The sequence below is a fragment of the Megasphaera hexanoica genome (assembly GCF_043520715.1).
Taxonomy (GTDB): Bacteria; Bacillota; Negativicutes; order Veillonellales; family Megasphaeraceae; genus Megasphaera; species Megasphaera hexanoica.
Genome location: NZ_CP171361.1, coordinates 980,415 through 1,211,100, shown reverse-complemented (window position 1 = coordinate 1,211,100; position 230,686 = coordinate 980,415). Strand labels below are relative to the sequence as shown.

Annotated in this window: 219 protein-coding genes, 6 tRNA genes, 3 rRNA genes, 1 pseudogene and 1 riboswitch (2 of these 230 only partly in view); of the genes and pseudogenes, 25 read left to right on the top strand and 204 right to left on the bottom strand. The window is 47.5% G+C overall.

Annotated elements, in window-relative coordinates; genetic code table 11:
* On the bottom strand, positions 1-852 hold the 5' portion of the coding sequence (locus ACGTIC_RS05745; RefSeq protein WP_113854988.1) for a nucleoid-associated protein. It extends 150 nt beyond the left edge of the window; only the first 852 of its 1,002 coding nucleotides appear in the window; the start codon lies at positions 850-852; its stop codon lies off the left edge, out of view.
* Between the two features lie 545 nt (positions 853-1,397).
* Between ACGTIC_RS05745 and ACGTIC_RS05740 the strand changes: the two genes are divergently transcribed.
* Entirely contained in the window at positions 1,398-2,300 is a 903-nt protein-coding gene (locus ACGTIC_RS05740; protein ID WP_162816180.1) for a LysR family transcriptional regulator, read from the top strand.
* A 463-nt stretch (positions 2,301-2,763) separates the two neighbouring features.
* On the opposite strand, the gene ACGTIC_RS05735 is transcribed toward ACGTIC_RS05740, so the two are convergent.
* The 15 genes from ACGTIC_RS05735 to ACGTIC_RS05665 form a co-directional block, all read right to left on the bottom strand.
* The gene (locus ACGTIC_RS05735; RefSeq protein WP_113854991.1) at positions 2,764-3,300 is read right to left on the bottom strand and encodes a PilN domain-containing protein; all 537 of its coding nucleotides are present in this window, start codon (positions 3,298-3,300) and stop codon (positions 2,764-2,766) included.
* Positions 3,301-4,062, bottom strand: coding sequence for a hypothetical protein (locus ACGTIC_RS05730; protein ID WP_113854992.1), 762 nt, complete (start codon positions 4,060-4,062; stop codon positions 3,301-3,303). It abuts the gene before it with no gap.
* A 13-nt stretch (positions 4,063-4,075) separates the two neighbouring features.
* On the bottom strand, positions 4,076-4,519 hold the full coding sequence (locus tag ACGTIC_RS05725) for a hypothetical protein (protein ID WP_075582116.1): 444 nt from the start codon (positions 4,517-4,519) through the stop codon (positions 4,076-4,078).
* On the bottom strand, positions 4,506-4,967 hold the full coding sequence (locus ACGTIC_RS05720; protein ID WP_141700301.1) for a hypothetical protein: 462 nt from the start codon (positions 4,965-4,967) through the stop codon (positions 4,506-4,508). The genes ACGTIC_RS05725 and ACGTIC_RS05720 overlap by 14 nt, the downstream gene beginning before the upstream one ends.
* Positions 4,968-5,335: 368 nt before the next feature.
* Positions 5,336-5,788 carry a Tfp pilus assembly protein FimT/FimU gene (locus tag ACGTIC_RS05715; protein WP_059076950.1) on the bottom strand — a complete coding sequence of 151 codons (453 nt, stop codon included), beginning with the start codon at positions 5,786-5,788 and terminating at the stop codon, positions 5,336-5,338.
* Positions 5,767-6,240, bottom strand: coding sequence for a prepilin peptidase (locus ACGTIC_RS05710; protein ID WP_070807766.1), 474 nt, complete (start codon positions 6,238-6,240; stop codon positions 5,767-5,769). Before ACGTIC_RS05710 ends, ACGTIC_RS05715 begins: the two co-directional genes overlap by 22 nt.
* Before the next feature lie 39 nt (positions 6,241-6,279).
* The gene (locus ACGTIC_RS05705) at positions 6,280-6,657 is read right to left on the bottom strand and encodes a competence type IV pilus major pilin ComGC (protein ID WP_257536583.1); all 378 of its coding nucleotides are present in this window, start codon (positions 6,655-6,657) and stop codon (positions 6,280-6,282) included.
* 22 nt (positions 6,658-6,679) lie between these two features.
* Positions 6,680-7,792 (bottom strand): type II secretion system F family protein, encoded by a 1,113-nt coding sequence (locus ACGTIC_RS05700; RefSeq protein ID WP_162816181.1) that lies wholly within the window; start codon positions 7,790-7,792, stop codon positions 6,680-6,682.
* A 95-nt stretch (positions 7,793-7,887) separates the two neighbouring features.
* Positions 7,888-8,757: a type IV pilus twitching motility protein PilT gene (locus tag ACGTIC_RS05695; protein WP_236699681.1), complete on the bottom strand. Its 870-nt coding sequence runs from the start codon at positions 8,755-8,757 to the stop codon at positions 7,888-7,890.
* Positions 8,758-8,824: 67 nt separating this feature from the next.
* Positions 8,825-9,907, bottom strand: a complete 1,083-nt coding sequence (locus tag ACGTIC_RS05690) for a GspE/PulE family protein (protein WP_257536584.1) — start codon at positions 9,905-9,907, stop codon at positions 8,825-8,827.
* Between the two features lie 271 nt (positions 9,908-10,178).
* Entirely contained in the window at positions 10,179-11,150 is a 972-nt protein-coding gene (locus tag ACGTIC_RS05685; protein WP_292017991.1) for an ATP-binding cassette domain-containing protein, read from the bottom strand.
* Positions 11,110-12,210, bottom strand: a complete 1,101-nt coding sequence (locus tag ACGTIC_RS05680; protein WP_113854995.1) for an ABC transporter ATP-binding protein — start codon at positions 12,208-12,210, stop codon at positions 11,110-11,112. The genes ACGTIC_RS05685 and ACGTIC_RS05680 overlap by 41 nt, the downstream gene beginning before the upstream one ends.
* A gap of 109 nt (positions 12,211-12,319) precedes the next feature.
* A complete protein-coding gene (locus ACGTIC_RS05675; RefSeq protein ID WP_257536585.1) occupies positions 12,320-13,951 on the bottom strand; it encodes a peptide ABC transporter substrate-binding protein in 1,632 nt (543 codons plus the stop codon).
* 53 nt (positions 13,952-14,004) lie between these two features.
* A complete protein-coding gene (gene opp4C / locus ACGTIC_RS05670) occupies positions 14,005-14,949 on the bottom strand; it encodes an oligopeptide ABC transporter permease (protein WP_075582109.1) in 945 nt (314 codons plus the stop codon).
* A gap of 24 nt (positions 14,950-14,973) precedes the next feature.
* The gene (locus ACGTIC_RS05665; RefSeq protein ID WP_113854997.1) at positions 14,974-15,927 is read right to left on the bottom strand and encodes an ABC transporter permease; all 954 of its coding nucleotides are present in this window, start codon (positions 15,925-15,927) and stop codon (positions 14,974-14,976) included.
* A 326-nt stretch (positions 15,928-16,253) separates the two neighbouring features.
* Here ACGTIC_RS05665 and ACGTIC_RS05660 point away from each other — a divergent pair, with 326 nt between their 5' ends.
* The 3 genes from ACGTIC_RS05660 to ACGTIC_RS05650 all read left to right on the top strand — a co-directional run bounded on the left by ACGTIC_RS05660 (position 16,254) and on the right by ACGTIC_RS05650 (position 20,466).
* On the top strand, positions 16,254-17,384 hold the full coding sequence (locus ACGTIC_RS05660) for a M20/M25/M40 family metallo-hydrolase (RefSeq protein WP_113854998.1): 1,131 nt from the start codon (positions 16,254-16,256) through the stop codon (positions 17,382-17,384).
* A gap of 17 nt (positions 17,385-17,401) precedes the next feature.
* Entirely contained in the window at positions 17,402-18,748 is a 1,347-nt protein-coding gene (locus ACGTIC_RS05655; RefSeq protein WP_113854999.1) for an MATE family efflux transporter, read from the top strand.
* A 257-nt stretch (positions 18,749-19,005) separates the two neighbouring features.
* Positions 19,006-20,466: a [FeFe] hydrogenase, group A gene (locus ACGTIC_RS05650; RefSeq protein ID WP_059076939.1), complete on the top strand. Its 1,461-nt coding sequence runs from the start codon at positions 19,006-19,008 to the stop codon at positions 20,464-20,466.
* A gap of 104 nt (positions 20,467-20,570) precedes the next feature.
* On the opposite strand, the gene ACGTIC_RS05645 is transcribed toward ACGTIC_RS05650, so the two are convergent.
* From ACGTIC_RS05645 to ACGTIC_RS05440, 42 genes are all read right to left on the bottom strand, one after another.
* Positions 20,571-20,849 (bottom strand): DUF1292 domain-containing protein, encoded by a 279-nt coding sequence (locus tag ACGTIC_RS05645; protein WP_113855000.1) that lies wholly within the window; start codon positions 20,847-20,849, stop codon positions 20,571-20,573.
* A 1-nt stretch (position 20,850) separates the two neighbouring features.
* Positions 20,851-21,267, bottom strand: coding sequence for a Holliday junction resolvase RuvX (ruvX, locus tag ACGTIC_RS05640; RefSeq protein WP_059076937.1), 417 nt, complete (start codon positions 21,265-21,267; stop codon positions 20,851-20,853).
* A gap of 7 nt (positions 21,268-21,274) precedes the next feature.
* On the bottom strand, positions 21,275-21,535 hold the full coding sequence (locus ACGTIC_RS05635) for an IreB family regulatory phosphoprotein (RefSeq protein ID WP_059076936.1): 261 nt from the start codon (positions 21,533-21,535) through the stop codon (positions 21,275-21,277).
* Positions 21,536-21,569: 34 nt separating this feature from the next.
* Positions 21,570-24,170, bottom strand: coding sequence for an alanine--tRNA ligase (alaS, locus tag ACGTIC_RS05630; protein ID WP_257536660.1), 2,601 nt, complete (start codon positions 24,168-24,170; stop codon positions 21,570-21,572).
* Positions 24,171-24,286: 116 nt separating this feature from the next.
* On the bottom strand, positions 24,287-25,045 hold the full coding sequence (locus ACGTIC_RS05625; protein WP_059076934.1) for an NlpC/P60 family protein: 759 nt from the start codon (positions 25,043-25,045) through the stop codon (positions 24,287-24,289).
* Between the two features lie 30 nt (positions 25,046-25,075).
* Positions 25,076-26,005 carry a glycosyltransferase family 2 protein gene (locus ACGTIC_RS05620; protein ID WP_059076933.1) on the bottom strand — a complete coding sequence of 310 codons (930 nt, stop codon included), beginning with the start codon at positions 26,003-26,005 and terminating at the stop codon, positions 25,076-25,078.
* 79 nt (positions 26,006-26,084) lie between these two features.
* Complete coding sequence (gene trxA / locus ACGTIC_RS05615; protein ID WP_070807759.1) at positions 26,085-26,408, bottom strand: thioredoxin; 324 nt, start codon at positions 26,406-26,408, stop codon at positions 26,085-26,087.
* Between the two features lie 144 nt (positions 26,409-26,552).
* The gene (yihA, locus tag ACGTIC_RS05610; RefSeq protein WP_113855002.1) at positions 26,553-27,185 is read right to left on the bottom strand and encodes a ribosome biogenesis GTP-binding protein YihA/YsxC; all 633 of its coding nucleotides are present in this window, start codon (positions 27,183-27,185) and stop codon (positions 26,553-26,555) included.
* Positions 27,185-29,497, bottom strand: coding sequence for an endopeptidase La (gene lon / locus ACGTIC_RS05605; protein WP_113855003.1), 2,313 nt, complete (start codon positions 29,495-29,497; stop codon positions 27,185-27,187). Before lon ends, yihA begins: the two co-directional genes overlap by 1 nt.
* Before the next feature lie 115 nt (positions 29,498-29,612).
* Positions 29,613-30,839: an ATP-dependent Clp protease ATP-binding subunit ClpX gene (clpX, locus tag ACGTIC_RS05600; protein WP_059076931.1), complete on the bottom strand. Its 1,227-nt coding sequence runs from the start codon at positions 30,837-30,839 to the stop codon at positions 29,613-29,615.
* Between the two features lie 21 nt (positions 30,840-30,860).
* On the bottom strand, positions 30,861-31,469 hold the full coding sequence (gene clpP, locus ACGTIC_RS05595) for an ATP-dependent Clp endopeptidase proteolytic subunit ClpP (RefSeq protein ID WP_113855004.1): 609 nt from the start codon (positions 31,467-31,469) through the stop codon (positions 30,861-30,863).
* 20 nt (positions 31,470-31,489) lie between these two features.
* Positions 31,490-32,848, bottom strand: coding sequence for a trigger factor (gene tig, locus ACGTIC_RS05590; protein WP_059076929.1), 1,359 nt, complete (start codon positions 32,846-32,848; stop codon positions 31,490-31,492).
* Positions 32,849-33,082: 234 nt separating this feature from the next.
* The gene (pheT, locus tag ACGTIC_RS05585) at positions 33,083-35,509 is read right to left on the bottom strand and encodes a phenylalanine--tRNA ligase subunit beta (RefSeq protein ID WP_113855005.1); all 2,427 of its coding nucleotides are present in this window, start codon (positions 35,507-35,509) and stop codon (positions 33,083-33,085) included.
* A gap of 13 nt (positions 35,510-35,522) precedes the next feature.
* Positions 35,523-36,548: a phenylalanine--tRNA ligase subunit alpha gene (pheS, locus tag ACGTIC_RS05580; RefSeq protein ID WP_059076927.1), complete on the bottom strand. Its 1,026-nt coding sequence runs from the start codon at positions 36,546-36,548 to the stop codon at positions 35,523-35,525.
* Between the two features lie 257 nt (positions 36,549-36,805).
* The gene (locus ACGTIC_RS05575) at positions 36,806-37,945 is read right to left on the bottom strand and encodes an acyl-CoA dehydrogenase family protein (protein ID WP_059076926.1); all 1,140 of its coding nucleotides are present in this window, start codon (positions 37,943-37,945) and stop codon (positions 36,806-36,808) included.
* A 50-nt stretch (positions 37,946-37,995) separates the two neighbouring features.
* Complete coding sequence (locus ACGTIC_RS05570; protein ID WP_059076925.1) at positions 37,996-38,439, bottom strand: PaaI family thioesterase; 444 nt, start codon at positions 38,437-38,439, stop codon at positions 37,996-37,998.
* Positions 38,429-38,878, bottom strand: coding sequence for a PaaI family thioesterase (locus tag ACGTIC_RS05565; protein WP_059076924.1), 450 nt, complete (start codon positions 38,876-38,878; stop codon positions 38,429-38,431). The genes ACGTIC_RS05570 and ACGTIC_RS05565 overlap by 11 nt, the downstream gene beginning before the upstream one ends.
* 494 nt (positions 38,879-39,372) lie before the next feature.
* Positions 39,373-39,954 (bottom strand): outer membrane beta-barrel protein, encoded by a 582-nt coding sequence (locus ACGTIC_RS05560; RefSeq protein ID WP_075582101.1) that lies wholly within the window; start codon positions 39,952-39,954, stop codon positions 39,373-39,375.
* 73 nt (positions 39,955-40,027) lie between these two features.
* A complete protein-coding gene (locus ACGTIC_RS05555) occupies positions 40,028-41,086 on the bottom strand; it encodes a glycosyltransferase family 9 protein (RefSeq protein WP_113855006.1) in 1,059 nt (352 codons plus the stop codon).
* Positions 41,083-42,111 (bottom strand): glycosyltransferase family 9 protein, encoded by a 1,029-nt coding sequence (locus tag ACGTIC_RS05550; RefSeq protein ID WP_059076921.1) that lies wholly within the window; start codon positions 42,109-42,111, stop codon positions 41,083-41,085. Before ACGTIC_RS05550 ends, ACGTIC_RS05555 begins: the two co-directional genes overlap by 4 nt.
* A complete protein-coding gene (locus tag ACGTIC_RS05545; RefSeq protein WP_059076920.1) occupies positions 42,098-42,619 on the bottom strand; it encodes an HAD-IIIA family hydrolase in 522 nt (173 codons plus the stop codon). The genes ACGTIC_RS05550 and ACGTIC_RS05545 overlap by 14 nt, the downstream gene beginning before the upstream one ends.
* Positions 42,616-43,581: an ADP-glyceromanno-heptose 6-epimerase gene (gene rfaD / locus ACGTIC_RS05540; RefSeq protein WP_059076919.1), complete on the bottom strand. Its 966-nt coding sequence runs from the start codon at positions 43,579-43,581 to the stop codon at positions 42,616-42,618. Before rfaD ends, ACGTIC_RS05545 begins: the two co-directional genes overlap by 4 nt.
* The gene (gene rfaE1, locus ACGTIC_RS05535; protein WP_075582100.1) at positions 43,578-45,059 is read right to left on the bottom strand and encodes a D-glycero-beta-D-manno-heptose-7-phosphate kinase; all 1,482 of its coding nucleotides are present in this window, start codon (positions 45,057-45,059) and stop codon (positions 43,578-43,580) included. The genes rfaD and rfaE1 overlap by 4 nt, the downstream gene beginning before the upstream one ends.
* An 18-nt stretch (positions 45,060-45,077) precedes the next feature.
* Positions 45,078-45,545, bottom strand: coding sequence for a transcriptional regulator NrdR (gene nrdR, locus ACGTIC_RS05530; protein WP_059076917.1), 468 nt, complete (start codon positions 45,543-45,545; stop codon positions 45,078-45,080).
* A gap of 79 nt (positions 45,546-45,624) precedes the next feature.
* On the bottom strand, positions 45,625-46,650 hold the full coding sequence (ftsZ, locus tag ACGTIC_RS05525) for a cell division protein FtsZ (protein ID WP_059076916.1): 1,026 nt from the start codon (positions 46,648-46,650) through the stop codon (positions 45,625-45,627).
* Positions 46,651-46,761: 111 nt separating this feature from the next.
* On the bottom strand, positions 46,762-47,709 hold the full coding sequence (locus ACGTIC_RS05520; protein WP_257536586.1) for a cell division protein FtsQ/DivIB: 948 nt from the start codon (positions 47,707-47,709) through the stop codon (positions 46,762-46,764).
* Positions 47,710-47,747: 38 nt separating this feature from the next.
* Entirely contained in the window at positions 47,748-48,686 is a 939-nt protein-coding gene (locus tag ACGTIC_RS05515) for a D-alanine--D-alanine ligase (protein ID WP_113855007.1), read from the bottom strand.
* Positions 48,687-48,688: 2 nt separating this feature from the next.
* Positions 48,689-50,071 (bottom strand): UDP-N-acetylmuramate--L-alanine ligase, encoded by a 1,383-nt coding sequence (gene murC, locus ACGTIC_RS05510; RefSeq protein ID WP_059076914.1) that lies wholly within the window; start codon positions 50,069-50,071, stop codon positions 48,689-48,691.
* A complete protein-coding gene (murG, locus tag ACGTIC_RS05505; protein WP_059076913.1) occupies positions 50,064-51,221 on the bottom strand; it encodes an undecaprenyldiphospho-muramoylpentapeptide beta-N-acetylglucosaminyltransferase in 1,158 nt (385 codons plus the stop codon). Before murG ends, murC begins: the two co-directional genes overlap by 8 nt.
* 33 nt (positions 51,222-51,254) lie before the next feature.
* The gene (gene murD, locus ACGTIC_RS05500) at positions 51,255-52,619 is read right to left on the bottom strand and encodes a UDP-N-acetylmuramoyl-L-alanine--D-glutamate ligase (RefSeq protein ID WP_113855008.1); all 1,365 of its coding nucleotides are present in this window, start codon (positions 52,617-52,619) and stop codon (positions 51,255-51,257) included.
* A gap of 40 nt (positions 52,620-52,659) precedes the next feature.
* The gene (mraY, locus tag ACGTIC_RS05495; RefSeq protein WP_059076911.1) at positions 52,660-53,625 is read right to left on the bottom strand and encodes a phospho-N-acetylmuramoyl-pentapeptide-transferase; all 966 of its coding nucleotides are present in this window, start codon (positions 53,623-53,625) and stop codon (positions 52,660-52,662) included.
* Positions 53,626-53,630: 5 nt separating this feature from the next.
* Positions 53,631-55,004: a UDP-N-acetylmuramoyl-tripeptide--D-alanyl-D-alanine ligase gene (murF, locus tag ACGTIC_RS05490; protein ID WP_059076910.1), complete on the bottom strand. Its 1,374-nt coding sequence runs from the start codon at positions 55,002-55,004 to the stop codon at positions 53,631-53,633.
* A 2-nt stretch (positions 55,005-55,006) separates the two neighbouring features.
* A complete protein-coding gene (locus tag ACGTIC_RS05485; RefSeq protein ID WP_059076909.1) occupies positions 55,007-56,503 on the bottom strand; it encodes a UDP-N-acetylmuramoyl-L-alanyl-D-glutamate--2,6-diaminopimelate ligase in 1,497 nt (498 codons plus the stop codon).
* Positions 56,504-56,590: 87 nt separating this feature from the next.
* Positions 56,591-56,965: a hypothetical protein gene (locus ACGTIC_RS05480; protein ID WP_059076908.1), complete on the bottom strand. Its 375-nt coding sequence runs from the start codon at positions 56,963-56,965 to the stop codon at positions 56,591-56,593.
* A 52-nt stretch (positions 56,966-57,017) separates the two neighbouring features.
* Positions 57,018-57,950 carry a 16S rRNA (cytosine(1402)-N(4))-methyltransferase RsmH gene (gene rsmH / locus ACGTIC_RS05475; protein ID WP_075582096.1) on the bottom strand — a complete coding sequence of 311 codons (933 nt, stop codon included), beginning with the start codon at positions 57,948-57,950 and terminating at the stop codon, positions 57,018-57,020.
* An 8-nt stretch (positions 57,951-57,958) separates the two neighbouring features.
* The gene (gene mraZ / locus ACGTIC_RS05470; protein ID WP_075582095.1) at positions 57,959-58,396 is read right to left on the bottom strand and encodes a division/cell wall cluster transcriptional repressor MraZ; all 438 of its coding nucleotides are present in this window, start codon (positions 58,394-58,396) and stop codon (positions 57,959-57,961) included.
* 199 nt (positions 58,397-58,595) lie between these two features.
* Complete coding sequence (gluQRS, locus tag ACGTIC_RS05465) at positions 58,596-59,543, bottom strand: tRNA glutamyl-Q(34) synthetase GluQRS (protein ID WP_113855009.1); 948 nt, start codon at positions 59,541-59,543, stop codon at positions 58,596-58,598.
* Between the two features lie 12 nt (positions 59,544-59,555).
* Positions 59,556-62,477, bottom strand: coding sequence for an insulinase family protein (locus tag ACGTIC_RS05460; RefSeq protein WP_113855010.1), 2,922 nt, complete (start codon positions 62,475-62,477; stop codon positions 59,556-59,558).
* 14 nt (positions 62,478-62,491) lie between these two features.
* Positions 62,492-63,145 carry an HAD hydrolase-like protein gene (locus ACGTIC_RS05455; protein ID WP_059076903.1) on the bottom strand — a complete coding sequence of 218 codons (654 nt, stop codon included), beginning with the start codon at positions 63,143-63,145 and terminating at the stop codon, positions 62,492-62,494.
* A gap of 172 nt (positions 63,146-63,317) precedes the next feature.
* Positions 63,318-64,442 (bottom strand): DUF362 domain-containing protein, encoded by a 1,125-nt coding sequence (locus tag ACGTIC_RS05450; RefSeq protein WP_059076902.1) that lies wholly within the window; start codon positions 64,440-64,442, stop codon positions 63,318-63,320.
* A 163-nt stretch (positions 64,443-64,605) separates the two neighbouring features.
* Positions 64,606-65,562: an L-lactate dehydrogenase gene (locus tag ACGTIC_RS05445; protein WP_059076901.1), complete on the bottom strand. Its 957-nt coding sequence runs from the start codon at positions 65,560-65,562 to the stop codon at positions 64,606-64,608.
* A 200-nt stretch (positions 65,563-65,762) separates the two neighbouring features.
* Positions 65,763-66,362, bottom strand: a complete 600-nt coding sequence (locus ACGTIC_RS05440) for a hypothetical protein (RefSeq protein ID WP_113855011.1) — start codon at positions 66,360-66,362, stop codon at positions 65,763-65,765.
* 421 nt (positions 66,363-66,783) lie between these two features.
* On the opposite strand from ACGTIC_RS05440, the gene brnQ reads away from it, so the two are divergent.
* Positions 66,784-68,133, top strand: a complete 1,350-nt coding sequence (gene brnQ / locus ACGTIC_RS05435; RefSeq protein ID WP_059076898.1) for a branched-chain amino acid transport system II carrier protein — start codon at positions 66,784-66,786, stop codon at positions 68,131-68,133.
* 85 nt (positions 68,134-68,218) lie between these two features.
* On the opposite strand, the gene ACGTIC_RS05430 is transcribed toward brnQ, so the two are convergent.
* The 8 genes from ACGTIC_RS05430 to trmL form a co-directional block, all read right to left on the bottom strand.
* Positions 68,219-69,175, bottom strand: coding sequence for an AEC family transporter (locus ACGTIC_RS05430; RefSeq protein ID WP_113855013.1), 957 nt, complete (start codon positions 69,173-69,175; stop codon positions 68,219-68,221).
* 222 nt (positions 69,176-69,397) lie between these two features.
* Positions 69,398-70,132, bottom strand: coding sequence for a DNA/RNA non-specific endonuclease (locus tag ACGTIC_RS05425; RefSeq protein WP_113855014.1), 735 nt, complete (start codon positions 70,130-70,132; stop codon positions 69,398-69,400).
* Entirely contained in the window at positions 70,129-70,536 is a 408-nt protein-coding gene (locus tag ACGTIC_RS05420) for a ribonuclease Z (RefSeq protein WP_113855015.1), read from the bottom strand. Before ACGTIC_RS05420 ends, ACGTIC_RS05425 begins: the two co-directional genes overlap by 4 nt.
* Positions 70,537-70,636: 100 nt before the next feature.
* Complete coding sequence (gene nifJ / locus ACGTIC_RS05415; protein WP_059076979.1) at positions 70,637-74,161, bottom strand: pyruvate:ferredoxin (flavodoxin) oxidoreductase; 3,525 nt, start codon at positions 74,159-74,161, stop codon at positions 70,637-70,639.
* A 247-nt stretch (positions 74,162-74,408) separates the two neighbouring features.
* Positions 74,409-76,223, bottom strand: a complete 1,815-nt coding sequence (gene typA, locus ACGTIC_RS05410; RefSeq protein ID WP_059076894.1) for a translational GTPase TypA — start codon at positions 76,221-76,223, stop codon at positions 74,409-74,411.
* A gap of 110 nt (positions 76,224-76,333) precedes the next feature.
* Complete coding sequence (gene murB / locus ACGTIC_RS05405; RefSeq protein WP_059076978.1) at positions 76,334-77,248, bottom strand: UDP-N-acetylmuramate dehydrogenase; 915 nt, start codon at positions 77,246-77,248, stop codon at positions 76,334-76,336.
* A 7-nt stretch (positions 77,249-77,255) separates the two neighbouring features.
* Positions 77,256-77,603, bottom strand: coding sequence for a YlbF family regulator (locus tag ACGTIC_RS05400; RefSeq protein WP_075582090.1), 348 nt, complete (start codon positions 77,601-77,603; stop codon positions 77,256-77,258).
* A gap of 21 nt (positions 77,604-77,624) precedes the next feature.
* Complete coding sequence (trmL, locus tag ACGTIC_RS05395; protein ID WP_059076892.1) at positions 77,625-78,113, bottom strand: tRNA (uridine(34)/cytosine(34)/5-carboxymethylaminomethyluridine(34)-2'-O)-methyltransferase TrmL; 489 nt, start codon at positions 78,111-78,113, stop codon at positions 77,625-77,627.
* A gap of 142 nt (positions 78,114-78,255) precedes the next feature.
* Here trmL and ACGTIC_RS05390 point away from each other — a divergent pair, with 142 nt between their 5' ends.
* On the top strand, positions 78,256-78,921 hold the full coding sequence (locus ACGTIC_RS05390; RefSeq protein WP_059076891.1) for a metal-dependent hydrolase: 666 nt from the start codon (positions 78,256-78,258) through the stop codon (positions 78,919-78,921).
* Positions 78,922-78,977: 56 nt separating this feature from the next.
* On the opposite strand, the gene ACGTIC_RS05385 is transcribed toward ACGTIC_RS05390, so the two are convergent.
* From ACGTIC_RS05385 to ACGTIC_RS05370, 4 genes are all read right to left on the bottom strand, one after another.
* The gene (locus tag ACGTIC_RS05385; RefSeq protein WP_113855016.1) at positions 78,978-79,982 is read right to left on the bottom strand and encodes a macro domain-containing protein; all 1,005 of its coding nucleotides are present in this window, start codon (positions 79,980-79,982) and stop codon (positions 78,978-78,980) included.
* An 87-nt stretch (positions 79,983-80,069) separates the two neighbouring features.
* Positions 80,070-80,651 carry a cyclodeaminase/cyclohydrolase family protein gene (locus ACGTIC_RS05380; protein WP_113856475.1) on the bottom strand — a complete coding sequence of 194 codons (582 nt, stop codon included), beginning with the start codon at positions 80,649-80,651 and terminating at the stop codon, positions 80,070-80,072.
* 139 nt (positions 80,652-80,790) lie between these two features.
* On the bottom strand, positions 80,791-82,470 hold the full coding sequence (locus ACGTIC_RS05375) for a formate--tetrahydrofolate ligase (protein ID WP_113855017.1): 1,680 nt from the start codon (positions 82,468-82,470) through the stop codon (positions 80,791-80,793).
* Between the two features lie 56 nt (positions 82,471-82,526).
* A riboswitch (ZMP/ZTP riboswitch) is annotated at positions 82,527-82,604 on the bottom strand.
* A 5-nt stretch (positions 82,605-82,609) separates the two neighbouring features.
* Positions 82,610-83,452 (bottom strand): hypothetical protein, encoded by an 843-nt coding sequence (locus tag ACGTIC_RS05370; protein WP_059076887.1) that lies wholly within the window; start codon positions 83,450-83,452, stop codon positions 82,610-82,612.
* Between the two features lie 268 nt (positions 83,453-83,720).
* On the opposite strand from ACGTIC_RS05370, the gene ACGTIC_RS05365 reads away from it, so the two are divergent.
* The gene (locus ACGTIC_RS05365) at positions 83,721-84,296 is read left to right on the top strand and encodes a nitroreductase family protein (RefSeq protein WP_075582088.1); all 576 of its coding nucleotides are present in this window, start codon (positions 83,721-83,723) and stop codon (positions 84,294-84,296) included.
* A gap of 131 nt (positions 84,297-84,427) precedes the next feature.
* Here ACGTIC_RS05365 and aspS read toward each other — a convergent pair whose 3' ends face one another.
* From aspS to nifJ (ACGTIC_RS05315), 10 genes are all read right to left on the bottom strand, one after another.
* Entirely contained in the window at positions 84,428-86,221 is a 1,794-nt protein-coding gene (aspS, locus tag ACGTIC_RS05360; protein ID WP_075582087.1) for an aspartate--tRNA ligase, read from the bottom strand.
* Positions 86,222-86,228: 7 nt separating this feature from the next.
* A complete protein-coding gene (hisS, locus tag ACGTIC_RS05355; RefSeq protein ID WP_113855018.1) occupies positions 86,229-87,494 on the bottom strand; it encodes a histidine--tRNA ligase in 1,266 nt (421 codons plus the stop codon).
* Positions 87,494-88,954 carry a coproporphyrinogen dehydrogenase HemZ gene (gene hemZ / locus ACGTIC_RS05350; protein ID WP_257536588.1) on the bottom strand — a complete coding sequence of 487 codons (1,461 nt, stop codon included), beginning with the start codon at positions 88,952-88,954 and terminating at the stop codon, positions 87,494-87,496. Before hemZ ends, hisS begins: the two co-directional genes overlap by 1 nt.
* On the bottom strand, positions 88,951-89,472 hold the full coding sequence (locus ACGTIC_RS05345) for a Fur family transcriptional regulator (RefSeq protein WP_059076883.1): 522 nt from the start codon (positions 89,470-89,472) through the stop codon (positions 88,951-88,953). The genes hemZ and ACGTIC_RS05345 overlap by 4 nt, the downstream gene beginning before the upstream one ends.
* On the bottom strand, positions 89,459-90,538 hold the full coding sequence (locus tag ACGTIC_RS05340) for an AI-2E family transporter (protein ID WP_113855019.1): 1,080 nt from the start codon (positions 90,536-90,538) through the stop codon (positions 89,459-89,461). Before ACGTIC_RS05340 ends, ACGTIC_RS05345 begins: the two co-directional genes overlap by 14 nt.
* 2 nt (positions 90,539-90,540) lie before the next feature.
* A complete protein-coding gene (locus tag ACGTIC_RS05335; protein WP_059076881.1) occupies positions 90,541-91,176 on the bottom strand; it encodes an MBL fold metallo-hydrolase in 636 nt (211 codons plus the stop codon).
* A 12-nt stretch (positions 91,177-91,188) separates the two neighbouring features.
* On the bottom strand, positions 91,189-91,638 hold the full coding sequence (dtd, locus tag ACGTIC_RS05330) for a D-aminoacyl-tRNA deacylase (protein ID WP_113855020.1): 450 nt from the start codon (positions 91,636-91,638) through the stop codon (positions 91,189-91,191).
* Entirely contained in the window at positions 91,635-93,833 is a 2,199-nt protein-coding gene (locus ACGTIC_RS05325) for a bifunctional (p)ppGpp synthetase/guanosine-3',5'-bis(diphosphate) 3'-pyrophosphohydrolase (RefSeq protein WP_059076879.1), read from the bottom strand. The genes dtd and ACGTIC_RS05325 overlap by 4 nt, the downstream gene beginning before the upstream one ends.
* On the bottom strand, positions 93,834-95,822 hold the full coding sequence (gene recJ, locus ACGTIC_RS05320; RefSeq protein WP_113855021.1) for a single-stranded-DNA-specific exonuclease RecJ: 1,989 nt from the start codon (positions 95,820-95,822) through the stop codon (positions 93,834-93,836).
* A gap of 207 nt (positions 95,823-96,029) precedes the next feature.
* Positions 96,030-99,545, bottom strand: a complete 3,516-nt coding sequence (gene nifJ, locus ACGTIC_RS05315) for a pyruvate:ferredoxin (flavodoxin) oxidoreductase (RefSeq protein ID WP_113855022.1) — start codon at positions 99,543-99,545, stop codon at positions 96,030-96,032.
* Positions 99,546-100,051: 506 nt separating this feature from the next.
* Here nifJ (ACGTIC_RS05315) and ACGTIC_RS05310 point away from each other — a divergent pair.
* The 4 genes from ACGTIC_RS05310 to ACGTIC_RS05295 all read left to right on the top strand — a co-directional run bounded on the left by ACGTIC_RS05310 (position 100,052) and on the right by ACGTIC_RS05295 (position 102,742).
* Entirely contained in the window at positions 100,052-100,963 is a 912-nt protein-coding gene (locus ACGTIC_RS05310; RefSeq protein ID WP_059076876.1) for a LysR family transcriptional regulator, read from the top strand.
* Between the two features lie 36 nt (positions 100,964-100,999).
* Entirely contained in the window at positions 101,000-101,404 is a 405-nt protein-coding gene (locus ACGTIC_RS05305) for a hypothetical protein (protein ID WP_059076875.1), read from the top strand.
* Between the two features lie 202 nt (positions 101,405-101,606).
* Positions 101,607-102,116, top strand: coding sequence for an S-adenosylmethionine decarboxylase family protein (locus ACGTIC_RS05300; RefSeq protein ID WP_059076874.1), 510 nt, complete (start codon positions 101,607-101,609; stop codon positions 102,114-102,116).
* Positions 102,117-102,139: 23 nt separating this feature from the next.
* On the top strand, positions 102,140-102,742 hold the full coding sequence (locus ACGTIC_RS05295; RefSeq protein WP_394522675.1) for an HD-GYP domain-containing protein: 603 nt from the start codon (positions 102,140-102,142) through the stop codon (positions 102,740-102,742).
* Between the two features lie 87 nt (positions 102,743-102,829).
* Here the strand turns inward: ACGTIC_RS05295 and ACGTIC_RS05290 are convergent, their stop codons facing one another.
* Genes ACGTIC_RS05290 through ACGTIC_RS05270 form a run of 5 tightly spaced genes read right to left on the bottom strand, consistent with a single transcriptional unit; the run spans position 102,830 to position 106,888 of the window.
* The gene (locus ACGTIC_RS05290) at positions 102,830-103,465 is read right to left on the bottom strand and encodes a ComF family protein (RefSeq protein WP_113855023.1); all 636 of its coding nucleotides are present in this window, start codon (positions 103,463-103,465) and stop codon (positions 102,830-102,832) included.
* Positions 103,462-105,654, bottom strand: coding sequence for an ATP-dependent RecD-like DNA helicase (locus ACGTIC_RS05285; RefSeq protein WP_236699677.1), 2,193 nt, complete (start codon positions 105,652-105,654; stop codon positions 103,462-103,464). The genes ACGTIC_RS05290 and ACGTIC_RS05285 overlap by 4 nt, the downstream gene beginning before the upstream one ends.
* The gene (locus tag ACGTIC_RS05280) at positions 105,632-105,898 is read right to left on the bottom strand and encodes a chorismate mutase (RefSeq protein ID WP_059076870.1); all 267 of its coding nucleotides are present in this window, start codon (positions 105,896-105,898) and stop codon (positions 105,632-105,634) included. Before ACGTIC_RS05280 ends, ACGTIC_RS05285 begins: the two co-directional genes overlap by 23 nt.
* 12 nt (positions 105,899-105,910) lie before the next feature.
* Positions 105,911-106,456 (bottom strand): hypothetical protein, encoded by a 546-nt coding sequence (locus tag ACGTIC_RS05275; RefSeq protein WP_059076869.1) that lies wholly within the window; start codon positions 106,454-106,456, stop codon positions 105,911-105,913.
* A gap of 21 nt (positions 106,457-106,477) precedes the next feature.
* Positions 106,478-106,888: a zinc ribbon domain-containing protein gene (locus ACGTIC_RS05270; RefSeq protein ID WP_162816182.1), complete on the bottom strand. Its 411-nt coding sequence runs from the start codon at positions 106,886-106,888 to the stop codon at positions 106,478-106,480.
* 270 nt (positions 106,889-107,158) lie between these two features.
* Here ACGTIC_RS05270 and ACGTIC_RS05265 point away from each other — a divergent pair, with 270 nt between their 5' ends.
* Complete coding sequence (locus ACGTIC_RS05265) at positions 107,159-108,628, top strand: amino acid permease (protein WP_113855025.1); 1,470 nt, start codon at positions 107,159-107,161, stop codon at positions 108,626-108,628.
* A gap of 59 nt (positions 108,629-108,687) precedes the next feature.
* Here the strand turns inward: ACGTIC_RS05265 and ACGTIC_RS05260 are convergent, their stop codons facing one another.
* From ACGTIC_RS05260 to ACGTIC_RS05230, 7 genes are all read right to left on the bottom strand, one after another.
* Positions 108,688-109,104 (bottom strand): hypothetical protein, encoded by a 417-nt coding sequence (locus tag ACGTIC_RS05260; protein ID WP_113855026.1) that lies wholly within the window; start codon positions 109,102-109,104, stop codon positions 108,688-108,690.
* Between the two features lie 241 nt (positions 109,105-109,345).
* On the bottom strand, positions 109,346-109,639 hold the full coding sequence (locus tag ACGTIC_RS05255) for a hypothetical protein (protein ID WP_113855027.1): 294 nt from the start codon (positions 109,637-109,639) through the stop codon (positions 109,346-109,348).
* 12 nt (positions 109,640-109,651) lie between these two features.
* Positions 109,652-110,209 carry an N-acetylmuramoyl-L-alanine amidase gene (locus tag ACGTIC_RS05250; protein WP_113855028.1) on the bottom strand — a complete coding sequence of 186 codons (558 nt, stop codon included), beginning with the start codon at positions 110,207-110,209 and terminating at the stop codon, positions 109,652-109,654.
* Positions 110,206-110,382 (bottom strand): hypothetical protein, encoded by a 177-nt coding sequence (locus ACGTIC_RS05245; RefSeq protein ID WP_257536589.1) that lies wholly within the window; start codon positions 110,380-110,382, stop codon positions 110,206-110,208. The genes ACGTIC_RS05250 and ACGTIC_RS05245 overlap by 4 nt, the downstream gene beginning before the upstream one ends.
* Before the next feature lies 1 nt (position 110,383).
* A complete protein-coding gene (locus tag ACGTIC_RS05240; protein WP_113855029.1) occupies positions 110,384-110,731 on the bottom strand; it encodes a hypothetical protein in 348 nt (115 codons plus the stop codon).
* Between the two features lies 1 nt (position 110,732).
* Complete coding sequence (locus tag ACGTIC_RS05235; protein WP_257536590.1) at positions 110,733-110,867, bottom strand: hypothetical protein; 135 nt, start codon at positions 110,865-110,867, stop codon at positions 110,733-110,735.
* On the bottom strand, positions 110,864-111,319 hold the full coding sequence (locus ACGTIC_RS05230; RefSeq protein ID WP_113855030.1) for a hypothetical protein: 456 nt from the start codon (positions 111,317-111,319) through the stop codon (positions 110,864-110,866). Before ACGTIC_RS05230 ends, ACGTIC_RS05235 begins: the two co-directional genes overlap by 4 nt.
* A gap of 52 nt (positions 111,320-111,371) precedes the next feature.
* On the opposite strand from ACGTIC_RS05230, the gene ACGTIC_RS05225 reads away from it, so the two are divergent.
* Positions 111,372-112,412, top strand: a complete 1,041-nt coding sequence (locus ACGTIC_RS05225) for a site-specific integrase (RefSeq protein WP_113855031.1) — start codon at positions 111,372-111,374, stop codon at positions 112,410-112,412.
* Between the two features lie 2,021 nt (positions 112,413-114,433).
* Here ACGTIC_RS05225 and ACGTIC_RS05220 read toward each other — a convergent pair.
* From ACGTIC_RS05220 to ACGTIC_RS05050, 35 genes are all read right to left on the bottom strand, one after another.
* Positions 114,434-115,411 (bottom strand): phage tail protein, encoded by a 978-nt coding sequence (locus ACGTIC_RS05220; RefSeq protein ID WP_394522670.1) that lies wholly within the window; start codon positions 115,409-115,411, stop codon positions 114,434-114,436.
* Positions 115,411-116,052 (bottom strand): putative phage tail protein, encoded by a 642-nt coding sequence (locus ACGTIC_RS05215; protein ID WP_113855033.1) that lies wholly within the window; start codon positions 116,050-116,052, stop codon positions 115,411-115,413. The genes ACGTIC_RS05220 and ACGTIC_RS05215 overlap by 1 nt, the downstream gene beginning before the upstream one ends.
* Positions 116,045-117,118, bottom strand: coding sequence for a baseplate J/gp47 family protein (locus tag ACGTIC_RS05210; RefSeq protein WP_113855034.1), 1,074 nt, complete (start codon positions 117,116-117,118; stop codon positions 116,045-116,047). The genes ACGTIC_RS05215 and ACGTIC_RS05210 overlap by 8 nt, the downstream gene beginning before the upstream one ends.
* A 2-nt stretch (positions 117,119-117,120) precedes the next feature.
* Positions 117,121-117,555, bottom strand: a complete 435-nt coding sequence (locus ACGTIC_RS05205; protein ID WP_162816183.1) for a DUF2634 domain-containing protein — start codon at positions 117,553-117,555, stop codon at positions 117,121-117,123.
* Positions 117,548-117,958, bottom strand: coding sequence for a DUF2577 family protein (locus tag ACGTIC_RS05200; protein WP_113855036.1), 411 nt, complete (start codon positions 117,956-117,958; stop codon positions 117,548-117,550). The genes ACGTIC_RS05205 and ACGTIC_RS05200 overlap by 8 nt, the downstream gene beginning before the upstream one ends.
* A gap of 12 nt (positions 117,959-117,970) precedes the next feature.
* Positions 117,971-119,428 (bottom strand): C40 family peptidase, encoded by a 1,458-nt coding sequence (locus tag ACGTIC_RS05195; protein WP_162816184.1) that lies wholly within the window; start codon positions 119,426-119,428, stop codon positions 117,971-117,973.
* Positions 119,429-119,539: 111 nt separating this feature from the next.
* Positions 119,540-120,277, bottom strand: coding sequence for a phage baseplate protein (locus tag ACGTIC_RS05190; RefSeq protein WP_051525009.1), 738 nt, complete (start codon positions 120,275-120,277; stop codon positions 119,540-119,542).
* On the bottom strand, positions 120,278-122,812 hold the full coding sequence (locus ACGTIC_RS05185; RefSeq protein WP_113855038.1) for a phage tail tape measure protein: 2,535 nt from the start codon (positions 122,810-122,812) through the stop codon (positions 120,278-120,280).
* Between the two features lie 180 nt (positions 122,813-122,992).
* A complete protein-coding gene (locus ACGTIC_RS05180; protein WP_113855039.1) occupies positions 122,993-123,406 on the bottom strand; it encodes a hypothetical protein in 414 nt (137 codons plus the stop codon).
* Positions 123,407-123,416: 10 nt separating this feature from the next.
* Positions 123,417-123,851, bottom strand: coding sequence for a phage tail tube protein (locus tag ACGTIC_RS05175; protein ID WP_113855040.1), 435 nt, complete (start codon positions 123,849-123,851; stop codon positions 123,417-123,419).
* 11 nt (positions 123,852-123,862) lie between these two features.
* Positions 123,863-125,017 carry a phage tail sheath subtilisin-like domain-containing protein gene (locus ACGTIC_RS05170; protein WP_257536592.1) on the bottom strand — a complete coding sequence of 385 codons (1,155 nt, stop codon included), beginning with the start codon at positions 125,015-125,017 and terminating at the stop codon, positions 123,863-123,865.
* Between the two features lie 21 nt (positions 125,018-125,038).
* The gene (locus ACGTIC_RS05165) at positions 125,039-125,503 is read right to left on the bottom strand and encodes a DUF6838 family protein (RefSeq protein ID WP_113855041.1); all 465 of its coding nucleotides are present in this window, start codon (positions 125,501-125,503) and stop codon (positions 125,039-125,041) included.
* Positions 125,500-125,898, bottom strand: a complete 399-nt coding sequence (locus ACGTIC_RS05160; RefSeq protein WP_113855042.1) for an HK97-gp10 family putative phage morphogenesis protein — start codon at positions 125,896-125,898, stop codon at positions 125,500-125,502. Before ACGTIC_RS05160 ends, ACGTIC_RS05165 begins: the two co-directional genes overlap by 4 nt.
* Positions 125,885-126,241, bottom strand: coding sequence for a phage head closure protein (locus tag ACGTIC_RS05155; protein WP_113855043.1), 357 nt, complete (start codon positions 126,239-126,241; stop codon positions 125,885-125,887). Before ACGTIC_RS05155 ends, ACGTIC_RS05160 begins: the two co-directional genes overlap by 14 nt.
* A 4-nt stretch (positions 126,242-126,245) precedes the next feature.
* Entirely contained in the window at positions 126,246-126,521 is a 276-nt protein-coding gene (locus ACGTIC_RS05150) for a head-tail connector protein (RefSeq protein ID WP_027895854.1), read from the bottom strand.
* A 9-nt stretch (positions 126,522-126,530) separates the two neighbouring features.
* Complete coding sequence (locus ACGTIC_RS05145) at positions 126,531-127,658, bottom strand: phage major capsid protein (RefSeq protein ID WP_113855044.1); 1,128 nt, start codon at positions 127,656-127,658, stop codon at positions 126,531-126,533.
* Complete coding sequence (locus ACGTIC_RS05140) at positions 127,655-128,404, bottom strand: head maturation protease, ClpP-related (RefSeq protein ID WP_113855045.1); 750 nt, start codon at positions 128,402-128,404, stop codon at positions 127,655-127,657. The genes ACGTIC_RS05145 and ACGTIC_RS05140 overlap by 4 nt, the downstream gene beginning before the upstream one ends.
* Entirely contained in the window at positions 128,401-129,636 is a 1,236-nt protein-coding gene (locus tag ACGTIC_RS05135) for a phage portal protein (protein ID WP_257536593.1), read from the bottom strand. The genes ACGTIC_RS05140 and ACGTIC_RS05135 overlap by 4 nt, the downstream gene beginning before the upstream one ends.
* Positions 129,633-131,378, bottom strand: coding sequence for a terminase large subunit (locus ACGTIC_RS05130; RefSeq protein ID WP_113855046.1), 1,746 nt, complete (start codon positions 131,376-131,378; stop codon positions 129,633-129,635). The genes ACGTIC_RS05135 and ACGTIC_RS05130 overlap by 4 nt, the downstream gene beginning before the upstream one ends.
* 2 nt (positions 131,379-131,380) lie before the next feature.
* Entirely contained in the window at positions 131,381-131,848 is a 468-nt protein-coding gene (locus ACGTIC_RS05125) for a phage terminase small subunit P27 family (protein WP_113855047.1), read from the bottom strand.
* 77 nt (positions 131,849-131,925) lie between these two features.
* A complete protein-coding gene (locus ACGTIC_RS05120) occupies positions 131,926-132,342 on the bottom strand; it encodes an HNH endonuclease signature motif containing protein (RefSeq protein WP_113855048.1) in 417 nt (138 codons plus the stop codon).
* A 181-nt stretch (positions 132,343-132,523) separates the two neighbouring features.
* Entirely contained in the window at positions 132,524-132,976 is a 453-nt protein-coding gene (locus ACGTIC_RS05115; protein ID WP_113855049.1) for a hypothetical protein, read from the bottom strand.
* 52 nt (positions 132,977-133,028) lie between these two features.
* Positions 133,029-133,796 (bottom strand): hypothetical protein, encoded by a 768-nt coding sequence (locus ACGTIC_RS05110; protein ID WP_113855050.1) that lies wholly within the window; start codon positions 133,794-133,796, stop codon positions 133,029-133,031.
* A gap of 14 nt (positions 133,797-133,810) precedes the next feature.
* Positions 133,811-133,996 carry a Lar family restriction alleviation protein gene (locus tag ACGTIC_RS05105; RefSeq protein WP_113855051.1) on the bottom strand — a complete coding sequence of 62 codons (186 nt, stop codon included), beginning with the start codon at positions 133,994-133,996 and terminating at the stop codon, positions 133,811-133,813.
* The gene (locus ACGTIC_RS05100) at positions 133,997-134,287 is read right to left on the bottom strand and encodes a RusA family crossover junction endodeoxyribonuclease (RefSeq protein ID WP_257536594.1); all 291 of its coding nucleotides are present in this window, start codon (positions 134,285-134,287) and stop codon (positions 133,997-133,999) included.
* A gap of 4 nt (positions 134,288-134,291) precedes the next feature.
* Positions 134,292-135,173: a hypothetical protein gene (locus ACGTIC_RS05095; protein WP_113855053.1), complete on the bottom strand. Its 882-nt coding sequence runs from the start codon at positions 135,171-135,173 to the stop codon at positions 134,292-134,294.
* Positions 135,174-135,339: 166 nt separating this feature from the next.
* Positions 135,340-135,744 (bottom strand): hypothetical protein, encoded by a 405-nt coding sequence (locus ACGTIC_RS05090; RefSeq protein WP_113855054.1) that lies wholly within the window; start codon positions 135,742-135,744, stop codon positions 135,340-135,342.
* Entirely contained in the window at positions 135,741-135,974 is a 234-nt protein-coding gene (locus tag ACGTIC_RS05085) for a Lar family restriction alleviation protein (protein WP_113855055.1), read from the bottom strand. Before ACGTIC_RS05085 ends, ACGTIC_RS05090 begins: the two co-directional genes overlap by 4 nt.
* Before the next feature lie 4 nt (positions 135,975-135,978).
* Positions 135,979-138,498, bottom strand: a complete 2,520-nt coding sequence (locus tag ACGTIC_RS05080; RefSeq protein WP_257536595.1) for a DNA methyltransferase — start codon at positions 138,496-138,498, stop codon at positions 135,979-135,981.
* Positions 138,495-138,791 carry a hypothetical protein gene (locus ACGTIC_RS05075; protein ID WP_113855056.1) on the bottom strand — a complete coding sequence of 99 codons (297 nt, stop codon included), beginning with the start codon at positions 138,789-138,791 and terminating at the stop codon, positions 138,495-138,497. The genes ACGTIC_RS05080 and ACGTIC_RS05075 overlap by 4 nt, the downstream gene beginning before the upstream one ends.
* Before the next feature lie 202 nt (positions 138,792-138,993).
* A complete protein-coding gene (locus tag ACGTIC_RS05070) occupies positions 138,994-139,164 on the bottom strand; it encodes a hypothetical protein (protein WP_162816185.1) in 171 nt (56 codons plus the stop codon).
* 379 nt (positions 139,165-139,543) lie between these two features.
* Positions 139,544-139,780 (bottom strand): hypothetical protein, encoded by a 237-nt coding sequence (locus tag ACGTIC_RS05065; protein ID WP_113855058.1) that lies wholly within the window; start codon positions 139,778-139,780, stop codon positions 139,544-139,546.
* Between the two features lie 12 nt (positions 139,781-139,792).
* A complete protein-coding gene (locus ACGTIC_RS05060) occupies positions 139,793-140,146 on the bottom strand; it encodes a LysM domain-containing protein (protein WP_257536596.1) in 354 nt (117 codons plus the stop codon).
* A 225-nt stretch (positions 140,147-140,371) separates the two neighbouring features.
* On the bottom strand, positions 140,372-140,500 hold the full coding sequence (locus ACGTIC_RS05055) for a hypothetical protein (protein ID WP_257536597.1): 129 nt from the start codon (positions 140,498-140,500) through the stop codon (positions 140,372-140,374).
* Positions 140,490-140,702 carry a hypothetical protein gene (locus ACGTIC_RS05050; RefSeq protein WP_113855059.1) on the bottom strand — a complete coding sequence of 71 codons (213 nt, stop codon included), beginning with the start codon at positions 140,700-140,702 and terminating at the stop codon, positions 140,490-140,492. Before ACGTIC_RS05050 ends, ACGTIC_RS05055 begins: the two co-directional genes overlap by 11 nt.
* A 72-nt stretch (positions 140,703-140,774) precedes the next feature.
* Here ACGTIC_RS05050 and ACGTIC_RS05045 point away from each other — a divergent pair, with 72 nt between their 5' ends.
* The gene (locus tag ACGTIC_RS05045) at positions 140,775-141,272 is read left to right on the top strand and encodes a DUF2321 domain-containing protein (RefSeq protein WP_113855060.1); all 498 of its coding nucleotides are present in this window, start codon (positions 140,775-140,777) and stop codon (positions 141,270-141,272) included.
* Positions 141,273-141,485: 213 nt separating this feature from the next.
* On the opposite strand, the gene ACGTIC_RS05040 is transcribed toward ACGTIC_RS05045, so the two are convergent.
* From ACGTIC_RS05040 to ACGTIC_RS05020, 5 genes are all read right to left on the bottom strand, one after another.
* Positions 141,486-141,812, bottom strand: coding sequence for a hypothetical protein (locus ACGTIC_RS05040; protein ID WP_113855062.1), 327 nt, complete (start codon positions 141,810-141,812; stop codon positions 141,486-141,488).
* 133 nt (positions 141,813-141,945) lie between these two features.
* Positions 141,946-142,272 carry a hypothetical protein gene (locus ACGTIC_RS05035; protein WP_113855063.1) on the bottom strand — a complete coding sequence of 109 codons (327 nt, stop codon included), beginning with the start codon at positions 142,270-142,272 and terminating at the stop codon, positions 141,946-141,948.
* Between the two features lie 126 nt (positions 142,273-142,398).
* Positions 142,399-142,680, bottom strand: coding sequence for a hypothetical protein (locus ACGTIC_RS05030; protein ID WP_113855064.1), 282 nt, complete (start codon positions 142,678-142,680; stop codon positions 142,399-142,401).
* Complete coding sequence (locus ACGTIC_RS05025; protein WP_113855065.1) at positions 142,673-142,867, bottom strand: hypothetical protein; 195 nt, start codon at positions 142,865-142,867, stop codon at positions 142,673-142,675. Before ACGTIC_RS05025 ends, ACGTIC_RS05030 begins: the two co-directional genes overlap by 8 nt.
* A gap of 17 nt (positions 142,868-142,884) precedes the next feature.
* Positions 142,885-143,097 (bottom strand): hypothetical protein, encoded by a 213-nt coding sequence (locus tag ACGTIC_RS05020; RefSeq protein WP_106669695.1) that lies wholly within the window; start codon positions 143,095-143,097, stop codon positions 142,885-142,887.
* Positions 143,098-143,179: 82 nt separating this feature from the next.
* Between ACGTIC_RS05020 and ACGTIC_RS05015 the strand changes: the two genes are divergently transcribed.
* Complete coding sequence (locus tag ACGTIC_RS05015) at positions 143,180-143,860, top strand: hypothetical protein (protein ID WP_113855066.1); 681 nt, start codon at positions 143,180-143,182, stop codon at positions 143,858-143,860.
* 184 nt (positions 143,861-144,044) lie between these two features.
* Here the strand turns inward: ACGTIC_RS05015 and ACGTIC_RS05010 are convergent, their stop codons facing one another.
* Complete coding sequence (locus tag ACGTIC_RS05010; RefSeq protein WP_036220867.1) at positions 144,045-144,254, bottom strand: helix-turn-helix transcriptional regulator; 210 nt, start codon at positions 144,252-144,254, stop codon at positions 144,045-144,047.
* 127 nt (positions 144,255-144,381) lie between these two features.
* On the opposite strand from ACGTIC_RS05010, the gene ACGTIC_RS05005 reads away from it, so the two are divergent.
* The 3 genes from ACGTIC_RS05005 to ACGTIC_RS04995 all read left to right on the top strand — a co-directional run bounded on the left by ACGTIC_RS05005 (position 144,382) and on the right by ACGTIC_RS04995 (position 147,572).
* Positions 144,382-144,735, top strand: a complete 354-nt coding sequence (locus ACGTIC_RS05005) for a helix-turn-helix domain-containing protein (RefSeq protein WP_158698420.1) — start codon at positions 144,382-144,384, stop codon at positions 144,733-144,735.
* 36 nt (positions 144,736-144,771) lie between these two features.
* The gene (locus ACGTIC_RS05000; RefSeq protein WP_113855067.1) at positions 144,772-145,800 is read left to right on the top strand and encodes an exonuclease domain-containing protein; all 1,029 of its coding nucleotides are present in this window, start codon (positions 144,772-144,774) and stop codon (positions 145,798-145,800) included.
* 218 nt (positions 145,801-146,018) lie between these two features.
* A complete protein-coding gene (locus ACGTIC_RS04995) occupies positions 146,019-147,572 on the top strand; it encodes a recombinase family protein (RefSeq protein WP_394522659.1) in 1,554 nt (517 codons plus the stop codon).
* On the opposite strand, the gene ACGTIC_RS04990 is transcribed toward ACGTIC_RS04995, so the two are convergent.
* From ACGTIC_RS04990 to ACGTIC_RS04825, 34 genes and pseudogenes are all read right to left on the bottom strand, one after another.
* A tRNA-Arg gene (locus ACGTIC_RS04990) sits at positions 147,559-147,635 on the bottom strand. The genes ACGTIC_RS04995 and ACGTIC_RS04990 overlap by 14 nt on opposite strands.
* 47 nt (positions 147,636-147,682) lie before the next feature.
* Positions 147,683-147,758: transfer RNA gene (locus ACGTIC_RS04985), tRNA-Trp, on the bottom strand.
* Between the two features lie 6 nt (positions 147,759-147,764).
* Positions 147,765-147,881 (bottom strand): 5S ribosomal RNA (rrf, locus tag ACGTIC_RS04980).
* Positions 147,882-147,942: 61 nt separating this feature from the next.
* Positions 147,943-150,854 (bottom strand): 23S ribosomal RNA (locus ACGTIC_RS04975).
* A 100-nt stretch (positions 150,855-150,954) separates the two neighbouring features.
* Positions 150,955-151,030, bottom strand: a tRNA-Ala gene (locus ACGTIC_RS04970).
* A 31-nt stretch (positions 151,031-151,061) separates the two neighbouring features.
* Positions 151,062-151,138: transfer RNA gene (locus ACGTIC_RS04965), tRNA-Ile, on the bottom strand.
* Positions 151,139-151,264: 126 nt separating this feature from the next.
* Positions 151,265-152,831 (bottom strand): 16S ribosomal RNA (locus tag ACGTIC_RS04960).
* The 16S, 23S and 5S rRNA genes sit together here with 4 tRNA genes alongside, the layout of an rRNA operon.
* 409 nt (positions 152,832-153,240) lie before the next feature.
* On the bottom strand, positions 153,241-156,450 hold the full coding sequence (gene carB / locus ACGTIC_RS04955) for a carbamoyl-phosphate synthase large subunit (protein ID WP_113855519.1): 3,210 nt from the start codon (positions 156,448-156,450) through the stop codon (positions 153,241-153,243).
* Between the two features lie 118 nt (positions 156,451-156,568).
* On the bottom strand, positions 156,569-156,814 hold the full coding sequence (locus ACGTIC_RS04950; RefSeq protein WP_113855518.1) for an N-acetyltransferase: 246 nt from the start codon (positions 156,812-156,814) through the stop codon (positions 156,569-156,571).
* Between the two features lie 4 nt (positions 156,815-156,818).
* Complete coding sequence (locus ACGTIC_RS04945; RefSeq protein WP_059075774.1) at positions 156,819-157,301, bottom strand: MarR family winged helix-turn-helix transcriptional regulator; 483 nt, start codon at positions 157,299-157,301, stop codon at positions 156,819-156,821.
* Between the two features lie 160 nt (positions 157,302-157,461).
* Complete coding sequence (locus ACGTIC_RS04940; protein WP_201784356.1) at positions 157,462-158,337, bottom strand: NAD(P)-dependent oxidoreductase; 876 nt, start codon at positions 158,335-158,337, stop codon at positions 157,462-157,464.
* A gap of 13 nt (positions 158,338-158,350) precedes the next feature.
* Positions 158,351-159,319 (bottom strand): D-2-hydroxyacid dehydrogenase, encoded by a 969-nt coding sequence (locus ACGTIC_RS04935; protein WP_113855517.1) that lies wholly within the window; start codon positions 159,317-159,319, stop codon positions 158,351-158,353.
* Between the two features lie 68 nt (positions 159,320-159,387).
* Positions 159,388-160,563 carry an iron-containing alcohol dehydrogenase gene (locus ACGTIC_RS04930; RefSeq protein ID WP_113855516.1) on the bottom strand — a complete coding sequence of 392 codons (1,176 nt, stop codon included), beginning with the start codon at positions 160,561-160,563 and terminating at the stop codon, positions 159,388-159,390.
* 196 nt (positions 160,564-160,759) lie between these two features.
* Positions 160,760-161,701 carry an ornithine carbamoyltransferase gene (locus ACGTIC_RS04925; RefSeq protein ID WP_059075771.1) on the bottom strand — a complete coding sequence of 314 codons (942 nt, stop codon included), beginning with the start codon at positions 161,699-161,701 and terminating at the stop codon, positions 160,760-160,762.
* Positions 161,702-161,906: 205 nt separating this feature from the next.
* Positions 161,907-162,104 (bottom strand): cold shock domain-containing protein, encoded by a 198-nt coding sequence (locus ACGTIC_RS04920; RefSeq protein ID WP_059075770.1) that lies wholly within the window; start codon positions 162,102-162,104, stop codon positions 161,907-161,909.
* Between the two features lie 127 nt (positions 162,105-162,231).
* Complete coding sequence (locus ACGTIC_RS04915; protein WP_059075769.1) at positions 162,232-162,720, bottom strand: dihydrofolate reductase; 489 nt, start codon at positions 162,718-162,720, stop codon at positions 162,232-162,234.
* Complete coding sequence (locus ACGTIC_RS04910) at positions 162,720-163,511, bottom strand: thymidylate synthase (protein ID WP_059075768.1); 792 nt, start codon at positions 163,509-163,511, stop codon at positions 162,720-162,722. The genes ACGTIC_RS04915 and ACGTIC_RS04910 overlap by 1 nt, the downstream gene beginning before the upstream one ends.
* Positions 163,512-163,516: 5 nt before the next feature.
* Positions 163,517-165,343, bottom strand: coding sequence for a DNA helicase RecQ (recQ, locus tag ACGTIC_RS04905; protein WP_075582074.1), 1,827 nt, complete (start codon positions 165,341-165,343; stop codon positions 163,517-163,519).
* Between the two features lie 76 nt (positions 165,344-165,419).
* A pseudogene (locus ACGTIC_RS04900) lies at positions 165,420-166,608 on the bottom strand (PLP-dependent aminotransferase family protein).
* Positions 166,609-166,766: 158 nt separating this feature from the next.
* Positions 166,767-167,966 carry a PLP-dependent aminotransferase family protein gene (locus ACGTIC_RS04895; protein ID WP_113855515.1) on the bottom strand — a complete coding sequence of 400 codons (1,200 nt, stop codon included), beginning with the start codon at positions 167,964-167,966 and terminating at the stop codon, positions 166,767-166,769.
* Between the two features lie 141 nt (positions 167,967-168,107).
* A complete protein-coding gene (locus tag ACGTIC_RS04890) occupies positions 168,108-169,055 on the bottom strand; it encodes a bifunctional riboflavin kinase/FAD synthetase (RefSeq protein WP_113855514.1) in 948 nt (315 codons plus the stop codon).
* Between the two features lie 11 nt (positions 169,056-169,066).
* Positions 169,067-169,948, bottom strand: coding sequence for a tRNA pseudouridine(55) synthase TruB (gene truB / locus ACGTIC_RS04885; RefSeq protein ID WP_113855513.1), 882 nt, complete (start codon positions 169,946-169,948; stop codon positions 169,067-169,069).
* Positions 169,945-170,889, bottom strand: a complete 945-nt coding sequence (locus ACGTIC_RS04880) for a bifunctional oligoribonuclease/PAP phosphatase NrnA (RefSeq protein ID WP_113856525.1) — start codon at positions 170,887-170,889, stop codon at positions 169,945-169,947. Before ACGTIC_RS04880 ends, truB begins: the two co-directional genes overlap by 4 nt.
* 5 nt (positions 170,890-170,894) lie before the next feature.
* Entirely contained in the window at positions 170,895-171,242 is a 348-nt protein-coding gene (gene rbfA / locus ACGTIC_RS04875) for a 30S ribosome-binding factor RbfA (RefSeq protein ID WP_059075762.1), read from the bottom strand.
* Positions 171,243-171,259: 17 nt separating this feature from the next.
* Complete coding sequence (gene infB / locus ACGTIC_RS04870; RefSeq protein ID WP_113855512.1) at positions 171,260-173,731, bottom strand: translation initiation factor IF-2; 2,472 nt, start codon at positions 173,729-173,731, stop codon at positions 171,260-171,262.
* Positions 173,728-174,054: a 50S ribosomal protein L7ae gene (locus ACGTIC_RS04865; RefSeq protein ID WP_059075760.1), complete on the bottom strand. Its 327-nt coding sequence runs from the start codon at positions 174,052-174,054 to the stop codon at positions 173,728-173,730. The genes infB and ACGTIC_RS04865 overlap by 4 nt, the downstream gene beginning before the upstream one ends.
* Entirely contained in the window at positions 174,051-174,311 is a 261-nt protein-coding gene (gene rnpM, locus ACGTIC_RS04860) for an RNase P modulator RnpM (protein ID WP_059075759.1), read from the bottom strand. Before rnpM ends, ACGTIC_RS04865 begins: the two co-directional genes overlap by 4 nt.
* A gap of 9 nt (positions 174,312-174,320) precedes the next feature.
* Positions 174,321-175,499: a transcription termination factor NusA gene (gene nusA, locus ACGTIC_RS04855; protein ID WP_059075782.1), complete on the bottom strand. Its 1,179-nt coding sequence runs from the start codon at positions 175,497-175,499 to the stop codon at positions 174,321-174,323.
* A gap of 15 nt (positions 175,500-175,514) precedes the next feature.
* Positions 175,515-175,973 (bottom strand): ribosome maturation factor RimP, encoded by a 459-nt coding sequence (rimP, locus tag ACGTIC_RS04850; protein WP_059075758.1) that lies wholly within the window; start codon positions 175,971-175,973, stop codon positions 175,515-175,517.
* 133 nt (positions 175,974-176,106) lie between these two features.
* A complete protein-coding gene (locus ACGTIC_RS04845) occupies positions 176,107-176,784 on the bottom strand; it encodes a hypothetical protein (RefSeq protein WP_257536645.1) in 678 nt (225 codons plus the stop codon).
* Between the two features lie 24 nt (positions 176,785-176,808).
* A tRNA-Leu gene (locus ACGTIC_RS04840) sits at positions 176,809-176,893 on the bottom strand.
* Between the two features lie 11 nt (positions 176,894-176,904).
* Positions 176,905-177,480, bottom strand: a complete 576-nt coding sequence (locus ACGTIC_RS04835) for a lytic transglycosylase domain-containing protein (RefSeq protein WP_113855510.1) — start codon at positions 177,478-177,480, stop codon at positions 176,905-176,907.
* A 3-nt stretch (positions 177,481-177,483) separates the two neighbouring features.
* Complete coding sequence (coaE, locus tag ACGTIC_RS04830) at positions 177,484-178,098, bottom strand: dephospho-CoA kinase (RefSeq protein ID WP_113855509.1); 615 nt, start codon at positions 178,096-178,098, stop codon at positions 177,484-177,486.
* Positions 178,099-178,272: 174 nt separating this feature from the next.
* Positions 178,273-179,484: an ISLre2 family transposase gene (locus ACGTIC_RS04825; protein ID WP_257536644.1), complete on the bottom strand. Its 1,212-nt coding sequence runs from the start codon at positions 179,482-179,484 to the stop codon at positions 178,273-178,275.
* Between the two features lie 182 nt (positions 179,485-179,666).
* On the opposite strand from ACGTIC_RS04825, the gene ACGTIC_RS04820 reads away from it, so the two are divergent.
* Positions 179,667-180,500: an Rpn family recombination-promoting nuclease/putative transposase gene (locus ACGTIC_RS04820; RefSeq protein WP_113855508.1), complete on the top strand. Its 834-nt coding sequence runs from the start codon at positions 179,667-179,669 to the stop codon at positions 180,498-180,500.
* Positions 180,501-180,586: 86 nt separating this feature from the next.
* Here ACGTIC_RS04820 and guaA read toward each other — a convergent pair whose 3' ends face one another.
* The 6 genes from guaA to ACGTIC_RS04790 form a co-directional block, all read right to left on the bottom strand.
* Entirely contained in the window at positions 180,587-182,122 is a 1,536-nt protein-coding gene (guaA, locus tag ACGTIC_RS04815) for a glutamine-hydrolyzing GMP synthase (protein WP_113855507.1), read from the bottom strand.
* Between the two features lie 1,000 nt (positions 182,123-183,122).
* Positions 183,123-184,472, bottom strand: coding sequence for an S-layer homology domain-containing protein (locus tag ACGTIC_RS04810; RefSeq protein WP_113855506.1), 1,350 nt, complete (start codon positions 184,470-184,472; stop codon positions 183,123-183,125).
* Positions 184,473-185,226: 754 nt separating this feature from the next.
* Positions 185,227-186,540 carry an S-layer homology domain-containing protein gene (locus ACGTIC_RS04805; protein ID WP_113855505.1) on the bottom strand — a complete coding sequence of 438 codons (1,314 nt, stop codon included), beginning with the start codon at positions 186,538-186,540 and terminating at the stop codon, positions 185,227-185,229.
* Positions 186,541-186,934: 394 nt separating this feature from the next.
* Positions 186,935-187,615, bottom strand: coding sequence for an HAD family hydrolase (locus ACGTIC_RS04800; RefSeq protein ID WP_059075749.1), 681 nt, complete (start codon positions 187,613-187,615; stop codon positions 186,935-186,937).
* 106 nt (positions 187,616-187,721) lie between these two features.
* Entirely contained in the window at positions 187,722-188,915 is a 1,194-nt protein-coding gene (locus ACGTIC_RS04795) for an acetate/propionate family kinase (RefSeq protein ID WP_059075748.1), read from the bottom strand.
* 29 nt (positions 188,916-188,944) lie between these two features.
* Positions 188,945-189,475 carry a hypothetical protein gene (locus ACGTIC_RS04790; protein ID WP_070807723.1) on the bottom strand — a complete coding sequence of 177 codons (531 nt, stop codon included), beginning with the start codon at positions 189,473-189,475 and terminating at the stop codon, positions 188,945-188,947.
* A gap of 192 nt (positions 189,476-189,667) precedes the next feature.
* Here ACGTIC_RS04790 and ACGTIC_RS04785 point away from each other — a divergent pair, with 192 nt between their 5' ends.
* The gene (locus ACGTIC_RS04785; RefSeq protein ID WP_113855504.1) at positions 189,668-190,855 is read left to right on the top strand and encodes a nucleotidyltransferase family protein; all 1,188 of its coding nucleotides are present in this window, start codon (positions 189,668-189,670) and stop codon (positions 190,853-190,855) included.
* A gap of 112 nt (positions 190,856-190,967) precedes the next feature.
* Entirely contained in the window at positions 190,968-192,230 is a 1,263-nt protein-coding gene (gene gltS, locus ACGTIC_RS04780; RefSeq protein WP_113855503.1) for a sodium/glutamate symporter, read from the top strand.
* Here the strand turns inward: gltS and ACGTIC_RS04775 are convergent.
* The gene (locus tag ACGTIC_RS04775) at positions 192,214-193,038 is read right to left on the bottom strand and encodes a tetratricopeptide repeat protein (RefSeq protein ID WP_257536643.1); all 825 of its coding nucleotides are present in this window, start codon (positions 193,036-193,038) and stop codon (positions 192,214-192,216) included. The two genes, gltS and ACGTIC_RS04775, sit on opposite strands and share 17 nt — an antisense overlap.
* A 221-nt stretch (positions 193,039-193,259) precedes the next feature.
* Between ACGTIC_RS04775 and clpB the strand changes: the two genes are divergently transcribed.
* Positions 193,260-195,851, top strand: a complete 2,592-nt coding sequence (gene clpB / locus ACGTIC_RS04770) for an ATP-dependent chaperone ClpB (RefSeq protein ID WP_113855502.1) — start codon at positions 193,260-193,262, stop codon at positions 195,849-195,851.
* A gap of 98 nt (positions 195,852-195,949) precedes the next feature.
* On the opposite strand, the gene ACGTIC_RS04765 is transcribed toward clpB, so the two are convergent.
* The 7 genes from ACGTIC_RS04765 to ACGTIC_RS04735 all read right to left on the bottom strand — a co-directional run bounded on the left by ACGTIC_RS04765 (position 195,950) and on the right by ACGTIC_RS04735 (position 200,646).
* On the bottom strand, positions 195,950-196,474 hold the full coding sequence (locus ACGTIC_RS04765; protein WP_059075743.1) for a CBS domain-containing protein: 525 nt from the start codon (positions 196,472-196,474) through the stop codon (positions 195,950-195,952).
* A gap of 14 nt (positions 196,475-196,488) precedes the next feature.
* Positions 196,489-196,959: a CBS domain-containing protein gene (locus tag ACGTIC_RS04760; protein WP_059075779.1), complete on the bottom strand. Its 471-nt coding sequence runs from the start codon at positions 196,957-196,959 to the stop codon at positions 196,489-196,491.
* Positions 196,960-197,198: 239 nt separating this feature from the next.
* Positions 197,199-197,678 (bottom strand): 23S rRNA (pseudouridine(1915)-N(3))-methyltransferase RlmH, encoded by a 480-nt coding sequence (gene rlmH, locus ACGTIC_RS04755; protein ID WP_113855501.1) that lies wholly within the window; start codon positions 197,676-197,678, stop codon positions 197,199-197,201.
* A complete protein-coding gene (locus tag ACGTIC_RS04750) occupies positions 197,675-198,787 on the bottom strand; it encodes a S1C family serine protease (protein WP_372237434.1) in 1,113 nt (370 codons plus the stop codon). Before ACGTIC_RS04750 ends, rlmH begins: the two co-directional genes overlap by 4 nt.
* The gene (locus ACGTIC_RS04745; RefSeq protein ID WP_059075740.1) at positions 198,787-199,776 is read right to left on the bottom strand and encodes an MBL fold metallo-hydrolase; all 990 of its coding nucleotides are present in this window, start codon (positions 199,774-199,776) and stop codon (positions 198,787-198,789) included. The genes ACGTIC_RS04750 and ACGTIC_RS04745 overlap by 1 nt, the downstream gene beginning before the upstream one ends.
* Positions 199,763-200,422 (bottom strand): deoxyribose-phosphate aldolase, encoded by a 660-nt coding sequence (gene deoC, locus ACGTIC_RS04740; RefSeq protein ID WP_113855499.1) that lies wholly within the window; start codon positions 200,420-200,422, stop codon positions 199,763-199,765. Before deoC ends, ACGTIC_RS04745 begins: the two co-directional genes overlap by 14 nt.
* Before the next feature lie 147 nt (positions 200,423-200,569).
* Positions 200,570-200,646 (bottom strand) — tRNA-Ile (locus ACGTIC_RS04735).
* Positions 200,647-200,780: 134 nt separating this feature from the next.
* Here ACGTIC_RS04735 and ACGTIC_RS04730 point away from each other — a divergent pair.
* Complete coding sequence (locus tag ACGTIC_RS04730) at positions 200,781-201,959, top strand: MFS transporter (RefSeq protein ID WP_113855498.1); 1,179 nt, start codon at positions 200,781-200,783, stop codon at positions 201,957-201,959.
* Between the two features lie 129 nt (positions 201,960-202,088).
* On the opposite strand, the gene secF is transcribed toward ACGTIC_RS04730, so the two are convergent.
* The 19 genes from secF to ACGTIC_RS04635 all read right to left on the bottom strand — a co-directional run bounded on the left by secF (position 202,089) and on the right by ACGTIC_RS04635 (position 224,820).
* Positions 202,089-203,021: a protein translocase subunit SecF gene (secF, locus tag ACGTIC_RS04725; RefSeq protein ID WP_113855497.1), complete on the bottom strand. Its 933-nt coding sequence runs from the start codon at positions 203,019-203,021 to the stop codon at positions 202,089-202,091.
* Positions 203,018-204,253 (bottom strand): protein translocase subunit SecD, encoded by a 1,236-nt coding sequence (gene secD / locus ACGTIC_RS04720; protein WP_083237175.1) that lies wholly within the window; start codon positions 204,251-204,253, stop codon positions 203,018-203,020. Before secD ends, secF begins: the two co-directional genes overlap by 4 nt.
* Positions 204,254-204,283: 30 nt before the next feature.
* Positions 204,284-204,610, bottom strand: a complete 327-nt coding sequence (gene yajC, locus ACGTIC_RS04715; protein WP_234995450.1) for a preprotein translocase subunit YajC — start codon at positions 204,608-204,610, stop codon at positions 204,284-204,286.
* A 51-nt stretch (positions 204,611-204,661) separates the two neighbouring features.
* The gene (gene tgt / locus ACGTIC_RS04710; RefSeq protein ID WP_113855496.1) at positions 204,662-205,768 is read right to left on the bottom strand and encodes a tRNA guanosine(34) transglycosylase Tgt; all 1,107 of its coding nucleotides are present in this window, start codon (positions 205,766-205,768) and stop codon (positions 204,662-204,664) included.
* Positions 205,769-205,780: 12 nt separating this feature from the next.
* Entirely contained in the window at positions 205,781-206,800 is a 1,020-nt protein-coding gene (queA, locus tag ACGTIC_RS04705) for a tRNA preQ1(34) S-adenosylmethionine ribosyltransferase-isomerase QueA (protein WP_075582058.1), read from the bottom strand.
* Positions 206,801-206,823: 23 nt separating this feature from the next.
* A complete protein-coding gene (locus ACGTIC_RS04700) occupies positions 206,824-208,062 on the bottom strand; it encodes a SpoIID/LytB domain-containing protein (RefSeq protein ID WP_113855495.1) in 1,239 nt (412 codons plus the stop codon).
* 17 nt (positions 208,063-208,079) lie between these two features.
* Positions 208,080-208,295 carry a DUF2905 domain-containing protein gene (locus ACGTIC_RS04695; RefSeq protein WP_059075732.1) on the bottom strand — a complete coding sequence of 72 codons (216 nt, stop codon included), beginning with the start codon at positions 208,293-208,295 and terminating at the stop codon, positions 208,080-208,082.
* 8 nt (positions 208,296-208,303) lie between these two features.
* Positions 208,304-209,335: a Holliday junction branch migration DNA helicase RuvB gene (gene ruvB / locus ACGTIC_RS04690; protein WP_059075731.1), complete on the bottom strand. Its 1,032-nt coding sequence runs from the start codon at positions 209,333-209,335 to the stop codon at positions 208,304-208,306.
* A gap of 3 nt (positions 209,336-209,338) precedes the next feature.
* Positions 209,339-209,941 carry a Holliday junction branch migration protein RuvA gene (ruvA, locus tag ACGTIC_RS04685; RefSeq protein WP_059075730.1) on the bottom strand — a complete coding sequence of 201 codons (603 nt, stop codon included), beginning with the start codon at positions 209,939-209,941 and terminating at the stop codon, positions 209,339-209,341.
* A complete protein-coding gene (gene ruvC, locus ACGTIC_RS04680) occupies positions 209,938-210,438 on the bottom strand; it encodes a crossover junction endodeoxyribonuclease RuvC (RefSeq protein ID WP_075582054.1) in 501 nt (166 codons plus the stop codon). Before ruvC ends, ruvA begins: the two co-directional genes overlap by 4 nt.
* 432 nt (positions 210,439-210,870) lie before the next feature.
* On the bottom strand, positions 210,871-212,247 hold the full coding sequence (locus ACGTIC_RS04675; protein ID WP_113855494.1) for an MATE family efflux transporter: 1,377 nt from the start codon (positions 212,245-212,247) through the stop codon (positions 210,871-210,873).
* 166 nt (positions 212,248-212,413) lie between these two features.
* Entirely contained in the window at positions 212,414-212,758 is a 345-nt protein-coding gene (locus ACGTIC_RS04670) for a hypothetical protein (RefSeq protein ID WP_059075727.1), read from the bottom strand.
* 285 nt (positions 212,759-213,043) lie between these two features.
* Positions 213,044-214,255 (bottom strand): ATP-binding protein, encoded by a 1,212-nt coding sequence (locus ACGTIC_RS04665; RefSeq protein ID WP_113855493.1) that lies wholly within the window; start codon positions 214,253-214,255, stop codon positions 213,044-213,046.
* 757 nt (positions 214,256-215,012) lie between these two features.
* Complete coding sequence (locus ACGTIC_RS04660; RefSeq protein WP_162816220.1) at positions 215,013-217,901, bottom strand: ESPR-type extended signal peptide-containing protein; 2,889 nt, start codon at positions 217,899-217,901, stop codon at positions 215,013-215,015.
* A gap of 501 nt (positions 217,902-218,402) precedes the next feature.
* A complete protein-coding gene (locus ACGTIC_RS04655) occupies positions 218,403-221,330 on the bottom strand; it encodes a YadA-like family protein (protein ID WP_113855492.1) in 2,928 nt (975 codons plus the stop codon).
* 21 nt (positions 221,331-221,351) lie between these two features.
* Positions 221,352-221,639 (bottom strand): ESPR domain-containing protein, encoded by a 288-nt coding sequence (locus ACGTIC_RS04650; protein ID WP_113855491.1) that lies wholly within the window; start codon positions 221,637-221,639, stop codon positions 221,352-221,354.
* A gap of 721 nt (positions 221,640-222,360) precedes the next feature.
* Positions 222,361-222,546 carry a 50S ribosomal protein L32 gene (gene rpmF, locus ACGTIC_RS04645; RefSeq protein WP_014016180.1) on the bottom strand — a complete coding sequence of 62 codons (186 nt, stop codon included), beginning with the start codon at positions 222,544-222,546 and terminating at the stop codon, positions 222,361-222,363.
* Positions 222,547-222,581: 35 nt separating this feature from the next.
* Positions 222,582-223,088, bottom strand: coding sequence for a DUF177 domain-containing protein (locus ACGTIC_RS04640; RefSeq protein ID WP_059075724.1), 507 nt, complete (start codon positions 223,086-223,088; stop codon positions 222,582-222,584).
* 91 nt (positions 223,089-223,179) lie between these two features.
* Positions 223,180-224,820, bottom strand: a complete 1,641-nt coding sequence (locus tag ACGTIC_RS04635; RefSeq protein ID WP_059075723.1) for a nucleoside kinase — start codon at positions 224,818-224,820, stop codon at positions 223,180-223,182.
* A gap of 152 nt (positions 224,821-224,972) precedes the next feature.
* Here ACGTIC_RS04635 and ACGTIC_RS04630 point away from each other — a divergent pair, with 152 nt between their 5' ends.
* Positions 224,973-226,007, top strand: coding sequence for a hypothetical protein (locus ACGTIC_RS04630; protein ID WP_113855490.1), 1,035 nt, complete (start codon positions 224,973-224,975; stop codon positions 226,005-226,007).
* Positions 226,008-226,119: 112 nt separating this feature from the next.
* Here the strand turns inward: ACGTIC_RS04630 and ACGTIC_RS04625 are convergent, their stop codons facing one another.
* The 3 genes from ACGTIC_RS04625 to ACGTIC_RS04615 all read right to left on the bottom strand — a co-directional run bounded on the left by ACGTIC_RS04625 (position 226,120) and on the right by ACGTIC_RS04615 (position 229,730).
* The gene (locus ACGTIC_RS04625) at positions 226,120-226,542 is read right to left on the bottom strand and encodes a SoxR reducing system RseC family protein (protein ID WP_059075721.1); all 423 of its coding nucleotides are present in this window, start codon (positions 226,540-226,542) and stop codon (positions 226,120-226,122) included.
* 143 nt (positions 226,543-226,685) lie between these two features.
* Positions 226,686-227,555 carry a UTP--glucose-1-phosphate uridylyltransferase GalU gene (galU, locus tag ACGTIC_RS04620; protein ID WP_059075720.1) on the bottom strand — a complete coding sequence of 290 codons (870 nt, stop codon included), beginning with the start codon at positions 227,553-227,555 and terminating at the stop codon, positions 226,686-226,688.
* Between the two features lie 15 nt (positions 227,556-227,570).
* The gene (locus ACGTIC_RS04615) at positions 227,571-229,730 is read right to left on the bottom strand and encodes an LPO_1073/Vpar_1526 family protein (RefSeq protein ID WP_113855489.1); all 2,160 of its coding nucleotides are present in this window, start codon (positions 229,728-229,730) and stop codon (positions 227,571-227,573) included.
* A 163-nt stretch (positions 229,731-229,893) separates the two neighbouring features.
* Between ACGTIC_RS04615 and ACGTIC_RS04610 the strand changes: the two genes are divergently transcribed.
* Positions 229,894-230,547, top strand: coding sequence for an HAD family hydrolase (locus tag ACGTIC_RS04610; RefSeq protein ID WP_075582046.1), 654 nt, complete (start codon positions 229,894-229,896; stop codon positions 230,545-230,547).
* A 113-nt stretch (positions 230,548-230,660) separates the two neighbouring features.
* Here the strand turns inward: ACGTIC_RS04610 and ACGTIC_RS04605 are convergent, their stop codons facing one another.
* Positions 230,661-230,686: the 3' end of a hypothetical protein gene (locus tag ACGTIC_RS04605; protein ID WP_059075717.1), read on the bottom strand. It continues 568 nt past the right edge of the window; the window shows 26 of its 594 coding nt (coding positions 569-594); its start codon lies off the right edge, out of view — the gene reads right to left on this strand; its stop codon occupies positions 230,661-230,663.

Sequence of the window (230,686 nt, the reverse complement as noted above, 5' to 3'; positions counted from 1 at the left end):
TCCAGTTTTCCGGGCAAAATCCTGTTGAACAGAAATATTATCGGGCAGTTGTGCTTCTTGTATTTTCTCTTCAAACTGACTTTGCATTTCTTTGTTATCTGAAAAGACAGCAGAACCCAATTCTTTTGGTGACAAGGAATCGGATGTTTCTGCATGATCTGCCAGGTAATTCTTTGCTTTAGATAATGCTTCAACACTGCTGCCGCCATGGTCTTCTGCTACTTCAGCAGCTATTTTATTGATTATTTTTACAGCATCTCTGCCAGATATCTGTGATGTACACTGTAAAAGCCGGTCGGGTAATATATAAATATCCTCCCCATTGCATTTTCGCTTCTTATCGATAAAACGGATAGAAAAGTCATCAAACCGTATTAAGGCATAGGCTTCTATTTTCTGGCTGGTCCCCGGTAAAATAGCATAATGCTTAATAAGTTTATTGTACACATTTCCTTCCTCATCCAGTACCTGATGAGTATATGCCGTTTTGTTTTCCAGCATCAGCACAGCCAGTGTCCGCACGCCATCATCGTCAGTAAAATCGACGACGAGAAGATCCGTCGACTCCATTTCATCACAATGAGACAGTATATCATACGTTTTTTTTGCAATAACTGCTGCCGCATCATCAAAGGTTATTTCTTCCATCTGAAGCTGCTGTAATACATGATGGAATGAACTGGTAGCATAAAAAATACCTGTCTGCTGTCCGGCATCTTTCAGTAGTCGTTCAATCCGTTTATCTACATATTCGTACACGACATCGCTGGAAAAATCAAGGTCTTTCTGTGACAAAATACACATATTCGTGTTAAAGTCCAGAATATGCAGGATTGCTTTTTGTATCATCATAATGCATATTTCCTCCGCCTGTAAACAAATGTAATGCGCTTAAAGCTGATGCTGTTTATCTTAACAGTTCTTAAGAAAAAAGTCCATAACCGCAGTCATACACTTTCATCCGTCATGATTGCCAGTCATTCCAATCCTGTACTTTCCCTATATTCCTTCATCTAAACATCCATTATGTCAGACACATCTTTCCACAAACAACAACAGGAACCGCTTCGATGCGGTTCCTGCCGTTGTTTGTGGGAGATATCATATATTTGGGCTAATATATGAGCGGGCAATGTACATTGTCATAAATTACTGATAATCATAAAGAGTATTAACAGAATACCGGTCAGAGCAAGCATTTTTTGTGTCATCTGAATAGTCATGGCAGGTTCCTCCTTTCTCCTGTATCAGGATACAAATGTTTCTTCCCTTCTGTAAAGACCGGTCTTTTTTTTCCTCTTTTCATGTATTATACTATCACTAAATAGTCCATCCGTAAAATTGAAATATGTGAACAAATGTATCGGAAATTCCGAATGTGCAGAGGAGGAAGTGGAATGGAATTACGCCAATTAAAAACGTTTACTACCATCGCCCACCTGGGCAGTTTCTCAAAAGCAGCACGGAAAACAGGCTATGCCCAGTCTACGATTACCGGACAAATCCAGCAGCTTGAACAGGAACTGGGAACCCACCTTTTTGAACGGCTTCCACACCACATTATATTGACAGATCAGGGACAAAAACTGCTCCCCTATGCCGAACAGATACTAGAACTCACCCAAACTGCCCGGGAAAGCATTGTCAACGAAACCAGCCTGAGCGGAACTGTCACTATTGGTACAATGGAATCTGTCGGCATTACGAGACTTACCAGCGTGCTAAAAGAGTTTCATATCCGCTACCCCCACGTCGATTTGCGCCTGCAGTTCGGTTCCTGGGACCTTCTTTATCAGGCACTTCGTGAAGGCCGTATTGATGTCGCCTTTCTTCTGGGACAGAATATACAGGATGCTTCATGCACCGTCCGGATTTTATTTGATGAACCGATGTATCTTCTGGCTGCTCCACAGCACCCTTTTGCGTTACGAAATACGGTACAAATCAGCGACCTTTCCGGCCAGACACTAATTTTGGCAGAAAAAGGATGCAGTTACCGCACGGCTTTTGAAAACACTCTTGCCCAGTACCATGTTCTGCCAGCCCAGGTACTGGAAGTAGAGAGCATATTTGCCATAAAAAAGCTCGTTGCCAGTAATTTAGGAATCACTTACATGCCTGCCATGGCTGTTCAGGATGAATTCCAGACACAAACACTCGTACGTCTGCCTTGGAGCGGGCCAGATTACCATATCAAAACATTGATGATCCACAAAACAAACAAATGGATTTCTCCGGCATTAAAGGCTTTTTTTGAATTGATTAAGGAATACCTCGTCGATACGGGCATCGGTATATAAATAACACATACGGTCCCTGCATCATGTTTTTATTTTACGTGTATCTGCTCTTTCCGTTAGCATCATTCGTATATATAGCCCTTTTTCTATCGGTTCTATGCATTGTACCTCTATATGGCACAGTGGATGATTCATCGACAGATGATTCATAAAATATATGAGATTGTGAAAAGACCCGTGTAATTCTATCCGATATCGCCCTAATGCATTGCTCTCCTCCTGAATAGATAAAAGCTGCATCTGTGTTTCTCTGGCAGTCGCTTCCCATAGCGAAACTTCACGGTCCGACAGAAATATATCTGTATTAATGGTTGGCATAGCAGACAAGCGCATACCATTTTCTTCCAGTGACTGTATGGCTCTATGCCATTCATCGCGCGTATGACATAACGTAAAACTGAACCATCCCGATAACAGAAGAATGACCCAGAGCACTCCGGTAACTATCTTCTTTATTTTCTGGTTATTCATCTTTTTGAGACACGGGTTTATCTTCATGATGTAATACAATATGCAGTTCTGCAGTATTTTCTCTTCCTTTCTTTTGCCATTTTCGTATATATGCTTTGGAAACCCACGGCGATTTCTGCAGTTTTTCTTTCCACTCCTGCAAAGCAGACTGTTGCCGGCTGGAAATTTCTATCTGCAAATTATCCCGTTCTGCCGCAATTTTTTTTACTGTTATGTCTGCCGGCTTAGTATCGGCCAGGCAAACCAGCATAGCCGGCCAATACGACTCTCCTTTATACTGCAATAGTTGTACTATTTCCTTTCTTTTTTTCATCTTTATATTGTGGGCCTGTATTTCCGACTGTACCGGTTGCAAAGACTGTTCGAATCTTTGTTTCATCGTCTGAATTTCATAAATATACAGAAAACTCATTATCCAGGCAGCCAGAATCCCGGCAATAGCAGAAAAAAGAAGGATTCTATACAAAACAGTCTTCCTTCTGTCACAGGCTTTTTCCGATTCGGGCAATAAATTAATTTCAATTTTCATCTATATAGTTCCTAATAAGAACGAAGGGCCTTGAATATGCCATTTACGCTGAAATTGTTCCGTTTTTTTCTTCCATACTGGCTGGCACAAGTTTTGCGTAGCTGATTCCTTCACAGTCATATGAAACCACTCTGTACAATCAGCTGATTTGATAGCTCCTTGCTGAAATGCATAAGACACCACTATGCCATTCTTTATTTCCATGATATGCAGATCTTTATTCTCCTGCAGAAACAATGTACCGTCTGTACCGGCATATTGATTGCTGATAAGAGCGGGAAGCAGCATTATATTTTTAATAAGAAGTCCCGCATCATGGGCAGTTTTATAACATATTTCCACACTAAACCGGGAATAGGCCCCCAGAATCCACTGATACATATCCTGCCCATCTTTTTTACTTATGCGGCAGATATCAAAAGCGTAATCCGATTCTTTTCCAGCCAATGGTTCTGCCCAGAGAGCCGCTTCTCTTCCTTCTTCATTGTTTTCTGCCGGCAGTTCACAAATCTTCCATAAAACCTGAGGTCCGCTTAATACGAAAGATAAAGACCAGCCATAAAGGTCATATACGTCCAGGATACGCTGCAAAACAGATTGAAGGTTATCTCTTTTTTCCAACCATCTCCTATCAGGAATGTCCTCATAAGTATCTCCCAGAACCATCCGGCACCGCCTCAGCCAGTCATACTCTTTTTTGATAATATGTATTGCATGCGGAGAAAGCCAGAACACAGCTTCCTTTCGTACCCATTTTCCCATATATCAGTACCTCTTATATCCTATAATCATAAAAAGTGAATGTCCATCTCTGACAGGAAGCATCATATATCGCATTAAAAGAAAGTGCCCGCGTCCGTTGTACACCATCCGGCCCGACACAGGCAATTCCACGTAATGTCCCTGTCACGTCTCCTTGTCCAGTCTGCTTCAGTGTGCGTACTACTTTTATTTTTCTACCCGGGCCTGATTTTTCAGCTAGTTCGGAAAACTCCTGCTCCCATTTTTCCGGGAGATCCGATTCTCCTTCACTCTCGCACTGTAACTGTCCCATAAGCAATGCACTCTCTGCCAGATATACGGCTTCGATGGAATATCTGTACATTTCTATTTGTTTTTCATATTGATGCGCCAATACAGCTGCAGCCAAAGAAAAACTGAAGATGATCAACCCTGTCCACAGCGCAAAAAGCATAATAAAACCATTACGACGTTTCATGAGTAATTCCGGTTCCAGGATATATCCATAAATCACACCGCCAGGTACATCCTGCTTCATGTTTGAGATTCATCGCTGCGCGGACACATCCATCTTCCTGGGAAAAAAAGGGGCATCCCGGTTCCAACGGTTCCACGATAATCTTGTTCCGTCCTGTTTCTCCCGTTCCGGTTACAGGCTGGACAGTACCATCATCAAGACATTTATATATGACTCCCTGTCGTATCAAAAAGCCGCTGCGCAGGTTCTTGTCCGTAAGAAATCGTACAGATGAATCAGTCACGCGCAGAGAAGAAGCTGAAGCCAGTGATACGGTCAGCGTATCTTCCAGGTGTATTCCCTGCAAAGCCGTTTCCTGCCAGGAACAACTATATTCATACATGCGGACAGACTGTACCGCTGCCGGAAGCATCGCCAGTACAATCAAGGCTGTTAAAGAGGACGCCAACACCATCTCCAGCAGTATAAATCCATTCTTCCTATGGCATATTCTCCCGTCCAAGACGCATGCAGTGAAAAGGTTTTTCTCCATCTGCCCGTACCTCCACATCGTATTTCACACATCCGGAATGCCACATGGACTTCGCACAATGTACGTAATATGGCTTTCCCCGTATCCAGTATGTCCTATCTTCCATTCCATTTCTTTTAATTTTCTGATATTCCATTTCATTTCTGGCTATGCTGGCTTCCTGCTGCCACGTACATGACCGGGCATATATACGCATCGTCTCCTGCATCATAAAAACGGATGGCACAATTAAGGTCACCACAAAGAAAACGGCAGCCATACTATCCAGCAGCAGGAAACCTCTGCTATACCATCCGGATGCGCCCGGTCTGGGCAGCAACAATGATTTTCTTTTCATGGCCTCCCCTTCCTTGTAATATAACTACCATCTGATTTCCTTTAGGCCTGCCCTGTTCATCAAAATAAAAATCTTTCCGGTATGATGAGCTGCGTAATTTTATGCCGTTCTCATAAGCCCGTCGTTTTACAATCCTGGTTCCTTCCAACACAACATACTCCTTCTGTCGCACCGAAAGCCGCCAGGCCGGGTCACCGCTATTATTGCCCACAGCATGCTGACGAACCGAGGCCAGGTCCCATGCCATTTCCCGTATCAATCCATCGAGGTGCTGATTTTCTACATAATTCCCTGCTGGAACGGCCGATGCGCTGATAAGAATAAGTATGATCGACACAACCAGACATAATTCAAGTAACAAAAATCCACCATTTTGCTTCACATCAGTAACCCGGCCCATGCAATCCATTCTCCTGCAAAAAAGAAAGACAACCACCAACCACTTATGAGAAACGGGGCAAAGGGGATGACTTTTTCGCGATATACAATCCAATACATGACAGCACCAGCCAATGCCGTACCAAAAGCAACACAGAGAGTGCTGTACAACACCATACCTGAACTGCCCAGAGAAAGAGCTCCGATTAATTTAATATCTCCCCAGCCAATACTGCCAGGCAGGACGAAAGCCGCTATTCCTAACCCGGCCAGGCAGGCCAGACTGAGAATCCAGTCTGGCTGCACCAGCCGAAACAGGCAGGCGGCTCCATTGCCTGCTGCCATGACCAGAACAATCCTGTCGGGAATCCAATAATAACGTATATCCGTATAGACAATCAGCAATGAACAACCTGCCACGATCCCCAACCAACAAATCACCGGGAAAGAACACAGATCAAGACTGTCTATCATCACTATCACCATGTCCCTTTTCCATGTAATACGTTCTTATTACTCATTATTTGTACCTTCTGGATTTCTCGATGTATAGGTAACTCCATTAAGGGTGACCCGTACTACTCCATCGGCAATGCTGTACTTTTCAGCTCCTGTAGGCGGTTTCGGAACAAATTCAAGATATTCTTTTTCAGCCAGCGTCTCGACCGTATCAGGATACGCGCCTGTATCAAACTGATACACGGCAGCCGCATTGCTGATGGTTCTCAGGTCAGCCTGTATTTTCGCTTTATTGGCTTTATCGCCGGCTGAGCTGAATTTAGGAACAGCCATCGTTGCAATAACCAGTATAATAGAAACTACAATCAGCATCTCCAGAAGGGAAAAACCGTTGCGAACGGGATGCCGCCATTTTTTTGCCATAGAATACATAATCAACACTCCTCTCAGTAACTCATATAATAGCCGCTGCCGCATCCAGGAGCGGTAGCAGTAAAGCCAAAACGACCAAACCAATCATCAGTCCCATAAAAGCCATAGTCAACGGTTCCAGTAACTGGCATATCCGCTGGGACCAGCGGGAAATCTGCCAGTCATAATATGAAGCAATCCGCGAAAATGCCGTATCATAATTACCCGTGCTCTCCCCTACAAGAATCATAGCTTCCAAAAAGGGAGTGGCTATGTTTTCATGCTGTATCGCTTCCAGAAACGAATGACCGGACCGCACCCAGCTGCTGCAGTATTCCATTTTCTTTTGGAACCAGATCTCGTTAGTGGCATTTGCAGCATCCTGTATGGCAGAAAGTACGGGAATGCCGCTGGCAAGCTGCATAGCCATGATCCGGCTGAAACGCTGCCAGCACCACGCCAGATACATCCGTCTCCACAGGGGAATCCGCATTATACAGGCCGTAATATACAATCGGGCCTGCCTTTTTTTATACCCATATACTCCGACTGCAGCCAGCAATAGAAATATGCCCAGTAAAGACAATCCATGATAGCAGCATAAATTCTTCATGCCAATAAGGCCTCTCGTCAAAACGGGTAATGGTACATTCATGGATGCAAACATGGTTGCAAAAACGGGCAGGATATAAAAAACAGCTCCTGCAAGGAGCAGGATAGTACCTGCAAGAAGAAATCCCGGATATATCATAGCTTGTATCAGCTGCTGTCTTTGACAATCTGTATCCTGATAATAATTTCCTAAAATAGATAAAACAGATTCCATATTTCCCGAATGCTCACCGGCCTTCAACAAGCAGCAGGTCATTTTTGGAAAAAGCCGGGATGATTCCAAAGCAACAGATGGTCTGGAGCCATTTTCTATGTCATCTCCTATCTTTATCAACGCATCTTTTTTCTTTCCTCGTGGTAATGGTCTTACCAGCAGGCGCCAGCTATCCAAAAAAGGGATACCCGCCTTAGTCATCTCTGCCAGTTCTTTAAAAAATGATCCCAGTTCCCGTGATTTCATCTTTCGGATACGCCACGGCAATGTTACATGTTGTTGCGGTATTTCTTCGATGTGAAGAACCTGCCACTGTCCTTGTTTCATCATCTTGTATACAGCATTTCTGGAGGGGGCATGTAAAAAGCGTGTCACAACACTGCCTGAAGAATGTCTGGCCGTCACCTTATAATGTATCTGTTTCATCATATTCTGCCCTGACAAGCCTGTTCCATTGTACGCATTCCCATAGCGGCTCCCATCTGCATAAGCGAGGGGAGCTGATGCTCCCGGCCAGTCCGGATCAGCTGGGATACGGCGTGGGTCCGCAACAAAACTTCTCTCACTATACAGGTATCCTGCTGGCGGCATAATCGCTGCTGGGCCAGTATAGCCTGTAAAACCTGGGACAGACGGTAGCGGATTTCCTCCTGCCGGCTTCCCGGATAGGCTCCGACAAAACGGGTTATCGCCTGAGCAGCAGACCGGGTATGGAGCGTAGAAAGCACAAGGTGGCCAGTCTCAGCCGCAGTCAGTGCGGCATCCATAGTCTCCTGATCACGCATTTCTCCAATAAGGATTACATCCGGATCCTGACGCAGCGCCTGACAGACAGCCTGGGAAAAACTGGTAAAATGACAGTGCAATTCCCGCTGGGTAATGAGAGAACCACCTTCTTCCAAAATGATTTCAATGGGATCTTCCAAAGTAATGATATGATATTTTTTATGGTCATTCAGATATTGGATCATCCGCCACAAGGCAGTCGTCTTCCCACATCCTGTCGGCCCGCAGATCAGGATGAGTCCATCAGAACAGCAAGCCAGTCTTTGCAGTAATTTTTCATCCCCGTCCGCTGGCAGTGATGATAAAGGATATAATATGCGGATGTCTGCATAAAATCCCCCGTATGCCTGACAAAGCTGTATCCGGAGCCGCACCTTTTCGTCCCATTCGGCAGACAGGGAATCACCAGTCCTATTGTTCCAGCCCTGGGCCAGCAGCCAGCACCGGAGTTCCTCTTTTGTAACAAACCAGTTCTGTAAAGAGGTAAGTTCCATCCCAATGCGCAACATTACCGGATGGCCCTCCTGTAGGTGTATATCCGTTGCCTTTTTTATGATAGCCATCGCAATTACGTCATTAATAGTCATCGTCTTCCCCCTCATCATAGACACGGCAGATTTCCGGTTTATCTGTCAGCCCTTCCCGGAGAGCATGGCTGATGCATTCTTTCATAAAAACAGCCTGATCCTGTGAAGCGGCTTCCAATAGTTTTTTTCTTTCGCTTCGTTTCTGTACAGCCTGCCTCAGAGCAGCGCCGGAATGGACAACTTCGCACAGGCAGAAACGGCCATGATACCCGTCTTTTGTACGATATCTCGCCAGCCGTTGAGATGCCATACCGGATAGTGCTTCAGCTACCAGGAACGGTTCCAGTCCCATATCCAGCAGGCGCAGCGGTACATCGACGGCCCGTGCCGTATGGAGCGTACTAAAAACGCGATGTCCTGTCAGAGCTGCCTGCAGCGCAATGCCAGCCGTCTCTGCATCCCTGATTTCTCCAATAACCAGTATATCCGGGTCCTGGCGCAACAATGCGCGAAGGCCGTTTTGAAAAGCCAACCCGCCTTTTTCATGAATCTGGCTCTGGCAAAATCCATCGACCCGGAGTTCCACCGGGTCTTCCAGCGTAGCAATGCTTATTTCAGGACTATCCAGTTCCCGGAGCAATGCATATAACGTCGTCGTTTTACCGCTCCCTGTCGGGCCGCAAATGAGAAATAAACCCTGACTGCCATGGACAATTTGCCGCAAAAGCTGTCTCGACGGCATATATGGGATTAGTTCATCCAGACAAAATGGCTGATGATCCGTAAACAGGCGAAGAACAATTTTTTCTCCCCGCACGGTGGGCATTGTGCTGACCCGTACATCCAAAATATGATGATTTCCTTTCCAGACACACCGCCCATCCATCGGCAGGCGCGTATTGGCAATGTCCATATGGCTCATGACTTTGATGCGTGCTGAAACCTGGGGAAGAAGTGTTGTTTCCAGATGTCCTACGGTCTGAAGTATGCCATCGATACGAAAACGGACCCGCACTTGTTTATCCATCGGCTCAATATGTATATCACTTGCGCCCATCTGTACAGCCTGTGTCAGCATTGTATTGACAAACGGCTGTACAGGCATCCCACTATGATAAGTCCATTCAGACATTTCCTTTCCTTCCTTTCTTCCCGTTCTTTTCTCAGCATAGCACGCAATCTCCTGCATGTGTCGATTTTAATCTACTTCTTATGATATTTTAATTTTCATCTCATAATCTCAGATGTTTTTAATGATATTCTCATCACATTTTAATAAACCAAAAAAAGGCCCGAGAGGACCGTTTTTCTCATCATACGGCACGTATGACAAACCAGGGCATTGCATACGGTCAAATCCAGTATGCAATGCCCTGGTTACCCAATATATGCTATTTTATACCTTAACAAGCGGCTTGTTTATATGTATTGATTTCATCGTATGAACAATATACGAAATGACCCGGCGTGATTTCATACATGGCCGCCTTCACTTCCGGCGCATATTCCTGGACAGATGGGTCATAATCAATACGATGACGTTTGCGTTCCTGCTGTAAATCCGTGAGCGGTGAAGCAGAAAGAAGCGAAATCGTATACGGATGAATAGGGTGACGATACAATTCATCTGCCGGTGCCAGTTCAAGAAGCTTGCCATTTTTCATGACACCAATACGGTCACTGATATATTTAACCATAGCGAGATCATGAGCAATAAATAAATAGGTCATTTTCCGTTCTTTACGAAGATTGATCAGCAGATTGACAATCTGAGCCTGTATCGATACATCCAGTGCAGACAAACATTCATCGGCAATAATAAAATCCGGCTGTACGCACAAAGCCCGGGCAATACCGATACGCTGGCACTGGCCTCCGGAAAATTCCGTTGGATACCGGTTGGCATAGGAACGGTTAATCCCTACAATATCCAGCATTTCATTTACCTTATTGTGAACTTCTTTATCGGTTTTGCAGATATGATGTACCCGGAGCGCATCCCCTATAATATTTTTTATGGGAATACGGGGATTGAGAGAAGCAAAGGGATCCTGGAAAATCATCTGCATTGATTTACGGAATGCCATCATTTCAGAGCTGCTACGGATTTTAGTAATGTCTTTTCCTTTATACATGACAGTCCCGGATGTCAGTTCTTCCAGTTTAATGACCGTGCGGCCTGTCGTAGATTTGCCGCTGCCTGATTCTCCGACAAGACCAAAGGTTTCACCGGGATAAATAGAAAAGGAAATATCATCTACAGCACGAACTTCATTCTTCTTGCCTTCATTATATATTTTATGTAAGTTCCGTACTGATAAAATCGGTTTTTCATCAGCGAGCGCCGCTGCCGGCGTGACGATATGCATAATCATTCCCCCCATCTTCCTGTTTCATGAAAGAATTAAAAATCTGCTGCCGCCGTACAATTTCTGCCGGAGGTGTAACTGATGGAGCCTGTGGATGAAGCAGCCATGTCGCCGCATAATGAGTATCACTGACTTTGAAGAACGGAGGTTCTTTTTCGTAATCAATAGCCAGTGCATAGGCGTTACGAGGAGCAAAGGCGTCTCCTTTCGGCATGTGCAGCATGTTAGGCGGTGCTCCCGGGATACTGTAGAGATGATCATCCGTTGTATCCAGCGTCGGCATGGAACAAATGAGTCCCCACGTATACGGATGCTGAGGATTATAGAATATCTCTTCTGCCGTGCCGATTTCAATGATTTTACCGGCATACATGACGGCGACCCGGTCTGCTACATGGGCTACGACACCTAAATCATGGGTAATAAAGATGACGGACATATTCAGTTTTACTTTTAAATCATCAATTAAATCCAGGATCTGTGACTGGATGGTAACATCCAGTGCCGTCGTCGGTTCATCTGCAATCAGAATATCGGGTTTACACGCCAGGGACAAGGCAATCATGACACGCTGACGCATGCCACCGGAAAACTGATGGGGATAGTTCCGGCTGCTTTCTTCAGGATTGCGGATTCCAACAAGACCCATAAGCTTTATGGCTTCTTTCATGGCGTCTGCCTTCGAAATATCTTCATGAGTCAGGATGGATTCAGCAATCTGCCGCCCCACGGTCATAGTCGGATTGAGAGATGTCATAGGGTCCTGAAATATCATGGCTATTTTACGGCCGCGAACCGATTCCATTTCTTCTTCTGGTAAAGTAAGGAGATTTTTCCCCTCGTAAATGATTTCACCTTCTTTGCCAAATATGGTATTCTTTCGCGGCAGCACCCGGTTGATTGCCTTCATAGAGACCGATTTACCAGAGCCGGATTCACCGACAATTGCCAATGTTTCACCACGTTTCAGATTAAAGGTAACACCGCGCACAGCGTCTACGATGCCGTCCAGCGTCCGAAACGATACATGTAAATTGTTTACTTTTAATATTGTATCTGTTGTCATTGCTGTTCATCCTTTCTCATACACCGCTGCGTCTGCAGCACCAGCAGCAGACGCAGGATGTATAACCTTTACGGAGCACGCTGTGTCAATCTGCAATTACGGCGCCCGTTTATTCAAAATGCCACTGATAGAGGTCATCCAGAGAACCTTCCCAGAAATCCTTAATTCCACCGACGAGATTTTTGCTCTGTACGTTAATCTGATCGGTTTCGTACAAGCTGGTAACGAACTGATTATCGCGCATATATGCCTGAATTTCTTTGTAAGCTGCTTTGCGTGCTTCCGCATCAGGTAAAGATGCCGCGTTGTTCATCATCTCCGTCAGTTTCGGATCATCAGCATGGCAGAAGTTATTGCTGCCGCCTGGTACGAAGTAGTTGCTGTAATCCGGATCCGGCGTAAGGCCATAGCCCAGAAGCATCATTTCATAATCGCCTTTCTTGGCATTACCAAGAACGGTCGGGAAATCCAGTTTCTGCTGTTTAACATTGAGACCGATAGCCTGCAGATTCTGCTGGATCAAATCTGCTGATTGTTCACGCAATACATTTCCAATCGGTACCTGGAGTGTAATTTCTTTCGATGTATCGAAGCCCGATTCTGCCAGTTCTTTCTTAGCGGCTTCCGGATCATATGGCAGCGGTTTTACGCTTTCATCATATACAGGGCTGACTTTTGTGTAAACAGTTGGTACAATCTGTGCTGTGCCCTTGTACAGTTCATCACAGATTTTCTGACGGTCGATAGCCATCGTAACGGCACGGCGGAACTTAACATTGAATGCCGGATTGCTGTTATTGACTTCCAGATACTGCGTGTTCAGTGAAGGAACAGCCTTGACAATCAGTTTGCTGTCTTTCTTCAGGACATCCAGATCCTTAACCGGTACAGAACCAATACCACCCGAAGCGGCCAGCTGCACGTTACCGGATTTTAATTCTGTCACGAGGTTGGTCCCATTCATGATGCGGATGAATACCTTTTTCAGCTTAGGAGAACCCTTGTAATAATCTTCGTTTGCTGCCAGCTCAACATGATCATTCGTCTTATAGGAAACGAATTTATACGTGCCGCTGGTAACAGTCGGTTTGGTAACAGCATCTGAATTGGAGATGTTTGCCGGATCGATTTTTTCAAAGACATGTTTGGGAACGATATAGACTTCAAAGCCCAGCATGCTCTTCAGGTAATTCGGATCTACCGGTTTCTTCGTACGGAATGTAACCGTATGTTCATCGACAGCCACCAGATCCGGAATGGGAGTACCGTCCGGTCTCTTGCCTACACTGTCTGTCCCTTCCAGCATGTTGATATAGCTTCCTTTAGTCGTTTCCACTTTCGGATTGGCAATGAGGTTGAACGTAAAGACAACATCATCTGCCGTGACGGGTTTGCCATCTGTCCATTTTGCCTTTTCATTCAGTTTAATGGTAAAGTTCTGATTATCCGTCGTATCAATGCTGTTAGCCAGCTGCGGTGTAAACTTGTTGATTTCCGGCATGCCCAGGAGCGTATCATACATAAAACGGATTGTAAACTGACCGGCAATGCCAGGATTGAACAGCGGGTTAAACGAATCGGGTGCATTAAACATACCGATCGTCAGTGCTTCTTTTTTGCCGGCAGATCCTCCGCCACCTTTGCTGCCTCCGCCGCAACCTGCCAGCATGGTAACACTCAGTGCCAGACAAACAGCTAATGCCAGACCTCTTCTTTTGCGTATCCATGATAATAAGCCCATAATAACCCCTCTTTTCTTAAAATATATAGTCAGCGATCCTGTCCCCTCTTTACTTATTTAGAATCGCCGTCTATGGCTTCATTCAGACCATCACCGAGGAAGTTAATCGTCAGTACTGCAATGAGAATCGCAATTCCCGGTGGAATCCAGCGCCACGGTTCAGCTGATAAAATCATAATAGACTGGGCACTGGTCAACATATTGCCCCAGCTGGCTGCCGGTGGTTGCACGCCCATTCCCAGGAAACTCAATGATGCTTCGGTCAGGATGGCATTGGCAATACCGAATGTGCAATTGACCAGAATCGGAGAAAGAACATTTGGCAGAATATGTTTAAAAACAATCGTAAAAGGCGAATAGCCTGTAACAATAGCAGCCGAGATATAATCCTGGGTCTTGATGCTGAGGACTTCACCGCGCACCAGACGGCAGATAGGCGGCCATCCCATAAAGCCCATGACCAGCATGACAGTCATCATATTCGGACCAATCAGACTGACGATGACCAGAATAATCATAAATTGAGGATAGGCCATGAACACTTCGGTAATGCGCATGATCAGACTATCTATCATTCCACCAAAGTATCCAGAAAGTAATCCCAGTGTAATACCGATTGCCGCATAGATGACAACCGACCCGATGCCAACAATCAATGAAACCTGTGAACCATATATGAGGCGGCTCAGTACATCACGTCCGACATCGTCTGTCCCCAGCAGATGAGCAGCTGACGGGCCTTCATCGAAAGCTCCCGTCGTCTGTACCGGATCAAATGGCGAGATTAGTGGTGCCAGGATGGCCATCAGGATAATCGCTCCAAAGAGAACCAGGCTCCATACAGCCACCTTGTTTTTACAGAACCGGCGCCATGTGATTTTCCCCCAAGATTCAGGAACTTCTTCTTTTTCCTTTTCTTTTTTGCCACTCAGGGCATTCAGTCCGAATGAAGCACCGATACTGTTTTGATGTACCAAAACAAATTTATTTGCTTCCATTCCTGTCCCCCCTTTTCAAATCCCCTATTTACTATACTTGATACGCGGATCGATAGCCGCATAGGCAATATCAACGGTCAGATTCGCAATGAGAACGGCGATTGCCGACAAAATAACAATTGCCATGAGTACGGGATAGTCCCGGGAATTAATGGCTGCTACGGTAAGTGATCCAATACCGGGCCACTGAAAAATCTGTTCGGTGATGACTGCGCCGCCAATAACTTTCGGCAGGTCGGTCCCAATGACCGTAACGATAGGTATCAGAGAGTTGCGCAGTACATGGAACCGTAAAATCTGACGCCACTTAAGTCCTTTTGCCAAGGCTGTGCGGATATAATTCTGACCCAGCACCTCCAGGACGCTGGCCCGTACGTACCGGATCATATTTGCAGAAAACTGCGACGCCATAACGATGACGGGAAGAACCAGATGTTCCGCCAGGTCAATGCCATCATTTTCCATCCCGAGGACTTCCATGCCGCCCGTCGGGAGCAGATCCAGTTCAACAGCAAAGATGTAAATCAAAGCCAGTCCCAGGAAGAACGGCGGAAAGGAAACATTGAAGAATGTCCAGCCGATGATAGCCCGGTCCAGTTTCGAGTTTTTATGAAGGGCAGCTATGATCCCTAAAGGAATAGCCGTCGCATAAGCTACAATCAGGCTGATACTCATGAGAAGCAGTGTCGGTCCGAGGCGCTGGGAAATGATATCCAGTACAGGCTGGCGGTCTGCAAAGGAAAATCCCATATTCCCAGTCAGGAAATTAGCCATCCAGTCTACATACTGGATAAATAAGGGCCTGTCCAGTCCCAGAGCGGCTCGTGTCATCTCCACCTGGGCTGCCGTCATATCCGGTGAAATATACATGTCGGCCGGATCCCCCGGTGTCAGATGAACCAGGACAAATGCACCGATGGATATGAGAAACAAGACCGGGATAGAAATAAGCACTCGTTTTAAGATGTACTTCCCCATAATAATCCCCCCTAAATACAACACATGTCGGTCTGTATGCACCAGATCAGCAGGTTACCTAAAAAAAAGAGCAATGACACATAGTACTATGCGCCATTGCATCTTCCTGTCTTTGAATTTGTTTAGGTATGCTTGAATAATACACCGTTAAATTTAAATTGTCAATAGGTTAAACGTATTATTTTTTAATTGATTATATATTTTCATATATAAACATAATATTTTTAGTTGTTTTCGCAATATGAAATTGCGAAATATATCCATATACCATTCCCCATCCGTGGTGTATAATAAGCATGGTATGATAGCCAAAAGGGGGAATCTTAATGAATACATCTGTCACACAACAGATAGACCGTTTTGCCAGAACAAATGAACGCCATCTCATAGAACTATTGACAACAATCTGCAGTCTGCCGTCACCGACAGGTTCAGAACAGGCCAAAGCCAATTGGATTTTGACCTATCTTCATAAACTGGGAGCATCAGAATCTTATATAGATAGTGCCGGCAATGTAATCTGGCCTTGTCAGATTACGAAGAAAACAAAACATCCCGTTTATGGAGCTCATATCGATACAGTATTTAATCAAGTATCTTCTATCAAGCCGAAAATCGAAGGAAATATATTTGCGGCGCCGTCTTGTGGTGATAACAGCGCCAATGTAGCCAGTCTCCTCTTCTTTGTAGAAATGATCTTATCGCTTCATATCGAACTGCCGGCAGGTGCTTTCTTCCTGTTCAATGTAGGAGAAGAAGGGCTGGGAAACCTCAAAGGTATCCGCCAGTTCATGACAGACCATGCTCATGAAGTCAGTGAAATGGTCGCTATTGATTGTAACAGTGATTCATTCATCAATCTGGCCGTCGGTTCCCGCCGGTATCAGATTGATATACAAGCGGAAGGCGGGCACAGTTGGGGAAACTTTGGCAACGATAATGCCATTGCCATTGCTTCCGGCATCATCTGGAATCTCTATAACCTGGATGTACCGGTCAATCCTAAAACGACATATAATGTCGGCACTATCCAGGGCGGCTCGACGGTAAATTCCATCGCCGAACATGTGTCTTTCACAATTGATCTGCGTTCAGAATCCAAAGAAGAACTTCAACGGATAGATCAAAAATTTCACGAGTTGCTCGATGCGGCACGGGATCCTAAAATTCAGATTACGGAAGCATTCCTCGGCGAACGGCCTTGTAATGACGGAGCAGAAAATTCGGACATGTGTCAGCGCCTGGCCCGTATCCGTTCTGCTCACGGGCTGACAACTACCTTTCAGTCGGCCAGTACGGATGCAAATATTCCACTGAGTCTGGGTATTCCGGCTATTTCATTTGGTACCTGCATAGGCCGCCGTGCCCATTCCGTATATGAAAATCTGGATCTCGATTCACTCGTACCAGGCTTTATCCAACTCAGTGAATTTATACTTTCTTCTCCACATAAATAAAGGAGTCACATTGTTACATGATACATAACATGACCGAAGGGAACCCTATAAAGCTGATTCTGGCTTTTACGGGTCCCCTTTTGATTGGAAATATTTTTCAACAATTTTATAATATTGCAGATATCATCATCGTTGGACGTTTCATAGGCGTTCACGCTCTGGCTGCCGTTGGAGCGGTGGCCCCCTTGTTTATGGCTCTTCTTGGCCTTACTATCGGAATGGCATCGGGCTTTACTGTACTAATGGGACAACGGTTCGGCGCCGGTGATTTCGATGGAGTCCGCCGTTCATTTTCAATGTCAATCATACTTTCTCTCGGCATGACAGTCATTCTCATGCTGATTGCCTGCCTCTGCATGCCCTGGTTCCTGCAACTCATGAACATTTCGCATGAATTGTACGATGACTCATATCAGTATATCATAATCATATCATATGGTCTTCTAGCCATGATGTTTTATAATCTTCTTTCCTGTGCCTGCCGGGCTCTGGGGGACAGTCGTACCCCATTATATTTTCTCATCTTTTCCTCATTGCTGAATGTAGTACTGGCAGTTTTATTTATTGCCTGTTTCGGCTGGGGTATCCCCGGTTCGGCAATTGCTCTTGTCCTGGCGCAGGCCGCTTCTACTGTATTGTGCCTGATATATATGCACCACCACTTTCCCATGCTGCATCTCCAGCGCAGGGACTGGCACTGGGATAGAGCTTTCGCACTTCAGCATTTGCGCATCGGTATTCCCATGGCAGCCCAATTCCTCATTATCTCACTCGGAATCATCATTATTCAGTCGGTCTGCAATACATTCGGTTCAGAGACGATTGCCGGCTTTGTCTCCGCTACACGGATAGAACAGTTGGCATTACAGCCCATGGTTTCTTTCGGTATTGCAATGGCCGTGTATTCTGCCCAGAATTATGGTGCCAGGAAATATAACCGTATTCGTCAGGGAGTGCGGCAGTGTTCGCTCGTATCACTGGCTTTCTGTGGGCTGGCAGCAACGACTATGTATCTGGGCGGCCAGGACATATTAAGTATTTTTACTAGCGAGCACGATGAAATTTTGTTGCAGCAGGCCTGGCTCTATATCACCATGAGTGTTCCGTTTTATTTTTTCCTGGGACAAATTTTTGTCTATCGCAATGCTGTTCAGGGTATGGGAATATCAGCCGTCCCGCTCACAAGCAGTATCATCGAACTCAGTCTTCGCGGTGGCGCCGCTTATCTCCTTGCTAACTCCTGGGGATATTGGGGTATTTGCTGCGCCAGTCCTATCTGTTGGGTTGCCGCATGTTTCTTCACAGCTGGTTGTTACTTTTACATTATATCCAATTTAAAAGACAGTGAATATTTAATTTCATAATCAATTTATTTTTAATCCTATGAAACACCCGGTCTTAATCCTTATTATTTTCAAATTAACATTAAAAAGATAAACATAGAAAATTTTTATAATAAGTCACTATGTACAAAACGAATAGATAAGATGTAAAATTTCTTAAAACTAATACTAAAAAATAATGGAAAAATGTGGTATTTTGTATTATCCTATATGTAATAGATTGTGAAAAAAATCATTTAATTATCAATAAGTTATAATCATTCAATAAGGAGAGAAAAATGCCTACATTTCAAAGCAGATTCAAGGAAACGCAGCGCCGTGTCCCTATTGATGAACACAATTGTTCTGTACAATTTGACGAAAGTAAGTGTAAAAATTGTACATTATGCCGCCGCACGTGCGCAAACACACAGACTGTCATGGATTATTATAATCTGGAAAGTACGGGAGATATGCCCATTTGCGTCCATTGCGGGCAATGTGCCGCCGTATGTCCTTTCGGTGCTATCACAGAAGTATCTGATCTGGATAAGGTGAAAGCTGCTATCAAAGACCCCGACAAGATTGTCATGTTCCAGACGGCTCCTGCCGTCCGCGTCGGTCTCGGTGAAGCTTTTGGCATGGAACCTGGTGCATTTGTACAAGGAAAAATGGTAGGTGCCCTGCGTGCGCTTGGTGCTGATTATGTTTTCGATACAGACTTTGGTGCTGATATGACCATCATGGAAGAAGCCATGGAATTACTGCACCGGCTTCAGTCAGAAGAAATTCCTATTCCTCAGTTTACCAGCTGCTGCCCTGCCTGGGTTGAGTTTCTGGAAACATTTTACCCGGATCTCATTCCTCATCTGTCTTCGACCAAGAGTCCTATCAGCATCATGAGTGCCGCTATGAAGACCTGGTTCGTTAAAAACAACAACCTCGATCCTAAAAAGGTCGTCATTGTAGATGTAGCACCCTGTACAGCTAAAAAAGCTGAAATACGCCGTCCGGAATTGAATGCGTCGGCAGATTTCTGGAATATCCCTGAACTGCGGGACACGGATATTTCAATCACAACCCGTGAACTGGCTCAATGGATTCAGGAAGAAGGATTGGACTTCACTGGCATCGCCGATAGTGATTTTGACAAAGTTTTTGGTGAATCAACTGGTGGTGGCCGTATTTTTGGTAACAGTGGCGGCGTCATGGAAGCAGCCATTCGTACGGCATATTATTTCTTTACCGGTCGTAAGGCTCCTGATGATTTTATTCCTTTCGAACCGGTACGTGGTCTGGATGGTGTAAAAAAAGCTTCCGTTGTTTTTGGTCATTTTGTCATCCATGTCGCTGCCATCAGCGGATTGGGCAATGCCCGTAAATTTTTGGATGAACTCATCGCCGCGGAAGACTTTGAAAACTATTCTTTTATCGAAGTCATGGCCTGCCCTGGCGGCTGCATAGGTGGTGGCGGACAGCCGAAAGTTAAATTGCCGCAAGTGAAGAAAGTGCAACAGGCACGAATGGATTCTCTCTATCAAAGCGATGTGGATGCGACATATAAAGCCAGCTGGGAAAATCCGGAAATTCAGGATTTGTACAAACAATTCCTTGGAGAACCACTTTCTGAACGGGCTGAAATGATGCTTCACACCTATTTTACTGACCGCAGTGATGATCTTGGCGAAATGAAAAATCTGACGCCTGAAACGAATCCGTCATCAACACGCTTCAAACCTCATACGAATAATGCCGTCTGATTTTGTATATTCCAAATATAAACAAAATACATAAAAGCAAAAGATGCAAAAAGCTGTGCATGCTAGTCCGGCAGGGACTAGCATGCACAGCTTTTTTATCATCGTTACGGTTCGTCTTCGACTAACTTGTCGTATGCATGGAGTACTGCTTCAAATTCTTCATCTGTCGGAGCCACATACACTGTTTCTCCGTCTTCTTCATCAAGGCGTGCTATGATGGCATCGCCTTCAGCAGGACTATCTTCTTCTTCACTATACGGGACGAGTACGGCAAACTCCTTGCCCGCATAGGGAATTGTCACATCCACTGAGTAATACTCTTCTTGTCCGTCATCACCTGTTACAGTAATCACTTCGACTTCTTCCAACATGTCTTCTGCCATATTATCCTCCCTGAGCATCTAAATAATTTTGTAAAATCAGAACTGCCGCCATCTTATCAACGAATTGTTTCCGCTTTTCCCGGCGCACATTTCCTTCCATCAGTACCTGTGTCGCCATGACGGTTGTCAGGCGTTCATCCCAGTAAACAAATTCCATTTCGGGGAGCACTTTTTTCAATTCTGAGACAAATTGTTCAATCTTCTCCATGTTTTCGCTGTAATCGCCATTCATATGCCGCGGCTTGCCGACGACGACGCGATGTACATCTTTTTCTTTAATAATTTCTTTCAGACGGGCAAAATCTTTTTTTTGCGATTGCCGCCTTATTGTCTCCATCCCTTGTGCTGTCAGCAATAAGGGATCGCTGCAAGCAACACCAATAGTGCGCGAGCCTACATCCAGGCCTAAAATTCTCATATGCCTCCTATAAATTACGCTGTTTTACATAAGAACGAACTAATTCTTCAATCAATTCATCCCGTTCAATACGGCGTATATTACTGCGAGCATTATTATGACTCGTAATGTACGTGGGATCGCCAGAAAGGAGATATCCAACAATCTGATTAATAGGATTATACCCTTTCTCTTCCAGAGCGTGGTACACGTCTTCCAAAATCATGGAAGCAACGGTCTGTTCCTCATTTCTGTTTTTTACGATCATCGTTTCATCACTAATTGCCATGTTTGTCACATCCTTTATTTATGATGGCAGGACATCATCCCAGTAGATTCTTGACCATGTCTTTACCTGCCTGAAGTGCCGCATCAACCTGTTCAGGCTGTTTACCGCCAGCTTGTGCCATATCAGGGCGGCCACCGCCATTTCCGCCAGCAGCCTGGGCTGCCGCCTTAATGATTTTTCCAGCATGAAGGCCCTTTTTCGTATCGCCTTTATCTACCTTGCAGACAAACTGCACTTTGCCATCCGCTACGGAAGCCAGGAGAACTACGCCATGACCCGACTTAGCCAGTACTGTATCTGCCAGTTCACGCAGACTATCCATCGAATCGGTCTGGGCAGCTGCCGCAATGACAGGAATGCCTTCTATTTCTTCCCGGCTGGCCAAAATCGCATCGAGGTTGGAAAGGGCAGCATCTTTTTTAAGTTGCTGCAATTCTTTTTCCGTGTCTTTAAGCTGCCCCAGGAGATGACCTACTTTTACTGCTACATCGTCAGCCTTGACTTTCAATAAAGCCGCCAGATTGCGGATGACTGCTTCATCGGTTTTGGCTTTTTCAAGAGCTGCTGCCCCCGTAACGGCTTCTATGCGGCGTACTCCTGTTCCTGTACCTGTTTCAGAAAGAATCCGGAAGGAGCCGATGACAGCCGTGTTGGTTACATGGGATCCACCACACAATTCACAGCTGAAATCACCGACTGAAACGACACGTACCCGATTCCCATACTTTTCGCCAAATAATGCCATGGCACCTTTTTCTTTTGCTTCTTGCAAGGCCATTTCTTCAATAGTAACCGGTACATTTTTCAATATTTCTTCATTGACCAGTGCTTCTACTTTTTCCAGTTCTTCTGCTGAAACGGGGGAGAAGTTTGTGAAATCAAAACGCAGATGTTCCGGCGTTACCAGCGAGCCAGCCTGATTGACATGATTCCCCAGAACCTTTCGCAGTGCAGCCTGGAGCAGGTGCGTCGCCGTATGATTACGGGCAATTGCCAGGTTCCGTGCTTTATCTACAGTGATATCTACGGCATCGCCAGTCTGGATCTGACCTTCTGCTACCGATGCGATAAGATATACCAGGCCATTAGGCAATGCCTTGGCATCTGTTACGCGCACCGATCCTTCCGGGGCTTTTAATATCCCCGTATCGCCGAGCTGGCCTCCTCCTTCAGCATGGAACGGATTAGAATCAAGAATAATCGTAACTTCTTCTCCATCCCCGGCCTGCTGCACTTCTACCCCTTCCCGGCCAATCATGACAATATGTCCGTTTACGGCTTCCGCATCATTTATCAGAGTATCCTGATCAAGTTTTGTCGTATCCGGTACGGCTACCTTTGCTGATACTTTCGTACGGGCAGCACGGGCACGTTCCTGCTGTTCTTTCATGGCTTTTTTAAAGCCTTCCATGTCGAGCGTATATCCTTTTTCTGCAGCAATTTCTTCCGTTAATTCAACAGGGAAGCCAAACGTGTCGTAAAGTTTAAACACTTCACTGCCCGCAAGGATTTTCGTGTCATTAGCTTCTTCCATCATCTGATGCAACAAGTCCAGTCCCTGTGCCAGAGTAGCGCTGAACTGGCGTTCTTCCGTATCGATGACTCTTTTAATAAGGCTTTCATATTGTTTAAGTTCCGGATACTCTACGCCGAGGATATCTATAACCGTATCGACGAGAGAGCTGAGGAACAGATGGTCAATTCCCAGGAGCCGGCCGTAACGGACTGCCCGGCGGAGAATACGGCGAAGTACATAGCCACGCCCTTCATTGCTCGGAAGGATGCCATCACTGATCATCACCGTAATAGCCCGGATATGGTCAGCAATGACTTTCATGGCCATTTTCTGATCAGGCTGGGAATAATCACCACCACTGATTGCAATGACTTTTTCGATAATAGGGAATATCAGATCGGTTTCAAAATTCGATTCTTTCTGCTGAATGACGGAAGCCAGCCGTTCCAGTCCACAGCCTGTATCAATATTTTTCTTGGCCAGCGGTTCATATTTCCCATCTTTTGTACGATTATACTGGGTAAAGACAAGATTCCAAATTTCCAGATACCGGTCGCAATCACAGCCTACAGTACAGGTCGGTTTGCCACAGCCCCGTTCCGGACCAAGGTCATAGAAAATTTCACTGTCCGGACCACAGGGACCTTCACCGATTTCCCAGAAATTATCGTCAAATTTGAAAATGCGTTCATCAGCCAGGCCAATCATATTATGCCAATAATCATACGCTTCTTTATCGTCCGGATAAATAGTTACATACAACTTATCCGGGTCCAGTTCGATAACCTTCGTGAGAAATTCCCAGGCCCAGGAAATAGCTTCTTTCTTGAAGTAGTCGCCAAAGGAAAAGTTGCCGAGCATTTCAAAAAACGTATGATGGCGGGCAGTGCGGCCTACATTATCTATATCATCTGTACGGATACATTTCTGACTCGTCGTAACCCGGTAAGAAGGCGGTACGAGTTTACCTGTAAAATACGGTTTTAACGGGGCCATACCAGCACCGATGAGCAACAGGCTCGGGTCGTTTTCCGGGATCAGGGGAAAACTGTGCAAAATCAGATGCTGTTTACTTTTGAAAAATTCCAGATAGGCTTTACGGATTTCATTTCCCGTCATATACTTCATAATTTCAAACACTCCCTCAGTCTTAGCTTTTGGTATGACTCAGATTATACGCTTTTTACTTCCCGTTGGGCAACCTTTTTGCCATAAAAGAGCTAGTAGATTTATTTTCAGCGTACTCGTCTGGCTCCCACATAACGGGAAGCCCAATAGCTGCTATCCATACTGTCAATGCGGATGCCGCCACTGCTCGTAGCACTGATAAACTGATTATCGCCGACATAAATACCTGCATGAGAGGCACCTGGCTCATACGTCGAAAAGAAAACGAGATCGCCAGGAATCAGTTCGCTTCGTGATACAGTCGAACCGATACGGTATTGTTCATCAGCCATACGAGGCAGATGGATACCATTATGTGAAAAAACATACCGTGTAAACCCTGAGCAATCGAATCCGCTCGGTGTGTTTCCTCCAAAAACATATGGCACACCTACATATTTATTGGCCGTCGATACTAAGCGGTCTCCCACTACATCATGACTTGTAAACTTTTTGATTTTGGAATACTCTTTATAATTCCGATTGCTCGGATATTTCGTTTTCATGGCAACCGTTTCTGACTTTGCCTTTTCAGCCCGTTTAGCCTCGCTTTTTGGCATCGATGAACCTAAAAGCTTCTTGTAGGTCTTACTATCGACAATGCCATCCATATCCAGTCCTTTATCTGCCTGAAATCGTTGTACTGCCCGGGCCGTTTCATTTCCATAAATGCCGTCTGTGCCAATGGGGTATCCGTATTTCACAAGCTGTTTCTGTATCTTCAGGACCTGCACACCCCGGTCACCTATGTTATATGCACCGGCAGGCAGAATAACTGCCGAAAAAAGTAGCGTGAATACTAGTAAACGATGTACCATATGCCTCATATAAACACCTCTCAAAATAACGCCATTTCTTTAAGGCCGCTTCTTATGTCCTAACTCAGCCCGCAGCCAGTATAAAGGACGCTGCTTGACTTCTTCGAAGATACGTCCGATATATTCGCCAATGACACCTAAAAAAATAAGTTGCAATCCGCCTACGAGACAAACCATAATCGTCGTAGTTGTCCATCCCGGAGCTGCTGTTCCCGTCAGATGACTGTACAGAGCATGAACAATCATGACAATACTCAGCAGACCGCTCAAAAGACCGGCATAAAAGGAAATACGAAGAGGTGTCTTTGAAAAAGCAGTAATACCGTCCAGAGCAAAATGCAGCATTTTGCGGCCGGAGAATTTCGATTTTCCCGCAAAACGGCGGGGAGCGACGAAATCAATGGTAGTCTGCTTATAACCGATATCCCCCATCATGCCCCGGATAAACCGGTCATGTTCACGAAACAGCCGGAACGTGTTCAGCACTCTCCGGTCGATGAGACGGAAATCTGATCCGCCGGGAGTAATATGGACGGGAGAAAGAGCGTTCAGCAGAATATAATACCACTTAGATGTCAGCCGCTTTAAAAACCCGGCATCATCGGTTCCCTTGCGCACGGTCTGAACAACGTCGAATCCTTCCCGCCATTTCTGCACCAGATCAGGAATCATGGCTGGCGGATGCTGCATATCACCATCCATAGTAATGATAGCATCCCCCTGGGCATAATCCATACCGCACGTAATAGCGAGCTGATGCCCAAAATTCCGTGCCAGTATCAGCGCACGGACATGATCATCTTGTTCGGTCAGCCGGCTGAGAATAAGAGGCGTCGTATCTTTGGACCCATCATCGACAAAAATAAGTTCATAATCCATATCCAGGTTTTGTATTGCTTTTGTCGCCTCTTCATAAAACTTTTCAATATTTAACTGTTCATTGAATACGGGAACGACAACAGATAACATTTTTTTTTCTTCTAAATTAAATAAGCTCACTCTTAATTATACCATCCTAACGTTTTTACTGTCAAAACAGGGGTCGTTTTCAGACGAGTGTTGCCAAAAATTTTCTGATTTCATCTTCTGATGCATATCCGATTATCCGTTTGACGGGTTTGCCATCTTTAAAGAAAAGCAATGTCGGAATCGCCATAATATCGTATTTTTCTGCCAGGCTGTGAAATGCATCCACATTGACCCGTACCACTTCCACTTGATTTTCAAAAGCTTCAGCAGCCCGCTGTATCTCAGCACGTATCATTTTGCAGGGCTCGCACCAGGGCGCCCAGAAATCGACGATTACGACTCCCTTTTTGTGCAGGACACGCAAGGTAAATGCCGACTCATTGTCGAGTGAAACAATGGCCATAAAAGGTCCCTCCTATAAAACGCTATACAAAACCACTCTCATTATAGCAGAAAGCAGTGTTTCTTTCCAGCCCGTATGAGACAGGATGACAAAAGGCCGGATATCTTTCATCTTGTCTGAATGATATCCGGTCTTTCGTGTTAATCAGTCATCTGTAACGGCTTCATAGATAGTATGCAGTACGTCATTGCGCCCTTCCTGTTTCAGCGAAGAATACGCAATGGGCGGGAAAGCCGTCGGGAACAGTTTCTGTATCTGCGCCAGATTGCGAACCCGTTCGTTTTTCTTCAGTTTATCCGCTTTCGTTGCTATGATCTGCAGAGGAACTTCGTTATCGGCCAGCCATGTATAGGCCTCCCTGTCAATAGGAAGGTCCGGATGGCGCAGATCGACAAGCAGGAAGAGCAGATGAAGGTTAGGTGAGGATGTAATATATTCGCCGATAAAATGACTCCACAACTGCCGGTTCCTGCCACCAGTACGGGCATATCCGTATCCGGGAAGATCGACAAAGTAAAGTTGCCGGCGCGTTTCCTCCTCCTCTCTTTTTTCCTGAAGGAGTACCTGAAAATAATTGATGGTCTGTGTCTTACCGGGAGCGCCGCTCACCCGTGCAAGGCCGCGGTGCTGGCACAATGAATTGATCAGACTGGATTTCCCCACATTAGATCGGCCTAAAAAGGCAATTTCCGGAATATTTCCCTGGGGATACTGATCCGACCGTACGGCCGATGATTTATAAGCCGGGCGTATGATCTGCAGGCTGCCATGGTCCATTATGGCGTCACCAGTGCCTGACTGAGCACTTCATCCATATGATGAACAAAAACGAACTGCACGTCCTTCTTGACAGTCTGGGGGACATCGGCCATATCACGTTTGTTTTCTTCCGGCAAAAGAATCTTATGAATGCCCGCCCGATGGGCTGCAATTACTTTTTCCTTTATACCTCCTACGGGAAGTACCGTCCCACGCAATGTGATTTCACCAGTCATGGCAAGATCATGATGTACCTTGCGTCCCGTAAGTGCTGAAGCGATAGCCGTAGCCATAGTGATACCCGCTGACGGTCCGTCCTTGGGAACAGCTCCTTCCGGCAGGTGAATGTGAATGTCTGTCGTAGCATAGAAGTCAGGAGCCAGTCCCAATTCGTCTGCCCGGCTGCGGATATACGTCATACCGGCTTCTGCTGATTCTTTCATGACATCACCCAGCTGACCTGTCAAAAGAAGGCTGCCCTTTCCCTTGACTGCTGCCGCTTCTGTTTCCAGGACTTCTCCCCCTACCTGTGTCCAGGCCATACCGGTTACGCGGCCGACTTCATCAGTCTTGCAGACTTCTGTCGGGAGGAATTTGGCCGGTCCAAGAATTTTTTCGAGGTTCCGTACCGTTACAGTGAGCGGCTTATCTTCTTCCAGGAGCAGGGACTTACCTACTTTGCGGCAGACTGTACCAATCGTCTTTTCCAGCGTACGTACCCCTGATTCACGGGTATAATCCTGGATAATATGGCGCAGTACGGCATCGCTGAACTTGGCCTGTCCCGGCTGGAGACCATTTTCCTTCAGCTGTTTCGGTACCAGATAGCGTTTGGCAATCTGTAATTTTTCTTCCTCTGTATAACTGGTAAATTCAATGACCTCCATGCGATCCAGCAATGGCCGGGGAATATCACTGATGACATTGGCCGTCGTAATCCAGAGGACTTTAGAAAGATCAAAAGGCACTTCGATAAAATGGTCGCTGAAAGTATTATTTTGTTCCGGATCCAAAACTTCCAGCAGAGCCGATGACGGATCACCGCGCATATCCGATGTCATTTTATCAATTTCATCAAGCAGGAACACCGGATTTTTCGTTCCTGCTTGTTTCATGCCGGCGATGATACGTCCCGGAAGAGCCCCGATATACGTACGGCGATGACCGCGTATTTCTGCTTCATCACGTACGCCGCCGAGAGAAATACGGACATACTTGCGGTTCATGGACCGGGCGATAGACCGGGCGATGCTCGTTTTACCTGTTCCGGGAGGTCCTACAAAACAAAGGATGGGGCCTTTAAGACTTTTTGTCAGTTGACGGACAGCAAGATATTCGATGATCCGGTCTTTTATCTTCGTAAGTCCATAATGATCTTCGTCCAGAATCTGCTGAGCCAGACTAAGATCCAGGCGGTCTTTTGTTTCCTTTTTCCAAGGCAGTTCCATCATCCAATCAAGATAGGAACGGATGATGGCAGATTCCGCCATCATCGGCGGCATTGAATCGAGACGGTCTACTTCTTTCAGCATGACATCTTCGATTTCTTTATTCAGTTTCATCTTGCGGATTTTTTCCCGCAATTCTTCTACTTCCGTATCCTTATCGTATTTGTCCCCAAGTTCTTTGTGGATCGCTTTAATTTTCTCACGGAGATAATATTCTTTCTGCTGCTGGTCCATTTTGCCACGGACTTCCATATTGAGTTTTGACTCAAGGCTGGCAATATCGACTTCCGTATCAAGAAGCCCGCATACACGGCGCATACGCTGGCTGACATCGTAGATTTCCAGCATCTGCTGACGCGCAACCAGCCGAAGTGGAAGCTGAGCCGCTATAAAATCGGCCAGAGTTCCGGCATCCTGTATGGCTTCTGCTTTCTCTTTCAGCTCGTCATTACCTTTTAAATTGTCGAGCCAGTCCGTAAATCGATGCAGCATCAGACGGCGTAGTGCCTCATTTTCATTGGATCCGGTATATTCATCTTGTATTTTTACAGCCGCCACTTCCGTATAGTTTTTTTTATCCGCATATCCTCGTATTTCAACGCGGGATATGCCATCTGCCAGGATGCGTACAATACCACCGGGAAGACGGAGAAGCTGCTGAATTTTCACCAGCGTACCAATCTGATAAATCCCATCAAAGCCGGGGTTTTCTTCATCCTCATCCAACTGCGCCGAAACGATCATCAACCGGTCGTGTTCCATTGCATAATCGACAGCAGCCAGTGATTTTTCTCTGCCAATATCTATATTACTGAGCAATTTAGGAAAAACTACAATGCCCCGGAGCGGGACAAACGGCAAGGTTAAAATCGAATTGTCCATAATACTCACCTTCTCGCTTACAAATATTCACTATTTTGGTATTCTTAAAATGGAAAAATAACACTCATTCCCTGCAAGGAAGAAATGAGTGTTATCAACTAAACATATCTGTTTCCTATGCTGTTATGAGCTTAGGTTCTGCGCCGCTTGTAACGCAGTCAGCCGTGACAATGCACTCACGGACATCCTTACGGCTAGGCACATCAAACATGACATTGAGCATGATACGTTCAATAATGGAACGCAGCCCACGGGCACCTGTATTACGGCGCATTGCTTCTTTAGCAATAGCCCGCAGAGCATCATCTTTAAATGTCAGAGCGACATGATCCATTTCCAGCATCTTTTGATATTGCTTGACAAGCGCATTTTTAGGTTCTGTAAGAATGTGTACCATGGCATCTTCATCGAGCGGGTCTAATGTAACCAGGATGGGAAGACGGCCGACTAATTCGGGAATCAGCCCGAACTTCTGCAAATCTGCCGGAATAATTTCTTTCAGCAATGTTTCCATGGATTTTTCATTTTTAGAATGGATTTCTGCGCCAAACCCCATGTTTTTATCTGATGTACGGTTGAGGATAGTCTTATCAATACCATCGAAAGCCCCTCCGCATATGAAGAGAATATTCGTCGTATCGATCTGCAACATTTCCTGATGCGGATGTTTACGTCCTCCCTGAGGCGGGACACCGGCAACGGTTCCTTCCAGTATCTTCAGCAATGCCTGCTGTACTCCTTCACCGGATACATCACGGGTAATAGACGGGTTTTCCGATTTACGGGCAATCTTATCTATTTCATCGATATATATGATACCCCGTTCGGCTTTTGCAATGTCATAATCTGCTGCCTGAATCAGCTTGAGCAGGCAGTTTTCAACATCTTCACCGACATAACCGGCTTCGGTGAGGCTTGTCGCATCAGCTATGGCAAAGGGCACTTCCAGAAGACGGGCCAGAGTCTGTGCCAGCAATGTTTTGCCACTGCCTGTAGGCCCGACCATGATGATGTTGGACTTCTGTAATTCCACATCATCATCGACATCATTCGACTGAAGCCGTTTGTAGTGGTTATATACTGCGACAGACAATGTCTTTTTCGCTGCGTCCTGCCCGATGACATACTCATCAAGGGTTTTCTTGATTTCATGAGGCGTCGGCAGTTCCTTCAATTGAAACTCCGGAGATTCTTCCTTTGTTTCTTCCTCCAGAATATGCTGCGCGACATTAATACATTCATCACAAATATATACGCCTGGACCAGATATCAGTTTCTGGACTTCATTCTGGGTACGGCCACAGAAACTGCATCTCGGTTCATCTGTTCTGTCTCTATCCACGTATTCCTCCTATAGCAGCCATTACTTGCCTGCCTGGTCATCTTTCGGACGGGCCAGTATTTCATCAATCAGGCCATATGCTTTTGCTTCTTCGGCCGTCATGAAATTATCTCTTTCCGTGTCTTTCTGGATGACGTCAAGCTGCTGCCCCGTATGCAGAGATAATAAGCCATTCAATTCTTTGCGCATGCGCAGGATTTCACGGGCGTGAATTTCGATTTCCGTCGCCTGACCCTGCACGCCGCCTAAAGGCTGGTGAATCATAATCTGTGAGTGGGGCAGGGCAAACCGTTTGCCCTTAGCCCCGGCCGTCAGCAGGACAGAAGCCATGCTGGCAGCAGAACCTACACAAATAGTCGAAACATCCGGCTTAATGTACTGCATCGTATCATAAATAGCCATGCCGGCAGTAACGACACCACCAGGGCTGTTGATATACAAATGGATATCCTTGTCAGGATTTTCAGCTTCCAGGAAAAGGAGCTGGGCAATTACAATATTGGCCGTCACATCTTCAATGGGGCCGCCGAGAAAAATAATGCGGTCTTTCAGGAGCCGGGAGTAAATATCATAACTCCGTTCGCCCTGACTCGATTGTTCAACGACCATCGGTACATATGCCATTTTCATAATGACTACACCTCGCGTTCTTACGCTTCCGGTTCTTCTGCTTTAACCTGTTCTACCTGTGGTTCTTCCGCTTTTTCTTCTTTAGCGTTCGTATCGATTGCATTCTTCAGGATGAAGCTGGCAGCCTTTTTACGGCCGACGGACTGAACGAGCATGGGAACGCGTCTTTCCTTAATGATAATCTTGTATACTTCTTTCGGATCAGCACCGAAGTTCTGAGCCATCGTAAAGATTTCAGCCTGGAGATCGATATCCTTGACTTCGATATTTTCTGCTTTGGCAACGGCTTCCAGTACCAGATCCATTTTGACGTTTTCGGACGCCGGCTGACGATACTGTTCTTTCAATTTGTCCATATCCGTATTGGTGTATTTGAGATAATCGTCAAGGGACATGTTCTGAGTTTCCAGGCGCATAGCCATTTCATCGATCATCTGATCGACTTTCGTATCCACCATGACATCGGGGATATCGACTTCTGCATTATCGACAGCTGCTTTGAGGACATCGGAATTAAACTTTTCTACAGCCTGGAAGTGAGCCTGTGATTCCAGCCGTTTGCGGATATCTTCCTTCAGTGCGTCGAGAGTGTCAAATTTGCCGGCTTCTTTTGCAAATTCATCATCAATGGCCGGAACTTCACTGCGTTTTACATCATTGACCTTAACAGCGAATACAGCTTCTTTGCCAGCCAGTTTCTTTTCAAAATAATCTTCCGGGAATGTCACTTTGACATCCTTTTCATCGCCGGCTTTTAAACCGATGAGCTGATCTTCAAATCCGGGAATGAAACTGCCGGAACCGATCTGGAGCGGATAGGATTTTCCTTCGCCGCCTTCAAAAGCTTCTCCATCAACCGTGCCTTTGAAATCAATAATAGCAAAATCATCTTTAGACAGTTCCGTACCTTCCGGGGCAACGACGAGCTTGGAATGAGCTTTCTGCAGTTTTGCCAGTTCAGCGGCTACCTGTTCATCCGTTACTTCAGCGGCTTCACGGGCTGCTTTAATACCTTTATATTCACCCAGTTTTACTTCCGGTTTCTTAGTCAGCGTAGCATCAAAGACAAAGTCTTTGCCTTTTTCTTCTTCAATGACCTTAATATCCGGATCGGTTACAGGAACGATTTCTTTTTCATTCAGGGCATCATTATACGCCTTTGTAATAATCGCTTCTTTGATTTCTTCTTTGACAACATCCTTGCCGAGGAAACTTTCCAGTATCATACGCGGAGCTTTACCTTTACGGAAGCCCGGGATATTTACTTTGTTAGCGAGATTCTTTACAGCTGCAGCAGCGCCTTTTTTTGCTTCGGCTGCCGGTACTTCGATGTGCAGTGTTACTTTGTGCTGATCAACTTCATTTACTGTTACGTTCATTATTAGTATGTCCTCCTTATGGGTATAATACCCTTTTTATTATCTATAAAACACCATACTACGCTCTACATCATATCACAAAACCCTGGGATTGACAACAGCCAAAACGGCCTACAATGCCAGTTCTGATGCTACTCCTGCCGTAATGAACAACGGAGCTGTCACCACTAACAGCTCCGTTGTCATTACGTACAAAATAAGTATCACGGCATATTTCATTACATCTCTATGCGATTATCGCAATTCACAATTTAATTTTTCTTTTAAATCAGTCAGAATGGCATCGATAGGAGCCTGGATGTCCTGGTCGGTCAGCGTCCCTTGTTCAGAGCGGAATACCAGATTATAGGCAAGGCTCTTATAGCCCCGGGGAACTTGTTTTCCCTGGTACAAATCAAAGAGATGAACGGCTTCAAGATAGTCTCCGCCTTTTTCCCGGATGATATCGAGAATAGCCTGGTTGCTTGTGTCAACCGGCGCAAGGAACGCCAGATCGCGGCTGGAAGCCGGGAATTTGGCAACTTTATGGTAATCAGGCATAAGATTGATGAACGGCATGATAGCATCCATGTACATTTCAAAGATATATACCGGGCCTGTCACATCATAATTATCCATAGCTTTCGGATGAAGTTCGCCAAAATTACAAAGAACCTTGCCGTCCTTCACATAACGGGCCGCCTTGCCAGGATGAAGCGGCGCATAATCAGATACTTCAATATCCGCATGGATACCAAGTCCGGAAAGGACCGCTTCTACGAGGCCCTTAACGTCATAAAAATCGTAGTCCGACGCTTGTACTGGCCATTCTCCTGTAGTGCGCAGACCGTAAAGAAGGCCGCTGACACACAATTTCTGTTCTGGAAGTTCTTTTACAGGAAGTTCTTTCGGAATATAGACAGGAGCTATTTCATAAATGCCCACAGACGGATTTTTGACTGCCTGGTTACGGGCCAGGACGTCCATTAATGAAGGAATCAGTGTCGTCCGCATAAGAGGGAAATCTTCCGTTATAGGATTGATAATAGGCACAGCCTGATAGACCGGATCCCCATCTTTATATAACAGTTTTTTCAGCTGATCCGGATGCATGAAGCTGAAAGTAACAGTTTCATTTAAACCGCTGCTGCAAAGGATGCGGGAAATCTTCTCCGTCACATCATATTCAAACCCCGGTTCGCCTACGGTAATATCAGACCAGGGACGTGTAGACGGAATATGTTCATAGCCATAAATACGGGCTACTTCTTCAGCAATATCCGGCATTTCCGTGCAGTCTCCACGATAGCTGGGCACAGTTGCCGTAATCGTATCACCGTCTTTTTGCAAAGTAAACTGAAGAGTTTCCAGAATGTGCATCATCTGTTCTTCCGGAATATCCGTTCCCAGGAAGGCGTTGACCTGGTCAGCCGTGAATGTAATATAAGTAGTCTTTTGCTGCTGCGGATAGACATCGACGATTCCTTTGGCTACGTCACAGGCTCCCATTTCCTGCAGAAGTTGGGCACACCGATTAATGGAATTAATGCAGCTATCAGCATCCAGCCCGCGTTCGAACCGTCCCGAAGCTTCCGAGCGAAGGCCCAGCATACGGCCGGTATGGCGTATATTAGATCCTTTGAATGATGCGCATTCCAGGATGACCGTCTGCGTACGTTCCGTTACTTCTGAATCGAATCCGCCCATGATGCCGGCAATGCAGCAGGGCTTTTCTTCATCGGCAATAACCAGCATATTATCATTCAGTGTGCGATCTATACCATCCAATGTTTTCATTGCTTCATCAGCTTTCGCCCGGCGGGCAATGAGATGGCGCCCGGCTACTTTGTCATAATCATAGGCATGAAGAGGGATTCCCAATTCAATCATCGTATAGTTCGTGGCATCGACGATATTATTAATAGGACGGACTCCGGACTTGCGCAGACGCTGCTGCATCCAGAGCGGAGAAGGGCCGATTTTGATATGAGTCAGAAGACGGGCCGTATACCGGTTGCATAATTCTTCATCATCAATAGAAATCTGCACCTTGCCATCAATGGTTTCATCATTTTCTGCAACGGTTATTTCCGGGTACCGGGCAGTTTTCCCACTCAATACAGCAAACTCCCGTGATAAGCCGACCATGGAAAAACAATCGGCCCGATTGGCAGTCAGTTCGTATTCATATACAACATCACGAAGTTGTAAATACTTGACTGCATCGACCCCGACAGGCGTATCCGCCGGAAGAATCCAGATTCCGCTCCGTTCTTCCGGCAGGAGAACACTATCATCGAATCCTAATTCGTGGGCAGAGCAAAGCATGCCGTTGGACGGTACGCCCCGCAGTTTGGAGCGCTTGATTTTAACGCCTCCTGGAAGATGAGCGCCATGAACGGCAACGGGGACAATCTGTCCTTCCCGTACGTTAGAAGCGCCCGTGACAATCTGAAGTTGTTCTGTTCCCACATCAATCTGGCAGATGACGAGATGATCTGCATCGGGATGTTTTTCTATTTTCAGAATCTTGCCAGTTACGACATTTTTTATATCTTTTCCCCAGTATTCTACCTGTTCTACGGGAATACCAGCGATGGTCAGTGTATCAGCAAAGGCCTGCATATCCTGATTCATGTCTACATCGACATAATCCTGCATCCAAAGAAGTGAACTTTTCATTATGTATAACCTCCTAGAACTGGTTTAAGAACCGCATATCATTTTCATAGAACAAACGCAGATCGTCGATGCCATATTTCAGCATGGCAATACGTTCCACGCCCATGCCAAAAGCAAAGGCATTTACCTGTTTGGGATCATAACCGTTTAAGCGTAGTTCTTCCCAGTTAGTTACACCGCAGCCGAGAATTTCCAGCCATCCCGTATGAGAGCATACCCGGCAGCCTCTGCCGCCGCACATAACACAGGAAATGTCTACTTCCGCGCTCGGTTCAGTAAATGGAAAATAGCTGGCACGGAAACGGACGCGCGTATCGGCGCCAAACATGTCATGGAGAAAGTCTTCCAGAATACCTTTCAAATCAGAAAAGCGGATATTTTTATCCACAATCATGCCTTCCATCTGATGGAAAATCGGAGAATGGGTTGCATCATAGTCACAACGGTATACTTTACCAGGCGCAATCATCTTAAACGGTTCATTCGGCTTGTGGGCCTGCAGAGTCCTTGCTTCCATCCCCGACGTATGAGTCCGCAGGAGGATGTCGTCTGTGACGTACATGGAATCCTGCATATCCCGTGCCGGGTGATCATCAGGCAGGTTCAGACATTTGAAATTAAAATAATCTGATTCGATATCCGGGCCTGTGACAATGGAAAACCCCATGCGCAGGAATGATTCTTCCATTTCACGTAATGTCTGATGCAAAATGTGTTCGTGTCCCATGACCGGTTTGCGGCCGGGAAGAGTGATATCAATTTTTTCAGACTGGATTTTATCCGCCAGTTCCTGTTCTTTGACTTCCTTCATTCTGGCTTTCAGATGTTCTTCGATTTCTGCCCGGGCTGAATTGACAAGTTGACCAATTTTAGGCCGTTCTTCTTTGGACAGATTTTTCATTTCTTTCATGATAGCCGTCAATTCACCTTTTTTGCCTAAATATCTGACGCGGATATCCTGGACATCCTGGAGTCCCTTGCTCCTGGCAATCTGTTCGCTGACAGCAGCCTTGATTGCTTCAATTTTTTCATTAATCATGGAATTCTCCTCCTCTAAAAAAAATAGACTTCCACCCCTCAAGGGGCGAAAGTCTGATTCGCGGTACCACCCTAATTTGTACTCCTGTATCCTGTAACGGGAATACCCGTCCTGCCTACTGATCTTCAACAGGAAGCTCCAAAGTGAACGTGCAGCACAACTGGCACGGCGCTCTCAACCGGTGGCAACCGCTCCCTGTAACCAGATTACTGTGCTACTCTCTTCTTCATAGCCATGTTTTGCATGGATATATTGTATCAGTAAAGTGTTTTATTTGCAATAACCAATCTCTGAATTTGGTTCGTTCCTTCATAAATCTGCATGATTTTCGCATCACGCATATACTTTTCGACAGGATATTCTTTGATATAGCCATATCCGCCCATGACCTGTACGGCATCTGTCGTCACCTGCATGGCAACGTCAGAAGCATTACATTTAGCAATGGCTGCTTCCCGGGAGAACTCCATGCCCTGGTCTTTCATCCAGCATGCGCGCTGGACAAGAAGGCGTGCGCCTTCCACTTTCATAGCCATATCGGCTATCATCGATTGTACCATTTCAAAGGAAGCAATGGGCTTGCCAAATTGAACGCGTACTTTGGCGTATTCACTGCAGGCACGGAACGCCGCTTCAGCAATACCGACAGAAATGGAGCCAACAAAGGGACGTGCCGCATCCAGTGTTTCCATGGCAATACGGAAACCATGACCTTCCCGGCCCAAACGATTTTCTACCGGAACAAAGCAGTCCTGGAAAATCAGTTCAGTCGTATTGGAAGCACGTATGCCCATTTTATTTTCTGCTTTTCCCACAGTAAATCCCGGTGTTCCCTTACGCACGATAAACGCCGTCAGTCCGCGGATGCTCGGAGTTTTACGCGTATTGGCGAATACGACGAATACTTCTGCCAGAGCTCCATTTGTTATAAAGCATTTTGTTCCGTTCAACACATATCCGCTGCCGTCTTCCGTCTTGACAGCTCTGGTGGAAACAGAACCGGCATCAGAGCCAGTCCCGGGTTCCGTAAGGGCAAATGCAGCCAGATTATTTTCATTGATAATATCAAAATAGCGCTTTTTCTGTTCATCATTACCAGCTATGATGACAGGATAGGAAGCGAGGGCATTAGCTGCAACCGACGTCGCTACTCCGGCACATCCCTTGGCCAGTTCTTCATAAATAGCAGCAATCGTAATAGCGTCAAGGCCGGCTCCGCCAAATTCTTCCGGGATGGCTACGCCGAGGAGTCCCTGAGCAGCCAGTTTATCAAGCAGGCCTTCATGCATTTTCCCCTGTTCATCCATTTCTCCTGCATACGGTACGATTTCTTTCTGCACCAGATCCCTGACAACCTTGATGATTTCCTGCTGTTCCTCATTAAAAGCAAAATCCATATTGATACCAACCTTCCATTTTTTTAATACGTTCACGCACAAAAGACGCTCTAATCATCATATTTGCGTAGAATATAAAAAGAAGAACGCCCTTTGACCACTACTTTTCCGTTTTCATCCATGAGTTCACATTCCGCTACAATCGTCCGTCCGCCATGATGAACGACCTGACCGACGCCAATCAGATCCTGCCCCGGATGAACAGGGCGGATGTAATTCATGTTAATTTCTAATGTCGTTACCTGATACCCTAATGAACGACTGGCCATTCCCATCAGCGTATCACAAAAAGCTGCCAGAACGCCACCTGCAGCTATACCACGATAATTGCAAAGATTCGGCGTAATATCGAAAGCTACACGTACCCATCCTTCATCTACATCCTGGATTTTACAGGGAAGATTCTTGAAGTACGGAATCTGTGTAACGCCCTGATGAATATTGAACACCCGTCGTTTCAGCACATCTGACATTTCTGTCCGTTCATCCTTCATCTGCCGTTTCTCCTTTATCAGACTGGTACTGGTACGCACCGGTAACAAAGTACGTCCCCTTGCCATGTGCCAGATAGCGGTCGCTGTCATCATAAAAATCGCAGACTACTACCATAGTCGTCCGGCCGTTATGCAAAATGTGGGTCTTAGCACAAATAACCGTATCCGCCAGTGCCGGACGCAGATAATTCATTGCAAGGTCCAACGTCAGGACAGCTTTTCCTGCAACGGCACACGCCGTTTCCATCGCTGAATCAGCCATAGAATACAAAACGCCACCATACAGTGTTCCATTGGGATTTCCCCATTTCGTTCCTACATTGTGAAACACCAGTTCCGTATCATCTTCATCAGCTTTTAGAACATGAAATTGCATGAATCTATCATAAGGATTGCATTGTAATTCTCTTTCCATTTTTGCAATGCGCGCCTTATCCATGGGACTCTCCTCCTAAAAACTGTTGGAAATAAATACCTTTATATTGTACAATATGACATTCTAAACGTCAAACGGATTTTCCGTTACAAAACAAATGTAATGAAATTATAACAGCTTTTTCCGTTTACCTGTAGCAGACACTATGCCTCTGTATATGCAAAAGAGCTGCCGCAGCGCGACAGCCCCTGACATGTCTGACCTGGTCTTTACCCCCACACTCGCCTGCTGGGACGTTCGCTCATAGATGTACATCATCCCCCACTACTAGCCCTCTCGCATGTTACGGCAGGACTTACTTCTAGGCCGCACTATGATCAGAATCACTTTGGATTCCTTACGTGGATCGCTTTGTCTGCGACTGACATCGACTTTCAACCACAGCACATGTCACGTGTTATTATACGTGTCGAAGAGGATACTGTCAACGAAAAAAGAGACTGTCTCAACGACAGTCTCCCCACGAACCGGACAATGGTCTGGCACATACAGGATATCTAGAATTTATACCCCATCCCAATCTGCCAGCCTTTTACCGTATCATCATAATTGTCGACATCAATATCTGCGCGACGGTACATGATATGAGCATCCCAGTCTTTTGTAATATCATATCCTAATCCGACCGAATAGGAATTGACATCATCACCAACGCCTACTGACGCAAATCCCTGCCAGCGTTCGCCAATCGGTATCTGCCCTTTCAAGCCGACCTGATAGCCATAAAAATGCTGATCTCTATAAGTATCGGCTTTGACATAACTCATGCCGCCATAGGCAGAGACATAAGGAGTAAACCGGTACACACCCTGTAAATAATGTTCATTCAGTTTATCCCCGTCATCACCCTTTGTATAATTATTGACGTACTGCACATCCACCTTATCATTGATCGTGTATGTGACGTCTCCGCCACTGAAGCGGCTATGGGCACTGCGGCCTCCTTCTTTCTGATCAAAGCCGTAATTGACGTTGGCTTTCAGATCTCCCGCCTGCGGATTTTTATTGGGTGCGGCACAGGCAACAGAACCTATGGAAACAGCTGCAATAAGAGCACCTATCAACATTACTTTCTTCATATATCACACCTCCGATTAGTCCGTAGATTTACTTCATGGTTTACATTATACGCTATTTGCACAACCTTTTCAATTACAATGCAGCAACCTGTTGCGGATACCGTTGCAACAGTTCTTCTGCCGCCTCAATGACCTGGGCTGCTGAAATAACGGAAATTCCCTGATATTTTCCTTCCTTAATGATTTTTTTCATACTTTTTCCAACTTCATAGTGGTCTGTCGATTCAAGGACAATGGCCTTATCCGTATAGGGACCATAAAACATCGGGTTGCTCGGTCCATACAGGGCGACGACAGGGACCTTCTGACTGACGGCGACATGCATGGGCCCGCTGTCATTAGTAATAAAGAGCGAGCACCAGCGGATGGCTGCCGCTAATTCTCCCAGCGAAAATTTTCCCGTCGCAATGACCGGAGGATATTTCATCAGCTCCGCCGCTTCCCGGACCATATCGATGTCCATAGGGCCTCCAAAGAAAACACATCGATATCCGTTCTCACTAAAATAATCAGCTACTGATGCAAAGCGCCGGGGCGGCCAGCGTTTCTGCGGAACGGCACTGCCAATATTAAAACCGATGAGCTTATCACCGGTTTCCACTCCCTGGGCGGCATAAAATTCATGGGCAGTCTGTTCCCATGCCGGGCAAGTAAGAAATTGCAGGCCATCGTTGCGCCGGTCTTCTATCCCCATCTGTTCCAATACGTTGATATACATGTCTGCCGCATGCAGGTGCGTCCTGTCAAGCCGCGTATACCGGTGCATGAACGGGCGGAACAGGAAATGACTCATACCATCAAATTCCCTGGCATGTATGGCAAACGCCAGAAAGCTGGTCCGTTCGTTAGGATGAAGATTAATGAGGATATCATAATGATTGCGGTGCAAATTCCTCCCAATGTGCCAGAGTGCACCGACAGAGTTATCCTTTCCTTTTTTATCTACCGTTACCAGGTGATCGATATTAGGATTATAGCGGACCACATCGGCCAGTTTTTCATCAACGACCAGGGTGATATCAGAACCTGTGGCATGGCGGCGCAACACCTGCAGAAAAGGAGTGATTAAAATCAGATCGCCGAGATGCATGAGAAATGTTACTATAATTTTTTTATGACGAAGATTGATCATCCATTCACCTTCTTTATCGCCTGTATGTACGTATGCCACACTGTATCAACGGTAATCTGGGACATGCATTCCGGATCATTGACTAAGGGGTGATCCGGGGTCGCCTGGGATGTAGGAGAAATAATCATGTGTATGTACGAACTATCAGGACCTCCATACGGGCCGGTCCTGTCCGGACAAGTAGGACCGAACAAAGCAATCAATTCTTTTTTTAAGGCATTGGCTATATGGAGCGGCCCCGTATCGGCACTGATATATAAACGGGATGACGAAATAGCCGCCATCAATTCCCGCAGGCTGGTCTTGCCCGTAAAATCATAAATGCCGGTCTCCGCATCCCGGGAAATGACCTGTCCTTTTACTGTGTCATCAGCACTGCCCAGAATAACAGCTCCCATCCCCGAAGCTGTTACACGCCTCAGGAATTCTGTCCAGTATGGCAACGGCCATTCTTTGACAGACCAGCGGGCACCGGGCACAACAGCTATATAAGGCCCGGTAAGACCTAAAGCCCTAAATCGTTCCTTCATAATACCTTTCTCTTTTTCAATGGACGGGAGAGGAAATGCAATCTCATCAACACGGCCTCCCAGAACCCGGACTGTATCCAGGTACCGTTCAATGACATGGTCATACTGATGAGTACCCGCCAGACCTTTACTAACCAGAAAGCTTCCTTCCCTCATTTCCCAATAGCCATACTTTTCTTTTGCACCACTACACCAGGCCACAATGGCACTTTTGGCCAGTCCCTGCAAGTCCAGGCAGAGGTCAAAATGATAGTCATGAAGCTTCTTTCGCAACCCACGCAGATAAGAGAAACTTTTCAACTTTTTCTTGTCAATATAAATAACATCGTCAATATAGGGTTTGCCTGGGAGAACAGCGGAAAAATTCTGATGCACGGCCCAGACGATGCGGGCCTGTGGACAATTTTTACGCAGGGCATACAATGTCGGCAGGGCATGAAGTACATCACCAAGAGAACTCATTTTGATAATCAGAATATTTTTATAGTCCTTCATGACGTGTCCTCATTTCTATAATTTCTCTGACAAAGTCATCAAGACGCCCTCCCTGAAAGAGATAGCCGTCTATCCCGGCAGCATGGGCGCACTCTATATCGCGCAGGCCGTCTCCGATCATAAATGAATGAGACAAATCGACGTGATACTCTCTGGCGGCCTGCAACACCATTCCCGGAGCCGGTTTCCGCCAGTCGCTTTTTTTATTATATTTCTCCAGAGGTGCACCTTCTAAAAACGGACAATAATAAACAGCTGTTATCCTGCCGCCAGCCTCAGATATTTGCTGGCACATCCATTGGTGCAGTATCTGGACATCTGATTCTGTATAATACCCGCGGGCAATCCCGCTTTGATTGGTAACGATAAAAATTTGATAGTCCAGACGAGTCAGTAATGATACTGCTTCCTTTGCCCCCGGCACCCAGATGACGTCACTGATACGGTGCAGATAATGAGTATCTACATTCAGGACGCCGTCGCGGTCCAGAAAAACAGCCCGTCTCATTCGTAATAACCGTCACTTTTTTCCAATATGCTGCAATATTCTTTCACTGCTTCATGGAGCAGTGTGAATCCCCGGTCATATCCGGCAGCCATCAGTTTCGTCGTATCGGCCTGAGTATAACTTTGATATTTTCCCTTGAGGATTTCCGGAAAGGGAACATATTCAATCGTTCCTTTGCCGCAATATTCGATGATACCGTGGACAAAATCATTGAACGTATGCCCCGTACCAGTGCCGCAGTTATAGATGCCGGAAAGTTCCGGGTGTTCCCAGAAATAAAAGATTACATTGACTACATCATTGACATAAATAAAATCACGTACCTGTTCTCCATTGCCAAAACCGCCAGTGCCTTCAAAAAGTGTAATTTTTCCGGTTTTCTGCAATTCATGATACTTCTGATAGATAAGGGATGCCATACGGTCCTTGTGATTTTCCTGGGGGCCGAATACATTAAAATAACGGAAACCTACTATCTGTCCTTTTGACAAGGGCAGCATGCGCCGCACAAAACGGTCAAATTGAAGCTTGGAGTATGCATATGGATTCAATGCCTGTTCGCATTCCGGGGTTTCACGGAAGCCATGTTTGCCACTGCCATAGGTAGAGGCAGAAGAAGCATACAAAAAAGGTATCTTGCGCTGCATGCAGTACCGGAGCAGATTTTTGCTGCCTTCATAATTATTTTTCATCATGTAGCGTCCATCGTAATTCATCGTATCGGAGCAGGCTCCTTCATGGAATACTACATCGATGTATCCGCAATCAAAGGTATCATCAGCCATTTCCTGGGCAAAGTCTTCATAATCCATATAATCATAAAAAGATAACCCCTGCAGATTACGGCATTTACGGCCGTCCGTCAGGTCATCGACGATAAGAATATCATCGATTCCGCGATTATTCAGTTGTTTTACAATATTGCTGCCGATAAATCCGGCACCACCTGTTACAATTTTCATAGAATCCCCTTCTTTACTAAATCAACAATCTTATTGACTAAACCTGTCGTCGAGTACCCTTCTTCAAAAGAAATGATTTCAACCCGTTTAACAAATTCCCTGCCGACTACATCTTCAGCCCTATAATCGCCGCCTTTGACAAGAATGTCTGGTCTCAGGACAGAAAGCAGATCATGAGGCGTATCCTCATTAAAAATGACGACATCATCGACACAGCCGAGAGCATTCAGCAAGACAGCCCGGTCTTCCTGCCGCACCAAAGGCCGTGCCGGTCCCTTCAGGCGGCGCACAGAATCATCAGAATTTAAACCTACGATCAGGTGTTGTCCCAGCATTGCCGCCTGCTGCAGATACAATACATGGCCTCGATGCAGGATATCAAAGCAGCCATTTGTAAAAACAACCGTTTCTCCCCGTTCCTGCCAGCTGCGGATTTTCCGGGCTGTCTGATCCCAGTCCAGTGCTGTATAGGGGGACCAGCGCGGGGGCTGCCACTGTGTCCAGAGCTGGATTAGTTCACTGCGGTGGACCGGATATGTACCGACCTTCCTGACGACGATACCGGCAGCGGCGTTTGCCAGCTGAAGGCTCGTACGAATAGAAAGATGACCGGCAATAGCTGCCAGAAACGCTGCCGCAACCGTATCTCCGGCACCGGATACATCAAATACTTCCTGTGCTGTAGCCGGATTATTCCAGACGCGGCCATCGTGGCTGACGACGGTTATCCCCTTTTCTGAACGGGTGACCATCAGATTGGCAAAATCATATTTTTTATGCAGTTCCATGGCGGCCTTAACTACTTCACTGCCCTCGTTGGCCACTTCATATCCGGCGCATTCAGATAATTCCTTCATATTAGGTGTAACAAAGTCCGCCCCATCATATTTTGACCAGTCTTTGCCCTTAGGATCGACGAGAATGGGAATGCCGGCAGCCTTTACGGTACGAATGATTTGTCTGGCAACTTTATCAGTCAGAACGCCTTTATGATAGTCCGATAAAATGACTCCATCCAGACCGGAGTGGATGCAGACGTCAAGCCAGGTCGCAAGTTCTGCTGTTTCCAGATCGTCCAGAGGTGTAATCTCTTCAAAATCAAGGCGTACCATCTGCTGGCGTGCTCCCAGTATACGCATCTTCGTCGTCGTCGCATGATGACTGCGGGCAACCAGGCCGGACCCATCGATGCCCGATTCATCGAGCAGGCTTCTCAGCAGGCGTGCGTTGTCATCATCACCAATCAGTCCGGCCAGGTACACATTGCAATCAAGATTAGCCAGATTCGATGCCACATTGGCAGCCCCGCCGAGAACTGATTTGATATGATCTACACGGTTTACCGGTACCGGAGCTTCTGGTGATATGCGTTCCACCTTGCCAAATACATAGCGGTCTACCATAATGTCTCCAATGACAGCAATCCGCAAATGAGGTAGTACGTCATTTAAAAAATTATCGATATAGTGATCTGTCATAATATCTCCTTTTCTGGGTTATGCTTTCTTCTTGTCGGACCCCATCAGCCGTTTCAGTTCTGCCATAAAGCTATCCAGATCAGCAAACTGGCGGTACACTGAGGCAAACCGGATATATGCGACTTCATCGACATGTTTCAGTTCATTGAGCACGAGTTCACCGATATGTACACTGGAAACTTCCTGGACAAGGGAATTGCGTATTTCCCGTTCCACCCGATTGACGATTTCTTCCAGCTGCTGCCGCGTAACCATCCGTTTGTTGCAGGCACGGAGAAGGCCATTCAATATTTTACTGCGGTCAAATAATTCCCGGCTGCCATTTTTCTTTATCACGATAAGCGGCACTTCTTCTACCATTTCGTACGTCGTAAAACGACGGCCGCATTTCAGACATTCCCGTCGGCGGCGGATAGCGTTCCCGTCATCCGTTGCCCGCGAATCGGTTACTTTCGTATCATCACCTTTGCAGAATGGACATCTCATAATTCGTTCCTCCCAGGAGTATATAACGACTGATTGAAAAAAAGCGGGTCCACCAGGATCCGCTTTTTGATTTGCTCTATTATTTCATCCACGACGGAATTTCTACACCGCCGAGATCAGCTTTATCGGCTTTACCACCATCCTGGCCAAAAGACGGAATCGTGGACGGTTCTTTGCCAAAGCCTGTCGCAACAACAGTAATGCGGATAGAATCTTCTTCCATATCCGGATCAATAACCTGGCCAAAGATAATATTGGCATCCGGGTCAACTGCTTCTGCAATTTTTTCTGCCGCTTCGTTGATTTCATACAAGCTGACATCGGGGCCGCCTGTAACGTTGAGGAGAATGCTCTGCGCACCGTCGATTCCTGTTTCAAGCAACGGGCTGTGAATCGCTGCATCAACCGCATCGAGGGCACGGTTTTCACCAGTTCCCAGGCCAATTCCCATGATGGCTTCGCCCTGGTCGGACATGACGGTCTTCACGTCGGCGAAATCGAGGTTGATGAGGCCCGTCGTCGTAATCAGATCAGAAATCCCCTGTACACCCTGGCGCAATACATCATCGGCTTTCAGGAATGCGTCTTTCAACGGTGTCTTTTTGTCAATCATCTGCAGCAGCTTATCATTCGGAATAGTAATAATCGTATCAACCTTTTCCTTCAGATATGCTGTCCCTTTTTCAGCCTGTTCGCGGCGGCGCTTCCCTTCAAACGTAAAAGGTTTTGTAACGACAGCTACCGTAAGTGCACCGAGATCTTTGGCACATTCTGCCACGATAGGTGCCGCACCAGTACCCGTACCGCCGCCCATGCCGGCTGTAACGAACACCATATCAGCACCCTGCAGGGCCTTGATGATTTCTTCCTTGCTTTCCAGGGCAGCCTGTTCACCGATTTGTGGATTAGCGCCGGCACCAAGACCGCGGGTCAGCTTTTCACCAATCTGGATTTTAACATCCGCTTTGGAAATTTCCAGCACCTGATCTTCTGTATTGACAGAAATAAACTGTACACCCTGTAAGCCTGCTTCTATCATACGGTTGACAGCATTGTTGCCGCCGCCACCGACACCTATTACTTTTATGTTTGCATTATCTGCCATCTTACTAGTTCCTCCTTCAAAAAAGTATACACTCTTGTACTGATAGGATTTCTTTATTATTTTACACTATATTCAGGAATTAATCTACAGCTATTTGAAAAATCTTTCCTATCAACTGCTTTTAACAAGCGGGGCACGAGGATCCGTATCGATATACTGGACAGAAAGATGATTGCGCTTTACTTCCTGCAGCAGCTCTTTCGTCATCTCCGCCCGTCCTGCCGGATCATCAGCACTTCCCAGATGAACAGGAAGAGATTCGCTTGTATAGGCAATAATATTGTCTGGATTCCCTACATTGATTTCTGTAATATCCTTACGAAGTTCTGGTTCAAGGCTTTTCAAATACGAAAGAGAATCGCGAATGGACTGATCATGAATAGTATCGCCAAGGAGCAGAGTGTCTACTTTTTTACCAGTAATCAAAGGGGCCGATACGCCTTTAATTTGCGGGGCTGTCTCAATGACCTTTCCCGTATCATCCACATAAGCAAAACCATACATCGTGGTGATGACAGCAACAGTCTGCCGCTCCTGCATGCGGATATGGATAGTCGCCGGGAATTCGCGGCTGATGTCCGCGCTTGCTACCCGTAAATCCTTTTCCATTCGTTCCCGCATCCGGTCCGGCGATAGTTGTATCACATTAATGATCCCGTTTTGTATGCCGCAGGATTGATATACATCATCAAAGGACATCCGCTCATTCCCATCAATGATGACGGTTCCAAAAGGAATGGGAAGAAATCGCAGGATAAGCCAGACAAAAAAGACAAAAATAATACCTGTTACGGCAGCCAGTCTGCGGTTCCGGCGGCGCAGTTGTCTCTGCCTGGCAAGTTTTTTCCGCTGGCTTCTGGCCCGGCGTCGGGCAATCCGCTTCTGTGTTTTCCCCTGTGCCTCCGTCACATCCTGATGAGGCACATAGGAAGTGTCTTCTACCTGAGGCGGCACGAAGACATCATGGGTACGCTTTTTAATGCCATATGGATCATTTTCACTTTGATATGAAGTTGTATCAGAAGCCGGGGAATATATCCCTTTTTTATCCATTGTCATAGTATAAACCTGTATATAATCACAAAACTCTACCTAATCTAAAATTTTCCGACAGATGCTTCCTTTAGAATGCGTTCACATAAATCGGGAAATTCTATTCCTGCTGCACGGGCCGCATCGGGGACCAGACTGGTCGCCGTCATGCCCGGAACCGTGTTGATTTCCAGTACAAAGGGATTTCCCTCTTTGTCCGTCATGATATCAACGCGGGAAATACCGCTGCAATGGCAAAGATGAAATACGTCCAAAGCCAGATTCTGCATCTTTTTTGTCAGTTCCGGCGAAATAGGTGCCGGACAGAGATGTTTTGCTACGCCGGGAGCATACTTGGAATAATAGTCATATTTTCCTGTACTGGAAACAATTTGAATGACGGGAAAGGCCATATCATCCATGACAGCAACAGTAAACTCATCCCCGTCGATGAATGCTTCAGCCACAATAGAATTGCTGTACTTAAACGCTTCGTTCAATGCGCTTCGTATTTCGTCTTCTGAATGAACGATTACCGTACCAATACTGGACCCCTGCCCTGCCGATTTTATGACTACAGGCAGAGAAAACCGTCTGATAATATCAGCAGCGATAGCATCTTCGTCCTGCGTATTGAAATAATAGGCAAAGGGTGCTGTTGCAATTCCCGCTCCCTGAAACGCGCACTTGCTCATGACCTTATTCATACCGACGGCACTGGCCATGACGCCCGGACCGGTATAGGGAATTCCCATCATTTCACATAATCCCTGCAATACACCATCTTCTCCGTAATGTCCATGAAGCGCATTAAAAACAATATCTATATTCTTATCCTGCAGCTGACTGGCAAGCTTATCCGGCACCAGTTCCAGAAGTTCCGCATGATACCCCTTTTCCTGCAGTGCTCCGGCAATGGCAGCTCCTGTACGGCGCGATACTTCCGCTTCCGTTGAAGGTCCGCCTACAATAACGGCAATATTCTTATCCTGCAGTGTGTCCATGATTACTTCCCCCTCCTGGCTTCTTCAATATATCGTTCCCCTATGGTATAAATATCACCGGCCCCCATAGTAATGACCAGATCTTTTGGCCGTGCATTCTTAAGCAGATACGGGACAAGCTCGTTCTTATCGGCAATATAAGTCACATCCTGCCCTGTCGTTTCCCGGACCTTATCGGCAATCAGCCTGCCCGTGACTCCGGGGATCGGATCTTCGCCAGCACTATAGACATCGGTGACGATCAATTTATCAGCACCGGTAAAAGCTCCTCCAAACTTGTTGAGTAAAAGCTGGGTCCGTGTATACCGGTGCGGCTGAAACAGGCACACCACGCGATGAGTCCCCATATCGCGGGCAGCCGTAAGTGTAGCATTGATTTCCGTAGGATGATGGGCGTAATCATCGACTACCCAAACATCATCGACAACGCCTTTCGTCTGGAACCGCCGTTTAGCTCCATGGAAATGAGAAAGAGCATGGGCGATCTTATCAAAAGGAATACCGCAACGAAGAGCAACGGCTGTAGTCGCCAGCGAATTCAGCACATTGTGACGGCCAGGGACATTGAGATTGATGGTTCCTAGTTCTTTGCCGTCATGCCATACTTCATAATGGAGCCGGCCATTAATATACCGGATATTACGGGCGTTGTAATCAGCCGGTGTTTCTATTCCATACGAAAGATACCGTCTGTTCAGGGTATTTGCCAAGGATCGTATCTTGTCATTTTCAAAACAGAGAACAGCAAATCCTTCCGGATGTATTTGTCCGATAAACTGTCCAAATGCCTTGATGATATTTTCCAGTGATCCATAATGATCCATGTGATCCGCATCTATATTAGTAATGACAGCAATATAGGGATGTTCTTTCAGGAACGATCCATCACTTTCATCAGCTTCAGCAATGACATAGTCTCCCTTTCCGAGAATAGAATTACAATGCAGATAATCCACTTCACCGCCGATAACCAGTGTCGGATCCGTACCGCTTTCATAAAAAACCTGTCCGAGCATGGAAGAGGTTGTCGTCTTGCCATGGGCACCTGCGACGGCAATGCTCTTTCCCCAGGACATAATATGCACCAGGGCATCGGAACGATGGATTACCGGTATGTCGCGGCGGCGGGCTTCCTGTAATTCCGGATTATTTTCTCTGATGGCAGATGAAATCACGACTACCTGGGCATCCTGCAAATTTTCCGGCCGCTGGCCAATGCAGATCCGGGCACCCATTTTTTCAAACCGGTCTGTCGTCGGGGAAACACGCAGGTCGGATCCGGAGACGGTAAAACCTTTTTCAATGAAAATGTTTGCTATCGCACGCATTCCCGCACCGGCAATACCAATGAAGTGAACGCGCTGTACAGTATTTAAGTTAATCATGATCAGTCACATCCTTCTGTATGCGGGAACGGTATTTCGGGCCTTTGGCAATAGAAAGCGCCAGTTCTGCAATATCATGTGCAGCCTGGGGACGGCCCTTGGATTTGCTCGCCTGAGCCATGCGCTTCAGTGCTTCCGGATCATTTTTCAAATGAACGATTTCTTCCAACAGTTCACGACCGGTCAACATCTTATCAAGGATCATTTTTGCAGCACCGCACATGACCAGAGCCTGTGCGTTGTAGCGCTGATGGTCTTCGGCAGCATAGGGATACGGAATCAGTATAGCCGGAAGTCCGCGCACAGTTAATTCCGCTAATCCCACAGCACCGGCCCGATACACAGCCAGATCAGCTGCAGCCAGTGCTTCTGGCATGTGATGGAGATAGGGGATGATGTGGCTTCCTTCTCCATACCGCCCTTTGCCATCAATACCTTCCAATTGTCCTACGACGCGGTCGTATTCGTGGTCGCCGGTGACATGAAGGATCTGGATATCCTTGCTGTCCCGGAAATACCGGTGCACTTCAATCATTGCATTATTGATAGAACGGGCGCCCCGGCTTCCCCCTGCTACCAGTAGGGTGAATTTGTCCGGATCCAGTCCCAGTAAAGCCCGTCCATGATCTTTCGTACCAGTCAGTATATCCTTGCGTACGGGATTCCCCGTATACACCAGGATGTCTTTCCGCTTAAAGCGCTCTGCCGCTTCTTCATATCCCAAAGCGACACATTTGACAAACCGGCTTAATATCGTATTTGTGACACCGGGAATGACATTTTGTTCCTGTACCAATGTCGGAATCCCGCTCAGACTGGCTGCCAGGAGAACGGGGCCGCAAACGAAGCCCCCCGTGCCAATCACAACATCTGGTTTAAACTTATGAATAATATGTTCTGCCTTGATCAGACTGCCTGCGGTCTTTCCCAATGTCACCAGATTACGGAATGAAATCTTCCGTTCCAGCCCCCGTACATCAATCGTAACAAAGGGAATGCCTTCATTGGGAATCAAGGTGTTTTCCAATCCGATTTTAGATCCTACGTACAAAAATTCCGTCGGTTCAATATCGGCAATGGCCCGGGCAATGGTAATGGCCGGATAAATATGCCCCCCAGTGCCACCACCAGAAATAATCACTCGGCGCATGTTCTATTTCCTCCCTGTCTCTGAATTCATTATTTAAATTGCGTTTACTATGCCCTTGAACATACGTCCGCGCTGTTCGTAATTATCATACATGTCATAGCTGGAGCAGGCCGGTGACAAAAGTACGGTCTGGGGCGGTGCTGCAATCTTGCGTGCCATCATGACAGCCCGTTCCATGCTGTAGCCGACTTTGCGGATATCTTTTACGCCCGCCTTTTTTGCGGCTTTTTCAAAACGGTCCGCCGCATCACCGATAAGAATCATCGTATCTACTTTTTGAGCAGCCAGATTCATGAACTCATCAAGCGGCGTCATCTTATCATGGCCGCCGGCAATGAGTATCAGATGGCCGGAAAAAGCTTCCAATGCCTTTATCGAAGCATCCGTATTAGTACCCTTGGAATCATTATAATACGGTACGCCATTGATAGTGCGTACAGGTTCAATGCGATGTTCTACCCCGCCAAACGTCCGGAGTACACGCTGAATAACGGAAAGCGGTGCGCCTGCCACATACGCCATGAGCGCCGCTGCCAAGCAATTCTGGATATTATGCCTGCCAAATAATTTCAGTTCGTCTTCTCGGCAGATTTCCGTATCACTTCCATCCGTACGTAAAATCAGCCGTCCATCTTTTGCAAAGGCACCTGCCGGAACTTCCTGTTCCGTAGAGAACCACAACACGGTCCCGGTCATATCCGGTTCCATGGCTTTAATGCGCGCATCATCATAATTCAGGAGTGCATAATCGGATTTATCCTGATTATGGAAAATCCGTTCTTTCGCTGCCGCGTACGCTTCCATAGTGTGATGCCGGTCCAGGTGATCGGGTGTGATATTCAGTATGACCGCAGCCTTCGCTTTCATCGTCTGTGTAAATTCCAGTTGAAAACTGGAGAGTTCTGCTACGACCACATCTTCTTTTGGCAGGTCTTCCGCCTGTTCGGAAAGACCGTAACCGATGTTGCCACCTATGACCGTTTCACGGCCTGCCGCTTTCATAATATCTCCCAAAAGTGTCGTCGTCGTCGTTTTGCCATTCGTACCGGTAACAGCCAGTATTTCAGCATCTGTCAGCCGGTAAGCGACTTCTACTTCACTCCAGATGGGAATATGACGGGCAGCCGCTTCCTTCATAATCGGGATTTCTGGGGAAATGACCGGTGACGGAACGACGAGGTCCATCCCATCCAGCAGAGCCGCTTCCTGATGGCCAAACACGAGACGGATCCCATCAGCTTTCAATTCCGGCCACGGCTCATGATGTGTATCGATTGTCTTTAAATCATTGAGAACAACGGAAGCACCATGACTGGCCAGTGCTTCTGAAGCAGCCCGGCCGCTGATACCAGCACCGATAACCAAAATATGTTTCCCTGAAAAATCCATTATGCTCATGCTCTACACCCGCTTTTTTTCATATAGTATGTATGGCAGCCTATTTGCATGCCAGGACTACAAAAATAGAAAGGATGGCCATAATAGCCGAAAAACTCCAAAAAACAGTAACTACTTTGACTTCACTCCAGCCCGAAAGTTCAAAATGATGATGAATCGGACTCATTTTGAACACCCGTACTCCGCGGGTCTTAAATGATACGACCTGAATGATGACCGATAAAGCTTCAATCACATACAGGCCGCCTGCAATGATAAGCAATAATTCCGTCTTAGTCAAAATCGCCATGGCCGCCAGGGCTCCGCCTAAAGCCAGCGACCCCGTATCGCCCATAAACATTTTAGCCGGATGCTGGTTATAAAAGAGGAATCCCAAACAAGCGCCCGTAAGCGCCGCACTGAATACGGCAAAGTTGACATATCCCAGTGCGACAGAAATAACGACGTAGGCAACCGACGTGATGGCACAAGAACCAGCTGCCAGCCCATCGAGTCCGTCCGTCAGATTGACGGCATTACTCGTACCGACAATCATGACAAAGACAAATACGTAATACAACATGCCCAAATCAACATTCCATGTCGTAAACGGAATCCATACTGTCGTCGGAAAGTTCAGATATTCCTTCAAAATAAAGCAAAATACTGCTGCCATAACGAATTGCCCGGCCAGTTTTTGTTTAGCCGTAAGGCCCAGGTTGCGGTGTTTGACTGCCTTGATGGAATCATCAAGAAAACCGATGATTCCATGTCCTAGTGTCAGAAACAGCGCCAGTCCCTTGCGCAGATCCATGGGATTAAAAATAAGGCAGGACACGACAAGCGCTGTCAGAATCAGGATACCGCCCATAGTAGGCGTGCCAGCCTTGTATTTATGACTCTCTGGCCCTTCTTCCCGTTCAGACTGGCGGGCATGAAATTTCTTCAGTTCCCGGATGACCAGCGGCCCCAGAGCCAGAGCTATGATCAGACTGACAGCAAAACCAAAGAGCAGTGTATTTAACATTCACATTACTTCCTTTCGAAATATGGCAGTATCTTTTCCATGGCAAATCCCCGGGAACCCTTAAGCAGAACCGTATCTCCCGGCTGGATAATTTGCCTGAGGCAATCCGCCGCTCCGGCATGATCCTGTGCCGTATATACAGCGCCGAGCCCATTTTTTCTGGCAGCATCTGCAATATAGGATGCCGGACTGCCCATGGTAATGAGCGCATCCAGCCCTAATTCCGCTGCTTCAGCTCCTATTTTTTCATGTTCCCGGACCGTCCAGTCCCCTAATTCCAGCATTCCGCCAAGAACAGCGATTTTCCGTCCTTTTGTCAGCAACGCCAGCGATTTCAGCGCTTCACTCATAGAAGCCGGATTTGCATTATACGCATCATTGATAAAGGTATATTCGCCAAGATGAATCAATTCCTGCCGCATTGGCATACCGCGGTACTCGGACAATCCTTTTTGTAACTGATGTTCTGTTAGTCCCAGAACCCGTCCGACAGCAATAGCAGCCAGTGCATTATAGACATTGTGGCTGCCTATGAGCGGCATGTGGATATCCATGACCTGATCAAAGCACCGACAGGCAAACCGCAGCCCCTTCTCACTGCAGACGACGCGGCTGGCCCGGATAGCAGCATTGCTTTCAATACCGTATCCGACTACCTTGCCGCGGCACAAATCGGCCATTGCCGCTACATACGAGTCATCCTGATTCAGTATGGCAACGCCATCTTCTGACAATGCCCGGACGAGTTCACTTTTAGCCCGGGCAATATTATCCTGCGACCCCAACAGCTCAATGTGACTCTTGCCGACATTGGTGACCACACCTATATCCGGTTCTGCAATAGCCGCCAGTTCCGCAATCTGCCCCAGACCACGCATGCCCATTTCCACAACGCAGGCCTCATGTTCCGGCGTAAGCTGCAGCAGCGTTTTCGGAAGGCCGATTTCATTATTAAAATTTTTTTCTGTCTGGAGCACACGATATTTCTGCGACAGCACGGCTGCAATCATGCTGCGTGTAGAAGTCTTTCCTACAGAACCCGTAACGGCGATGACAGGAATCGAAAAACGGCGGCGGTGAAAACGCGCCAGGTCCTGATATGCTTTGCGTGTATCCGTAACTATGACAACAGCAAACCCCTCTTGTTTATATTCAGGGCGGTCTTCAGCTACTACGGCACCGGCAGCCCCACGTTCTTTAGCCTGAAGCACGTAATCGTGACCATCAAATGTTTCTCCTTTGAGAGCTACAAAAAGCGCCCCTTCTGTAATAGCCCGTGTATCTGTCTCTACCTGAGAAAATACGGAATCGTCCACAACGGGATACAGCAGTCTGCCGCCAGTAGCCTTTTCTACCTCCTGTAACGTGAACGCAGCCATTTTTATCTCCCCTTTGCAGCCAGCACGGCATCCCTTGCGACCTCACGGTCATCAAAATGGATGGTACCGGTCTTCAATATCTGATAATCTTCATGCCCCTTACCAGCAATCAGTACAATATCGCCGCTTTGTGCCAATTCTACGGCACGGAAAATAGCATCACGGCGATTGACGATCACTTCATGATGCTGGCCGGGTTTCAACCCATCTTTTACACCGGCTTCCACTTCCTGAACAATGGCTTCCGGGTCTTCTGACCGCGGATTATCGGAAGTGACGATGGGGATATCAGCATGTTCTGCAGCAATACGTCCCATAATCGGACGTTTTGTACGATCGCGGTCGCCCCCGCAGCCGAACACGCAGAGTATACGGACCGGATTCATGGCACGGGCTGTCGTCAATGCTTTTTCCAGACTGTCCGGCGTATGAGAATAATCGACGACAATGGCAAAATCCTGTCCGGCTTCTACGAGTTCAAAACGGCCTGGTACGGAATGGAAAGACTGGATAGCTTTATCAATCGTCTGTTCATCCACGCCTTCTGCATGGGCAGCTCCGATTGCCGCCAGTGTATTATACACGTTGAACAAGCCTGTAATGTTCATATTCAGATGGACATTGACAAAGGGTCCCGTAACATCAAAGGATGAACGTTTCAGTTCCACCGATAAGTTAGCTGCTTTTAAATCAGCTGCTTTTTCTACGCCGTAGGTCAGTACGTTGCAGTGGCAGGTTTTCAGGATTCCTTCTGCATAAGGGTCATCAATGTTGACTATAGCTGTCTTATTATCCTTAACATGTTCATCGAGACTGATGTTCTGGAATAATTTGCATTTGGCTGCCAGATAGTTTTCCATCGTCTTGTGGAAATCCAGGTGATCTTGTGTCAGATTCGTAAATACCGCCGTATCATATTCAATCCCGGCCACGCGGTTTAAAGCCAGGGCATGGCTCGACACTTCCATGACGACATGAGTAACGCCACGGTCATACATAAGCGCCAGGAAGCGCTGCAGGTCAATAACATCCGGCGTCGTATTGTGAATAGGAAGTTCTTCATCGTCAATCAGCGCATGGATGGTTCCCAGAAGGCCCACACGATGGCCGGCAGCTTTCAGGATATGATAAATAATATGGCTCGTCGTCGTTTTGCCATTTGTCCCCGTAACGCCGATCATGCGCATTTTCTTTCCCGGATAATCATAAAAATAAGGAACTATATCTTCAACGGCATGATGCACATCCGGCACCATGATTTGCACGGCATTGCCGGGAAGGTCCAGATGTTTGGTCGTAAGCACTGCAACGGCCCCTTTCTCTACAGCCTGGGATGCATATACGGCCCCGTCTGTATGAACGCCGCTGAAGCAGACGAACAAATCTCCCTTTTCGATTGACCGGGAATCGGACGAAATGCCCGTAATCATAGTATTGGCATTGCCATCCACATTATATATACCTTTAATTTGTTTGCAGAGTTCATTAACTGATTTCATTTCATTTCCTCCTATACAGGTAATTCATATGTTAACAGAACAGGAAACAACAATAGCAGCCTTAAATTAAGGCTGCTCATACCCGCTTTACCGGCTGCTGTCACCTGTTCCCGTCTTATCATGAGACTGGCCATACAGCACGGTCACCGGGACCGTCATACCGAGTTTCTGCGCCGACGTATAAATTCGTTCCGGCGTCTCCAATTTGGCAATATCAACGCGGAGCACTTCATTTTCTCTCTGCAGCTGCTGGGCATGAAGCTTTTTCTGCATCAGTGCATAGCTGAAATTAGTTTTAACGGCAGAAAGCGCAATGTATGCCAGCAGGAAAAAGCATACCAGCAGTAAAACAGATATAGTCTGCGCAAGCAGCCTGGCGAATTTTCTTTCATCCGCACCAGTCCGGTGCCCCACAGAACGTGACGCTTCATAGTGAATGTATCCAGCTTTTCTGGCCAGCATATTATAACACATCCAATCAAATATTAAAAACGAAAATTCCTCTGCCTATCCATCACTTACGAATTCCGACGCGTAATTTAGCACTTCTGGCCCGGGGATTCTGTTCCAGTTCATCTTCTCCCGGCGTGATGGCATGGCGCTGTATCTTTAAAATGGCATGATGGTGACACGTGCAGACAGGCATATCGGGAGGACAGATACAATCCGTTGCCAATCGTTTCAACGTCTGCTTGACAATGCGGTCTTCCAGAGAATGGAAGGTTATAACACAGATATGTCCGCCCGGTTTTAACCGCTGCGCTGCCGTTTCGACGGCATCATGGAGAATACCCAGTTCATCATTGACTTCAATCCGGATTGCCTGAAACGTCCGCTTGGCCGGATGCGGTCCATCCTTGCGGGCTCCCGCAGGAATAGCTTTCTTGATGACGGATACGAGTTCAGCCGTATGACTAATGGGCTTCTGCTGCCGTTCCCTGACGATAAATTCAGCAATACGGCTGGCCCAGCGTTCTTCCCCATAGTCTTTGACAACACGGTATAACTCAGCTTCACTATATGTATTAACCACATCGTAAGCGCTTTTCCGGGCAGACCGGTCCATCCGCATATCAAGTGGCCCGTCCTGCATATAGGAAAAACCCCGTTCCGGCGTATCCAGCTGGTAACTCGACACGCCCAGGTCAAACATGACCCCGTCCACGGCATCTATGTGCAGCTTGTCCAGGACCTGGCCCAGGTTGCGGAAATTTTCCTGCACCGGTATAAAATGGCAGGCTGTCCCTTTCATATGGGCTGTAGCCGCCGCAATGGCATCCTCATCCTGATCGAGTCCAATCAGCGTTGCATCACCGGCCAGCCGTTCGGCCAATACGCGGGAATGACCTCCCCCTCCCAGTGTGCAGTCTACATATATACCATGGGGATCACCGATGAGATGATTAATTGTTTCATTTCGTAATACACTGACATGATGAAATTCCATGAGTACTCCTATATGTCCAGATCCAGATCTTCCAGATCTTCAGCAATCTCTTCCATCGCCGGCACGGTACGGGCGGCATATTCTTCATAAGATTGTTTGTCCCAGATTTCTATGCTGTCACCTGTGCCGATGACTGTAACTTCTTTTTTAAGGCCGGCATATTCCCGCAGCGTTCCGGGAATCAGGATACGGCCTGTACGGTCAAATTCAACTTCGGCCGCACTGCCAAAGAGAAATCGTTTAAATGCCCGGACCTTTTCTTTACTGGTCCTTAATTTTTTCATCTTATCAGCCAGATTTCTCCAGGCATCCTGTGTATATACAGAAAGGCAGCCTTCCAGTCCACGGGTTACTATACAATGCGTTCCCAATTCTTCACGAAATTTCGCCGGCATAATAACACGGCCTTTTGTATCAATAGAATGCGAATATTCTCCCATGAACATAGCGTCGCCCCCCTTTCCGTATTATCTATCACTTTTCACCACATTTTACCACATTTTCACACCCGATGACAATAATATTGCTTAATCTGATAAAGATCTGAAAAAAAAGATAAAAAAATACTGCAGAAAAAAACAAGATGTATTTTGTTTCTTCCTACAGTATGTATGATACAACATAGCCAAACTTATTATATTTTGATTATCCGTGTAGCAGTTCATCCAGCCAGGTATCTTCCAGAACAATGTCCTGCGTCGTCATCTTTTGAAAATCGCACCGGCGGACTAATTCCTCTTTATGATACAGACGCCTTTCCGTAACCAGTCTGCCGGCCAGGGCCAGTGCAGATAAAATGGCATCAGCCATGACACCGCGTTCACGAAGGCTGCGGACTGTTATGCCTTTCTGTCTCTTAGAAAGACGGTTACCAGACGTATCAACCAGCATCGGAACATGGGTATACAAAGGTGCCCTATACTCCAGCACCTTCATGAGCCATATCTGCTGGGCTGTCGAAGATAACAAATCCCGGCCGCGCAGCACATGGGTAATGCCCATAGCCCCGTCATCGACGGCAACGGCCAATTGATATGCATACAGGCCATCGGCACGCCGGACGACGAAATCACCACAAACACGGGGCAGATAATCCGAAAAAGCCCCATAGCAGCCATCCGTAAACGAGACAGAAACGTCCGGGACGTGGACGCGCCAGGATGGCTTCCGGTCCATATGACGGCGCTGTTCTTCCGTCATGCCATAACAATGCCCATCATATACAAGATGCTCCCCTTCATGGGGCGCTCCTATGGCCTGCAATCTGGCACGGCTGCAATAACAGGGGTACAACAGATGTTTTTCCTGCAGCTCCTGCATGGCTTTTTCATATAGCGGATACCGTTCCTGCTGGATATATGATCCGTAAGAGCCGCCTTTTCCAGGCCCTTCATCCCAGTCCAACCCCAGCCAGGCCAGATCTTCCAGCAGTGCCTTTACATATACAGGCTTAGACCGCTGTTCATCGATATCTTCTATGCGCAGTACCAGAGTTCCATTCTGTTGCCGTACCTGCAGCCAGGCAAGAAAGGCAGTCCATACATTTCCCAAATGGATATAGCCCGTCGGGCTGGGTGCAAAACGTCCCCGCATACTATTCACATCCTAATCCGGCAAGGAAATGAGGTTGTCAAACAAAGCAGCTGCATCCTTTATTTTACCTTCTCCCCCCATCACGCAAAGGCAATTATCATTCATGACCGCCCGCACTAATGGTGCCAGAGCCCGGATATCTGCAGCCGTCGTCTGTAAGAGCTGATCCCGGCGCTGCTGAACCAGGGCCTGTGTCATATGGGAGAAATAGCGGTTCATCGCCTTATCTCCCCTTAGGGAAGGTGTCAGTGGAATATCAATGCGGCTCAATGTACCAATGACATACTTTGTCATTTCCCGGTCTGTAACGTCGAATTGTTCCAGATAATCTGCCAGATCATCGTACGCTCTGACGCTGCTTTCCAGATTGGGGTCGCGATACGAGCAGAACACCATGTCGCCATTGCCGTAAAAACGGGTAAACGCCCCGTACGCTCCTCCCTGGACACGAATCTTCGTCCAGAGATATCCATATTGCAAAATCGTATCCAGAACCATCATAGAACCGGTGTACACAAAGCCATGGCTGCGGAAATTCCCACCTTTTGCTACGTACTGTACCTTGCCACTGGTCATGATGCCTTCGTTTTTACGTTGACCGCCCAGACGGCAAAGGTCTGTGCGTTTTTCTCCCTGGGGCAATTGTTGCGCCCAGTCCGGCAAAAGTCCTATGACCTGCTGGTAATCTTCTGTATCACTCGTTATTTCCAGCGTCATAGCTGCCCGGGTGAACACCTTCTTCATGACATGCTGCAGCTTCATGATTGTATCATCCGTTTTCGTCCTGATTCCGGCAGCAATCCGGCTGATAAATTCATAGTACGAAAATTCGCCGGCATCGCAGAATCCTTCTACCGGTGATACATAAGACAGAACGCGGTGCATGACCAGCGTATGCCCCCGGCGGAATGCATCCATATCCCAGCCCGCTTTGGTTTCCTCGACCAGTTCAATGAGACGTTCTGTATTGGTAAAAAGTGTTTCTGTCGTAATTTCCCGCATCAGACGGATCAGTTCCGGCATATTCTGACGGAGTGCCTTAGCCGTTACCTTAAAGACAGGCATGTACTGCCCATTATCTTCACAATCAGAAAAAGCAGATACGGCGCAATCGATACCTCCAGTATATAAATCAATGAGGGAAGCCAGTTCTCCATATGTATGATCTTTCGTATCCATGTCTCCCAAAAGATCACTGAGGAGATATACATAGGAAATCTCTTCCGGGGTAAAACCATGGAGGTCAAAATACGCATTGACATAGGTGATACCGTTTGTATGATCCGGTACATGGCACACCGTAATCCCACTTTCAGAAGACGTTTGCATTTCTATTTCTTCCGCTTTATGTTCCAGATCATCCCGGGAAAGAGTGGGGATTGTCAACAAAGCTTCGGGAGAATCGGGTGTAGCCTGTCTCTTTTTCAAGGCCTTGGATGCTTCAACAATCTGCTGTATGTCTTCAGCAGATAAAGTCTTTTTATACGCTGCCAGTCTGTCAGCCACAGCCTGATCATGTTTTTCTGTCAGACCGGGTTCCGGGACCAGTGTAACAAGAGCATAATACGGGTTATCCAGTATATATTTCTTGATAAGAGATTCATAATATCCGCTGTCAATCCCCTGGCGGAGAGTCTGCAACGCATCTTCATATTGCAGAGAAGCCAGCGGATCTTTATCGTACAGCCAGGTATCCATGCAACGGATACCATAAATCAATCCCTTGGGACGACCGGCAAAATCGGCTTCCCGCAAAGTAAATTCAATGCGGTTCAGGGCACCGGTCAATAAGGTCTTATCCACGCCTTCCTGAACCATCTTTGTCAGGAACTGCCGGACAACCGGTAAAATCTTGGCCTGTTTATCCGGGTCTGAGCCATTGATGGAAATTCCCCACAACGGCTGCAGGATACCATCCTGGAAATCACCGGACACATCGCGGCCGACACCGGCATCGACGAGAGCTTTTTTCAGGGGCGCCGCCGGCGATTGCAACAGGACGTACGTCAGCACCTTAAAAGCCAATGCCAGTGTCGTATCCAAAGCATCGTCAATGACATAGGTCAGACTGTGCAGTGTCTTCTGCTGCGTTTTTTCTCCTGAAGCGATGCCATACGGATAGGTACGGACGCAACTGCCCGGGCAGGCTTGTCTTTTGATGGCTGAATCGATATGTGCTGCATGGAATTTACTGAGATATTCAGAATCGATAAAATCCAGTGTGCCGTCAACATCCAAATCCCCATACAGAAAGATATAACTGTTGGAAGGATGATAATAGGCCTTATGGAAAGCCGCAAAAGCCTCTTGCGTCAAATTGGGAATATCGTCAGGATCCCCACCTGATTCTACGCCATACGTTGTATCGGGAAACAGGTTTTCCATGACATGGCGTTCCATAAGTGAATCGGGAGAAGAAAAGACGCCTTTCATTTCATTGTAAACGACGCCGCTGTACGTCAGAGGTGCTTCCGGGCTGTCCATTTCATAGTGCCAGCCTTCCTGCATCAGTACCTGTCCATCTTTCAGCATATTAGGGAAAAACACGGCGTCCAGATATACATCCATCAGGTTATGGAAATCCTTTGCATTCCGGCTTGCTACAGGATACATGGTCTTATCAGGAAATGTCATCGCATTGAGAAATGTATTGAGAGACCCTTTGACCAGTTCTACAAACGGTTCTTTCAATGGAAATTTCCGGGAGCCGCACAATGTGGAATGTTCACAAATATGGGGTACACCTGTACTGTCAGAAGGCGTCGTGCGAAAAGAAATGGAGAACACCTTATTGTCGTCTTCATTCTGGATATACAGGACGCGGGCCCCGGATTGGACGTGGGTCATTTCATAGGCCTGGCTATCCAGTTCTTTAACATAAACGGACCGGTCTATGTGAAATCCATGCAGCGTGTCTTTTACTTTCAATGTCATAAAAAAGCCTCCTCTTACGACTGTGTATGAAGAATAATATCGCCTAATGCTTCCACATCAGGGGCAAAATAATCAGGCGGATAGGCTTCCTGTTCTGCCTTGCTTCCATATCCGAACCCGACGAGGATGACAGGCAGCTTCGTTTCTCTGGCACCGATGACATCATATTTCCTGTCGCCTACCATGACAGCCTTGCCTTCTGCCTGTGGTCCGATTGTATCGAGAACCTGCTGGATGACATCAGCTTTTGTTTCGTTGCCTCCAAGAGTACTGCCGGCGACGAGTTCCACCCGCTGGCTGATCCCGAATTTCTCACATATGGCCCGGGCATGTACAGTCGGTTTGGACGTAGCAACATACGATTTGATGCCCGCTTCCTTTAATTGATCCAGAAGAGCCAGGATTCCCGGGAACGGATGGTTTTCAAAACGCCCTTTGGTACCGTACCGTTCCTGGAATGTATCATACAGACGCCGCGCTTTTTCTTCGGAAAAGCCATAAACCTGGGTAAACGTCGTCATCATCGGCGGGCCGACGACAATGTGCTGGTCCAGCCGTCCTTCCGTTGATTCCCCAAGCTTCAGCAGTGCATATTCTACAGACTTGATGATTCCTTCTTTCGAATCAGTCAGAGTCCCGTCTAAATCAAATAGTACATGTTTGAACATGTTTCTCCTCCTGCTATATGGTATTACTTTTACATATCTTATATATAATATCATATTTGAGAATGGTTATCCAGTATAAGGAGTATGAAAAAGAGAGTTGCCGCCAAATGAGCGCACTGCTCATGCAGGGACAACCCTCTCTTTAAGTTTGCGATATTATTTCACGATAGTTTTATTTTACGACAACTAATTCATACTGGCGCGTGCCGAGACCGATTTCTTCTGCATGTACCAGCGTTTCATCCCAATTGACACGGGGATTGCTGTCAAGGAAGTGGTCGTGATGATGATGCCAGTCTGGTTTTGCCAGATTATCCGCCAACTGGCTGTTGGGCAGAGGCTGTTGTTTCTGGCAGGCATCGACGCAAGCCTGATCCAGTGCTACCGGATCAAAGGAAGCAAACATGCCGATGTCCGGAAGGATAGGAGCATCGTTTTCAGCATGACAGTCGCAGTTCGGTGAAATATCCATGACAAGATTGATATGGAAGCAGGGCCGGTCCTGGCAGACGGCCTGGGCATATTCAGCCATTTTGCGGTCTAATTTATCATTGGCATCCCATTGTACCGTCTGGATAGCGTCAAAAGCACAAGCACCGATGCAACGGCCACAGCCTTTACAAAGTTCTTCATTGATATGAGCTACGTCATTTTCGTATGTAATGGCGTCGGATCCGCATTCTTTAGCACAGCGATGGCAGTTGCGGCAATTTTCCTCGATGACTTCCGGTTTGCCTGACGAATGTTGTTCCATTTTTCCTGCCCGGCTGCCACAGCCCATGCCGATATTTTTTATAGCACCGCCAAACCCGGTTGATTCGTGACCTTTGAAATGAGCCAGGCTGATAAAGACATCGGCATCCATGACGGCCCGACCGATTTTGGCATTCTGTACGTATTGCCCATTTTTTACAGGGACTTCTACTTCATCGGTACCGCGCAGCCCATCCGCGATAATGATCTGACAGCCCGTAGTCACCGTATTATAGCCGTTGAGATTGGCGCAGTCCATATGTTCCAGGGCGTGTTTACGGCTGCCCGGGTAGAGCGTATTACAGTCCGTAAGAAATGGCTTCCCTCCCATTTCTTTTACCAGATCTGCTACAGCCTTGACATACTGGGGACGGATAGATGCCAGACACCCCAGTTCACCAAAATGCATCTTGATAGCAACGAATTTTCCATCCATATCAATGTTGCCAATGCCGGCACGGCGGCAGAGTTTCTGCAGTTTCATCAGATTATTCGTACCTACTTTACAGCGGAAATCTGTAAAATATACTTTTGCTTTTTCCATATTGCCCTCCTGTCATACAATACACACCATAACTATATTACAACATCATTATCATATCACATGGAGCCCGCTCAAAGTCAAGTAAAACAAAGCCGGCTGCCTGTCATCATAAAAGAGACAGGACAGCCGGCTGATTATATTACCATTTTATCTATTGAATGGTTTATTTCTTCCAGAACTGTTCCGCTTTGGCAATGTTGCCACGGATAGCATCGCAGCAGCGTTTGAATTCTGCTTTTTCATCATCAGTCAGCGTGTATTCCATGACCTGTTCTACCCCATTGGCACCGACGACAGCAGGAATACCGCAATAAATACCTGTTTCACCATATTCGCCGTCGAGATAAGCACTGACAGGCATAATCTTCTTTTCATCATGCAAAATGGAACGGACAACGGTAGCCCCTGTAGCAGCTACACCGTATTCCGTGCATTTTTTCCCTTTAAAGGTAGTCCAGGCACCGTTGATGACGCGTTTCGTCATTTCTTCATGATCAAAGTCAAAACGAGGATCGCCTTTCAGTTCGGAAAGCGGTTTGCCATGGAAAGAAATGAGAGACCAGGGAACCATCTGAGCATTGCCATGTTCGCCCATCATGAATGCCGTGAACGAATGGTGTTCCAAATTCGTCTGCTGGGAAATGGCACTGATGAGCCGGGACGAATCAAGGCCGGTCCCTGTACCAAATACGCGGTTGCGTGGCAGACCGCTCAGTTTCTGTACCAGGTCGGTAATGACATCGCAGGGATTGGTAATATTGACAAAAATGCCATCAAATCCGCCAGCCATGATTTTATCGACAAAGCTGGCTACTTCCCTGACAGAATTTTCCATTTCGCTGTCACGGTTCAACGTTGCCAGTAATTCAATTTTACCAACGGCATTAACAATGACATCGCAGTCTGCCAAACCGGCATAATCTACAACTTTATATACGACGCGGTGAGGCATAAAATACGCAGCATCCATCAGGTCATTGCATTCACTGGCTACTTTATCAGCGTTTTTATCACACAGCTTGACTTCATCAGCAACCCCCATCATTCCCAGATTATACGCAACATGAGCGCCAACGTGGCCTAATCCAACTACACCAACAATTCTTTTTTTGATACTCATGATAAATTCCTCTTTTCTCGCAGAAAATTATGTTACAGAGTTCACAAATCTCTATACGTATATGATAGGCCTGTCCTTTTGATTTGTAAATGAGTAATCATTTGTAATTCAAAATAAGAATGAATTTTAATACACACAAAACGCAAGTTAATCGTATAATCTCGAATATTTATCTCTCTAAATGCATCTTATACCAATGCTTATGATTTTTTGTCATGCTTTTTGTTTTCTGTTTCGTCTATCGGTGTCACATCGATCGTATAGGAATGCCTGTTATTTTTATCACGCATCGCTGCTTCATATCCCCGGCGGTACGAGGCATCTGCCGAATGATCTTTCCCGCGAATCTTATGCCATAACCAGCGCACGGCTGCAATCAATGCCATGAACAGAAGAAGATTCATGAACAGCCCCAGAATAGTTGATAAGATTCCCATACTGCCCCATCCTAAAAGGCCGGCCAGCATACTCCCCAGGAACATACCTCCTGCCAGGAATCCTATGTTACGGAGCGTATTCCCCCATCGTGAAGTCTGTGATGCGGCCGTGCCTGCTCCGTTACCAGCTGTTTTAGCCTGCTGTCTGGTATTAGTAGTGCCAGTTTCTGATTTAGGAGCCTGCCTTGTCGTATTTCCCGTATTACTTGCCGGCTTCGTCATCGCCGGTGCCGTACGAGGTGCTGACTTGACAGAAATCCCACCTTTAGCAGCCCAGACTACATCTGAATGGGTAAAAACAGGTGCGGCGGTCAGACAAAATACACTGATGGCAATAGAAATAGCAATATTTTTTATTTTCATATACAGAAACTCCTTTTCATGAGAATATATGGTTTCGTCATAGAATTTATAAATAGAACTTATATATATTATATCATAGGCAGTCAAAGCATTGACAAATCGCCGGTTTACTCATCAAATTTTAATTTTTTATATTTTCGTTATTAATATTTTTAATTTTACGTCGTTGATTTTTTTCTTTTTTATGATATACTTAGGTCATAAAAGGTAAATTTTATGGTTCTATTAAAATTTACAGTAGCGGAGAATAAGAAATGTACCAGTTATTATTTTACATCTGTTAAAAAATGTGAGCTCATAAAGCGCAGGTATAGTTTGGGCCTATATTTGTGTGCAACCATTTTTAATCAGTACAGCTGGACGGGATTTAAGTTACAGGAAGCGCATCTTTATTCTCCGCATCCGATGGGAGGTATGATGTATGAGTAAGGGTAGTAATCAAAGTTCCAGAGTCATTGCTATTGGTCTTATGTTGTTTGCATTATTCTTTGGTGCCGGCAACCTGATTTTCCCGTCATCGATGGGACAAAATGCCGGTTATAACGTCTGGTGGTCCGTTCTGGGCTTCATCATCAGCGGGGTAGGACTTCCGCTGGCCGGTGTACTTGCCATGGGATATTCGGGCTGTGAAGACCTGCGCCAGCTGGCAAGCCGCGTAGGGCTTAAATACGGTCTCGTATTTTCCGTCGTAGTATATCTGACCATCGGTCCCTGGTTCTGTATTCCCCGTACAGGCAGCGTATCCTATGAAATCGCTGTACGGCCTTTCCTGAATAGTGGCGGTTCTGATATGGAAATGACAGCCTTCCTGGTACTATTCTTCATTATTTCCTATTGGCTGTCTGCCAACCCGTCCAAACTGGTCGATCGCATCGGCAAAATCCTGACACCATGTCTGCTGGTAACAATCGTCATGTTGATTTTAAAATCCTATCTCACCCCGATGGGTGTCCCTCAGGCTCCAACTGCTCATTACGCTACAGCCAGCATGGCTGCCGTTCAGGGTTTCATCGACGGATACGGCACTATGGATGCCATGGGCTCCTTCGTATTCGCTATTTTAGTCATTAAATTCGTCAAAGAAAACGGCGCTGATACACCGCAGAAGGTGACACGGGATGTTTTTAAAGCCGGTCTTCTGGCAGCAGCCTGCCTGGGATTCGTCTATGTATTCATTGCTGACCTCGGCGCAACGAGTGTGCAGGCACTGGGAATCCTGGAAACCGGTGCTCCCGTCCTTGCCAACAGTGCCCTGATACTTTTTGGTAATGCCGGTGCAATCCTCTTGGCGGTCATCGTCCTCTTAGCCTGCTTATCCACCAGTATCGGCCTTCTCACATCGTGTGCTACCTTCTTCAATGAAATTTATGACCGCATCAGTTATACAGCCTATCTGCGGGGCTTTACCATTGTCTCTTTCCTGATTGGCACATTTGGTCTGCTGACGATTATCAAGACAGCCATTCCGGTCCTGATGTTCCTCTACCCGCTTACGGTGGCAACGATATTCCTCACGTTCATGCACAATGTGTTTAATGGAAACCGCATCGTCTACATTTCTACCATAGGGTTCACTTGTTTCTCCGCCCTTATCAGCGGATTAGAAACAGCCGGTGTTCCCCTTGGATCGCTATCTGAGTTGATGAACACCTATGTTCCCTTCCAGGCTATCGGTCTCGGCTGGATCATCTTTGCCCTCACCGGATTCGTCGTCGGCCTGATTGCAGCTGCAATTCTAAAGAAGCCGGAAACGTTACCCGATGAAGCTTGAAATGTTCTGATAAAAAGTTGAAAATAAGAGAGGAGCCTCTCATGAAAATCACAGTTTTCACGAGAGGCTCCTCTCTTATTTTATCTTACACGCCCAGTGCATACACGATGACCGGTATGACTGCTGCAAACAATACCGTACTGGCCGTCACAATGCCTGTCGCGTACCGTACGTCACCATGGGCTTCATTGGCAAGAATCGGCAGTACCGCCATGATAGGCAGGGAAGACTGGACGATGTAGGTATCAAATTCCAATGCCGGCATAGGGCCTAACAGGTCCTGGCCAACGATAAGCACGACCGCCATGACGGCCGGTGCCAGAATCAGACGGCCTGTAAACCCGGCAATGGTATCTCTGTCAAAGGAAATATTGCCCACCCCGGCCTTAGCCAGGGCCAGTCCAATGTACAACAGGGATAAGGGGGTAACCAGGCTGCCGATATAACCAGCTGCCGTCATCACCGGGGCCGGAACGGATATATCTGCCAGCAAAAAGAGAAAGGCAATCAGACAACTGGTAAGAGGCGGCGGACAAAGCTTTTTCAGATTAAAATGCCGTCTTTCTGTGCCCGCCGCATCGGATGGATCGTCTGCCACGAGAAATGCCCCAATTGTCCAGCAGGACGTATTGCAAAACAGAAAATATGCCAGAAAATACGGCATGGCTTCTTCACCGAATAAGGCCATATTGAGAGGCCAGCCGATAAATAAAGTATTCGTATTCGCTACAGCCGCAACAAAACTGCCATGACGGCCAGCCGGAACATGTGTCATGCGGGCCCAGATCCAGCCCAGGACATACCAGGCGATCACTCCGACAGCGACCAGTGTAAACCCTTCTGACAATTGGCGCACCATACTGAGGGACATGTATTTCATCATAGATACGAAAACAGCAGCCGGCAATGCAATATTCATGATGATTTTTGAAATATCATTGCCAAAGGAATCGGACAAATACTGTTTCTTCTCCAGCACATATCCCGTCAGAATAATGAGTAATATAGGAATAATACTTTCTATCGATGCTGTAAAGGCCATACGCGTCTCGTCCTCCCGGAAAATTGATGAAATCACATTAGCTATTATAGTATATTTATGATGTTTGTCCAGAAAAAATCAGTATCTTAGCATACTAATATATCAATTATCTATGTTGCCTTACGTATACCCTGTCTGGCCGCATACAACAAAACAGACAAATATGATTTCATAATAAAGAGCTGCCCCATCAGGGATATCCTGGTGTGACAGCTCCGCATTTCATTGTTTCTTACTATTGCCAGTTTTATAATCGATGGTAATCCCTGGCTGGTTATTATAGACAAAGACATTGAACTTGATGCCAGCCCCCTTGTCTTCTACCGACCATGCCTCCATCTGTACTCCGCGGGCAACGAGATCATTACCGGAAAAAATGGGAGTTACCCGGTACAAAACGTGATGATTCGTTTCTTTAATGTAATCGGCTACCATATTTTCAAAAGGAAGCATACCTTCGACGTTGAGATACCGCGTACCTGTGATCAGATTTTTAGGATTGGCATTTTCTGCTGTCAACTGATATCCAATAAGGTGACAGCGGTTGTACAGATATTTCCCATCGACATTATCATACTTGGCCAGATGCCATCCGCTTGGTTTGACACTGCCTATGGCACCCCTTTTTTTGGTAGGCATAAGATCTTTTCCTATATTGGCATAGGCCGGACCGCAACGTCCCAGTGAATCAAGCTCACTGTACCTTTCAAAAGATTTCTTCGTCTTGTCTTTGTCAGGAAAATCAGGAACATTATTATGGATGACAACATACGGCTTCCCTGAAAATGCCGGAATGTTAGAAAGATCAAACGATTCTTCCTTATTTCCCTTAACTTGTACAGTCTGATTCTGTACCTTCTTTTCATGCGACGATGTCTTCTGTGACTGTCCGCAAGCCGTAAGAATAAGGCAAAAGGCAAGCAGCAGCACCATCAGTATCTTGGTCAGATGTCTCATTTTGCATATACCTCTTCTGTAATAGTATCATGGGAAAATCCCGAAAAGTCATGACTTTCCTGCAACCTCCAGGGACTTTCCAGGGTAATATCAAAATACATGTCAGACGGATAGGCCCTGTTCCAGCGGAAAAGAATGATTTTTTCGATACGATCTGCATAGGGAAGGACTGCCTTATCTTCAACAAAGCAGAAATCGCCCTGGCCAGCCTGATTCAAAAAATCGTCGTCAACGTGGATCCGGTCCGCCGCTTTTGTGAACATGGACGCAGAATAAGCATCCATCCAGATGCCTTTTGTACCGGCAATTTCCAGCATCCTCTGTCGCAATTTCCGGTCCTGGCTCTGACGGCGCTGATTGAAACAAAGCCCGCCATGGTCGTCTACTACTGTCATGATAATCATGAACTCACCTCCTGATACGTACCATTATATCATAGAGTGTCCGCTAATAGAAAAAGGATCCAGGCCGCAGCCTGAATCCTTTTTTCTATTAGCAGGAATATTATTCTCTGCCTGCCATCTTGGCATAGTATTTGTAACGATCTTTAAGATCCTGTACTTCTTTCTTATACAGTGCATCAGCACGTTCAGGGAAGTTGATCTTAAGTCTTCTGTAACGGTTTTCGCCGTTGAGGTAATCCATAACTTTATCCGTATCCGGTTCCGGAGAATCAAGCTGGAACGGGTTCTTGCCCTGTGCAGCCAGACGCGGATCGAAACGATAGAGATGCCAGTAACCGCATTCGACAGCTTTCTTCATTTCCAGCTGTGTCGTACCCATACCGGCGCGGATGCCGTGTTCCAGGCACGGGCAGTAGCAGATGACGATGGACGGGCCATCATACGATTCAGCTTCGCGGATAGCGCGGAGAGTCTGAGCCTGGCTGTAACCCATAGCAACCTGGGCAACATATACATAGCCATAAGTCATGGCAATGGCACCGAGGTCCTTCTTCTTAATGACTTTACCGCCTGCAGCGAATTTAGCTACAGCAGAAGTCTGTGTAGATTTAGAAGACTGACCGCCTGTGTTGGAGTAAACTTCCGTATCTACGACGAGGATATTGACATCACGGTTCTGGGCAATTACCTGGTCTACGCCGCCGAAGCCGATATCATAAGCCCAGCCGTCACCACCGATAGCCCATACGGACTTCTTGGAAACGAATTCGCGGTTCTGAAGGACGAATTTAACTTCTTCCGTCTGTTCTGCTTTTTCCAGAGCATCGAGAAGAGCATCCGATACTTCACGGGATTTCTTGCCATCTTTGTAGTTGGCAAGGTATGCATCGATTTCCGCTACGCATACGCCCTGTTCTTTGAGGCTGTTCAGGCGGATAATGATTTCCTTCTGAATGGCGTCCTGAGCGTGGAAGTAGCCATATGCAAATTCAGCATTGTCTTCGAACAAGGACTGTTCCCAGCAGGGCCCGAAGCCGCGTTCGTCCTTGCAGTACGGAGTCATCGGCAGAGATCCGCCATAAGCAGAGGAGCAGCCGGAAGCATTGGCAATGTACATGCGGGAACCGAAGAGCTGTGTAACCATCTTGATGTACGTCGTTTCAGCACATCCAGCGCAGGCCGGGGAGAATTCGAAGTACGGTTTGGCAAACTGGGCAGCTTTGACGTTTGCATCGCTGATAACATCTTTCTTAAGATATTTTTCCTTCATTGCATATTCATTGAAGTTATCCTGCTGATCGATTTCGTCCTGCATCGGAACCATCGTAAGAGCGCCTTTTTCTTTCATCGGGCAGACCGTCGTGCAAACGCCGCAGCCGAGGCAGTCATACGGAGAAATCTGCATGCGGTAGCTGTAGTTTTCCAGGCCTTTGCCTTTAGCCTGGACCGTTACAAAGTTAGCCGGAGCATCAGCTTTTTCGGCATCCGTTACGAGGACCGGACGGATAGCAGCATGCGGGCAGGCCATGGAGCAGCTGTTGCACTGTGCGCAGACTTCAGCATTCCAGTGAGGAACATTGATAGCAACGCCACGTTTCAAATAAGCCGTCGTGCCGTTCTGCCATGTGCCATCGAATACACCGTATTTCTTGAAGATAGAAACAGGGAGTTCATCGCCATGCTGACGGTCAACGGGAATAACGAGATCTCGAACGAAGTCAGGCATATCTTTCTGCGGTTCCGGAGCATCTACTGCATCAGCCCAGGAAGCAGGGATTTCAACTTTTGTAAGGCCGGAAATGCCCATATCGACAGCTTTGTTGTTCTTATCTACGATTTCCTGACCGCCCTTCTTGAAGTAGGAATTATAATTCCCTCTCTTCATGGCTGCGACAGCTTCGTCGATAGGAATAACGTTCGTAAGTTTAAAGAAAGCAGCCTGGAGAATGGAGTTTACGCGGTCGCCGAGGCCGATTTCGCCAGCCAGTTTCGTAGCATCAATGATGTAGAACTGGGCATGTTTGTTATAGAGGTCTTTCTTCATCTGAGCCGGAAGTTCTTTGTCCAGTTCTTCGACACTCCACGGGCAGTTGAGGAGGTATACGCCGCCATCTTTCAAATCTGTCGTCGTATCGTATTTCTTGACATATGTAGGAGCATGACAGCCGACGAAGTCAGCAGCGCCTACGAGATATGTTGCATGGATTGGTTTGTCACCGAAGCGGAGGTGGGACTGTGTCAGACCACCAGTCTTCATGGAGTCATAGGCAAAGTATGCCTGTGCGTATTTATCAGCATCGAGACCGATAATAGTGATGGCGTTCTTGTTGGCACCAACAGTACCATCGCCGCCACGACCCCAGATTTTTGCAGAAATCTGGCCAGGATAATCGATGTGGAATTTTTCCGTCGGCAGTGATGTAAACGTAACGTCATCGACAATACCGATAGTGAAGTTGTTCTTCGGCGTATCCTGTTCGAGGTTTTTGTATACAGCAGCAATCTGGCCAGGTGTTGTATCTTTGGAGGACAGACCATAGCGGCCGCCTACGACGGTGATATCTGTACGGCCGGACTGGATAAGTGCCGTCTGAACATCGAGATACAGCGGTTCGCCAACGCTGCCAGATTCTTTGGTGCGGTCCATAACAGCGATTTTCTTAACCGTTGCAGGGATAGCATCGACAAAATGTTTAACAGAGAACGGACGATAGAGATGAACCTGGATCATGCCGACTTTTTTGCCATGGGCATTGAGGTAATCGACAGTATCGCGGACGGTTTCAGCAGCAGAACACATGATGACAATCAATTCTTCTGCATCTTCAGCACCATAGTAGTTGAAGAGTTTGTAATCACGGCCGGTCAATTTGTTGATTTCGTCCATGTAGTGCTGAACGACATCAGGAATAGTTGCTACTTTTTCGTTAGCGCCTTCTTTTGTCTGGAAGAAGATATCCGGATTAACAGTCGTGCCACGGGTGTACGGATGTTCCGGGTTCAGGCTGTTCTTACGGAAAGCTGCCAGCTGTTTATAATCAACGAGTTTTGCAAGATCATCATAATCAAGAGCTTCGATACGCTGCATTTCGTGGGATGTACGGAATCCGTCGAATACATGCATGAAAGCATAGCGGCCACCAATAGCAGACAGATGGGCTACACAGCCGAGATCCATAGCTTCCTGCGGGGAGGAAGACATAATCATGCCGAAGCCAGTCGTACGACATGCCATAACGTCAGAATGATCGCCGAAAATGGAAAGTGCATGAGCGCTGATGGTACGGGCTGCAATGTGGAATACGCCCGGCAGGAATTCACCGCCAATTTTGAACATGGGGGGAATCATGAGGAGCAGGCCCTGGGCAGCCGTATAGGTGGTGGTCAGCGCACCAGCCTGCAGGGAGCCATGGCATGTGCCAGCAGCACCAGCTTCAGACTGCATCTGGATAACATCAACGGTATTACCGAAGATATTCTTCTTTCCTTTTGCAGCCCATTCGTCAACCTTTTCTGCCATAACAGAAGAAGGTGTGATCGGGAAGATAGCAGCAACTTCTGTAAATGCATAGGAAGCATATGCAGCAGCCGTGTTACCATCCATTACTACATAGTTTTTTTTCATAATCACTTTCGTCCCTTTCTTTGGTTATTGAGATAGTAAAATAACATCACAAGCAAGGTTCTACGTACGGATTTTCACAATCCGTACTACTAACTGTGTATACGCATATACGTGCTGATTCGTATTTGCATATGCATTACCCATAATGTACCACAAATTTGAATGGATTTCCAGTGCTTTTATAAAGAAAATGGCACAGGCTCTTTCCAAATTCGAAAAGGACTGTGCCATCCATGCTTTTTTGTAATTACTGTTGTGATTTACGCATAGCTTTCTTTCTATCGTGCTTATCAAGAATAGCCTTGCGGATGCGGATATTATGCGGTGTTACTTCTACCAGTTCATCTTCATTGATCCATTCCAGAGATTTTTCCAATCCCATCTGACGAGGCGGAATAAGGCGCAATGCTTCATCAGAAGCAGAGGAACGGGTATTGGTCAGGTGTTTCTTCTTGCAGGGATTGACATCAATGTCTACATCGCGGTTGCTTTCCCCGATGACCTGCCCCAGATAGATTTCTTCACCGGGATTGATGAACATGACGCCACGATCCTGAAGGTTAAAAATGCCATAGCCAGTCGTCGTGCCCGATTCAAAAGCAACCAGACTTCCCCGTGTACGACCGGGAATATCACCTTTCCAGGGAGCATAGCCATGGAAAACATGATACATGATACCGTTGCCTTTAGTAGCCGTCAGGAATTCACTGCGGAAACCAATCAGTCCGCGGGCAGGAATGATGAATTCAAGGCGGGTATATCCCTTCAAATCCACCATATTGACCATTTCAGCCTTGCGGGTTCCCAGTTTTTCCATTACCGTTCCCATAAATTCCTGTGGTACATCAATGGTCAGGGCTTCCAGAGGTTCACACTTCTTGCCGTTGATTTCTTTTGTAATGACGCTCGGTTTGCCTACTTGAAGTTCATATCCTTCACGGCGCATTTCTTCGATAAGAACGGCAATGTGCAGTTCGCCACGGCCGGAGACTTTGAATGCGTCGGCACTATCCGTTTCTTCCACACGGAGGGACACATTGGTCTGTACTTCCCGGAACAGGCGGTCCCGCAAGTGACGGCTCGTTACAAATTCACCATCCTGGCCGGCAAACGGACTGTCATTGACATAGAATATCATGGACAGTGTCGGTTCATCGATGTTGATTTTCGGCAATGCTTCAGGATTTTCCGGATCAGCAACAGTTTCCCCGATTTTAAGATCAGGAATGCCGATAATGCAGGCAATATCACCCATGGACGCTTCGTCTGTTTCAACCCGCTTCAGGCCTTCATAGGTATATACGCGGCCGATTTTAGCCTTGCGCTGGCTTTCACCGTCTGTGATGACAACCTGCTGATTGGGGTGCATGCGGCCCCGGACAATACGGCCGACGGCAATCTTGCCTACGTAATCATCGTAGTCCAGGGTAGTAACCATGAACTGAAGCGGGCCATCGGCATCGCCCTTCGGGCACGGGCAGTTTTCAATAATACACTTAAAGAGCGGTTCCAGGTTGTCACTGTCATCATCCATAGAATTTTTAGCAATGCCGTCACGGCCATTGGCATAGATAACAGGGAAATCAAGCTGATCATCGTCGGCTTCCAATTCCATGAACAATTCCAGTACTTCGTCTTCTACTTCAGAAACGCGGGCATCGGGTTTATCAATTTTATTAATGACGACAATAGGCTTCAGCTTTTGTTCCAATGCTTTGCGCAGTACATATTTCGTCTGCGGCATCGGGCCTTCAAATGCATCAACCAGAAGCAATACGCCGTCAACCATGTTGAGGACACGTTCTACTTCGCCACCAAAATCAGCATGCCCCGGAGTATCGACTATGTTGATTTTTACGCCATCGTGCATGACAGAAGTATTTTTGGATAAAATCGTGATACCGCGTTCACGTTCGATATCACCAGAGTCCATGACCCGTTCAGCCACTTTTTCATTCGAACGGAAAACATGGCTCTGTTTGAGCATAGCATCGACCAAAGTCGTTTTACCATGGTCAACATGAGCAATAATAGCAATATTACGTATATCCTTACGTTCCATCTGCGTCCTCTCCTATTTGTAGCAATATAAAATAGTTTAATTTTCTGTAACTGTGTTAGTATATCACAAAACAGCCGGATTGACTATATCAATCCGGCTGTTTTTTTTATCTAGTTCTGCTCTTCTCCTAAAATACGTACTTCTGGTTCTAAATGTACGCCATGGGCTGCTTCTACTCTCTTTTGCACTTCATGGATTACGGCCAGCACATCTCTGGCTGTAGCATGGCCGGTATTAACAACAAAACCGGCATGTTTGGTCGATACCTGGGCATCACCACAAGATAATCCTTTGAGGCCAGTCTGATCTATCAGCGTGCCAGCATAATAACCAGGCGGCCGCTTGAATGTACTGCCTGCACTATGCATTTCGAGCGGCTGTTTGCTACGCCGCCGTTCCATGAGATCATCCATCTGTTCCTGGATTTTCGTTTGATCTCCCCGTGAAAGCTGCAGCTCTACTTCTACGACAAATTCCTGCAAGCGCTGAAAAATGCTCTTTCTGTACCCAAATTCGAAATCAGCCGTCTTGTAGGTATGTACACTGCCATTGCGGTTAACCGTACGTACGCGGGAAACAATATGGCTCATTTCACCGCCATAAGCACCGGCATTCATAAATACGGCCCCGCCCAGCGTCCCCGGTATGCCGCAGGCAAATTCCATCCCCGTCAGACTATTCTGCTGGGCAAACTGGCAGACATCCTTCAGCATAAATCCGGAACTGGCCAGAATCTTCGTATCATGGCAGGAAAGATACTTGTTCATTTCATTTAATTGAATGACGACGCCGCGGATGCCACCGTCCAGAACGAGTACATTAGACCCTCCGCCAATGACCGTAACAGGAAGCTCCAGCTGCCTGGCCAGACGGATTGTCTGCGACATTTCTTTCACCGTATGGGGAAGGACCAGTACATCCGCCGGGCCTCCGATAGCAAATGTCGTATGCAGGCCCATCGGCTCGTCTAAAAGCACCTGCTGCTGCGGTATGAGTTGAGTTAATTGCGAAACCATGCTCGCCATTGCATATTTATTTATCAAGAATACTCAGTCCTTCTGCCATTGCCTGTTGAATAGTGCCAAGAATCTGACCGCCAATCTGATTCCATTTCATGTATTTTTCCAGATATTCTACCGCCAGAGGCCGGCTCGCCACGATTTCCTGCAATTTCTGCAATTGTTCTATTTTTTTTCGTACCGGCTTGTCACCAGCCGCCTGGGCGTAAGCCAGTTGGGCCTGCAATGTCAGGAAATCCTGGACATGTTTTCTCGTTTTTCCATCTTCAGCCAGCTTCTTTCCGGCTTCCAGTAATGCCTTATAATCTTCATCTTCCTGGATAGCCTGTGCTAATTCATTTGCTTTATCGTATACACTCATGATTTCACTCCCCGTGCAAGATTATTTTAAATTTTTTATGCCAATGCCACTCTTTGCCATGTCTGGAAATCCCAGCTGCCGCAACGCTTCATAAGAAACAATGGCAACAGAATTAGATAAATTCAGGCTCCGTGCCTTATCGACCATGGGAATGCGGAAACACTGCTGCGGATATTGTTTCAGAAGACTTTCCGGCAGCCCCTTTGTTTCCTTGCCAAATACCAAGAGATCGTCCTGGGTAAACCGGATATCGGCATAACACTGTTCCGATTTTGTCGTCAGAAAATAAAAATGGTGTCCCTTGTATTTTTCCTGGACTTCAGCAAAATTTTCATGTACCTGTACATCGACCAGTGGCCAGTAATCGAGGCCGGCCCGCTTCAGATATTTATCCTCAAGCGAAAATCCCAATGGCTTGACCAGGTGCAGTGTAATATGATTGGCAGCACAAAGGCGGGCAATATTACCCGTATTTCCCGGGATTTCCGGTTCTACCATGACTATATGCATTGTTACATCACTCTCCATGGGATATTGTACAAGATTTCCCAGGGAAGCACAAGAGACTTTCCCTTTTCTGTTATTTTCTATATAATAGAAAATAATGGCACTCTTGCCATATACCATGTACATACAGAAAGGGATGGAGCCTATGAAATGCATGTATTACGGTCATTCGGCCTTTTCACTCTCTTCAGGAAATACGACAATCCTCTTTGATCCTTTTATCGCGGATAATCCCTGGACAACAGTTAAACCTTCGTCTATCACCTGTCAGTATATCTTTATCTCCCATGCCCATGGCGATCACTACGGTGATGCCGAAGAAATAGCCAAAGTAAACGACGCCCTGGTCATCAGTACGGCCGAAGTAGCCGGTAAAGCCCGTATGGCCGGTTGTAATGCCCATGCCATGCACATCGGTGGCAAAGCGGATTTTCCCTTCGGCTCGATACGTCTTACACCAGCCCTGCATGGCGCTGGAATAGCCGGTGGCCTGGCCTGTGGATGCCTGTTGGAATTTGCTGGCAAACGCATCTATTATGCCGGCGACACCGGTCTGTATTCGGACATGAAGCTTCATAGCCGTTTCGGTCCCATTGATGCAGCCTTCCTGCCCATTGGAGATAATTTTACCATGGGAATGGAAGACGCGGCCTTAGCCGCTTCATGGATACAGCCTAAAATGGTGATTCCCATCCATTATGGAACCTGGCCTGTCGTAAACGCCGATCCGGAAGTCTATAAAAAAATGACAGAAGAAACCTATTCGATTCCCGTTCACATTATTCCTCCCGGAACAGAATTTACATTGTAATCAGATAAATCAACGCCCGCCTGCATACCCTGGGATATACAGGCGGGCGTTCATATTTATAATTCTGGTTCACCAAAGTAAAATAATGCTTTATCAATCGTATAGATGTCATATTCACCATGGTCCAGGAAATATCGTACAATGACATCTCTTTTTTTGCTTCCTGACAGCGAATATCCCGCTTTATGCAGCAGTTCTTCCGTTTCCGTTACGGAAAGTCTCAGTCCTACTGCCAGGGCCAGGACCGTTTTTTTCTTGGGCAGATATTCCTCATGACTCCTGATTTTAGAAAATAGTCTCCGGTCCATATTTGCCCGCTTATATACCTCGATATCACTGTACCCCTTCTCATCGATAAGGCGTAATACCATATGAGAAAATGTTTCATCCAGATTTTGAAGTATCTGATTCAGTGAGTGTCTGTCCTTTTTCCCCGGCCGGGCGAAGGTGTCCATTCCATAGTCCTGGGACATACGGACATCCGATTCCCGATGACAAATACATATTTCGTCCGGCTCCTGCTCTTTTTCTTCCCCCAGAAACTGGTTCAGATACTGTTTTAATTCATCAGCCAGATGGTGGTTAAGCTGAATAGCCGGACGTTCGAGAACGACGAGATAAACTTCCATTTCATGATTCTGTAAAAAAGCCCGTATAGATTGACAGGCAGTCTCCGAGGCCTCTTCTAAGGGATAACCAAAAATACCTGCCGAAATAAGGGGAAAGGAAATAGACCGGCAACCCGCTTCCCATGCCGTTTCCAGTGCCGTAGTATAACAAGAAGTTATATAGTCCTTTTCCCAGGCCTTACCTCCCTGCCATACAGGCCCCACTGTATGAATAATATAACGTGCCGGCAGGTTGTAGGCCGACGTTAAAACCGACTGACCCACAGGGCATGGCGCTTTTTTATGACATTCAGCAGAGAGTTTTTCATATCCGGCAGCACGAAAAATAGCGCCACATACACCACTGCCCGCCAACAGTGCCGAGTTGGCCGCATTGACGATGGCATCCGTTTTCATTCTGACAATATCATTGTGAACTATCTGAAATGGCATAGGACATCCTCCTTATAGTCTCAGCAACCTTTTTGCATGGGAGTTCCATGCGGGCATAAAAGACAGCAGGGGATCCTCTCTTATGAACTAACGTTTCTGGTATTCTCTTTCCACTGCTTCTTCTATCCTGGCCGCTTTTTTTTCAATATCTTCTATCGCATCCATCATAAAATGGACATAGTCCTCATCGGTAATAGATTTCAGATTGACGCGTACGCTATAAAAGGCTGACCGCATAGCGGCCCGGGCATTCATAGCGGCAATAGCGCCATCGGTAATGACCCAGGCATTGCCATAGCGCACGACTTGTTCGCTCAGCTGGAGAAGAACAAAAATGTCTTTTCCCAGAGCAAAGGGAATAGCTGCTGCATTCTTAAAAGCCTGCTGGACTATGGCAGTGCGTTCCGGTGTATCTTTGGGAAGGCGCACAGCGCGGATGACCCCTTCAAAAGCATGGGCGTCTTCATCTATGCCATCCTGATACCGGATCCGCAATTCTTCAGCCTGACTGCGTATGTCCCGCATCATCGGCTCTACCTTTTCATACCCTTTTTTACCTATGGTAAGATTCACTACCATTTCAACCAGTGCTGCCGCCGAAGCGGCCGTAAGGGCCGCAATGCCACCGCCGCCCGGTACTGGATCCTTGGAAGCCGTAGCCGCCAGCATTTCATCTATGGGCAGGGCACATAATTTTTTCTTATCCACTATCGTATCCTCACTTATTATGTATGTTAATTCATCATGCTAGTCTGCATACAGTAAAAGACGGCTGTAAAGCCGCCTTTTATATGCTAGCCATAACGAACTAGAACAGACCTGTAATGACGCCGTTTTCATCGATATCCATACGGTTGGCAGCCGGTACTTTCGGTAAGCCTGGCATGACCATGATATTACTCGTCTGGCAGACAATGAACCCGGCACCGGTGCAGACGCGGACGTCTTTGACGGTAATCTTGAAATGTTCCGGCGCTCCCAGTAATGCGGGATTATCCGAAAGGGAATACTGTGTCTTGGCCACGCAGACCGGCATTTTATCAAGGCCAAGTTTTTCCAGTTCGGCAATTTGTTTCGGCGCTTTGCCTTCCAGGATGACGCCGTCGCCGCCGTAGATTTCTTTCGTCAGGATTTCTAATTTATGAAGAATCGTGTCATTGACATCGTACAACGGTTTATACGGTGTTTTGGGCTGCTGCAGGAGCTGCAGGACTTTCCGTCCCAGGTCCATTCCCCCTTTGCCGCCTTCGGCCCAGCAGTTGTTCAGAGCCACATCGACACCATAATCCTGACAAAGGCGGGTAAGCAATGCTATTTCGGCATCCGTGTCTGTCAGGAAGCGGTTTATGCCTACTACGACGGGGATATCATATTTGCGCATATTTTCGATATGTTTCTTCAGATTAGCAAAGCCTTTTTCCAGTGCTTCCAGATTTTCCGGCTGGAGATTTTTCTTATCTACTCCGCCGTGCATCTTAAGCGCCCGAATGGTGGCGACGATGACGACGGCATCTGGTTTGATTCCAGCAAAGCGGCATTTGATATCCATGAACTTTTCCGCACCCAGGTCAGCACCGAATCCGGCTTCCGTCACCGTTATTTCTCCCATTTTGAGAGCCAGCTTGGTAGCTACGACAGAATTACAGCCGTGGGCAATATTGGCAAAAGGTCCGCCGTGTACAAGAGCCGGCGTGTTTTCCGTCGTCTGTACAATGTTCGGTTTGATAGCATCTTTCATGAGAATGGCCATCGCCCCTTCTACCCCGAGTTGACGGGCACGGACCGGATTGCCATCGAGGTCATAAGCGACGATAATATCCCCCATCCGTTTCTTCAAATCCATCAGATCACTAGCCAGGCAGAGAATTGCCATGATTTCCGATGCTACGGTAATCATGAAGTGGTCTTCTCTGGGGAACCCGTTGACCTTGCCGCCGAGTCCTACGACTATATCACGCAGTGCCCGGTCATTCATATCCATAACCCGTTTCCATACAATACGGCGCACATCGATGCGGAGAGCATTTCCCTGATGCACGTGATTGTCGATTGCCGCAGCCAGCAGGTTATTGGCAGCTGTAATCGCATGCATATCACCCGTAAAATGAAGATTGATATCTTCCATAGGAAGAACCTGGGAATAACCGCCGCCAGCCGCTCCTCCTTTTATACCAAAGACAGGACCCAGAGAAGGTTCCCGCAATGCCGTCATCGTCTTATGTCCCAGCTGGTTCAGAGCCTGGGCCAGGCCTATCGTCGTAAGCGTTTTCCCTTCTCCAGCAGGAGTAGGTGTAATAGCCGTTACCAGCACGAGTTTTCCATCTTCATTTTTTGACAGCCGTTTAATGGCATCAAAGGAAATTTTCGCTTTATACTTACCATATAATTCCAGGTCATCTTCTGTAAGACCAACCTTTTCTGCAATTTTTACAATGGGTTCCAGGTGAGTCTGCTGTGCAATTTCAATATCGCTTAATACCTTTGCCATAATAAAGATCAGCTCCTGTTCTCTTTGTGCACTGATAAAAATAGCCGGCCATCCGGACTATTTGCCCAGACGGTCGGCTTCTTCAAATCATGCTCCATGTGGTTAGTCCACTTCCGTCAGTCACATGACTACGCAATTATTATACCGTGCCTGGTATCTCCTTGTCAACGCAAACACATTGTTCCATTTCAATCCGCACGGGGCCGCCTATGCGGATGTGTCTGACAGACTGGTCAGCATATGATGCTTCAATGGTAATACTTCCACCAGGCTGGCGTATCTCACAGGCAATATTATGTCCGCACAGACGGGCCAGTGCCGCCGCCGTGGCCGCCGACCCGGAACCACAACTTTTTTCCCAATATAGCGTATCCGTACCAGTGACATATACAGCCGGTATCATCGTCAGCGTTTTGCGATCTACCAGATCCATGCCGAATGCTTCATAATGACGGGTGCTGGCGTACTGATACACCGCCCGCCATAAAGTATTCTTATCGACTAATTTAATAGAAGGAGTAAAATGAACGAAATGCATAATTCCTGGCAGCTCAACACAGTAAAACCGGTACGTCGAATTACCGTCTGCCAGGCTGATGACATCCATTTTTTTAGGCAGGGGAACTTCAATACTGGCATCATATAGTTCCCCTTCGTCGCGAACTACCACTGCTTTTAATATCTTATTGCATCCGGAACAGGAAACGCGGTACTCACCATAATCCTGGCCGGACCGGGAGAGTAAATAGGCAGCAGCTGATCGCGAAGCGTTGCCACAAAACTCGTCTCCCATCATGTCCAGACGTATATCGGCATCGTTATCGGGCCAGGTCAGAAAACCTACTTGCTCTGCGCCGACATACTCAGGCTGCAGCAGTCTGGCTGCTAACGAAGCGTGTTCCTGTTTAGGAATCGCGTCCAATACGAGAATCGTCGTATTGCCACTAGGATCGGCTTTCACATAATGGATTTTCTCTGTCATGTTTACACCTCAATGATGATCCATTCTCTATGCGATGACTGGATACGGGAATAATTCATATACTGCTTATTATAACACATTGCGACTGCATGAACAGCACTAATGCCAAAGTCAATAAAAACTTCTGTCCCCATCGTCATTTTCTTTTGTTATCCCGAGTTATATACTAAAAAATTTAACAAACAATGGGATGGATTGCCAATTGACGCCAGTCTGATTTTCTATTACCATTAAAATGAAATATCTTAATGCATAAGGGGGTCATCTTATGGAAACATCATCTGCTATTGTAGGGCGCCGCAGTATACGGAAATATACCCATCAGCCGGTATCAGACGCCGACCTGCAGGATATACTGGAAGCCGCCGTCCTCGCTCCTTCAGCCAGCAATTTACAGCCATGGTATTTTGTCGTCATCAGAAGTCCTGAAAAAATGGACGCATTAAAAAAATTAATGGCGGAAGCCACTAAAAATCTCATGCCATACTGGCACCGCCGATTTGCCAAATATCCCCGTGTCGTGACAGAGACGGCTGATTTTGTCCGTTTTCTTGGCGACGCTCCTGTCTGTATCCTGGCCTTTCTCCTGCGGACGGAGTATGAAATGCCCATACCGGCCATTCAGAGTGTTGCCGCTGCCATCGAAAATATGCTGCTCACCGCAACAGACAAAGGTCTGGGCAGCTGCTGGCTTACGGCTCCTCTTGCCGGAGGTGTCGGGCAGGAAGTACACGATATGTTTGCTCCTGATAAAGGCGAGCTCGTAGCGATGATCACCCTTGGACATGCCGCCCAGACACCGGCAATGCCCCGCCGTAAAGAAGGGCGTTATATCATCGTCTGACATGATGGACGCCGGTACGTACGCATCGTATCACACTAAAATAACCATTTCTTATCTGTCTGAATAATCGAAAAAAAGCAAAACGGCCGTCATGCGAAACAGTTTTTATTTCGCATGACAGCCGTTTCTCTTTATTTGCTTACCAGATCTTCTTCTACCTGGATATGCAGTTCATGAAGCTGTTTTTTTGTAACCGGTGACGGAGCTTCGCTCATCGGATCAATCGCGTTCTGTGTCTTCGGGAAAGCGATGACATCACGGATAGATTTCCGTTTGAGCATAAGCATGATCATGCGGTCAAGGCCGAATGCCAGTCCGCCATGGGGTGGAGCTCCGTATTCAAAGGCACGGACGAGGAAGCCGAATTTCTGTTCCACTTCTTCCGGTGTCAGGCCGATAGCCTTGAATACACGCTGCTGGATATCAGGCTGATAAATACGTAGAGAACCGCCCCCCAGTTCAATCCCATTGAGTACCAGATCATATGCTTTGGCATATACGTGGGCCGGATCCGTTTCCAGCTTATCCAGATCTTCATCACGCATAGCCGTGAACGGATGATGCATAGCAACATAGCGGTGTTCTTCTTCGCTGTATTCGAACATGGGGAAATCGACGACCCAGGTAAAGGCAAATTCATTTTCGTCGATAAGGTTCATGCGGCGGGCCATTTCTTTACGTAATTCACCCAGAGCTGCCGCAACGATTTTGGGCTTATCGGCAATCATGAGAATTAAATCGCCTGTTTCTGCACCGCAGGCTTTACCAATTTCGCGAAGCTTATCTTCACCAAAGAATTTTTTAATCTGCGATTTCAGTGTTCCATCTTCCAGGAAGCCAATCCATGCCAGGCCTTTGGCTCCATAATGGCTTACATATTCAACGAGGCCATCCAGTTCACGACGTGGGATATCTGCATCACCTTTAACATTGATGGCTTTGACCTGTCCGCCATTGTCAATGACTGTGCGGAATACTTTAAAGTCCGTGTCCTTTACCAGTTCCGTTACATCGGTGAACTTCATGTCAAAGCGGAGATCCGGTTTATCCGAACCATAATTTTCCATGGCATAATCCCAGGTCATACGGTGGATCGGCAGTTTGACTTCATGGCCCAGCGTTTCCTTAAAAATATAATGAACCATGTTTTCTACCAGCGTAAGGATTTCTTCCTGGCTCATAAAGCTCATTTCCATATCCAGCTGGGTGAATTCAGGCTGGCGGTCTGCACGCAGGTCTTCATCGCGGAAGCAGCGGGCAATCTGATAATACCGGTCCATACCGGAGATCATCAAAAGCTGTTTGAAAATCTGCGGGGACTGGGGCAGGGCATAGAACTTTCCTTCATTGACCCGGCTCGGTACCAGATAGTCACGAGCACCTTCAGGCGTGCTCTTGCACAATTCCGGTGTTTCAATGTCAATGAAGCCGTGTTCATTGAGGAATGTACGCATAGCATGCTTCACCTTATGCCGCATGATAAGGTTATTTTGCATTTCCGGACGACGCAGGTCGAGATAGCGGTATTTCAAACGGATTTTTTCATCGACATCGATATTATCTTCAATATAGAACGGTGGTGTCTTTGACGAATTGAGGATACGCAGTTCTTCACAGCGGATTTCCACGGTCCCGGTCTTCATTTTAGGATTGACCGTATCGGCATCGCGCATGCGAACGATACCACGGACTGCCAGGACATATTCCGTACGGACCTGTTCTGCTTTTTCAAACGAGGTCTTTTCGTAATCCGGTGATGCCACGACCTGGACAATCCCCGTGCGATCGCGTAAATCAATAAAAATCAATCCGCCATGATCACGGCGCCGTTCAACCCAGCCGCACAAAATGACTTCTTTTCCCGTATCGGCTTCAGAAACTTCAGCACAATACTGGGAACGTCGTAAACCTTCCATTGTATCCATTACTAACTCATCCCTTCTTATGTGTTTCCATATATGCAACAATCCCATCTAAGGGAACGCTGATCTGTTCTTTCGTGGCCATATTCCGGATCTGTGCCGTATGGTTGGCCAGTTCGTCTTCGCCAATGATGACGGTATATTCCGCATCCATCTTATTGGCAGATTTCATCTGACCTTTCATGCTGCGGCCCATCAGGTCTATTTCCGCATAGATGCCATTTTCCCGCAACGCCTGCTGGATGCAAAATGCCTTTGCCCTGGCTTCATCCCCCAGAGCAACAATGAAGACCGGCTGCTTTTTTTCTACTGGCGGAAGCAGTCCTTGTTCTTTTAATGTCAGAAGGAGCCGTTCCATGCCAATAGCAAAGCCGATTCCCGGAGTAGATGGCCCGCCTACTTCTTCAATGAGGCCGTCATATCGTCCGCCACCGCAGACCGTACTCTGGGCACCTAATGGAGCATACATGATTTCAAAAGCCGTATTCGTGTAATAGTCAAGTCCCCGGACCAGGCGCGGATCCAGTTCAAAGGGGATACCGATGCTGGTCAGATAGGCCTGGACTTTTTGGAAATGGTCCCTGCAGTCATCGCACAAATTATCCGTAATGAGGGGAACGCCCATCTGCATCATTTTTTCGCCATCTTCTTTGCAGTCAAGGACACGAAGCGGGTTTTTTTCCAGTCGTTCGTTGCAGTCTTCACAGAGCTGATCCCGTTTATCTGCAAAGAAATCGAGCAGTTTCTGACGGTATACAGGCCGGCATTTGGGACAGCCGACAGAATTCAGGTGCAGGACCAGATCGGTAAGGCCCAGTTCACGGAACAACTGGAAAGCCATAGCAATGATTTCTGCATCGACAGCCGGATCTTTGGATCCGATTTCTTCTACCCCGAACTGGGTGAACTGACGGTACCGCCCGGCCTGTGGGCGGTCATGCCGGAACATGGGTCCCATATAATAGAACTTGTGGACTTTCTGTTCGCCATACAGTTTATGTTCCAGGAAAGCTCGTACAACAGAGGCCGTATTTTCCGGACGCAGTGTCATGCTGCGGCCGCCGCGGTCATTAAACGTATACATTTCTTTTGTCACGACATCCGTCGTCTCACCGATGCCGCGCAAAAACAATTCCGTACTTTCAAACATAGGTGTGCGGATTTCGCCGAAGCCATAGAGCGAACAAATCTGGCGGATTTTCGCTTCCAGTATCTGCCAGTCTGCCGTCTGTTCCGGCAGGAAATCCTGCGTACCTCTTGGTGCAGTAATTGCCATTACCTATCGTCTCCTCCATATATCATAGCACATAAATGCCGGCGCTGCCTCATTCTTTTAGACAGTGCCTGCACATACGCCTCTGGATCTTTGGGCATATATATCTTTTTCAGACTGTGCCCGTCATGGGACAGGAATTTCGTCGTACTTCCCGGCCCGGCAGACAGGATAGTCTGTCTTTCTTCCATCATCTGTATATTGTACTGACTGATTGTACCGCTCTGTGCATAGCCCACATTGGCAAAACTGCCTGCCATGTATTTCTGGCGGTACATATAGTACGGTATATATCCATGCTGCTGTAGTATTTCCTCACAGTAATGAATCATCCGGGACACTTCTGCAGCCGGTGGAATATGCTGACGCAGGGGATGATGAAATAAAGGTGCCCTCTTTTTTAATGCCAACGTATGAATTGTAACATTTTCCGGGTGCAGTTGGCAAACAATTTCCATATTTTCCTGCATATCCGCCAATGTCTGCTCTGGAAGCCCTGCTATGAAATCCATATTGATGACAGAAAAGCCCATACTGCGGCAGCGGGAAAACATGGCAAATACATCTTCAACCCGGTGCCGCCGCCCCAGAAGATCCAGGAGATGCTGCTGCATCGTCTGTGGATTGACACTGATACGGTTGACACCATACCGGCGCAACAGTGCCAGTACGTCTTTGCCCGTCGTATCAGGCCGTCCCGCTTCAACGGTCCATTCCTCAATATTCCCGAAATTCCCGGCTACAGCCCGGAGGACCGCCTCCTGTCCGTCAAGAGGCAGACAGGTCGGTGTCCCCCCGCCAATATATACAGAACGGATATGTATATCATATTGCCGGCATAAGGCAGCAATATCATGGATATCCTGTACTACTGCCCGGATAAACCGTTCCATAACCGGCTGCGCTTCCGCCCCGGCCAGGCGGGATGGAAAGGAACAATACAGACAATGGCTGGGGCAGTACGGTATGCCTATGTAAAGGGCAGCGTCGTGAACCGGCCGTTCTATATACGGGCGCTGCAGCCGGGTCATAGTTACGAGATACTGCGCCGTATCCGGCTGTACATGATACTGCGATACCAATATGTCTGTAATCCGTTTTTCATCGTCTTCCTGATCCCGCAGATGATGTACCAGCTTAGTAGGCCGGACGCCGGTCAATGTTCCCCAGCGGCTGTGGGCTGTACCATAACAACGCTGATGCCAGTGCAGGATCAGGTTCTTTATGACCCGCCCTGGCTCATCCTTTTCCAGGAAAGCTGCTTGTGAATGCCAGCGCATTCCCTCACGGTAAAACCATCCTTCCAGGACATACTGGCCTTCTACTTCCTTCAATACGATTTCACTGCCAACCGGCAATGGTTCATGCCCCCCGGCATAGCCGAGATAGGCCATAATCTGACCGACAATGGCATGAAATTCTGCTGGCCCGTCATAGTGATATGCCTGTAAATCCGGAATCATTGTACCGTCGTTTCTGCCGCTTCTTCAGCTTCTTTTGCAGCTTCAGCGGCACGCTTTTTCTGGCAGTCTTCGCAATACCCATATACTTTGAGCTGATGGTCTACCGTCTGGAAATGAAATTGTTTCTGCAATATTGTTTCCAGTGTTTCCAGCAGATCATCTTTGCATTCCCACACTTTGCCGCAGCCCAGGCAGATTAAATGATGATGATAATGACCTTCTTCATCATGGTCGTTTAATTCATAACGGCTGCAGCCATCATCAAAATCAAGTTTTTTCAAAAGGTCCATTTCTGTAAACAGGTCCAGCGTGCGATAGACTGTAGCCAGTCCGATTTCCGGAGCCTGTTTTTTTACGATTTCAAAAACGTCATCGGCACTGAGGTGACGGGAATCACTTTCCACAAAAGCCCGCAGCACGACTTGCCTCTGTGACGTCATTTTGTATTTCTTGTTCTTAATCTGTTCTTTCATCCGTTTCATCATGAGGTCCATCAATTGTTCTTTAGTTCTTTCCATAGGTATTCATCGCCTTTGTCTTATAAGTATTGTAAAACCATAAATGTCTGCACAAAATCTGAAGCACTGCTGTAACAGGGACAGTCAGCACCATGCCGGCAATACCGAACAGCGTACCGCCTATGAGCAGTGCAATAATAATCACCACGGGATGGAGGCTGATGACAGCTCCCATAACCTGGGGCATGATAATGTGACTGTCGATCTGCTGGATCACGATATAAAAAATCAACACCTTGACCGCCAGAGACAGGCTGACCGTTGCCCCTAGAAGGATAGCCGGAATGGCACCTACGATAGGTCCTACGATGGGAATCCATTCTGTTACGGCCGCTAAAAGACCGATAACCATGGGATAAGGGACTCCCATGATCCACATACCGCAAAAAGTAAGCGTCGCTATAATACAGCTCATCGTCAGCTGGCCACGGATGTACGAACTCAGCACGTGCTGTATTTCATTAAAAAGCACGTCGAGCTGCAGGCGGTATTCTATCGGATACAGGCAGATAAATGAACGTACCATCCGGCCACCGTCTTTCATGAAGTAAAAAGTAATGATTGGCACTACAAAAAATTGCACGACCGTACCCGCAATGGCAAAGAGAGATTTGACAAAATTGCTGATTCCATCCACGCCGTAATTGCCTACTTTGGCAAAAGCATCATTGATGACGCTTTTCACCTGATCGGGAATATAAAACTGAGTCTGTTCATTTTCAATCTGCGTGATGATGGTCACGCTCTTATCCCATAAAGTGTTGAAGTTGACAGCCAGCAGATTTACCTGTTCTACCAGAGGCCGGAGAATGATGTTGGTCAGCACGGACAACACAAAAATCAGGATAGCAAAGGATATGAGGATAGATATATCGATGGGTATATTGCGCCGCGTCAGCCGCATCAGCCCTTTCTGGACCATATCGCGGACAGGAATCAGGATAAATGTAATAATCAGGGACACAATCACCGGCCAGTACACGTTGTGCACAGAAAAGAACAGGATAGCAGCCAGTATGGCCAGTACGACCCGCAGCCAGAATTGTGACTCTTTATACATAGACATGATTACCAGCCCCCATCGAGGTAGGGATTATTCTGACGTTCCCGGCCTATCTGGGTAGCCGGTCCGTGACCAGGCAGCACGACTGTATCATCAGGAAGTGTCATGAGCTTTGTCTTCAGACTCGTAAGCAATTCTGCCATAGATCCGCCATACAAATCGGTCCGTCCCACAGAATACAAAAATAAGGTATCCCCGGAAAAGACGACTCCTTCGCCATACAGACTCAGTCCACCCGGCGTATGCCCCGGTGTTTCCAGTACATGGAAAGTCAGGCCGCCCAGATGAATCTCATCCCCGTCATGAACGATGCAGTCCGGCGATGTACATTCAATAGGCCGTCCCATAAACATAGACAAATTATTTTTTGAATTGGAAATGAGATTGGCGTCCCCGGCACCAACATACACCGGAACATTTTCACGCTGGCGTAATTCCTGCAATGCTCCGATATGATCGGCATGACCATGGGTCAGAAAAATCAGCTTCAGCGTAAGATCATACTTTTCCAACGTCTTATGGATCCGTTGATAATCCCAAGCCGGGTCCACGACCATGGCATCCCTGGTCGTATCATCGTATACGATATAGCAGTTAGTTTCTATGGGTCCTAACACAAGGGATATATATTTCATTGCCATACGCATAGCCTCCTAAAATATCTTTTTACTATCTACTAAAATCGTGACCGGTCCATCGTTTGCCAGTGTAACGACCATTTCCGTGCGGAACACACCTGTTTCCGTGTGAATTCCCATCTGCCGCACCAGGGCGACAAATGTTTCATAGAGAACATTTGCCTGCTCCGGGGCTGCCGCTTCCGTAAATCCTGGACGGCGGCCATGACGGACATCACCGTATAATGTAAACTGGGATACGACGAGCATTTCACCGCTTATATCCAGCAGCGAGCGATTCATCTTTCCCCCTTCATCTTCAAAAATCCGGAGATGACAAATCTTATCCGCCATGTATCGGGCATCTTCTTCTGTGTCGTCACGGCTCACTCCCAAAAGGACCATGAGTCCCGGACCGGTACGGCCGCTTTCTGTCCCTTCCGATGTGACATAGGCATAGTTTGTACGTTGTACGACAGCTCTCACTGACTGCTTCCTCCCGTAAACCGCTGTACGGAATATACATCCTTCAAACGGCGTATTTTTGTTGAAATAAATTCCAGCTGGGCCAGGTCTTTGATACTCAGCCCCATATGCAGTGTAACAGTTTTTGTATCGGTCACGCGGGCATTCATACTCGTAATAGAAACCTTCATTTCCGCCAGGGCCGCCATAATTTCAGCTATGACACCCGTACGGTCATAGGCAGTGACTTCTACATTGACATCAAATTTTTCCTGTCCGTCATAATCCCATTCTACATCGATAAGGCGGTCCAGATCATTCTGGTTATGCGTGACATTCGGACAGTCTGCCCGGTGTACGGATACACCGCGTCCCCGCGTAATAAATCCGATGATCGGGTCCCCCGGTACAGGACTGCAGCATTTAGCCAGGCGCACCATAAGCCCCGATTCGCCCTTGACCAGGATACCCGATCCGCCACTCTTGGACGGTTTATGCGTTTTCAGCTTATCGAGGACAGCCAGATGATCTTTTTCTTCTTTCTGCACATCTTTCTTATGCAGTTCCAAGAGTTTGATAAGGACCGTATTGACGGCAAATCCCCCATACCCGACAGCCGCCAGCAGGTCATCTTCTGACCCGGCATTCATCTGTTTTGCGACGCGGGCCAGCCGGCTGGTCTTATTCAGCTCTTTCCAGTCATGGCCCAGGCGTTTGCATTCCCGTTCCAACGCATCGGAACCTTTCAGGATATTTTCCTCCCTGTTTTCCTTTTTAAACCAGCTGCGTATTTTCGAACGGCTTTCCGAACTGCCTACAATTTTCAGCCAGTCCAGACTGGGCTTACCCGTTTTGGAAGTGATGATTTCAACGATATCACCATTTTTGAGCTCATAATCAAGTGGCACGATTTTGCCGTTAATCTTAGCTCCCACGCAATGATGGCCTACTTCCGTATGAATCCGGTAAGCAAAATCAATGGGAATGGATCCCTGTGGCAGATCAATGACATCCCCCCGCGGAGAGAAGACAAAGACTTCATCAGAAAACGCATCGAGTTTCAGGGCATTGACAAACTCTTTGGGATTACTCGTATCCTGCCATTCCAGGAGGTTGCGCAGCCAGCCCATTTTTTCATCGAATTCATTTTTCCCGGCGTTGGCATTGCCTTCCTTGTACCGCCAGTGCGCAGCAACACCGTATTCGGCTACACGGTGCATTTCCCACGTGCGTATCTGTATTTCTACAGGCTGTCCGCGGGTCCCGATAACCGTCGTATGCAATGACTGATAGTTGTTGGGTTTTGGCATGGCAATATAATCTTTGAAACGGTAAGGCAGGGGTTTCCACAGACTATGTACAATACCAAGGACACCGTAACAGTCCTGAACAGTATCGACTATGACCCGGATAGCGTATAGATCATAGACCTGGCTGAGATCCCGGTTGTCCTTTTTCATCTTCTTATAAATACTGTAGAAATGCTTTGGCCGGCCATTGATTTCAAATTTTATATGAGATTCTTCCAGTGCCTTGCGCAGCACCTCAATGGCCTCGTTGACGATTTCTTCCCGCACGTGGCGTTTTTGCTTCATCTGATCCACGAGGTCATAGTATTTATCCGGTTCGAGATAACGGAAAGACAAATCTTCCAGTTCCCACTTAATGTTGAAAATCCCCAGCCGGTGAGCCAGAGGGGCAAATATTTCTAATGTTTCCTGGGCAATACGCTTCTGTTTGTCGCTTCTCATATAGCGCAACGTTCTCATATTGTGAAGCCGGTCTGCCAGTTTTATGACCACGACGCGGACGTCCTTGGCCATAGCCAGAAACATTTTTCGCATGCTGTTTAGCTGTTGGTCTTCTTTTGTCCGATAATCCAGCCGGCTCAGTTTCGTTACGCCATCAACCAGAAAGGCTACTTCCCGCCCGAACTGGGATTTGATATCATCCAGCGTCAACGCCGTATCTTCCACTACATCGTGAAGGAGTGAAGCCGTGATGGTCGTCGTATCGATTTTCATTTCTGCCAGTATCTGCGCCACTGCCAGCGGGTGAATGATATACGGTTCTCCACTGACCCGGTGCTGGTCTTTATGAGCCTCATCCGCTATAGCATAAGCTTTTTTTACATCTTCACAGGTATTATTTGGCTGATAACTGTGAATCGTATCCAATAGCCGTTGAAATTCTTTTTCCGGTTTTGCAAATTCCATTTATCTTCCCCCTTCCGACCGAAAATATTTCCCATAAGTAGCAGATGCTTCCAGATGCATCTTTCCCGTAAGAGCCGGGAAATAATATATGGGCCCGTCCGGCAATTCTCTAACATCGAGAACGCCGATTTCCCGTAATACTGACATAGCCGCACAGGCCGTATGTGCCTCGTACCTGGAATGAACCGCATCGATAAGCCGTTGCTGCACCTGCCATACAGGAAGTCCCCCTTCAGGGATACAGTGCTTAAGAGCCATATATATATCTACCATGACATTCCGGTCAAGCTGGATTGTCTGCGGCTGGCGATGAATATCCTGTAGCACCATTTGTGGAGACACTATTCCATTATACTCGTTAGGTTCCAGTGTAAACGCCAGATCGACTGTATCGCCCTCCAGTACATTCGCACAACAGGAAGCCATGGACCATCCTACAGCTCCCAGCCTTTGTCTCTCCGTTTCAATAGAAAGGCGCAAATGATGTTTATTCCTGCCTATGGGCCGGCACTCAGAAATAACCGCATCGCGTAATGCAAACACGGGCCGGCTGTTTCCCATGCCATATGGTTCCAAAGCACTCAGTTCCTGAATGAGTTGCAGACTGATATCATCTGCCTGCAGCTCTTTATCAATAACTACTTCCGGTATGTATGATTCTTCTGTCATGTGATCCGCTGCATAGGCCAACAAACGCTGGCGAAATGATTCTATCTTATCCGGCACAATGGAAAAGCCCGCTGCCATCGTATGCCCGCCATACTGAATCAGCAGGTCATCGGCAGACTTAAGCGCCTCATACATGTTAAAACCAGGAATGCTGCGGCAGGATCCCTTGCCAATGCCATCGTGAATACTGATGACCAGAGCCGGCCGGTAAAATTTCTCTACCAGCCTCGAAGCAGCGATGCCAATGACTCCGGAATGCCAATCATTGCCATAAGCGACCAGCACTCCATCCTGGCTTTGTCCCTTTTCTTCTATCTGGTTCACGGCCTGTTCAGCAATAGTATGTTCGATATCTTGTCGTTCCTTGTTCAATTCGGACAACTCATCGGCCAGGGAAGTGGCTTTTCCCGCATCACTTTCCAGCAATACTTCTACGCCTCTTGTCGCGTGGCTGATGCGTCCTGCCGCATTGAGACGCGGAGCTGCCGTAAAGGCGATGCGCCCTGCCGTGATAGTATCCGGCGTCAGACCGGAGCTGGTCAAAAGGGCCTGTACTCCCGTATTCAGACCTTTTTTCATCCGTTTCAGCCCTTCTTTGACCAGTATACGGTTTTCGCCACGTAAAGGCACTAAATCAGCAATCGTCCCAAGCGCACAGAGCTCGACATAACCAGGAAGTGTTTTCCCGTTTCGTTTCTGCCAGAGTGCCTGACATAGTTTAAAAGCAACGCCGGCACCAGCCAGGTCCTTGAAAGGATACGGACATCCTTCCTGCTTAGGATTGATGACAGCATAGGCATCGGGAATGAGTTGTGGCGGCATATGGTGATCAGTCACAATAATATCCATAGACTGGTTAAATTGTTCAATCAAATCGTGCGATGAGATACCGCAGTCCACCGTAATCAGGACATGTGTCCCATCGTCCTGCAATACCTGCAGGGCATCGGCATTCAGACCATATCCCTCACTCTGTCGCTCGGGGATATAAAAGGAAGGGCAGCCTCCCAGGTCACGCAGGACAGAATATACTAAGGCTGTCGAAGTAATGCCATCGACATCATAGTCACCATAAATGACAATCTTTTCCTGTTCTTCAATGGCACGGCAGATACGTTCCACCGCTTTTTTCATGCCTTTCATCAGAAATGGATCATCCAAATCATCCATATCATCATAAAGATACCGCCGTATCTCTTCGTTCGTCCTTATGCCGCGATTATATAAAATCTGCGCCAAAACGGAAGAAATCCCGGCCCTGTCAGCCAGGTCCAAAATGCTGGCATCATCGGTCTCTTGTATATGCCATCGCTTTTCCATACTATCACAACGCATTCTCAAAAAATAATCACTTTCAAAACCATATACCTATTCTATCACAATCCATTCTCAAAATAAAGGTTGTATTTAATAAAATTATGTAAATATTCTCATCTGGCCATATTTTGAAAATGATAATAATAAAACAAGCCCCGCCGTAGCGGGGCTTGCTCATAGTTAATATGTTATGCACATATAAGCTGTGTCTTAGGCTTCGAAACCTTTCTGGAAGCGGACATAGGACTGACGGCGTGCTTTTGCATCAGATTCTGTCTTAGCATAGAGAGCTTCGGCCTGTTCCGGGAAACCTTTCTTAAGGGAAGCATAACGAACTTCACCCTGTAAGAATTCCTGGAATTTGCTATAATCCGGTTCTTTGGAGTCGAGGCTGAACGGATTCTTGCCAGCTTCTTTAAGATCCGGGTTGTAACGGAACAGATCCCAATAACCGCACTGTACAGCAAGCTGTTCTTCTGTCTGGCTCTTGCCCATGCCTTTACGGATACCATGGTTGATGCAAGGAGCATAGCAGATGACGAGGGAAGGACCATGATAAGCTTCAGCTTCGGTCATAGCTTTGAGGAGCTGGTTCTTATCAGCGCCCATAGCTACCTGAGCTACATATACATAGCCATAGGAGATAGCCATCATGCCGAGGTCTTTCTTCTTCGTGCGTTTACCAGAAGCGGCAAACTGGGCAACAGCAGCGGACGGAGTAGCTTTGGAGGACTGGCCGCCTGTGTTGGAGTAAACTTCCGTATCGAGTACGAGAACGTTTACATCCTGATCCTGTGCGAGTACGTGGTCAACACCGCCGTAACCGATATCATAGGACCAGCCATCACCACCGATGATCCAGTGGGAACGTTTAACGAGGTACTGTTTCTTTTCGAGGATATCTTCCAGGACCGGTTTGCCAGCTGCTTCTTTTTCAAGGAGAGCAACTACTTTATCAGCGCGTTCACGGGAACCTTCGCCTTCATACATGTTGGCAGCCCAGTCGCTGAGAGCAGCCTGGAGTTCGTCAGAAGCAACAGCTTTGGCAGCTTCTACTTCATCAGCCAGGTCTTTACGTACTTTATCTACGCCCATGAACATGCCGAGACCAAATTCAGCAGCATCTTCGAAGAGGCTGTTAGCCCAGGAAGGACCATGACCTTTGGCGTTTGTAGTGTACGGGGAAACAGGAGCGGATGCACCCCAGATAGAGGAGCAGCCTGTAGCATTAGCAATCATCATGCGATCGCCAAAGAGCTGTGTGAGCAGTTTGACATACGGTGTTTCGCCGCAGCCTGCGCAGGCACCGGAGAATTCGAGCAACGGCTGTTCGAACTGGCTGCCGATAACCGTCTTCTTGTTCTGCGGGTTAGCTTTCGGAGCTACCTTATCCTGTGCATAGTACCAGAAATCCATCTTAGCGCGTTCTTTGTCGTCGTTCGGAACCATGGTCAGAGCTTTGGCCGGGCAGACGTTGACGCAGGAACCGCATTCGAGGCAGTCGAGCTGGTCTACAACAATCGTAACATTGTATTCTTTACCGCTCTTTGCCTTAGCAGCAGCTTTGAAGCCTTCCGGAGCAGCTGCCAGTTCTTCAGCAGTGGTCAGTACCGGACGGATCGTAGCATGCGGGCAGACAAAGGAGCACTGCATACAACCAACGCATTTTTCTGCATCCCAGGCAGGAACGTGCAGAGCCGGGCCGGCTTTTTCGAATTTTGCAGTACCGGAAGGCATCGTGCCATCTTCACGGCCGACAAAATCGGATACTTTCAGGTCGTCGCCAACCTGGCCGAGCATCGGAGCAGCAACTTTTTCGAAGTATTCCGGAACCGGACGACCTTCGACAACTTCGTCTTCAGCATCAGCCCAGGAAGCCGGATAATTTACTTCGTGGAATTCTTTAATACCAGCATCAACGGCGCCATTGTTCATGTCAACGACTTTCTGGCCTTTCTTGCCATAGTTCTTGATGATGGAATCTTTCAGATATTTAACGGCATCTTCAACAGGAATAATCTTGGCAAGAGCAAAGAATGCAGCCTGCATGACCATGTTGATACGTGTGCCGAGGCCCAGTTTCTGGCCAATAGCATCGCCGTTCAAGGTGTAGAATTTAACGTGATTCTTAGCGATAGCACGTTTAATCTTAGCCGGCAGTTCTTTATCCAGTTCTTCATCTGTCCATGTGCAGTTCAGCATGAACGTACCGCCGTCTTTAATGCCGCGGAGGATGTCGAACCGTTTAACATAGGACTGACGATGACATGCAATGTAATCAGCAGCATCGATCAGATACGGCATATCGATCGGGTTCTTACCAAAGCGGAGGTGAGAAATCGTTACGCCGCCGGATTTCTTGGAGTCATAAGCAAAGTATGCCTGAGCATACATGTCGGTGTGGTCACCGATGATCTTGATAGCGGATTTGTTAGCGCCAACAGTACCGTCGGAACCGAAGCCCCAGAATTTGCAAGATGTAAGGCCTTCCGTGTTGAGCGGCATCTTCGGAGCACGCGGCAGGGAAAGGTTGGTTACATCATCAACGATACCGATTGTGAAGCCATTGAGCGGATGTTCTTTCTTGACTTCTTCGAATACGGGGAGGATATCTTCCGGAACAACGTCTTTGGAGCCAAGACCGGCACGGCCGCCGATGACATCGATATCGAGGCCCTGTTCTTTAACAAAGTCAACAATATCCAGATACAGCGGTTCGCCAAGGGAGCCCGGTTCTTTTGTACGGTCGATGACAGCAATCTTTTTAACGGTCTTCGGCAGTACAGCAGACAGATATTTAGCAGAGAACGGACGATACAGATGGACATTGATAGCGCCAACTTTTTCGCCTTTGCTGTTCAGATAATCAACAGCCTGTTTAACTACGTCAGAGAGAGAACCCATGGAAACGATAATCGATTCTGCATCTTCTGCGCCGTAGTAGTTAAACGGTTTGTACGTACGGCCAGTGATTTCGGAAATCTTAGCCATGTAGTCAGCAACGATATCCGGCATAGCATCGTAGAAGCGGTTGCTGGCTTCAGTGTGCTGGAAGTATACATCCGGGTTTTCTGCAGTGCCGCGGATTTCCGGTTTATCCGGATTCAGGGCACGTTTGCGGAAAGCTTTGACAGCATCCCAGTCAATCAGTTTTTTGAAGTTATCATAATCCATAACTTCAACTTTCTGAATTTCATGAGATGTACGGAAACCATCAAAGAAATTGATGAACGGAAGCGAGCCTTTCAGAGCTGCCAGGTGAGCGACGCCGCCAAGATCCATGACTTCCTGGACATTGGATTCAGCCAAGAGACAGCAGCCAGTAGCACGGGCAGACATAACGTCCTGATGATCGCCGAAAATGCTCAGTGCATGGTTAGCCAGAGCACGGGCAGCTACGTGGAATACACCAGGGAGTAATTCACCGGCAACTTTGTACATATTCGGGATCATGAGCAAAAAGCCCTGGGAAGCCGTATACGTCGTTGTCAAAGCGCCAGCCTGTAAAGAACCGTGGAACGCACCAGCCGCACCAGCTTCAGATTCCATTTCAATAACTTTTACGGTGTTACCGAAAAGGTTCTTCTGACCGGCAGCGGACCAATCATCGACGTGTTCAGCCATAGGCGAAGACGGCGTGATAGGATAAATTGCGGCAACTTCAGTAAATGCATAGGAGACCCATGCAGCAGCTTCATTGCCATCCATGGTTTTGAACTTACTCATAGATAATACACGCTCCTTAATAAAAATATAGATGTATAAACCAATATAAGATACATTAATTATAGCAGCAGCATGTGTACCTTACATTGACAAGCAAAGTTTAGTACGACCCATAAATAACATACATGTCGTAGCGAAAAGGAAGAAGAACCATTTTGATTTGTCTATGCTTCTTTTGCAATGTATTCTGTATACATTGGCGTATTTATGACACAAAAATAAACAAATCATATAAAAAAGTTATAAAGATTCTTCAAAAAGTATTGCTATTATTCCAATTGTGTAATACTATAAATGTAGTATTACACATATGCAAAGCAATTTGATTGGTGACCTTTTCTCTTTAGTCATTGTATGCCGAACGTACTTGTAACTTTTCCTTACAACGTAATTATAGGCTTTTGACCTTTACAATTCAATACTAAAACGTATGCTATTTTTAATATTCTCATGTTCCTATATGTAAACATATACTCTTTCAGTGTTCATTAACAGGAGGTAAGACTATGGACTTTCATCATCTCAAATATTTTGTCGAAGTAGCTGACAAAAAATCTTTCAGCAAAGCTGCACGCACACTGCACATCTCCCAGTCGGCTATCAGCCGCACAATCAAGGCACTGGAAGAAGAATTAGGCGTCGTACTCTTTATGCGTAACGCAAAAGCCGTTGAACTGACCGATGCGGGTACCATATTCCTTTCCCATGCCAAGCGGGTCGTCTTCATGTTTGAACATTTGAAGACCGATTTTGAAAATGAGTTCAAACTGGAACAAGGTACTGTCCTTATCGGCCTGCCTCCTATTACGGGCGCCCCGATTTTCGCCAATCTTCTCGGTGCATTCAAACAGGAATACCCCCAGATTGAACTGGATTTATATGAACACGGCTCCAAGAAAGTAGAAATCAGTGTCCAGGAAGGATTGATTGACCTGGGTATTATCTGTACCCAGCCGAAAGAAAAAGATTTCGAATCTTTCTTCCTGACCCAGGATCCGATGAACGTAATCATCCACAGAGACAATATCCTCTCCAAAGAAAAAACAATTCCCTTGAAGAAGCTGGCCAATGAATCGCTCGTACTGTACCGTGACGATTTCAATCTCCATGATGAAATCATCCAGGACTGCAAAAAAATCGGCTTTCAGCCAAAAATCGTTTTCGAAACCAGCCAGCGCGACCTGATGATCCAGACGGTCGTCGCCAACCTGGGTGTGGCACTCCTGCCCAGCCGCATCTGCCCGAATAAAGAATCGAATCCCCGCGTAGCAGAGCAGGTCGTCGTACGTCCTCTCGTTGAACCAGAAATCATGCACGTTCTCTATGTCATCTGGAAACGCGGCCACTACCTGTCTCATGCCGCCCAGCTGTGGCTCGATTTTGTCCGCAATAAGACACGTACCATATCGAATATCTGATGAATATAACCATACTAAGCAGGAAGGTGTGCCATTTTGAGTCTGCCCAGTTCGCTAAAACGCCGCATCATATCGCTATCACAGTCAGATACTGACCATAAGGATGTCCGTCCGGAAGAAGAATATGACCGGCAAAAGCGTATATTGAAAACGCGTTACCAGGCTTTGTCCGGACTGGAAAAATGTCTGGTTCTGTCTCTGACAGCCGCTGTGATATTAGTGGTAATCCAGTTTTTCTGGATCGCGGCTTTACAGTATGAAGTAGCTCTTCTGAAAGAAGAAGTGCATACACAGCAGACCCGGCTCACCCAATTGGAACAAGCCAGCCAGAAACATAATAATCTTCTCTATTCGACGTATGAATCAATGGAAGACCTGAATAAAAAATGGCATGACCTCCACTTCCGTGTTTTAGAAAATACATGGAAATTAGGAAACTGATTGTAAAAGACTGCCACACGCTCTGACGTGCGGCAGCCTTTTTTCGTCAAGAACGTCAATAATGGTATTGTCAAATCCTTTTTCCGATTTCAGCATATAAAATGAGTATAGTTTTACAAATAGCTTACGGATTCAGAAATCACGTTTACAAGGAAGATAAAAAATTATATAATGAACTGTAACTAAACGATGGGTGGATTCTATGAACAATACATTAGGAAAACATTTACTGATTGACTTTTATAACTGTAAGGCTGTGTTTACAGATCCTGAAGATTTACAGCCTTTAGTTGAACGCGCTTTCGAGCTCGTAGGGGCCACGTTAGATGGGGCGAGTTTCTATCATCTCGATAATGAACTGACCTGCATTGCCGTTTCCGGCAATGCACATCTTTGCATACATACCTATCCTGATCTTTCTTATGCCGCAGTCGATATCTATAGCTTTAATACGGATCTTCAGGCAAGTAAAATCATGAGTGCCCTGAAAATTATCTTAAAATCAGACCGCATCAAAGCGACAAGTATCCGCCGTGGTGATTTTGGTTCTATCCGGGACATGCGTCCGAAACGCAAAAGCAAGATTACAACGGTACGAAGAATGAAAAATACAGGCGCACGCATCAAGCGTACCAGCGCCAAGATGTTTTCTATTCTCCGCCATCCTAAACGTTCCCGGCGTATACGCAGCTATCAGAATAGAAAGAAATAAGTTTTACGGAAGGGTTTGTCTCTATGTTTATGATGTCACTTAACCAATCAGCCGGCATCGGGTCTGAAGAAAGAGAATCTCTAGACGCCATTACCGCTGATTTGTTGCAGTTTATACAACTAAAAAGCCATAGGCTGTACATGCATTCTCTGCAAGTTGCCAATTACAGCGTCAGTGTAGCGGCCAAATTAGCTCTGCCAAAGAGTGAAATTGAGCAGATAAAACATGCTGCTTTGCTTCATGATGTGGGACTATTGTTTGTATCAAATACCCTGCTGGCTAAAATCCCCTATCTGAACCGCAGCGAAAAAGCGATGTATAAACGCCATGCCGCAGCAGGCGGCAACATGATAGAAAATATCCCCTGCTGCCAGGACATCATCCCGTATATTGTATATCATCACGAACGATGGGACGGTTCCGGATTTCCCAAACACCTGTGGGGGGCCAATATTCCCCTTGGTGCCCGCATAATAGCCGTAGCCGACTATTACGATACGATTATTAATCCCAGCACCGAATTCTGGGCTAAAACCAAAACACAGGCCGTGCGGGAATTGTTTAGCGCTTCCGGACTTCTTTTCGATCCGGAAATCGTCAAAGCTTTTATTGAAACGCTGGGCTAAAAACATATTGAAATGATAATGCTCTATCAAAACGGACAGGTGACGAAACACATATCGTTACCTGTCCGTTTTATTCGTATATCATCCTCATCTGGCACCGCTGGCGATGACAAGACCGGTCACTCTGGCAGCGCCTTTTTTCTTTAGCGCATGGGCACAGGATTCCATGGTAGCACCAGTCGTATAAATATCGTCGACCAGAAGAATCGATTTCCCTTGTATTCTCACACCGTATTTGACAGAAAATCCGTCGGCTACATTTTTCGCTCTTTCCGGACATGACAGAGTCCACTGGGATTGAGTAGCCCTCCGCCGCTGCAAGGCGTCCGACCAGACGGTGAATGTCTCCGCCCAGGAACGAAAAATAAACTCGCTCTGATTATACCCCCGCTTTTGGAGTCTGATCAGCGACAGCGGAACGGGAACAGCTATATCCAGCTGGATGTCTCTCATCCAGGGAAACCGGGATAACAAATACAAGCATGCCGCCTCATATTGGAATTTCCGCTCATACTTGATCTGCTGCAGAACACGCCGTATACAGCCCCTGTAATCGGTCAGAGCATAACATCCGTCAAGATGATTACGGCGGCTGCCATCAATGATCCGGGGATGCCATACCGATTGAAAACAGAGAAAACACCAGGTTCCATGGCGTTTCACAGGCCGGCCGCATCCAGGACAACGGGGCGGATAGAGAAAGGTATGCAACCAGTTCGTCATGTAATTTCTTCCCGGCGTATCCGCTCTGCCAGCAGTGTATGGCGCTGACTGGTCCGCACGTTCTCTACAGCTCTTTCTAACGCCCGTTTCGTCCCAACCAGGATTACCTTACGTTTAGCCCTGGTTACTGCCGTATACAGGAGGTTCCGCTGAAGCATGATGGCATGACTATTGACTAATGCCATAATGACGACTTGATACTCGCTTCCCTGGCTTTTATGGACCGTAATGGCATAGGCCAGCGTTATTTCATCCAGTTCCGGCCCTTCATATTTGACATCGTGTTCTGGATAACGAACATATACGATCTTGTCCGTTACAGCAAATACTTCGCCTATGTCACCATTGAATACGCCCTTTTCATAATCATTTTGCTTCTGCATGACTTTGTCGCCTGTGCGGTATAAGGTATGTCCATTCTTTAATTCCGTCTTTCCCTGTGACGGAGGATTCGTCTTTTCCTGTATGAGGGCATTCAGATGATCGACGCCGCAATCCTGCCGGTACATAGGAGATAACACTTGCACGGCAAACTTATCCCCCGTCTCAGACGTTTCCGATTCATATAACTGGCTGATGATTTCTGCTCCCTGACTTTCGCTGTCAATCGTAATAAAGCGAAATTCCTCGTCTTCATTGACAACAGGCATCCGGCCGTAATTAATCAGATGGGCATTGGTTACGATGCGGCCGCCTTCCCGCTGACGGAAAATCGTGTCCAGACGGATAACGGATACGCATCCGGAACGGATAATATCGTGCAGGACAGATCCGGCCCCCACAGAAGGAAGTTGATCGGCATCGCCGACCAGAATGACGCGGCAAGATGGTGGAAGTGCCTGGAAAAGGTGATACATGAGGCTCATATCCAGCATCGATACTTCATCGACGATGACCAGATCTGCTTTGAGAAGATTCGTTTCATTATATTCAAATATCTGCATACGGCCATGGAACCCCATAGGGACCAGCAGGCGGTGAATCGTCAGTGCCTTTCGCTCCGTCGTTTCAGAAAGGCGTTTGGCAGCCCGGCCCGTCGGCGCGCATAAAATGATACGCAATTGTTCCTGTTCAGCCAGACTGATAATAGTCTGCACAACCGTCGTCTTCCCGGTTCCCGGTCCCCCAGTGATGACCAATAATCCCGACTGCAACGACGCTTCGACGGCTTCTCTCTGTTTTTCTGCCAGTTCAAAATGGCAGATATCCTGCCAGCGGTCTAAAAATAGTTGAACCGGCGTATGAACAGGCAAAGGCTTCATTTCAGACATATATTGAATCCGTCTGGCTATGTCGCATTCTTCGTCATGCATTTCCGGCATATAAATATAGGTTCCACCACCATAATCAGCCGATATCAATTGGCCGATGTCAAGGGCTTCTTCCAGGATATTCCGTAATTGCAAAGAATCCGCCCGCAGGACAGAGGCCGTCCGGCGGATCAACTCCGTATCGGGTATACAAACGTGCCCATTTCCCGTCATTTCAGAAAGCACATAGGTCATACCTGCTACCAGCCGTTCCTCGGAAGACGGATCCAGTCCGAAGGCAAGGGCCATCTGATCTGCCGTTTTAAACCCGATCCCTTCGATTTCCAGAATCATCCGGTACGGTTCATGCTCCAGTACATATTGAGTATCACTGCCATATTTCTGTACCAGACGTGAGGCAAACCGGCCGGAAATACCGTGTGTTTCCAGGCAAAGAGCAATGTCATTTACTTCTTTCTCTTTACGGAACGAATCCGTTATATCTGCTAGTTTCTTTCTGCCAATGCCCTCTATTTCCAGGAGACGCTGCGGTTCTTTTTCCAATACCTCCATAGCCCCGCTGCCAAAAGCTTCCACGATGCGATGTGCCAGAGACGGGCCTATCCCCTTGACAGCCCCTGATGCCAGGAACCGCTCCATCCCCTCTTCCGTATCGGGAACCAGGCGTTTCCAGCAACCGGCCTGATACTGTCTGCCATACCGTCGGTGCTCTGTCCATCGCCCCTGGACCTCCAGCCGGTCACCTACCAAAGGTTTACTGCCATTTCCCGTCACAGTGACGACAGAATCATCATCTTCACGGCGCAGGCGGAATACAAGATAATCCGAATCGGGTGCTTCAAACAAAATGCGTTCCACGACACCTTGTAATGTATTGTTTTCTTTTATCATAGCGTCATTCCATGCGTTTTCGTTCATAGTTCTTACTTTCATCCATAATACAACGGTAAATCGTCTGTAAATAGGGCGCAAGCTCTTTATCTGCTGCCAGTCCGGCAATTTTATCTAGGACTGCCCGTTCACGCCGGGGATCGTATATTTCCAGATGATGTTCTTTCTTATAGGCAGCTACCTGTGCGACAATTTTCATCCGTGCTTCCAACAGCTTCGTCAATTCCTGATCCAGCCGGTCGATTTCATGCCGGCATGTTTCCAGTTCCATTTCGTATCACTCCTAAAAAAGTTGTCCTGCCGGCTGGGGAGTCAGTTGTTCCCATACTAACCAAATCAGCACAATCAGTAAAATAATAGTCAGGCTTCCCCGCCACCATGGAGAAAACATGACATGCTGTACAAACGTAACCGCTTTTTCGGCAGTAATCTTATACTGGATTTCTTCTCCTTTATTCAGCAGGCAGAACTCTCTGGCGATTCCGTCTTGTATAATAGTCCCATTACAGTGTATCGTAACAATACAATGATGAGCATATAAGACGCGCGTCAACTGAATCAGCCACTGTTTCAAGTGGTCCAGGAATAGAGAATCTGAACAGGCACTCTGATAGGCAAACAAGCTGATAGTTGTCTCCATAATACCTTCTTGTATATCATACCGGATAAAAGGGTAATCCTCCTGTAATACAGAAATCATCTGGTTTATCGTCTGTTTCAGATCTGGTGTCAATGTAAACAGCTTGCCTCTTGATTCAGGAGCCAGACTTATTTCACCAGCCAGTGTAATATAGGAAGAACCATAATAATGACGGATTTTTTTTATCATCTTCCTGCCACTCCTCCTGCATCATAACCGTGACCCACATTTGGGACAAAACAAGCTGTCGTCCGGCACCTTGTTTCCACAGTGCTTACAAAAACGGGGCGATGGACTGCCTTCTATTTCCCGCTTCTTTTCCTGTCGGATTTTTCCCGGTTCATTGCCTTCGAGATGATCCATGCGATTTTCTATATGATCCATCCGCGAATGCATATCCGCTTCAGAGACTGCTACCCGTTCTTTCAGCATGCCATTTTCCCTCCGGCTCCGTTCAAGTTCCTGTTCAATAGATAAATCTTTCATGACAGCTAGTACGATAGCAGCCAGTACGGGGCTGACCAAAAGAGCAGCCAGCGTCCAGATAATACCATTTCGTCCCCTGCGGCCTGCCCATATCCCGACGAGGACAGCAAAGATAATATATGCTATAAAAGACATATTCATTCACCTTCTATACTAAATTCATAATACATACCATGATACATATTATACGTTAAATCAGCATGAACAGCAAATCCCCTGTAAAACCTGTAAAAGCAGCCTACATGCAACGAACAGGTATCTTATCTATATATTAGACAGATGTTATAGTATACGTTAAAATGTATACTATAACAAGAATAATCCCATTGCTATCCTATATAAACTTCTGTATAATAAAAAGTATTGGGGTGTTCTTATACAATTACATATAAAGGTAGTGATTTCATGCAAGAAGAACAGCACGAAGAAGGCCTGCGACGAAGTCTGAAAGCACGACATATGAACATGATCGCCATTGGCGGCGCCATCGGCACAGGACTGTTCGTAGCCGGTGGGGAAACGGTCAGTACAGCTGGTCCGGGCGGTGCACTCGTCGCCTATTCCCTGATTGGTATCATGGTCTACTTTCTCATGACAAGCCTGGGAGAAATGGCAGCATATCTGCCTGTCAGCGGCTCTTTTGAAACCTATGCAAACCGCTATGTAGACAAATCCCTGGGATTTGCCCTGGGATGGAATTACTGGTTCAACTGGGCAATTACCGTAGCAGCTGAATTAGTTGCCGGAGCGCTGATCATGAAATACTGGTTCCCTGATATACCAGCAGCCATCTGGAGCGGGATTTTTCTTATCGTATTATTCACATTGAATTACCTCTCAACCCGCTCATATGGTGAAAGTGAATTCATTTTCGCCGGTATAAAAGTACTCACGGTACTCGTATTTCTCTTTGCCGGTACCCTTCTCATTCTGGGACTGGGACCGGAACCATCACCGGGATTTACAAACTGGACCATCGGTGATGCACCTTTTGTCGGTGGTTTCACGGCTATGTTGGGGATTTTCATGGTAGCCGGATTTTCATTCCAGGGAACAGAAATGATAGGCATCGCTGCCGGTGAAAGCGAAGATCCGGAAAAAAATGTTCCCCGCGCTGTCAAATCAATTTTCTGGCGCATCCTTCTCTTTTACTTAGGTGCGTTTATTGTCATCGGCTTCCTGATCCCATACACCGATCCCAATTTACTCAATACAGAAATTGAGAATATTTCCGTAAGTCCGTTCACGCTGGTATTTGAACGATTCGGGCTGGCAGCAGCTGCGTCCGTCATGAACGCGGTCATACTGACTGCCGTGTTATCAGCCGGCAACTCCGGTCTGTACGTCTCGACCCGTATGTTGTATGCCATGGCTGAAACAGGTCAGGCACCGAGATGCTTCCTGAAGCTGAATAAACGAGGTGTACCTACGAATGCTCTCTTTGCCACCGTCGTCTTCGGACTGGCGGCCTTCCTGACCTCACTCATAGGGGAAGGCAAAGCCTATGACTGGCTGGTAAACATCAGCGGTATGGCCGGCTTCATCACCTGGATAGGTATTGCCATCTGCCATTACCGTTTCCGTCGTGCCTATGTCGCACAAGGTAAGAATCTGAAAGACCTTCCATACCGCGCAAAGTGGTTCCCCTTCGGCCCTCTTCTGGCCTTACTGATGTGTATCATCGTCACGGCAGGTCAGAATTATTCTGCCTTTACCGGCACGGAAATTGACTGGTATGGTGCCAGTGTTGCCTACATAGGTATACCTGTGTTTTTGGCCGTATTCTTATGGCATAAAGCAAAGAACCATACGCATATCATCCCTCTGAAAGAAGTCAATCTCTCCCGCGAAGGAAATCGGAAAATTAAGCCGTAGCAAAAAAGGATGTAACGAAATGACAAAGACACTTCGTTACATCCTTTTATTATATAACATTATAATTTTTTCGTTTCAGGTGATAATTCATGACGCGAACACAAAGCAAAGCATCTTTCCCGTACAGCGTCACGCAGAGAAGAAAACGTGATAGTTGCAGCTGCCTTATCAGGTTCATAGGTCATATGCAGCATGCGGATTGCCACATGGCGGCCAGACAGGCAATTCAGGCAGTTCCAACGTTCTTCAGCCGTTTCACCAAGATCACGCTGAGAGTAACAGACCAGTTCATCACCAGCTTTTAAACGGCGTAACAGCAGCCTTCTGGCAGGATGGCCCGGATGACGGGGATTCATATCCTCGATAATCAAGTGTTCCATCTTAACGCCGGCCCGCAATAGTTCCTTCTGCTGAGGCATATTCTGTTGAAAATCCATAAAAAAAGAAGGATCTACGCAAGCATATCCATACTTCATATCTATTCACCTAGCTAACCAAAAAGAATGAGGATCATACAATATAAAAGCAGCTCACACAAAATGTATGAGCTGCCTGTGGTGACCCAGAACGATACTAATGCGAACATATTCTTTAATTTTTATACTAGCCATTTTGCAGTTCTCGCTTGTGCGTAATACCGCTACTATGCTCCGTAATCAATTTCATAAAAAAAGCCCCGGCAAATGCGCCGGGGTTTTATACTATATAATAATTTTTTTATGCTTGTGTTTCAGTGGTTTTAGTTACTGTTTTATTGAGCACATATTTAGCCAGGTAAATTGTGCCGTCAATGACGCAAGGCAATACAATACTGTCACGGATTTTGTTCCAGCCTGTTTCATTGGCTGCTTGTTCCTTGATTGTTGCCGTGAATTTGTCGGCAGCCGCTTCAATGGCCGGGAATAATTCATCAATGATGTTTTGCGTCAGCTGTTCTTTTACTTCTTCTGTAATAGAATTTACGTCCAATGCATTTACAATAGTGTCACGTACTTCTGTCCATTTGCTCATTTTTATCTCTCCTCACTGTAAGCTACATTCATAATCTGTCACGCCACGAGCAATCGCCGCTGCAAATTTATCCCAATCTTCAACTAGTAGACGCGCGTCATCGTCATTATCAATGAAAGCCGTCTCTACTAATACTGCCGGCATGTCTGTATGTTTCAACACTGCAAGCCCTGGCATTTCTTTCACGCCGCGGTCCACGGTTTTTAATGCATGGACAATCTGCCCCTGAATACATTGAGCAAGATTACCCCCATCGCTCATCCTGTTGTAACATTCCACTTCGGTGCCACGGGCGGCACTATTCGCGGCATTGCAATGAATGCTGACAAAAATATCGGCTGGCCATGCGTTCGCATCTGCACATACTGCAACGGGCCTGTCGGCGTAATCGCTGTCATAATAAAGATTATCAGACTGTAAAAGCCGGCATTCACAGCCGGCCGCTTCTAAGTATTCCTTTACTTTCCCACCGATTTTTGCGGCTACGTCGCATTCACGTAACCCGCTGTTAGGATTAACGGCCCCGCTGTCGTAAGTTAAATCGTGGCCGGGATTAATATACACTCTCATTTCTCATTCTCCTTTTTTGTCACTGCGGTTTTTATATTCCCGCCAATATACCCTAGCAATCCGCTGGCAATGCTCATTGCCAGCTCATTTTGATTATAAAAAATGGCCAATATCAGCGCTGCTACGAGTCCGATAATGACCGCCAAATCCACAATATTTATTTTGTCAAACATTTTAATCATCCCCAGGCTGATGCGGAAGATTGACAAATCGCTGATACGTCTTTGATACGATATCATTGCCACCTAAATCATGATAAGATAAATACATTTTGTTGATGACTTCCACCTTATGCACGGGGCACCATCCAGCGTCTATGTGATAATCCATTACATCAATCAGCCTATCTCTAAGCATGGCAACAACGCCCTGGACAAGTGCCGTGTGTTTCTTCTCTGCTTCGTCCTTTTCCGCTTTTTCCGCTACTGTGCGCTGCTTGAATTTCCATAGCAATATCCCTGACAATACGCCTGACAACACTGACGATATTCCGGTTAGAATCAATGTTAGCCATTCCATCATATCATCCTTCTTTCGTTGTCGTCTGATTACTGTCGCTTCCTTTATATGCAATACAATCTTTGTTTGGGCAGCTTCCATCTGTCTTCAGTTCACTACCGCAATATGGGCAATACTTCTTTTTCTTCCAAAAGCTCATTCAACCTTCACTCCTTCCACGGCCTCTTTGTATGCTGCTGTCATGTCTTTGTAATCCTGCTGAATACTTGCCACTGCGTCTGCATTACCTGCCAGTTGCGCCGACTGTAACGCCTCCAGCATCTCACTTTTGTTCGATTCATATTCAAATTTCAAGGCGGCTTTTTCCACCGCTGCTTTTTCTTCAGCAGTCTGTTCAGGTGGTACATAATCTACAGGCTGCCCAGTTTCCATATTCCTTACACAACCGCCGTTAAGGTACTTGTTATATGTATCGGAGTCTACGATTTCTGCTACCGTTACGTTTTCGGTTTCTTTTACCTTTTTCAGCAGCTCTTCCACTTTTCCGGCATTCTTTTCTTTTTTAGGGTCAAAATCACAGATGTGGGCGCAAATTCTATTCCCGGAAGAATCAAAACCCACCCCATAATACTCTACATTTGTTTTAAACATATTCTGTCTCCTATAATACTAATATTATATTAAAATAAAGGGAGTGTTTGATTTGAAAAATCCAAACGGCTATGGCTGCATCCGCTTAATGAGCGGCGCCCGGAGGCGGCCGTACGCATTTATAGCTACCGTCGCTGGTAAACAGAAATATATTGCAGCGTTTGAAACATTGTATGAAGCTAAAATCTTTCAAGCGACTTATTTTGCGGATCATCATAAGGATCATCATCCTTTCCGTAGAAAATCCATCACATTTGCAGAGCTATATTTTCGCTGGCTTCCTTTTCATCTGAATGAAGGCGCTGAGTTGTCCGAAAGTACTAAAAGCAGCTATGAAAATTCTTTTAAGCATTGTGCTGCTCTTTATGACCGTCATTTTTCGGATCTAGAATTTTTAGAGCTTCAAGCCGTCATAGATGACATGCGTAATCATCAGCATTTATCGTATTCCAGCTGTAAAAAAGTCAAGAATTTACTAAGTTTGCTTTATCAATATGCCATAAAGTCAAATATATGTAGCACGAATTATGCTGCTCTTATATCAATCGGCAAAAACCGGCCTATTTATCCGCATCATATTATTAGCCGCCAGAAAATCAATAGGCTATGGAACCATACAGATGTCCCTGGCGTCGATTCTGTGCTGATTCTTCTTTATACCGGACTTCGCGTCAGTGAGATGCTGCAGATTGAAAAGAAAAACATAAATCTTCGCCAGCGTTTTATTCGAATCACCAAATCAAAGACGGCTTCTGGCATTCGTGTCGTTCCAATCCATCCCAAAATAATGCCTTTTATATTGAGTCGTCTTTCAAATCCCGGTATCTTCTTAATTTGCGATTCTTCCGGACGTCCCTATGACTATACCAGGTATCGCTCATCTGTCTGGAATAAGGCAATGAAATTAATCAACGGATCAAATCATACGCCTCACGATACCCGCCACACTGTTGCGACGCTGCTTGATAATGCCGGCGCCAACGAGACCGCCAAAAGACGGATTCTGGGACATGCCGGCGGCGACATTACAGAACGCGTTTATACCCATAAAGGACTTAGGCAGCTTAGAAAATGTATCGAGCTCTTAAAATAAATTGCTCATAACTCGCTCAAAATAAAACCGTTCCCGGTGCTGATTATCAGCATTCGGAAACGGTTTTTCCTGTCTATGACTCGCTATTTTTAAAATCAAAAAATATATAGCATCTGCCCACTTTTTAAAGCAGCAAAACTACGACAAATAGCTTTAATACGATATTCTCACTTTTGCAAAAATAATTGATAATGTCTATGTTTTTAGCACTATCTTCACCTTCTTTCGATATGGTAAACAGTGGGGAAGTAACCGCTATGGATGGGTGGCTTTTCCGGTGGCTTTCGCTCAGTTTCGTAAGCTTGTGACCAACCACCAAGGCGTGACGTGGATGCGGTCACAGGCCCGAGAATCGGGCACGCTTGCTGGGTTTACGTTAGACGTAGAGGACAATAATAAGCCTGACTGCGACGCCCAATGGATCGCCATTGGGCAATAGACAGTGGGGAACAGTTAATAGTCAGACTCACATTAATCTCCCTATATCAGCAACAATATTACAATATACCGTATCAATCTGGGATAATAAGGACTCATCGCATTTTATATCAGTAACCGGGAATGCTGATGGGTATATACAAATCGTCAACGCTACCGGCGTTTCAACTGGGACGTGCTTTTATTTAGCCATCACCAAGTAGACAGTGCTGTATCTTTAGAACATCCGCATCCGGAAGCCCGGCGGCAAACCACATTGTTATCGGCCGATAGCCAAAAAGGCTATCCCCATATTATTGGATGCGCTGGTATACATCTTAAATCCATTTAGCCCACTTTCTGACTCGCCTACGCCAGCATACTGTAAATTATTAGTCTTTGCGGCGTAATCAATGATCCAGACGCCGTATACTGCGCTGTTGAAAACCATGGGATAGTATACTTGCCAGTTGTTGCCAGACTGCTGACTTCCCCACTGTCTATTTACAGAGAGCAATGTATAGTAGGGCTAATTCCGAGTCGTCTCCAATCCATTTATTTTGCCTTGCCGAGTAAGTCACAACTTGTTTAGTGGTGCCTTCGTGCATCCCGACAATACTTAATATCGCTGCCGATAAAGGCAGGTTAAGTGGCATAGCCTCGTTGCCATATCCCCACTGTCTAAATACCAATCATGATAATATTGCAAGTTGTAGGGGTGGATAGACCTGGACCATAGCAGACAAGCTTATCATGGTTGAATCCAAATGAAAGCCGTGCATCACCATAATCAGATACAACGCCAGCCAAGCACCTACTAAAAGCAATTGGGGTTGTAATAGTGAAGCTTGTTCTATTAGTCATGCTCAGAACTACCCACTGTTGAACAGTGGGGAAACGGATATGGATATTCAGATCCGGACACAAATAATGCGAGTTATTATATAAAATACCCAATTGTCATGGATAAAGTATTAATTGGATTAAGTCAAGTGTCTAGCGAAGTAAACGACGATATATATGTCAGATTCATAAAGAAAAACGGTAAATTCTTTTTGTTAGACACTGACAGTAGCAATGATAATATTCCTTGTGAGTGGATTGTACTCGGGTATGTCAAATAGCTTTACAAGTTTTATCACATCACTAATTCCCCACTGTTTAGTATCCCATTGCTATTACGTAAACTTCAGCAGAGTCTATCGATGAGCGTATGTAGCACTGGCTTGTATTCAAATAAGATATTTCTAAGTATATATCTATTCTTGATGAAAGACTGTTGTAATGAGTAGTATTTATAACATATTGGGTATTATAAAAAGAAATGGGGAATGTAACCCATCCGCCACCGGAATTGCTCAAGCTATATCTTCCCCACTGTTTACCTTCCGATTATCAAAACCAAAAACTCTGGGTCCCCAGATGCTGCTTGTGATGCAATCGTTAAAGAAGTATTTGACGGAGCATGAATCTGAAACATTGTCGTCCTGTCATGATCAATATCTGGCGAGTTGTCAAGATGCACAGCGGTCGCTGTAAAAAACTGCATCATTGCCAGAGGGTAAGTGCATTTTACTTCTATACCTTGTCCTTTTATCCACTGTCTACTTGCCTATTGCGATGTAATAAACGCCGATGCTTCCGCCTTGCCGATATACGGAAAAGCCAGATGATGATTCATTCGCAATTGTCCATGCATATGATTGCTCCGTACCGCCTCCAGCCCAGGCAGGCACGACTGCAAACAATTGGTTAAATGCAAGCGGGAAAGTTACTCCCAAATCTGCACGGCCATAAACTCCCCACTGTATAATTATATTTCCAAAAAAGCTCCCTAGGCAGAGATATCCATTTTGTGCTGCTAAATACTTCACCCCGGATGCTGTAAGTACCAGCTTCAGTAATTGCCCAAACCAGCTATCCGTTGTCAGCGCGGTGATTGCTGTAATGGTTGTTGTTAATGCCAGTTTTTTTATGATGTCATCGCCCAAATCGGCTATTTTTTCGCATAGTCCGAACAGTTTGCTATGGGCGGTTTCATCGTCATTGTGCGCCGCGAAGGCTTGCCCGTGGGCCGTCGTTGTTTTGTCATGATTATCTATTTTTTCTTCTACCTGTTCTTTTGTCAGATATACGATAGATCCGTCAATGGTAACGTTGATTTCCGCTTCAGAGCTAATATATACTTCGATTTCAAAAGTGTTTTCATTAGTCGGCGTTTCATTTGACGGAATATAGTCATAGGCCATCCCAGCATTTGAATAGCTATATAATACTTCATCACCATCGTCGAGCTTTGCAAATACGCCTACTTCGCGGTTGATGAAGCCTGTGTCCAGGCTGCTATTGCTGCAATTAAAAGTCAATGTGATTTTTTCGCCTGTATCAGATACTGTGGTATCTACAATTGGCAATGACATCTTTTCACTTTTTAATGCCGTAAATGTTTTGATATCATCACTATCAGATAATGACCCGCTGCCGAATGCGCCGCGGGTGAAAACTAATTTATGTCCGTTTACTGCTTGGATTAACATTTTGTCGCCGTTAGTTGTCGGTGTCATATCTGGAAACTGTGCCATTAGTTAATACCCCCCCTAATTTTTATCTGGGAATAAGAATGAATTATTTTCATCTTTACATGTAATGTACCTGGCTGTACTGACGTGCTTGCATCTGTGCGCGTTTTTATTTTTATTACATTGTGTTCCCTGATTCTCGCGCTGCAGTGAAGCTGTCGCTTTACCCTGGTAATCGTTGATAGCTTATAGCCAATATGAGCCGGTATATACGTTTTTATTGCATGGTGAAGTTTGCCATAATCTGTAACTTGTCCACCATGGTAGTAAATCTTTATTGCATAATCCTTTGGCAGGTCTGCGACTTCCGCTTTTCCATCGGCTATATACGTGTTAACCAACCTTGTCATAAAATTAATAGTTACTGTCTGCGTTCCTTTTATTTTGGCTAAAATTCTATTGCGTCTATCTTCATTCCTAAGATTTTTATTGACATCAATACCAAGGAACGTCTCCCAGTTTTCAAGGGCATCCGTTGCCGTCTCTACAAAAAATTGCTCCAATAGTTTTTCCATATCAGCTCTTTGCAATTCATGCCCCTGGGATTCGGCTTTTAGCATCGCTGAAAATATGGAATCTTTTACAAGGTATTCCGGTAAATATTTTGATAGGTCTACTTTCCCCTTACGGATAAAGCTATTCAAGTTCTGTCACCTCCAGTGTGCTTAGCCGTGGTAATTTTTCAGCGGCAATAGTAATGTATTGGATATCTCCGTTCAGCTTCAATTCGTCATAGTCTGATATCACCCCCGTTGCCAGCATAATTTGCCCGATTTTAGCAATACTGATAATCGAAGACGCTGTTATATAATCACTTGAAAAGCCTTCATCAATCAAATAGTCATTAATCGCCTTTTTTAGTACCTCTTTATAAGTGTCTTTATAGGCTGTAACTACTCTAACCCGGGCTGATACAGTGACATCTAAATATGTTGGCGTCGATACTGTTACAGTTGCGCCTATCGGCTTAACTGTATCTAAATATGCGGCTACTTGATTTATCAGATTCGTGCTGGCAATGTCTTTATTTTCATCTATGATGGATACTTTGACAGTTCCATTCCCGTTCCATAACGGGATGACCTGACAATTTCCAACACCAGCTACTGATAGTGTCCACTCCCTATAGTGGTTAGCGTTTCCAGATGTAATCGGATTGCGGACATGTAACAACAGCCGGCTTAACAATGACGCATCCGTTTCCGCATCATATCCGTCACTCATAGCTTTTTCATTCGTGACGGATGATATGCCAGTAATAGTTACTGGTATTTTCACGACAGTTCCCGCCGCAACATTCCCTTTTTCGCCGGCTTCCACAGCTTCAACATTGATGTCCGCTGTGCCATTTATAGTCGTTGTATTTACTGCCTGGAATTGTATTCCGCCGTCTGTACTAAAAATAGCGCCGCTATTAACGACGCCTGTCCCGGTTACTGTTACTATCCCTTTTGCTTTTACCGCTTCTTTGCGGTCAATGCCAAATTCGGCGGCCCTCATTGTTAAATACTGCCCCCATGAGGTTTGAGCAAAAGCCGCATCGACAATCAATGACATTTCAGCATAGCTTTTTTCAAACTCTACAGCATTAGCCGCTAAGTTATCGCCAATGAATGTCCCTTCGATGGTTGATACCTGCCCGTTTAATTCTTTCTCATAGATTGTTTTTAATTCTGATTGTATAGATTCCTGTGTTTTTGCTTCAAACATTTTTACACCTCAATCTTTACAGTCGTTTCTCCGTATATTGTTTTTACGTCAATCGCCAGGGTAATTTTCTTCTTTTCCTGTTCCGTACTGACAAGATATACGTTCTTAATATATGGATTGACTAGCAGCGCCTCTGAAATATAAGTAAATAGTTCATTTTTTGACAACGTATCATTTGGCGTTTTGCCAATAAATTTATCTTCAATCTCACAACCATAATCATCAAAATAGGCTCTGTAGCGGTATCTTTGTACCAACAGAGCCTTCTTAATCCAAATCTTTAAACCCTCGTTTTTAGTTCTTATGATATGGTTCCCATATTCATCATATAAAAATTTATTCTTATCAAAATCCCAGTCAAATTCTTTAAACTCCGGCAGAGCTGCTGATTTCGTTGCAATGGCAGACGTCCCCGCCGTCATAAACGGATTAGCCATTCCCATCAAACCTCCGTAGTTTGGCATGTACTATAAACTGCTGCCCGCTAATGTTATCGTCATCACTATAGACCGGTTCCATGGATACTTTATCTCCTGGTGCCCATGTGTCTGTCAAAGACTCATCATTATTAATGGGATGGTTATGACTCTCATAGGCAGCGTCACCAGACCCTCCACCTTTAAAATCAGTTTCGCCTACCATATGGCGGGTGTGTCCCGGAACCCAATACTCATCAATGTACAAACGTGTTTTATCTAAAATCATCCCGTCGCATTGTACTTTTATTTCAGGCGGCGGCGATATGATAGTACCTATACGTGTTCCTTTTTGTATCGACTGCTGTGTCAATTTTCGGAATAAATTCAACAGTCCCTTATATGGATCTTCATTTTTCTTCATCTGTTCACCCTCTTAATAATGTGAGGTCTTAATAATTCGCATCGGTGTACCACAATCACTATAATCGCCGCTGTGTACTACCATATTCTGACTGCTGCTATTTCCAATATATCCGCCATTACCATCGTAAATCGTGACATGGCCATCAGCTCCTTCGCTGGTGTAATATACAATGCAGTCCCCTTCTTCCAACTGGCTTGCATCAAAATCTATAACTGGTACGCCCGCGGCATTTGCATCGCCTACCAATGTCGGCACACTGACAACTCCATTATTACATTCATCAGCAAGGAACGGACTGTAGTAGCTCCCAACTTTCGTTGCCGCTTCACAACATCCTTCTGTCCCATTATCCATAGTCTGATAGCCCCATGCATTCCATCCGGCCTGCATACCTGCGGAAATATTCAAATCGCCACCCCCAGTTGCTGTATTGTACGTCTTTTTCCGGCCCTGTGATGCTGATTTGAATACCGGCGCTGCAAGATCCTGCTGTTCTATTTCCGGCTCTTCTTTTGTTTCCGGCATATATTCCAGTGTCAGTGACATCGTATGTACATTATTCTGAAATTTATGATCATCTGATTTAATAAAGAAATTGCCTTTTAACTGTTCTTCCTGAATGGTTATCCCATAGCCGGTGATACATTGGATATTCCCAATGCCTTCAAGGCTGCTATCTTCTTTTAGCCGTTTCAGCATCGCTTTGGCTGCTTTGACATTATCTACGCTTTCTCCTTGTTTGGCCGGTTGCATCTTATAAATATCTTGTATCATTCCATAATGCGTTACGTCATCATTGATGGTAAATACCTGGCATATATTGCCGACGTCATCGACCGCTTTAATCCGGTTCACCATATCTTCAATAGACTGACTGTGTTCCGTATGTTCGATATTCACCCCATCTGTTGCCGTGTAATCAGCAATCAGCTCACCTTTTTTCACAGCAGTTATTTTATCTTCAATGCATAGCACAGTAAACTCAATGCTGCCATTCGTGGTGTCCGCTTTCGACTTTTCATTAAAGATCTTAAACATCTCTGTACAACTTTTCCCATCTGCCAGATAGTTAATCACCGTAGGCAGGCTCGGGATGCTCTCAGATACTTCGATACCTATTTCGCTGCAAATAGTTTTTATTGCGTCGGTAATCGTTACGTTCTGGAAATTAAGCTGTATTTTTGACTTTGCCAAGTAAATTAAGTCATCATATGCTACATACTCAAATGTAAATCCAGACGTATTTCGTTTTTCAAAAAATATACGGCCGCTAAAAAACATGACTTTGGGTTGTGTATCATCTTCATAATAGGCATAAATAAAGCCTCCCATCTTCAATATTAAGGCCGGGAAATTAACATCTTTTACCGCCGTATTATAGGCAAGCTTAAACGACAGCTTTCGAGCCGCCTGGTCAATATCGCCGTTCCACTCTACATCAATCACATATGGCGTGATATCTTTCATCGTTGCCGGTTCTGTATAGCTTTCGCCATTTTTCTTTTTTTCTTCCAGTGCCTGTTTTTCTTTCTCTGTCATGGGAGGATCTGAATAATACATTGTTAAAATCATAGCTCATCACCACAAAATCAAATCCTTATCATTTATTTTTACTCCCTCTTTAACAGTCCGTATGACTGTCCCAACATCAATCCCACCGCTTTTTACCATGGCTCTGTACAGGTTAATACGGTTAGTTGCTTGTTTGGCAATGCTCATGTTTCGTTGTATTGCTTTAGCTGCGTTATCCATTGTATCGTTTCCAGCTACAGCAACAAAGGAGCTTTCTTGCACGGCTTCGGATACTCTGGATTTCAGCCCAGTGACATCATTGATTGTGTCCGTTGCCGGCATGATATATCTATATTCTTTCAGGGATATTGAAAAATAAACATCGCCTGTGCTATCGTGCTCGCCATATTTAAAATTATCAATTGTACATGACATATTGACTGACGTTCCTGATATCGATATCGTACACGCCTGCCCCGACTGTGCCATATCATCAATCTTCTGACAAGCTGTATACGGATCATCACTTGGATAATTAGTTTCCCATCCATAATACTGGGCCGGAAAAAAAGATGAGAACGTCAGCGTCTTCAGTCCCCGTTTTCCAATCATATTGATATCTCCCAGTGAATTGACATTGACGACATTGTTATTATAGCTGTTCTCTACATCAAAACTGGGAGGGGCTACGGGAAATGTTACGCTGCTGCTATTGCCACTTAGTACTAATGTCGCCCCAGTCTCGCCATCGGTGCCTAAAAATGCACCGACAACTTCACTAAGAAAACTCAAGAAGCTGGCCATTTATATCGCCCCCGTGTTAAGATTAACGGCTCGTGTTTCCAATTCAAAGAATATTTCTGATGCAATCCGTTTGATTTCCCGCTTTTCATCGCCAGTATTCGCAAAGTTTGCATTGCTGATATTGATATTGATATCACCACCAAATCCGCCACTCATGCTGCCCATTTTATACGCCTGCTGTACAGACTGATCATGTGGTATAATCCGGGTTCCAGATGGTAAATCAACAATTTCGCCGCCGAATCTGTCATTTATTACCGCCGGGCCACCGCTGAAATTGCTTGTCCCCGTATACAATGTCGGAATATTCACGCCAAAATGCTGGCCGCCTACACCCGGTACCCAATCCGGGATATCTACGCTAATAGAATTTATTCCATTAATGACAGCGTTGATAGCTGCTCTAATCCCGTCTAATACCCCGGAGCATATCCCTTTGATACCGCCGAAAATGCTGCTGAAGATTTCCACAACGCCTTGCCATGCCAGGCTCCAATCGCCAGTAAACACCCCGGTAATAAAATCAATTAGGCCGCCGAATACGCCAATAGCTGCGCTGACGATACTGGAAACAATTTCAATGGCACTTACAAATACGCCTGTGAATATATCAGCCGCGGCAATGATACCGGCGATTAATACGCCGCCTAAAACGCTTGCCAGAAATTCAATGATATGAGCCAACCCGTTAAGGGTTGTGCCCTGAGAATTGAACGCATTAACTAACCGGTTCCATGCGTTTTCCACGCCTTCCAGTGCCGGGCTGATAGCCTGCCAGGCTACGGAAAAGGCGTTTTGAATCTCATTCCACATGCTTGTAAAGAACGGTGCTACCTTGTCCCAGTGGTTATAAAGTATATACGCGGCGCCGGCAATGGCCATAATCGCAATCCCTAAAGGTGAAAACATAGCACTCAAACCAACTCGGCCAATCGTTAACAGTGCCCGGCCAAATCCTAATACGGCATTCCTTGCCCCATTCAGCATAGCCGCCATGCTAAAGGATCTAATCATCGTCATGACTCTAGTCCCGGCTTGTGCTGCTGCACTCCCAATCTTGCTTAATCCGGAAGCTCCCGTCGTTCCTAAAAACGTTAATGCACTTCGCCAGCTCCCGATATTCATGCCATTCCGTAAAACGCCCATCACTTTGGAAGCCGTTCCGCTCAACTGTATAAAAGCGCTGCGTACACCTAATACGCTATAGCGTAATAACAGGTTTGTTTCACGGCCGCCTTTTAGTACATTGCCAATGCGTGAATACATCATAATCATAGAGCCGCCGGCTTTTAATACCTTGCTCATGACAAAGCTAAATGCCGTAAATCCAACAACCGACAACGCTATATTCGCAACGACGCTACGAGCCGCCGGGCTTAACCCGCCTAAAAAATCCGCAATGCTTTTAATTGCATCGGCTGCTGTTTTCACACTCGGTGCCAATGTGGAACCAAATGATATGGCTAGTGATTCTACGGCGCTCTTCATCGCATTTATAGAACCTTTTAGCGTATTCTGCATTTTTACATACGCCTCGTGCGATGATCCTGTAGAGTTCTTTATGGAATCTTCTACTTCTTTGTATGCTTCTGGGCTTGTCTTAATCAATGCTAATAATCCGCTAAATGCATCTTCCCCGGCTATTGCTTTCGCTATCCCGACTTGCTGAGTATCTGTCATGCCATCCATCGCTTCTCGCATCTGGCTGATTGCTTCTGTAATCCCCACAAAGGAACCATCGGCATTTTGCAGGTGTAGCCCTAATTGGTCTATAGCTGCTGCCGCTTCTTTTGGTGGCGATGCCAGCCGTGACATTGTAGATCTAAGGCTTGTCCCAATTGTAGAGGCTTCAATCCCATTGTTACTCATAATGGCCATGGCTGTTGATAATTCTTCGATGTTTACGCCTAGTGCCGCAGCTGGTGCCCCGGCATACTGCATAGCCAGCCCAAAGTCAGCCATACCTAATTTAGATACATTAGCGGCCATCTGTACGACATCAGCGACATGCTGTGTGTTTTCTGCTACATCGCCGGTTTTTAAATTCCATATGTTCAATGCACTTGTGATGACATCGGACGTTGTGGCCATATCTTCCCCGGATGCTACAGACGCTTCAATAATGCCTGGCATAGCTGCCATCGTCTGCTCCGCATCAAACCCGCCGGCTGCTAATCGGTCCATAGCCTCGGCCGCTTCGCTGGCGGTAATCGGGAAGTCGTGCCCTAATTTCAGGGCCGTTTCTTTCATCCGTTCTAATTGTTCTCCCGTTGCCCCGGCTTTTACCCCGGCTCCGGTTATGGTATCTTCAAAATCCATGAAGGTTTTAGTGCCCAGGGCGCCAAAAGCAGATACAGCAGTAGCGGCTGGCATCATTGTCGAAGCTATGCTGCCAAATCCTCGCCCTACATTTCGCACATCTCTACCTAATTGTCGATTAAGACGTGAATTTTCTTCCATGTTGCTACGTATCCGACGTAACGGCTCACTGACTCGGTCCGTTAATTGCATAACAACGTCAATAATGCTAGCCATCTTCTCACTTCCCTAAACTTCTAATCTGTTTGATTTCCTTTTCCCGTTCTTCTAGTTCTGTTTCCATAAAAGCGGCTAAAATGATCTTTTCGCCGTACCCGGCGTTATAATATTCCGATGGCCGTAGCCCATGTGATACCCACAGTTCATACATGAGCTTGACGCTACCATCGGATTTGATTAGTTTTTTACTTCTTCAAAATCATCTTCGCTTTTATCCATGCCGGACAAATCCCCGATTTTCTCGGAAATCTTGGTAATTTCACCGCTTGTTAAAATCTTAGTAAACAAATCTTCTTTGGTCGTCGCATTAAACCGCTTCAAAACGCGGGGATCATTAAATTCTTCATTCGTAATCCCTTCGGCCAAACAGCTTACGGCCAATTCCATGTAGTCCACTTCCGGGGCACGGCCCTTTTTCCGTTTTGTCGCCATGTCCTGCAGCTCTTTAATCCGGCGGAACTTGATTTCCTGCAAGTGTAAAATAAACGGCACCCCTAACAACTTAGAGAGCCGTTTTACTTCATAATCTTCCGTTTGTTTTGCTGTAATCTTATCCGCATCAGCGGCTAAAAGCGCATCTACTAAATTCATGTGCTACCTCCTAATCGTTTGCCGTATCAATGACGTCAAAATCAGTAAACGTAAAATCATAATCATCGGTGGTCAGCTTCTTCGCTTCCCAGTCCATTAGGGTTAATTTATCAAATGTTGCATCCCGGATAACGACACGTTCGGAGCCGATAGCGTCCGGATCATCCAGTTTAGCTACGATAGTGCAAACTGTCTGGTGCCCGTTTTTGATATTATCACCCATCTTGTTAATAAAAAACGAGCTGACATGGTTCATTTTGACATTGCCAGAGCCTTCTGCCCCGGTTGTCTTGTACTGCTTGAACCGCTTTTTGACCTGGTTAACTTCTTCTTTGATTAATTTTATTTCCGCTTTAAAAGCAGTGACTTCAGCTATTTTTTTACCGTCAATCCAGACTTCGCCTTCGGTCCCGCTCATAACTTGCTGCGCATTAAATTCATCCATGGTATCACCTCCTAAATATCAACATCAAGGCTGATATCTTCCATTGCATCAAGAATAACAACGCTTGCTTTAAGGAATACTTTCTTTTTCGTATCAAGCTCTTTGATTTCCTGATCCGACATATCAGCTAATTCTTCTTCCGTGTTTTTCCCGTTGGAAATACGCCAATTCTTGATAGCGTCAACGTCTAAATCAATCGTGCTCTTCCCTTTTTGCAGCAGTCGGCCTTTTTCCAGTTCCAGAAAATACCCTTTGATTGCCGACATCAGCAGACATTTGTTATCATAGTCGTTCGTATACTTGCCGATATAGCTATCTTCCGCCGTTTTCCGGATATCCACATACATCATATCCATTACGTCCACGGTCTTGATTGTCTGGTATGCTTCCAGTTTGTCCTGCCCAGTCGTCACAAGACTATTCATAGCACGGCTCATTTTGAATTTTTCTTTGTCATACCATACGAAAAATTCACCGTTATTTACTTTTTCATCGCGTTCGTCCGGGTCGTACTGATCACAATCAACGACTTCACTCAGCGGCGCGTATGTCGCTGAAATGGTCATCGGCGTACCACAAATCAGACCGGCAATACGCGGCGTATATTCTGCGCCGGTATACTTTTTGGTGCTCGTTGTAATAAAGGTATTGGTGAAGTTGATAATCCCTTCATTATCGCCTTTATATGCCGGCAACACGACTTTAATTCTATTTTTCATGTTGTCACGCTGGTTCTTTATCCAGGTGCCGACGGTTTCTTTTTGTGCTTCTGCGATTGTCGGGATTGCCAGGTAATCCCAATTTTCATTGGCAATGGCTTTCAGCGAGGCTGTGAATTTGTCGGCTTCCGTGCTTTCCGATTTGGCCATTAAATATACTTTTACCCGCCGCGGGGATTTCTGATAGCCAATAAAAGACTTGGTAATATAGTCTTTATTTTCATCACTCAACGATGATGGAATGCCGTCAATCGTATATAAGGTGAACGGGTTTTTAAGGGCGGCTACGGTTTCCGTCCCTTCTGTGTGGTCTTTCAGTAACGTTTCAATCGTCGAAGAATCTTCTTCCAGCAGCAGCATTTCAATGCCATGTTGGCTCCGTTCCACTGCTTCAATGCCTTTTTCTCTGAATGCAATATCTACATTAGGCATGCCCAGTTTTGGCATAGTATCCACGCTCCTTTATAGCTATAATTCTTTAATTTTCGTTTCCATTGCGACTTCATCCAGCGTATCGGTTGTAGTTTCTTCGCTGCTACGGTCGATAGCTTCCAGATACGTAATATTGATACTGACCCGTAAAATATCGTTGTCCTCTCCTGCCGTGTCATCGCTGACCGCATCCACATGCAAAAACCTGTCATTTACATGTATTCCCCGCCCTACAGCGGTAAAGATCTTTTCGAAGACGTCCATGTAATGGCTTTGTTTCCGGTTGCTGTCCTTTGGATAATATGTGACGTAGATAGTCACTTCTTTTTCCGTAAATTCTTTTGTTTGTGGCCGGCTTGTTGAGATGATCCCGATAAAAAAGCATGGCTTTTTAAAATTTTCCTTTACTTCATCGGCATAAAAAAAGCACCCCGGGAATGTTTTTTCCAACAAATCCTTGGTGCTTTTCACAATATCCGTACGTGTAATTATCTGGCTCAAAACTTATCACTCAACTTCTCATATAAATCAGTGTGCATTTTTTGCACTATGTCCGGTTTCTTTGCGGCGACAGTCTTATCTTTAAAATGTGTGCCAGGCTGATGCCCAAAAACGCGCCCGCTGGGTGCTACTTTCGCGTGCCCGCGCTCTACCAAATGATAATGTGGCGCCGTATTCCAAATCACGCCCTTAAATGTATCGCCAGAATGGCCCTCCATGTCATGTTTCCAGCTTTTATTTAATTTATGCTTATGCTCTTTGCCACTATCCGGTGTTGCGTTTTTCAGTTCTTTTTGCATGGTCTTAGTGGCTTTTTCCAGAGCTTCTTCACATTCATAAGGGAACCTCTCATTAGCTACGTCTATCCGATTAATAAACTCATCAATCGTCATCATCCGCACCTCGTTTCCTTTGATTTACCATGAGTTCCAACTTTTCATGCCGCATATATGGGTCAATGGCGGTTATGACGTTATACAGGTTATCGCCATACTGAACGACCGTATTTTCATCTATGCCCTTGCGATACCGGATGGTTATTTTCAGCATATATGTCGAAGCGTCTTTATTGGCTTCATACTGCTCATAGAAAGACTTGCCCCGTGCCGGCTCGATTCTGGCATATACCGGATGTCCTACCAGATCTACAAACTGCTGCTCATAAAAGCCGTTGTCGTTCTTTACATCTTTATAGCCCAGCAGATGCACCCGCTTATCAAGCGTACCTATTTTCTGCATGGTATCACTCCCAGTATTGCAGTTGTGTAATCATGCTGCGGATTGTAAAGCTATAGTCGTCCTGTTTGGCTTCATTGCGATTTTCGTAGAGCTCGGCAATGATTGCCAGTTTTGCCATATCCGCCGACGCTTTGAAATTCTCATCGTTTTCGTAATGGCTGCTATAATCAGTAACGGCAGACGCTAAATACGCATCTGCCGTTTTTTCAAGCTGATTGATTAAATTGTCGTCGTCATCATGATCAACTCTGAGATATGTCTTGATATCGTCGATTGTCATTCAAACCACCTACGCATTGGCAATCTGCAACAATACAACCGCGTCTTTATCCAGCATCTTTACATCGTACCGTTCGATTGCCCGGATATAGGTAACATAGCGCGTAAACCCGGCTTCTGTCGATACGGCTACTTCTACGCCTTTTCGGTCGTAAAAAGCGACTGCATCGCTCATGCTGCCAACAAAAAACGGGATTTGCCCCTCTACTGTAAGCAGGCTGTCCGGCAAAGATACAATCTGATGCCCGCGCAAAAGTAACTGCTGCGGATTAGCTAAATCCGGCGTCAGCAGCGGTCTTTTTTGTGCGTCATCTAATTCTGCCAGATAGTCAATCCCCGTCTGATTGGTAAAGATTTTAGCACTCAAGCCAATCGTCGGGTCAAGGGTCTTAAAGATGGCTTTCACAATGCCCTTATAGTCGGTGATTGTCGTAGCAGACAATGCTTTCAGCAGGCTCAAAATGCTTGCATTTTCCGTGTTTACCGCTTTACGCGTGAAGCGACGGCCAATAATCGACATGATATTTACGTCATTGTCGGCCAAAAGCTGATTAGAAACCGGGATAATATCACCATAAGTTTTGACATTATATGTTTTCTGTTCAAAGTCAAAATCAGACTGCTTGATTTCGTTCAATTCGTCAAACTCCGTCAATACGCCTGTTTCAGTACCCATGGCCGGCATTCTCCCGCTTAAAGACGTGACAGGGGTAATATTGCAGTATGGTTTCAACGATACCATCTGGCGGCGGTATTCATATACTGTGTTCATCTGTTCTTCCGGCACTACGTAACCGCCTTTTTCCGGAGATGCTTCTACAAGTCCCGGCGTACCCGCGGTGTTATATGCTGCGGTTTCTTCTTCCGTCAGCGGACGCCCTAACACGAGCTTGTTAAAAATCCGGTTCTTCAAATTTGCGGTTACAGCCGTGTTCTTGTTTTCCGGTTCCAGTGGATTGTTTGTCACGTCCAATCCCTGGACTTTTTCAATTGCTTTCGCCGCATTGTACTGGTTAATTGCTTCTTCCAATTCTTTGGCTTTAGCTGCAGCATCGTCATACTGTTCTGCTGCCTGCAAATTTTCTACTTCGGTCTTGAGGTCATTAATCGTTCGTCTTAATTCTTCGCTCTTTTTCATTCTGCTAAAACTCCTTTCGCTTTTGCGACCGCAATCGTGATTTTATTGTTCAAATCCTTTTGCAATCTCTGTCGTTTTGCTTTCTGCTCCGCATCATCAGCGGCGTTCTGCTTTTTCCAGGCGGCTATGATTGCATCAGGGATATTCTTCATGTTTTCCGATTTCCCCGCTTTTGCGACCGTCTGTGTGCTATCCAATACGGTAACATTGAAATACTGTTTTGCCTGTTCTCCCGTCAGCCATGTTTCATCATTTACCATGTCATGAATCGTTTCCGGCGTTACGTCATCATTCGCAGCGTCGTTATAAACTGTTTCCATGCCCTCTTGGATAGTATTCAAAAAGGTAATGGCTTTTTCCAGGTCATCGGCGTTACCTACAATACCTGTTGCCGGCTTATGAATCATAAGGTAGGCATTTTTAGGGATTTGTCTATCATCGGCGGCGAAAAATATCTGTGTCGCAATCGAACAACACCATCCATCAACTACCGCCGTGGTATGGCCATCATGGCGTTTGATCATATTGGCAATGGCTACGCCCGCTGGTACGCTGCCGCCACTTGAATTGATGTATATGGTCAAATCCTTGCCTTTTACCTCGTCAAGCTGCTTTTTGATATCTGACGGCCATTGATAGGCGTCTCCCTCGTCCCACCATGCCATAATGGCGCCTTCGTCATCGTCGATGATATCCCCGGAAATATAAATTTCCGCTTTATCGGCGCTGTTTTCTACTCTAATCAACTATTTTCACCTCCTTTATTTCCTCTATAGGCGATGCCAATATCTTGTAGCGCTACATATGAGCCGTTGACGATATGGACATCGCCGCCTTTTGTCGGCGGAATATCTAATTGCCGGCGCGCATCGTTCGGCGAATAGATGGACGTGCTAACGAGTTTTTGCAAGACGTCGGCTTGCTGTGTAGGATCACCTCTCAAAATCACTTTGACGTTAAATTTAAACTCTAGCCCGCTTTTCTGTTCTTTCCGCGTCAGCAGTTTCCGGTTTAATTCCTGCTCATACAGCGTGATATTGTATAGCAGCGTATCAACATAAAAGCTGAGGTTTTGCGCGCTGCTGTTGGCATAGCTGGATTTACTGTAATCATTCAGATTGTTCGGCTTTATCCCGAAGGCTGCGGCGATCTGCAGGGCATTGTACTTCTTCAATTCGTAGAATTGGCTGTCTGTCAGTTTCAGATCTAACGTTTGAATGTCAAACCCAATCGGCAGCGTAATAATCCGCCGGCCGTTTTCCCTGGCTTGTTCTTCAATTCGTGATAGTAACAGGCTTTGCTTTTCTTTACTCAAGTCCCCTACGTATTTCACGACCGCATTGGCCGTTAATCCTTTTTGATACAAGTCATTTAAAAACTTCTGGCTGGCCTTACTGCCCGCCATATTCGTTGCCAGTATCTCCCTGACGCTTTTGCCGCTTAATCCACTATCGCCGGTTATCCAGCTCTTTACATGGATGATTTCATCCGGCAAAAACCAATAGCTGTTGCCGTTGCGTTCATCCATATAGCGGTAATAAAACGATCGCCTGGTAAATTCTTCGGTGTTGTTTACCCATATTTCAATACGCCGCGGGTCCAGGGGATAGATACCAATGAATTTACCGCCGTTCATAGCAATGTAGGCGTATGCATTGCCATAATGGTTGCGGCAATATTCCAAATACGTGAAAAACTGTATCGGCGTCATGTACTGATTGGGCTGCACATTGAACAGCTGCATAACATCATGGTCCATAATCCTGTTTTTATTCTCGTCCATGAGATATAAAGGCATTTTCCCGATGCTTTCAGCCAGCGTTTTCAGACATGTAAAATAGGTGATTTCGCTTATATCCGGCCCGCCAGTGTTCGCCTGGTTATTAAAAAACAGCTCGTTGATAGTCGATAAGCTGATGACATCGGCACTATCAGAGCTGTTTCTGATCTTTTTCTTGATTTTGTCTAATAACTTCACGCGTTCTCACCTTCTTTCTTGTCGGTTATGCCCAGCCACATGTCCAGGGCCGCTTCTCCATCACCTTTATTGTCGTCTTTCAGCAGGAACCATATTTTCCATGCATCAATGATAGCGTCGATGGGGTCAATCCGTTCGGTCTGTGTCATTTTATCGACTTTGATTTCCCCGAATGAATTCGGGGCGGAAATAATGGCATTGACGACGCTCCATGTAAGCAAATCATTGTGTTTGTCATAGCGTACCTGCCTGGCTTCTACGGATAACTGGAAGTCTTTCGTTGTATCGTTCAATGACCGCGCCGACTGCTTGACTTCTGTCAAATCACAGTTCAGTACATCCTCTAAATCGCCTAAAAAGGCACTCGCATTGTGCGCATCATAGCCACAACCGACGATATTCAGATGATAATCATCTATGAGCTGCTTCAGGTCCGCAATGATTGCTTTATAGTCCGTTTTGATACCGTACATTCCCGATGTCAGCGTAATCAATCCATGCTTTGCCCATTCTCCATAAGGTGCTTCATCTGTTTTTTGATGTTCTGCCAGACGTAACTCCGGCATATATGACTTGCTCCATATGTAAACGTTATCGTCTGGGATTGCAAACAGCAGCGCAATAGATGTTAAGTCGCCGCCGCTTGATAAGTCGATGCCTAAATAGCAGTCATGACCGGCCATATCGGCTATCGTCAAATCACTTTCACACATCTTCCAGGCTTTAAGGTCAATCAATGAGCCGCCGGTATACGTTACCCATGTATTGAGCGATTTCGTCTGAAAGTTCACCAGGTCAGCGCCGCCTTTTTCTTTGGCGTCAATGGCTTTTTCGGCCATCCTGGCCATCATTGATTTGTCCAGCGTCGTGTCATCCTGCCACAGTATCAGCGGATTGGCCTTAGCCCAATTCTTAGGCTGCCATATATCATCGTCTTCATCCATTTCAGCGATATAAATAAACAGGGTTTCTTTCTTGATGACGCCTTCCAGCACCTTCTTACAAAATTGGTATTGCTGATAACAAGGGCCATTCAAGTTAAATCCTGCCGTCGTTATGGCGATGGTGAGAGCTGAGTCTACTTTGATTTGACCATCCAGCATGAGTTTATACATCTGATCGGACGCATGTGCATGATATTCATCGATAACCGCAAGGATGGACCGGAAGCCGTCGGCGGAAGTTGTGTCACGGCCAATCGCCTTTATTTCATTCCCCGTTACCAGGGAGAGGATGCTTGACACATAGTCCTTGACCTTATACAGCTGCTTCAAATCATTGTCGGAATAGATAAATTTCTTTACCTCTTTCCACACGATTTTAGCCTGGTCCATTTTTGTAGCCGTACAGAACACATTGCCGTTATGATACCCGGAAAACGTGGCAAAGTCGTTGCAGAGCTCCCCGGCTATGAAAGATTTGCCATTTTGCCGCCCCATTTGTACGTAGGCTTCACGATATCGCCGCTCTTTACTTCGTTTTTTACGCCAGCCAAAGATAGATCCGATAATGAAGTTTTGAAAACCTCTTGTAACAAGCGGCCGTTTTTCAGTCCCTTCGCCGATGGTTAGCGTATTCGCTATTTTGATATGCTTTTCGGCTTCTTTGACGTCGAAAATATACGGGAACCCTTTCCGGTGCATATCGTCAATATGACGCTTGCACGCCAGCTTTTCTGTCCGGCCAGCCAGCCGTTTACCACTCAATACCAGCCGCGCGTATTCGGTCGTATGGTCTTTCATGCTTACGCGTCAAGCAGCTTGATAAATTTGTTGGCTGGCTTTTCCTCTTTTTCCGGAATGATTAATTTCAATCGGTCCGTCGTAGCCAGTCCCAGCTTACTGCTGCACCGCATAATCATTGCAGCGGCTTTGTCGGCAATATTGACGTATGGAGACGGGAAAATATTTCCTTTGGCTGTTTCGTAGGTTAATCCTTCCCGCTGAATGGCTTCAGATGCCCGGATATATTTAGCCCAGTTGTCAGCATAAATAGCTAAAATTGATAAATCGAGGTTATCCAAAAAATCTGCCCCGGCCGCTTCCCTGGCCACCCGGCAAAATTCTTCTTTGGCGATATCCGGCAAAAAATCAGGTGGCTTCAACTGGTCCCGTGCCACTTTCAGCCGTTTTTCCGCCTGCTGCTTATCGATTTTCTCTTTTTTCGTCATGTGTTTCGTACACATGGACAGTCTTTTTCGTGGCGTTGCCATCTCTGATCACCTCCATCGGGGATTTTTTGCGAAAGATGATAGGACGCGCGGGGACCTGAGGAGTAATAAAAACTTTTTCAAACACCCCCACCGGTGTGCTGCCCGGCAATCCGCTTCAACATATTTTTAATCGCGCTACTATCAGCCTCTGAGCGGTTGTACGCTTCATGTATCTTAGCGTGTGTCTTTCTGCTTACAGCTATCAAATTGGTAATGTCATAGGCTTTGCCTGGCTCATCTTCCAGCGGTTCTATATGATGTACAGTATCTGCTTTAACAATGTGATTATTAGCATATAGTTCGTACTCATCCAACCCATTCGCCATGGCCATGATGATACGTCTCAGCCTGCGCCATGTCGTCCCGTGGTAGATCCGGGCCGCCCCCTTGTTTCTATGTTCGGTATCATATTCTTTGTGCCGCTTGGAAGCCTGCGGGCAAGGCTGTCCTTGTGGATGTATCTGCCCACATATGCTGCATATTCTTGTCAACATGATTTCACCGCCCTTAACTGGTTTAGGCTTCCGGGGAAGCGGTCCCCTTTGCCTATACCCCTACCCCCTGTTCAATTTTTGACATAAAAACAGGGCGTCACCTATTCGATGCGCCCTTATTCACACTTCTTTACTATATAGTATACCACGACTCTATGTATTATTTTGTACTGAGTTTATTCTATTTGCTATTTATTTTGTAGAATTGCTTATTATATTTAATAAAAAAATGATTAAGGGCCACGCTTTTTAGATATCCGCGGGCATAGCCGAAGCTATACCCCGTTTCTTTTGCTACTTCTTCCCAGGTCAGACCATCTATGTACTTGCTGTACAATATAACTCTGTCTATCCTGCTTTCCATGGAATCTATCTGTTTGATGACATCCATCTGAAATTTACGATACGCCTTTACTTTTTCCTCCTGTTTGCCTAATTCATCCTTGTACTGCTCCAAACTACGGGCGTCCCAGTAATTGCTATTGCCCCCTCTGATAGCGCCATCGATGTTAGCTGTAACATTATCAGTCGGGCCGCTAAATATTTCTCTCCTCATTCTATTAATTAACTTTTCACGCTGTTTTATTTCGGCTTCAATCAGCCGGTACTGGCCTAAATACTCATCAGCTGTCATGTTCCTACCTCCTGTATAGCTTACTTGTCCGCATCATGGCGGCGGTCTGCATCTATCCTTTTTCACCCCCTAGCAATGGCAAAATTCCTTTATAGGCGCTTTCTATCTTTTGGGCTGCGTCTGTCATTAATTCGATACTCGCTTCTATCTGAGTCTGCAAATTTAGACGGGATGCAGACCCTAGCTTCAACTGATCTGAAATATTTGTTGCAACTTGAATGATTTTGATATACCTATCTGCATTCCATTCAACCAAATCTATTCCTGTGGCCTTACGTATTTTTTCTAGTGACGTTCGCAATGCCGCTAGTTCTTTTTGTGCTTGCTCTTCTTGAAATCTTACTGTATTGTAGGCTTCCCTATAGGCTTGCTGTTTCGTGTAATCATCGGATCTTCCCAGTCCGCGTACAAACGCTATCATGAATCCCTTATCCACAACCGCATCATGCCATTTCGCCGGTTGTTTTATGCGCAGGCGTCCCGACTTCTCATGATATTCCATGATGCCCCAATTAGGCGGTATTAGTTCCCCGTCCGTTAATCCTTTCGGGACAACTAAATACCACTCATTTACGTACTTATACAATTCATCGCACTTGTCCGCATCTTCCAGTTCGCGCCGTAAATCTCCTTTGCTGATTTTTACTTCCATGCCAATCGTTTCAAACGACCGTGACGGATACTGATTAATTGCAACAGCATCCGCATGCCGCTTTAACTCAGCGCCGGTACTGTTCCCAACTTCAAACCCTAACAACCAATTAGGTTCCTGGTATCGGTCGCGAATTGCTTTATCTATCATGGCTGTACTTACCTTCATAGTCTACCTTCTTCCTATTTCCAAACTCTCGCGTTCCATAATTCGGCCGCTTCTTCCCGTGACTTGCTCCACCCGCCTTTGGCCCGGCAATTAGTACAGAAGACGTAATATACCTGGCTTCCGCCGCTCCACAGCATGACAGGCTTGCGCGTACCACAAAAAGGGCAACGTTTCAAGACCTTACTTCTCGATTCTGTCATTTACACCATCTCTTTCTCGTCGGGTGCAAAAATATATACTTCTACTCTTGGATTCTTCCGATCTAGATAAAACTCATCCCGGAAGCTGATAATTTCATCCCACCCATCATTCTTAATAATGCCCACTTCCTGCAAACTATCTAAAATAAATTTTTTGGCAAATGATATATTGTCTTTGTCACGGCGGCGGTTCGGCTCAATCCACCTAAACACAATTTTTACTTTGTCAATACGACAGTCTCTCACTTTAATCATGCCCAGTTTACATAGCATATGTGCGTCACGGCTCATTCTGCTACCTTTTCGTGCGTTTGCACGATTTGCCCGAACATATTCGTTCAATCCGGGCAATGTCCCCGGTATGACGATTTTTAGCATTTCTTACATCGCTCTCCTTTTTTCTCATGACAATACTAATCATCCACCCTCGCATTTCATCGAGTTTTGTTGTAGCCTTGCTGTACCAATATTCCGGATATAGTTTTTCCCACTCGGTATGAACGTCAACTAAGGCCGCCATTTGATTTAGTTTTTTCCCGGACCAACGATAATCCGATTTTTTAACAACCGGTTCCTTTAGTCCTTGCGATGCCCGCCAACGTCTTTTATTCGGTATGCCTTTGGTGAGATAATTCGCCAGGTCGGTGAATCCTGTTTCTGAAGGCTGTAATCTGTTCACATTCACATATCCCAGCGACGGACGTACCTTTTCCCCTTTTCTTCTGGGTGCCGTCCATAATTCTTCTATGGTATCTCGGCAAAGTGCCCCGTCCATGATGACATGATGATGCAGCCTATATATTTTCCCGCCATCTTTTTCTTTCCATTCCGTGACAGCGATGTACTTCATTTTAGGCAAGCCCTCTTTTTTGCGCCTGTTGTTTATCCGTCGGATATAGTTCGTTAAAATCTTCTCAGCCTCTTCCGGACTGTCTGGCAAAAACTCCGGGGCATATGTCAGATGTACCACATAATCCCCCCTATCAAAGTTGGCTGCTATTTTTCTTCTCAATTTCTTTTTAGCGTTCTTTTCATTTGCCTGGATCATCTTCAAGGATGATTTTTGTTTCTTCTCTTTTCGTCCTTTTTTCGTGACATCGTATACCCGGTATATCTCCACTTCAAGAAAACTTCCACAATATATTTTTTTCTCTCTGATAAAAGACTTCGGTATCATGATGTCACCCTCTTATTTGGATATTATTCTCTATGGTTGAAAAGATAAAACCCATTACAAGCCCGCAAACCCGTCAAAGACGGTATAAAAAAATAGAGATAATCCTTATATGCATATGCAATGGTAAATCCAAAATAGCATTACATATGTATATAAGGAATTATTCTTAGAACAACGATACTTCTTCTACTGTTGTCGCCACTTGTTGAGCAGCCATTTGTACTTTTTTCTTCTTTTTCGCTTTTTTTGCTTTTAAAACTCCTGCCGCATCATAGTGCGATGATGTATGTTCTACTTCTTTAGGAATCGCATCACGCCGCATCATGACCGCTTTATGTTCGTTTACCGCATACTCATTGACCTGGCGTTCTTTGTTAGCTTTTCTCCTTCTGTCTTGCAGTTCAATGAGCTTTTTTTGAACCAGTGATAGTTTGTAACTGCAAGAATAATCAATAGAAATAAAATACTGGCAATCTTTGCAATGATTCCAACAAATACTTTGTTTTTCTTTATGACAATATACAAAGCTGTTCGCGTTTTTCCCGCAAAGCGGGCATTTCATCGTTTTCATTTTTGCGGTTCTATGACTTCAACGGTTCGCTGATTAAAACGTTCAATAGCTCCATCTAAATCCGTTTCACATTTGTTAAACATAATATCCGCGCCGCATTTGTCATTTAAACAACGAATAGCAACAATAGGCAATGCTCCTTTCCCTTTCACGGCTTCTACCTTGCTTCCACAAAATGGGCACGCTTTCAAACTTTCTTGCTTTCCAAAAATCCTGTGAAATAATTTCATGGTTTTACTCCTCCTCTACACCTAAAAAATCAAATAATGTCGGTTCATTCTTCTTTGCCTCTTCTGTTTTTAAATAGCCCAGTCCATCCCGAAAATAGTCTGGATTTAATTCTATTCCTATCCCTTTCCGGTCTTTTTTTAAGGCTACTAGAGGGACCGTCATCAATCCTCCAAACGGATCTAAAACAATTTCACCGGGGTTGCTGTAGCGATCAACAAGCCGTTCCACAATATCAAGCTGCAACGGGCAAAGATGCATCTGCTTTCTTTTTAATCGCTGCTGCGTGTTCAATGTTCTCATACGGTTAATATCATCCCACACGCTCTCATTCCAGCTCCCAGGGGCTACCACCATAAATGAGGCTGGCAATTTGCCGTCCTTATCCAATTCGTTTGCCAACTTTACATGTTCTTCATAGTTGTATATATGGCTACGGCTGAATTGCCTGTACACTTTCTGCAAATTCTTTACCGGAATCGCTTCCAGCTCATCTTTCGAGATAAGCCGGTTCCCGCTGCTTCGCCAGTATCCGTGTGCGTCTATCTGCCATTGCCCACGGGTGTAATCCTTTTTGTCTTTTTTTACAGGTACATCGGCATATGCATTTGACGTATCTGTCGGAAGCTTCCGGAATAGCAAGACATATTCTTCACAGCCGACTCCCATCTTCGTGCCATCTTTGCTGTTTTCCGTCCAGCCTAACCTATATGTTTGATTGTTTTCCCGTACTACGTCAGTAACTACGGTAATCATTCCGAAAAACTGGAAACCATGTTTCATATAGTGCAGGATGGTCAACGCGTGAAATGGTTCAACAGTGGGCATGCCCGTCCCTGTCGTATTTCCGAACAATATACGGTCTTTGACATGGCAGCAGAATACGCGCCCCGGCTTCAACACCCGCAAAAGATTTGGCGTCATGAAATCCATCTGCTTAAAGAACCGTTCCGTGTTTTCGTTATGTCCCAGGTCGTTGTAACATTCGCAATATTCATAATGATTGCCGAACGGAATAGATGTGATGATTTCATCTACGCTGTTATCCGGCATGGTGGCTAGTTCTTCAATACAATCATTATGTATGGCCCGGTAGTTCTTCCCTTTTACTTCAATCCGTCGTACTCCAATGCTTCTTTTCATCTCCTGTACCGCATCCGTTTGCGCCAATCCGTACTGCTTAATGATCTTTTCCATGTTCTCTGTCAGTTTGTCGTACTGCTGCCATTTTTCCTTTAGGACCTTGAGTATTTCCTGCTCTTGCTCCATATAGATAATGTCTATGACAACCGGCTTATCTTGCAAAAAACGATAGCAACGGTGTATGGCCTGTATAAAATCATTGAATTCATAATCAATACCTAAAAATATTTCACGATGACAATGCCTTTGGAAATTACAGCCGCTTCCGGATAATTCCTTTTTCGTTGCCAAAATCCGGTATCTGCCTTCACTAAAATCAATGGTGTTTTTTTCCCGTTTATCCAGGTCTTGCGAACCGAAAATTTCCCGGCACTCTGGGATTGTCTTTTTTATTGCATGCCGCTCCGATTCCAAATCATGCCAAATAATAAAATGATCACCTGGACTCTCATCAATAATCTCTTTCGCTTTGGCTACCCGGATATCGATACTTTCCCGCTTAACCCTGGCTGCTTGTGATAATCCAACGGCAAAATCAGGAATCATCTTGCCCTGGCCGTCTTTTTCATACGTCATCGTGACATTTGAGGCTTCAAGCATGTGATACCGTACATCTAATGGTGGCAAATCATACCCCTCATCGCTATATCCCAAATCGGAAGGCTTCTGCAAAAACAGGGCCCAGGTGGATAGCCACAACCAAAATTCTTTTTCTTTGTGAGGATATAACGTAAGATTGTTGGCCTTCGTGCTGTCGCGCTGGAAAAACCGTGTCAGCGCTTGCGCCGTGTCCATGATTTCGAGGAAGCCGGCGTAATGAATCAATTCTTTGTACCGGTTTGGTGAAGGCGTTGCCGTAGCCACTAATTTATATTTCACGCCCTGGAATTTATTTAAAAACGTCTGATATGTCTTGGAGCCGTAGCTCCGTAATACGCTGGCTTCATCGAGGCTGACAGCGCTAAAGTACGTTGGATCTATATTTCCATCCCGCACTCTCTCATAGTTCGTAATCATAATATGCTTCTGACAACTACGTATTTCATCCATATCCCGTACATAGGTTGGCGCATCCATATGCAGCAGGTGTACCGCATCATGGGAAAATTCCTGTTTAACCCCCAAAGGGCAAATGATAAGCGCCGGCTTTTTGATGTACTCTGTAATAATCCGGCACCATTCCAGCTGCTGTACCGACTTGCCCAGTCCGAAGGCTTCGAAAAGGGCCCGCCGGCCACCGGCTACGGCCCATTGTACCGCGTCCCGCTGGTGGGGTTTTAGCGCGGGGTTGATTTCCGCGCTTGAGATGGTAAATCCCGATTTCGGTGCCTGGACAACTTTAGATTCTAGAAATTTTCTATATTCTGCATCCATTTTTTTCATCTCGTTTCAATAAATGTAATCTTACCTTCCATGGCGCCTAAGTTTGATTTTTCCTTAAATTCATATTTTTTAGGCTGATATCCTTCTTCCATTGGTTCCGTTAAATACCAAATATTTCCGCTGCCCGGCTCCCACTGTACCGTGTATGGCTCTAATTTTTGGCCGGCTTCCAGTTCGATTGTCATATTGCCGCCGAAGTGCTTCGTAATCGTTCCAACAAATGACCCGCCTATTACAACGACAGCAAAATAAGCTGCCATAATCACGATAAATAGTTTTACAATATATTTCATTTATGGTGCCTCCTTACAATCATCGCCTTTAACGCGGCCAGCCCCCTGCTGTTATTCCGCCCTGTACGCTTTTTGAAAAGATCTCGAGTTGCATCCCTGATTAATTCATGTTCATTTAATATGATGATTTTCTTTTGTGATCCATCATATCTCCCGTATATAGGTTGACTTTTCTTCATATCTTTTCCCTTTCTTCCCGCATCTAAATACTTGAAATAATCTCTGCAATAGCTAGCAAAATTAAAACAACTGCGATGCTAATTAAAACCCCGGTTTTCGTATAACGGGCATCTTCTTCAAGCTCTACAATTTCTGCTATCAAAGTCTGATTGCAATCGGAGATGCTCTTTTCTTTTTCCATTTCATTTACCATTTTCAATCCCTCCTTTTATTTTTATGGAGTACCTTGTTTTTAGGCTGATGTTTGCATTTTGGCCTGTCGCCATGGCACGATATGCCACGCGGCTTACATTCCCGGTCATCAGCACAGACAGGGGCCAAGTTCCCGGACGGAGTAACAACGTAATGTATCCGCCCGGTCAATTTCTTGCGACAGTAATAGCAGCGTTTCATTTTCTCTTGGTGCGTTCCAGACGCTTCCTAACTTTTTCTATGTTTTTCGCCTGGTAATCCATAACATCGCTATCTGTCTTCCAGTCTCGTTTCGGCTTTTGGGGACGCGGGTCCGGCTCTATGTGAGATACCCGGACCGGCCCCGGTTTATACCAATTCTTCATCGATTCACGCTCCCATTAAAACCATAACTTGTTAATCAAATCATAGTGCCACCACATCCCATTCTGGTACTGAACACAATAGTATCCGTCGGCTTTGAAAATCCTCTTTGGATTTCCATTACCCCATGTGCCGCTTGTCACCTGCTTATATACCGTATCAACCAGCATATTATCAACTCCGCCTGGCAACATATGCCAGCCAACGAGTTGCATGAGCATGCGTTTCAATGCGTCTTTACTGATTTTCTTCATAGCGCTCTCTCCTCACCGGATGATGATTCTTTGCCCTGGTTGCAGATTGTCATTGTCTCCAATATCATTATTGATTTGGAGCTCGTAAATAGTTTCCCTAATATCCTGCCCGCGGACATCTGCAATACCACGGGCAATATCCCATAATGTTTCGCCGTCGGCGACAATGTGAACATCCGCATCATCGGCGGCCACTGTTGCCACCTGTCCCCCGCCGTTCCCTATCCCAGTTCCGGCATAAACTCCAATGCCAAATGCCAGCAAAATGGTTATCCCCAGTCGGACCGCTTTTGCTTTTTTCGCCGGCATCAGCGCAGTTGGATGATGGTCATGTAATTTCTGATCATATATTTTCAGTGTTTTCATGATTTACCCTTTCTGCAATTCAAACGTTTCTTTAGCTCTTGCCTTGATACCTTCAACATCTAGCCTAAAATACTTGCCAATATATTCCGCTTCTGCAAGAGCAACTTTGGCAGCATTGGCCATTATACGGCTTTTTTGCTCTTATCATTTTTCAATGCCGCATCTGTACGTAGACATCTCAATGCGTCTGTATACAGGTTATTTTCCAAAAAGGCTTTTTCTTTCTTATTCATTGGCTTTCGTCTTCTCTCCCTTCTTCTCTACTTCCCTACCCTTCCGGTACGCTTCCAATGCTTTGACGTTTTCCGGGTTTTGATAAAATTCCAAGATATCCATGTAAAAATCATCTAACATGATCATCACCTTTTTCCGCATTATTCAGTTCATCTGCTAGCACTTGAGCTTCCTCTTCTGTTTCAAATCCGCCCCACACTACCCGGTTCCCGACATGATCCGGTTCGTCAGGATTAATTAAGCGGTATACCCCGTAATTTTTTTTACACCCCCACCAATAAATCGTGTCCACGCTCCATCCCACTTTCCATGGATTTTCCATGTTTCTTCCTCCTACTGCTTATAATTCTTTTCTCCTCTCGTGATATAATGAATCTCGAAAGGAGGTGATGTTATGCCAACGTTTTATACTGCTGAAATTTGTATGAATGGTCATATTACAACGGGCAACATAGAACATAACCCCGAACGTAGGGAAACGTATTGTCATATCTGTGGTGCTCCTACGATAACCGAATGTCCCAGTTGTCATGCGTCTATTCGTGGCGATTACGATTTAGCCGACGGTGATGATATATTTTCTTTACGTGTTCCTTTGCGACTAACTCAGCCGCCCGCCTATTGTATTAAATGTGGTCATCCTTTCCCTTGGACAAATTCGGCGCTTTCAGCTGCTAAAGAATTAATTCAAATGTCAAACTTATCCATATCAGATATTGATTTCTTTAACAAAAACATCGATAAGATCTTATATGAATCTCCTAGCTCAACTGTAGCTATTGTCAAAATCAAGAAAATTCTTGAAAAAGTTGGAAAGCTTTCTATTGACATCATCAAACAAACGTTAATTTCCGTTGCATCAGAAACGGCTAAGCGCATCCTTTGGCCATAATAACTCTCAGCCTCATCCCTGGACATTGCTTCTGCTGACAGTTAAATTTTCGTTTTAATACCCAACAGTTACATTCTTCTGTCATCTTTTGTCCGCATTGCGTGCAGAAATTTTCGGTTTTTACCTCTGCCCCACAATGCGGACAACTTTTATATTTCATGCTTTCAACTCCTTTCCGGTTTCTTTCTAATCAATATTATTGCCAACCGATACTTAATCAGGAGTAATACTGGCAATAAAAAATAATATGAATCCAAAAACAATCATCCCGATTAAACCTGCTAATGGTGTTATCCAATCTCCACCAATTATGGTCTTATATCCGGCATCTATGAGCAGTGCAAAAAGGCAACCCCATAATATGTATAAAAGGCAACTATTTTCTTTCTGAAATCCTTGTATGTATAACAGTCGGTATATTTTTTCAAATCTTTTCTTCTCTTCCTGGCTAAGCGTTCCCTTACAGTACTCTTGATATTGCCTCAGAAGTTCTTTTTGAGCCTCGTTCATGCGAGGCTCTTTTTCTTTTCCCTGGTCCATGCTATACACTTCCTTATAATTCCAGCGATGACCCCAATTCTCCCGTCATGCTATATTGTCCTAACGTTCAGATGTGCCAGCATCTTGATAAGTATGGACGATGTCCTCTTTTCATTGAAGCGCCTAGCCATCCTTAAATATCCTTAAACAGGTTCCTAAAGAATTCTTTGATTCCATCGTTAGAGTTCTTTAGGAATTTTTTATAAGGCATTCCACCCGGTTCGATACATCCATATACCGCCGGTCTGACGTCTACGCCTGTTCCATTTGTAATCTTGCTCATTACTTCATCATATCGTGGTAAATTTACCAGGCTCATATCATCCCACTTCTCCGCTTCTTTCATACACGGATATTTACAAAATCGACATCCTGCGAATATTTCATGATCCGGACTAAATATGGCGCTCTGTAAAAGCCTTGCTATGCAATGAGCTTCCTGTTCTGTCAATTCCACCATTACCTTCACCTCCTGATTAATCCAACATGTATATCGATACGCCGAGTGCCATACAGGCAATTAATAAGGCCACGACCGAAAAAACAAGTCCCATTAAATTTTCTTTATTCATTGTTCCCGCCTTTCTTATTTATTCCAGCCGCTAATTTTTTCTAGCCACTCTGTAACTTCTTCCCTGGTCAAACAGATAAAGTAGCCAATGGTTAATGAACTTTCTGCAAAAGGGCTGTTGCTGGGTTTGCGATACTTCATATTGACAACCAGCTCAAATACTCCTTGCGTACTACAGCTAACTTTGGCTCCATAGCCGTTGCTGAATTTGAATTCGTAGTTCTCTGAGTGGTCTTTGTCATTAATCCATGCTCTATATGGCATGAAATCCCCGAATTTAAGGCTATCCTTATTCATCGTTCCTACCTCCCGCATCATTCAGCTCATCGGCGAAGGCTTGAGCTTCCGCTTTGGTTTTATATATTCCGCCCCGCCATTCCCGGTTCCCGGCGTGGTCCGTTTCGCCGGGATGACGGAAGCGGTATACCTGGTAATGTTTTTCTCCACAAGCGTAATTTGTGGCTACTCTCCATGGGTTTTCCATATTGGCTCCCTCCTCTTTTAGGCAATGCCCGTCCAGCCTTTTTTGGCTGCATATTCGTCAAGATCCTTTCGAGCTTCGGCCAATGTCGTTCTCACCATCAGTTGTTTCATCCGGTGCCAGCCGCCTGTTTTTTCCCGATAGTAGCAAAGTGTATATGGGTCACCGCTGAACATTGGTATAGCCTTATAATGCCGGCCACAGTTGTCTACGTATTCGTTGTAGTGCTTCATGCTTCTCACCTCTTTTTGCTATACGTGTTATCCTCTCGTATCTCCCGTCATGCTATAATTGTTATGAAGGGAGGTGACTATTATGGCAAAAATAACAGATTTAAGTTCGATGTCAGATATTGCCTGGCAAGCTGTCAAAATCCAACAACAAATGCAGAAATTGTATTCCCTTACTCTTCCACCGCCTGCTATTCAGCAACTAATGAAATCAGTGGAAAAAATTTCTCAAATTACAGACCCACCAGCTATTAGGGCTATACAAGATTCTATGAACGTTATTACAAAACTAAATCCTGCTTGTAGTCTGCCCTGGTCAAACGCTTTCAATGCAATCTCCCAAATTCCATTGGATGTGCGTACTGACTTGGCCGAATCGCTCTTACAACAGTTGGATCCAGTCGAAATATCACATACCGACGTTCCTGATGTTACAGAAGAACAAGAAAAACAGATTGATGAATTGTTTCCTACGCTTAAAGACAAATCATTGAGCCGTGATGCAATCATCACGCTGATTGCATTGCTATTTAATTTGCTGTGTACCTTTGCTGGCTGTGAAATGGAATCTATATCACATGAAGATAATATCCAGTCCCACAGGGATGCTATTCAAGCTCATAAGGATGCTGTACAAGCTCACGAAGATGCTGTACAAGCTCACCTGGATTTTAGCCAGTCCCAAAGTATAGAAAACAACAATGCTGCATTACAGACCCAAATTAGCAAAAATACTTCATTAGATGGTGCCAATGACGACGACTGAACGCCCACTATGACGCCTATGCACCGTATGACGGTGTAATAAAAGTCGTTTTTTGTAACAATTAGAGCCATGTTCCCGCATGGCTCTTTTTTGTTTCTATCCATGCTATGCACTTCCTTATAATTCCACCTCTTATCCCCAAAATACCCCCAGCTATCCTTAATTAAAGTCACTTAAAGTGTACTTATGGGGTAAAAAAAATTTCTTCAATGGAACGATGAAAATAATTTGCTAGTGATACTTTCACTTCATCCCTAGGAATTCGTTTTCCCGCCTCGTACATCGCAATAGCTGATACAGAAGTGCCGTTAGCATCCGCAACTTCCTGTTGTGTCTTGCCAGCTTCATTCCTTAATTCAGTAAGGCGCTGGCCAATTTTTTCTTTGCTCACCATATTATGCACCTCCTTTGTTCACTAAAAGTGTATCATGTTTTACCGAGCTTGTAAACACTTAGCGTGAACTTTTTATTGTGTTTTTTCACGTAACGTGATAATATATAGAAAAGGGAGTGTGATGGTCATGGATTTTTCACAGCGATTACGAGAACTGCGCAAAGAGCGAGGCTTGACTCAAGAAGAACTAGCAAAAAAGCTGGAATTAGCCAAAAGCTCTATTAGCATGTATGAAAATGGAAAAAGAAAACCAAGTTTTGAAGTATTAGAAATGTTTGCAGACTTCTTTAATGTAAATCTTGATACACTCTATGGCACATCTCCCATCAATAACGGTTCTTTCAAATGTACTCCTGAAGAAGAAATGATAATCAAAAAATTTCGCTGCTTAACCCCTACTGGTAAACAATCCGTACTAGCTATTTTAGATATCCAATATGATGCTGTCGCTCCTAAGGTTAAGAACGACGAGGCAATTTGATTATTATTGATTTTAAAAAATAAATGAGGTGATAATGTGTTTAATATATTCAAAAAAAAAGATAAGGTAGTGATTTCACTGACCTCATCCCCTAAAGAACCTAAAGAATCTGAAAAACTTGAAGAATCGAAAAAGTATATCCGCCATAAAGGTATTTCTCTATTATCTTTGCCTGATAACTATATTGTATTGGATCTAGAAACTACTGGCTACAATCCCCATTTTGATGAAATTATCGAAGTAGCCTGTATTCGTTATTCTGGTTCTGAAAAAATAGATTCATTCCACTCGTATGTACAACCTACCCCTTATGGAGATGATTCCATTCATTATGTAGATGACTTTATTACTAAATTAACGGGAATTACTGATGACATGCTGGTCACTGCTCCTAAATTTAAAGATATCGCAAATGAATTGTACGATTACTTAGGAGATTCTGTTATTGTTGGCCACAATGTTAATTTCGATATCAATTTCCTGTATGATAATTTTTTAAAGTGTTTAGGCTGTGAATTTAAAAATGACTACCTGGATACTATGCGTTTATCTCGCATCGCCTTGCCTGATTTACCACATCATCGATTAAAAGATTTAAAAGAATACTTCTCCATTGACGGGGTTCAGCATAGAGCCTTGAATGATTGTCAAATCACTCATACTGTTCTTTCCAAACTCTTAGACTACATTCAAGAAAACAATGTTGATCTAGAACGTTATCTACATCCCAAGAGGTTTGATTTGACGTCGCTTACTGGTGACGTAACGTTAAACGACCCGTCTAATCCGCTGTATGGAAAACATTGTGTATTCACGGGAAAACTACAGCGATTTGTCCGGAAGGATGCTGCACAAATCGTTTGTAACATCGGCGGTTGTTGTGACAATAGTGTTACCAAAAAAACTAATTTTCTTATTATCGGTGGCCTTGATGATATTCCTCTTGTCAAAGATGGTAAAAGTACAAAAATGAAAAAAGCAGAAAAATTGATATTAGATGGTCAAGACTTGAAAATATTGAGTGAATCCACGTTTTACGATTTAATTGAAGATTCTATTAAATAAATTCACAAGATAAAATAGTAAAAGTACATGCAATAGTGGTTGTTGCAAATTACGCAACAACTAAAAAAAGTCCCGTGCCCTGCTGGAACAGGTACACGGGACGCGCCGTCGGTATTGGCGTACCGTATCGGCAATTTGTAAATCTACTGTGCGAGGCTGATTTACTCTATTATTATACCATAAATCAGTCTCCTATATAGGGAAGGACTGATTTTTTTATGACAAAAAACAAAAAATCTGATAATGTAAACGAAAAATGCAAAGCAGTTATCTATGCCCGCTTCTCGTCGGACAAACAACGCGAAGAATCCATTGAAGGGCAAATTAGAGAATGTACCCAATTCGCTAAAAGTCAGAATTTGGAAATCATCGGTACATATATAGATCGCGCCCTGTCGGCTCGGTCTGATAACCGCCCCGACTTCTTGCGCATGATTGCAGACAGCTCAAAAGGGCTTTTTCAATATGTGGTAGTATACCAGCTGGACCGGTTTAGCCGCAGCCGGTATGACTCTGCTGTCTATAAGCACAAACTGAAGAAAAACGGCGTCCGGGTCTTGTCGGCAAAAGAACGAATCGGCGATGATCCAAGTTCTATTATCCTTGAATCCATGCTCGAAGGATATGCAGAGTACTACAGCGCTGAATTGTCGCAAAAAGTAAAACGCGGCATGACGGAAAATGTCCTGGAACATAAATGGACCGGCGGCTATGTTCCCCTGGGATATAGCCTGGCCCCTGACAAAACACTGCAAATTGACCCGTCCGGCGCGGAAGCCGTGAAAATCATCTATGAAAAATGGCTTTCCGGATATCGTATCATGGACATCATTAGATACCTGAATGAACACAACTACGTCACATCCCGCAAATCGAAGTTCCGCTACAATAGCTTGAACCGAATCTTAACCAATCCCATCTATACCGGCTTATATCGGTGGGGAACTATCGAAGTCGCCGACTATGCCCCCGCCATCATCACACAAAAACAATTTGCCCTGGCACAAGAGAAAATCCATCACATCAAAGCTCATCCCCGTGCTAAACGTCGCAGTGCTGCCTATGCCCTCACAGGTATCATTTATTGTGGCGTCTGTGGCTCTCCCATGACCGGCCAAAGCGGCCACTCAAAAAGCGGTGCGCTCTATCACTATTACCGCTGTTCCACAAAAAACAATTACCACAACCGCGGCAAAAAGCTAAATATAAAATGCACCAATCGTAATATAAGTAGGGACAAACTTGAGGATCTAGTATTACAAACGACTATAAATATCCTCATGAACCCGGAAGCCGTCCGCATGATTGCGAAACAAGCGGTAGCTGCACAAAAAAAGGACCCAGCTGCCACAGAAATAGACCGCATCAAAGAAGATAAAAAGCTCATTCAGAAAAAACTAAACAACTCCATCAAAGCCGTCGAAGCTGGAATCATTTCCACAACACTAGCAGCCAACATAGCACAATATGAAAAGGAAATTGCCGAGCTGGATATCAAGATGGAAAAAATAAAGCTCTCCTCCACGCCGGTGAAAATTGATGAAATCGCCGTCGAGTTCTTTCTCAAGAGTCTGCTGCTGAATAAAAAAGAACACGACAAATACCGCCTGGATATGTTCCAGACTTTTATCCGTCGTGTCATCGTCTACCCTGATAAAGTAGAAATTCAGTACAACTATACTGCAACCCCTCATATACTAGAAAATCCCGTCACCAAAATGATGACGGGAAATTCCGGGTGTTCGCGTTGCGAACGTTTGGTGACCCGGTAGGGATTCGAACCCTAGACCTACTGATTCGTAGTCAGTCACTCTATCCAGCTGAGCTACCGAGTCATGTAGAGGGATATCGGTCTCCTGCAGATTCCTCTCCCTCTGTGTTTTGGCAGGGGCAGAAGGAATCGAACCCTCAACCAATGGTTTTGGAGACCACTACTCTACCAGTTGAGCTATACCCCTACGTATAATCAGCGGCTTCCTATCCTCCCAGGGAGCTTCCCCCCAAGTACTTTCGGCGTTTGCGGGCTTAACTGCTGTGTTCGGCATGGGAACAGGTGGATCCCCGCAGCTGTCGCCACTGAATTCTCTTGTCAGGGCCGTGCCCTGACAACTGTATAGAAAACGTATCCCTTACCTTACCTTTTAAGTCAAGTCCTCGGTCTATTAGTACCGGTCCGCTCCGTACATCACTGTACTTCCACTCCCGGCCTATCTACCACATCGTCTCTGTGGGACCTTACTTACTTGCGTAATGAGAAACCTCATCTCTAGGCTGGTTTCACGCTTAGATGCTTTCAGCGTTTATCCGTCCCCGACGTAGCTACCCAGCTGCACAACTGGCGTCATGACTGGTACACCATTGGTCGGTCCACTCCGGTCCTCTCGTACTAGGAGCAGCCCCTTTCAAGTTTCTTCCGCCCGCGATGGATAGGGACCGAACTGTCTCACGACGTTCTGAACCCAGCTCGCGTACCACTTTAATGGGCGAACAGCCCAACCCTTGGGACCTACTTCAGCCCCAGGATGTGATGAGCCGACATCGAGGTGCCAAACCTCCCCGTCGATATGGACTCTTGGGAGAGATAAGCCTGTTATCCCCAGGGTAGCTTTTATCCGTTGAGCGATGGCTATTCCACTCTATGCCACCGGATCACTAAGCCCGACTTTCGTCCCTGCTCGACCTGTCCGTCTCGCAGTCAAGCTCCCTTCTGCCTTTGCACTCTTCGTGCGGTTTCCGTCCGCACTGAGGGAACCTTTGGGCGCCTCCGTTGCTCTTTCGGAGGCGACCGCCCCAGTCAAACTGCCCGCCTGAGACTGTCCGCAAGCTCGTTACGCTTCTCGTTAGAATTCCAATAAAACAAGGTTGGTATCCCACCATCGGCTCCGCGAATACTGGCGTACTCGCTTCTCCGCCTCCCAACTATCCTGTACATCTCCTACCAGAATTCAATCTCAGGTTACAGTAAAGCTCCATGGGGTCTTTCTGTCCAGTCGCGGGTAACCTGCATCTTCACAGGTACTTCAATTTCACCGGGTCCCTCGTTGAGACAGTGCCCAAATCGTTACACCTTTCGTGCGGGTCGGAACTTACCCGACAAGGAATTTCGCTACCTTAGGACCGTTATAGTTACGGCCGCCGTTTACTGGGGCTTCAATTCTCTGCTTCGCTTGCGCTAACAAGTCCTCTTAACCTTCCAGCACCGGGCAGGTGTCAGCATCTATACGTCAGGTTTCCCTTTAGCAGACGCCTGTGTTTGTGGTAAACAGTCGCTTGGGCCTCTCTTCTGCCGCCTGCCTTAGCTCCGTGCGCTTCTGCACTTCACTGACTACAGGCTATCCTTTTCCCGAAGTTACGGATATATTTTGCCGAGTTCCTTAACGAGGGTTGTCCCGCGCACCTTAGAATTCTCTTCCTGCCTACCTGTGTCGGTTTCGGTACGGGTGCTGCCGTTCTCACTAGAAGCTTTTCTTGGCAATATAGTGCCGGCCCCTTCGCTTCTGTCTCCAGAAGCTCCCCATCACATCTCGGCCTTATGGAAGACGGATTTGCCTGTCTCCCGACCTACCTGCTTGGACGTGCTCTTCCAGTCGCACGCGCGCTTTCCTTCTTGCGTCACTCCGTCGCTCAAACAAACGGCTGCAGTACAGGAATCTCAACCTGTTGTCCATCTCCTACGCGTCTCCGCCTCGGATTAGGTCCCGACTTACCCTGGGTCGACGAGCGTTGCCCAGGAACCCTTAGGCTTTCGGTGGAAAGGATTCTCACCTTCCTTTTCGCTACTCATACCGGCATTCTCTCTTCCTGCCTGTCCACGGCTCCTTCCGGTACCGCTTCTCCCATGCAGGAACGCTCCCCTACCCATGTATCTACATACATGCCAAAGCTTCGGTTCCGTACTTCAGCCCCGGTCATCTTCGGCGCAGAGTCTCTCGACCAGTGAGCTATTACGCACTCTTTTAATGGTGGCTGCTTCTGAGCCAACATCCTGGTTGTTTTCGAAATTCCACATCCTTCACCACTTAGTACGGCATTGGGGACCTTAGCTGTTGGTCTGGGCTGTTTCCCTCTTGACTACGGGTCTTATTACTCGCAGTCTGACTCCCATGTATAAGTACAGCCATTCGCAGTTTGATTAGGTTCAGTAGCCGGATAGGCCCCTACCCTGTTCAGTGCTCTACCGCCTGTACTCTCTCCATGAGGCTAGCCCTAAAGCTATTTCGGGGAGAACCAGCTATCTCCACGTTCGATTGGCATTTCACCCCTACCCACATCTCATCCAAAAGCTTTTCAACGCTCACTGGTTCGGTCCTCCACACATTTTTACCTGTGCTTCAACCTGGACATGGGTAGATCACTGTGGTTTCGGGTCTACTCCCTCCAACTTCTCGCCCTCTTCAGACTCGCTTTCGCTGCGGCTCCGCATTTCCTGCTTAACCTCGCTGGACGAAGTAACTCGCCGGTTCATTCTTCAATAGGCACGCCGTCGCACGTATATAGTGCTCCGACTGCTTGTAGACATACGGTTTCAGGTTCTCTTTCATTCCCCTCCCGGGGTTCTTTTCACCTTTCCCTCACGGTACTATGCGCTATCGGTCTATATCAGTGTTTCGCCTTGGAGGGTGGTCCCCCCTGCTTCCCACAAGGTTCCTCGTGTCTCGTGGTACTCTGGATCCTGCTCCATGCATCCGCTTACGCCTACGAGGCTCTCACTCTCTCTGGCTGAGCTTCCCAGCTCATTCTGCTTCACTCGTGCATTTGATAGCAGTCCACAACCCCGGATTGGTTTCCCATCCCGGTTTGGGCTCTGCCCCGTTCGCTCGCCGCTACTAGGGGTATCTCTCTTGATTCCTTTTCCTCCGGCTACTTAGATGTTTCAGTTCACCGGGTGCCCTTCCTCCTAAGAGGATGACAGTACTCCTACTGCCGGGTTTCCCCATTCGGACATCTGCGGGTCAAAGGTCACTTGCACCTCACCGCAGCTTATCGCAGCTTATCGCGTCCTTCTTCGGCTGATATAGCCAAGGCATCCGCCGTACGCCCTTACTTACTTGACTTGCTCTTTTTTCTAAGGTTCGTTAAGTCTCTTTTCTTTTCAAAAAAGAGGTATTTCTTCGTTTTCTATACAGTTGTCAAGGTACGCCATAAAAGAAAATCTGGTGGAGATGAGGAGAATCGAACTCCTGACCCCCTGCTTGCAAGGCAGGTGCTCTCCCAGCTGAGCTACACCCCCACTATCCCTTTACCCTTTCCAGGATAAAGTATGGTGGGCCTAGGTGGACTTGAACCACCGACCTCACGCTTATCAGGCGTGCGCTCTAACCAGCTGAGCTATAGGCCCATATGCGATTTTCTCCTTGAGAGGATGGCCTCTCAAAACTAAACAATGCTTCATACTCTGCCAGAATGCCGACCTAAGAATCGTCAGAAGTCTGACTTTCGTCTTCCTTCCGGCCTCTATCCCTAGAAAGGAGGTGATCCAGCCGCACCTTCCGATACGGCTACCTTGTTACGACTTCACCCCAATCATCGCCCCCACCTTCGACGGCTGGTTCCTTGCGGTTGCCTCACCGGCTTCGGGTGTGAATGACTTTCGTGGTGTGACGGGCGGTGTGTACAAGGCCCGGGAACGTATTCACCGCAGTATGCTGACCTGCGATTACTAGCGATTCCTCCTTCATGCAGGCGGGTTGCAGCCTGCAATCCGAACTGGGACTCTGTTTTTGGGGTTTGCTCCAGGTCGCCCTTTCGCTTCCCTCTATTAAGAGCCATTGTAGTACGTGTGTAGCCCAAGCCATAAGGGGCATGATGACTTGACGTCATCCCCGCCTTCCTCCGCATTGTCTGCGGCAGTCTCTCCTGAGTCCCCACCATCACGTGCTGGTAACAGAAGATAGGGGTTGCGCTCGTTGCGGGACTTAACCCAACATCTCACGACACGAGCTGACGACAGCCGTGCACCACCTGTTTTCTCGTCCTCCGAAGAGGAACTGGATATCTCTATCCATTGCGATCAATGTCAAGGCTTGGTAAGGTTCTTCGCGTTGCGTCGAATTAAACCACATACTCCACCGCTTGTGCGGGCCCCCGTCAATTCCTTTGAGTTTCAGCCTTGCGGCCGTACTCCCCAGGCGGGGTACTTATTGCGTTAACTCCGGCACAGAAGGGGTCGATACCTCCTACACCTAGTACCCATCGTTTACGGCCAGGACTACCGGGGTATCTAATCCCGTTCGCTCCCCTGGCTTTCGTGCCTCAGCGTCAGTTGTCGTCCAGAAAGCCGCTTTCGCCACTGGTATTCCTCCTAATATCTACGCATTTCACCGCTACACTAGGAATTCTGCTTTCCTCTCCGATACTCCAGTCTCCCAGTTTCCGTCCCCTCACGGGGTTGAGCCCCGCACTTTTAAGACAGACTTAAGAGACCGCCTGCGCACCCTTTACGCCCAATAATTCCGGACAACGCTTGCCACCTACGTATTACCGCGGCTGCTGGCACGTAGTTAGCCGTGGCTTTCTCTTACGGTACCGTCACAACAGGATGGTATTAGCATCCCGCCCGTTCGTCCCGTATAACAGAGCTTTACAACCCGAAGGCCGTCTTCACTCACGCGGCGTTGCTCCGTCAGACTTTCGTCCATTGCGGAAGATTCCCCACTGCTGCCTCCCGTAGGAGTCTGGGCCGTGTCTCAGTCCCAATGTGGCCGTTCATCCTCTCAGACCGGCTACTGATCGTCGCCTTGGTGGGCCGTTACCCCTCCAACCAGCTAATCAGACGCAAGCCCCTCCTGCAGCGATAGCATATTCAGAGGCCATCCTTTCAAGCTGCCCCCATGCGGGAGCTGCTTCGTATTCGGTATTAGCAGCCGTTTCCAGCTGTTGTCCCCATCTGCAGGGCAGGTTGCTTACGCGTTACTCACCCGTTTGCCACTCGATTCCATAAAAAGCAAGCTTTTCATGCCCTCTCGTTCGACTTGCATGTGTTAAGCACGCCGCCAGCGTTCGTCCTGAGCCAGGATCAAACTCTCCATGATATGTGAAGAGCGCTAGCTCATTCTTACTATTGTTGGTTTGTTACTCATTGTTTGACGTTCTATCTCTAGAACCTCGCACTACCGAGTTAATCTCGGTATAAGTGATTCGCTCATGTTTGCGCGTCGCCTTACGGCTCCTTCAAACATGGCTCTCTACTTATCTGGCGTTCATTCGTATGTTGCATTGTTCAGTTTTCAAAGGCCATCTCGTCGTCTTTGTTTCTGTTGTCTCCCGACGACTTGTATATCTTACCAAATCCTTCGTTCGATGTCAAGTAAAAAATCTAATTTTTTTGACATTTCTTTTGATTTATCTCTGACAAGGCCATTATACAGCAAAAGAGGCCACTGTATCGTGAAAAATACAGCAGCCCCTTCCTTTAATTGATAATTAAATTTTCCTCTTTTTTCACTTATCCGTAATAGTATGCTGCCATTCCTGCAATGACAATACGGGACTGCGCCCATGAGTAATCATGCGGTGCATGCCTTCTACGCTGGCTCTGGCCGCGACAATGGTAGTCACATAGGGAATATGAGCCCGGACGGCTGCTTTACGCAGGGCCCCATCATCATCAGCTGCATCTTTACGCACAGATGGCGTATTGATTACCATCTGAACCGTACCATCGGCAATCAGGTCTTCTATATTCGGGCTGCCTTCTCCCAGCTTGTTCGCCCGTTTGACCGGGATACACGCCGCCTGCAGCAGTTCAAATGTCTTATCCGTCGCATAGATAGCAAAATCATCTTCGGCGAATTCCTGTGCAATTGCAGCGATATAGGGTTTATCAGCATCACTGACGGAAATAAGTACAGCTCCTTCCAGAGGCAGTGTTCCCCCTGCCGCTTCTTCTGCCTTATAGAACGCTTCACCTGATGTCTTTGCCAGTCCCAATACTTCACCCGTAGAACGCATTTCCGGTCCCAATACGGGGTCTACTTCCGGGAACATATCAAACGGGAATACGGATTCCTTAACTCCATAAAAGGGAATATGTCTTTCTGTTAACGAAGGAACAGGCGATTCCTTCCCTGTCAGTGGCAGCGTCATGATTTCTGCAGCCAGTTCTGGCAAGGGGATATGGCATAGCTTGGAAACCAGGGGCATCGTACGCGACCCTCCCAGATTGACTTCCAGGACATATACCTGGTCATCTTCAATGGCATATCGTATATTCATTAACCCCATAACGTGGAAAGACACTGCTATTTTTTCCGTATATTTCTGAATCTGCTTCAGTGCTTCTCCGGCAATATGACGGCTTGGAATGACACAGGCACTATCTCCGGAGTGAATCCCTGCCAGTTCAATATGCTCCATGACCGCCGGTATAAATACGTGTCTGCCATCGCTTACGGCATCGGCTTCACATTTCAGCGCCGTGTGCAGGAAACGATCAAGATATACAGGGTAGTCAGCCGTAATACCAGCCTTTTTCATCGCCGTTTCCAGAGTGGCCGGATCATGAATGATGGTCTTGGAATCACCTATATGCAGCACCACCGGATATCCTATCTGTTCTGCTACATGCAACGCATCCTCTGGCTGGACAGCTGAACCAGACTCTGGCACAGGAACAGCGATCTTGTTCATCATGTCCTGGAATTGGTGCCAGTCCCCGGCAAGATTCAGGCTGCCCGGGTCCGTTCCCAGAATATGCACGCCTTCTGCCTGCAGAGCCACTATAAGTTTTTCTGCTGCCCTTCCTCCAAACTGGCCGATGACGCCGACTGGTTTTTCATGACGGCAGATTTCCAGTACATGTTCGACTGTCAGCGGTTCAATATACACCGTATCTGCAGCATCCTCTCCAGTCGATACAGCTGCCGGATCACAATTGACCATAATGGTTTCAAATCCTGATTTTTTCAACGCTGCCATAGCCCGGATACATCCATAATCGGATTCCCCGCTTTGGCCAATACGTTCAGGACCGCTCCCCAATACGATAATTTTAGGTTTCCCCTGCCGTGCGGTATGCTGATTTTCTCCATTGTATGTAGAAAAACAGCCCGTCTGCCGCATAGCGCTGTTAACGGAAACAGCCTGCCATTTTTCCGTCAGAGCAATCGACTGCCGGTGTATGCGGATTGCATCTTCCGGCACCTCCAGAATATGGCTCAGACAGGCATCGGAAAATCCATCTTTCTTGGCCTGTACCAGTACCGCATCAGAGGGAATTGCCCCCTTCAATTCTCTGAGGGCATTTTCTTCATCCGCCAATTCTTTAATCTGTGTAATGAACCAGGAATGAACCTGTGTTATTTTTTGTATTTCTTCCGGGGCAGCTCCCTTGCGAAGCGCTTCATACATCATAAAGTATCGTTCCGATGAAGGAACAGCTAACTTTCGCATCAATTCATCCGGGGTCATTGCCATGAACATTTCATCCTGGCCCAGCCCGTACCGTTTCTGTTCCAGCGAGCAGACAACTTTTTGCAATGCTTCTTTAAAGGTTCTCCCCAGTGCCACCGCTTCACCGATGGACCGCATCTGCGTTCCCAGTATGTCTTTGGCACCATCATAGGGATGGAAATCCCAGCGCGGGAATTTTACCGCTATCGGACCATGCCCCGGCTGATACTGATCCATCGTTCCCCAGTCCGCACAGGGGATTTCCCGGAGTAACAGACCGGCTGCCAGTCTGGCTGAAATGCTGGCAACGGGAACCCCCGTCACCTTTGAAGCCAGTACAGAAGAACGGGACATCCGTGGATTGAAGGAGATGACAGTTACGCGGCCATCCTGCTGATTCCAGGCAAATTTTATATCAGCACAGCCGATGATTCCCATATGTTCCACAATTAAGGTTCCCTGACGCTGAATTTCCTTTTGTACATCCTCCGGAACAGTCAGCATAGGAATCACAGAAACAGAATCCCCCGTATGAATTCCCACAGGGTCCAGATTTTCCATAAAGCACACCGGCACAACGGTATGTTCCGCATCACGGAGCACCACCAGTTCCAATTCTTTCCACCCGGTCAGCGTCTCTTCAACCAGGACCTGCCGGGCCTGGCCGGACTGCAGAGTACGGGCACAAAGCGCCCGGAGCGACGGTTCATCCTCTGCTATGCCGCTTCCGCTGCCTCCACATGTATATGCAGGGCGGAGTACGACGGGATATTCCATTTTACCTGCCGCCGCCAGGACTTCCTCGACGCTGGAGCAGACAATGCTCCGGGCAGTCTGAAGTCCCAATTCATCCATGGACTTTTTAAATGCGATGTGGTTTTCTCCGCCTTCGACAATATTCATCGGTATGCCGGCAATACGGACTCCGTATTGTGCCAGGATTCCCTTTTTATTTAATCCGGCACATACACGAATGGCAAGATGCCCGCCCATACCGGGCAATAGTGCGTCGGGCCGTTCCTTTTCAATCACCCGCGTCAGGCATTCTTCATTGAGTGGTTCAATATAAGTATGATCTGCTACAGATGGATCCGTCACAACTGCTGCCGGATTGGAATCAACGAGCACGACATCATAGCCCAGGCTGCGCAGAGCTTTACACGCCTGCGTGCATGAATAATCAAATTCAGAAGCCTGTCCAATGACAGCCGGGCCGGAGCCAATAACTACTATTTTTTGAATATCTCTTCGTTGGGCCATATTCATCTCTCCCCACAGTTATAGCACATGATTATGTCTATTTCACATTAATGGTATCATATTATATCCTGATAAGCAACGCTCAAACATGTGTCTCCGGCTATTTCTCTGCAGATTATTACCGGTCCCGGTCCGGATAAACGCATTTTTGGAAGGCAATCTTGGGACTATTGGCAAAAATGACAACACCACAATAGGTAAATCCCATTTTTTCAATGATGTGCCGCATAATTTTATTGTCTTCATCCGTATCGATACGGATATTATATACTTCCCGTTCCCGGGCAATCCGTTCTGTTTCGGCAAAGATCTGCTGCGCCAGTCCCCTGCCTTTGACAGCATTATCTACGGCAGTTCTGTGAATTCCATCATACGCCTCCCTTTCCTATATCAGAAGGATTCTTATACTCATGAAATAATAGCCAGTCTGTTTCGACTGACTGCTGGACACGCTCTATCAGCCCCAATAGCAGACGCCGTTCTTCTGCCGACATACCTCGGAAACAAACTTCCAGCTCGCGGTTTTCTTCCGCCAGGATTTCATCATATACCTGCCCGGCTTTCACCGTAGGAAACAGATTCCATGCCCGGCCGTCCCGGGAATCAGGTTTGCGCAGGACATAGCCGGCTTCCATCAGTTTGCGCACGGCTTTGGCAGTCGTCCCTTTATCGACGCGGCACATCCGTGTCAGCTCAATCTGCTTAATACCCGGATGTTCACAAATGCGCGTCAAAAAAATAAACTGCCCACGCTGTAACTGCTTATTACGAAACCTAAGCTCCATAACAGACTGGATACTACGGTATATAGCTCCTATATCCCGCAATAAAAGACTCTGTAATGTCATCATCTCATCCCTCCTACTTAGTTGAAAGTTCAACTAAGTGAAGTATAGAAAGAATAGAGTGATTTGTCAAGTCGTATCTTCCTAAAAAGAAAACTGGAGCAAAATGAAAAAAGGTTCATTTAACTCCAGCTTACCTCCGCATCAGTTCTACGGACAGACCGTGCTATTTTTCCATATCGATATAATGTTTAATCAGAGCCTGGGATCCTTCGTTTTCATGTCCTTTGGCTGCCAGGTCTTCAAAATCAGCCAGTACTTCTGGAACCATATCCAGCTTCAGCCCCAATGTATCCGCTTCCTGCGAAGCCAGTTTTAAGTCTTTGATGATATGTTTGATAAAAAATCCCGGCTGATAATTTCCGGCAAGAATCTTGGGGCCGAGAGCAGACAGCTGGGCACTGCCGCCGGCTCCCGTAGACAGGGAGTCGAATAATACCTGCAAATCCATGCCACGGGCCTTCCCATAGGCCAGTGCTTCGCAGACACCGCTCAGGGCACCGGCCACGAGAATCTGATTAGCCATTTTGGCATGCTGGCCATTTCCCGCCTGGCCCTGGTAATTAATATTGGTGCCTACAGCCTGGAAAATCGGCATGCAAGCTTCGTAATCTTCCTTGTCTCCGCCGACCAGCATAGACAAAATACCTTTGATAGCCCCGCTTTCACCACCTGTGACGGGGACATCCAGAACATGAAATCCTTTTTCGCTGCCGTCTTCGTGAAGCCGGACTGCCAGAGACGGGCTGGATGTCGTGCAATCGATCAAATACGCTCCTTTTTTGGCCGAATCAAAGATATTATCTTTTCCATAGTACACTTCTTCTACGTCTTTTGGAAATCCGACCATGGTAATGACCGCATCACACCCTTGCACGCATTCCTTGATAGAATGATAAAAAGCAGCCCCTTCGGCAATGACATCTTCGACTTTTTCTTTGTGCCGCGCAAAGATATGTAACGAAAAACCGGCTTTCATGAGATTCCGTACCATCGGTTTTCCCATAATACCTACACCAATAAAAGCTATTGTCTGAATCATATTCCTTGCCTCCCTATTTTTTATAGCCTGTCTGAAAATCTACGATATTTTTCATCTTGCCGCCATAGAAATAGGCCTCTAAGTTTTCACAGGCAATCTGCACAATCCGGTTGTGCGTTTCTGCCAGATGATATCCGCCGGAAACGTGGGGTGTAATATAAATCCCCGGTACCTGCCACATAGGATCATCGGCCGGCAGCGGTTCCGGATCGGTCACATCCAGAGCAGCACCTGCCAGATGCCCCGATTTCACGGCTTCCATCAGATCTTCCTGAACGACACAGTTGCCGCGGCCGATATTGAGGAACCAGGCTCCCTGTTTCATCGCCGCGAAGCGCTCCTTGTTATAAAGATGGTATGTAGCCGGCGTATCGGGCAGGCTGGTTGCCACAATATCCGCCTTAGCCAGATAGTCATCCAGTTTATCCATCGTTCCCATTTCATCTGCTTCCGGCGGGACTACCGTACTGCGGCGGCGGATTCCCGTCACATGGGCCCCCAAAGCCTTCAGGCGTTTGCCAAATTCACTGCCGATATCGCCGAACCCGATGACCAGCGCCCGGGCCCCGTATACGGATGTGACCGGTCCTTCGTCTTTCCAAAGGCTTTGCTTCTGATTATCATAATAGGCATATAATTTCTTCATCATCGCCAGCAGCTGGGCCAGCATATGTTCCGACAGTGCCAGTCCGTAGGCTCCGGTCGCATTGGTGAGGACCGCCCCTTCCGGCAGGACCCCTTTTTTTATATACGCACCAGTCCCGGCACTGTTCAGCTGCATCCAGCGCAGATTCGGTGCTTTCTTCACCAGTTCAGGATCCAGATTGCCTATGATGATTTCTGTATCAGACAATACATCTTCCGGTACCTGTGCACCTACGGTTGCCTGATTATCGGCAAAATAAACCGGGTAATCTCCGGCGGCTGCATTCAGCCACTTTTTGTGTTCTTCTGTCACCGGCATAGCTACTACTATTTTCATACAAATCCTCCTCAAAAATGCACTAGTATACTTTTCCATATTAACGATTTTACTTATTTTCAGGCTGTTTACAGTGCCGCTTTATATATGCGGTACATGTCTTCTTCATCCAGAACTTTTGCCGATCCCTGATGACCGCCACACCCTCTGGCACACAGACGAGCCATTTGCTTCAGCTGATCATCTGTAGGAGTGATGCCTAATTCGTGAATAGAGATGGGCATTCCAATGGAATGATAAAACGATTCCATCTGTTCAATCCCCGCCAAAGCCACCCTGTCGTCAGGACCTTCGGACACACCCATGACCTGTCTGGCAAACCGCACAAACCGTGGCAGGCAATCGCGATAGACGTATCGTGCCCATGTACCCCAGATAGCTGCCAGGCCGGCCCCGTGGGTCACATCAAACATGCCGCTCAGTTCATGTTCCAGTTTGTGGCAGGAAAAATCGCCGCCGTCATTGCCGCATCCCGTGAGGCCGTTATGAGACAGGCTGCCGGCCCACATGATTTCTGCCCGCGCTTCATACTGTTCCGGATGTGCATGGAGAATGACGGCATATTTCATTACCGTACGGAGTAATCCTTCCGCTATGCTATCGGTAATTTCCATATTGCCACCTTGCGTAAAATATCGTTCCATCGTGTGCATCATAATATCCGTACACCCGGCCTGGGTCTGCCAGTCCGGCAGGGTCATGGTCAGCTCAGGATTCATAATGGCAAATTTTGCCCGTGCCAGGTTTGTATTGCACGACCGTTTAAGCCCTTCATCTTCTTTGGTGATGACCGAACTATTGCTCATTTCACTGCCCGCTGCGGCAATGGTCAGTACGCAGCCTACAGGCATACAGGCCTGGGGCTTGCGTTTCCCGCAGTAAAAATCCCAGACATCCCCATCATTTGCCAGCCCATAGGCGATGGCCTTTGCTGAATCAATGACGCTGCCGCCTCCCACTGCCAGGACGAAATCGACATGGGCTTTCCGGCACAGTTCAATCCCCTGATACACCAGTGATAAATGAGGATTGGGGACGACACCGCCCAGTTCGACATACGAAACACCGGCTTCATCCAGAGACTGTCTGACCCGCTGGATCAGGCCAGAACGGACGGCACTGCCTCCGCCGTAGTGTATCAGAACAGACGTACCGCCATATTCTTTCACGAGTGCCCCCGCCTGGCTTTCCGTTCTTCTGCCGAAGACAACCCGGGTGGGAGCATAAAATTCAAAATTATACATCAACATCACTCCTTGTTTCATAATCACCGGTACTCTAACCAAATTGTACCTATCCACCATCATTTCTGCAAGCGCTTTTTATGGAACTCCGTCCGATTAGAGAAACGTGAGATTCTTGAAAAAGTTGCTGATAAAAATGCCCCTATAATCCGAAATAATACGTTCCGGCTTATAGAGGCATTGCAAATATAAGGATTTACCAATCAAGTTTACCGGTAATGAGGTATACGAGAAGACCTTTTTCGGCATGGCGGCGGTTTTCGGCTTCATCCAGAATCGTTTCCAGATGCTGTTCCATCACATCTTGGGTAATTTCATAGCCCGGATGAATCGGCATATCGTGGAATACCATCGTATCCGTACCTGCCATCAGGTCTGCATCGATCTGATAGGGCATCATCATGCCGATAATCTTGTTTTTCTTTTCCGCATAGTCCGGATTGGTGAAAAATTCCATATCGACCCACGTATCAGTGTAGACGCAATCGACTTCAGCAACGACTTTTTTCAAATCTTCCTTACTGATATTGTCAGGCAGTTCTTCATAATGACCTGTAGCCTTGAGGCCTTCGTAGAACTCATCACCGACGCCCATGACCTGGCTGAACGGAGTCAGGCCGTACATCTTGCCACCCAGCATGGTAACAATTTCACTGAGGGAATTATACGTATTATTCTTGGCTCCAATATACAAGACTTTGACATCAAAATGACCCGTCTTTTCATACAGCGTCAGCATATCGGCCAGCGCCTGTGTCGGGTGGAACGTATTATCACAGCCGTTGATGACCGGAACAATCGAAGCATCCATGAAACCATGGGTCGTTTCCGATTTTTTGAAACGTCCCATAATGCAGTCCACGTTACGCCCTACGTATTTAACTTCACTGGGAAGATCGCCAATAGTAAAATTACTGTCTTTCCAGAGCTGATTATACGACTTGCCGCCCAGTTCTTCCATCCCGATATTGAACGATAAATATGTCCGGTTCGATGTCTTTTCAAACAGAGTATACAGCTTTTTCCCATCCAGTAAATGAGAGAAAGCCTGCTGATTCTGTTTAATTTTTTCTGCCAGAAGTAATATGCCTTTTAATTCATCCGCCGTATAATCGGCAAAACTGTTGACGTGTTTCATATATATTCACCCTCCATATGCAATCAATCCTGTATATTCTCTTGAATATGTGTATATCATAGCATATAAGCGTGTATATTTCAAGTTTTTATGCAATAAATATGCAGTAAAATTCATCTGCATGTTATCTTTCCCGTTTCACTCTAAAAAAAACCGGCAACCATGAGGTTACCGGTTAAAAGGTCTATATCCTGAAAGCGCTCGATTAGGCTTTAACTACGTTAGCAGCCTGCGGACCACGTGCACCATCTACGATATCAAAATCAACTTCCTGACCTTCTGTCAGGGATTTGAAGCCGTCTTCCTGAATAGCGGAGAAGTGTACGAAAACGTCGCCGCCATCTTCTCTTTCAATGAAGCCATAACCTTTTTCTGCGCTGAACCATTTTACTTTACCGTGCATAACAAAATCCTCCTAAAAAAAACAAATGCAGCTATTCTCTAGCTCTAATAGGTAGTGTATCATACCAAACATTCAATGTCAACCAATTTCTTATTTTCATTATGACATAAAAGCATAATGTAAATCTTTATTTACGCAAATAATGAACAAAAGAGAAGGGATAAGCATTGCGTTCATCTGCCTCATGGGCATCCCTTGCCACTTCCTGCCAGCGCGTCCGGTCCAACGGCGGAAAAAACGTATCTGCCGGCAGTTCCGCATCAATTTCCGTCAGATACAGGCTGTCAGCACGCCCCATGAATTCCGTGTATAAGGAAGCACCGCCAATGATAAAATACTCCTCACCGGTCCGGACAGCCCGTACCATATCATCCATATCGTGAAATACGGTGATGCCGGGATGAGTTTCTTCATAATCCCTCTGTCCGGTCAGCACCCAGTGTGGCCGCCCCGGCAGCAGTCCCGGAAGACTTTCAAAGGTCTTCCGTCCCATAATGATTGTATGCCCCATAGTCAGGTTCTTGAAATGCTTTAAATCGGCAGACAAGTGGCAGAGCAGCTGATTATCTTTTCCAATTCCCCGCGCCTTATCCACAGCAGCAATCATGTGCAGCATCAGACGGCCACCTCCATTGGTAATTTACCCAAATGCTGATATCCGTCAAGGGCGATATCATCAATAGTAAACTGGTAGAAATCGTGAATATCGGGATTAATACAGAGCCTGGGCGCCGGAAAAGCCTGACTGCGCCGTGACAGCTGTGTTTTCATCGCATCGATATGATTTTCATAAATATGGGCATTATTGATAACATGGGTAAACAGTCCCGGCTTCAGGCCAACCGTCTGGGCAATGAGATGGATGAGTACGGCATACTGCGTCATGTTGAACGGTACGCCCAGTCCCATATCGCCGCTGCGCTGTACCAGCATGCAATTGAGTCGTCCGTCGCTGACATCCCACAACGTCTGAAAGGCACAAGGCTGCAATGCCATGTCGGGAAGGTCATCTATATTCCACAGCGTAACAATCATCCGCCGGTTCTGCGGGTCATGACGCAGCATATCCAGCAAATGATCTACCTGCTTGTATTTACGTATCTGATACCCGTAAGCTTTCCCAATCGTTCCATCAGGGCGCATCCATTCATCCCAGACATGGCAATTCATCTTCTGCAGCTCCCGTACATCATTACTTTGCAGTTGCCAGATCCAGAGAATCTCCTTTACGGCCGTCTTAAACGCAACAAATTTCGTAGTCAGAATGGGAAATTCTTTTTCCAGGTCAAACTGAAATATCTGATGAGGAAGTTTATACGTCGGTATCCCTGTGCGGTTATTCGAGTAATATCCCTGTTTTAAAATCCGTTCTACCATATCCAGATACTGTGTATCGGCTGAACTCATGTACATCACCTCTGTGTAGTTTGAAAATCCTGAACAGCCTGGCAAAAAATGCGGCCATATTTATGCAGCTTGAACTCACCTACCCCTTTAATGCGGGACATCGCCTCTTCCGATACGGGGCGGCTGGCTGCCATTTCCCAAAGTGTGGCATCGGAAAAAATGACGAAAGGCGGAATATGTTCTTTTTTTGCCAGATCCATGCGAACTGACCGGAGTACCTCAAAGAGGGGCCGGCAGGCTTCTTCATCGATAGATTCAGATACAGATTTTTTCTTCCGCGCCGGCCGGGCCGCCGGTTCTGTTTCTGCCGCGATGGCAATTTCCTGTATAGCCCGTTTCCGGCCTTTCAATACATCCCGTCCGTCAGCAGTCAGAGAAAGGACGGGGTATTGCCCTTCGGACTGCTGCACGAATCCATCTTCCAGACTTTGCCGGATCATATCGCGGATTTCTCTGGCCGCATAATTGCTTAGCATGCCAAAGCTCGTACAGCGCTGGAAACCATAATGGCGGATTCGGGCAGTCATACTCCCCTTTAGTATATCACAGACCATCGTCATTCCAAAACGCCCTTTCACCTCGTCGATACATAGGCAAATCGGCCGGACAATCTGGGTCGTATCTTCCTGGACGACTTCCTGATCACAATTGCCACAATGTTCACAGCGGTCCCAGGATGGTTTTTCTCCAAAATACCGGAGAATATACTGGCGCAGGCAGTGACGGGTTTCGCAATATTCAATCATGGCGTTCAGCATCTGCAATTCTTTTTTCTGCTGTTCTGGTGAATGGACAGAGTTTTCGATGAGGAATTTCTGAATCATGATGTCACGCCGGTTATACAGCAGGATGCATTCTCCGGGAGCTCCGTCCCGTCCGGCCCGGCCCGCTTCCTGATAATAGCTTTCGATGTTTTTTGGCATCTGATAGTGAATGACGTACCGGACATTGCTCTTGTCGATGCCCATGCCAAAGGCATTGGTTGCTACAATGACGGAAATTTTATCATAGGTAAACTGTTCCTGTACCTTCTTGCGCGCTCCATCGGTCATACCGGCATGATACCGCCCTGCGGCAAACCCGCGTGCTTTTATTTCCTTGTACAGGCGGTCTACCTCTTTCCGCGTCGCCGCATAGATGATGCCGCTGTCCTCTTTATTCCGGGCCAGATAGGACAGGATGAAAGAAGTCCGGTCTGTATTGCGGACGACGCGGAAGTACAGATTCGGACGGTCAAACCCGCCGATAAAGACCCGTTCATCCTGAAGGCCCAGGAGGTTCATCATATCTTCTTTTACCTTCTGAGTCGCCGTCGCCGTAAAGGCCGCCACCACCGGACGGTGAGGCAGTGCTTCGATCCACGGGCGGATAGCGCAATACCCGGGCCGGAAATCATGACCCCACTGGGATACACAATGAGCTTCATCGATGACGACCATATCGATTGGCATAGACTGCATGAAGCTCGTAAAAAATTCATTCTGCAGCCGTTCAGGAGAAATGTAGACGAGCTTGACCCGGCCACTCCGTATTTCTGAAAACCGCTGTCTCGACTCTTCCAGTGTGCACTGGCTATTGATAAACACGGCCGGTATATGCTGTGCCAGCAGCGCATCTACCTGATCTTTCATCAATGAAATGAGGGGAGAAATGACCAGTGTAAGGCCGGACATCAGCAATCCCGGTATCTGGAAACAAAGTGATTTTCCGGCTCCCGTCGGCATAATGGCCAGGCAGTCACGATGCTCCATGATCGTGGCAATGACCTCCGCCTGTCCAGGGCGGAACGATGAATAGCCAAAATACTGTTTCAGGACATCTAAAGGCCGCAAAACTATCTCTCCTCTCTAAAAAAAGGGCATGCCACAGGCACGCCCTTGATCATGAATTCTTCCAGAAATTCACGGATTATTTCGATAATTCTTCTTTGAGCACCTCTCCCAGCCGTTTGATGCCTTCTACGATACGGTCTTCTGGCATGTTGGAGTAATTGAGGCGGAAGTGGTTGCCATTGCCGCCATTGGGATAGAAAATACCACCCGGTACATACGCTACATCTTTTGCCAGACATTTCGGCATCAATTCTTTGGCGTCCATACCTTCCGGCAGGGTAACCCACGTGAAGAGACCGCCCTGAGGATAGGTAAACTTGCATTCTTCCGGGAAGTACTTCTTCATTGATTCACACATGAGGTCGCGGCGTTTGGCATATAATGCGTTGATTTCTTTGATGTGGGCATCCATATCAAACATCTGGCAGTAATATGCGGCCTGGCGCTGACCAAAGGTAGAAGTGCCGAGATCGACGGCCTGTTTGAATTTGACGAATTTATCGATAATTTCCGGATTAGCAATAGTCCAGCCCAAGCGCAGGCCCGGCATGAAAATCTTGGAAAACGAGCCGAGGAATACGACTTTTCCCTGCGTATCCATGGACTTCAGGGACGGCAGTTTTTCAATGTCATAACGGATTTCACCGTAGGGATCGTCTTCGACGACCACGACATCATATTTGTTGATGACATCCATAAATGCTTTCCGGCGTTCTACTGGCCAGGTGATACCTGTCGGGTTCTGGAATTCAGGAATAACATAAATCATGCGGACGCTTTTATCTGTAGCAAGGATTTTATCCAGCTCTTCCGGGATAATGCCCTTGTCATCCGTCGGTACTTCAATATAGTTAGGTCTTACCGGGTTAAAGGCCATGATGGCACCCATATAAGACGGGCTTTCCATAGCAATCGTTTCGTCTTTATTGACGAGAATCTGCGACAGGATAAACAGGCCCTGCTGTGAACCCGTCGTAATAACGATATCTTTTGCTTCGCAGTCAACGAAGAAGGACTTCTTCATCCGTTTGGCAATTTCTTCGCGTAGTGGTACATACCCTTCTGTCGTACCATACTGAACCGCCTTGCGGCCTTCCTTTTCATAAATAGCCTGATCGACCTGCTTCATTTCTTCGATTGGGAACAATTCTGGTGCCGGCAGCCCCCCCTGCAAACGAAATTACTTCCGGTTTTTCCGTAAGTTCCAGCAGTTCCGCAATATCAGAAGCTTTTAATGTGTTTGCAAAATCAGAAAATTTTGTCATGTAAATCACCCCTATGTTAATATTACTCCCCAGTGGTCAAATTATAACACTAACATAAAGAGATTGCAAATTACAAAATTCCAGTGATGGCAAAAAGTAATACGTATACAAAAACAAGGCAAGGATTTTCTCCCTGCCCTGTTCTCTGCGTTCAGTCGTTATTTCATTTTGGCAATTTCTTCTTTCAGTACATCGCCCAGACGTTTTACGCCTTCTACAATCTTATCTTCCGGCATGCACGAATAGTTCATGCGGAAGTGATTTTCTCCTCCGCCATTCGGATAGAAAGCACCGCCCGGTACATAAGCTACTTTCTTTTCCAGTACTTTCGGCATCAGTTCTTTGGCATCCATACCTTCAGGCAGTTCAACCCAGGTGAAGAGACCGCCTTCCGGATAGGTGAATTTGCATTCTGCCGGGAAGTATTCTTTCATCTTGTCGAGCATAAGTGTGCGGCGTTTGCCATAAAGATCACAAATATCTTTGATATGGGCATCGATGTCGAACATATCGAGGAAGAAAGATACCTGACGCTGTGCAAAGGACGATGTCTGCAGGTCAGCTGCCTGTTTGTATTTAACGCATTTATCGATAATCGCCGGGTCGGCTACCATCCAGGCTACGCGCAGACCTGGCATCATAATCTTCGAGAACGAGCCGAGGAATATGATATTCCCCTTCGTATCCATCGATTTCAGGGACGGAACTTTGTCACCGTCATACCGCAGTTCGCCATACGGGTCATCTTCAATGACCGGGAAATTGTACTGGTTGATGAGTTCCATGAACGCTTTACGCCGTTCGATAGGCCATGTTACCCCTGTCGGGTTCTGGAATTCAGGAATGACATAGGCCAGGCGGATCTTATCGCCATATTGTTTCAGGATTTTTTCTAATTCTTCGGGAATGACGCCCTTGTCGTCGGTTGGAAGTTCTACGAATTTAGGTCCGCACAGTTTGAATGCGTTGAGTGCTCCCAGGTAGGTTGGACTTTCAACGAGCATGATATCGCCAGGATTGATAAAAATCTGAGGGATGAACGACAGGCCCTGCTGCGACCCGGACGTAATAAAGACTTCATCGATTCCGCAATCGACCATAAATGATTTTTTCATCCGTTCACAAATATGCTGCCGCAGTGGTACATATCCTTCCGTCGTGCCATATTGTACAGCCGCTTTCCCTTCCTTATCAATAATAGCAATATCTACTTTTTTTAATTCTTCCAGAGGGAATAATTCCGGAGCCGGAAGACCGCCGGCAAAAGAGATAATTTCTGGCTGGGCTGTCAATTTCAACAGTTCACGTATTTCCGAAGCTTTTAATCCATTTGCAAGATCTGAAAATTTGTATTCCATACTCTACCACTCCTTCGCAAAACTGAACGCAACCTTTATCTATGCTTTAATTATATCATTGTTATGACATAAATTCAATTTAACTCAGATGAGAATTAAATTAAAATCAGATTAAAAGCAGATTAAAAATGACAGGACCTGTCATTTAAAACAAGTCCTGTCATTATCATCCAGATAATTCAGCGTATCAACCTGGTCCTGCTCCATCTGACGCTGAAGCGCTTCCGTCGTCTGAAAGGGGATTTCATGGCGCAGCCGTTTATAAAAACGGACGCAAAGGCATTTGCCATATATGTCTCCCTGCCAGTTGATGATATGCGTTTCTATCCGGCGGTATTGATTGGTAAAAGTCGGATTGTCGCCAATATTGGTCATAGCCGGCCGGTACGCACCATCGACGAATACCTCGGTTACATACACGCCATCCGGTGGCATAGCCATGCGGGGTGGTATTTCCATATTGGCCGTCGGGAAGCCGATAAGCCGTCCCCGCCGGTCACCTTCCACGACCATCCCTTCGATTTCAAAAGGTCTGCCCAGCAGGTTGGCCGCCGTTTCCATGTGGCCCAGCAGGACCAGTTTGCGGATGACCGTACTGCTGATGGGCGTCGCCCGGCCGGGCCGTTCCAGCAGATGCAGCACCTGTACGGGAACTCCATGGCCATCCATAAAGTCACGCAGTGTTTCCGTGTTGCCTGCCGCCCTGGCGCCGTAAGTAAAATTCGCTCCCACTACTACCGATTTGGGATGCAGATAATCCAGCAGCTGCTGGCAGAATTCATCCGGTGATTCATCGATGAGGTGACGATTCATGGGCAAAAGGACGAGACCATCCAGGCCCAGTTCTTTTATATACCGTTCCTTCTGCTTTACCGTTGCCAGGCGCGCCGGTTCCTTTTCCGGACACAGCACGGACAGCGGGTGAGCTGCAAAGGTCACGACTACAGCTTTGGCCTGCAGCCTGCGCGCCGTATCAATAGCCGTCTTCATGACCATCTGATGCCCCAGATGTACGCCATCAAAGGTTCCCAGAGCGACTACCGTTGCCGTGTAGTCTTGCGCTTCTTCAAAAGAATGAAATACTTGCATCGTCGATTACCTCACAATGAATCCGCAAACATTTTGTGCGGGCGGATGACATGATGTTCTTTATCGAAACGGGCAATCCCCGTAAGCACGCCCCGGTCCGTATAAACACGCAGGATTTCACCATGCGTCATCTGCCGTCCGGCGAAAGGAACAGGCCTGCCCTGAAGAAGATACAGGCAGTTTTCCCGGGACAGAGTTACCTTCCGTACGGCTCCCATAGAAGCATCTGCCGGCAGGACATAGCGCAGCGGGTCACAGGTCAGTTCTTCCAGCGTCGCCGCATCTTCGATAGTAAACACGCCGGCCTGTACGCGCACCAGATAAGACATACAGGCACAGGTTCCCAGATACTCGCCCAGATCCCGGACCAGAGAACGGACGTAGGTCCCCTTGGAGCAGGTCACGGCCAGCGTCCCCCGGCGTTCCTGCCAGGATAGGAGCCGTATATCATGTATCGTCACATCCCGTTCCGGCAGGGTAAAATCCTGATGGCTGCGGGCTAATTTATAAGCCTTCACGCCGTGTATACTGATAGCGGAATACCGCGATGGCGTCTGCTTGATCGGCCCCATAAAATGCTGCAGTGCCGCTGTCATGTCCACGGCGCTCACAGCAGGAACGGGCTTCCGGTCTACGACCTGTCCGGTAATATCCTCTGTGTCGGTCGCAATTCCCAGCAGAAATTCCGCATGATACGTCTTCGTATCGCTGTCTCCATATTCGATGAGCCGCGTTGCCTGTCCCAGATACACAGGCAGTACGCCTGCCGCCAGCGGATCCAGCGTACCGGCATGACCGATTTTTTTCATCTGGTAGATGCGGCGCATCTGACTTATTATATCGTGACTGGACATGCCAGTCGGTTTTAACACATTGACAATTCCCTGTATCATACAGCTTTTAAAATTTCCTTTATAAGCATTTTTTTTGCTTTTTCCAGAGGCGCACTGATAGTACATCCAGCCGCACGGACATGACCGCCCCCTCCAAAAACAGACGCTATGGCGTTGACATCCGCCTGTTTGGAACGGAGACTGACCCGCGTTTCCTCATCGCTGATATACTTCACCGTAAAAGCTATATCGACGCCCTTGACTGTCCGGGCATAGTCAATATACCCGCCTGTATGTTCTCCCGTATATTTCAGGACATCCGGTGAAAATGTAATGCCCGCCACTTTGTTGTTGCCAAATAATTCAATATGTTTCAGCACTTCTGAAAGGGCGTGAAGCTTTACCAGAGACTGGGCTTCCAGATGTTCCGAAATGACATGGGGCATGGCACCGGCATCGACGAGAGAGGCTGCCATGCGCAATGTATGACCTGTCGTATTGCTGAATTTAAAGAAGCCGCTGTCAGTTGCAATAGCCATGTACAGAGCCATGGCCTCCGGCTGGTTCACCCCGTCGCCCCATGTAAGAAAAAGCTGTGTCAGGATTTCTCCCGTCGCCGCGCATTCCGGCCGGATATATTCGTACCGGGCAAAATGCGCATTGGAAATATGGTGATCAATATTCAGTACATCCCCATGGATGAGTGATTCAACGGCACCGCAGCGGTCGGCTGACGTCGCATCGAGGATAACGGTCAGCCAGGAATCATCCGTATGGACAGCAGCCGGCTTTTTAAACTGGCTGACACCGGGCAGGAAGAAAAACTTGTCGTCAATGTCATCATCGATGACGGTGACGACCTGCTTGCCCATCCGCTCCAGATAGTCCTGCATGGCCACCAGGGACCCGATGGCGTCCCCGTCGGGATTGACATGGGCCGTCAGCAGGACATGGCTGTAATGCTGCAGCAGGTGGCGGATTTCTTCTGGTGTAATATTCATGGACATCAGTCCTTCTTTTCTATATCACGCAGTATCTTATCGATTTTCATCCCATAATCGAGGGATGTGTCTTCTTTGAATTCAATCGTCGGCGAATAGCGGATTCCCAGCCTTTTCCCGACTTCGGAACGGATATATCCATTCGCGCTTTTCAGTGCTTTCAGCGTATCGGCCTTTTCGGCATCGCTGCCAAACAGGCTGACATATACGGTCGCTTCCCGCAGGTCGCCTGTAATCCGTGCATCGGTTACGGTGATAAAACCGATGCGCGGATCTTTCAGCTCCCGCAAAATAATATTGGAAACTTCCTGCTTGATGAATTCCTGTATTTTACGTACTCGTAATTCTCCCATAGTTGTCTTCCCTCACTTTATTCCGGTTCGACTTCTACCATTTCGTACGCTTCGATTTCGTCGCCTTCCTTGATATCGCGGTAATTTTCCAGCGTGATACCGCATTCATACCCTTCGGCAACTTCTTTCACATCATCTTTGAAACGGCGCAGGCCGTCTACTTCGCCTTCATGGACGACGATGCCATTGCGGATCAGGCGCACCTTGGATGTGCTGGAGATTTTGCCTTCTTTGATATAAGAACCGGCGACAATGACCTTGGGAGTCGTAATGACTTTGCGTACTTCTGCCCGTCCGGTAATATGTTCTTCGTATTTCTTTTCCAGCATCCCTTTGATAGCTGCTTCAACATCATTGATGGCATCATAAATGACCCGGTACGTACGCATATCGACATTTTCATGTTCCGCAGCCTTGCGGGCCGATGCATCAGGGCGGACGTTGAAACCGATGATGAGGGCATTCGATGCCGACGCCAGCATAATATCCGATTCATTGATAGCCCCAACGCCGGAATGAACGATAGAAATGCGGACTTCATCACTCTTGATGGCCATGAGCGACTGGCTCAGCGCTTCTACGGACCCTTGTACATCCCCCTTGACAATGAGGGACAATTCTTTCAATTCGCCCTGCTGAATCTGATTGAACAGGTCATCCAGCGTAACCTTGGCATTGACGTGCAGTTCAGACGACCGTTTCTTTTCCAGTCGTTTTTCGGCAACCGAACGAGCCGTCTTTTCATCCGTCGCATCGAGGATATCACCGGCTTCCGGTACATCATTCAGACCGAGGATTTCTACCGGGATAGACGGTTCTGCTTTCTTGACACGTTCGCCCCGTTCATTGGTCATGGCCCGCACCTTGCCGTAGCAGGAGCCGACGATAATCGTATCGCCTACGTGGAGCGTCCCTTTCTGGATTAGTACGGAGGCTACAGGACCGCGGCCTTTATCCAGTTTGGCTTCGATAACGACGCCCTGGGCCGGACGGTTCGGATTGGCTTTGAGATCCAGTACTTCTGCCAGTACCAGGATGTTTTCCAGCAAATCATCCAGGCCGATTTTCTTATGAGCGGAAACGGGGACCATAATCGTATCGCCGCCCCATTCTTCACTAATCAGGCCATATTCCGTCAGCTGCTGCATGACCTGCTGGGGATTGGCGCTTTCTTTATCGATTTTATTGATAGCAACGATAATCGGGACACCAGCCGATTTGGCATGGTTGATTGATTCAATCGTCTGGGGCATGACACCATCATCGGCGGCAACGACGAGGACAGCAATATCCGTTACCTGGGCACCGCGGGCACGCATGGCCGTAAAAGCTTCATGCCCCGGCGTATCCATGAATACGATTTTCTTGCCTTCATAGCGGACCTGATAAGCCCCGATATGCTGGGTAATACCGCCTGCTTCATGACTCGTGATATGACTCTGGCGGATAGCATCGAGCAGACTGGTCTTGCCATGGTCAACGTGGCCCATGATTGTGACGACGGGGGGACGCGGCTGAAGAGATTCAGGCGGATCGATGATTTCTTCGATTTCCGTAGGATCTTCCGGCGGTGCTTCCTTCGTGACGGCGACGCCAAATTCATCGGCAATCAGCGAAGCTGTATCATAATCGATTTCCTGATTGATGGTAGCCATAATGCCGCCCATGAGCAGCTTTTTAATGACTTCACTGACTTCACGGCCCAGCCGTTCGGCAAAATCTTTGACGATAATCGTTTCCGGAAGTTCGATAGACGTCGGGTAATTTTTCTTTTTCGCCGACGTATCCTGCATAGCCACATTCTGGCCACCATGCTGGTTCTTATTCCGTTTATTCTTATTCTTGCCTTTATTCAGGACATTGGACAAAAGCGTATGAGGCCGGTTCTGGTTTGATGCGTTCTTGCCATTATGACCGGACGGACCAGAATGTTTGTTATTCTTCCGGTTGTCATTGCGTCCCGTATTATTCTGCTGACTGTGGCCAAAATACTTCGTACGCTTCGTATCATTTTCACGAGCCGGCTGACTGCCGTTTTTACTATTCACATTCCCTTTGTGATTGGGATTCTGATTGCCCTGATGATTCTGGTTAGTCTGTTGAGTCTTCTTCATATTCTGCTGCTGACGATTGAAATTATTGCGGGACTGTCCTTCTTTTCTGACATTTCCCTTTTCTGTTTCCGGCCGTTGTCCCTGATTATTCTGCGGGCGGTTATTCCGGTTCTTGTTGTTCTTTTCTGGTCTCTGTTCATTTTTACGGACGTTCTGGCCGTTATTTTTCCCAGCCTGCATAGCCGCCTTTTTTCTCGTGCCATGAGCATCAGTATTTTCTTTTTTCGGCGCATATGCCTTATCCAGTACATGCTTTGCCTGATCATCTACACCAGAAAAATTCGTTGCCTTTATATTATGTTCTCCCAGAGTTTTAATAATATCGCTGGCCGATACGCCCAACTCCTTTGCCACTTCATATACTCGTTTCGTCATCTGGTTGCCCCCTTCTTCATCGCCTGTATCACGTCATCTATCGCTTTGGCAAATCCCCGGTCCGTCAATAATACTACCACATTCTGAGACTTCCCGACTGTTCTGCCCAGTTCTTCTTTCGTATATATATCTACAACCGCTATATTCCTGCGCGCTGCAATGCGGCGGTATTTTTCTGCATTCTCACCGCCATCGCTGGCTACAAACAGGAGCGGCACTGCATGTTTCTTCAAATAATTTTCTGCAGCAAAATCGCCACACACCGTCTTCCGTGCCCGACAGGCAAGGCCCAGAAGATTGCCGATCCGTTCCTGCCCTGTCATTCCAGATCCTTGCGGAGTTCTTCATAAATTTCAGGAGACACCTTTGTCTTTAAAGAACGTTCCAGCCTGTGTTCCTCATAGGCCTTTTCCAGGCACTCCGGATTCTGGCAGATGTACACGCCGCGCCCGGATTTCTTCCCTGTCTTGTCGATTTCGACATCTCCTTCAGGCGTGCGTACGATGCGGATCATCTCTTTTTTGCTCTTCTGTTCCTGGCAGCCGGCACAGACCCGCAAGGGAATTTTTTTCTTTTTCATGGTCCTCACCTACTCTTCCGTATGCTGGTCCGCTTCCACATCGCAAACTGCTGCATCTTCTGCTTCCGGAGCAGAAGGCATGGCCAGGTCGGCTAACAGGTCATCACCGTCCAGCTCTTCGCCAGCCGGTTCATCCTGTTTCTGTTCCGCCAGTTCCGCAGCCTGGCTTTCGCTCTTGATATCGATTTTCCAGTTGGTCAGCTTAGCCGCCAGACGGGCATTCTGACCGGCTTTGCCAATAGCCAGGGACAGCTGGTAATCGGGAACGACGACGTTAGAGGTCTTTTCCGCTTCATCAACCGTTACCGAAACCACCGTTGCCGGGCTCAGGGCATTGGCAATGTAGACAGCCGGATCTTCATCCCATTTCACGATATCTATTTTTTCATTCTGCAGTTCTGTCACAATATTCTGCACCCGTACTCCTTTCGGACCGACACAGGCGCCGACACAATCCACATTTTCATCGCGGGAATAGACGGCAATTTTCGACCGGCGGCCCGGTTCACGGGCAACGGATTTCAGTTCTACGACGCCATCATAAATTTCCGGAACTTCCAGTTCAAAGAGGCGCTTTAACAGGCCCGGATGTGTCCGGGAAACGAGAATCTGGGCGCCCTTGGTCGTCTTGCGTACTTCCACCACATAACACTTGATACGCTGGCCGACCGTATACGTTTCCGTCGGAATCTGTTCGGAAACGGGCAGGACCGCTTCTGCTTTCCCCAGATCAACATAGACATTGCGCTGTTCGATACGCTGGATGATCCCCGTGATGATGTCATCCTGACGGTTGGAAAATTCATCGTAGACGATGCTCCGTTCGGCTTCACGCAGCCGCTGGATCATGACCTGTTTGGCTGCCTGGGCAGCGACACGGCCAAAATTCTTGGGCGTCACATTGACATTGATGACATCGCCTGCCGAATATTCCGGGTCCAGGATCTGGGCCATGGCCAGAGAAATTTCGGCGTCTTCATCTTCTACCGTTTCCACTACCGTCTTAGGAGCCAGGATTTTATAATCGCCAGTCAGGCGGTTTAATTCTACGACGGCGTTGGGATTGGCATCTGGCTCTTTTTTATAGGCCGTAATCAGGACCGCTTCCAGCGAATCACAGATGACATCGGCAGAAACGCCCTTTTCTTTGGACAAATAGGCAATCGCATTGAGTAATTCCTTGTTCACTTTCATGTACCTCCACTAAAAATCAATATGTAACCGTATCTGGGATATATCTTTCATGTCCAATGTTTCTTCCGTTTCATCATGGCTGACTGTCAGGACATCGCCTTCCCTGCCCTTCAGCACAGCGGTCAGAAGTTTCGTTCCATTATGGGGCTTGAAGAAATGAATATCGACATCGCGGCCCTGGTAACGGATAAAATCTTTTTCCTTTTTCAGGACCCGGTCCAGTCCCGGGGAAGATACTTCCAGAAGATAATTGTCACTGATGGGATCTTTTTCATCCAGTATCTTACTGAGTTTTTCACTGACGGCCTGGCAGTCTTCCAGATCGACGCCTCCCTGCTTATCAATAAAAACCCGTAAATACCAGTTCCGTTCCCGGACGTATTCCACATCAACGAGTTCTAATGCCGTACCGGCAATGATTTTTTCAACTTCTTCAGCTACCAGTTCTTCAATATGTTCGCGTCTCATAATTCACCTGTATCTTTCCCGACGAAACCCTGCAAGTAAAAGTTAAGAGTGGGCTTCCACCCACTCTTAGAAAAGTTTACATCTAATTAACTAAAGTATACCACCAACAGCGTTTTCTGACAATGAAAAACGCTCACTCTGCCGCCTTTAAATCAGCAGCAATGGAGTCCAGCACAGGCAGGAGACGTTCCTGCAATGCTTTTTTCAGGAGCTTTAAATCACTGCTGTCAAAATCATGTACCAGATTGGGGAAATTATGTATCCGCCGTTCGGCAAAAAAATCATCCCGGAGTATGTTGTACATGAGTGACAAACCGCTGCGCGTCGCTCCATCATAGTAAGCCAGGATCATATACGACCCATTAATGATCCGCACGGCATCATTGGGACGGATCAGCCGCCTGAAACCGGCATATGATTCCGGCAGGAAGTCATCCCAGTCCACCGTCGTGATTCCTTTATCCTTCAACAATACACTGAAATTCTCTTCCCGATCTACATAATACGTCCGGATCAGCTCCGGGAGCCGGGATTCTACCATATTACGAAAACTTTCAAAATTTTCCGTAATAAATTCAATGAGCGCAAACTCCAGCATTCCAATATCCGTACGGACAAATAATTCATTCGTTTCCGGATTGATTGTCCCCCGTACGGTCCAGCCATTATCGTCATTCGTATATAGAAAAATCAGGTATTCCTTATCTTTCCCATGACCCTGTACCATGTGCTGCTCTGCCGTTAACTTAAAATCTCCCACCTGAAGTGGGAGACTCGAAGTGATATTCCATTGTTTGACTGTTTCAATCAATGTATCATCCATAGGGCAAAAAAATGGTGCGGTTGGTGGGAGTTGAACCCACACGATCGATGATCACTGCCGCCTGAAGACAGCGCGTCTGCCATTCCGCCACAACCGCATAAAAAGAAATTAAAAGTTATACAGTTTTTTGTATTGCCTTTCGTTCAACAAGACTATTCTAACATACTCTCTCGTTTCTGTAAAGGGTATTTCTTCAATTTTTTTAAAGTTTTTGTCCCAGCCATATTCATCCATCCAGGAATCGACATGGCCGCGTCCGGCATTATACGCTGCCAGAGCCAAAACTTCATTGCCGTCATACTCTTTGAGAAGATATGCCAGATACCAGGTACCCATCCTGATATTCGTCTGTACATCGTTCAGCTGGGCAGGACGAAAATTTTCCATCCCCATCTTTTCAGCAATCCATTTGCCTGTATCAGGCATAATCTGCATCAGACCGCTGGCACCCCGGTGAGACGAGGCCGACCGGTCAAACTTGCTTTCCACCAGAATCACTGCCGCTACCAGCGCCGGATCCACGTGGTTTTCATAGGCATACTGTCTGACCATATAGTCATACTGCAGAGGATATACGATTTTACGCATTACATCGTCTTTCCAGGTAAAGAAATACGACGCAGAGAAACAAGCAACCAATATAGCTGCTACAATTTTTACCTTTGTATTATTTCTCCGTCTCACAGCTTACTCCCCAGATTGAATCCGTTTCATCAGTTCATGCCACTCATACCGCACCTGTTCTTCTGTATCTTCCAAAGAACCAGTATTGTCGATGATAACCTGAGCCAATGACCGTTTTGTATCAATAGGAAGTTGAGCATGGATGCGTGCCATTGCTTCGTCCCGTGTATAGTGATTCCGCGCCATCAGCCGTGAAAGCTGCGTCGTCGGATCCACATATACGAGCCATGCTTCATCAACGTACGTGTTGTATTTTATCTCAAATAGCAATGGCATGTCAAGGAAAATGACCGGATTTTTTTTATTTTTTTCAATTATTTCAATTGTATCATTGATTCCCCGCTGGATGAGAGGAAATAAAATGCCTTCCAACTGCGCCTTTTTCTCCCTGTTTCCAAAAACGACGCGGCCTATATACGCCCGGTCCATCGTGCCATCTGCGCACAACGTATGCGGTCCGAAGGCGTCAGCAACGGCCTTCAATCCTTCCGACCCGGGCCGGACGACATCATGGGCGATCTGGTCACAGTCGATGATTCCCGCCCCCAGCTGACGCAGCATGGCCACAACCGTACTCTTCCCCGAAGCAATACCTCCCGTAAGCCCAATCTGAAACATACCGTCCTCCCCTTTCATAAATATCCGCCAGACCTGTCTTTGAACCAACGATTTTATTTCATTGTAAAGCCGGCAACTAAAAAAAGTCAAGGTTCCTGTTCAATCGTTAGTGTCAAGAAGTTTTCGGTCTTTTCTTTAAACCTAGATAATAAGTGGGGTCTTATTTCCCCATTTTTACAAAATATGTGCCATTTGCAGCCCTTTTGCCAGCTTTCCTAGTGGGCTGCTTGCAGAGCTGTGCGTTCCCATACTTCCTTGATGCACGCCCTTGTGAGGCTGCATAGGGAACTGTTTCATCACTTTCCTCATGATGTTCTTAAATCGCTGGCTGATGGGCTTGTAGGCTGTACGTCCCCATTGGCCATACACGGCATCCCATTCTTCGTTTTTCATGGCTGTGATGAGCTGTACCATGGCTTCCGCCCCTTCCTGGCTCCAGCACCGTCCCTGATGTTTCATGCGATAGCTGTATATACGATGGCCCGCCTCACACGCTCCGGGCTGTATCAGATGGACTTTTTCCAGCTTCTGTCGCTGATTCAGTGGTTCTACATACGTCCAGTTTCGTTTTAAATACCTTCGTAATCGTTCCACGTTTTGTAATTCATCGTTTCCTTCTGCTTCCGATTCAGCCGTATCCAGCCAGAGTGCCAGACTCGTTTCATCATGCTTCCAGATACTCTGCCGGATTCCTTCCTGTACCTCCGGTACAGCAAAATGCAGCCGTTCTTTCACCTTGCGGTGTACATGATATACATCCCGCTGGTGCTCATGCCACTTGCACCCTGCTGCCAGTTCCTGAAACGCCTCATAGCCATATCCCGTTCCGCCATCCCCGTTGCTGATCACTATCGTATGGCTTAATCCATACTGCCGGTGCATGTACCACCCTGCTCGTTCCCATGTCTTTTCATATTCCGTAGAAGCCATGTGATACGCATGAATCAGCCGGGCCCGTTTCCCTTCTTTTTCCCGTCCTTCATACACCTGTATCCAGTATATTTCCAACTGCTTCTTATGCTGTCCCCGGAAGACCAGACCGTCTCCTTCTATGTACACAACCGGGGCTTCCGTTTCTTCTGCGGGACTTTCCTGACGCTGAATGTCCTGCCATTCCTGACACAATTTCCCCGATTGCATCACAATATGCTTCACCGTTTGATGACTCAGGGTCGTCAGGGTAAACCGGTTCACGATATCGGCCGTTTTTCGATATACACAGCTGGTAGCCGTTTCCGCCACTTTTTTCATCAGCAAAGCGGAAAATCGTTGGTAGGGTTTCAATCGGAATAATTCGAAAAACAGGGTCAATAATTTCATATCCCGTTCAATAACTGTATCGGAGTCCTTTATTGTTTTGATGATTTCTGTTACAATAGTTTCCATAGAAGACCTCGTTTTGATGAGATTGGTGTGGTGACCTCTCACTATTATCAGGGTCTTCTTTCTTTTTGGCAAGTCTTACCGAGAACTATTTTGCACTAAGCGAGAACTATTTTACACTAAGGAATGTTTGTTTGATAAACCATTCATGGTATAATAATTTTGAAACCGAAAGGAGGATGTCCATGTCAAAGATAAAGACCTGGGAAGAATTAACCATTCAGGATAATTTCCTTTTTGAAAAGGTTATGCGCAACAAGCGTCTTTGCAAATATCTGATTGAAAAAATTTTAAATATCAGGATAAAAACCATCTCTTTCCCTGAAATAGAAAAAACAATCGATATCCGAATTGACAGTCATGGAATCCGTCTGGACGTCTACGTCGAAGATGATATGGGTAAAGTCTATGATATTGAAATGCAATGCGAAAAAGGAAAAGACTCAGCCTTACCGAAACGATCCCGATATTATCAAGGTCAGATTGATTTGGAATTATTACCACCGGGCATGCCCTATGAAATATTAAATCCACAATATGTCATTTTCATTTGTACGTTCGACTTATTTGGCAAAGGGTTACCTATATATACATTTCGCAACCGCTGCCTGGAACGTAACGATTTAGAACTAGGCGATGAAACGACCAAAATCTTTTTAAATTGCAAAGGGGACAGCAAGGAACTGGACCCTGACATCCGCTCATTTTTACGTTATGTAGACGGCCATACTCCAGAAGGACAATTTACGGAAGATGTGGCAGAAGAAGTTAAACGGGTAAAAGAACACAAAGAAACGAGGCGGGAATATATGAAACTGACAGCACTATTAGCACAGGAACGCCGGGAAGGAATAGAACAAGGACGGGAAGAAGGGGTAAAGCAGGGAGAAGAGCGGTTTGCTGTGAAGATGACGATTAAAATGCTAAAAGAAGGAAACAGCATGGAAAAAATAGCCAAATTCCTTGAATTACCTCTTCAAAAAGTAAAAGAAATTGCCCAGCAGAATAATTTGATTTGAACATCTTTTATTCTTCTTCTCCCAGATGCAAAAAAAGAATCCCCACAAGCTGCTTATTAGTGAACAGCTTGCGGGGATTTTCGCTATTATTCCCATTCAATAGTGGAAGGTGGTTTGCTCGTAATATCGTACACGATGCGGTTGATGTGATCTACTTCATTGACGATGCGGCTGGAGATTTTATCGAGGACATCGTAGGGGATGCGTGCCCAGTCGGCCGTCATGAAGTCGGTCGTCGTAACGCCGCGCAGTGCCAGCGTGTAATCATAGGTACGGAAATCACCCATGACGCCGACAGAGCGGTTGTTGGTCAAAACGGCGAAGTACTGGTTGATATCCCGCTGCAGGCCGGCATTGGCGATTTCTTCACGGAATATGGCATCGGCATCGCGGAGGATAGCCAGTTTTTCCTTCGTGATTTCACCCATAATGCGGATAGCAAGGCCCGGACCGGGGAATGGCTGGCGCCATACGAGATAATCCGGCAGGCCCAGTTCTGCACCCAGTTCGCGGACTTCATCTTTAAAGAGGTTGCGGAGTGGTTCAATGAGGCCTTTAAAATCGACAACCGCCGGGAGACCACCTACATTATGATGGCTCTTGATGACAGCGGCATCGCCGGCACCGGATTCGATGACGTCCGGATAAATCGTTCCCTGGGCAAGGAAATCGACAAATCCGATTTTGCGGCCTTCATCTTCAAAGACGCGGATAAATTCTTCACCGATGATTTTCCGCTTCCGTTCCGGATCGGTCACGCCGGCCAGTTTCCCCAGGAAGCGTTCAGAAGCATCGACGCGGACAAAATTCATGCCGCTGTCTTTGAAAGCTGCTTCTACTTCATCGCCTTCATTCTTGCGGAGCAGGCCGTGATCGACGAAAATACAGGTCAGCTGGCTTCCTACGGCTTTTGAAATCAGAGCCGCGGCAACAGAACTATCGACGCCGCCAGATAAAGCTAATACGACCTTGCCGTTGCCGACCGTTTCCTTAATATGGGCAATTGCCGTCTTGGCATAATTGGCCATGGTCCACGATCCCGTACATCCGCAGACTTCAAAGAGGAAGTTATGGAGCATTTCCTTGCCATGTTCCGTATGAAGCACTTCCGGATGATACTGCATGGCATACAATTTGCGTTCCGTATTCTGCATCGCTGCTACAGGGCAGTTGGCTGAATGAGCGACGATAGAGAAGCCGGCCGGCAATTCCGCTACATAATCCTGGTGACTCATCCAGACGATTTCCTTTTCCGCCAGTCCTTTGAAAAGTGGCGACGACGTATCTACGTCGGTTTCCGTCTTGCCAAATTCGCGGCGGTCGGCATGACGCACTTCCCCGCCCAGCGTCTGGGCCATGAACTGCATGCCATAACAAAGCCCCAGTACAGGAATCCCCAGTTCAAATACGTCGGCTTCTATCTTAGGCGCATTTTCTTCGTATACACTGGCCGGACCACCCGTAAAAATAATCCCTTGCGGCTGCAATTCCTTGATTTTAGCTACGGCTTTATGATACGGATACACTTCACAGTATACATGATTTTCACGGACGCGACGCGCAATGAGCTGATTATACTGTCCGCCAAAATCGACAACAATGACAAGTTCTTTGTTATCCATTACTTCCTCCTCTTATACATTCCCGGAAACAATCTGTGCTGCCTCCATTTGATTATTTTTTATTATACCATAGGTAACATAGAGTGACTAGTATAGAACTCACGGCTGGAAGCTTGTTTCCCCTGCCTCGCCGGAAAGGGCGCCATCTGCTTCGTTGTCATCAGTCACCATAGCCCCGCTATGGCTCCTTCTTCCGCCTTGTATCTGACACCCTTTCCAGCGATTCAGGACAGAAACCGCTCCCAGTCGTGAGTTCTGTATTGCTGGTCTTATGGCATAAAAATAGCCAGTTCGACGAGCCAGCTATCAGTATATATCGTCGGTTAGAAGCACCGTGTAGCATGGCTCCCCTGGGAAGCGGGAGCTGGCGCCAATGGCCGACTTAGGCAGAGAACCGCATTTGAAGGAGCGTAGCGACGCGCAAATGTGTGTAGGGGCTCACGGCCGGGGGACTTCTTCTGTCTGCCTCACCGGCTATAGCATCATCTACGGCGTTGTCGTCTATCAACGTAGCCCCGCTACGCCTCTTTCCTCCGCCTTGTATCTGACATCATAGCCGATGATTCCGATGCAAAGCGCCCCCAGTCGTGAGCCCTCGCCTATGCCGAAACACAGTGCCCTATTGTAGCACCTTGCCAGATATATATGAATATCGTAGTTTCGGCAGAGGGGTCCTTTTATCATCTGAGTTCCAATTTCTGAGTCCGAGGACGTAGCATGCCGGACTGGCTCCAACCTTGCAAACGGGCTTCATCACCGCATGTAAAAACGGACTCATAATAAGACTTTGGATTGAAATAAAGCCCCTTCCGCCACTTTGTGGCCCTCCTTCCCCTCACGGGGACGGCAAAGACACTCTGTCCGTCAAACCGACCTGCGGGCCTTCCGGCTTCGATGAATGACCTGCAACGAATGAACTACGGCCTTTCCCACTATCCCTTTTCCCAACGAAAAAAAGACCACTCTTTCGAGTGGTCTTTTTGATTCCGCACCGTATGGATTAGAATACGAATACGAACTGTGCACGAGTCAATTCATTGGTATCGTCATTACCTTTCTTGGTATCCGTAGCGAAGGACTGCATTACGGAGAACATAGCATTCTTAGCGAATGTGTAGTCAACGCCTACGCCCCAAGTCTTAATGTTATCGAGGTTATCCCATCTCCAGAAGTTTGTGGAGCCATTGAGATATGCACCGTCTTCAGCATCGAGATATTCAACCCAGGCATCCCAGGACTTCGGAGCTGCGAAGGAAGCTGTACCATACTGGAGTTTGCCATACCACATTTCCGGATCATCTACGCTGGTCTTGCTCTGATCTTTGCTAATCTGTTCGTAGTTAGCTGTCAGATTCCACTTGGAGCCAAAGTTGAAGCTTGCGAAAGCACCCCAGAGGTCATCAGCTTTGAAAGCGTCTTTACCGAAGAAATCATTGTAGTAAACACCTACAGAAGAACCAGCCAGACGGCCGCCGCCGAAGAAGCCTTCTAATTCGCCATAACCGGTCTTAACACCGAGGAGAGAGTCTGCAGCTGTTGTATCTTTAATAGTCAGATTACCTTTAGCATCTGCTTTCCATTTGCCATTCCAAACGTCTGCATCACCAACTTTGAATTTACCATAGCCAGCGATAGCTTTGAACTTATCGTTCTTGTACTGCAACTGAGCACCGTCGAAGGTATCACCGAACTGGTAGCCGACTTTATCACCGAGGATATAGGTATAACGGCCTACCATGAGATCCCAGTTGTTGCCGCCGAAGTTGTAATCGACGTTAGCGAGATCCGTATAGGTATCGTTGCTGTCCTGGTCATCAGCGCCACTAGCAGCACCGTTATTACCAAAATTGTGGTTGTTCGTGCTGATGCCATAAGTTACTTTCGTGCGGTCGTTAACCTGGGCATTAGCACGGAGACGAACACGATAATCCCAAGAGTTATCGTTTTCTACTTTGCCATTTTCATATTTGTAACGGATACGAGCGTCACCAGTGAGTTTTACGTTACCAACTTTATTTTCGAGGTTGGATACGCGAACGCCGAGGCTGTTCAGTTCGTCGGCATATTCGTCAGCCAGTTTGTTGATGAGGGCACGCTGTTCAACGGAAGCTTTGTCCATGTGAGCCATAGCTTTAGCCGTCATTTCAGCTGCTTCATAACGGGTGATGTTACGGTCGCCCTGGAAGTAGGAGCCGTCTACGCCCTGGATAATACCAGCGTCAGCGAGTTCTACTACAGATTTGTAGGCCCAGGAATCGGTCGGTACATCAACGAACGGGTTAGCTGCGAAAGCGCAGGTAGCGCCAACAGCCATGGTTGCAACTAAAGCTGCTAAAACTTTTGTTTTCATTGTGAATTACCCCTTTTCTAAAAATAAGTTTTACCACTCATTACGGTCGAGCATTGTACTTATTTCCACAAGGGGTTCATTGGCGAGTTGTCCTAGTTTCCTCTCTTTTACTACCCTGGTTTCTATAAGTTTGTCTGCTCTCAATCTCAGTCACTGCCTGGGAACATTCCCACCTGCGACCTTGATGACATTATACCCCAAGATTGATTTTTTGTCAAAATGGCGTAAAGAATGTGTCAACCATGCGCTTTACAGGCATTTTACAAGGTAAATGTAAACCTTGCAGTTAAAAATTTATTAAATTTTATCTCAATCATTCTTAAATTTGTATCGGATTTGTAACAAAAACAGGCGGTAAAATAAACCGTTAAAAAATCGCTCTCCGTCCCATCGTTATGCCCTTCACAAGCCATAGCAAAAACCACTTTTTTCACATACTTTGCCAGCGGGAACTATTGCTTATGCCAATTTCGCATAGATATAAATCTACATCATATTGATTTAGGGTTAAACGTATAAATTAGAACTCACGGCTGGAATCTTGTTTTCCCTGCCTGCCGGAAAGAGCGCCATCTGCTTCGTTGTCATCAGTCACCATAGCCTCGCTATGGCTCCTTCTTCCGCCTTGCATCTGACACCCTTTCCAACGATTCAGGATGGAAACCGTCACCGGTCGTGGGTCCTGTATTGCTGATTTTAGGGGTAAAAAAACAAGCCGCGTACCATTTGGCACACGGCTTGGTCATTATTGCGATTAGAAGAAGAAGTTGATTTCTACGTCGGTAAATTCATCGGGATCATCAGAACCATGTTTGGCTTCTGTTGCGAAGGTCTGGGCAGCTGTGAGGACTACGTTTTTAGCCAGTGTGTAGTCGATGCCTACGCCCCACGATTTCACGTTATCGAGAACACTGTCATCGCGCCAGGAGTTGGTTGCACCGCCGAGGAGAGCTCCTCTGTCGGAGTTGATGTATTCAACCCAGGCATCCCATGTGCCGCGGGTTTCGCTGTCGGCACTGCCATAAGTCAGTTTGCCAATCCATACTTCGGGATCATCGGTCACGTCATTACTGATTTTTTCATAGTTAGCAAAGGCATTCCATTTACCGAGATTCAGGCTGGCATAAGCTCCCCAGAGGTCATCGGCTTTAAAGCCTTTGGCGCCGCCACTGAAATCATTGTAATATACGCCAACAGCCGAACCAGCTGCACGGCCACCACCAAAGAAGCCTTCTAATTCGCCATAGCCTGTCTTGACACCGAGGAGGCCATTACCTTCCACTTCTGCATCAGGATCATCAGCAGCATAGCCTTCTTTAAATTTGCCATAGCCGGCAGTCGCTGCGAAGTGATCACTGGTGTATTTCAATTCGGCACGGTCAAATACGTCGCCATACTGGAATCCGTAGGCATTGTCACCGCCGAGAATATACGTATCGGTACGGCCGACGCTGAGATTCCAGTGGTCACCGCCAAAATTGTAATCTACTTTGGCATCATCAGTGAAAGTATTGCCATTGTCGTCATCGGCGCCCGATGCTGCACCATTATCGCCAAAATTCAGGTCGCCTGTGCTGATGCCATAGGTTACGGTTGTACGGTCATTGACCTGGGCATTGGCCCGGACGCGGACACGATAATCCCAGGAATGATCGTTACGATAATCATCATTGCCATTCTGATGCTGGAAACGGATACGGGCATCACCAGTAAGTTTGACATTGCCCACTTTCTTTTCAAGGTTGGCAACGCGGACGCCGAGGCTGTTCAGTTCATCAGCATATTCATCAGCCAGTTTATTGATAAGGGCACGCTGTTCAACGGAAGCTTTGTCCATGTGAGCCATCGCTTTAGCCGTCATTTCAGCTGCTTCATAACGGGTGATGTTGCGGTCGCCCTGGAAATAGGAGCCGTCTACCCCCTGGATAATGCCAGCGTCGGCGAGTTCTACTACGGATTTATAAGCCCAGGAATCGGTCGGTACATCAACAAACGGATTCGCTGCGAAAGCGCAGGTAGCACCGACAGCCATAGTAGCTGCGAGAGTTGCAATGATTTTCTTTTTCATTTGATAGCCTCTTTTCTGATAGAAATATGTATCTGACAAGAAGCAACTTATTGACAAAAAGTTCAATGGCGAGTGTTCCTAGTTTCCTCTCATTTACTATTTTTTAGCAATAAATTAACATTCTCATCTATTTTACGTGCAAAAAAGCACGTACTAAATATATACATAGTATACTATCAGACAAGGTTCTATGTCAATGTAATTGATTTATATTATCATAATTAAATGTATGAATATATTGTAATGCCGGACCCCCGACCGGAGACGGTTCTCATCCTGAATCGTCCCCGGTCGGGGGTCCTATTTTGCTAATCTTTGGGGTATGAAAAGCAGCCGATTCGACAAACCGGCTTTTTCTGCAAACTACAAACTTACCACTGCAAACTATCCTTTCCTATCCTTTCAGTATCTGCATGAATCCTTCAGGTCCGGGCAAGCGATGCAGTAGGCGCCAGGGAGTGTGTTCTGCCAGTTGGTCGTAGGTGTAGCGTCCGGTGGCGACGGAGATGGTTTTTGCTCCGATGGCTTTGCCGCACTGGATATCGTAGGGGGTGTCGCCGATGACGTACATGGTACCGATAGTGTCACCCCAGGCTTTTTTCGCCAGTTCCCAGGCGTGGCGGGCCATGTCGTCGCGATAGTAGAATTGACAGGCAAATCCTGAATGGTCAAAGTCAAAGTACTGGGTCAGGCCGAAGAAATCAAGTTTCAGTCTAGCGCCATAGATGCTGTTTCCCGTGAGCAGACATTGATGGTATCCTTCGGCTTTAGCCAGGTATGGCAGGAGTTCCCGGGCCGGCGGAATGACTTCACCTTTCATTTTTTTCAGCCATTTCATCAGTTTCTGTTCGTAATTCCGGCAGAAGTGATTGACTTCTTCATCGGTAGGCATGACGCCTCTGGCCTGATAGAGCAGCTGCTGGCAGATGTAATTATCCGTCCGGCCGCCGGCAGCGATTTTCGGCACGGCCTGGTCGTCACCCTGCAATTCGTGAAATACTTCCTGAATGGCATGCATGCCGGCCATTCCCGTATTGACCAGTGTCCCATCTATATCCCAATATAATATATCCATAATTCTCCCCCCTATACGAAAAGGAGCCGGGCAGCAGCACGCAACGACAGCCGCCGTTGTATGCCGCATACCCAGCCCCCTCAGCCAGTATTATTTCATGCCCTTATTATTTTGAAACGAGTTCTTTCGTATCGCGGGCAATCATGATTTCTTCGTTTGTCGGGATGACATAAAGTTTTACCGTAGAATCATCGGTGCTAATCATAGCATCTTTGCCGCGGACGTTATTGCGGGTCGGGCAAAGTTTGGCACCCAGGTATTCCAGGCCCTGGCAGATAGCTGCACGGTCTTCGATACCATTTTCGCCAACGCCGGCTGTAAAGGTGATGACATCGACGCCACCCATAGCAGCAGCCAGTGCGCCAATCAGTTTGCGTACCTGATAATGGAACATATCGAGAGCGAGTTTAGCCCGTTCGTTGCCTTCTTTAGCAGCTTCGCCGAGATCGCGGAAGTCGCTGGAAACGCCGGAAATGCCGAGTACGCCTGATTTCTTATTCATGAGCGTATCCATTTCTTTCGTGGACAGGCCTTTCTGTTCCATGACCGTCGTAACGATAGCAGGGTCGATATCGCCGCAGCGCGTGCCCATGAGGCAGCCGGCGAGCGGTGTGAAGCCCATAGTCGTGTCTACGCATTTGCCATATTTGATGGCAGCCAGGGAAGAACCGTTGCCAAGGTGGCAGTTGATGATGCGGAGTTTTTCAACGGGAACACCCATGACTTTGGCAATCTGGCCGGCTACATAGCGATGGCTCGTGCCATGGAAGCCGTAGCGGCGGATGCCATTTTCTTTATAGAGTTCATACGGAAGGCCATACATGAAGGCTTCCGGCGGCATGGTCTGATGGAATGCTGTATCGAAAACAGCGACCTGCGGTACGCCCGGCATGATAGCTTTGCAGGCGTTGATGCCGATGATGTTCGGCGGATTGTGAAGGGGTGCATAGGCGGAGCATTTTTCCAGGGCTTTCATGACTTCATCGTCAATTACCGTGGAGCTGGCAAAGGCTTCGCCGCCATGGACAACACGGTGACCTACCGCGTCAATGGCATCCATGGATTTGATAACGCCGCATTCGGCATCGGTCAGAATATCGAGAACGAGCTTTACAGCGACTTTATGATCCGGAATAGACTGCTGGATTTCCTTTTTCTGGCCATTCCATTTGTGAGTCAGCTGGGAATCGGGAAGACCGATTTTTTCTACCAACCCTTTTGCCATGACTTCTTCATTGTCCATGTTTACCAACTGGTATTTCAAGGACGAGCTGCCGCAGTTTACAACCAATACGATCATGCAATTTACCCTCTTTCATGTTTACGAAATTATTTTATCTGGCCAAATACATGGTCTATTACTTCTTTGCCCACCGGGTCGGCCGGATTGTACAAGTAGGTAATATCCCATATCTGACCATTATCTTCAAAGAAGAGACTCTGCCCCACCATCTGAACGGCATGGCCCTGCACATTCAGATTGAACGTACAGTGGACTTCTGTCGCCGGCCTGTCGAGGACAGTCGTTTCAGAGACCTTCGTTTGCAGATCTGTATAATGCGTCTGTTCCAGTAAGGAAATAGGTTTTTCGGCCCACTGCTGTATGGTGATTTCACTGGCGGGACGCGATTCGGCAGCCATCCACCAATGGGAATCGTTGGCGCCATATAATACGGTTCCATCATTATTCTGGGATTTCCCCATTTCCATAGGAGTCATGAGGTATACTTCGGAATTACCGCTTTTCAACTGTGTATAGCCAAAGCTATATTCTTCCAGAATCGATGCATTGCCGCAGCCAGTCATGAGTATTGTCGAAGCCGCAAGCACCGTTACCAGGAACTTTCTCATTCGTTTCATGCTATCACCTATTATACTTTCTCACAGACTGGTTTCATTATAACATATTCTCCATAAGAGAAAAAGGATAATTTGTCAATCTGCCGGGCAAATCGACTGTTTCCTTTCTTTTTATTCATATATATATTATGATTAATGTATTGAAGAAGAAATAGCATAATACATAGGATATGTATGTCCGAGGAGTATGGTATGAAGCGTATTGCCGTTATTGCAGAATTTAATCCCTTTCATACAGGCCACGCCTGGCTGCTGTCCCAGGTACGGCAGCAGGCCGGCCCCCAGTCGCTGATTGTGGTCATCATGAGCGGTTCTTTTGTCCAGCGGGGCGAACCGGCATTATTCGATAAGTGGCATCGTGCCGCCTGGGCTGTTGAAGGCGGGGCCGATCTGGTCTTTGAACTGCCAGCGGTCTATAGTCTGTCCAGTGCCGACGGATTCGCCCTGGGAGGCGTATGGCTGGCGTCCCGGCTGGGATGCAGCCATCTGGCCTGTGGTGTCGAACGGGGCACGGCAGACGATTTTTACGCTCTGGCCCGGGCTGCACAGGATATCCGGCCCTGCCGGGGCAGGGAAACGGCCGGACGCCGGCAGACTATAGCCCTGGCTGCCCGGATTCGGGAACAAACGGCCTTACTTCTGGATCAGCCCAATGCCCTGCTGGCGGCATCCTACGCCAAAGCCATCGTGCAACAGGACCTGTCCCTGCAGTTCTGGCCAATCCTGCGTCAGGGCAGCCATCACGACCTGTCGCTGGCCCATTCCTTTGCCAGCGCCTCTGCCCTGCGTCAGGATATAATCCAGACAGGCCGCTGCCAGCATCTTCACCGCTATCTGACACCACAAGCCCGGGAAGATATGGCCGCGCTCCTCTCACAGGGAGCATACACCGATTATGACCGCTATGGCGATTTCATTCTCTTCCAGAACAGGCTGCTGACACCGGAAATGCTCCGCCAGCTCCCGGCCTTTAACGAAGGGCTGGAGAACCGCTGGCACCGCTGTATGCAGGATTCCGTCACGTACAAAGAGGCACTGGCTGCCATCAAGACCCGCCGCTATGCCTACAGCCGTCTGTGCCGCATGGGCGCTTATACGCTCCTTTCACCCGGCCGCAGCCTCATGGACCAGTCATACCAGCTAGGACCCCAGTATGCCCGGCTGCTGGCCTTATCTCAAAAGGTATCTCCCTATATAAAAGAAATAAAGAAAGAACTGCCTGTCATCACCCGCATCACAGCCCCCGGTTCTCTTTCCCCACTGGGCCGGAAACAGCTGGCACTGGACCTGCGCTGCACCGATATGCAGTACTACTGCTTCCATGGCACTCAGGCCCGCCTGTCGCGGCAGGATTATTATCAGTCTCCCCGCATACGCTGACACATTTTCCTTCTAACCCCCATGTTGTCAATGTGGATTTTTTCTGATATGATTAGATTTGTTTTCTATACCAGCAAATCAATTTCACGTTGTGCAAAGGAGGAGTATTTCGTTGTCTATACAACTCAATATCTATCAGACGCTGGCTGCGGCCATCCTGGTGTATTATGCCGGCGTCTTCCTGCGTATGAAGATTTCCGCCCTCAGGACGTACTGCATCCCTGCTCCGGTCATCGGCGGCATCTTGTTCGCTGCCCTGAACTGCCTGCTGTATACTCAGGGCATCTGGTCGTATGAGCAGGATACGGTCATGCAGAACGTCTGCATGATGCTGTTCTTCACCAGCGTCGGCTATACGGCCAGTCTGAGCCTGATCCGCCGCGGCGGCATCATGGTCTTTAAAATGGCTGTCATCACGACAGTACTCATCGTCATCCAGAATATCCTGGGCATCAGCCTGTCCTCCCTGTTCGGCCTCAGTCCCTATATGGGGCTGGCAACCGGCTCCATTCCCATGGTCGGCGGTCATGCTACAGCGGCTGCCTTTGGTCCCCTCCTGGAAGAAATGGGTCTCGATAGCGGCGCTACCATCGCCGTCGCCGCAGCTACCTTCGGCCTCGTCGCCGGCGGCCTCATCGGCGGCCCTGTCGGTGAACAGCTGGTCCACAAACACCACCTGCACAGTCATGCCGATACGGAACGTCTCGACCCGTCGGTCAGCCAGGAAGAAGTAGACAAATTGTCCTCTATTGCCAGCAGCAAAGAAAAAGCGGCAGAAGTCATCAAGCAGGAACACATCACCGGCCAGTCCATCAACAACCATCATTTCATGAATGCCATGGCCCATCTGTTCCTGGCCATGGGGCTGGGGACACTGGTCAGCGGATTCCTGAACAGCCTGGGACTGATTTTCCCGGCTTATATCGGCTCTATGCTAGTCGCTGCCATCATCCGCAATATTTCCGATTTTACCCATGTATATAAGGTATACCAGAGAGAAAGCGAAGTGCTGGGCAATCTGGGGCTCACAGTCTTTCTGACCTGCGTCCTCATGAGCCTCAAATTATGGCAGCTCAGCGATCTGGCCGTGCCCATGATTGTCATGCTCCTGAGTCAGGCCGTCATCATGGCCCTCTTTGCGTATTTCGTCGTATTCCGCATGATGGGCAGGGATTATGAAGCAGCGGTCATGACGTCCGGCGTCTGTGGCTTCGGTCTGGGTGCTACACCGAACGCCATCGCCAATATGACGGCCATGACAGAATTATTCGGCCCGGCACCGACGGCATTCTTCGTCATCCCCCTCATCGGATCACTCATCATCGACCCGGTCAACGCGTCGGTCATTACGATTTTTATCAACCTTTTCCATTAATCTGTTCATCGAGCTGCCTGCGCCAATACGCGGCAGCTTCTTTGTCCATGGGAAGCCCTGTTCCCGTTTCCAGTATGCGGATATAGTTGCGGATGCCTTCCGTGTATCCGGTCCGGGCAGAACGGGAAAACCAGACGGCTGCCTTTTCCGGATCCTTTTCGACGCCAAATCCCTGTTCATAGAGCTGGCCCAGATTGTTGGCCGCCGGCCCGTCACCGCCTTCAGCAGCCAGCCGGTACCAGTAGGCTGCCTCTGTATAATCCTGGGAAACACCTTTTCCCGTTTCATATAAATATCCCAGATTATTCTGGGCAATGACATTGTCCTGCTCCGCCGCCTGTGTATACCACATGGCGGCTTTTTTGTAATCGGCTGTCCCGGCGTAGCCAAACTGATACATAATAGCCAGATTGCATTGTCCGTCGGCATCGCCGTGGCGGGCAGAGCGTCCATACCAGTATACGGCCAGCTCGTAATTCTGTACGACGCCGCATCCCGTTTCGTAGAGATGGCCCAGGTTATTTTCCGCTTCAGGCAGTTCCTGGACGGCCGCCCGGGCATACCAGTACGCCGCCTTACGGATATCCGGTTCTGTCCCCAGGCCGTGTTCATACTGATAGGCCAGATCATACTGGCATCGGGCATCACCGGCCTGGGCGCCCATGCCATACCAGTACAACGACAGCTGCAGCAATTCTTCTTTTTCTTCTTCATAGGCGGCAAAGAAATACTGGTCGCCCACTTCGCGCTGGGCCTGTACATCTCCCTGAAAAGCCTGTTTTTCCCATTGCCACAACGTCCGTCCCATCAATATATCTCTCCTTTCTATTCTGTACCTGATTGTACGGACAACGGCCTTTCTTGTCAATGTTTCCGGCAGCGGCAGCACTCGCAATGAAAAAAACAAAAAAGTTCAATTTTTTCTTTTTGTCTTATTGACTTTTTGACTTTTATGGATATAATGATAATTGAACTTAGTTGTTCACTACTTTTACATGCAACTTACGCCCTACGTAAGGAGGTCTTAGTATGGGAAATGAAAAATATACGCAGAAGGTCATCGAAGCGTTCCAGACAGCGCAGCAGATAGCCGCCCTGCATTACAATCAGGAAATTACGTCCGTCCACGTCTTCATGGGACTGGTCAAGGAACCGGAAGGCCTGCTGGCCACGATTTTTAAAGAATGCGGCACTGATGTGCCTATGCTCCAGGCCCGGCTGGAACAACTCCTGAAAAAGATTCCGTCCGTCCAGGGACAGAGCCAGCTGACCATGGCTGTAGAAATGGCCCGTGTCATCGGCAAGGCCCAGCAGTATGCCGAATCAATGCACGATGAATACATCAGCACGGAACATCTGCTCCTCGGCATCGTCGAAGAAAGCGACAGTGACGTACAGACGCTGTGCCGTGAATTCGGTCTGGCCAAGGACAAAATCATGTCCATTATCCGGGCAAACCGCAAACAGAATGTCAACAGCGATAACCCGGAAAGCAATTACAAGGCACTGGAAAAATACGGCCGCGATCTGACAGCCGCTGCCCGCAAAGGCAAACTCGACCCGGTCATTGGCCGTGATGATGAAATCCGTCGTACCGTAGAAATCCTCTCCCGCCGGAGAAAGAACAACCCCGTGCTGATTGGTGAACCGGGCGTCGGCAAGACAGCTATTGTCGAAGGGCTGGCCCGCCGTATCGTATCCGGTGATGTGCCGGAATCACTGAAGAACAAGACACTCTATTCCCTCGATATGGGCTCCCTCATTGCCGGTGCCAAATACCGTGGTGAATTTGAAGAAAGACTGAAATCCGTCCTCAATGAAATCGCTAAATCGGATGGTCAGATTCTGCTGTTCATCGATGAAATCCATACGGTCGTCGGCGCTGGTGCGTCCGAAGGCTCCATGGATGCCAGCAACATCCTCAAACCGATGCTGGCCCGCGGTGACCTGCGCTGCATCGGGGCTACAACCCTCAACGAATATCAGAAATACATCGAAAAAGATGCCGCTCTGGAACGGCGTTTCCAGCCGGTTATGGTCAATCCGCCGTCTGTGGAAGACACCATCACCATTCTCCGTGGCCTGAAATCCCGTTACGAAGCCCATCACGGTGTCCGCATCCGTGATAAAGCACTGGTCGCGGCAGCCGTTCTCTCCGACCGCTATATTTCCGACCGTTTCCTGCCCGATAAAGCCATCGACCTGGTCGATGAAGCTGCGGCGAAACTGCGTACGGAAATCGAATCCATGCCGGCTCCCATTGATGACCTGACTCACAAGATCATGCAGCTGGAAATCGAAGAACAGTCACTGAGTAAGGAAACGGATGACGCTTCGAAAGAACGTCTGGAAAAAATCACCGCCCAGAAGAATGAACTGAAAGAAAAAGAAGACGCCCTGAAAGAACAGTGGGAAAAAGAAAAGACCGCTATCACCCGCACCCAGGCATTGAAGAAAGAAATCGATGCCACCAAGAATGAAATGGAAAAGGCCGAACGGGAATACGATCTGGGCAAAGCTTCGGAATTGAAATATGGCAAACTGCCGGAACTGCAGAAACAGATGGAAGAACAGGAAAAGTTCATGGATGCCCACAAGGATTCCCAGCTCCTGAAGGAAGAAGTCGGCGAAGAAGATATTGCCGGCGTCGTCAGCCGCTGGACGGGTATCCCCGTTTCCAAGATGATGACGGGCGAACGGGAAAAACTGCTCCACCTCGATGATACGCTTCATCAGCGTGTCGTCGGCCAGGACGAAGCGGTCCGTGTCGTCAGCGATGCCATCATCCGCGCCCGTGCCGGTATCAAGGACCCCAACCGTCCCATCGGCTCGTTCATCTTCCTCGGCCCTACGGGTGTCGGCAAGACAGAACTGGCAAAGACACTGGCAGAAGCCCTCTTTGATGATGAACGCAATATCATCCGTATCGATATGTCAGAATACATGGAAAAGCACACTGTATCCCGTCTGATCGGTGCGCCTCCGGGATATGTCGGTTATGATGAAGGCGGCCAGCTCACCGAAGCCGTACGCCGTCATCCCTACAGCGTCATCCTCCTCGATGAAATTGAAAAGGCTCATCCCGATATCTTCAACGTCCTGTTGCAGATTCTTGACGATGGCCGTCTGACCGATGGCAAAGGCCGGGTCGTCAACTTCAAGAACACCATCATCATCATGACCAGTAACCTCGGCTCTCATGAAATCCTGGAAACGAAAGATTTCGCCCAGGCAGAAAAAGCCGTCCGGGAACTGCTCAAAAAATACTTCCGTCCGGAATTCCTCAACCGTGTCGATGACATCATCGTCTTCAAGGCTCTGGGCAAAGATCAGGTCCGCAACATTGCCACTATCCTGCTCAAACGCCTGAGTGAACGTCTGGAAAAACAGGTCAAGATTCACCTTACCTGGACCGATGAAGCACTGCAGGTGCTGGCCGATCAGGGCTATGACCCGCAGTTCGGTGCCCGTCCGCTGCGCCGCCTGATTGTCCATACCGTCGAAACGGCACTCAGCCGCGACATCATCAGCGGCGTCGTCCGTGAAGGCGATACGGTCTCCATCAACTACGATGGCCAGCAATTTACGTTCACGCCGTACAGACAGCAGAAAGAAGCCTGATGTTTGATGATTGACGTTTGACGTGACTTCAAATGATAAAAGCGGCTGGTGCATTACGTGTGATTACGTAGTGCACCAGCCGCTTTTTCTATATTCTGTTATTCATTGTATTCTTTGTAGAGCTGCTTCAAGACATTAGACCTGGTAATCATGCCGACGACTCGCTTGTTGACGACGACGGGGATGACTTTCAGGTGTTCGATGACCATAGCGGCTGCTACTTGTTCTACGTCCGTATCGGGCGTCGTGATGACCACGTCGCGGGTCATCAGTTTTTCACAGGGTTCATCCATGAGCGTCCGGAATTCCTTGGCATACTTATTGATGCGGCTGGTCATGATTTTCGAACCGATAATCGGCAGAGCCCGGGGAATGTGGGGCCTGGAACTGCGGTACATGAGGTCCGCACTGGTAATGATGCCGATAAGGTGTTCTTCATCATCGACGACGGGCACGGCCAGCAGGCGGTGTTTGACGAAAAGTCGGAATAACTTGCGCACCGGCGTATCGGGCGTGACAGAGACAAACATCTTGTACATGACATCGCGGACCGGTACGACAGGAGCCTGTTTCTTTTCCGTTCCGTCTGTGCCGGGCTGTTTCTTCAGTTCTGCTTCATCCATATAGCCCGCCTCCCCTACGATTCACCGTATTCCTGATACAATTCGTCCAGGATGTTGCCACGTGTCACGATGCCTACGACGTGTTTCTTGTCCACGATGGGAATGACTTTCAGATGTTCCGCCACCATGACGCCGGCAATCTGTTCGACCGGTGCATCCGGTGCGGCAATGATGACATCTTTGGTCATCAGTTCTTTCGCCGTCCCGGCCATGAGTTTCTTGAATCCCCGGTTGTAGGCGCTGATGCCACTGTAATAAATACTGGCGCCGAGAAGGTTGACGTAATGCGGTACGTGGGGTTTTACTTTTTTGTACAGCAGATCCGCATCGGTGACGATACCGACCAGTTCATCTTCATCGTTGATGATGGGGATGGCCGTCACCTTATTCTTGACAAATAAATTGACCAGTTCATAGACAGATGTATCCGGGCCGGCCGTCACAAAGGCTTTTTCCATGATTTCTGATGCTATATGCTGTGCCATATAAATCACTCCTTTATAAGCAGGCTTTCCCTCCCATGGATGCCTGCCGGTTATGATTTTATTTTCTATATATATAATTTGACACATAACTCCAATTTCCTGCCAGATGCAGAAGAATACTTTGGTAAAATTGCAATAAAACCCCCGGACACCTTGTTCCATATACAGCAAGGCATCCGGGGATTCTGTTTGTTTCAACGACTCTATAGCGGACATCCCGTCCACAGGGCCATTCCCGGTTATAAATGGTACGGTTCGTGGCGGGCGATTTTGATGGCCCGGTAAATCTGTTCCACCAGAATAAGGCGGATCATCTGATGAGTCAGGGTAATGCGCCCGAAGGATATGCGTTCATCGGCGCGGCGGCGCAACGATTCGGAAAGGCCAAAAGGACCGCCGATGATGAAAGTCAGTTCACTGGTACCATAGAGGACCAGGTCGGAAAAGCGCTGTGATAACTCTTCCGAGGAAATAAGTTTTCCTGCCACATCGAGGACAAACAAGTGGGAACCGGGATGCACATGAGAGAGCATTTTCTCCCCTTCTTTTTCCAGCACCTGTTCTTTCTGGGCTGGGGAAGGATGGTCAGGCATTTTTTCTTCCGGAAGGACGGTCAGTTCCACCTGTCCGTATGGGCGCAGACGCTTGAGAAATTCCTGAATACCTGCCGTAAGATATGCTTCTTTGATTTTGCCCGTAGCTATAATGTGGTATTTCATTGGTCATCCTCGTCATCGGCCGGAGCTTCCTGAAGCACTACGTCGGCACTCTGGCTCGAACCATTGCGGTCAAAGGTAACCGTCACGGTATCGCCGGGTCTGGTCTTGGAAAGAGCGTCCTGCAGATCCGTAAAGGCTTCAATCGTCGTATCGCCGACCTTGGTAATGACATCGCCATGACGCAGGCCTGCCTGATTCAGGGGACCGCCGGCAATGACTTTGTACACATAGACGCCACTCACGTTGAGCTTCATGCCAAAGCGGGCTGCCATCTTCTTATCGAGTCCGTAGAAACCGAGGTACGGACGGGATACTTTGCCATTCTTGATGAGCGATTCCAGGATGGGCCGGGCCGTATTGATGGGAATGGCGAATCCCAGGCCTTCTACGCCTTCCTTGGAAATCTTGGCACTGTTGATACCGATGACCTTACCATCGGCATCGACGAGAGCGCCGCCGGAATTGCCGGGATTGATGGCCGCATCAGTCTGTATCAGTTTCATCCCTTCCCCTTCCACACCGATAGTCCGGTTGAGGGAACTGATGACGCCGGCCGTTACGGTTCCCTGGAATTCCAGTCCCAGAGGGTTGCCGATGGCGATGGCCGTTTCACCGACCTGCAAAGAGTCGCTGTCACCAAATTCGGCAACGGGCAGATTATCGACATTAATCTTGACGACGGCCAGATCGGTCTTTTCATCGCGGCCGACGACGGTTCCTTCCGTACTCTGTCCATCGGCCAGAGAGACGATGACCGTTTTCGCCGTCCCGACGACGTGATTATTCGTCGCAATGTATCCTGACTTATCGAAAATGATGCCCGAACCGACGCCCTCGCCGACGAGGACTTTGCGGTTAAAAATGTCGCGGTTATATACTTTCGTCGTAATCCCGACGACAGCAGGACCGACTTTTTTGGCTGCCTGCACAACGGCCGTATTGCGGGCATCGGATATGGCTTCACTCTTGGCCGGTTCCTGCAGCTGGTTCAGATTGCCCGAATAGGTCTGGCTGCCGAAAAATGTTTCATGGATTTTAAAGCCGCCGGCAATACCGGCGCCAATCAGGAGAACAGCGACCAGCGCTGTCAGCCATTTTTTTCGTGTCATTATAGAGTACCTCCGTTCAAAAAGCGCACGGATCCCGTCGCCGAGGCGAGGCGCAATAACATATCCTGCCCGATGACCAGGCCATGGCCCGTGAGAACATCGCGCATGGTCTGCACCGTAAGGGCCGGTGTATTGTTGTGTTCACTGCGATGGGCCAGCAGGACCTTGACCATTCCCCGCCGCGGCAGAGAGCTGAGAAATTCCGCTGCCGTCCGGTTGGACAGATGGCCCTGATTTCCCAGTATACGCTGCTGCAGGGCGTAGGGATAAGGCCCGTTTCGCAGCATCGTTTCATCATGATTCGCTTCGAGGATGAGCATATCCGACCAGGAAGCGGCCGTCATGACATCGGGTGTAATACAGCCCAGGTCCGTTGCCAGGGTAATCTTGCAGTCGCCGTGATACAGGGAATAACCCACCGACCGGGCCGCATCATGGCTGGTCGCAAAGGGAACGATCTGCATCTCTCCCAGGGAAAGGCGGCGCGGCAGGCGGACAAAGCGGTCCATATAAGGGAGAATCTTATTGCCCATGGCCTGCCAGGTCTCCTGTGTCGTATAGACAGGCATATGGGTCCGTTTCAACAGGACGGGCAGGCCGCTCACATGGTCCGTGTGTTCATGGGTAATGAGGACGGCATCGAGGTCAGACAAAGCATACCCGAACCGGCGCAGTCCTTTTTCAATGCGCCGGCAGCTGATGCCGGCATCGATGAGCACGCAGGTCCGTCCACAGCGGATAAAGGCGGCATTGCCACTACTGCCGCTGGCCAGGAGGCTGACCAGGCAGTCGCCGTTGTGGCTGACGGTCTGGCTTTTCAGGAACGAGCCTCCATCTTCAGACACGGCTGCCGATTTCGTCTGGCTGAAATCGGCAGCGAGGGATGGATACCCTGCCGGTTCCTCCGTCACAGCAGCTCCGGAAGCAATACGGCGCGCCCTGCCGATAGACTGGGCCAGTTGCGCCAGCCGGATTTCACTCTCCGTCATGGAGTTCTCCCTGTACGATGGCAATGCCGGCACTGGCACCGAGGCGGTCGGCACCGGCTTCTACGAGCTGCCGCGCCGAGGCATAATCGTGGATACCACCGGAGGCCTTGATTTTGGCACTGCCATCTACGGCCCGTTTCATGAGAGCCACATCGTGGACGGTCGCTCCACCATGGCCAAAGCCCGTCGACGTCTTGACATAGGCAGCTCCTGCTTCGACAGCCGCCTGGCAGGCCTTTACCTTTTCTTCATCTGTGAGAAGCCCCGTTTCCAGTATCACTTTGACGGGACGGCTGGCCGCACTCAGCACGACGAGGCGGATGTCCTGATAGACGTACTCCCAGTCGGCGGCTTTGGCCCGGCCGATAGCCAGGACCATATCAATTTCATCAGCCCCGCTGGCTACGGCTTCGGCTGTTTCCATGGCCTTTGCCTTGCTGGCCATAGCTCCAAGAGGAAATCCGACGACCGATGTCACCAGGCAGGATGTCCCGGCCAGTTCCTGTTTCGCCAGTTCTACATAAGACGAATTGACGCAAACAGCGGCAAATCCGTACGTACGCGCTTCCTGGCAAAGCTGGCGGATATCTCCGGGCGTCGCTTCCGGTTTTAAATTCGTGTGTTCAATACAGGCTGCAATAGACATGACAGACCCTCCTTTAAACGCATCAGTAAAATGTAAATCCTGTGATTTTTAATTATAGCACAAAACGAGGAAAGTTCCATACCAAAAAAACAGGAAAAAGGGTAGAAAAAAACACCATACGGAGCGTATCTCGTACGGTGTTCTTTGTGGTGGGCCTAGGTGGACTTGAACCACCGACCTCACGCTTATCAGGCGTGCGCTCTAACCAGCTGAGCTATAGGCCCATGTCCTAGCGACTTTCTTAGTATATCACACAAAGACATCTTGTCAAGAAATTTTTCTGTCAATTATATGTCCTGTATGGTACAATGATAGTTATTGACATATATGTTTATATTATCATAAAGAAGGGATTTCTATGAAAAAACTCGACCCCCATGTCTATTTATTTACCATGGGCCATTTCTCCGTAGACTGGGCCCAGGGCGGCATCCCTGCCCTGCTACCGTATTTTATCACGGCCTGCCAGCTCAATTACCAGCAGGCGGCGGGCATCATCTTTGCCAATATTCTCCTGTCATCGGTAACACAGCCGCTCATCGGCTACTATTCCGACCGGATTTCCAAGCCCTGGCTGGTCCCGCTTGGTCCCGTGCTGAGCGGCCTGTCTCTGACGGCCCTGGCCTTTACGACCAATTACTGGGTCATCCTGTTCTGTTCCATGATCAGCGGCCTGGGAGGCAGTCTGTTCCATCCCGAAGCCGCCCGTATGGTCAACCGCATCGCCGGCTCTCTCAAAGGACAGGCTCTGGGCAGCTTTTCCGTCGGCGGCAATGCCGGTTTTGCCATCGGCCCGATGGTAGCCGGGTTCAGTGCCTATACCTTTGACATCCACGGGCTGGTCCTGTACGGCATAGTCAACGTGATCGTCGCCGCTATTCTCTACCACTCCATGCCCACCATCCTCACCATGGCTGCCGCCGCTGACAAAGCCGAAGCCAAAGCGCATCCGGGAGCCTCTCATGAAAATGACTGGGGCGCCTTCAGCAAGCTGACTGTCGTCATATTCGCCCGTTCTATCGGCTTTACCCTGTGTAATACGTTCATCCCCATTTACTGGATCACCATCCTGGGAGCCACGCCCTCTACGGGCAGTATGGCCCTGTCCATCCTGTTTTCCATGGGCGTCGTCATCACCTTCCTGGGCGGTATCATGGCCGACCGTTTTGGTTTCATCCGGGTCATGCGCGGTTCATTCCTCATCATGGTGCCGGCCATGTTCTTCCTGGTCAACAGTTCCCAGCTCTGGCTGGCCACACTGCTCCTGCTGCCCGTCGCCTTCTCTCTCTTTGCTCCCTACAGTCCCATCGTCGTCCTCGGTCAGACCTACCTGGGCAAAAACGTCGGCTTTGCTTCGGGCATCACTCTGGGCCTGAGCACGACCGTAGGTGGCCTCCTGTCACCGGTCGTCGGCTGGGGTGCCGACCTCTGGGGCGTCCAGACAGCCATGCAGATTCTCTGGATATGCGCTGCCATAGGCTGCGTTTTTACCTTCCTCGTTCCCGTCCCCAAAGCATGGGAAGAGGAGAAAGTGTGAGGTCAGTGACTAGTGGTTAGTGGCTGGCAGTTTGATGTTTGATGTAAAAAACCAGCTTGTCTTTCGACAAGCTGGTTTTTTGTATGCATTTTCTGAAAGCTACAAACTATGTTTTTCTTAGCTACACTCTTATGCCGGTTCTTCTTCCGTTTCGTCATGGCTGACAGCTTTTGGTCCGCGGCGGTTGCTCGTATGATTTTTCCAGACGACCCACAGCGATGTATCGACGCAAATCGAGCTGTAGGCCCCGCTGATAAAGCCAATGAGCATGACCAGGGAAAAATTCTTCGTCGATTCCCCGCCGAAGAAATGGAGGGCACCACAGGCAAAGAGTACCGTCGTCAGGGTATAAATACTGCGGTGGATACTCTGGGCGATGCTGTCATAAGCCAGTTTTTCATATGTATCGGTACGGCGGTGAGTCCGCGTGTTTTCACGGACACGGTCGAAGATGACGACCGCTTCATTCATGGAGTACCCGACGACGGTCAGGATAGCTGCCAGGAAAGTCGCATCGATTTCCAGATGGAAAAAGGAGAAAAAGCCCAGTACCATGATCAAATCATGGAGAATGGAAACGAGGGCGGAAAGAGCGATTTTGTATTCAAACCGGAGAGTGATGTACGCCGCCAGGGCGATAAAGGCCACGGCCAGGCTCATGATTGCATTTTTCGTGACTTCCGAGCCGATGACAGCCCCGACGGATTCGGTCCGCTTCACTTCGGCCCCGCCCAATTTATTGCTGAGCTGGTCGGCAATCGCCTTGCTTTCATCGGACGACAGGTTGCGCATGCGGATCATGACATCCTGGGACGAATCCTGATCGCTGACCCCGGAAAGCTGGATGACGCTGTTTTCCAGGTCCATATTGGACTGATCCACGACTTCACGCACCTGGGAGACGGTGACAGGCTGCTTGAACTGCATGTCCAGAATCGTGCCGCCCGTATAGTCAATGCCAAAGTTGAACCCATTGATAAAAATGGAGATGATACTGAAAATGACCAGCACGGACGACAGGGTGAACCACCATTTTTTATGAGCTACGATGTTGAATCTCATTTGTGTCCCCCCTTATTCTTCATATGTTCCGGTACCTTGCGGTTCAGCCCGTAGAACCAGGGATTGGTAATGAGCCCCGTATTGATGAACCACGTCAGGAGCGAACGGCTGACGATGATCGCCGTAAACATACTGACGATAATCCCCAGTGCCAGGTTGACGGCAAAGCCTTTTACAGTGCCGCTGCCCATGACGATGAGGACGATAGCCGCGATCATGACCGATACGTTGGCATCGAGGATTGTGTTAAACGCCCGCTTGAAGCCAGCCTCCATAGATGTCCTTAGACTCTTGCCAATGAGCACTTCTTCCTTAAATCGTTCGAATATCAGGATATTCGCATCGACGGCAAAGCCCATGGACAGGATGACCCCGGCGATGCCTGGCAGAGTCAGGGTGGCATCGAGGTACTTCAAAATAGACAACAGGATGAGGACGTAGACCAGAAGGGCGATATTGGCCACTACGCCGGACATCCGGTAGATGATGATCAGGAAAATCATGATGAGCACGATGCCGATGGCAAAGGCTTTTTCCGATTTGACCTTGGAATCCTGGCCCAGGCTCGGCCCGATGGTACGGACTTCCATGACCTGCAGCTTGACCGGCAGTGCGCCGGAACGGAGCAGGATGGCCAGATTCTTGGCATCTTCCAGGGTCTTGCTGCCGGTGATGACTGCCTTGCCGCCCGTAATCGGTTCGTTGACGACCGGTTCGGTAAGGGGTGCGCCATCGAGGTAAATGCCGATTTTACGGCCTACGTTGGAAGCCGTGAGGTCGGCAAATTTCTTGGCCCCTTCGTCGGTAAATTCAATGGCGACGACGTTCTTCTTGCCCTGGTCGATCTGTTCTTTTGCCGTTTTCAGATCATTCCCGGTCATGCGCGTCGTGCCCGATTCATCCTTAAATTCCAGGACAGCCGTCTTGCCGATGGTTTCAATCGCCTTTTCCGGATTCTTTTCCCCCGGCAGTTCGACGATGATCCGCCGTGCCCCTTCTTTCTGGACAATCGGTTCAGTCAGGCCCATTTCATTGATACGCCGTTCGACAATGGAGACAGCACGGTTCAGGGAATCGTCTGTAACCGGTGCTTCCGGTGTATCGACGGCTTCCAGTACGATATGGGTACCACCCTGCAAATCCAGGCCCTGCTTGATGGAATTGGCCAGGGGATAGATGAAGGTGATAAATGCTGCCAGAATGATGATGACGGCAGCGGAAAACTTAATCATATTGCGGGTCCGCAAGAGAAGTCCCTCCCCTTAGTCTTCTTCGTCGCCGGCAATCGCGCTGATGGATTCTTTCTTCAGCTTGATTTCCACTTTATCGGCAATGCGGATGCGGACATAGTCGTCTTTGATATCCGTAATTACGCCATAGAGGCCGCCAACGGTAACAATTTTGGTGTTTTTCTTCAGATTGGAGAACATTTCCTGACGCCGTTTCTGCTGACGCTTCTGCGGACGATACAAAATGAAGTAGAACAAGAGGACCATGAAGAGCAGCGGCCACATCTGGCCGAGGTCACCCAGAAAGCCCAGGTTATCGTAGTTAGTCAAACCGTTAAAAAAATTAGCAATAGAATCCACAGTTTTTACCTCCTAGTGAATAAATATAATATATGTACATGATGTGTAGAATTACCCATCTTGATACCGTTTCCAGAACTGTTCGCGGAATGTACGGAATGTGCCATCTAATATAGACTGACGCATATGGCGCATAAAGTCAAGGAGAAAATACAGATTATGGATGCTCACCAGCCGGTAGGCCAGGAGTTCTTCCGCCTTGAAGAGGTGGCGGATATAAGCGCGCGTATAGTTGCGGCACGTATAGCACTGGCAGCCCTCTTCAATGGGATGGAAATCGTGGGCATAGCGGGCATTGCGCACCGTGAGGCGTCCCGTATGGGTCATGGCCATGCCGTTGCGGGCAACGCGTGTCGGGAATACGCAGTCGAACATATCGACGCCGCGGGCCACCCCTTCGACGAGACAATCCGGCGTGCCGACACCCATGAGATAGCGGGCTTTTTCCCGTGGCAGGTGTTTGGTCGTATAACCCAGCACCTCATACATTATATCCTTACTCTCGCCAACACTCAAGCCGCCGATGCCATATCCATCAAAATCCATGTCCACCAGATCCTCGCAGCTCTTACGGCGCAGGTCTTCGTACATGCCGCCCTGAACGATGCCGAACAGTCCCTGGGTATCACTGTGATGGTGGTCGAGGCAGCGCTGTGCCCAGCGGCTCGTCCGTTCCGTCGAAAGTTTCGTGTATTCATAGTCCGACGGATAGGGAATGCATTCGTCAAAGGCCATGGCGATATCCGAATTGAGGGCCATCTGGATATCCATGGATACTTCCGGCGACAGAAATTTCTTCGAGCCGTCGAGATGGCTGCGGAAGGTGACACCTTCTTCTTTGATTTTCCGCATCTGCCCCAGACTGAACACCTGGAAGCCGCCGCTGTCCGTGAGGATGGCCTGTTTCCAGTTCATGAATTTGTGCAGGCCGCCTGCTTCCTTTATGAGCTCTTCACCGGGACGCAGGAACAAGTGATAGGTATTGCTCAAAATGACCTGGGCGCCCATATCATAGAGTTCTTCCGGCGTCAGCGTCTTGACCGTGGCCTGCGTACCAACGGGCATAAACATAGGCGTCTTGAATGTGCCGTGGGGCGTGCGCAGGAGACCGGCCCGGGCACCGTCACATTCGGCCTGCAGTTCGTAGGTAATGACCATATGGTTCCTCCTCTAATGAATAAACATGGCATCGCCGAAACTGAAGAAACGGTATTTTTCCCTGACGGCAATGTCATAGGCATGGAGAATCTGTTCCCGCGTCGAAAGGGCACTGATGAGCATGAGCAGCGTCGATTCGGGAAGGTGGAAATTAGTGACCAGGGCATCGACGATATGGAAGGTAAAGCCCGGGTAGATGAAAATATTCGTCCAGCCGGAACCGGCCTTGAGCGTTCCCGTCGTGCCGGCACTTTCCAGAGTGCGGATACTCGTCGTCCCTACGGCAATGATACGCCGTCCTTCAGCTTTTGCCCGGTTGATAGCATCAGCTGCTTCGGGAGTGATGCTGTAAAATTCACTGTGCATCTGATGGTCTTCGATGTTTTCTTCTTCTACCGGACGGAATGTACCCAGGCCGACATGAAGAGTGACGAAGACTTCTTCTACGCCCTTATCGCGGATTTTCTGCAACAGTTCATCTGTAAAATGCAGTCCTGCCGTCGGCGCCGCTGCCGATCCCCGTTCGCGGGCATAGACCGTCTGGTATTCATCGGGGTCTTCCATTTTTTCATGGATATACGGTGGCAGGGGCATTTCGCCAATCTGGTCGATAATGTCGTCAAACACGCCATCATAGGTGAAATGGACGACCCGGCCGCCAAAGTCGGTGCGGTCCAGTACTTCTGCCTGCAAGCCTCCGGGAAATTCGATGGTCGTACCCGGGAGAGCCTTCTTCCCCGGTTTGACCAGCACTTCCCAGCGGTCTTCCCCGACCGGGGTCAGGAGCAGTACTTCTACCTTGCCGCCCGTCGGGACCCGTTTCCCATAGAGGCGGGCGGGAATGACTTTGGAGTCGTTGAAGACGAGGACATCGCCGGCCTGAAGTTCATCGGCGAGGTCGTAAAAGTGCTTATGTTCCACAGCACCTGTTTTTTTGTCATACAACATGAGGCGGGCATGATCCCGCGGTTCGGCCGGATGCTGGGCAATCAGTTCTTTTGGTAATTCATACGAAAAATCAGTCAGTTTCAAAATAATCCTTCCTGTCTTAGCAATCAATATAATTTTTCAAGTCTGGTACCTGTATAATAATGGGCCAGGATTGTGCGGTAATAACCGGCACTGCCGTGTTCCTGAGCCATCTGATACGCTCCGTACTGGCTCATTCCCAGTCCATGTCCCCAGCCATATCCGTAAATCGTGATAGGGACGCCGGCTTTGAGGGCCATGGTCGTACTGCGGGCCGCCTTTCCTGAATCAGGATTGGGTAGAGTGCCATTTCCCTGGGCAAAATCAAAGAGAGTGCTCTTCAGGCCGTATATGGACCGGAAGGCATTGCCCGTCACGCGGACTGAGCCGGCCGATCCCGTAACAGTCATGGACAGCACCCGGCCGGAAACTCCCCGGTCGGAAACGGCCATAGGCCGTCTGCCCAGCGGTGACAGTGTAATAGACTTGACCTTGCCTACCCCCTTGCCGGCAGCAGCGAGATTGGCTGCCAGTTTTTCCGGCGTCGTCGTCACCGCCCAGCGGTACGATGGCATTCGGCTGCTCGTATCGGAAACGCCGCGCAAATAAGGAATGTGGGAGCCCCACACGTTTTCACTGTTTTCCGTCCAGCCGCCGGCTGACGAACAGAAAAAAGCGTCAATCGGCTTGCCACCATAGGTCAGTACTTCGCCCCGCGTCGCATTGACGGCGGCGATGACCGACGGCGATTCGCCATTGATGCCGGCATAGGTCTGGCTGGATGTATCGTCGGTCATATCAAACCCGCGGCTGGCAAAATTATTCTTATGAGAAACGGCATAGGTACGCGCTGCGACGGCCTGTGCCTTGAGCGCTTCCGGATGCCATGACGGCGACATTTCCTTGCCGACGACACCGTAGAGATATTCTTCCATGGGAACGACATTCACGACGGTCAGGCCCCACCGCTGGGGCGATTTCATGACTCTCATAGCACCGCGATAGGCATAGCCGTCAGTAATCTTCACCGACCCGGAAGATGAAAGAGGGCGAACTTCGACGGCGCCAGCAGCGGCAGCGCCGCCGACGGTCACGGTATTACCCTTGAGGGCAACCTGCAAGGGCGTACGGGCGGGATATTTCTTCCACAGGGACCCGTTTTTCCAGACGCCCAGGCCGCTGTCACTGGTGAAAGCGACCGAACCGCGCCCTTCGCGGATGCCGATGCGCACAGGCTGACCCATGCCCGATGCAGCGGCCGTTCCCCCAAAAGAAACGAGGCAAAAGGCGGCCGTAACAAGACACACTATCTTTTTAAACCACATATGAAGCCGCTCCTCTCTTAATGGCGGGAAAAAAAGTTGAGAATAATAGAAAGGACGACACTGATGACGATACAGGTCACGATGGGAAAATAAAAAGACGTATTTCCCCTGGTGAAATGGATGTCTCCCGGCAGGTGTCCGAGGAACCGGGACAGTCCCAGCTGATCCAGTCCCATCCAGGCTGCGCCGGCAATGATAAAAAAGATTCCGATGTAAATCAGTGTTTTAGCCATAGTGTCTCCTAAAAGAGTGACGTACTCTTGGCGCCGTCATCCCGTCCCGGTTCAGGCAGGCCGAGGTGACGATAGGCTGCAGCCGTCACGACCCGTCCCCGGGGCGTGCGGTTCAAAAATCCCTGCTGCATGAGAAACGGTTCATAGACATCTTCGACGGCATCGACGGACTCGCTGATTGCCGCCGCAATCGTATCGAGGCCGACGGGACCGCCGCCGAACTTCTCGATGATGACCTGCAGTACCCGCCGGTCCGTCCGGTCCAGGCCGCAACGGTCTACTTCCAGCCGGTCCAGTGCCGACGAGGCAATGTCGCTGGTAATAGCCGGTGCTCCGGCTACCTGGGCAAAATCGCGGACCCGCTTCAACAGGCGGTTGGCAATACGCGGTGTGCCCCGGCTGCGGCGGGCGATTTCCAGTGCCCCCTGTTCCTCTATTTCGATATCGAGGATCTGCGCTGTCCGGCGGATGATGAGCACCAGTTCTTCGGGCTTATAAAATTCCAGACGGCAGATGACGCCGAAGCGGTCCCGGAGAGGCGGCGCCAGGCGTCCTACCTGGGTCGTCGCACCGACCAGGGTAAACGGCGGCAGGTCGATACGCACCGACCGGGCACTGGGTCCCTTGCCGATGACAATATCGAGGGCGTAATCTTCCATGGCCGCATACAGCACTTCTTCTACGCTGTGGGACAGACGGTGGATTTCATCGATGAACAACAAGTCCCGTTCCTGCAGATTGGTCAGCAGGGCTGCCAGATCGCCGGGCCGTTCGATCGCCGGGCCGGACGTGATGCGCAGATTGACGCCCAGCTCATTGGCGATGATGCCGGCCATGGTCGTCTTGCCCAGGCCCGGCGGCCCGTACAGGAGCACGTGGTCCAGCGCTTCCTTGCGCAGTTTCGCCGCTTCAATGAATACGCGCAGATTTTCCTTGGCCTTGGTCTGGCCGATATATTCCTTTAAATAATGAGGCCGCAGACTGTACTGCCAGGAATCACCCGGCAGGTCGGCCGTCTCAATGATGCGATGTTCTTCCATCTGTTACCTCCCGCTGCCGAGACTGCGCAGAGCCGCCTTGATAAGGCTTTCTACACTATCGCAGGCAGCAGCCTGTTTCTGGATGACCGGCAGCGCTTCCTGTTCGGAATAGCCCAACGACTGAAGAGCCGCCAGCGCTTCGGCAGCCATGCCCTGTGGCGCTGTCGTATCTTCCACAGTCACCGCCATGACATCACTGTCACCGGGCGTCCCCACCTTGTCTTTCAACTCCAGCACGAGGCGGTTGGCCGTCTTCTTGCCGATACCCGGCAGCTTCGTCAGGACACTCATATTGCTCTGGCTGATGGCCAGCCGCATCTGGTCCGGCGTAACGGCTCCCAGGGCGTTTACCGCAAGTTTGGGGCCGATGCCATTGACCGTGATGAGGAGCAGGAACAATTCATATTCATCCTGGGTCAGGAATCCGTAAAGGGTGATATCGTTTTCACTGACACTCATATACGTATAGAGCATCGTTTCTTTGCCGATAGTCAGATTTCCCAGGGTCGAACCGGACACGATAGCCCGGTAGCCAACGCCATTTACATCGATGAAACAGGCATTTTCAAAAATATGAGTAATAGTACCTTTCAGATAACCGATCATAATTGGACCGTCCTTTTCAAACTCAGGGAATGACGGGAATAAATGGTATAAATCGCCATAGCCAGCGCATCGGCCGCATCATCGGGCTTGATTTTCTCCCGGATGCCGAGAAGGCGCATGGTCATATCGATGACCTGTTCCTTCGTCGCCCGCCCATAGCCGGTGACACCTTGTTTGACCTGGAGCGGGGAAAATTCCAGAATCGGGATATGGGCCTGCTGGGCCGTAAGGAGGATGATGCCCCGGGCCTGGCCGACGGTGATGGCCGTCGTGACATTGCGGTTAAAAAAGAGCTGTTCTACACCGATGACATCGGGCTTATACTTGTCGTAGAGTTCGTTCAGGCCGTCGTAGAGCATGACCAGCCGTTCGGCATCGGTATACTCCGGTGTCGTCTGTACCGTGCCGTATGTCACCGGTTTCAGCCGGCTCCCCATAGCATCGACCACGCCAAAGCCACAGATAGCCGTCCCCGGATCGATTCCCATTGCCCGCATCACTGCTGTCTCCTTTTGATGAAATACCATAGAAATAGAAATAAACAGACTAACGTTCATTATAACATGAAAGAGGCCGTTACACAAAGGGTTTCCCCTCTGTCACCGGCCTCTTTGACTCAATTTTTACACTAAGGCTACCCGTTTTCCACTCCTGTGTTACTGCGCATGGGCCAAAGCCGCACTTCTTCCGATGCAGAGCCGGTTCAGCTGGCATAGCTGCCCATTGATGACACTGCTTGTTTCCAGATTATGAAGTCCGCTGAAAATGCCGCGTTTCACCGGTGAAAATCGAAACCTTCTATCAAATCCATATATTAATCATAAATATTGCCTGGGAGAGAACAGAACTTTTCCATCATAACCGTACCGGTCTGTTGCTTGAACTCCTTCAGAAACAGGACGGGGCGCTCCCCTGTTCCGCCATTTTCTTTAGCGGTCTGTGAGCAGCCCGAGGACGATATGCTTGCGGCACATGCGGTATACGACGGTCAGGACGACGATGGTCACGGCCCAGCTCACGGGATAGGCCAGCATGAGAGTAAAGAAGTCGCGGTGAGAGGCAAATGCCGTATAGAGCCAGAGGATACGGACACCGCAGATACCAACGAGAACGACGACAGCTGGCGGCAAGGAATAGCCGTAGCCCCGCAGAGACCCGGAGATGATGTCAATGATGCCATTGAGGTAAAACGTGCCGGCAATACAGAACAGCCGCAGCGACCCGAGCTGCACGACGACGGGATCACTGTTGAACAAGGAAATCAGCGGTTTGGAAAAAAGGAGTACCGGCGTCACCACTACCAGGAGAAACCCTCCTTCTACGGCGAAGGCCACCTTGGTGATGCGGAAACAGCGGCGCAGATTCCGTGCCCCATAATTCTGCCCGACAAAGGTCGTTGCCGCCTGACTGAATCCATTGACGAAGCAGTACATATTATTTTCTATGATGAAGGCCGCTGTCGAAGCTGCCATGGCTTCCGTCCCCAGACTGTTGAGGGCCGACTGGATCAGCACATTGGAGAGGGCAAAGACCATGCCCTGCAACCCTGCCGGCAGGCCGATGCGCATGATGCGGCAGAGTTCACAGTGGGAAAAACACATATGATGCCGCTGCAGGCGGATCCGGTCGGCTGTACGACATAGTAAGACAAATAAGATGGCCGCGTTGACGGCAAAAGAAAGGACCGTCGCCACGACGACACCCGTAAGGCCCAGACCGAAAGCGGTGACAGAAAGCAGGTCGAGGACGATATTGATTGCATTGGCTGCCACCAGACTGTACAGTGGCGTCCGGCCATCACCACAGCTGCGGAACACGGCCGCTTCGAAATTATATAGGGAAAGGAACGGCAGACCCAGGAGGAAAATCCGCAGATACAATTCTGCCATAGGATACACGTCGTTCGGCACGGCGAGAATTGCAAGAGCCGGAGACACGATGAGTTCCCCTATGATCATGAGCGCCAGTCCCATGCCCAGAGAAAGGAGGATAGCCGTCTGCACCGTTGCTTCCACTTTCTCATCCTTCCGGGCTCCCAGATACTGGGCAATGACGACATTGGCACCGAGGGAAATCCCCATGAGGAGCGTCACCAGAAGGCCGATGACAGGCATATTATTCCCGACGGCCGCCATAGCATCTTTCCCGACAAACCGCCCGAGGATGAAGACATCAGCACTATTAAAGAGCTGTTCAAACATGCCCATGAGGCCGACGGGCATAGCAAAGAAGAACAATTTATCGGCAATAGAACCGTGAAGCATATCCATCCCCTTGCGGGCCTGTTTCCATTTTGTCTGTTCCATAAGGCACCTCCTTTATTCCTTTGCATTGTTTCAGTGTAGCACGTTTCGTAGGTTTCTTCCATACGGTCAGCCTGCTGTCCTATACCAGAACAGCACAAAAAAAAGCTGCAACAGAAATGAATCTGTCACAGCCCTCTATGCATCCTATACGTAATAGTCCGGCATATCAGATAGCGTGGAGAATGTCCAATATAGCCAGTGCAGCCGTACATGCCGGGCAGTCGCAATACTTGGCACCTTTAGCCTGAATATCTTTGGCATGAGCCAGGAGTCCTTTAGCGCCTTCTTCGCCGAGAAGCTTTTTGGCAAAATCGGAACCGGCAAAGCCGAGCAGTTCGTCAATGGTAGATACACCATTTTTCAGAGCGTCGATATAAGCCGGAGTTTCGGCATCTTTGTCAGCGGCAGCCAGCCATTTTTCAGCAGCTGCTTTCAATTTCGGATTGCAACTCGGTGCTGCCAGTAAATCGTTGGTCTTAGCCGTTACGGCTTCTATCGTTTTTGCGTCCATGAGTCATTCCTCCTAGTAGTAACAAAATATCGTCCTTACATTTATAATGTATATATCATCTAAGTTGTAATGTCAATAGTTACATTTTTTTATTTTGTCGGGAAGGAAGGGATAATTTGAAGGCTGGAAAAAGATAGTGGTTAGTGAAAAGATAGTTTGAAGTTTGATGTTTGATGTTTGATGTTTGATGAAAAAAACGCAGGTCGGGAAGGACAGTGGTCGGTGGTTAGTGATTAGTAGGCTTTGGGCCGGTTCACTGCGTTGGAAGCCAGACGCCGCTGCACGTTAGAAGCCATCCCCCAGCAGCCAGCGGAGGACATTTTTCTTTTTGATGCCGTTGTAATCTGCTTCTGAGGGAATTTCATCCAGTGTCAGCAGGTATTTGGGATATTGATCCGGTATGGCGCGTAGCGTTTTCAATTCCCGTTCGAGCACTTCCGGGAGCAGTGTACTTTCTGCTACTTGGTAGTATTCTCTGGTTCCGGACCGTTCAACGACAAAGTCAATTTCTCCTTTGGGCAGCTGGCCAACGTATACCTTGCCTCCCCGGCGCAGTAATTCCAGGTATACGACATTTTCCAAAATGTGACCCGTGTCCCGCCCGGTATCGTTGATCAAAAGGCGACGGAAAGCGGGGTCAACCAGATAGTATTTGGCATTGATTTTCAGCAGCTGTTTTCCCCGTATATCAAATCGGTCTGCCTGATAAATGAGCATACTATCCTTCAGACCTTGTAAATATTTTTCAACGGTCTTATTATCTATTTTCCTGCCAGCACTAGTCAGGGAATTGGCAATTTTATTAGGTGAAATGAGACTGCCTATATTCGCGGCCAGAAATTTCATCAGACTCTCTATCATCATCGTATCGCCGCTTCTCATCCGCTGTAATGTATCTTTGACCAGAATTGTATTGTAAATTCCTGACAGGTATTCCTCTACGGCCTGGGAATCGTGTTGAAACTGCAGGGCATAGGGAAAAGAACTCACTCGGACATAGGCGTTATATTGTTCAGGCACCGACAGGGAATCAGGCATTCCCTGACAAAATTCCCGAAATGACAAGGGCAGCATCGACAGCTCCACATAGCGGCCTGTCAAAAGCGTCGCTAACTCACCAGACATAAAATAGGCATTGGATCCGGTGATATACACATCGGTATTCTCTTTAATAAACAGGCTATCTACCACTTTTTCAAAATTTTTTACATGCTGTATTTCATCGAGAAAGATGTAATTCATCCTATCCGTCTGCATCCGTTCTGTAATATACTGATGTAATGCATGGTATTCACACAACGGTTCATAAGCCAGGTCTTCAAAATTTATGGTAATAATTTGTTCGGGAGCCACACCATGATGCAATAAATATTGCCGGTACAAGTAAAAAATAGTAGATTTCCCACACCGGCGGACACCAGAAATCACCTTAATCAAATGATGGTTCTGATAACGCTTCAAAAAATCCAGATATTCTGGTCTGGGTATCAGTTTCATAGCAACTCCTTTCTGGAATTGTTTCCTAATTATCCTATTTTATAGTAAAAATTTGGAATTTATTCCTATCTTTATATATAATATCATGGATTTGGATTTTATTCCAATTTTATGCAGAGAGCCGCAGGCCGGGAAGGGATAGTGGATAGTGGATAGTGGTTAGTGGTTAGTGGATAGTGGTCAGTGGATAGTGGTCAGTGGATAGTGGTCAGTGGATAGTGGTCAGTGGTTAGTGGTTAGCAGGAATGCCGGGAACCCTGTCCGTCGTGCTACGTTCCTCGGACTCAGATACTGGAACTCAGATGATAAAAGAACCCCTCTGCCGAAACTACGATATTCATATATATCTGGCAAGGTGCTACAATAGGGCACTGTGTTTCGGCATAGGCGAGGGCTCACGACTGGGGGCGCTTTGCATCGGAATCATCGGCTATGGTGTCAGATACAAGGCGGAGGAAAGAGGCGTAGCGGGGCTACGTTGATAGACGACAACGCCGTAGATGATGCTATAGCCGGTGAGGCAGACAGAAGAAGTCCCCCGGCCGTGAGCCCCTACACACATTTGCGCGTCGCTACGCTCCTTCAAATGCGGTTCTCTGCCTAAGTCGGCCGTTGGCGCCAGCTCCCGCTTCCCAGGGGAGCCATGCTACACTGTCCTTCAAACCAGCACAGATGCAAAACGCCCCGCATCAGAATTAGAGGAAGGCTCTTCTGATGCGGGGCGTTTTGTTTGTATCAGTCAGATAAGGTTATTCTGTTATTTGATACGGCTTTTCAATTCTTCCAGGGCTTTCTTCAGTTCCTGGATTTCCCGGTCCTGCAGGGCATCGTTTGCCTTGAGCTGCTGGTTTTCCGCTACCAGCTGGGCCTTGCTGACACCGGCATAGGAGTTTCCTTTGCCAATCTTGAAGCTGACGCCAGCGTTGAACATATTTTCCCCATTGCCGAAGTTCGTGCCCAGGCTGAACATGGTATCTTCATTGGGACGATAGAAGGCGCCGAAGGCGACACTGTTGGCATTGCGGTAATTGCCATAGCCGACAGCGAAGTCCCATTTGTCATCGGGATTGAAGTCCAGCGGATGGAGCGCTGCCAGAGCCGCTGCACCGGCACCGACTTTGTTGATGCGGTTATCGAGGTTGGATACACGGTTATTGATGTTATAAATAGATTCCGTATTGGCAGCCACCTGATGATCCAAAGCCGTTATGTTTTGGCCAGCTGTGTTAGCCTGTCTGATGAAGATTCCGTCCTTTTCGACTCTCGTTTCCTTGTAGACGGTCCCGGCATTGACGGCGTTCTTAGAGCCTTCCTCAATCGTGGTGTTGGCTACATTCTGGATGGTCGTGTCTTCCCGCAGCGTAACGGTCTTGCTGTCGTCACCGTCATAGTTGACGGCGTTCTTGGTCGCAGCTTGCAACTGGTCTTCCGTAGCAGCCTGACCGGACGTAATGTTCTTGGCGTCCCAGGTCTTGTTAGTCAATCCACCAATCGTGCCTTTGTCATCCTTGTTGATGGTGACCTTGCCAATGGCAGCGGAACCTGTCACTTCGAGGTCTTTTGTTGTAATCTTATTAGCTGCTGTAACTGAATCGACATTCAGATCTTTATTCAGGGAAATCTGATAATTCGCTGCTTCTCCCTCTTTGGCAATATTTTCAACAGAAAGATTAGCATCTTCCGTTGATACAATAGTATGCTTGCCTGCAGCTTCTGACGCATTCTTAATGGCTTCGTCAAGTTTTCCAATGGAAGTCGTGACGTCTTCACCTTTTTTAACGTACTTCGTGCTGCTGTAGTCAAGATTCCCCACTTTGTTATCTACATGATTGACAGCATCTACTACGGTCGTTTTACCTTCAGTATTTTTAATATCTGCATTTAAATTTGTGACATCGCCTACATCACTGGCTTTGGCTACATCCGTAATCCGGACGGTACCAACTTTTCCCGTCTTATCTACAACGTCTATCGATACGCCCTGCACTGACTGGCCATCCTTGTCTGTAATAGTACCAACGGCATAATCTCCAGCCGTGATATGTGTATCATTGGCATCGGCTGCAGCCTGTGTCATCGCTTCGTGGAGCTGAGCTTCCGTAGCAGCCTTTGTAGACTGAGAATAATCTTTCGTTTTATCCCAGGTCGTATTAGACAAACCTGTAATCACATTATGCTGACCGTCTACAGTCACATTACCAGAAGTAACAGTTGTGGCTTGCAGACTGTTGAGACCTGTAATGTCTTTTGCAAGACGAATATTCAAGGTATCATCATCTTTTCTTACAACACCAATGTTAGCAGCGTCAACAGTTTCGGTCGCTCCTCCGACAATATTAAGTTGCTCATTCAACTTTCTCGATATGACTTTGCTATTATCTGACTTTCCGTCATCACCAGCAAATGTTAAACCATCCGTACTTTTAGCCAATCCGTCCGTATTTAAGCCAATCGTATATTCGATACCCTTTCCTTTGTTAACGCCTGTGTTATCTACTGTAATACGACTGTTTGCAGCCGCTTTGACAGTCGCATGCTTGGCAGCCTCTATAGCTACGGCATAAAGTTCGCTCCCATTGACGGCATCCGTACTCGTAGGCGTAACACGTCCGGCGGCTACGTTCGTAATAGTCCGTACCACTTTATCATTACCTACACTAACGATTCCGCTTGGCCACCCGCCGCTTACACTATAGTTGCTGTTAAGATTCGGAATCGTAAGAGACATGACATTGTAATCATTCAAGTTTCCCGAAGCTTCCGAACCTTGGCCCAAGGCAACGGAATTTTCTACTGAAACCTTCGCACCTTGCCCAATGGCAACAGATTGTGCACCGGAAACTTGTGCACTCATACCTATAGCAATACTGTTTTTTCTACTGACCTGACTGCTTGCGCCTAAGGCCATGCTATTTTCTGCATCGGCTAAAACCTTTGCCTGATATCCCAATGCTGTTCCCTTGGTCGCCCCTTTATCTACTTTCGCTCCTAAGCCAACAGCTGACGAGTAATTGGCCAAAGCTTCTGCACCTTCACCTACAGCAGTAGCAGATTCCCCACTAGCCCTGGCGAGCGAACCCAGTGCGGTTGCCTGCTTTCCTTCAGCCTGTGCATTCATCCCAATAGCCGTACTGTTATCTTGATTGGCCAGGGCATCGGTACCTAGTGCAACAGCATACCGCCCTGTTGCCTTGCTATTATAGCCCAGGGCGGTCGAACGATAACCAGACTGGCTATTGTAACCAACCGCAGTGTTATCATCCTGACTATCTTTACCCTCTAAATGAGTTGTTTGAGCACCATATCCCAACGCTAATGAATGCTGTCCCTGGGCTGAAGCAAAGGGTCCGATGGCAATAGCATCATCCCCTGTAGCTCCATTATTGTTATAATTACTATCAGTACCGGTAGCAGCACCACTTTTGGGATTCATACTATAATAATGAGTATTAGCATCGGTTACAGGATCCGCCGCCAGTCCTACACTGGTGACACCGGCAGTAAGGACAAAGGCGGTAAGGGCGGCGACGGTTAATCGCGACGTCCTTCCTCCGATGGACGTCCGTCCATGTGCTTTGGCCATTTCAGATGCAACAACATATAGTTGTTTCGTATGATTCCAGATGACTTTGTATATTTTATTCATAAGGCTCCCTCCTCATAGCATAATTATTAATAAAGTGGTCTATTTGTTATCATTATACCATAAAACAGTTTCTTATCACAAATTTATTGCTACAGCATCTTTTATAATCACTATAATTTATATTTTTATATTTAAATTATTATTATATTATTTATTTCTATTTGTTTCTATTTGTTTTTATAACATAGTAATCAATAGTAAAATTATATTTATTAGTATTAATGTATCTATATAAATATAATTTTTTCAACTGGACAGCAAACTGTCACTTATACTGACATGAAAAATTCATCAATAAATTCCGGTCATACAAAAAATCTATTGCAAATACTATTTACCAAAAGGAAAGTTCGTAGTAAGAAACGCAGGCCGCAGGTCGGTTTGCCGCGTTGGAAGCCGTCCCAGGGGAGGCACAGATGCAAAACGCCCCGCATCAGAATTAGAGGGGAGCTCTTCTGATGCGGGGCGTTTTGTTTGTATCAGTCAGATAGGGTTATTCTGTTATTTGATACGGCTTTTCAGTTCTTCCAGGGCTTTCTTCAGTTCCTGGATTTCCTGATCTTGTTTCTGAATCTTCTGATCCTGCAGAGTATCGTTTGCCTTAAGCTGCTGATTTTCTGCTACCAGCTGGGCCTTGCTGACACCGGCATAGGAGTTTCCTTTGCCAATCTTGAAGCTGACGCCGGCGTTAATCATGTTTTCGCCGTTGCCGAAGTTGGTTGCCACGTTGAACATAGTATTTTCGTTGGGCTGGTAGAAAGCTCCCAGTGCTACACTGTTAGCGTTGCGGTAGTTGCCATATCCGACAGCAAAGTTCCATTTGTCATCGGGATTGAAGTCCAGCGGATGGAGCGCTGCCAGAGCCGCTGCACCGGCACCGACTTTGTTGATGCGGTTATCGAGGTTGGATACACGGCCGCTCAGGTTGGTTACGTCACCAGCCAGATTGATCACGTTGTTTTCAATCGATTCTACGTTCTTCTGAACACGATAGAGCTGGCTGCCATTGACAGCATCTTTCGATTCGGCCGCGATTTCTCCATCGGCGACATGAGTTACTTTCTTGCCGCCTGCATCGATACCACTCTTGGTAATCGACGGGCCTCCCGTGATAGTCAGTCCATCACTGGTCATCTTCGTATCCCCGGCCGTTACGCTATCGACGGTAATATCTTTTTTGAGAGAAACGGTAATGCCATGATCACTGGCAGTAGTCGTAATATTGGTCGTATCCCCTTTGATAGCAAGGTTTTCACCCGGTTTGACAGCTGTCGCTTCACCACTATCGGCACCAAAGTTTGTCGGTTTCGTTTCAGCCGTAATGATAAGTCCGTTTCCGTTAGAAGGATTTTCTGTGTTGCCCGGATTGTCCGTATTGCCTGTATTGCCCGGATCAACAGGAGTAACCGGTGTATCCGTCGTAGCCCCAGATGTATTGCCACCTTCACCCGGTTTTTCGGGATCTACCTTGACATCGTCGGTAGGTGTCGAACCGCCTTTTATATTGGCACTAATTGTATATACGCCGTCTTTGTTGACGATAGAGATGCCATCACCCGCTACGAGTTTCATGACAGAACCCACCTTACTAGCTACAGCCTTCAGTTGTGCCACGTTAACGGCATCGGTGTCAGCATAACCGGCAGCTACATTGGTAAGCTGGCGGGTATGATCACTATCACCGATGGAAGCAGCGGCCCAGGTCGATTTCCACTTTTTATCGTCAGACGTACTTGCAATACCTGTCAAAGGATCATATCCAAACACATTTGCTTTAGTCGAAGCCACAGAACCACTGCCCAGTGCTACGCCGCCTTCGACAGTAGCGTTGGCATTATAGCCGAGGATGGTAACGTTTTTCTTATCCGTCGTCATCGGAGTTGTTGCATCAGCCGAGCCAATGATAACAGCACCGTCAATGGTTGCTCCGTCTGTACCTGTCACTGTACGGTTATCGCCAAAAATCTGAGAATTCGTGGTGCTGGTCACGGAGTTCTTTGAACCTACAACAGCCACATTCGTGGACTTCTTCACCTCATTGCCGTTACCGACAATAGAGGCTGCGCCACCGCCATTGGCGTTTTTGATAGAAGTGCGCATGGCTTCAGACAAAGCATTGGGGCTGGCGATGCCATCTTTTGTCTTGATTTCTGATGCATCAAAATCGTTAATCGAATCTTCTACCACGTTGCCGGCACCGACCATGACCGTACCATTGGCATTCTTGGTGCGGTTAGCAGAACCGAGGATACTGTCAGCCATACCGGCCGTGTTATGCTCTGTACTGGTCAACCCTTCTACACTATTCAGCGAGCCGAGGACAGCAGCACCAAAGTTCTGTACACCGTAAGGCTTTTCGCCCCATTTCTGATTATGGTACAAGCCAGACACAGCGGTATAACTACCTACTACTGTCGAGAATACGCCATTATTGTAGCTGTTATTGCCAATGGTCGTAGCATCGATACTTTCCTGATATTCGCCAATACCAGAATGGCCTCCACTCTTGTCCTTCGTAAAGTCGATATCCAAATCACCAAGTTTGCCTTGATAATTATGGATACCAATCATGGTACTGCCTGAACGAGCATAGGAATTCTGACCGATGGCAATACTGCCGGAATACTCCTTGCCCATGGGTCTGCCAAAGGCAAAGGCCTGTTCCAGGGAGCCATTCATATTGATGACGCTGGCATTCTTACCGATGGCAATGCTGTCGCCCTGGTTCACATAACTGTTGATATAGGCATTGCTGCCGATGGCCACATTGCCTGTGTCGTATTCATAGCCATTACCGCCATCACGTTGGATTGTGATATTTTTCCCGATAGCAATGCTTTCATCACCATTTTGTACCGTATTCCCATCACCGATTACAATGGTATCTTTCATAATTCGGTCTGTGTTATTGGCAATACGGTTATTGTTATCTCCCAATACGATGGAATTGGCCATATTCACAAAACTGTTATTCGTCCCGACCACATACGTATTCTGGGAATTGGTCACCTTGTTCTGGAACCCATCCACCAGGTTGTACGTGCTGATGGAATCTTTCGTTCCCTTCAGTATATTGCTGACACCCATGACCTGGGAAGACTGGGCATAGTCAACTGTGTTGCCGCCGCCCATGACCATGACCTGGCCACCGCTGTTCGGAACAGCTTTCTGCAGGATTTCTGTAACTTTCTGCATATTATTTTGCTGGTATGCCTGCATCAATGCCTGCAAGGTCTTTTCATCCAGCTTCACGTCCTTATAGGAATTGGTGACTTTATTGCCGGCCCCCATAATGACTGCTGCATTGGCATTCTTGGTATAGTTCACCTGACCGATGACACTATTGGCAACTCCATCGAAGTTAACCTCTGCAGCGGCATCGATGACATTTAAAGTACCTGCAGCTATAGCAGTAGCACCCTGATACATTTTACCCTTATTAGCGACTACTTAATCACCAACCCCAACAGCGATGCTGGCAATCCCGTCTGCTTTGCTGGCCGGTCCATTTTCAGTGGCTGCCGGACCTGCTGCATCAGCCAAACCATAAGAACCGAAAGTCAGCAGTCCGGCGACGATGGCAGCTACGGCCGCCTTACCAAAATACCTCCTCTGGTGTACATTTGTACTTATAAGTTCACTCTTACTGGACGATTTGTGTTGGCTTTTCGTTAATTCTGATGTAACGACATAGCATTGTTTTACATGACTCCAGATGACTTTGTATATTTTATTCATAAAACAACCTCCTGTATTATAATTATTATCATTACATAAAATAGTCGTGGTTTACTTAACATTATACCATAAAACGTTATTTTGTCACAATTATATTGCAATTAAGTGTCCATTACGGTGATATTTTATTGTTTTTTATGTTTATCTACTTCTGGTATATGATATTTTATTCTGATATATAAAACTCCAAAATGAGTGTGGTTTGTATATTTATATTCATCTATGTATTTATACTATGTTTTCTATAACTAGACAAAATTCCGACAAACGTAAAATGGTACGAAATAACATAATACAGGTATCAGTCCGTCTCTATTTTATAAAAACGCCATGTTCTCACTGTTTGACGCCTCATCTGTGATTAGGACACCAAGGCACTACAATTAGTTATTTTGCCTATTTCCTATAATTTCGCTACGTCATTTGTTTCGTCTTACATTACATTTTTTTGTGTTTGCATTTACAAATTATATTTTAAAGAGCAATACAACCCGCCCGCATTTCATGCAAAACTTTCATGACAAGTCATTTTTTCCCATAGAGCTGAGTTATAAAAAAATCCGCTGCACAAAAGGTGCAACGGAAGAGAAGGGATAGTTTGAAGTTTGATGTCTGCGGGAAATAACCGACATCCTCTTGCTGGGTGGCCTGCTACACTGCACTTTGAACCGGCCAGGACATAAAAAAGCGTCCCTTTTTGGGACGCTTTTTATGCTTACTCTTATTCAGCCGTTGTGTTGTTGACAACCTGTTTGCCTTTATAGTAGCCGCAAGTCGGGCATACATGATGAGGCATCATTGCTTCGTGGCACTGCGGGCATTCTACGTAGCCCGGTGCTGTCAATTTCCAGTTTGCACGACGCATCTTCTGACGAGTCTGGGATAATCTGTTCTTTGGTACTGCCATGTTCTGCACCTCCTTAAATCACATGGTACGTGTTTCTAGTGCTTTTCTTTGGATCGTAATAACTGAGCCAGGGCTTCAAGCCTCGGATCAATCTTGTCGGTAGGACAACTACAGGGTCCTTCATTCAGGTTTGCACCGCACTGCGGACAAAGCCCTTTGCAGTCAGGCCGGCACAATACCCTCATGGGCTCGCTGAGGATCAAGGTTTCTCTAATTGTCTCCGTCAAATCGATGTATTCCCCGTTATAGGGCAATACGTCCTCGGGAAGCTCCGCTTCCGTACCATAGACTTCAGACAGTGTTTCGTTCCGATCCACCGATACCGGTGTCAGACAACGGCTGCAGGGATACATGCCCGATGTACGAATCGTTCCTTCTACAAGGAGATGATTGCCATCGAAACAATACGTTCCTTCCACAGCTACGGTAGCATCTTTCCAGGGGAAATCATCTACATCACCGAGCTCGGCAGCCGGACGTTCAAACGAAAAAGGGAAATACTTCCCCATTTCTTTGAGTGCTTCTTCGACTTGTAGTTTCATTATTTCTACCTCGACTATACTATTATATCTATCCACTTAGGCTTTGTCAATGATAAATTCGTATACCCCGCACCGGCCGCGCAATGGTCTGTCATTTGCCGATAAATTCCCTCAGGAGGGAGTTCATGGGGACGACGGACGAATCTACGGGCTTGAATGGCTTCAGGAATTTGACCAGGCGCTGGGCTTCCGTATAATAGGGGCTGTCCTGTCCGATCGATTCCAGGAGCGGTTCGGCATAGGGTTTGAGGACAGCCAGTTCGTATGGCAGAGCCGTGTTGAAGATGGTATCGGCATCTTCCTGATAGGGATAGATGTTCTTTTCTTCGCCACGGCGCACGTCGCCCCAGATTTCCATGGTCGCTTCGGGACCGCGGCCGCGGAACTGATGATCCCGGACCATGCGGCGGATGATGCGCGTGTCCGACGTGGAAATGCGGTTGTGGTCGTTGATGCGTATCTGCGTCAGGACGCCCAGGGAGATCTTGACTTTTTCATAGCGGGGCAGCATGTAGGTCAGGGAATCGTTCAGGGCGTGGAGGCCTTCTACGACGATGGGCTGGCCCGGTTCGAGGCGCGTCGGCTTTTCATCGAAATAGCGCTTGCCTTCGACGAATTCAAAGCGGGCCAGGTGGACGTCTTTGCCCTGATTGAGGTCATCGATCTGCTGGTTGAACAGGGGCACGTCGATGGCGCGCAGTGATTCGAAATCGTAACTGCCATCGGGATTACGCGGCGTATCTTCTCTATTATAGAAATAGTCGTCGAGAGAAATGCGCACCGGACGCAGGCCATTGACGCGGAGCTGGGTGGTCAGCCGTTTGCAGAATGTCGTCTTACCGGCAGAGGACGGGCCGGCAATGAGGACGACTTTGATTTTGGGCCGCTGGGCCACGATATAGTCGGCCAGTTCGGCCAGTTTCTTTTCCTGCAGGGCTTCGGCCATATCGACGATATCCTGGATGGTCCCGTCCCCGATATAGCGGTTCAGGTCGGAGACGTATTCACAGCGGACGATGCGCCCCCATTCTTCCGCTTCCAGGAAGAGGCGGGCCATTTTTGGGATTTCCTTGTACGGCGGCAGTTCGTTGGGATTTTCTACTTTCGGGTATTCCAGTATGATACCCGGCGCATAGAGTCGCAGGTTGAAGCAGGTCAGGTATCCCATGCTGGGCAGGAGAGGCCCCATGTAGTAGTCCAGTATCTGCCCGCACTGATAAGCCAGGACATAGGGCACATCGACATGGCTCATCAGTTCCGCTTCGTGCTTGAGGTCGCGGTTGTGGCACATGGCCAGCGCTGTCTGGGTGCTGACTTTGACCTGGGTGATGGTTTCGTCCTGTTCGACGATTTCGTCCATGCGGCGCTTAATGGTTTCCACATCGTGGATGGTCACGTTGTGGCCGATTTCCAGTTCACAGTAAAGGGATTTGCGCAGGGCGTGTTTGACCAGCACCTTGCCGTCGGGATAGAGTTCGGCCACGGCCCGCACGAGGAGCAGGATGGCCGTGCGTATGATGCACTGGTTGCCTTCCAGTGTATTCAGCTGGTACCATTCGACATCGCCTTTTTCTTCTATTTTCGTCTGCAGGCCGGCCAGTTCGTTGTTGTACAGTGCAGCTGCCACAGGCGGGTCGGCTTCGGGACAGCACTGCCGGCTCAGGGCGAGCAGTGTCGTCCCTTTTTCTACGGTATAGTCTGTATTATGGGTTTTATCATGTATGGTAATCACCGTATCACTCCTCACTATATAGGTTAAATTTCAGGTCTCACTATCTATAGTTCTACAAAAATAATACGTTTCCTTTTTCAGAAACGGCATAAAAATGGTATAATACTTTTAAGTCATCATATTTTTGTCTCATACGCAAAGAAGGAATGCCCATGAATTCGCATAGAATACCCAAACCGGATGTCTCCATACTGGCTGCCATCTGTATCCTGCTTTTCTGTCTGGAAGCGGCGGTACTCAACTATGAGCACGTATACAAGGCGACGCCCGATTATTCCGTCCGGGTCCTCACCCGGGCCATACAAAGCGGCGATGAGGAAACGGTCACGGCTCTTGTCGATGATAAGGCCATTGCAGCCGGACTCTTCGACGGCATGGCCTCGCGGGGCGGCGGAATCGATTCCCTGCCGGTCCTGCAGCTGGCCTGGGCGCCATTGCGGGATGATTTCATCACCGACAGCAGCCGCCTGTTCCACCTGACCATGCAGAAGGAGAAAGACGATGCAGACCGCGCCGGAGCGGCAGAAAATGTCCGTCTCCGCCTGCAGGCCCTGGGATTTCCCTTTCCCGTCTCGGGCTGGCACTATGTTTCTTCCCGCTACGCCCATAAGACAGACAGCAGCCACGCTCACATGACGGTCACCTTATATAATGAACGGCTCGACAGGAATCTGACCTGCACCATCGAACTGACCCGTACGGGACCGAAGCAGTGGCGCATTACGGGCCTTGCCGATGCACCGGCATTCATCAGTGAAATCAACGACGCCTGGGATCAGCGTCTGGCCGCATACAACCGCCCGATCCAGCGCCAGCTGGACGGACTGATCAAAATCCGGAACGTATCGGCCACTCTTGTCAAAGGATCCAATCATCAGACCTTCCTGCGCATCACCTATACGCCGGTATTCGAAGGGAAACCGGAAGAAATCCGGGAAATCCGCGGTGTCTATGAGCTCCAGCGTTCCGGCGACCATGCCGTGCTGTATTCTGGCACCCTGCGGCTGACGCCGGCAGCATCGGGCAAGCCACACACCAGCCAGTTCCTGCTCAATCCCCTCATCCCCAGCCAGTACGCTCTCATGAGCCGGGAAAATCTGGACGATACGAGGAGCCAGCTCCGCGTGACGAGCGTCACCCGTCAGGACGGGACGACCCTGTCGCTGGCAGAAAAATTGCCAAACTGAAAAAAAACTGTCACTGGACAGGTTTTTTTCACTATACCAGAGCATATGGATATAATCCGGGTAAAAAAGAAGAGGCTGCCTGAAAAGACAGTCTCATTCTTTGTATGCTCTCTTACCGGCCCTGCACGACTTCTACGATTTTCGGGCGGGCGTTGGCATCGTTCGTGATTTTACGGTCAAAGAGTTTGACTCCCACGACTCCGATGAGGAAGCCGATGATGCCGCCGGCAATTTCCAGGTTGACGACATCCAATGCCTGGGACTGGGCTATCATGCGGCCGATGAAGACACCGGCTGCAGCGACCAGGAGCGGCATGATGAAGCAGACGAATGCGCCGATGACGATGTTGACTTCCCGCATTTCGAATTTGACATGCTGCCCGACTTTGGCGCCGACCGGGTTCAGTGCCTGGACGACGATGTGCTGTGCCCCATCACAGGCACCACAGGAAATACAGTCGGAATGACGGCCGACTTTGACATCGACGAGACCATTATCATTTAACCCTACTACGGTACCTTCTTCTATTTTCATACAAACCCCTTCTTTCACACTATTAAAAGGAATAATCATTCTTTATGATTCATCCTAAGTATAGCATGACGCTTAGCAATAATCAATACCTGAACGGTGCTCTTTTTACATGGTGACTTTGATTTTTTGACCTTACCTGTTTCTTATAAAGACAGACTCTTCAGATAATCCCGGAACGAATCGCCCAAATCAGGACGGCGCAGGGCGTATTCGACAGTAGCCTTGAGGAAGCCCAGTTTATCCCCTACGTCATAGCGCTTGCCGGAGAAGCAGTATGCATAGACGGCTTCCCGGGCTGCCATGGTCTGAAGGGCATCGGTCAGCTGGATTTCGCCGCCTTTTCCCGGTTCGGTCCGGCGCAGTACTTCAAAGACATCGGGAGTGATGATGTAGCGGCCGAGAACGGCAGTCCGGCTCGGTGCTTCGGCAACGGACGGTTTTTCAATCATGTTGACGACGCGCATGAGACGGGGATCATCGGTAGGAACGCCCTTGACGATGCCATAGGAGGAAACTTTTTCCTGGGGCACTTCCTGACAGCCCAGGATGGTCGTGCCCAGGGAATTGTAGATGTCGATCATCTGCTGCAGGGCCGGGTTGGTTTCGTTGTATACGACATCATCGCCGAGAAGGACTGCAAAAGGTTCGTCATCGATAAAGGACTGGGCACAGAGGATGGCATCGCCCAGGCCGCGCATGTGCTTCTGACGGATATAATGAATATTGATTTCAGATATACTGCGGACCATGCGCAGCAAATCCGTTTTATGATGTTCTTCCAGGTTGAGTTCGAGGGCAATATTGGTATCAAAATGATCTTCAATAGCCCGTTTGGCATGACCGCTGATAATCAGGATTTCTTCAATGCCGCTCTGGAGAGCTTCTTCTACGATATACTGGATTGTCGGCTTATCGACGATAGGCAGCATTTCTTTCGGCGTCGCTTTCGTCGCCGGCAAAAAGCGTGTACCATAACCGGCTGCCGGGATGACAGCTTTACGAATTTTTTTCATACAATAGACCACCTTTTATTCAAACCAGCGGGATAAATCAAATTCCTCGCCAATCATTTCTTTTACATAGCCCTGTGCCAGATAGAGGCCCAGGAGGGAAAGCGTGGAGACGCGCAGCAGCGTGCTGTCCCAGATATCGCCGAGATCTGCCAGGATAGGCGAAATATCTTCCATGATGTCCAGTGCTTCTTCGCCACTGAAATTGGCAGGGCGCTTTTTAGCCAGCCGCATGATGCGGTCCTGCATGTCCCGGTCGGTAATGCCCGTGACGCGGAAGAAGCGCAGAGCCATGGAATCGTCGATCAGGGCCAGCTTGATGAGCGGTGAATTGAAGGACCGTACGACGTATTCTCTGGGGATGCGGTGGCCCTTGAGGGCTTTACGCAGTTCTTCTTCCGTAAATCCGCGGTAACGGAACAGGAGCGGATAGGAATCGGACAGAATTTCCGGGAACCGCGTTTCCTTGGCTTCCAGTGCCGTACAGTGGAGATAATCGAGCTGCTGGTAATAGGGCCGTTCCGTCGGGAAATGGTCGAGGAAAGGCATGACGTATTTGTCGATATACTGGCAGAACGTCGTCTTATCGACGTTATGGGAGTTGCGGGAATAGAGGAAGAGCAGCAGGATAGCCAGAATCTGATAATGGCCGCGGCCCAGATATGGCATGACTTTCAGGGCATCCATGGCGACCAGATGGCGCGTCGAGGCCACGGGGCAGCGGACGATATCTTCAAAGGCGCGCAGGGCCATAGTGGCCACGTAGTCTTCCGGCTGGGACGCATAGGTCTTCTGTACGTTCTGCAGGGCTTCCTGCACCAGAAGGGGGGCGACGGCTTTTTCCCGTTCGTCGTCGGTATGGCAGCCCAGGCGGTTGAAGGCAGCGGCCGTTATGTTTTTGACGTGCTGCTGGAAGGCATCGCCGGCAATACCGTACTGGCCCAGGAAATGATAGGCACAATCCCGGACGACCGTCGAATTGGCGGCGGCATCTTTGGCCCAGATGGATTCCTGACCCTGTTTGGTCGAGGACGTACGGTGCTGCAGGTCATTGCCCCAGGGGCTCTTCGTACGATTGTGACTGCTTTCCTGCCGGGTATGGGCCGAAGCCTTGGCAGCGGCCGGAGCCGTCCGGCCTTCCTGTTCTTTCGAAGCCGTATCGACCTGGAGTGGCTGCATGCGCCGCGTTTCATCACCCAGCGCACTGGGAGCCGCATCGTGTTTCTGGGCCTTGACGGGCTTCATGATCTGCGTCTTATCCGATGGGGCATCCTCTTCAGCAGCCGGTGCCGTATGAACGGCAGCGCCTTTGCGGACGGCCGCTGCCGTTTTGGACGGAGCTGCCTGTCTTGCTGCGGGCGCCGTGGCAGAAGCTGCCGTAGCAGCCGCCGCTGCCGTTACGGCAGAAGCAGGAATGACCGTCGTCGCATCGGCATCATCTGCCGGGGCATCCGTGCCGGCCGGCTGATCTTTTTCCGCCAGGTCTTTCGACACGACCGCCGCCATCTGGGCCAGCGTCGTGTCTTCCTGTTCATCGTCGCTGACCAGGCGCGCACGCTGTGCCGCAGCCGCTGCCCGGCGCTTGCGGGTCGCTTCTGCTCTCTGGCGTATCATTTCTTTCTCTGCAGCCTGACGCTGTGCTTCTTCCCGGTCGGCTTCGCGGGCCGCTTCTTCGTCTTTCTTTTTCTTGGCTTCTTCCGTTTCTGCCTTGTAAGCGGCCGCTTCTTCTTTATCTACTTTATCCATGGCTTCGATGATTTCATCGCGGGACAACACCCGTGTGGCATCGAAATTTTCCTTTTTCTTACGGTTTTTCTGCGGAGCTTCTTCGTAGACAATCTGTCCATTGCGCCGTACGGCTTCCCCTTTTGTCGTGACAAAGGCCGTTTCATCGGGGTTTTCCGCCCGTTCCCTGACCGTTACCGTAGAAATCCGTGGTACAGGAGCCGTATGCGACTGGCTTGTCCGCCGTTTCGCTTCCCGTTCATCATTGAGCGCTTCTATCTGAGCCCAGGCAGCCTTTTCTTCCGCCCTCTTCTGGGCCAGGCTCTGCTGCTCTGCCCTTTCCTGTTTCTGATGATTCTTTTCCGCTTTGTTCCCGGAAAAAAGAATCATGCAAATAATGAAAAAGATTACCACAATCCCTGCCACAATAATGTACGGCAAATAACTAGACATCTCATCCTCTCCCTCTATGACTGAAAAAATAATTCTAGCTCCTATTCTATCATAGATAGAATTTAACTTCCAGTTCTACCTGAAAAGAGCAGAAAGAAATAGAATATGGTATAATATGGGTCGAACTTACCCAAAGGAGGCTTTGCGCCATTACGGCGGTATTATGAAACAGTATAAAGCGATTATTTTTGATATGGACGGCACCGTCCTCGATACACTGGATGAACTGACGACTTCCCTGGCCCATGTATACGGGGCCCATCATCTCCCCGTCCGGACACGGCAGGAAGTCCGGGCCGCTCTGGGATACGGCTACACCGGACTCATAAAGCGGACCGCACCGGATCTGGACCCGGCAGAGCAGCAAAAACTAGCCGAGGAATTCAAGACCTGGTACAGCAGCCACTGCCAGGGCCATACCCACCCCTATGACGGCATCGTGTCCCTGCTGTCTGCCCTTCAGGCCGGCGGACGAAAGACGGCCATCGTGTCCAACAAAGGACAGGCTGCCGTCAGCGAACTCCACGAAGAATTTTTCTCCCATCTTGTATCGTTCTCCATGGGAGAATCACCGCGCTACCGGAAAAAGCCGGAACCCGATATGGTATGGGAAGCCCTGAAGCGGCTGGGATGTGCCAGAGAAGATGCCGTCTACATCGGCGATTCGGAAGTAGACAGCATGACGGCCCGCAACGCCGGTCTCGACGTCATCCTCGTCACCTGGGGATTCCGCGACAAAGAGGATCTGGAACGGCTCCATCCCGATTACCTCGTCCAGAGCCCGGATGAACTGGCCCGCCTGCTCCTTGGGCAGTAAACCGGCCCTGCCTGCTCTATGCCCATCGCATTACAAAACAGGTGCATACCAGCTGACCATCATAAGCAGCTGGCATGCACCTGTTTTTTTATCTGAGGAAATGCCTGTTATGGTTATACTTTATGATTTTTCCCGTCCT

What these genes read in the sequence shown, in the direction of transcription:
- carB (WP_113855519.1), bottom strand. Translation starts at nt 156,450, where the DNA reads ATGGCCCAACGAAGAGATATTCAAAAAATAGTAGTTATTGGCTCCGGC.
- ACGTIC_RS05120 (WP_113855048.1), bottom strand. Translation starts at nt 132,342, where the DNA reads ATGTTGACAAGAATATGCAGCATATGTGGGCAGATACATCCACAAGGA.
- ACGTIC_RS05065 (WP_113855058.1), bottom strand. Translation starts at nt 139,780, where the DNA reads ATGAAGAAAATCAGTAAAGACGCATTGAAACGCATGCTCATGCAACTC.
- ACGTIC_RS05210 (WP_113855034.1), bottom strand. Translation starts at nt 117,118, where the DNA reads ATGTTTGAAGCAAAAACACAGGAATCTATACAATCAGAATTAAAAACA.
- ACGTIC_RS04925 (WP_059075771.1), bottom strand. Translation starts at nt 161,701, where the DNA reads ATGAAACACGTCAACAGTTTTGCCGATTATACGGCGGATGAATTAAAA.
- ACGTIC_RS05005 (WP_158698420.1), top strand. Translation starts at nt 144,382, where the DNA reads ATGGATTTTTCACAGCGATTACGAGAACTGCGCAAAGAGCGAGGCTTG.
- ACGTIC_RS05040 (WP_113855062.1), bottom strand. Translation starts at nt 141,812, where the DNA reads ATGGACCAGGGAAAAGAAAAAGAGCCTCGCATGAACGAGGCTCAAAAA.
- ACGTIC_RS05125 (WP_113855047.1), bottom strand. Translation starts at nt 131,848, where the DNA reads ATGGCAACGCCACGAAAAAGACTGTCCATGTGTACGAAACACATGACG.
- ACGTIC_RS05075 (WP_113855056.1), bottom strand. Translation starts at nt 138,791, where the DNA reads ATGAAATATATTGTAAAACTATTTATCGTGATTATGGCAGCTTATTTT.
- murB (WP_059076978.1), bottom strand. Translation starts at nt 77,248, where the DNA reads ATGGCGAGCATGGTTTCGCAATTAACTCAACTCATACCGCAGCAGCAG.
- ACGTIC_RS05045 (WP_113855060.1), top strand. Translation starts at nt 140,775, where the DNA reads ATGCCAACGTTTTATACTGCTGAAATTTGTATGAATGGTCATATTACA.
- ACGTIC_RS04890 (WP_113855514.1), bottom strand. Translation starts at nt 169,055, where the DNA reads ATGCAAGTATTTCATTCTTTTGAAGAAGCGCAAGACTACACGGCAACG.
- galU (WP_059075720.1), bottom strand. Translation starts at nt 227,555, where the DNA reads ATGAAAAAAATTCGTAAAGCTGTCATCCCGGCAGCCGGTTATGGTACA.
- ACGTIC_RS05070 (WP_162816185.1), bottom strand. Translation starts at nt 139,164, where the DNA reads ATGGTAAATGAAATGGAAAAAGAAAAGAGCATCTCCGATTGCAATCAG.
- ACGTIC_RS05675 (WP_257536585.1), bottom strand. Translation starts at nt 13,951, where the DNA reads ATGGGCTTATTATCATGGATACGCAAAAGAAGAGGTCTGGCATTAGCT.
- ACGTIC_RS05245 (WP_257536589.1), bottom strand. Translation starts at nt 110,382, where the DNA reads ATGTTTGACAAAATAAATATTGTGGATTTGGCGGTCATTATCGGACTC.
- ACGTIC_RS04700 (WP_113855495.1), bottom strand. Translation starts at nt 208,062, where the DNA reads ATGTGGTTTAAAAAGATAGTGTGTCTTGTTACGGCCGCCTTTTGCCTC.
- ACGTIC_RS04775 (WP_257536643.1), bottom strand. Translation starts at nt 193,038, where the DNA reads ATGGGACGGACGTTGTGGCAATGGGAAAAACAGGCTTTTCAGGGAGAT.
- ACGTIC_RS04650 (WP_113855491.1), bottom strand. Translation starts at nt 221,639, where the DNA reads ATGAATAAAATATACAAAGTCATCTGGAGTCATGTAAAACAATGCTAT.
- ACGTIC_RS05440 (WP_113855011.1), bottom strand. Translation starts at nt 66,362, where the DNA reads ATGAAAATAAAAAATATTGCTATTTCTATTGCCATCAGTGTATTTTGT.
- ACGTIC_RS05335 (WP_059076881.1), bottom strand. Translation starts at nt 91,176, where the DNA reads ATGGCAATGAAATATATATCCCTTGTGTTAGGACCCATAGAAACTAAC.
- ACGTIC_RS05170 (WP_257536592.1), bottom strand. Translation starts at nt 125,017, where the DNA reads ATGCCAAAACTGGGCATGCCTAATGTAGATATTGCATTCAGAGAAAAA.
- ACGTIC_RS05145 (WP_113855044.1), bottom strand. Translation starts at nt 127,658, where the DNA reads ATGAAAAAGAGCGAAGAATTAAGACGAACGATTAATGACCTCAAGACC.
- ACGTIC_RS05705 (WP_257536583.1), bottom strand. Translation starts at nt 6,657, where the DNA reads ATGTATTCTATGGCAAAAAAATGGCGGCATCCCGTTCGCAACGGTTTT.
- ACGTIC_RS05715 (WP_059076950.1), bottom strand. Translation starts at nt 5,788, where the DNA reads ATGGGCCGGGTTACTGATGTGAAGCAAAATGGTGGATTTTTGTTACTT.
- ACGTIC_RS05450 (WP_059076902.1), bottom strand. Translation starts at nt 64,442, where the DNA reads ATGGAAAAAGCAAAAGTATATTTTACAGATTTCCGCTGTAAAGTAGGT.
- ACGTIC_RS04935 (WP_113855517.1), bottom strand. Translation starts at nt 159,319, where the DNA reads ATGAAAATAGTAGTAGCTATGCCGGTGACAGAAGAACACAAAAAGTGG.
- ACGTIC_RS05700 (WP_162816181.1), bottom strand. Translation starts at nt 7,792, where the DNA reads ATGATGAAACAAGGACAGTGGCAGGTTCTTCACATCGAAGAAATACCG.
- rfaD (WP_059076919.1), bottom strand. Translation starts at nt 43,581, where the DNA reads ATGAAAATTGTAACAGGTGGTGCCGGATTTATCGGCAGCAATATTGTA.
- ACGTIC_RS05300 (WP_059076874.1), top strand. Translation starts at nt 101,607, where the DNA reads ATGAACAATACATTAGGAAAACATTTACTGATTGACTTTTATAACTGT.
- ACGTIC_RS04675 (WP_113855494.1), bottom strand. Translation starts at nt 212,247, where the DNA reads ATGGAACAGACAAAATGGAAACAGGCCCGCAAGGGGATGGATATGCTT.
- rlmH (WP_113855501.1), bottom strand. Translation starts at nt 197,678, where the DNA reads ATGAAATACCACATTATAGCTACGGGCAAAATCAAAGAAGCATATCTT.
- ACGTIC_RS05230 (WP_113855030.1), bottom strand. Translation starts at nt 111,319, where the DNA reads ATGTTTAAAACAAATGTAGAGTATTATGGGGTGGGTTTTGATTCTTCC.
- ACGTIC_RS05345 (WP_059076883.1), bottom strand. Translation starts at nt 89,472, where the DNA reads ATGGAAAGAACTAAAGAACAATTGATGGACCTCATGATGAAACGGATG.
- ACGTIC_RS04695 (WP_059075732.1), bottom strand. Translation starts at nt 208,295, where the DNA reads ATGGCTAAAACACTGATTTACATCGGAATCTTTTTTATCATTGCCGGC.
- infB (WP_113855512.1), bottom strand. Translation starts at nt 173,731, where the DNA reads ATGACGAAACGAGTATATGAAGTGGCAAAGGAGTTGGGCGTATCGGCC.
- pheT (WP_113855005.1), bottom strand. Translation starts at nt 35,509, where the DNA reads ATGAAAAGTTCACTTCTTTGGATGCAGGATTATGTCGATGTAGACATG.
- ACGTIC_RS05485 (WP_059076909.1), bottom strand. Translation starts at nt 56,503, where the DNA reads ATGAAATCAGTTAATGAACTCTGCAAACAAATTAAAGGTATATATAAT.
- ftsZ (WP_059076916.1), bottom strand. Translation starts at nt 46,650, where the DNA reads ATGGCAGATAATGCAAACATAAAAGTAATAGGTGTCGGTGGCGGCGGC.
- secF (WP_113855497.1), bottom strand. Translation starts at nt 203,021, where the DNA reads ATGAGATTCAACATCGTAGCTCATAAAAAATGGTGGTTCACCCTGTCG.
- ACGTIC_RS04820 (WP_113855508.1), top strand. Translation starts at nt 179,667, where the DNA reads ATGTCAAAGATAAAGACCTGGGAAGAATTAACCATTCAGGATAATTTC.
- ACGTIC_RS05520 (WP_257536586.1), bottom strand. Translation starts at nt 47,709, where the DNA reads ATGACAATGGATAAAAAAGGGATATATTCCCCGGCTTCTGATACAACT.
- ACGTIC_RS04630 (WP_113855490.1), top strand. Translation starts at nt 224,973, where the DNA reads ATGAATTCGCATAGAATACCCAAACCGGATGTCTCCATACTGGCTGCC.
- ACGTIC_RS05565 (WP_059076924.1), bottom strand. Translation starts at nt 38,878, where the DNA reads ATGGATAAGGCGCGCATTGCAAAAATGGAAAGAGAATTACAATGCAAT.
- ACGTIC_RS05290 (WP_113855023.1), bottom strand. Translation starts at nt 103,465, where the DNA reads ATGACGAACTGGTTGCATACCTTTCTCTATCCGCCCCGTTGTCCTGGA.
- ACGTIC_RS05060 (WP_257536596.1), bottom strand. Translation starts at nt 140,146, where the DNA reads ATGAAAACACTGAAAATATATGATCAGAAATTACATGACCATCATCCA.
- ACGTIC_RS05110 (WP_113855050.1), bottom strand. Translation starts at nt 133,796, where the DNA reads ATGAAGGTAAGTACAGCCATGATAGATAAAGCAATTCGCGACCGATAC.
- ACGTIC_RS05460 (WP_113855010.1), bottom strand. Translation starts at nt 62,477, where the DNA reads ATGACATTGAAAGTAAAAGACACGCTGCATGGATTTCACATAGACCGG.
- ACGTIC_RS05255 (WP_113855027.1), bottom strand. Translation starts at nt 109,639, where the DNA reads ATGAGCAAATGGACAGAAGTACGTGACACTATTGTAAATGCATTGGAC.
- ACGTIC_RS05280 (WP_059076870.1), bottom strand. Translation starts at nt 105,898, where the DNA reads ATGGAACTGGAAACATGCCGGCATGAAATCGACCGGCTGGATCAGGAA.
- ACGTIC_RS05100 (WP_257536594.1), bottom strand. Translation starts at nt 134,287, where the DNA reads ATGAGCCGTGACGCACATATGCTATGTAAACTGGGCATGATTAAAGTG.
- ruvC (WP_075582054.1), bottom strand. Translation starts at nt 210,438, where the DNA reads ATGCGGGCAATGGGAATCGATCCGGGGACGGCTATCTGTGGCTTTGGC.
- ACGTIC_RS05645 (WP_113855000.1), bottom strand. Translation starts at nt 20,849, where the DNA reads ATGGCAGAAGACATGTTGGAAGAAGTCGAAGTGATTACTGTAACAGGT.
- typA (WP_059076894.1), bottom strand. Translation starts at nt 76,223, where the DNA reads ATGGAACGTAAGGATATACGTAATATTGCTATTATTGCTCATGTTGAC.
- murD (WP_113855008.1), bottom strand. Translation starts at nt 52,619, where the DNA reads ATGAGCATAATGGATTTTTCAGGGAAACATATTTTGGTTATCGGTGCT.
- pheS (WP_059076927.1), bottom strand. Translation starts at nt 36,548, where the DNA reads ATGATTAATGAAAAAATTGAAGCAATCAAGGCTGCTGTCAGCGAACAG.
- ACGTIC_RS05160 (WP_113855042.1), bottom strand. Translation starts at nt 125,898, where the DNA reads ATGATGACGATTGATGAGTTTATTAATCGGATAGACGTAGCTAATGAG.
- ACGTIC_RS05365 (WP_075582088.1), top strand. Translation starts at nt 83,721, where the DNA reads ATGGAAACATCATCTGCTATTGTAGGGCGCCGCAGTATACGGAAATAT.
- lon (WP_113855003.1), bottom strand. Translation starts at nt 29,497, where the DNA reads ATGGACAATTCGATTTTAACCTTGCCGTTTGTCCCGCTCCGGGGCATT.
- ACGTIC_RS04895 (WP_113855515.1), bottom strand. Translation starts at nt 167,966, where the DNA reads ATGGAATACAAATTTTCAGATCTTGCAAATGGATTAAAAGCTTCGGAA.
- rnpM (WP_059075759.1), bottom strand. Translation starts at nt 174,311, where the DNA reads ATGAAAAAGAAAAAAATTCCCTTGCGGGTCTGTGCCGGCTGCCAGGAA.
- ACGTIC_RS05155 (WP_113855043.1), bottom strand. Translation starts at nt 126,241, where the DNA reads ATGCAGAAAATAGGTACGCTTGATAAGCGGGTGCATCTGCTGGGCTAT.
- murC (WP_059076914.1), bottom strand. Translation starts at nt 50,071, where the DNA reads ATGATTAACTTAAATACTGTACAGCGCGTTCACTTCATTGGTATTGCC.
- ACGTIC_RS05050 (WP_113855059.1), bottom strand. Translation starts at nt 140,702, where the DNA reads ATGGAAAATCCATGGAAAGTGGGATGGAGCGTGGACACGATTTATTGG.
- ACGTIC_RS05480 (WP_059076908.1), bottom strand. Translation starts at nt 56,965, where the DNA reads ATGCTGGCCAGAAAAGCTGGATACATTCACTATGAAGCGTCACGTTCT.
- ACGTIC_RS04660 (WP_162816220.1), bottom strand. Translation starts at nt 217,901, where the DNA reads ATGAATAAAATATACAAAGTCATCTGGAATCATACGAAACAACTATAT.
- ACGTIC_RS04615 (WP_113855489.1), bottom strand. Translation starts at nt 229,730, where the DNA reads ATGTCTAGTTATTTGCCGTACATTATTGTGGCAGGGATTGTGGTAATC.
- rbfA (WP_059075762.1), bottom strand. Translation starts at nt 171,242, where the DNA reads ATGGGAGAATTACGAGTACGTAAAATACAGGAATTCATCAAGCAGGAA.
- ACGTIC_RS05020 (WP_106669695.1), bottom strand. Translation starts at nt 143,097, where the DNA reads ATGAAGCACTACAACGAATACGTAGACAACTGTGGCCGGCATTATAAG.
- deoC (WP_113855499.1), bottom strand. Translation starts at nt 200,422, where the DNA reads ATGTCTATTGCAGCCTGTATTGAACACACGAATTTAAAACCGGAAGCG.
- clpP (WP_113855004.1), bottom strand. Translation starts at nt 31,469, where the DNA reads ATGAAAATGGCATATGTACCGATGGTCGTTGAACAATCGAGTCAGGGC.
- ACGTIC_RS05270 (WP_162816182.1), bottom strand. Translation starts at nt 106,888, where the DNA reads ATGTCTTTTATAGCATATATTATCTTTGCTGTCCTCGTCGGGATATGG.
- ACGTIC_RS04805 (WP_113855505.1), bottom strand. Translation starts at nt 186,540, where the DNA reads ATGAAAAAGAAAATCATTGCAACTCTCGCAGCTACTATGGCTGTCGGT.
- ACGTIC_RS05370 (WP_059076887.1), bottom strand. Translation starts at nt 83,452, where the DNA reads ATGACAGAGAAAATCCATTATGTGAAAGCCGATCCTAGTGGCAATACG.
- ACGTIC_RS05180 (WP_113855039.1), bottom strand. Translation starts at nt 123,406, where the DNA reads ATGAATTTAGTAGATGCGCTTTTAGCCGCTGATGCGGATAAGATTACA.
- rpmF (WP_014016180.1), bottom strand. Translation starts at nt 222,546, where the DNA reads ATGGCAGTACCAAAGAACAGATTATCCCAGACTCGTCAGAAGATGCGT.
- ACGTIC_RS05195 (WP_162816184.1), bottom strand. Translation starts at nt 119,428, where the DNA reads ATGAAAGATATCACGCCATATGTGATTGATGTAGAGTGGAACGGCGAT.
- ACGTIC_RS05515 (WP_113855007.1), bottom strand. Translation starts at nt 48,686, where the DNA reads ATGGACACACTGCAGGATAAGAATATTGCCGTTATTGTAGGCGGACCT.
- ACGTIC_RS04790 (WP_070807723.1), bottom strand. Translation starts at nt 189,475, where the DNA reads ATGAAACGAATGAGAAAGTTCCTGGTAACGGTGCTTGCGGCTTCGACA.
- yihA (WP_113855002.1), bottom strand. Translation starts at nt 27,185, where the DNA reads ATGGACCATGGCAGCCTGCAGATCATACGCCCGGCTTATAAATCATCG.
- ACGTIC_RS05055 (WP_257536597.1), bottom strand. Translation starts at nt 140,500, where the DNA reads ATGTTAGATGATTTTTACATGGATATCTTGGAATTTTATCAAAACCCG.
- truB (WP_113855513.1), bottom strand. Translation starts at nt 169,948, where the DNA reads ATGATACAGGGAATTGTCAATGTGTTAAAACCGACTGGCATGTCCAGT.
- ACGTIC_RS04765 (WP_059075743.1), bottom strand. Translation starts at nt 196,474, where the DNA reads ATGGATGAAGCAGAACTGAAGAAACAGCCCGGCACAGACGGAACGGAA.
- ACGTIC_RS05095 (WP_113855053.1), bottom strand. Translation starts at nt 135,173, where the DNA reads ATGATACCGAAGTCTTTTATCAGAGAGAAAAAAATATATTGTGGAAGT.
- ACGTIC_RS05445 (WP_059076901.1), bottom strand. Translation starts at nt 65,562, where the DNA reads ATGAGTATCAAAAAAAGAATTGTTGGTGTAGTTGGATTAGGCCACGTT.
- ACGTIC_RS05685 (WP_292017991.1), bottom strand. Translation starts at nt 11,150, where the DNA reads ATGATTATGCATATCGTCACGCCGGCAGCGGCGCTCGCTGATGAAAAA.
- ACGTIC_RS05680 (WP_113854995.1), bottom strand. Translation starts at nt 12,210, where the DNA reads ATGACAACAGATACAATATTAAAAGTAAACAATTTACATGTATCGTTT.
- ACGTIC_RS04945 (WP_059075774.1), bottom strand. Translation starts at nt 157,301, where the DNA reads ATGATGACATTACAGAGTCTTTTATTGCGGGATATAGGAGCTATATAC.
- ACGTIC_RS05400 (WP_075582090.1), bottom strand. Translation starts at nt 77,603, where the DNA reads ATGAGTGTATACGATAAAGCAAATGAATTAGCACAGGCTATCCAGGAA.
- ACGTIC_RS05430 (WP_113855013.1), bottom strand. Translation starts at nt 69,175, where the DNA reads ATGGCCTTTACAGCATCGATAGAAAGTATTATTCCTATATTACTCATT.
- ACGTIC_RS04810 (WP_113855506.1), bottom strand. Translation starts at nt 184,472, where the DNA reads ATGAAAACAAAAGTTTTAGCAGCTTTAGTTGCAACCATGGCTGTTGGC.
- ACGTIC_RS05735 (WP_113854991.1), bottom strand. Translation starts at nt 3,300, where the DNA reads ATGAAAATTGAAATTAATTTATTGCCCGAATCGGAAAAAGCCTGTGAC.
- ACGTIC_RS04785 (WP_113855504.1), top strand. Translation starts at nt 189,668, where the DNA reads ATGAAGCGTATTGCCGTTATTGCAGAATTTAATCCCTTTCATACAGGC.
- ACGTIC_RS04760 (WP_059075779.1), bottom strand. Translation starts at nt 196,959, where the DNA reads ATGGCACAGCATATAGCATCAGAAATCATGGAAAAAGCCTTTGTGACG.
- ACGTIC_RS05130 (WP_113855046.1), bottom strand. Translation starts at nt 131,378, where the DNA reads ATGAAAGACCATACGACCGAATACGCGCGGCTGGTATTGAGTGGTAAA.
- ACGTIC_RS04610 (WP_075582046.1), top strand. Translation starts at nt 229,894, where the DNA reads ATGAAACAGTATAAAGCGATTATTTTTGATATGGACGGCACCGTCCTC.
- mraY (WP_059076911.1), bottom strand. Translation starts at nt 53,625, where the DNA reads ATGTTAAATACACTGCTCTTTGGTTTTGCTGTCAGTCTGATCATAGCT.
- murF (WP_059076910.1), bottom strand. Translation starts at nt 55,004, where the DNA reads ATGGCTGCGTTCACGTTACAGGAGGTAGAAAAGGCTACTGGCGGCAGA.
- aspS (WP_075582087.1), bottom strand. Translation starts at nt 86,221, where the DNA reads ATGGATACAATGGAAGGTTTACGACGTTCCCAGTATTGTGCTGAAGTT.
- trmL (WP_059076892.1), bottom strand. Translation starts at nt 78,113, where the DNA reads ATGCATATAGTCATGGTAGAACCGGAAATCCCGGGAAATACGGGTAAT.
- ACGTIC_RS04880 (WP_113856525.1), bottom strand. Translation starts at nt 170,889, where the DNA reads ATGAATATTACACCAGAAGAAATCCGCCACCTGCTGCAGCATTACAGC.
- ACGTIC_RS05660 (WP_113854998.1), top strand. Translation starts at nt 16,254, where the DNA reads ATGAATACATCTGTCACACAACAGATAGACCGTTTTGCCAGAACAAAT.
- ACGTIC_RS05085 (WP_113855055.1), bottom strand. Translation starts at nt 135,974, where the DNA reads ATGAAATTATTTCACAGGATTTTTGGAAAGCAAGAAAGTTTGAAAGCG.
- ACGTIC_RS05105 (WP_113855051.1), bottom strand. Translation starts at nt 133,996, where the DNA reads ATGACAGAATCGAGAAGTAAGGTCTTGAAACGTTGCCCTTTTTGTGGT.
- nrdR (WP_059076917.1), bottom strand. Translation starts at nt 45,545, where the DNA reads ATGAGATGTCCATTCTGCAAAGGTGATGATACGAAAGTAACCGATTCG.
- ACGTIC_RS05695 (WP_236699681.1), bottom strand. Translation starts at nt 8,757, where the DNA reads ATGTTGCGCATTGGGATGGAACTTACCTCTTTACAGAACTGGTTTGTT.
- ACGTIC_RS05310 (WP_059076876.1), top strand. Translation starts at nt 100,052, where the DNA reads ATGGACTTTCATCATCTCAAATATTTTGTCGAAGTAGCTGACAAAAAA.
- ACGTIC_RS05295 (WP_394522675.1), top strand. Translation starts at nt 102,140, where the DNA reads ATGTTTATGATGTCACTTAACCAATCAGCCGGCATCGGGTCTGAAGAA.
- ACGTIC_RS05380 (WP_113856475.1), bottom strand. Translation starts at nt 80,651, where the DNA reads ATGCTGGCGGCTACGGCTTCCAAGGATCCAGTACCGGGCGGCGGTGGC.
- ACGTIC_RS05265 (WP_113855025.1), top strand. Translation starts at nt 107,159, where the DNA reads ATGCAAGAAGAACAGCACGAAGAAGGCCTGCGACGAAGTCTGAAAGCA.
- ACGTIC_RS05015 (WP_113855066.1), top strand. Translation starts at nt 143,180, where the DNA reads ATGGCAAAAATAACAGATTTAAGTTCGATGTCAGATATTGCCTGGCAA.
- ACGTIC_RS04655 (WP_113855492.1), bottom strand. Translation starts at nt 221,330, where the DNA reads ATGTATCAGGGTGCTACTGCTATAGCTGCAGGTACTTTAAATGTCATC.
- ACGTIC_RS05150 (WP_027895854.1), bottom strand. Translation starts at nt 126,521, where the DNA reads ATGACAATCGACGATATCAAGACATATCTCAGAGTTGATCATGATGAC.
- ACGTIC_RS05220 (WP_394522670.1), bottom strand. Translation starts at nt 115,411, where the DNA reads ATGGCACAGTTTCCAGATATGACACCGACAACTAACGGCGACAAAATG.
- ACGTIC_RS05420 (WP_113855015.1), bottom strand. Translation starts at nt 70,536, where the DNA reads ATGATTATCATGACAGTAGTAGACGACCATGGCGGGCTTTGTTTCAAT.
- ACGTIC_RS05275 (WP_059076869.1), bottom strand. Translation starts at nt 106,456, where the DNA reads ATGATAAAAAAAATCCGTCATTATTATGGTTCTTCCTATATTACACTG.
- nifJ (WP_059076979.1), bottom strand. Translation starts at nt 74,161, where the DNA reads ATGAAAAAAAACTATGTAGTAATGGATGGTAACACGGCTGCTGCATAT.
- ACGTIC_RS05260 (WP_113855026.1), bottom strand. Translation starts at nt 109,104, where the DNA reads ATGAAGTATGGATATGCTTGCGTAGATCCTTCTTTTTTTATGGATTTT.
- murG (WP_059076913.1), bottom strand. Translation starts at nt 51,221, where the DNA reads ATGCGCCGAGTGATTATTTCTGGTGGTGGCACTGGGGGGCATATTTAT.
- ruvX (WP_059076937.1), bottom strand. Translation starts at nt 21,267, where the DNA reads ATGAGAATTTTAGGCCTGGATGTAGGCTCGCGCACTATTGGTGTTGCT.
- ACGTIC_RS05725 (WP_075582116.1), bottom strand. Translation starts at nt 4,519, where the DNA reads ATGAAACGTCGTAATGGTTTTATTATGCTTTTTGCGCTGTGGACAGGG.
- ACGTIC_RS04800 (WP_059075749.1), bottom strand. Translation starts at nt 187,615, where the DNA reads ATGGATATATTATATTGGGATATAGATGGGACACTGGTCAATACGGGA.
- ACGTIC_RS05375 (WP_113855017.1), bottom strand. Translation starts at nt 82,470, where the DNA reads ATGGCAAAGGTATTAAGCGATATTGAAATTGCACAGCAGACTCACCTG.
- ACGTIC_RS04640 (WP_059075724.1), bottom strand. Translation starts at nt 223,088, where the DNA reads ATGAAACTACAAGTCGAAGAAGCACTCAAAGAAATGGGGAAGTATTTC.
- ACGTIC_RS04625 (WP_059075721.1), bottom strand. Translation starts at nt 226,542, where the DNA reads ATGAAAATAGAAGAAGGTACCGTAGTAGGGTTAAATGATAATGGTCTC.
- ACGTIC_RS04930 (WP_113855516.1), bottom strand. Translation starts at nt 160,563, where the DNA reads ATGTATAATTTTGAATTTTATGCTCCCACCCGGGTTGTCTTCGGCAGA.
- ACGTIC_RS05650 (WP_059076939.1), top strand. Translation starts at nt 19,006, where the DNA reads ATGCCTACATTTCAAAGCAGATTCAAGGAAACGCAGCGCCGTGTCCCT.
- ACGTIC_RS05545 (WP_059076920.1), bottom strand. Translation starts at nt 42,619, where the DNA reads ATGAGACGGGCTGTTTTTCTGGACCGCGACGGCGTCCTGAATGTAGAT.
- ACGTIC_RS05325 (WP_059076879.1), bottom strand. Translation starts at nt 93,833, where the DNA reads ATGGAATTTGCAAAACCGGAAAAAGAATTTCAACGGCTATTGGATACG.
- hemZ (WP_257536588.1), bottom strand. Translation starts at nt 88,954, where the DNA reads ATGATTCCGGATTTACAGGCATATCACTATGACGGGCCAGCAGAATTT.
- gluQRS (WP_113855009.1), bottom strand. Translation starts at nt 59,543, where the DNA reads ATGCGGGGACGTTTTGCACCCAGCCCGACGGGCTATATCCATTTGGGA.
- ACGTIC_RS05690 (WP_257536584.1), bottom strand. Translation starts at nt 9,907, where the DNA reads ATGTCTGAATGGACTTATCATAGTGGGATGCCTGTACAGCCGTTTGTC.
- ACGTIC_RS05080 (WP_257536595.1), bottom strand. Translation starts at nt 138,498, where the DNA reads ATGAAAAAAATGGATGCAGAATATAGAAAATTTCTAGAATCTAAAGTT.
- ACGTIC_RS05560 (WP_075582101.1), bottom strand. Translation starts at nt 39,954, where the DNA reads ATGAAGAAAGTAATGTTGATAGGTGCTCTTATTGCAGCTGTTTCCATA.
- ACGTIC_RS04910 (WP_059075768.1), bottom strand. Translation starts at nt 163,511, where the DNA reads ATGAGTTCAGCCGATACACAGTATCTGGATATGGTAGAACGGATTTTA.
- secD (WP_083237175.1), bottom strand. Translation starts at nt 204,253, where the DNA reads ATGATTAAGTTTTCCGCTGCCGTCATCATCATTCTGGCAGCATTTATC.
- guaA (WP_113855507.1), bottom strand. Translation starts at nt 182,122, where the DNA reads ATGGATAACAAAGAACTTGTCATTGTTGTCGATTTTGGCGGACAGTAT.
- ACGTIC_RS05425 (WP_113855014.1), bottom strand. Translation starts at nt 70,132, where the DNA reads ATGAGACATCTGACCAAGATACTGATGGTGCTGCTGCTTGCCTTTTGC.
- ACGTIC_RS04670 (WP_059075727.1), bottom strand. Translation starts at nt 212,758, where the DNA reads ATGGACGCAAAAACGATAGAAGCCGTAACGGCTAAGACCAACGATTTA.
- ACGTIC_RS04865 (WP_059075760.1), bottom strand. Translation starts at nt 174,054, where the DNA reads ATGACAGGGCAGGAACGGATCGGCAATCTTCTGGGCCTTGCCTGTCGG.
- ACGTIC_RS04825 (WP_257536644.1), bottom strand. Translation starts at nt 179,484, where the DNA reads ATGGAAACTATTGTAACAGAAATCATCAAAACAATAAAGGACTCCGAT.
- ACGTIC_RS05250 (WP_113855028.1), bottom strand. Translation starts at nt 110,209, where the DNA reads ATGAGAGTGTATATTAATCCCGGCCACGATTTAACTTACGACAGCGGG.
- ACGTIC_RS04665 (WP_113855493.1), bottom strand. Translation starts at nt 214,255, where the DNA reads ATGAAACTGATACCCAGACCAGAATATCTGGATTTTTTGAAGCGTTAT.
- ACGTIC_RS05200 (WP_113855036.1), bottom strand. Translation starts at nt 117,958, where the DNA reads ATGAAGAAAAATGAAGATCCATATAAGGGACTGTTGAATTTATTCCGA.
- ACGTIC_RS05730 (WP_113854992.1), bottom strand. Translation starts at nt 4,062, where the DNA reads ATGGGAAAATGGGTACGAAAGGAAGCTGTGTTCTGGCTTTCTCCGCAT.
- ACGTIC_RS05010 (WP_036220867.1), bottom strand. Translation starts at nt 144,254, where the DNA reads ATGGTGAGCAAAGAAAAAATTGGCCAGCGCCTTACTGAATTAAGGAAT.
- ACGTIC_RS05710 (WP_070807766.1), bottom strand. Translation starts at nt 6,240, where the DNA reads ATGATAGACAGTCTTGATCTGTGTTCTTTCCCGGTGATTTGTTGGTTG.
- ACGTIC_RS05385 (WP_113855016.1), bottom strand. Translation starts at nt 79,982, where the DNA reads ATGCCATTTCAGATAGTTCACAATGATATTGTCAGAATGAAAACGGAT.
- ACGTIC_RS05620 (WP_059076933.1), bottom strand. Translation starts at nt 26,005, where the DNA reads ATGTTATCTGTTGTCGTTCCCGTATTCAATGAACAGTTAAATATTGAA.
- ACGTIC_RS05175 (WP_113855040.1), bottom strand. Translation starts at nt 123,851, where the DNA reads ATGGATGAATTTAATGCGCAGCAAGTTATGAGCGGGACCGAAGGCGAA.
- ACGTIC_RS05550 (WP_059076921.1), bottom strand. Translation starts at nt 42,111, where the DNA reads ATGAAGGACTATAAAAATATTCTGATTATCAAAATGAGTTCTCTTGGT.
- rfaE1 (WP_075582100.1), bottom strand. Translation starts at nt 45,059, where the DNA reads ATGACAGATCACTATATCGATAATTTTTTAAATGACGTACTACCTCAT.
- opp4C (WP_075582109.1), bottom strand. Translation starts at nt 14,949, where the DNA reads ATGGAAGCAAATAAATTTGTTTTGGTACATCAAAACAGTATCGGTGCT.
- ACGTIC_RS05185 (WP_113855038.1), bottom strand. Translation starts at nt 122,812, where the DNA reads ATGGCTAGCATTATTGACGTTGTTATGCAATTAACGGACCGAGTCAGT.
- ACGTIC_RS04795 (WP_059075748.1), bottom strand. Translation starts at nt 188,915, where the DNA reads ATGATCGTATTGGTTGTAAACTGCGGCAGCTCGTCCTTGAAATACCAG.
- ACGTIC_RS05235 (WP_257536590.1), bottom strand. Translation starts at nt 110,867, where the DNA reads ATGAGCTTTTGGAAGAAAAAGAAGTATTGCCCATATTGCGGTAGTGAA.
- rimP (WP_059075758.1), bottom strand. Translation starts at nt 175,973, where the DNA reads ATGAGACGCGAACATATTGAAGAACTGGTAGCTGAAGAAGTTGAAAAA.
- ACGTIC_RS05340 (WP_113855019.1), bottom strand. Translation starts at nt 90,538, where the DNA reads ATGTCTATGTATAAAGAGTCACAATTCTGGCTGCGGGTCGTACTGGCC.
- ruvB (WP_059075731.1), bottom strand. Translation starts at nt 209,335, where the DNA reads ATGGAAGAACATCGCATCATTGAGACGGCCGACCTGCCGGGTGATTCC.
- ACGTIC_RS04750 (WP_372237434.1), bottom strand. Translation starts at nt 198,787, where the DNA reads ATGACACGAAAAAAATGGCTGACAGCGCTGGTCGCTGTTCTCCTGATT.
- ACGTIC_RS05030 (WP_113855064.1), bottom strand. Translation starts at nt 142,680, where the DNA reads ATGAATAAGGATAGCCTTAAATTCGGGGATTTCATGCCATATAGAGCA.
- ACGTIC_RS05240 (WP_113855029.1), bottom strand. Translation starts at nt 110,731, where the DNA reads ATGATGGAATGGCTAACATTGATTCTAACCGGAATATCGTCAGTGTTG.
- brnQ (WP_059076898.1), top strand. Translation starts at nt 66,784, where the DNA reads ATGAGTAAGGGTAGTAATCAAAGTTCCAGAGTCATTGCTATTGGTCTT.
- trxA (WP_070807759.1), bottom strand. Translation starts at nt 26,408, where the DNA reads ATGGCCATTGTTTCACTCGACAATGAGTCGGCATTTACCTTGCGTGTC.
- tig (WP_059076929.1), bottom strand. Translation starts at nt 32,848, where the DNA reads ATGAACGTAACAGTAAATGAAGTTGATCAGCACAAAGTAACACTGCAC.
- ACGTIC_RS05655 (WP_113854999.1), top strand. Translation starts at nt 17,402, where the DNA reads ATGATACATAACATGACCGAAGGGAACCCTATAAAGCTGATTCTGGCT.
- ACGTIC_RS05455 (WP_059076903.1), bottom strand. Translation starts at nt 63,145, where the DNA reads ATGTTCAAACATGTACTATTTGATTTAGACGGGACTCTGACTGATTCG.
- alaS (WP_257536660.1), bottom strand. Translation starts at nt 24,170, where the DNA reads ATGACGGGAAATGAAATCCGTAAAGCCTATCTGGAATTTTTCAAAAGT.
- ACGTIC_RS05390 (WP_059076891.1), top strand. Translation starts at nt 78,256, where the DNA reads ATGAAATGCATGTATTACGGTCATTCGGCCTTTTCACTCTCTTCAGGA.
- ACGTIC_RS05285 (WP_236699677.1), bottom strand. Translation starts at nt 105,654, where the DNA reads ATGAACGAAAACGCATGGAATGACGCTATGATAAAAGAAAACAATACA.
- ACGTIC_RS05625 (WP_059076934.1), bottom strand. Translation starts at nt 25,045, where the DNA reads ATGAGGCATATGGTACATCGTTTACTAGTATTCACGCTACTTTTTTCG.
- ACGTIC_RS05635 (WP_059076936.1), bottom strand. Translation starts at nt 21,535, where the DNA reads ATGGCAATTAGTGATGAAACGATGATCGTAAAAAACAGAAATGAGGAA.
- ACGTIC_RS04995 (WP_394522659.1), top strand. Translation starts at nt 146,019, where the DNA reads ATGACAAAAAACAAAAAATCTGATAATGTAAACGAAAAATGCAAAGCA.
- nifJ (WP_113855022.1), bottom strand. Translation starts at nt 99,545, where the DNA reads ATGAGTAAGTTCAAAACCATGGATGGCAATGAAGCTGCTGCATGGGTC.
- ACGTIC_RS04730 (WP_113855498.1), top strand. Translation starts at nt 200,781, where the DNA reads ATGAAAAAACTCGACCCCCATGTCTATTTATTTACCATGGGCCATTTC.
- ACGTIC_RS05025 (WP_113855065.1), bottom strand. Translation starts at nt 142,867, where the DNA reads ATGGAAAACCCATGGAGAGTAGCCACAAATTACGCTTGTGGAGAAAAA.
- clpB (WP_113855502.1), top strand. Translation starts at nt 193,260, where the DNA reads ATGGGAAATGAAAAATATACGCAGAAGGTCATCGAAGCGTTCCAGACA.
- ACGTIC_RS04920 (WP_059075770.1), bottom strand. Translation starts at nt 162,104, where the DNA reads ATGCACGGTAAAGTAAAATGGTTCAGCGCAGAAAAAGGTTATGGCTTC.
- hisS (WP_113855018.1), bottom strand. Translation starts at nt 87,494, where the DNA reads ATGGCAATTACTGCACCAAGAGGTACGCAGGATTTCCTGCCGGAACAG.
- ACGTIC_RS05575 (WP_059076926.1), bottom strand. Translation starts at nt 37,945, where the DNA reads ATGGATTTTGCTTTTAATGAGGAACAGCAGGAAATCATCAAGGTTGTC.
- ACGTIC_RS05570 (WP_059076925.1), bottom strand. Translation starts at nt 38,439, where the DNA reads ATGAAGGATGAACGGACAGAAATGTCAGATGTGCTGAAACGACGGGTG.
- coaE (WP_113855509.1), bottom strand. Translation starts at nt 178,098, where the DNA reads ATGTTTCAGATTGGGCTTACGGGAGGTATTGCTTCGGGGAAGAGTACG.
- recJ (WP_113855021.1), bottom strand. Translation starts at nt 95,822, where the DNA reads ATGGAAAAGCGATGGCATATACAAGAGACCGATGATGCCAGCATTTTG.
- rsmH (WP_075582096.1), bottom strand. Translation starts at nt 57,950, where the DNA reads ATGGAATTTCATCATGTCAGTGTATTACGAAATGAAACAATTAATCAT.
- ACGTIC_RS05740 (WP_162816180.1), top strand. Translation starts at nt 1,398, where the DNA reads ATGGAATTACGCCAATTAAAAACGTTTACTACCATCGCCCACCTGGGC.
- ACGTIC_RS05665 (WP_113854997.1), bottom strand. Translation starts at nt 15,927, where the DNA reads ATGGGGAAGTACATCTTAAAACGAGTGCTTATTTCTATCCCGGTCTTG.
- ACGTIC_RS04940 (WP_201784356.1), bottom strand. Translation starts at nt 158,337, where the DNA reads ATGATTCAGACAATAGCTTTTATTGGTGTAGGTATTATGGGAAAACCG.
- tgt (WP_113855496.1), bottom strand. Translation starts at nt 205,768, where the DNA reads ATGGTCATTACCTACGAACTGCAGGCCGAATGTGACGGTGCCCGGGCC.
- ACGTIC_RS04745 (WP_059075740.1), bottom strand. Translation starts at nt 199,776, where the DNA reads ATGACGGAGAGTGAAATCCGGCTGGCGCAACTGGCCCAGTCTATCGGC.
- ACGTIC_RS05115 (WP_113855049.1), bottom strand. Translation starts at nt 132,976, where the DNA reads ATGACAGCTGATGAGTATTTAGGCCAGTACCGGCTGATTGAAGCCGAA.
- ACGTIC_RS05035 (WP_113855063.1), bottom strand. Translation starts at nt 142,272, where the DNA reads ATGGTGGAATTGACAGAACAGGAAGCTCATTGCATAGCAAGGCTTTTA.
- ACGTIC_RS05555 (WP_113855006.1), bottom strand. Translation starts at nt 41,086, where the DNA reads ATGATCAATCTTCGTCATAAAAAAATTATAGTAACATTTCTCATGCAT.
- ACGTIC_RS04915 (WP_059075769.1), bottom strand. Translation starts at nt 162,720, where the DNA reads ATGCTGCACATGATTGCTGCTGTGGATAAGGCGCGGGGAATTGGAAAA.
- ACGTIC_RS05090 (WP_113855054.1), bottom strand. Translation starts at nt 135,744, where the DNA reads ATGAAAACGATGAAATGCCCGCTTTGCGGGAAAAACGCGAACAGCTTT.
- ACGTIC_RS05190 (WP_051525009.1), bottom strand. Translation starts at nt 120,277, where the DNA reads ATGGCCAGCTTCTTGAGTTTTCTTAGTGAAGTTGTCGGTGCATTTTTA.
- ACGTIC_RS05205 (WP_162816183.1), bottom strand. Translation starts at nt 117,555, where the DNA reads ATGGCTAATCCGTTTATGACGGCGGGGACGTCTGCCATTGCAACGAAA.
- mraZ (WP_075582095.1), bottom strand. Translation starts at nt 58,396, where the DNA reads ATGTTCATGGGAGAATATTCGCATTCTATTGATACAAAAGGCCGTGTT.
- ruvA (WP_059075730.1), bottom strand. Translation starts at nt 209,941, where the DNA reads ATGATCGGTTATCTGAAAGGTACTATTACTCATATTTTTGAAAATGCC.